Below are 226,955 nucleotides of genomic sequence, written 5' to 3'. Positions count from 1 at the left end.
TCGACGACTTCAACATGGCGGTGCGGGCGGGCAAGCTGACCGCGCCCCCCGGCAGCGAGCGCGTCTACACCCCGTACCCGTACATGCTGGTGATCGTCGACGAGCTCGCCGACCTGATGATGGTCGCGCCGCGCGACGTCGAGGACTCGGTCGTGCGCATCACCCAGCTCGCCCGCGCCGCCGGCATCCACCTCGTGCTCGCCACCCAGCGCCCGAGCGTCGACGTCGTCACCGGCCTCATCAAGGCCAACGTGCCGTCCCGGCTGGCGTTCGCCACGTCCTCGCTCGCCGACAGCCGCGTCATCCTCGACCAGCCCGGCGCGGAGAAGCTGGTCGGGCAGGGCGACGCGCTGTTCCTGCCGATGGGCGCGAGCAAGCCGATGCGGATCCAGAACGCCTTCGTCGCCGAGAAGGAGATCCACGGGATCGTCGACCACTGCAAGGCGCAGATGGAGGCGGTCTACCGCGAGGACGTCACCGACGTCGCCGGGCCGAAGAAGGAGATCGACGAGGAGATCGGCGACGACATGGACCTGCTGGTCCAGGCGATCGAGCTCGTCGTGTCCACCCAGTTCGGCTCCACGTCGATGCTCCAGCGCAAGCTGCGCGTCGGGTTCGCGAAGGCGGGCCGGCTGATGGACCTCATGGAGAGCCGCGACATCGTCGGCCCGAGCGAGGGCTCCAAGGCCCGCGACGTCCTCACCAAGCCCGACGACCTCCCCGGCGTCCTCGCCGAGCTGCGCGGCGGCGGCGCCGCGAGGGCGGACGGCGCGGCGCCGAACCCGACCGACGCCTGACCGGCCCGTCCGACGCCCGCGCGATAGGCGGCGGACGTGGGTGCGTGTTCAGGGGCTTCGGGGACGGGGGCGGGCCGGGGCGTTCATCTGGACGTGGCGCGGGGGAGGGCGATTCTTACGCGATTCGTTCGCCAGATCCCGCTCGGTGGGCGTCATGATCGCGTACGGTCGAGGTAGGTGATCGTTCGTGCTCGTGCCGCTCCGCGCGGCGAGCGGGCCGGGACGGTCGCCGGGCGCGCCGCGCGAGCGGCGGCGGCTGGGTACGGACATGGCGGGAATGATGCGAAATCTTGCCCTGTTTCGAACGTGTTGTCTGTCGCCCAGCGGGCATTGCGGTTCCTAGACTGGTGTTCCTGGAGTGGGGTTGGTCATGGTCGCTCGCAAGGGAGGCTCGGCGTGAGCATCGGTGAGACCTTGGCGAAAGAGCGTCAGCGAGCCGGTCTCACCCTGACCCAGGTGAGTCTCCAGACCCGGATCCGCGAAACGGTGATCCGGGGGATGGAGCAGGACGACTTCTCCGCGTGCGGCGGCAACTTCTACGCGCGCGGCCACATCCGCAGCATCGCCCGCGTCATCGGCATCGACCCCGAACCGCTCGTCCGCGACTTCGACGAGTCGCACGGCGGCGCGCCGCAGCCCGTCTCCGCCATCTCGGCGTTCGAGCCCGAGCAGCCGGTCGCCGCGTTCCGCGAGCGGCGCTCCCCGAACTGGAGCGCCGCGATGGCGCTCGCCCTCGCCCTCGTGGTGATCTACGGCGTCGTCCAGATCGTCGGCAGCGGCGGCGGCGGCGAGCAGCGCACCGCGCGGCAGGTCGCCGGGACGCCCGGCGGCCAGGCCGCGGCGCCGAAGCCCGCGCCCACGACGCCGAAGGCGGGCGGCCCGGTCGCGGCGGCGCCGCGCAAGAACGTCGAGCTGCGGCTCAAGGCCAAGCGCACCACCTGGGTCAACGTCCGCGGCGACAAGGGCAGGGAGCTGTTCAGCGGGATGCTGCGCTCCGGCGACTCCAAGCGGTGGACGGCCAAGAAGAAGATCAGCATCGTGATCGGCAACCCGTCCGGCGTCCGGCTGGCCGTCAACGGCAAGGACCTCGGCACGCCGAGCAACGGCGGCGGCGTCCTGCGCCTCAGCTTCGACCCCCGCGACCCCGAGGCCGCCTGACCAGCGGCGGAACGCCGGCCGCCGGTGCGGCCCGGGCTCCGCGCGCGGGCGCGGCGGGCGAAGGCGTGGGCTCCGGTCTGCGCGGGCGCCCGCGCCCATTACCTTAGGGGCATGTCTGCACGCCGTAAGGTCTCCCTCGTCACGCTCGGATGCGCCCGCAACGAGGTCGACTCCGAAGAGCTCGCCGCCCGGATCGAGGGCGCGGGCTGGGACCTGGCCGAGAGCTCCGAGGGCGCCGACGTGGTGGTCGTCAACACCTGCGGCTTCATCGACGCGGCCAAGAAGGACTCCATCGACACGCTGCTCGCCGCGCACGACTCGGGCGCCAAGGTCGTCGCCGCGGGCTGCATGGCCGAGCGGTACGGCGCGGAGCTGGCCGAGGCGCTGCCCGAGGCGCACGCGGTGCTCGGCTTCGACGACTACGGCGACATCGGCGAGCGGCTGGACGACGTGATGGAGGGCCGGGCGCACGCGGCGCACGCCCCGCGCGACCGCCGCACCCTCCTGCCCATCAGCCCCGTCGAGCGCTCCGCCTCCGCGGGCGGCGTCTCCATCCCCGGCCACGGCGGCGACGCCGACGGACCCCGCGACGGAGACGGACCCGGCGACGCCGGCCGCGCCCGCGACGCCATCGCGGACCTGCCCGAGGGCGTGGCGCCCGCGTCCGGGCCCCGCGTCCTGCGCAGGCGGCTCGGCGGCGGGCCGGTGGCCCCGCTGAAGCTCGCGTCCGGCTGCGACCGGCGGTGCACGTTCTGCGCGATCCCGGCGTTCCGCGGGGCGTACGTGTCGCGCTCCCCGGCGGAGGTGCTGGAGGAGGCCCGCTGGCTCGCCGGGCACGACGTCCGCGAGCTGTTCCTCGTCAGCGAGAACTCCACCTCGTACGGCAAGGACCTCGGCGACCTGCGCGCGCTGGAGAAGCTGCTGCCCGAACTCGCCGCCGTCGAGGGCATCGAGCGGGTGCGGGTCAGCTACCTCCAGCCCGCCGAGACGCGCCCCGGGCTGATCGAGGCGATCTGCTCGACGCCGGGCGTCGCGCCCTATTTCGACATGTCGTTCCAGCACGCGAGCGGGCCCGTGCTGCGCTCGATGCGGCGGTTCGGCGACCGGGAGCGGTTCCTCGGGCTGCTCGACCAGATCCGCGCGCTCGCGCCCGAGGCGGGCGTGCGCTCCAACTTCATCGTCGGCTTCCCCGGCGAGAGCGAGGACGACTTCGAGGAGCTGGCGGCGTTCCTCACCGACGCGCGGCTCGACGCGATCGGCGTGTTCGGCTACTCCGACGAGGACGGCACCGAGGCCGCCGGCCTCGGCGGCAAGCTCGACCCCGCCGAGATCGCCCGCCGCGTCGAGGAGCTGTCGGCGCTCGCCGAGGAGCTCACCGCGCAGCGCGCCGAGGACCGGATCGGCTCGCGGGTCCGCGTCCTGCTGGAGGAGAAGGCCGAGGACGGCGGCTTCGAGGGGCGCGCCGAGCACCAGGCGCCCGAGGTGGACGGCACGGTCCTGGTCCGCGGCGAGGGCCTCGCGCTCGGCGAGATCGTCGCGGCCCGCGTGGTGGGCAGCGACGGCGTGGACCTCGTCGCGGACGTGTCGTGATCGCGGGGACGCCCGATCCGGCGGCCGGGGCCCCCGGTCCGCCGCCGCCCAGCGTCTACAACATCGCCAACGCGCTCACGCTGATCAGGATCGCCCTCGTCCCGCTGTTCGTGTGGCTGCTGTTCCTGGACGGCGCGCTCATGCGGCTCGCGGCGTTCGCGGTGTTCGCGGTCGCCTCCGTCACCGACAAGATCGACGGCGACCTCGCCCGCGCCCGCAACCTGGTCACCGACTTCGGCAAGATCGCCGACCCGATCGCCGACAAGGCGCTGACCGGCGCGGCGCTGATCAGCCTGTCCGCGCTCGGCGAGCTGTGGTGGTGGGTGACGGCGGTCATCCTCGTCCGCGAGATCGGCATCACCGTGCTGCGCTTCGTGGTGATCCGCCGCGGCGTGATCCCCGCGAGCAAGGGCGGCAAGCTGAAGACGATGCTCCAAGTGATCGCGATCGGCCTCTACATCCTGCCGGGCCCGCTCGACCCGCTGCGCTGGCTCGCCATGGGCGCGGCGCTCGCCGTGACGGTCGTCACCGGGGCCGACTACGTCGTCCGGGCGTGGCGGCTGCGCCGTCCGGGCACACCCGCCTGACCTCGGCCGCCGCCGACCGCACCGGTTCCGGGCGGGCCGGCCGGGAGTAGATTCGGGGACGGCATGATCTCGATGGGCGAGGGGGCGGTGTGCGGGTCGAACTGCTGACGGTCGGGGACGAGCTGCTGCTCGGCGACACGATCAACGGGAACGCGGCCTGGATGGGGCGGCGGCTGGCCGAGCGCGGCGTCGAGGTGACGCGCAGCGTCGTCGTGGGCGACGAACCGGACGTGATCGTCGCGGCGGTCGAGGAGGCGCTCGGCCGCGCCGACGCGGTGCTCACGACCGGCGGGCTCGGCCCCACCTACGACGACGTCACCCGCGACGCGCTCGCCAAGGCGGCGGGCGTCGCGCTCGTCCGCGACCCCGCCCTGGAGGCCCGGCTGCGCGAACGGGTCGCCAAGGCGGGCCGGGACCTCCAGCCGATGGCGCTGCGCATGGCCGACGTCCCGGAGGGCGCGGCGCTGCTCCGCAACTCGGCGGGCTCGGCCCCGGGGCTGCGCGTCGAGCTCGGCGGGGGCGTGGTGTACGCGCTGCCCGGCGTCCCGTCCGAGATGCGGACGATCATGGACGAGGTGGTGCTGCCGGAGCTCGCCGCCGGCGCGGGGCCGCTCGCCGTCGCGCGCCGCACGGTCCGTACCGCCGGGCTCTGGGAGTCGGTGATCGCGGCCCGGCTGGCCGAGGTGGAGGCGATGCCCGGGATCCGGCTGGCCTACCTGCCCGACCCGGCGGAGGTGAAGGTCCGGATCACCGCGGCCGGCGGCGCGGCGCAGGAGCGCCTCGCCGAGGCCGAGGGACGGGTCAGGGCGCTGCTCGGCGACGCGGTGTACGGGACCGGCGACGAGAGCCTCGCCTCGGTCGTGCACCGGCTGCTGGGCGAGCGGGGCGCGACGGTCGCGGTCGCCGAGTCCCTCACCGGCGGCCTGATCGGCGCGGAGCTGACCTCCGTGCCCGGATCGTCCGACACCTTCGCGGGGGGCGCCGTGACGTACGCGACGTCCATGAAGCACCGGATGCTCGGCGTGGACGCGGGCCTGCTGGACGAGCACGGCGCCGTCCACCCCGAGGTGGCCCGGCAGATGGCCGAGGGCGTCAGGGACCGGCTGGGCGCCGGGTACGGCCTCGCGGTGACCGGCGTGGCCGGTCCGGACCCCCAGGACGGCCGTCCGGTCGGAACGGTCTACGTCGGGTTGGCCGGACCTGGAAGCGAGCGGCTCGTGACCGCCCCGCGACTCCCCGTGCCGGGAACGGGCATGGAGATCCGGGCGGTGATCCGCAGGATGACGGTCGTGCACGCCCTTGAGCTGCTGAGACGCGTTCTGGCCGGGGTTGCGCCGGAGGACGTGGCGCGGGATGCTCGGGAGGATCGGGAAGAACGGGGCTGATTACAGCGTTACGTTCCGAGCGAACACGAAATCAACGGTCTGCCACGGCCGCCGTTCCGCCGGGTACGGTGGAACCGGCAGATGGTCCGAACTGAGGGAGGGAGCGAGACGATGGTCCTGCTTCGCAGCCTGCTCGGTGACGTACTGCGGCAGCTGCGGCTGCGCCAGGGACGCACCCTCCGTGAGGTGTCCGCGGCGGCACGGGTTTCCCTCGGGTATCTCTCCGAGGTGGAGCGGGGGCAGAAAGAGGCGTCTTCGGAGTTGCTCGCCTCGATCTGCAAGGCTCTGGGAGTGCCGCTGTCGCACGTACTGCGCGAGGTCGCCGATTCGCTGGCGCTCGCCGAGCTCCAGCACGAGCCCGTCATGGCGGGCGCGCCGCCCGAGCACGAGCGCATCTCGGCCGAGAGCATCCCGGAGACTCCCGAGGAGATCACCGGGGAGTTCCGCGCCGACATGGTCGCCGCCTGACGCGGCCTGCGGCGGGCCGGTCCGGCCGGCGGCGCGAGAGCGCCGCGCGGGGTCGCGACGCGGCCCGGCGCGCCCGCGTGGCGCGCCGCTGACGCTCACTTGACCTAAACGGGCCGCGGGTGTGCGCGTTCTCACGAGTGAGCCCGGCATACGAGGGGACCCTTCCAGGTTGTAACGGTCATACCGGAATGACGCGGAAGGAGTCCGACAATGGCGACGGTCAAGAGCCCGCTCACCGAGTCCGCCCAGAAGACGACGGGCGAAGCGCTCCAGGGGGCCCTCGTCGATCTGATCGATCTCTCCCTGCTGGCCAAGCAGGCCCACTGGAACCTCACCGGCCGCAACTTCAAGGTCGTGCACGAGCACCTCGACGAGATCGTCGACCTCGCCCGGCAGGGCATGGACGACGTCGCCGAGCGCGCCATCGCGATCGGCGTCAACCCGGACGGACGGGCGCGCACGGTGGCCGACCGCACCGAGCTGCCGCAGCTCGACGCCGGCTACATCGCCGACGACAAGGCGGTCGCCTCCGTGGTCGACGCGCTCGCGCAGATCATCGGACGGTTCCGGGAGCGGATCGCGGCCACCGACGAGCCGGACCAGGTCAGCCAGGACCTGCTCATCGGCATCACGGCCGAGCTGGAGAAGCAGCACTGGATGTTCCAGGCCCAGAGCTGACCGACGCGGGAACGGCCCCGGACGCCACACGGCGCGCCGGGGCCGTCCGCGTGTCACGGCAGGGCCGCCTGTCCGGACGGCACGCAAATCTCACTCCGCGGTGCTGAGCGCCTCCGAGCCGGGTCGCCGCGCCCCTTCCGAGGCGTTCGCGGACGGACGGTCGGTCGGCCGGGCGGGCGAAGCGGTGCCGGTCGTTGGTCAGAGGCGCGGGCGTCCCGGGCTCGGACGGTCGGCGTGCTCGGCCAGGTCGGCGACCACGGCCGCGTGGTCGGACGGCCACACGCCGCCGACCGGGGCCGTCCCCGCGCGGGCGACTGACAGGACGCGGCCGAGCCCGCCGGGGCCCGGCTGCCCCACGTGGACGTAGTCGATGCGGGCGCTCGGGTCCCCGCGCGGCGTGGCGAACGGGTTCTGAGCGTCCCAGGTGTACGGGCGCGCGCCGGGCTCCGCGAACTCCCACGCGTCGATCAGCGTCAGCCCCGGCGCCGACGGCGGCGCCTTGTAACCGCCCAGCATGCGCATCTCGTCGGAGTCGGGCCAGGCGTTGTGGTCGCCGGTCACGACTGGCGGGAAGTCCGTCGCGTCCCGGTGCGCCGCCACGAACGCGCCGAGCGCCCGCACCTGCTCGCACCGTACGGCCGACAGCGACGGGACGGGTTCGAGGTGCGTGGTGAAGAACGCGACGGGGCGTTCGGGCGCGTCCAGGAGGGCGTGCAGCGCCACGCGCCCGTCGTCGTTGACGCCGGGCGGGAGCGGCGCGACCGCGCGGGCGGCGACGGGCCAGCGGCTCAGCACCGCGACGCCCACGCCGTAGCCGGTCTCGTCCGCCCGCTGCCGCCAGCGCCCGGTGCCGCCCTCGAACGGCGCCCACGTCCAGTGCAGGCCGAGCTCCGCGGCGGCGCGGGCCGCGAAGTTGTCGTCGCCGTTCCCCCAGACCTCCTGCAACCCGACGACGTCGGGCCGCAGCTCGCGCAGCACGGTGAGGACCGCCTTGCTCCGCTCCTCCCACGGCCCGAACCGCCACCAGAGGTTCCATGTCACGATCCGCATCAGCCGATGGTCACATGCGGGCCGTCCCCGTGTCCGCCCGCCCCCGGCCGGGGGCTCGCTCACGTGGCGAGATGCCGGACGACCGTGTCGGCGAACTCCTGCGCCAGCGGGCTCAGCGCGTCCCACTGCCGCGCCGCCCAGCCCGCGGTGAGCGGCGGCAGGTCGGGGATCGGGACGAGGCTGACCACGCCGCCGGGCCCGTACGCCCAGCCGGGCAGCGCGGGCAGGATCGCGTGCCCGAGACCCAGCTCGGCGAGCAGCAGCGCGGTGTCCCAGTCGGCGACGCCGGTCGTGGACGTGAGCCGCACGCCGTGCTGGTCGAGGTGGCGTTCCAGGTGGAGCCGCGAGGTGGAGTGCGGGGGCAGCTCGATGTAGCGCAGGCCGGCGAGGTCGCCGAGCGTGATCGAGGCGCGGTGCGAGAGCGGGTCGTCGGTCCGCACGGCGAGGACCCAGGGCAGCTCGCAGGACGGCCGCTGCTCGACGCCGTCGAAGCGGGGGCCGACGGTGACCCAGGCGAGATCGGCCCCGTGCGCCTTGACGGCCTCCAGGCACCGGCCGCTCGACGCCGCGGTCTCGAACTGGAGGGTGACCTCGGGGTGCCGTTCGCGGAACGCCGCGACGCCGCGCGCCATGAAGTGCCGGACGGTCGTGGCGCCCGTCGCGACGCGGACCGTCCCGCCCGCGCCCTCGCGCAGGTCGTCCAGGCGGCGCAGGGCCGTGCCGAGCCCGGCGATGCCCTCGGCCGCGGCCCGGTAGAGGATGCGGCCCGCGGGCGTGGGGGCGACGCCGCGCGGGAGGCGTTCGAGCAGGGCGAGGCCCGTCTCGCGTTCCAGCCGCTTGACGTGCTGGCTGACGGCCGGCTGGCTGCACGCGAGGTCCCGGGCGACGGCGCTCAGGTTGCCCGCCTCGCAGACGGCCACGAACACCCGCAGGTCGTCGAGGGTCATGGCGCCGAACCTACCTCAAGACTCACCCTTGGGTCTTTCCAAGAAAACCCGAGAATTGACTTGGGTGCGCGCCCGCTCCGAGAATCGCCGTACGGGCGCAGGATCCGGCGACCCGGTCAGGCGGCGACCCGCCCGGACGCACGGGGGTACGGGCGGGCGCCGACCGTCTTTACTTTACGGAACGGCTCGTATCGTTTATGGTCGGACCATGAACCGGGGACGACCGCGGTCGGAGCGCGTGGACGGGGCCGTGGCCGCCGCCGTCCGGGACCTGCTGGACGAGATCGGCTACCAGGCCCTCAGCATCGAGAAGGTCGCCGCGCGGGCGGGCGTCGGCAAGGCCGGGATCTACCGGCGCTGGCGCTCCAAGGCCGAGATGGTCTTCGAGACCGCCGTGCACGGCCCCGGCATCGCGCCGCCCGCCGACACCGGCACGCTGCGCGGCGACCTCGCCGCGCTGGGGGAGCGCATCGTCGCGCTGCTGTCCGCGCCGCACGCGCGGCCGGCCGTTCCCGGGCTGCTGGCCGACGTGGCCGCGGACCCCGCGCTCGCCGGACGGTTCGCGTCGGGGTTCGTCGACTCCGAGCGCGCCGTCCTCGGCGAGATCCTCGACCGCGCCGAGCGCCGGGGCGAGGCGGCGGGCGCGGACCCCGCGTTCGTGCACGCCCTGCTGCTCGGCCCGGTCTTCGCCTACCTGTTCCTCGGCGGCGGCGACGTGCCGCCGCCGGACCTGCCCGCACGGCTGGCCGCCGCGGTCGCCGCCGCGCTCGGAGTTGAGGAGTGACCCGATGGAGCTCGACCGCGTACTGCCCGACTACGACTTCCGTTCCCGCTACACCCGCAGGATCTCGGCCGCGCCCGACGAGGTCTGGCGCGCCGTCATGGAGCTGACCGCCGAGGAGCTGCCGGTCGCCCGCACGCTCATGCGGCTGCGCTCGGCGGGCCGGACCCGGCTGGACGGGCCGCTGATCGACGCGTTCCCGACCCCGACCCTGCTCGTGCGAGAGGGGTCCGAGCTGGTCAAGGGCAAGATCGCGAAGTTCTGGCGGATGTCGCCGCAGACCGCGCCGGTCGCGCCCGGCGACCCGGACCAGTTCGCCTCGTTCGACGCGCCGGGCTGGGCGAAGGCGGCGCTCGGGCTGCGCGTCGAGCCGGACGGCGACGGCGCCCTGCTGGTGTTCGAGACGCGCGTGCGGGGCACCGACGCGTTCGCCCGCCGGGTCTTCGCGCCGTACTGGCTGCTGATCAGGGCGGGCGGCGCCGGGTTCATCCGCCTGGAGATCCTCGGCGCCGTCGCCCGCCGCGCCGAACGGGCCGCCATCGCCGCGCCCGCGTAGCCGCCGCGCCGTCCGGTGGGCGTTCAGGCGGCGCGGACGGCGGCCTCGGACGGCCGCGCCAGGGTGCGCGTCCCGGCGCCGATGCCGAACAGCGACGCCGCGGCGGTCATCGCGAAGACGACCGCGAACGACGTCGCCTCCTCCCAGCCCGCCGACACGCCGAGCGCGACGACCGCGCCGCCGAGACCCGTCATCACCGCCACCGAGAGCGTCTCGGAGAGCTGGAGGCTCGCGCTGGTGGCGCCCTCCTCGCCCGCGCGGGCCTGGCCGAGCGCGAGCGTGGTCACCGACGGGTAGACCAGGCCCATGCCGAGCCCGCCGACGCCCCACCCGGCGGCGGCGACCGCGACCGGGAGCGCGTCGTGCAGGGCGACGGCCGCGACGAGCACGCCGAGGCCGGCGACGAGCAGGCCGAACCCGGCGACCACGCGCAGCCGCCGGCCGCGGTCGCCGCCGCGCTCGTCCACCCGGGCCTGGAGCCACGCCCCGGCGACCCAGGTGACGGCGCCGACCGCGAGGGCGAGGCCGGCGCCGGTGCTCGACAGCCCCCACACCGTCGTCATCGCGAGGGGGAAGAACGCCTCGCTGCCGTAGTAGCCGACGCTCACCAGCCCGCGCACCGCGACGGCGCTCGGCAGGCCCCGGCGCAGGCGCAGCGTCCCGGCCGGGAGCAGGCGGCGCAGCACCGGAACCGTGATCGCCGTGCCCGCCGCCACCAGCGGCACGAGGACGAACGGGTCGTGGTCGCTGAGGCCCGCCATGATCGCCCCGGCGCCGACCGCCAGGGCGACGGTCGCCCACAGGTTGCTCGGGCCCGCGTCGTTGGTCGGGCCGAGCCGGCGCAGGCCGGGCAGCGTGAGCGCCGCGGCCACCGGCACGAGCGGGACGAACACCACGAACACCGCCCGCCACCCCGCGGCGTCCGCGAGCCTGCCGAGGATGACCGGCCCGACCAGCGCCGGGAGCGTCCAGCAGGACGCGACGAGCGCGAGCATCTTCGAGCGCAGCCGCTCCGGGTAGGCGCGGCCGACGCCGAGGTAGACGAGCGTGAGGACGCCGCCGACGCCGAAGCCCTGCGCGGCGCGCGCGACCAGCAGGACGTGCCAGGTGGGCGCGGCCGCCGCGGCCGCGCAGCCCGCGACGAACACCGCGAACGCGATCAGGTACGGCCGCACCGCCCCGGTCCGGTCGGCGAGCCGGCCGGTGATCACGGTGCCGACCATGTTGGCCAGCATGAACCCGGTGAACGCCCAGCCGAACAGCGACAGCCCGTCCAGCTCGTCGGCGATCTTCGGCAGGACGGTGGTGACGCCCAGCCACAGGAACGCCACCAGGGTGACCGAGAGCGTGAGGCCGAGCGTCAGCGCCCGGTGCGGCGGCGCCAGCAGGGTCTCGCGCGCCTCGTCCGCGCCGGGGTCCGGCTCTTCGCCGGGGGACGGTTCCTCGCCGGGGTCGGGCATCGGCCCTCCTATATAGGGGAAACACTATTTAGTGTTTCGACTATATAGACCGGCAACGATAGGGTGTCAACATGATCGAAAGCGATGACCGCCAGGTGGGGATGCTCCGCGCCCTCGGCCATCCCGTACGGCTCGGCATCGTCCGCCGCCTGGCCGTGGAGCCCGAGATCTGCGCGTGCGACTTCACCGAGGCGTTCGGCGTGAGCCAGCCGACGATCAGCCAGCACCTCAAGGTGCTGCGCGAGGCGGGCCTGGTCACCACCCTGCGGCGGGGCACGCAGATCTGCTACTCGGTCGCGCCGGGCGCGTTCGCCGAGCTGGCCGACCTGATGACCGCCCTCACCGGCCCCGCCCCGGCCGCCGCCCGCACCGCCTGACCAGCGGCCCGCCGCGCGCGGGCTCTCGGTCTGCCGCGCGCGGGCCCCGTGCCGCCCGGCCCCGCCGCGTGCGGCGCGGGGGTCCGGCGTACGGTGGTCGCGGCTCAGTCGGGTGGGTGTCGGTCGGTCGGGCGGTGCGGCGGGGCTCCGCGCCGGGAGGGTGCGGGCGGATGCGCGCGTTTCGGATCGTGGAGTGGCGGCGGCCTCCGGCGCTGGTGGACGTCCCGGTGCCCGAGCCCGGCCCGGGGCAGGTCCTCGTGCGGGTCGCGGGATGCGGCCTGTGCCACTCGGACCTCACGATGATGGACCTCCCGCGCGAGGTCGGCGAGGCGATCGGCTGGCGCGCGCCGTTCACCCTCGGGCACGAGACCGCCGGACGCGTCGCGGCGCTCGGCGCGGGCGCCACCGGGGTCGCGCCCGGCGACGCGGTGGCCCTGGTGTCGCCGTCGTCCTGCGGCGGGTGCTGGTACTGCGTGCGCGGCCTCGACTCGTCCTGCCCCGACGGCCTCGCGGGGCGCGGGTACGGGCGCGACGGCGGGCTCGCCGAGTACGTGCTCGCCGGAGGCGTCCGCGACCTGGTCCCGCTGCGCACCCTGGACCCGCGGACGGCCGGGCCGCTCACCGACGCCGGCGCCACCGCCTACCACGCCGTGCGGCGGGCGCTGCCGCGCGTCGTCCCCGGCGGCCTCGCGGTCGTGATCGGCGCGGGCGGGCTGGGGACGTTCGCCGTGCAGTTCCTGCGGGCGCTCACGTCCGCCCGCGTCGTCGCCGTGGACGCCGATCCCGCCCGCCTCGGCCTCGCCCGCGAGCTCGGCGCCCACGAGGCGCTGGCGGGCGCCACCGGCGCGACGCCGGGCGAGATCAAGGCGCTGTCGGACGGCGGGCGCGGCGCCGACGCCGTCCTGGACTTCGTCGGCGCGGACGGCACGATCCGCGCGGGCCTCGCGTCCCTGCGGCCGGGCGGCGCGTACGGGCTCGTCGGCGCGTCGGGCGGGACGTTCCCCGGCCCCTGGTTCGGCGGGCTGCCGCGCGACGGAGAGGTGTTCACCTTCCAGGGATCGACGATCGCGGACGTCCAGGAGGTGGTGGCCCTCGCCGAACGCGGCGCGATCCGCAACGAGGTCGAGGTCTTCCCGCTCGAACGCGTCGAGGAGGCGTACGCCAGGCTCGGCGAGGGCGGGCTGCGCGGCCGGGTGGTCGTCGTCCCGGACGGCTGAGCGGGCGGGCGCGGAGCGGGGTCAGCCGGGCTGGCAGCGCGGGCACCAGAACGTGACGCGCGGCCCCACGTCGGACGCCTGGTCGGCCCGCAGGATCCGCGTGCCGCAGCGGCGGCAGGGCCGCCCGGCGCGGCCGTACACCCAGTGCTCGTGCCCGCGCCGCAGGTCGCCGGTGGTGATGTGGCCGTGGCGCTCCCTGTTGGCGTCCAGCAGCCGGTGCGCGAGGTCGACCATGGCCGGGAGGTCCGCGACGTCCCGCACGGCCGTCCACGCGTTGACGCCGCGCAGGAACAGGACCTCGGCCTTGTAGACGTTGCCGATGCCCGCCAGCCTGCTCTGGTCGAGGAGCGCCTCGCCGATCGCCCGCTCGGGGCGTTCGCCGAGCCGCCGCACGGCCTCGGCGGCGAGCGCCGGACCCCACCGGGAGTCGAGGAGGTCGGGGCCGAGATGCCCGACCGCGCCGTCCTCCTCGGCGGTGCGCAGCAGCTCGACCAGGCCGAGCGAGTAGCCGACGGCGAGCCACTCGTCGTTGCCGAGGACGAGCCGCACCCGGTGGTCGCGCGGCGGGGGCCGGCCCTGCGCACCTGCCAGCGCCCCTCCATCAGCAGGTGCGTGTGGACGGTCAGCCCGCCCTCGACCCGTACCAGCAGGTGCTTGCCGCGGGCGACGGCCTCCAGCACCACGCGCCCGCGCAGGTCGGCCGCGGCGAACCGGGGGACGCGGAAGTCGGCGCGCGTCAGCGCGCGCCCGGCGAGCGCCTCGTGCAGCCGCCGGGCCGCGAGCCAGACCGCGTCGCCTTCCGGCACGAGCTCACCCCGCCGCGGTCAGATGAGGGACGGGCTCTCCCAGGCGGCCGGATCCTCGGTGAGCTTGCGCACCGGCTCGGGCAGCTCGCCCGCCGCGATGTGCGCGAGGGTGACCTGTTCGAGGATGGCGCGCTCGCTCGCGCGCAGGGCGATCCAGACCTCCTGGAGCGAACGGGCGGGACCCTGGTAGCCGACGTGCTCGGGGCGTTCCCCGCGCACGCCGAGCAGCGGGCCGTCGATCGCGCGGATGATGTCGGCCATCGTGATCTTCTCGCCGGGCTTGGCGAGCCAGTACCCCCCCTCGGGGCCGCGCTGGCTGCGGACGAGCCCGGAGCGCCGGAGCTGGCCGAGGATGTTCTCCAGGAACTTGGGCGGGATCTGCTGGGCCTCGGCGAGCTGGACCGCGGTCACCGGATGACTCCCGGCCACCGCCAGCTCCGCGGCGGCACGCAGCGCGTAGTCGACCCGGGCGGACAATCGCATGGACCCTAGTATCCCTTGCCGATCAGACTGGTCGGGCTTTGGCCCCTGCCGCGAAGGCCCGGCCCGCGGCGGCTGAGCGCCTCGGAGCGGCCTCAGGCGATGCCCGTATGAGGCCGCCCCTGCCGGGACCGTGGTCGACCGGTCCGGGCAGGGGCGGGTTCGGGGGCTCCTCGGGCGCCGTTCCCCTAGGCGGGTGCGGGGGCCAGGCCGAGGAGCTCGGCGGCGGCCTGGGCGTTGGCGTGCGCCGCGCCGTACGTGGCGAGCTGGGCGGCGCCGCCCGGACGCCAGACGGGCAGGCCCATCTCGACCACGACCGCGTCGGGACGGGCCGTCAGGAGGGCGCCGGTGAGCGCCCGCTGGCCCGCGTGCCGGTGCGCGTCGCGGAGCACGATGACGAGCCCGCGGCCCGTGGCACGTTCCAGCAGACTCCCCGACTCCTCGGCGAGCCCTTCCGCGCGTACGGAATCGGGGGCCCACGGCCCGAGCCCCCAGGGGGTCGGGCCCACGGCGATGTTGCCGACGGACTCCAGCTCGACGACGAGCGGCGGCGTGCCGTTCCAGCCGGGGAGCGTGCCCGAGACGCGGACGGCGCGCCGCGCCGCCTCCAGGCCGGCGGCCCGGTCCACCGACGCCGTCGTGTCGCCCGACAGCCACTGCTTGAGCGCGGCCGTGCGCGCGGCGGCGTCCGCGAGGCGCTCGCGGGGCAGGCGCCCCTCGCGGACGGCCGCGACGATCGCCGCCAGGGTGGCGGTGACCGTGTCGGCGTGCTCGCGCGGGCCGAGGCAGAGCAGGTCCGCGCCCGCGATCAGCGCCCGCACGGACGCCTCGGGGATGCCGATCGCGCCGGACGCGCCCCGCATGTCGAGCGCGTCGGTGACGACCACCCCGCCGTACCCGAGCCGCTCGCGGAGCAGCCCGGTGATCGCGGCGGGGGAGAGGGTGGCCGGCACGCCGCGGGTGATCCCGGGCAGGTTGAGGTGCCCGGTCATCACCGCGCGCGTGCCGGCCTCGATCGCCGCCCGGAACGGGACCAGGTCGCGCCGGTCCAGCAGGTCCAGGTCGGCGTCGACGAGGGGGATGCCGAGGTGGGAGTCGTCGACGGTGGAGCCGTGCCCGGGGAAGTGCTTGGCGCAGGCCGCGACGCCCGCCTCCTGCGTCCCGGCCACGGCCGCGGCGGCGTGCCGCGCGACCAGCTCCGGGTCGGAGCCGAACGAGCGGGTGCCGATCACCGGGTTGTCGTCGGCGGTGTTGACGTCCACCGACGGCGCGAAGTTGAGGTTCACCCCGGCCTCGGTCAGCTCCGCGCCGAGCGAGCGGTAGACGCGCCGGGTGAGGGCGGGGTCGTCCGCCGCGCCGAGCGCCGCGTTCCCCGGGTACGGGCTCGCGGTCAGGTGGCCGCCGAGCCGGGTGACGTCGCCGCCCTCCTCGTCGATGGTGACGAACGGGTCGCCGGACTTGCGCATCTCCGCGGTGAGCGCGGCGAGCGCCTCCTGGCTCGGCACGTTGCCGTTCAGCGCGAACAGCGTGACGCCGCCGAGCCCCTGTTCCAGCTCGTCACGCAGCCAGCGCGGAACGTTCGACCCGGAGAACGCGGGCAGCAGGGTGCCCCGTGCCAGGCGCGGGATCTCGTCGTCCTTCACCCCTTCACCGCCCCTGCGGTCAGGCCCGACACCATGCGGCGCTGGACGAGGAGGAAGAAGGCGATGACGGGAATGGTCAGCAGCGTTGACGCCGCCATGATGGGCCCCCAAGCGTTGCCGCTGCGGCCGAAGAAGAACTGCAGCATCATCGGCAGAGTTGACTTTTGCTGGTCGTCCAGGAACGTGAAGGCGAAGATGAACTCGTTCCACGCGGTGATGAACGAGAAGATGCTCGTGGCGACCAGGCCCGGTGCGACCAGCGGAAGCAGCACCGTGAAGAACGTCCGGATCGGGCCCGCGCCGTCGATGGCGGCGGCCTCCTCCAGCTCCTTCGGCACGGCGGCGACGAAGCCGCGCAGCATCCAGATCGCGAACGGCACCGCGAACCCGATGTAGACGAGCGTCAGGCCGGGCAGGCTGTTGAGCAGGTCGAGCCGCTTCAGGTCCAGGAACAGCGGGATGACCAGGGCCTCCAGCGGCACCATCTGGACGATCAGCAGCATGATCAGGAAGGTGGTCCGGAACCGGAAGCGGAACCGGGCGACCGCCGTGGCCCCCATCAGCGCCAGCAGCCCCGACACCACGACGGTGGCGAGGGCCATGAGGGCGCTGTTGCGGAAGTAGGTCCAGAACGACACCTCGGCGATGCCGCCGTTCAGCACCAGGTCGAAGTGCGCGAGCGTCGGGTGCGACGGCAGCGGCTTCGGCGTCGTGCTGAAGATCTCGGTGTTGGGCTTGAACGCCGTGGACGCCATCCAGAACACCGGGAACACCGCGAACAGGAAGACCAGGATCCCGGTCCCGTTCAGCGCGATCTTGCGGAGCCTCTTGGATCTCATCGGGTCTCCCCCTGGCGCACCATGACCCGCACGTACAGGGCGGTGACGATCAGCAGGATCAGCGTGAGCACCAGCGCGATCGCCGAGCCCATGCCGAGCTTCGGATTGAGCGAGCCGAACGCCTCGGAGTAGGCGTACAGCGAGAGGTTGAACGAGTCGCGGTTGGCGAGGCCGGTCATGATGAACAGCTGGGTGAAGACCTTGAAGTCCCAGATGATCGACATGACCACCAGCACCAGGAAGATCGGCTTGAGGATCGGGAAGGTGATCCGCCAGAACGTCCGCCAGGGGCCCGAGCCGTCCACCCGCGCCGCCTCGTACAGCTCGCCGGGCACGCTCTTCAGCCCCGCGAGGACGGACACCGCGACGAACGGGCACGCCTGCCAGACCACGCAGACGGTGAGGACGGTGTAGGTCGACAGCGGCTTGGCGAACCAGTTGTAGTCGTCCCAGCCGCCGCCGACGAGCCAGTCGGGCAGCAGGTCCAGGGACCAGTTGACCAGGCCGCCGGTCGTCCCGAACAGCCAGGTGAAGATGATGGCGGCCGTGACCGGCGGCGTCGCCCAGGCGACCATCACGCCGCCGGAGACGAAGCCCGCCATCTTGCCGCCGAGCTTGTTGAGCAGCAGGCCGATGAGCGTGCCGATGGCGAGCGTGAGCGTCACGGCGACGACCGCGAACAGCACGGTGTGCCGCAGGGTCTGCCAGAAGAACGGGTCGTTGAGGATCGTGTCGAAGTTCTCGGAGCCGACCTGTTCGGCCGGCTCGCCGCGGAGCTGGCGGTTGCCGACCTTCTGGAACGACATGATCCCGATCTGGATCATCGGCCAGAACATCAGCAGGGCGATGACGATCACGGTCGGCGCGATCAGCAGGTACGGCCCCATCCGGGGGCGGCGGCGGGACCGCCCCGGGCCGGAGGGTCTCCGGCCCGGGGGTCTCCGCACCGCGGGAGCGGTGTCGAGCATGGACTCAGTCCGATCAGCGGGGGCGGTGGGCCCGGCCTCGCGGGGCGGACCGGCGGGAGGGGCGCCGGTCCGTCCCGCCGTCCGGGTCAGCGGGAACGGTGGGCCGTCAGGGGTTGAGCAGCGTGTTGGCCTGCTCGTTCGCCTTCTTCAGCTCGCTGTCGGCCGCCTTGCCCTGCATGATCGCCTTGAGCGAGTTCGGGAGCACCTTCTTGGCCTGCTCGAACTCGGCCCAGCCCGCGCTGAGCGGCGGGAACTTGGTGTTCCCGGCGATCTCGGTGAAGACCGCCAGCTTCGGGTCGGAGAACGTCACGTCGCTGCGCATCGAGGAGAAGCCGCTGATGTCGGCCCACGACTTGGCGTTCTTGGCGTTGTTGAGCACGGTGATGTAGTCGAACGCGGCGGCCTTGGCCTTGGAGTCCTTCCAGACGGCCACGTCCGAGCCGCCCGCCATGACCGGCGCGTTGCCGCCGGCCTTCGACGGGATCGGGAACGCCGCCCACTTGTCGGCGTTCTTCTCGGAGATCTTCTTCATCTCCTTGAGCGCCCAGCTCCCGTCGATGTACATGCCGAGCTTGCCGAGCGGGAAGTCCCGCTGCGGGCCCTCCAGCTCGTTCTTGCCGATGTACTTCTCGGGGGCGACCTTCTCCTTGGTGACGAGGCCGGCGTAGAAGTTCACGGCCTCGACCGCCTGCGGCTGGTCGAGCTTGCCCGCCCACTTGCCGCCGTCCTTGGTGGCCACCTCGCCGCCGTTGCCCCAGATGAAGCTGAGCAGGGCGTTGGTCTGGTCGGTGGGCGCGCCGATGCCCGGGACCTTCTTGGCGTCCTGGATCTTCTTCGCGGCGGCGACGAGGTCGGCCCAGCTCTTCGGCTGCTGGATGTTCAGCTCCTGGAACCAGTCGGTCCGGTACCAGATGCCGCGCACGCCGCCGTACCACGGCACCGCGTACGTCTTGCCGTTCGCGCCGTCGTTCTCCAGGGCGGTCTTGTTGAGCGTCTTGCCGTCGGCCCAGCCCTTGAACTCGTCGGTGATGTCGGCGAGGGAGCCCTGCTCGATGTGCGACTGGACGTCGGAGTTGCCGACCTCGGTCACGTCCGGGCCCTCGCCGCCCGCCGCGGCCTTCTGGAACGTGGTGGCGACCTGCGGCCACGGGACGTACTTGATCTGCACGTCGGTGCCCGAGTGCTTCTGCTTGAACTCGGTCTCGACGCCGTCCAGGAACTTGGTCTGCTCCGGCGTGCCCTCGCCCATCATCCAGACCTTGAGCGTCGCCGGGTCCTTGGTCGAGCCGGCGTCGTCCTTGTCGTCGCCGCCGCAGGCCGTGGCGGCCAGGGCGATCGCGGCGCTCACGGCCGCAATCTTGGTGTACTTCACTTCGGGGGATCCTTTCCGGCATCGCCTCGCGTGGCCGTCCGGCCGCGGTACGGGTCGAGCCGGGCCCGCACCCTTTAGGGTCCAGCCATGCCCGGCTGTTCTTCGCACCGGCCGCGGGCGCCCTGCTCGCCAGTCGGCGCTCTGCGCGCGCCCCGCTCCCCGGGTAGGGGGCGCCGGGGCGCTTGCGGGTAAACTAACAAGAAACTTTCCTAAACATAACCGCTTGTTAGCGGATTGAGACATCGAGGGGTCGCACCATGGCCAGACGCCCGGGGACACCGCGGCTGCTGCGCGAGCTGAACGACCGCGCCGCCCTGGACCTGCTGCTCGGGCAGGGGCCGCTGACCCGCGCCCAGATCGGCGAGCACACGGGCCTGTCGAAGGTCACGGCCTCCCAACTGCTCTCCCGGCTGGAGGAGCGCGGACTGGTCCAGGTCGTCGGGGAGCAGGCGGGCGGCCGAGGCCCGAACGCCGCGCTCTACGCCGTCGTGCCGTCGAGCGCCTACGCCGCGGGCCTCCAGGTCGGCCCGGACGGGGTGACCGCGGGCGTCGCCGACATCACGGGCTGTGTCGCGGCCCAGGTTACCGTCGATCTGAACGGCGCCGACGACCCCGTCAAGATGGTCCACAGCGCGGTGGTCAAGGCGTGCCGTTCGGCCAAGGTCGCGGTCTCGCGGCTCAGCGCCTTCGTCATCGGCACCCCGGGGGTCGTCGACCCCCGCACGGGCGACGTCCAGTTCGCCTTCGACCTGCCCGCCTGGCACGAGGGCGTCCTCGCCGCGCTGAGCACCGACCTGCGCCGCCCGGTCACGATCGAGAACGACGTCAACCTTGCGGCCCTCGCCGAGCGCGCCTACGGCGCCGCCCGGCACGCCGAGGACTTCGCGCTCATGTGGCTCGACCGCGGCATCGGCCTGTCGGTCATGCTCGGCGGACGCCTGCACCGGGGGCGCTGGGGCGGCGCGGGCGAGATCGGCTACCTGCCCGTCCCCGGCGCGCCGCTGCCGTCCGCCTCCGCCCGGCGCGGACCGGTGGAGGAGGGCGTCACCGAGTCGTCCACCTGGGGCATCCCCGCGCTCGCGGGCGGCTACGGCTCCCTGGTCGGCGCCGACGCCGTCCGCGACCTCGCCCACGAGCACGGCATCGCCGAGCCCACCGCCGTCGAGTGCGTCCGCGCCGCCGCCGCGGGGAGGGGCGCGGCGGGCCGTTCCTGGACGAGCTGGCCAACCGGATCTCCTACGGCGTGACCTCGGTCAACATCGTCCTGGACCCGGGGCTGATCGTCCTGTCGGGACAGCTCGGCGAGGCGGGCGGCGCACCCCTCGCCACCCGCATCGAACGGGCCGTGGGCCGCTTCAGCCCCACCCGGCCCGCCGTCGCGGTGACCGAGGTGGAGGGCAACCCGGTGCTGCGCGGCGCCATCCACGCCGCGCTGGAGCAGGCCCGCGACGAGGTCTTCTCCGCCAACTCCAACTGAGCCGTCCGACCCGCCCCGCGCGGGCGGGCGTCGCGGCGGAGGCGGTCGGGAGACGGGTGCGGGGGCGGGACGCCCCGAAGCGCCCCCACACGGGCGGATGCGTGGGGGCGCCTCAGGGCGGGCTCTCAAGGCGCCCGGCGCCGGCCTGGCGCCGGGCACGCCGCAGCGGCCCGGGACCGTTCCGCCTCTGCGAAGCGCTGGAACGGGCCGCGCCGGGCCGGTGCGCGCGGTTACTTGGCGGCCGTGGCCTCGGGCACGTGGCGCTCGGTGCGCCTCGGGTCCTGGATGGCCCGGCTGATGACGGTCTGGCTGATGATCTGGCGGCGGCGCCGCTGCGCGGCGGCCAGCCGTGCGGTCGGTGTCATGGCGACTCCCCGTTCCGCGGTGACTCTTCCCCTGGCCACCGCAACCCCGTAATGTCTCGATCCTTTCAAGCAACTGCCGAAAAGGGATCCACCTGAGGGAGGAATTCGGGGTCAGACCTCCTGGGGAGCGGGTACCGCCGCCCGGTCCTCCCTGAGATCATCTCCACGGGAACGCCGGACCGCGCGGACCCGTTGAGGGGAAGCGTGAGCGAACATCGGAGGGGCCGTCATGGCGTTGCGTGACCGGCTGCGGCGGCTCGTTCAGCGGCCGGGGAGCGTGGACCCCGCGCCGTTCCGGGCGATCGCCGAGGAGGCGGGCCGACGCGAGGACCGCGTCCGCGCCCTGTCCGACGACGAGATCACCGCCGCCGCCACCGCGCTGCGCGGCGAGAGCGGGTCCGGGGCCCGCGCGACGCCGGCGACCTCGCCGAACTGTGCGCGCTCGGCCGCGAGGCGGCGCGGCGCACGCTGGGGGAGCGGCCCTTCGACGTCCAGCTCGTCGGCGCCCTCGCCATGCTCGCGGGCCACGTGGCCGAGATGGCGACCGGCGAGGGCAAGACCCTGGCCGGGGCGCTCGCCGCGTCCGGGTACGCGATGCGCGGCCGCCGCGTCCACGTGCTGTCGGTGAACGACTACCTCGCCCGCCGCGACGCCGAGTGGATGGGCCCCCTCTACGCGATGCTCGGCGTGACGGCCGACTGGGTCGGGCAGACCTCGGCGCCCGACCGCCGCCGGGACGCCTACGCGGCCGACGTGACGTACGCGCCGGTGTCGGAGGTCGGGTTCGACCTGCTGCGCGACCGGCTGGTCACCGACCCCGCCGGCCTGGTCCTGCCCGAGCCCGCCGTCGTCCTCGTGGACGAGGCCGACTCGGTGCTGGTGGACGAGGCGATGGTGCCGCTCGTCCTCGCCGGGGCCGCCGACCTGGACCCGGCCGACCCCGCGTACGCCGACCTCGTGCGGAGGCTGCGGCCCGGCCTGCACTACACGACCGACGACGAGGCCCGCAACGTCCAGCTCACCCCCGCGGGCGCGCGCGAGGTGGAGCGCGCCCTCGGCGGCGTCGACCTGTACGCCTCCGACCATCTCGGCACGCTCACGGCGGTGAACGTCGCGCTGCACGCCGAGGTGCTGCTGCACCGGGACGTCGACTACATCGTCCGCGACGGGGCGGTGAAGCTGGTCAGCGGCTCGCGGGGCCGCGTCGCGCTGCTCCAGCGCTGGCCGGACGGGCTCCAGGCGGCCGTGGAGGCCAAGGAGGCCCTGGAGGCGTCCCCGACCGGCGAGATCCTCGACTCGATCACCGTCCAGGAGCTGATCGGCCGCTACCCGGAGCGCTGCGGCATGACGGGCACCGCGCTCGCCGTCGCCGGGCAGCTCACCGAGTTCTACGGGCTGGAGATCGCGGTCGTCCCGCCGAACCGGCCGTGCGTCCGCGACGACGCCCCCGACCGCCTCTACGCGACCACCGCCGACAAGGAGGTCGCGGTCGTCGAGGAGATCTCCGCCGCGCACGCCGGGGGCCGTCCCGTCCTGGTCGGCACCCGCGACGTCGCCGAGTCCGAACGGCTCGCGCGGCGGCTCGGCCGGACGGGGCTGGGCTGCGTCGTCCTCAACGCCAAGAACGACGCGGAGGAGGCCGCGATCATCGCCGAGGCCGGGGCGTACGGCGCGATCACGGTCTCGACCCAGATGGCCGGGCGCGGCACCGACATCCGGCTCGGCGGCGCGGACGGCGGCGACCGCGACCGCGTCGCCGCGGCGGGCGGCCTGCTGGTGGTCGGGACGGGCCGCTACCACAGCAGCCGGCTCGACGACCAGCTCCGGGGCCGTTCGGGACGGCAGGGCGACCCGGGCGGCTCGGTGTTCCTCACCAGCCTCCAGGACGACCTGGTCACCCGCTACGCGCCCGACGAGAAGGCCAAGGGCGCGCCCGGCGACGATGGGCTGATCACCGACAAGGGCTCGCACTGGATCGTCGGCCACGCCCAGCGCGTCGCCGAGGGCGTCGACCTCGAACTGCACCGCAACACCTGGCGCTACAACCAGCTCATCGGCCTCCAGCGCGGCACGGTCATGGCCGAGCGCGACCGGATCCTGCGCGGCGACCTCGCCGACCGGGCCATGGCGGAGAGGGCCCCGGAACGGCACGCCGAACTGGTCGCGATCGCGGGCGAGGAGGCGGTGGCCGACGCCGCCCGCCAGCTCGCCCTGTTCCACCTGGACCGCCGCTGGGCGGAGCACCTGGCGTTCCTCGGGGACCTGCGCGAGGGCATCCACCTGCGGTCGCTGGGCCGCGGCATCGACCCGCTGATCGAGTTCAACGCCGAGGCCGTACCGGCGGGCAAGAGGCTCCTCGGCGACGCCCGCGACCGCACCGTGGAGGCGTTCACGGCCCTGACCGCCACCAAGGAGGACGGCATCGACCTGGCGGCGGCCGGGATGAAGCGCCCTTCCGCCACGTGGACGTACCTGGTGCACGACAACCCGTTCGGCTCCCTGGACGAACGAGCCCTACGCGGCCTGATCTCCCTTTTCAAGGGCCGCCGCTAGCGGTTTAAGGGGCGCGGTTAGCGCTCAAGGGGGTGCCGCTAGGGGGACGCGTCGTTTCGGGGCCGGGTTCCGTCGGGGCGGGGCTCAGCGGGGCAGGAGGGCGTCGGCCGTGTCGCGGGCGATGCGGGCCGAGTCGGGGAGCCCGCCGATGCTGTACGTGACGATCGCCCCTTCGTGGAGGATCAGGAGGCGGTCGGCCAGACTTTCGGGGTCGTCGTAGCGCGCCTCGGTGACCAGCCTGCGGTAGACGTCGCGCAGCCAAGCCTTCTCCTCCGCCGCGACGCGGTGAACGGGATGTTCCGGGTCGGGAAGCTCCGCGCAGGCGTTCACCATGGAGCAGCCCCTGGCGTTGTGGCGCCGCTGCCAGGTGTCCAGGGCCTCGTAGGTGGCGAGGATGCCCGCGCGCGGGCCGGGGGCCGCCGTGACGCGTTCGGTCACGAACGCGCGCCAGCGCCGGTCGCGCGTGCGGAGGTACGCGACGATCAGCGCCTCCTTGGAGCCGAACCGGTCGTACACGGTCTTCTTGGTGACCCCGGCCTCGGCGGCGATCAGCTCCATGCCGACCCCGCCGATGCCGCGCTCGTAGAACAGCGTGCCGGCGACGTCCAGCACGCGCTGGGCGGCGGGCGTGAGCGGCCTGCCCTGCTCGACCACGGACATCGGTGTGCTCCTTCTCACCCGGAAAGTACACCGCAAGTATACACACCGGTATAGATAGGTTGTAGCTATACCGGTGTGTATACCTAGGGAGGTCCGTTTCCGTGTCATCACCGACCGGCCGTGCCGACGCCCTGCTCGGAGCGGGGTTCGTCGTGATGTGGAGCTCGGGGTTCATCGGCGCCGAGCTCGGGACCCGGGCGGGCGCGTCCACGAGCGGCCTGCTGGCCTGGCGGTTCCTCGTCGCGGCGCCGCTGCTGCTCGGCTGGATGGCGTGGCGGCGCTCCCGCGTCTCCCGCCGCGATCTCTTCCTGCACCTGGTGATCGGCACGCTGGGGCAGGCCGGCTACCTGTACGGCGTGTTCGCCGCCGCCGGTCACGGCGTCCCGGCGGGCACGACAGCGCTGATCAGCGCGTTGCAGCCCGTCGTCGCCGTCGCCCTCGCGGTGCCGCTGCTCGGCGAGCCGACCGGCGCGCGGCAGATCGCCGGGTTCGCGGTCGGCCTCGTCGGCGTGGCGCTCGTGGTGGGCGGCGACCTCGGCGTCAACCCGGACGTGCCGCTGTGGGCGTACGCGCTGCCGTTCGCGGCGATGCTGTCGCTCGTGGCCGCGACGCTCGTCGAGCGGCGCACGCGCCCGACGGCGGGCATCGTCGACGGCCTGGCGATCCAGGCGGGGATCAGCGCCGTGCTGTTCACCGGCCTCGCGACCGCCGACGGCGGCCTCGCGCCGCCGGCCGACGCGCGGTTCTGGGCGGCGATCGCCATGCTCGTCGTGCTCGCGATGTTCGGCGGGTACGGCCTGTACTGGGTGAACGTCCGCAGGAGCGGCGTCACCCGCGTCTCGGCGCTGCTCTACCTCACCCCGCCCGCCACCATGCTGTGGGGCTGGCTGGGCTTCGGCACGTCCCTCGCCCCGCTCGCCCTCGCGGGCATGGCCGTCTGCGCCGCCGCCGTCGCCATGATCGGCGTCCCGGGCACCCCGGGCGAGGACCGTCCGCCCGGCGAGGACCGTCCGCCCGGTGAGGACCGTCCGCCCGGCGAGGGACGGGCGTCGGGTGAGGGGCCGGTACACGGCGAGGACCGTCCGTCCGGTGGGGGTCAGGCTCGGAGGCGGAGGCCGCGGGGGGTCGGGTGGAAGCCGGCGGACTCCAGGGCCGCCGCCAAGGGCGAGGCGGCGATGGACTCGCCGTCGGCGCGTTCGACGGTGAGCTTGCCGAGCGCGCCCTCCCGGACGGCCAATGCCAGGGCGTCGACCGCGGGTTGCAGCACGTCGGGGTCGTCGTCCCAGGTGAGCAGCGTGCGTCCGCCCCGTTCGACGTAGAGGGCGAGATGGCCGTCCACCAGGACCACGAGGGCGCCGGCCTTGCGCCCCGGCTTGTGTCCGCTCGCGACCTCCTCGTCGCGGGCGGGCCAGGGCAGCGCCGCGCCGTACGGGCTGGCCGGGTCGGCGGCGGCGAGCACCAGGGCGCGGCGGCCCTCGGCGGCCTTGCGGCCCGGCGCGGGCGTCTCCCACAGCGCGCCGAGATCGTCGGGGACGGCGGGCGAAGCGGACGGCCGCAGCGCCCGGAGCCGGTCGACCGCACCGGGCAGCGCGAACTGCGCTGCGCCCAGCCCTTCCACGAAGTAGCCCCGGCGGCACCGTCCGCTCTCCTCGAACGCGCGCAGGACCGGGTAGACGGCGGAGAATCCCCCTGGGGTGCGTTCGGCGGCGACGGCGCCGCGGATCACGATGCCGTAGCGCTCAAGCAGCGACTCGGCCAGCGCGTGCGAACGGAGCGTCGGCGCGGTCTCGCGCGCCGGGAGCGGCCACCAGCGTCCCGCGACGGTCGGCGGACCCGTCCGCGACGGCAGCACGGGCCGGCCGCGCCGCGTCGTACGGGAACGGTGCGTGGGACGCCCCGAGCCGAGCGCGGCGCGCAACGGGGCGAGGGTGTCGTTGGTGAGGTGGCCCGACCAGACCAGGTCCCACACGGCGGTGACCAGGTCGTGGTCGGCCGCCGTGGCCCCGCCGGCGTTGACGCGGTCGGAGAGGGTGCGGAAGAACAGCGCGCCGCCGTCGCCGAGGGCGTCCAACACCGCCTGGTGGACGGGCGTCAGGGTGATGTCGGCGGGCTCGGGCATGAGCAGCGGCGCGGTGTCGGCGAGGTAGAGCGACACCCATCCGTCGCCGCCCGGCAGGGCGCCCTGGCCCGCCCACACGACCTCGCCCGCGGACGTCAGCTCGTCGAGCATCGCCGGACTGTAGCCCGCGACCCGGGACGGCAGGATCAGCGATTCGAGGGCCGAGGCGGGGACCGCGGCGCCCTGGAGCTGCTCGATCGTCTGGACGAGCGCGTCGATCCCGCGCAGGCGCGAACCGCCCGTGATGCCGTGCCAGACGGGCAGGAACCGTCCGAGCGCCTCCGGCGGGGACGGCTCGACCTCCGCGCGCAGGCGCGCGAGGGAGCGGCGGCGGAGCGTGCGCAGGACGCCCGTGTCGCACCATTCGCTGGTGAGCGGCCCCGAAACCGTCTCCACGGGCAGGAATTCGCCCTCCACGACCCGTCCGGCCCCGGCGAGGCGGCGCAGCGCCTCGGCGACGACGGCCACGCCCAGCCCGAAACGGGACGCGACGTCCGCGGCGCGGAACGGCCCGTGCGTGCGCGCGTAGCGGGAGACGAGGTCGCCCAGGGGATCGCCGACCGGCTCCGTGAACGCCTCGGGAACGCCGACGGGCAGCGGTGCGCCGAGCGCGTCGCGGAGCCGTCCGGCGTCCTCGATGGCCGTCCAGCGCTCCTCCCCGGCGACGCGGACCCGGATCGCGCGCCGCGTGCCCTCCAGCTCGACCAGCCAGGCGGGCGCCGACGCGGCGTGCTCGGGCTCCGTCCGCGCGGCGACCTCGGCCGTGGTGAGCGGGCCGAGGGCGCGCAGGAGGTCGGCGACGCCCTCCAGGTCGCGGGCGCGCCGGTCGGCGGAGAGCCGCTGGAGCTCCAGCTCGGTGTCGGTGACGACCTCGGGGTCGAGCAGCTCGCGCAGGTCGGCCTGGCCGAGCAGCTCCGACAGCAGGGCGGAGTCGAGCGCGAGCGCCTGGGCGCGGCGTTCGGCGAGGGGCGAGTCGCCCTCGTACATGAACGCGCCCACGTAGTGGAACAGCAGCGAGCGCGCGTAGGGGGACGGCTCGGAGGTCTCCACCTCCACCATGCGCACCTTGCGCCCCGCCATGTCGCGCATGAGCCGGACGAGCCCGGGAACGTCGAAGACGTCCTGGAGGCACTCGCGCATGGTCTCCAGCACGATCGGGAACGAGGGGTACTTGCTCGCGACGGCGAGGAGCTGCGCGGCGCGCTGGCGCTGCTGCCACAGCGGCATCCGCTTGTCGGGGCGGCGGCGCGGCAGCAGCAGCGACCGGGCCGCGCACTCGCGGAACCTGGCCGCGAACAGCGCCGATCCGCCTAGCTCGTCCACCACGATCCGCTCGATGTCGTCGGCGTCGAAGGCGGCGAGGTCGAGGCCCGGCGCCTCGTCCATGTCGGGGATGCGGATCACGATGCCGTCGTCGGCGTGCATGGCCTGCGCGTCGACCCCGTAGCGCTCGCGGAGGCGGCCCGCGATGGCGAGCGCCCACGGCGCGTGCACGCGGGCCCCGAGCGGCGAGTGCACGACCATGCGCCAGTCGCCGAGCTCGTCGCGGAACCGTTCGACGACCATCGTGCGGTCGTCGGGCACGTGCCCGGTGGCCTCGCGCTGCTCGGCGAGGTAGGAGACCAGGTTGCCCGCGGCCCAGTCGTCCAGCCCGGCCGCCGAGACCCGCTCGCGCGCGGTGTCGGCGGGCAGCGCGGCCAGCTCGCGGGCGAACGCGCCGAGCGCGCGCCCCAGCTCGGCGGGCCGCCCGAGCTGGTCGCCGTGCCAGAACGGCAGCTTGCCCGGCTGCCCCGGGGCGGGCGACACCAGGACCCGGTCGGGGGTGATGTCCTCGATGCGCCACGAGCTCGCCCCGAGGACGAACACGTCGCCCACGCGCGACTCGTAGACCATCTCCTCGTCCAGCTCGCCGACGCGCGACGCCTTCTCGCCCACGAGGAACACCCCGAACAGGCCGCGGTCGGGGATGGTGCCGCCGCTCGTGACGGCGAGCCGCTGGGCTCCCGGACGCTCGTTGAGCGCGCCGGTGACGCGGTCCCACACCAGGCGGGGGCGCAGCTCGCCGAACTCGTCGCTCGGATAGCGGCCCGCGAGCATGTCGAGGGTCGCCTCCAGGGCGGAACGGGGCAGCGTCGCGTAGGGGGCGGCGCGCTTGACGAGGGTTTCGAGGTCGTCGACCGTCCATTCGTCCATCGAGACCATCGCGACGATCTGCTGCGCGAGGACGTCGAGGGGGTTGCGCGGATAGCGCAGCTCCTCGATCTCGCCCCGGCGCATCCGCTCGGCGACGACGGCGGTCTGCACCAGGTCGCCCCGATATTTGGGGAAGATGACGCCCTTGGACACCGCGCCGACCTGGTGGCCCGCGCGCCCGACGCGCTGGAGCCCGTTGGCCACCGACGGCGGCGACTCCACCTGGACGACCAGGTCGACCGCCCCCATGTCGATGCCGAGCTCCAGGCTGGAGGTGGCGACGACGGCGGGCAGGCGGCCCTCCTTGAGGGCGTTCTCGATGCCGGCCCGCTCCTCCTTGGACACCGATCCGTGGTGCGCTCGCGCGATCTCCAGGGGCGCGCCCCTGGCGCTGCCCGCCTCGGCCATCATCGCGGCGGGGGAGTGGTGCTCGGGAAGCGCCTCACCGTGCTCACGCTCGTAGGCGAGTTCGTTGAGCCGGCCGCACAGCCGCTCGGCGAGACGCCGCGAGTTGGCGAACACGAGCGTCGAGCGGTGCGCGCCGATGAGGTCGAGCAGGCGGTCCTCGACGTGCGGCCAGATGCTGCGCCGGCGCGGGTCGGCCTCCCCGGCGCCGCCGACGAAGTCGGCCACCTCGCCCATGTCCTCGACGGGAACGACGATGTCGAGGTCGAAGACCTTGTCGGACGGGGGCTGGACGACCGACGCGGGCCGCGCGCCGCCGAGGAACGCCGCGACCTCGTCGGCCGGGCGGACGGTCGCCGACAGGCCGATGCGCTGGGCGGGCCGGTCGAGCAGGGCGTCGAGGCGTTCGAGGGACAGCGCCAGGTGCGCGCCGCGCTTGGTGCCCGCCACCGCGTGCACCTCGTCGACGATGACCGTCTCGACGCCGCGCAGCGACTCGCGGGCGCGCGATGTCAGGATCAGGAACAGCGACTCGGGCGTGGTGATGAGGATGTCGGGCGGCTTGACGGCCAGGCGCCGCCGCTCGTCGGCGGGGGTGTCGCCGGACCGCATGCCCACGCGGATGTCGGGCTCGGGCAGCCCGAGGCGGCGCGCGGCCTGCCGGATGCCCGTGAGCGGGGCGCGCAGGTTGCGTTCGACGTCGACCGCGAGCGCCTTGAGGGGCGAGACGTACAGCACCTTGCAGCGGCGCAGGGGATCGGGGGCCTGGCCTTCCTTCGCCTGGCCGTGCGCGGCGGATTCGCGGGCGCGGGCCTTCGCGGGGCGTTTCGAGGCGGCGGGCTCCTCGGAGGACGCCGCCGGGGCGGGGGCCGGGGCGGGGGCCGGGGCCGGGGACGCGGCGGACAGGCGGTCGAGGGACCACAGGAACGCCGCGAGGGTCTTGCCCGAGCCGGTCGGGGCCACGACCAGGGTGTTGTCGCCGCCGGAGATCGACGCCCACGCCCCGGCCTGCGCGGCGGTGGGCGCGGCGAACGCCCCGGCGAACCAGGCGCGGGTCGCAGGCGAGAAGCGTTCGAGCACGTCAGCGGTCATGTCCCCATCCTGCCTCGCGGGTCCGACAGAACGCGCGGCCGTGTCCCGCGTCACGTTGTAAGCAAGCACTTGACCGGGTAAGTACGTGGCATGCCCTACGTGCTGCTCGCCGTCGGCGCCGTCTCCCTGCTGCTCGCGCTGAACGCCCACCGTCCCGGCCGCCGCCCGGCCGTCCTGGTGCCGAGCTTCTTCGCGGGGTGGCTCACCATCGAGCTGGCGCCGCACCTGCTCGTCGCCGAGATCGCCGGGCTCGTTCTCGCGGCCGTGTACGGGGGCCTTGAGGGCTCGGCGGGCTGGGCCGGCTGGATCGGGCTCGTCCTCGGCGCGGCCGGCGTCGCGGGAACGGTCGCGACCATCGCCGCGGCCAGGCGGACGACCGTGACGCTGCGCGAGAGCGGCGTTCCGCTGGACCTCGATCCCGAGGGCGCCCCGCGCTACCCCCGCTCCCACCTGATCGTTCCGCCGCTGTGCCTGCTGCCCCGCCGCGGCGTGCGCGTGACGCGCAACGTCGTCTTCCGGGAGGAGGGACGGCTACGGCTCAAACTCGACGTCTACAGCCCGGCGGCCGACGGCGCGGCCGGCGGGGCTGGCGGGGCCGCTGCGGGGGGCGGCTGCGTCCGGGGCTGATGCAGATCCACGGCGGGGCCTGGGTCATCGGGGACAAACGCGAGCAGGGCCTTCCCCTGCTCAACCACATGGCCGTGCAGGGCTGGGTGGGCTTCAACGTCAACTACCGGCTGAGTCCCCGGGCGACCTGGCCCGAGCACCTGGTCGACCTGAAGCACTTCCTGCGCTGGTACCGCGAGCACGCGGAGGAGTACGGCGCCGACCCCGACTTCCTCTGCGTCACCGGCGGATCGGCCGGAGGGCACCTCACCGCGATGGTGGCGCTCACGGCGAACGTGCCCGATTTCCAGCCCGGTTTCGAGGACGTGGACACCAGCGTGCAGGGCGCGGTGCCGTTCTACGGCGTGTACGACTTCGTCGAACCCGGGCCGTGGCCGGTACCGATGGGCGCGACCCGGCTGGTGGAGCGGATGGTGGTGAAGCGCCCGTTCAAGGAGGATCGCGAGGCGTTCGCCAAGGCGTCCCCTGTGCACTACCTCCGTGAGGACGCCCCGCCCTTCTTCGTCATCCACGGGAGTCGGGATTCGCTGATTCCCGTGGCCGAGGCGAGGCGGTTCGTGGAGCGGCTGCGCGACGCGTCGCGTTCACCGGTCATCTACGCGGAGATGAAGGGGAGCCAGCACGCGTTCGACGTTTTCCCCTCCTACCGCACCGCGCGCGTGGTCGAAGCGGTCGAACGCTACCTGACGGGCCTGCACCGCGAGTACACGGCCGGACGCGAGCCGCGCGCGCCCGAGGACATCGCCGGATCGCTCGGCTGAGCGGCCCGTCCCAAGGAGGCGCGATCCGGACGGGAGGCGCCGCCGCCTCGGATAACGTGGGCGGGTGCGGCTCACACAGTTCTGGGAACGGATGAACCAGCAGTTCGGCGAGAGCTACGCCCAGAGCGTGGCCAAGGACTACGTCATAGCCGAACTGGGAGGCCGCACGATCGAACAGGCACTCGCCGAAGGCGAACCGGCCAAGAGGGTCTGGAAGGCCGTCGTCGCCACGTTCGACGTGCCGCAGAGCCTGCACTGACCCTGCCGTGCCACCGCTCGTCCCTGCGTCAGCCGTAGACGGCCATGGCGGTGACGAGGCCGATCGCGACGTTCGCCACGCCCAGCAGGATCACCGCGGGCTCCAGTTTCGACTCGGCCACGCACCCGCGCACGTCCACGCCGACGATCCGGTCGAAGATCAGCACCGCCAGGCCCTGCGCGATCACGCCGACGCCCCCGAACACGGCGACCCGGATCAGCCCTTCGAGCAGGTCGCCGCCCGCGGAGAAGATCGACACGGCCACGATCAGGCCGATGCCGACGGTCGCCGCGCAGGCCAGGAACGTGGCGTTCGGGCTGCGGTCCCGCCGGATGATCGAGATCAGCCGGCCCGGCGTCGTCCAGTCCACGATGTAGAAGCCGAGGACGAACAGCGCGAGGCCGACCGCGGCGTAGGCGAAGATCGCCCCCACGCCCTCGGCGAGGATCTGGCCGAGGTCGTCGTCGAGCGCGAGAGACATCGTTCTCCTTAGGAGGTTCTACAGGGGGTTTCGGCGTTCGCCGCTAAAGCGGGATGCGATGGGGGACGAACGATGACGTGTCATCGGTGATGAGGCCGGACGTCTCGCGGATTCCGAGCCCAGCGGACTCGTCCTCCACGACCCACGCGCCGAGGACGGGATGCTCCCCATCGAACTCGGGCAGAGCACAGAATTCCTGGAACACGAACCCTTCCGCGCCGTACTCGCCCTGCGTGCGCTGTTCGTTTCCGTCGGGAGTGACGATGCGCATGCTGGCGCCTTCCCGTCCGAGCAGCGGTTTCTGCACGTACGAGGTCAGGTTCGAGGGGGTGTTGAGGTACGTGGGCAACAGGTTCGGGTGTCCGGGGAACAGTTCCCACAGCAGTACGAGCAGCGCCTTGTTGGAGAGCACCATCTTCCAGATGGGCTCGATCCAGGCTGTGGGCGCGCCGGGGATGTTCCTGCCGAACGGCTCGGAGACGATCCATTCCCAGGGGTACAGCTTGCACAGCGTACGGATCTCGTTCTCGTCCAGGTCGAGGAACCGTTCGCGGCCTGAATGCCACCCGATGTCCTCCATGGCTATCGCCATGCCGGGGATACCCGCCTCCTCGGCGGTCTGCTGCATGTAGGCGATGGTCATGACCTCTTCGCCGGTCTCATCGCCGTTCGTCCAGGCGAAGTGCGTCGGGCCGGGGGCCAGATCGGCGGCCATCCGCTTCCAGCGGTCGACCAGACGTTCGTGAATGGAGTTCCACTGGTCGTCCTCGGGGAAGACGTCCTGCAACCAGAACCACTGGACGATCGAACTCTCGACAAGCGCCGTGGGGGTGTCCGCGTTGTACTCCAGCAGTTTCGCGGGCCCGTCGCCGTCGTAGCGCAGGTCGAAACGCCCGTACAGGTGCGGGTCCCGCCGCCGCCACGACTCCTCGATCAGCGGCGCCACCCAGTCGGGGATGCCCAGCACGTTGTACCGGCCGGTGGAGACGACGTGCTCCACCACTTCCAGACACATCCGGTGCAGTTCCTCGACGACTTCCTCAAGGGCCAGCACCTCGTCCATCTCGAAGACGTAGTGCACCGACTCGTCCCAGTAGGGACGCGTCAGATGTTCCGGATGCGCGGTCCGGTGAAAGGCCAGCCCGTGCGTCTCGACCTTCTCGGCCCAGTCATCCCGCGGCTTCGAACGGGTGCGGCGCACCTCAGCCCCCGCTCTTTCCGCCGCCGCCGAAGCCTCCCCGGCTCAGCGTGTGGCCGCTGCCCGACTTGATTTTGCCCTTGCTCGGTCCGAAAGAGGTGCCGCCCGTCGCGTACCCGTTGGAATCCCGCTTGCCGCCGTAATACCAGAAGTACCGGCCGTACGAGATCGTGCCGTTGTCGATGTCCCGCGTGTTGCAGAGGCTGTCGGAGACCACCTTGTAACCGCCCTTGGTCTTCCCGACGGCCGGGGCGTAGCGGTCCACGCACCACGCCGTGGTCGACTTGGAACCGCAGGCGACCAGGGTCAACGACAGCGCGCTCACCATTCCGACCTTGACGGCGCGCGAGCTGAGCCGGCGCGTGGGCTCCTGTGGGGGCAAGGGGAACACGTCCTTCGAAACGAGACGGCGAGCGGCCGGGAGGCTCCGGACGACTGGACCGGACGTCCCGCGGGGAAGGATTCCGGCGTCGCGGAGCCATAGCCTAGGGGTGGGCCGTTATGGGACGGAAGGGGTGCCCATTCCGGTTCCGTCACAAGGCGGGCACCGTCCGTTCCGTGCGAACGCCGCCCGATCGCACGCGTCCAGGCACCACGTCCGTTCGCCTCGCGAAGGGCGTGGACAGGCCGTCAATCCGGTACGGGCAGATGCGCGTACAGATCCATGGGATCGACGGTGCCGGGCAGGTCGCTCACCTGACCGTCCCCGACCTCCACCACGCGCCACTCTCCGTCCGAGCGGCGCGCCAGGTCGGTGGTGATGAAACGGCAGCCGAGAGCGCGTACGGCCGGGGCGACCGCGTCGAGCTCCGGCTCAGGCTCGATATCGGGACTGTCGGGATGCGGCCCCACGAGAGCGGGCTCTCCGTCCACCCACCACACGCGCGACTCGCCCTCACCGTCGTATGGCTCGTATTCACGCACGACCAGACCGCCCGCGAGGAAATCGTCCTGTAGCGCGACCATCTTCGACGCGACCGTACGGAGCTGCGAGAGATTCTTCACGTCGGGAACGAAGCACGCCTCGTCCCACTCGTGCTTGCGGGATTTCACGTAATCCTTGACGATGCCGGGCCCGCCGTTGAGCGGCCGTACCAGCTCGCTCAGATCCTGCGGCTCCTGGCGCGGCGCGAGAGGCTGCCACACGCTGTGCGGGGTCAGCCCCGCGAACGTGTCATGCCATCCGGGCAACTCGTGCGCGCGCCGGTAATCCTCCGGATGCGTCAGCAGGACCGTGCCGCGAGCCTTGAGCGCCGAAGCGAGCGCCGCGTACTCCTCGGCCGTGAGCATCCAGCCCCGGTACCACGCGGCCCCCAGGTCACCCGGGACGGCGCGCACCGCTGCCGCCGCGTCACCACGCCGCAGCGCCTCATGGTCGACGAGTGCGATTTCGCCATAGTGGTCCCGCACGGCGGCCGCCTCGCGGGAGTAGTGCGGGTCAACGCGCCGGGGGTGGAGCGGATCGACGCAGAAGAGGACGGTCAGCGTCATGATGGAACCCTCCGTGGACGGCGCCAGCGTACGGGGTGGAGGCCGCCCGGCGCACGGAGATTCCCGGGCAATTCGGTGCGCGCCGCCATGATCGAACGAGTGTTCGGTAAGCTGGGCGCGGCATGCGACGTTATCCACAGTTGCGCCGGGGTCTCGAGAACTGTCGGTGGCTCCCCGTAACGTCGCCCTCGACATCGCAAGGCGGCCGAGAGCCGGCACTCACGACAGGAAGACAAGGGCACGTCATGGCAGCGAACGACCGGGAGAAGGCTCTCGAAACCGCCCTCGCGCAGATCGAGCGGCAGTTCGGCAAGGGCTCGGTCATGCGGATGGGCGAGGAGGCGCGCGCCCCGGTCGAGGTGATCCCGACGGGCGCGATCGCCCTCGACATCGCCCTCGGCATCGGCGGCCTCCCGCGCGGCCGCGTCGTCGAGGTCTACGGCCCCGAGGGCTCGGGCAAGACCTCGATCGCGCTCCACGCGGTCGCCAGCGTCCAGAAGAAGGGCGGCATCGCCGCGTTCGTCGACGCCGAGCACGCGCTCGACCCCGAGTACGCCGGCAAGCTCGGCGTCGACATCGACGCCCTGCTGGTCTCCCAGCCCGACACCGGCGAGCAGGCGCTGGAGATCACCGACATGCTGATCCGCTCCGGCGCGATCGACATCGTGGTCATCGACTCGGTCGCCGCGCTCGTCCCCCGCGCCGAGATCGAGGGCGAGATGGGCGACAGCCACGTCGGCCTCCAGGCACGCCTGATGTCCCAGGCGCTGCGCAAGCTCACCGGCGCGATCAACCAGACCAAGACCACCGCGCTGTTCATCAACCAGCTCCGCGAGAAGGTCGGCGTCATGTTCGGGTCGCCCGAGACCACCACGGGCGGGCGCGCGCTGAAGTTCTACGCCTCCGTCCGCCTCGACGTCCGCCGCATCGAGACCCTCAAGGACGGCACCGAGGCCGTGGGCAACCGCGTCCGCGTCAAGGTCGTCAAGAACAAGATGGCGCCGCCGTTCCGCGTCGCCGACTTCGACCTGCTCTACGGCATCGGCATCAGCCGCGAGGGCGGCCTGATCGACCTCGGCGTGGAGAACGGCTTCGTCCGCAAGTCCGGCGCCTGGTACACCTACGACGGCGACCAGCTCGGCCAGGGCAAGGAGAACGCCCGCAACTTCCTCAAGGCCAACCCCGACATGGCCGACGAGATCGAGAAGAAGATCAAGGAGAAGCTGGGCGTCGGCCCGAAGGTCGACAAGGAGGCCGAGCCCGCCGCCGACGGGACCAAGCCCGCGGCCGACGCCGAGCCCGCCAAGCCCCAGGCCACTCCGGCCCCCAAGCCCCCGATGCCCGTCAAGAAGAGCGCCAGGGGCTCCAAGCCGGGTGATTCCTGACAAGGAATCTGCCAATCCGGGTGACTCTTGACGAAGTGTGGGCGATGATCTCGTATGTAGGGCGGCGGCGCCTTACCCGGCACCGGCTCGCCGGTGCGCGGACCTTCCCCGATGGCGCCGCCGCTCCCGAGGGCCCGGCCGCTGACCCCGCCGGGCTCAGCGCTCCGGGTGCCCCCGCATGACCCGCCCACCCGAGGACGAGGCGCCCCGAAACCCCTGGGACGAACCGACCCCACCCAAACCCGTCCCCTGGGCCACCCCCGAGTCCAACCCATGGCTCACCGAAGAGCCCACCCCCGTCCCCCCGCCACCCACCCTCCCCTCACGCGCCCCTGCCCCCGCCACCGAGCAGGACTCCAAGCCTGAGCCCGACCCAACTCCGGAGCCCGAGCCCGACCCAACTTCGGGGCTCGACCCAACTCCGGAGCTCAACCCAGCTCCCGAGCCCGAGGCGGCCCTCGAACCACCCCCCGACTCTGGCGCAGCCCCAGCCCCAGCCTCACGCCCCACCCCTGGTGCCGGCCCCACCACCAAGCCCGACCCCGCTGCCAGCCTCACCCCTCAGCCCGGCCCCGCTGCCGGCCTCACCCCTCAGCCCGGCCCCGCTGCCGGAACGGGGCCTGCCTCACATCTCAACCCCACCGCCGGGGCCACCGTCGCCCAGCCCGACAGCACCGTCGATAACGACTCTGCTCCCGAGGCCGGCGCGGCTGCCGTTCAAGACTTCGCTCGGAAGCGTGTCGACGAGCCAGTACCAGGCTCAAGCGAGAACGAGGCGGAGCCTTCCGACGAGAACGGCGCGGTCGCTCCCACGCTCCCGCACGCGTCCGGCGCCGTGCCCTGGGCGATCACCGGGACCAACCCGTGGACGACCGAGCAGGAAGGCCAGAATCCCGGCCGTTCCGAACGCGGGCCTGCCGCGAAGCCCCCAGCCCCTACCGAGGAGAACCCGCGGACCAGGCCCGGCCCTGCCGCGTCCAAAGCGAGCGACCGGCGGGATGACCCAAGTGCCGTGCCCCCAAGCACGGCCGACCTCACAGCCGCCGACAGGACGCGCCCCGTCCTCGGTGAGAAGACCGCGTCCCAGCCCGCCAAGCAGCCCGCCAAGCAGCCCGCCAAGCAGCCCGCCAAGCAGCCCGGCCCCGGGAGCCAGCCGCCGAACGACCAGCCGTCCTCGAACCCGCAGCCCGTCACGAACGTTCAGGCCAACTCCGACCGGCAGCCAACCCCGAGTGATCAGACGGCTCCAGACGTTCAGACAGCCCCGGGTGGTGGGCGGTCACGCCGGAGGGTTCAGGCTGTCTCGGATATGCGGTCGGCTCCAGACGGGCAGGCGGAGTCGGACGCGCGAACGCGTTCGGACGGGCAGGGAGGCCCGGGGGAACGGTGGGTCCCGGGCGGGCAGGGCGGCTCGGATGTGCTCGCGGAGGAGGTAGGCCCGGAGCGGGGCGCAGGTGGGGCGGCTGCCGCAGGTGGGCGGAGGGGCGCATCTGGGCGCGGTGGCGGGCGGAAGAAGGCTTTTGGGGGCGGCTCCGACAATCCTTGGGAAGAGAGTCGGGGCGGCCGGAAGAGGGGGCGGCGGGACGGGAACGCGAAGAAGGGGCCGCCCGCCGATCCGGAGTCCGCGGCGCGAGAGATTTGCTTGCGGCTCCTTGCATCGTCGCCTCGTACGCGTGCTCAGCTCGCCGACGCGTTGCGACGCAAGGAGATCCCGGACGATGTGGCTGAGGGGGTCCTTGGACGGTTCACCGATGTGGGGCTCATTGATGACGTCGCGTTCGCCCAGGCTTGGGTGCGGACCCGCCAGGCGGGACGCGGACTGGCCAAGCGTGCGCTCGCCAGCGAGCTCCGTCGCCGTGGCGTCGACGCCGAGACGGTGAACGACGCCGTCGAGGAGGTCACGCCGGAGGATGAGGAGCAGGCCGCCAGGGACCTCATCGCCCGGAAACTGAGGGCCACGCGGGGAGTTGATCCGGCGAAGAGGATGCGCCGCCTGGTCGGCGTGCTCGCCCGCAAGGGCTACTCGCCCGGCCTCGCCTACCGCGTCGTCAAGGAGGCGCTCGCGGAAGAGGGCGCCGACGTCGACGAGTTCGCCGAAGACCCCGATATGGACTGAACCGAGCGGGGAAGAGCGCGGCCCGCTTCTTGCTCCAGCACTCGTTCTTCCCCTCCTCCTGGCGTTCGCCCGTCCCAACCGCAGAACAACCGTCCGCGTGCCCTGCGCACCTGTTGCCGTCCGCTACTCCGACGCCGCGCGAACGCCCACCAGTGGACGCCGCTGACCGGCGTCTGCCAACGAACGCCCGCGAGGGATCGTCCGTCAACGAACGTCTGACCCCACCATTGCTGCCGCTCGGCACCCGCCGGGCGGGTACGGGCGGGGGCGACGGGTGCGGGAGATGTCGGCGAGGTGGGGCTAGGAGTGGTGGGACTACGGGGGCTGGTGCGGGGAGGGCGTGGTGTGGGAGAACGGGGGATTGGGGCGTTGGGTGGGGTGGGGTTTCGGTCCGGGAACGACACGCCGGGGAGGCGCGGTGGTCCCTGACGGTGCGCTGACCCTTTCCTGACACGGGCGGGCCGTGACGGGGCAGGTCGGCGGTGGCTCGGGGCAGGCCGGGGGACGGTAAGGCACTCCTCACGCGGGCGTTCGGTTAGTCCGGAATGCCCGGGGTTTGCTTGCTCATTACCTCCATGCCGCTTACCGTTACGGCAGTGAGGAGTTACTCCGCGCACCGCGGATTGCGATACGACTGATCACGTTCGAGCAGTTGAGAGGCATAGAGGACACGTCCTTGGCCGTTTTCGGCCGAGTCACCGGGTCGCGATCGGCGGCTCGGGGATTCCGTGTACCCGGCCGCCCGGGCGGGTGCGGGTAAATCCTCGCGAGGCAGGGCTCCGATCACGGGGTCCGTGGGCGAGGAAGGATCTGCCTCATGGAGAGCGTCCTGCTGGGTGCAGCACTGCTGGTGACCCTGGTCGCTCTCGTGATCGTGCTGCTGCGCCGACCCGGGGGTCTCGGCCGCGCCGCCGCGGCGGAGGCCGAGGCGCAGGAGATCCTCGAACGCGCCGAGAAGCAGGCCCAGGAGATCGCGAACGCCGCCCGCGCCGAGCTTGAGGAGGAGGCCCGCGCCGCACGCGAGGACCTCCGGACCATGCGCGAGGACCTGGAACGCCGCGAGAGCCGCCTCGCGGAGCGGGAGCAGCGCCTCGACGGCGAGGTGCGGCGGCTGGAGGAGTGGTCGGGGCGCCTCTCCGAGAGCAAGCGCGGCCTGGAGTCCCGCAAGCAGGAACTTGGGCGCCTGGACGACGAGCGGCGGCAGGTCCTCGAACGCGCCGCCGGGCTGACCGCCGAGCAGGCCAAGAGCGAGCTGGTCGCCGCGATCGAGAACCAGGCCAAGCGCGAGGCCATCCCGCTGACCAGGGAGATCGAGAACGCGGCGCGGGCCGAGGGCGAGAAGCGCGCCCGCAAGATCGTGACGCTCGCCATCCAGCGGGTCGCCAGCGAGCAGACGGCCGAGTCGGTCGTGTCGGTGCTGCACCTGCCGAGCGACGAGATGAAGGGCCGCATCATCGGGCGCGAGGGACGCAACATCCGCGCGTTCGAGTCCACGACCGGCGTCAACCTCATCATCGACGACACCCCCGAGGCGGTGCTGCTGAGCTGTTTCGACCCCGTTCGCAGGGAGGTCGGACGGCTCACCCTGGAAAAGCTCGTTCTGGACGGCCGGATCCATCCGCAGCGGATCGAGGAGGTCTACGACCGCAGCCGGTCGGACGTGGAGCAGCTTTGCGTGCGCGCGGGGGAGGACGCGCTCGTGGAGGTCGGCATCACCGACATGCACCCCGAGCTGATCGCGCTGCTCGGCCAGCTCCGCTACCGCACCTCGTACGGCCAGAACGTGCTCATGCACCTGATCGAGTCGGCGCACATCGCGGGCGTCATGGCGAGCGAGCTGCGGCTGCCCGTCGAGATCGCCAAGCGGTGCACGCTGCTGCACGACATCGGCAAGGCGCTCACCCACGAGGTCGAGGGCAGCCACGCGCTGATCGGCGCGGAGATCGCACGGCGGTACGGCGAGGACGAGGACGTCGTGCACGCCATCGAGGCGCACCACAACGAGGTCGAGGTCCGCACGGTCGAGGCCGTCCTCACCCAGGCGGCCGACGCGATCAGCGGCAGCCGGCCGGGAGCGCGCCGCGAGTCGCTGGAGGCGTACGTCAAGCGGCTCGAACGGCTGGAGGAGATCGCCCGCGACAAGCACGAGGGCGTGGAGAAGGTCTTCGCCATGCAGGCCGGCCGCGAGATCCGCGTCATGGTCAAGCCGGACTCCGTCGACGACATCCAGGCCCAGGTCATCGCCCGCGACATCGCCAAGCAGGTCGAGGACGAGCTGACCTATCCGGGCCAGATCCGCGTCACCGTCGTCCGCGAGTCCCGCGCCATCGAGTTCGCCCGCTGACCCCGGCGCCCCGCCGCCCCCTCCGCTCCGGCCCTCCGCCTCTGCCCCGCCCTGCCGCCGGTCGGCGAGGGCCGGGCGACATGGGGGATTCGGGGATGATCATTCGTGTTGTGGCGGTGCGGGGGAGTCGGTAGGTTCTGGCGAATGCACAGGGGTCGGAAGTGGTGGACGGTCGTGCTCGGCACGTCCGCGGGGGTCGTCGCGGCCGGGGCCGGGACGGTGTGGCTGTCCTCGGGGGACGGCGCGGAGAAGCGGGTCGTGGACACGTCCGCCAGCGTGCGGATCAGCGCGGCCGACTCGAACGAGGCCGCGCGGTACTGGACGGCCAAGCGGATGGCGGCGGCGAAGCCGGTGGGACGCGCCGAGGCGCCTGGCGGAGCGGCGCGCACGCAGGCCGCGGCGCAGGCGGTGCCGCGCTCCACGGCGTTCCACGGGATCCCGACGCTCGGCGCGCTGTTCTTCAACAACGGCTCGGGCGACCACTACTGCACGGCCAGCGTGGTGCACTCGTACTCGAAGAAGCTGCTCATCACGGCGGCGCACTGCATCCACGGCGGGCGCGGCGCGGGCTACGTGAGCAAGGTGGCGTTCGTGCCCAAGTACGAGAAGGGCAAGCGGCCGTACGGGACGTGGACGGCGAAGATGCTGCTGGTCGACCAGCGGTGGGCGTCCAAGAGCGATCCCGACCTCGACTTCGGCTTCATCGGGCTCAACCCCCTGAAGGGCAAGACGATCGAGGCCGCGGTCGGCTACAACATGCTGGGCGTCAACCAGGGCGTCGGCAAGTACGTGAACGTGACGGGTTACCCGCGGATCGCCTACGACAAGCGCGACCAGCCGATCTACTGCCGGGCGAAGACGGCGCGGCAGTCGAAGTACCAGGTCCGCATGGACTGCTCCGGCTTCTACGGCGGAACGAGCGGAAGCCCCTGGCTGCTCAAGTACAACGGCAAGACGCACACGGGCTACATCAACGGCGTCATCGGCGGCTACCAGGGCGGCGGCAACACGCACTGGCGCTCGTTCTCGCCGTATTTCGACAACGACGTCAACGTGCTGCGCAGCGCCGCCGACAAGCGGGCCTGAAAACCTGAGAACGCGCCCACAAGTACCTGAAGCCGCAGGCGAACGGGCCTGAAAACGCAGGAACCGTCCCCGATGGGGGACGGTTCCTTGCGGTGGAGCTGTTCAGCCGACGGTGAGGTCGATCGGGTCCACGTCCTTCGGCTTGAAACCGAGGGTCTGGCCGTAGAACGCGAGTTCGGCCTCCAGGCACGCGATGGTGGTCTCGGCCCGTCGGAAGCCGTGCGACTCGCCCTCGAACGTCAGGTAGGCGTACGGCATCTTCTTCTCCGCCAGCGCCACCGCGAAGCGTTCCGACTGGTCGGGCGGGACGATCGGGTCGTCGAGGCCCTGGAGCAGCAGAACGGGGCAGGCGGTGCGGTCGGCGCGGTTGAGCGGCGAACGCTCCTCGTACGCCCGTTCGAACCCCGGAAGCGGCCCGATCAGCCCGAAGAGGTACTGCGACTCGAAGTCGTGCGTGGCCCCGGCGAAGCTCTGGAGGTCGCTGATGCCGTAGTAGGACGTGGCGGCCTTGAACAGGTCGGTCTGGGTGGCGGCGGCGAGGGTCGTCCAGCCGCCCGCGCTGCCGCCCCTGATGGCGAGCCGCTCGGGGTCGGCGATGCCGCGTTCGACGAGGGCCCTGGCGGCGAAGACGGCGTCCTCGACGTCCACGACGCCCCACTGCCGGCGGAGCCGCTCGCGGTACGCGCGGCCGTAGCCCGCCGAACCGCCGTAGTTGACGTCGATGACGCCGATGCCGCGGCTGGTGAAGTACGCCCGCTCCAGGTTGAGGACGGTCGAGACGCGCCCGGTGGGCCCGCCGTGCACGAACACCACGTACGGAGGGAGCTCGCCCTCGGGTGCGGCGGCGTCGGGGCTGGTCGGCGGGAACACGTACGCGTGCACGGGGCGTCCGAACGGCCCTTCCAGGCGTTCGGTGCGAGGCCGCGACAGGTACGCGGCGTCCGGGAGGTGGGCCGTCTCGCGGCGCAGCGTCTCGACGCGCCCGTTGGCGGTGTCGATCCGCACGACCGAATCGGGGACGTCGGGGCCGCCGCCGATGGCGACGATGGTCGAGCCGTCCGCGGAGACCTGCGGCGCCCAGTGGGAGTAGGGCAGCTCCAGTTCGGTGAGGTCGAGCGTCTCGGGGTCGTAGACCGCCAGCCGCATGTCGCCCTCGCCGTGCAGGACGGCGAGGCGGCCGTCGCCGAGCAGCGCGTACGGCATGCCGCCGAGCTGCCAGAGCGGCGAGGCGAACTCCTCCTCCGCCGGGTACAGCGCCTGCGCGGACTCGCCGTGCAGGCCGACCTGGTACATGTTCCACCAGCCCGGCCAGTCGGAGATGACGTAGAGGGTCTCGTCGTCGGCCCACAGCGGCGCGAGCGCTGATTCGGTGAGGCCGCCCTTGACGGTGCGGGGCGCGACGGTGTGGCCGTCCTCGATGGCGGCGACGCGCAGTTCCGTGCCGTCCCAGGGCATCCGGGGGTGGTTCCACTGCACCCATGCCAGGTGCCCTCCGCTCGGGGACGGCGCGGGGCTGGCGTAGAAGTGCGCGCCGGTGACCAGCTCGCGGATCGCCGAGGCGTCCTCGGCGGCGCTGCCGTCCAGGGGGACGGCGACGATCGCGCGCCTGATCCCCTCCGGCCCCGGCTCGCCGCCGCCGTCCGCTCCGCCTTCGGCGGGGGGCGCGGCGATGTGCCCTTCGCAAACGCACCAGATCTCCGTGCCGTCGGGGGAGAGCACGCAGTCGGCGTAGCGCAGACCCGCGGGGACGGCCGGTTCCGGCGTCAACGGGCGCGGTTTCGGGTCGCCCTCGTCGAGCCGGTGCAGCCGCTGGTCCTCGTAGTTGGAGAAGACGATGGCGCCGCCGTCGCCGGTGCGGATCGGCAGGTATGACCGCCCGCCGTACTCGTGCACGCGGGTCCGGGCGTCCCACGGCGCGTGGAGCAGCTCGGTCCGGTGACCGCCGCGCTGGTGGACGACCGTGGTCCGGCCCCCTTCCTCGGGACGGGCCTCCTGCCACCAGACGTCATCGCCGGCGACGGTGGGGAAACCGAGGCGCAGCCGGGAGCGGGCGACGTCGGCGGCGGAGATGGGGGAAGGCCAGGAGCCGTAGGGGAGTGTCGCACGAGCGGTCATAACAGGAATCGTCCCGCATACGGGGATCGGTTGGGGCCATGACGGGCCAGTTGAACTCGGAAAGAAACAAACCGCTCACCGGGACACCCCGCCACCCGCGACGGGCATCGCGCCCGACGGCGCGGCACGCGGCTGGGCGCTGCGGCACGCGGCCGGACGGGGCGCGCAACCGCGGGCGCGCGCGTAGGCGAACCCTCGGACCGGCGGCGGAACGGGTGGGCGAACGTGTCGTTCAGCCGGTCGCCGCCAGGCCCGCGCCGCGTACGCCGCGCGCGTCGCGCCCGTCCCCGGGTGCGTTCAGGAGGCGCGTGATGTCCCTGACGGCGATCCGCCCTGCGCGGTTGGCGCCGATGGTGCTGGCCGACGGCCCGTACCCGAGCAGGTGGACGTACGGGTCGCCCGCGACGTGCGTGCCGTCCATGCGGATGCCGCCGCCGGGCGCGCGCAGGCGCAGGGGCGCGAGGTGGTCGAGGGCGGCGCGGAAGCCGGTCGCCCAGAGGATCGCGTCGGCGTCCACGTGCCGTCCGGACGCCCACTCGACGCCGTCCGGGGTGATGCGGTCGAACATCGGCTCGCGGCGCAGCACGCCCGACTCGCGGGCCGCGCGCACCTCGTCGGTCAGCAGCAGCCCGGTCGCGCCGACGACGCTGCCGGGCGGCAGCCCGCGGCGGACGCGGTCCTCGACCCGCGCGACGGCGTCACGGCCGCGCTGCTCGTCGAACGGACCGTCCACCCATACCGGCGGACGCCTGGTCACCCACGTCGTCTCTGCGGCCACCTGAGCGATTTCCAGGAGGGCCTGGACGCCGGACGCGCCGCCCCCGACGACGACCACGCGCTCGCCCGCGAACTCGTCGGGCCCCCGGTAGTCGGCCGTGTGCGACTGGCGTCCGGCGAACGTCTCCATACCGGGGTAGTGCGGCCAGAACGGACGGTCCCACGTGCCCGTGGCGTTGATCAGCGCGCGCGTCTCGTACGGCCCCTCGGAGGTCTCCACGAGCAGCCGCCCGTCCGGCAGGTCCTCCACCCGCGTGACGTCCACGGGACGGTGCACGGGCAGGTCGAACGCCTTCTCGTAGCGGCCGAAGTACTCGGAGACGACCTCGGAAGCGGGACGGCTCCCGTCGCGTTCGCCCAGCGGCATCCCCGGCAGGTCGTGGATCCCGTGCGCCGCGCCGAGCGTGAGCGTCGGCCAGCGGTACTGCCACGCGCCGCCCGGACGCGGCGAGTGGTCCAGCATCACGAAATCCAGGCCGGAACGCCGCAGGTAGTAGCCCGCCGACAGTCCCGCCTGCCCTGACCCGATCACCACGACGTCCACCATCACGTTCTGCGCAACCGAAAGGGGCGCCGCCGGATTCCCCGGCGGCGCCCCCTGCGGGCGTTCACGGTCGGACGCGAGGCCGACCGCCGGTCAGGCGGCTCCGGGGCCGCCGGCGACCGACATGCCGGGCGCGGGCGGCGCGCCGACGTCGCCGCCCATCGTCCTGGCGGCGGTCTTGCGGCTGCGGCGGCTGCGCGCCTCCAGCCACGTCGCGATCCGGCTGATCGACATGTTGATGGCGATGTAGATGATGCCGACGACGATGCCGGCCTGGATGATGTTGTTGTGGTAGTTGGCGGGCACCTGCTTGAAGCCCGCCTGGAGCAGTTCGGCGTAGGCGATGATGAAGCCGAGCGCGGTGTCCTTGAGGACGACCACGAGCTGGCTCACGATCGCCGGCATCATCACCGTGACCGCCTGGGGCAGCAGGATCAGGCGCATCACGCCGTTCTTGCGCAGCCCGATCGAGTAGGCGGCCTCCGACTGGCCCTTCGGGATCGACAGCACGCCGGCCCTGACCACCTCGGCGAGCACCGAGCCGTTGTACATCACCAGGCCGAACACCACGGCCGCGAAGGCCGGGACGACGATCGTGCCCGCGTTGATCTCCACGCCGAAGATCGAGAAGAAGTTGTCGACCAGGACGCGCTGGAACGTCCCGAACGGCGACTCGGCGACGACCGGGCTGATCTTGTTGGGCAGGAAGAACGCCAGGAAGATCAGGATCAGCAGCGGGATCGCGCGGAAGAACTCCACGACGGCCCCGGCGGGGATCCGGATCCACCAGTGGTCCGACAGCCGGCCCAGCCCGAAGACGACGCCGAACAGCAGCGAGAGCACCGAGGCCAGCGCCGCCGCCTTCAGTGTGTTCCACAGGCCGGGCAGGATCAGGTTCTTCCAGACGTCGGCCTTGAGGAACGGGTCCCACAGCTCCTTGGCGAACTGGCCCTTGTCGTTGAGGCGCATCACCAGCAGCGCGATCAACCCGAGCAGGACGAGCCCGGAGACGGCGGTCAGCACCCGGTGGCGGGCCCGCGCCCGGGGCCCCGGGGCGTCGAACAGGACGGTCGCTTCCCTGGTCACCGCGCCACCGCCATCCGCTTGGCCAGCCAGCCGGAGAAGAACCCGGCGGGCAGGGTGAGGATCATGAAGCCGACGGCCACGCCGATGAACAGCGGGATGGTGCCGCTGGCGAACGACGGCAGGTCCACCAGGCTCTTCATCTGCGTGGCGATCTCCGCGTAGCTGGCCGCGATGGCCACCGTGGTGTTCTTGATCATGGCGATGAAGACGCTGCCGAGCGGCGCGATCACCGCGCGGAACGCCTGCGGCAGGATGATCATGCGGAGCGACTGCGAGAAGGTCAGCCCGATCGAGCGCGCCGCCTCCGCCTGCCCGAGCGGGACGGTGTTGATGCCCGAGCGGAGCGACTCGCCGACGAACGCCCCGGTGTAGCCGGACAGCCCGAGCACGGCCCACCAGTAGTAGCTGGTGTTGGCGTCGGACGAGAAGGTGAGCGCGAGCGTGTCGTTCAGCCCGAGGCTGCACATCAGCAGCACCAGCGTGAGCGGGGTGTTGCGCAGGACGTTGACGTAGACCGTCCCGACGGCGCGCAGCACCGGTATCGGGGAGACCCGGAAGGCCGCCAGCACGGTGCCGATGATGAGCGAGAGCACCGCCGCCGCGGCGGCCAGGCGGATCGTCGCCCAGAACCCTTCGAGGATCGTGTCGAAATGGTCGAAGAACGGACCGAAGTCAAGCAGGTCGAGTAGCTGTTCCATGGCGTTCCAGCGGGTCGGTGGCCACGGCGGCGGTCCCGGGGGCGCGTTCGGCGCTCCGGGACCGCGTCGCCGTGGCGGGCCTCAGCCTGGGATCAGGCGCAGCCCTCGAACTGAGGGACGGTCGTCGTGGGCTTCAGGCCGGTGCCCGAGAAGTGCTTGTCGAGCAGGGTCTTGGCGGTGCCGTCGGAGTACATCTTCGTGACGGCCTTGTTGACGGCCTCGCAGGTCTCCTTGTCGCCCTTCTTGATCCCGATGCCGTACTTCTCGTCGGTGAACGGGGCGTTGATGACCTTGAACGAGCCCTTCTGCTGGCTGGCGAAGCCGGCCAGGATCAGGTCGTCGGTGCTGACCGCGTCCAGCGCGCCGGCCTTCAGCTTGGCGGCGCAGTCGGAGTAGGACGAGGCGTCGACGAGCTTCACGCCCTTGACGGCGAGCTTGCCGTCCGGCGGGCCCTCGGTCACGCGGCGGAACGAGTTGGACCCGGCCGCGCGGCACAGCCGCTTGCCCTTGAGGTCCTCGGCCTTCTTGATGCCGTTGTCGTTGGCCCGGACCATCGTGTCCTGGTGCGCGACGTAGTAGGGGCCGCCGAAGCCGACCTGCTGCTTGCGGGCCTCGGTGATGGAGTACGTCGCGAAGACGAGGTCCACCTGGCCGCCCTGGAGGAACGACTCGCGGTTCTCGGAGCGGGCCTCCTTGAACGTGACGCCGCTCTCGGGGACGCCGAGCTCCTTGGCCACGTAGCGGGCGACGTCGACGTCGAAGCCGTCGAACGTGCCGTCGGGCTTCTTCAGGCCGAGCGAGGGCTGGTCGTACTTGATGCCGATCGTCAGCTTCTTGTCGTCCTTGGCCTTCTGGGCAACGCTCTTGGCCTCGGTTTTCTCGGTGTCGCTGCCGCAGGCGCTGAGCGCCAGGGACAGCGCGACCCCCGCGCCGACCAGGGCGCCGAAACGTCGAACTCGCATGCTCTCGTCTACCTCTGCTTTCCTGCCGGAGCCCCGACGGCTCAGTGCGTGAGGATCTTGGAAAGGAAGTCTTTCGCGCGGTCGGTGCGCGCGTTGGTGAAGAACTCCTCGGGAGTGTTCTCCTCGACCACCTGGCCGTCGGCCATGAACACGACCTTCTGCGCCGCCTTGCGCGCGAACCCCATCTCGTGGGTGACCACGACCATGGTCATGCCGTCGCGGGCGAGCCCGCTCATGACGTCCAGGACCTCGTTGATCATCTCCGGGTCCAGCGCCGAGGTGGGCTCGTCGAACAGCATCACCTTCGGCTTCATCGCGAGGGAGCGCGCGATCGCGGCGCGCTGCTGCTGCCCGCCGGAGAGCTGCGCGGGGTACTTCTGGGCCTGGTTGGCGATGCCGACCCGGTCCAGCAGCTCCATGGCGTGCTTCTCGGACTCCTGCCTGCCCTGCTTGCGCACCTTGATCGGCCCGAGCGTGACGTTGTCGAGGATCGTCTTGTGCGCGAACAGGTTGAACGACTGGAACACCATGCCCACGTCGGCGCGGAGCCTCGCCAGCTCCTTGCCCTCCTTGGGCAGCTCCTTGCCGTCCACCAGGATCGTGCCGCCGTCGATCGGCTCCAGCCGGTTGATCGACCGGCACAGGGTCGACTTGCCCCCGCCTGACGGTCCGATCACGACGACGACCTCGCCGCGGTTCACGGTGAGGTTGATGTCCTTGAGAACGTGCAGCTCTCCGAAATGCTTGTTGACGTTCTCGACGACGACGAGGGGCCCGTCGCCCGCGGTCTCCGCCGTAGGCCCGCCGCCCTTGGTGAGGTCGGGCCCGCCTTCGCTGTCCGTCATGGGCCCGGACTTTACGTCATCCGAATCGCCGGGCAAGTCCCCGCGCGGTACCGATACGATCACGAATCCCCACGTCGGCGGCACGATTCGAGCCGTTCCGCGTGATCACCTCGGCGGATGTTACCGGCGCGTCGCGGCGAGCGCGCGACGGCGCGCGGGGACCATCGCCAGCACGTACCCTTGGGGACTGTCATGAGTGCGCCTATCCAGAGCGGTCCCCGCACGTACGAGATCCGTACCTACGGGTGCCAGATGAACGTCCACGACTCCGAACGGCTGTCCGGCCTGCTGGAGTCCGCCGGGTACGTCCGGGCGGGCGACGCCGAGCCCGACGTGGTGGTGTTCAACACCTGCGCCGTACGGGAGAACGCCGACAACCGCCTCTACGGCAACCTCGGCCACCTGCGGCCCGTCAAGGACGGTCATCCGGGCATGCAGATCGCCGTCGGCGGCTGCCTCGCGCAGAAGGACCGCGACACGATCGTCAAGCGCGCGCCCTGGGTGGACGTGGTGTTCGGCACGCACAACATCGGGTCGCTCCCGGCGCTGCTGGAGCGCTCCCGGGTGCGCGCCGAGGCGCAGGTCGAGATCGAAGAGTCGCTGGTGACGTTCCCCTCGACGCTGCCGACGCGGCGCGAGTCGCCGTACGCGGCGTGGGTGTCGATCTCGGTGGGCTGCAACAACACCTGCACGTTCTGCATCGTCCCGTCGCTGCGCGGCAAGGAGAGGGACCGCCGCCCCGGCGAGATCCTCGCCGAGGTGGAGGCGCTCGTCGCCGACGGCGTCCTGGAGATCACGCTGCTCGGCCAGAACGTCAACGCGTACGGGTCCGGGTTCGGCGCGCTCGCGACGGCGCCCGACGAGGTCCGCGCGATGACCGGGGGCGGCCAGTCCGCCTTCGCCGGGCTGCTCCGCGCGTGCGGCGGCGTCGAGGGGCTGGAGCGCGTCCGGTTCACCTCCCCGCACCCGAAGGACTTCACCGACGACGTGATCGCCGCGATGGCCGAGACGCCCAACGTGATGCCGTCGCTGCACATGCCGCTCCAGTCGGGCGCCGACCCCGTCCTCAAGGCGATGCGGCGCTCGTACCGGCAGGAGCGCTACCTCGGGATCATCGAGAAGGTCCGGGCCGCGATCCCGGACGCGGCGATCACCACCGACATCATCGTGGGCTTCCCCGGCGAGACCGAGGAGGACTTCGAGCAGACCCTCCACGTCGTGCGGGAGGCGCGGTTCTCCAGCGCGTTCACCTTCCAGTACTCCAAGCGCCCCGGCACCCCGGCCGCGACCATGGACGGCCAGGTGCCGAAGCGGGTCGTGCAGGAACGGTACGAGCGGCTCGTGGCCCTCCAGGAGGAGATCTCCTGGGAAGAGAACAAGAAGCAGCTCGGCCGCACGCTGGAAGTGCTCGTCGCGGAGGGCGAGGGCCGCAAGGACGACGCGACGCTGCGGCTGTCCGGGCGCGCCGCCGACAACCGCCTGGTCCACTTCCGCGCGCCGGACGAGCCCGTACGGCCGGGCGACATGGTCACGGTCGAGGTCACCTACGCCGCGCCGCACCACCTCGTCGCCGACAAGCCCGCCGCCGCGGTCCGCCGCACGCGCGCGGGCGACGCCTGGGAGGCGCGGCAGGGCGGCTCGGCCGACGGCGGCGCGAAGGGCGTCGCGCTCGGCATGCCGTCCATCGGACGGCCCGCTCCGGCCCCCGCGGCCGCCGCGCCGGGCTGCTCGACCGGCCGCTGACGGCCCGTCCTCCGGCATGATCGACGCATCCCCGGCCGCCGCGCAGGCCGTGCGCCCGTACGGCCGCGGGCCCGGGAACGCCCGGTCTGGAGGCTCCGCGTGCTGATCTCGGCGGCGGTGTGCCCGCACCCGCCCATCCTCGTGCCGGCCGTGGCCGGGGAGGCCGCTCCCGAGCTGGACGGCCTGCGCGCCGCGTGCGACGAGGCCGTACGGCGGCTGGGCGTCCCGGTGCTCGACGCCTCGACCCGGCCGCCCCGCCTGCGGGGCCTGGCGTCCGCGCCCGACGCGGTGTTCGTGGTCGGCGGCGGTCCCGAGACCCGGGCGTACGGCCCGGACGTGACGGCGACCCTGCGCCCGTACGGCGCGGACCTCACGTGGGGAACGGGGCCTGAGCTGCCGCTGTCACTGACGATCGGACACTGGCTGCTGTCCAGGACCGGCGTGCCCGAACGCGTCCGCTACCAGTCCGTCGCGTGGGACGCGGAACCCGCGGAATGCCTTGAGCTTGGCCGCGAACTGGCCGGAGCGGCCGACGGCGTCGCGCTGCTCGTGCTGGGGGACGGCCCGGCGTGCCTGTCGGAGAAGGCGCCGGGCTACCTGGACGAACGCGGCGCGCCCTACGACGACGCCGTCGCGGACGCGCTCGGACGGGGCGACGCCGCCGCCCTCGCCCGGCTGGACGCGGAGCTGTCGCGCGATCTCCAGGCGGCGGGGCGGGCGGCGTGGCAGGTGCTCGCCGGCGCGGCCGGCGCGTCGCGCCCCTCCGCCGCCGAGCGTGCGGGGGCGCGGACGACGCGCGCGGCCGGACCGGCGGCGGCCGGGCCGACAGCGGGCGGTACGAGGCGGAACGGCTCGCGCGCGCCGCGCCGTACGGCGTGGGCTACCACGTCGCGAGCTGGAGGCGCTCCGAGGCGCCTGAGAGCGTCCCGGACGCCTGAGGGGCCGGGGCCCGGCCGCTACAGGCGTTCAGGCGGCCAGGCGGCCGTTCAGGCGTTCGGGCGGCCGCCGCCCCCCGGCGTCCCGTCCCCGGGCTCGTTCTGCCGGTTGGCCTGGCCCTGGCCGCTCTCGTTCTTGTCGATGTACTTCCCGGCCTGGTCCTGGGCCTTGTCGATCTTGTCGGAGTACTTGCCGCCGGTCTTCCTGTCGGCCATGTCCCCGGCCTTCTCGACGCCCTGCCTGGCCTTGCCGGCGTTCTGGCCGAGCATTTCCTTGACCTTGTCGACGATGGACATGAGATCCCCCCGAATCCTCGTCCGGTCGGCGCCGGCCGGAGACCGCCCGGCGCCCGTACAGCACGTGCATACCCACTCCGTTGCGAGAATTAGCGTGTGAGCTCACCAGACGTGATCGCGGTCGTCGGGCCGACCGCCGCCGGAAAGTCCGATCTCGCCGTGGAGCTGTGCCTGCGGCTCGGCGGCGAGGCGGTCAACGCCGACTCGATGCAGCTGTACCGGGGCATGGACGTCGGCACCGCCAAGCTGGCCCCCGGAGAGATGCGCGGCGTCCCGCACCACCTGCTGGACGTCTGGGACGCGGCGGTCACCGCGAGCGTCGCCGAGTACCAGCGGCTCGCCGCCGAGACGATCGCGGCCGTCCGCGGACGGGGCCGTACGCCCGTGCTCGTCGGCGGTTCCGGGCTGTACGTGCGGGCGGCGCTCGACCACCTCGAATTCCCCGGCACCGACCCCGCCGTCCGGGCGCGGCTGGAGGACGAGCTGGCCGGGACGGGTTCCGGCGTCCTGCACGAACGGCTGCGCGGGCTCGATCCGGCGGCGGCCGAGGCGATCCTGCCCAGCAACGGGCGGCGGATCGTCCGCGCGCTGGAGGTGATCGAGATCTCCGGCCGCCCGTTCACCGCGACGCTGCCCGAGCACCGCTACCGGTACGGCGCGGTCGCGCAGATCGGCCTGAGCGTCCCCAGGCCCGAGCTGGACGAGCGGATCGCCGTCCGCGTCGAGCGCATGTGGGACGCGGGCCTCGTCGCGGAGGTCAGGGCGCTGGAGGAGCGGGGCCTGCGGAACGGCGTCACCGCGAGCCGGGCCCTCGGCTACGCCCAGGTCCTGCGCTACCTGGACGGCGAGTGGACGGAGGAACGCGCCAAAGAGGAGACGATCCGTTCCACGCGGCGCTTCGCCCGTCGGCAGGAGTCGTGGTTCCGGCGTGATCCGCGCGTGGTGTGGCTTCCGTACGACGCACCCGACCTCGCCGACAGGGCCGTGGAGGCGGCGCTGGCGTCCGCCCCCTGACGAGGTCATACGATCGTTCCATGCGGTTTGTTAAGGGCCATGGCACCGAGAACGACTTCGTGATCCTGCCCGACCCGGACGGAACCCTGGAACTGTCCGCGGACGTGGTGGCGCGGCTGTGCGACAGACGCGCGGGCATCGGCGCCGACGGCATCCTGCGCGTCGTCCGGGCGAAGGCCGCCGGAATCCCGGAGATCGAGGCTTCGGGCGCCGAATGGTTCATGGACTACCGCAACTCCGACGGCAGCATCGGCGAGATGTGCGGCAACGGCATCCGCGTCTTCGCCCGCTACCTGGTCGAGGCGGGCCTCGCCGCGCCGGGCGAGTGGGGAATCGCCACGCGCGCGGGAGTACGAGGCGTGAGCCTGGGAGGCGCCGGGGACGTGTCCGCGGAAATGGGGCCGCCCGCGTACCTCGGCGGAGGCGAGGCGACCGTCGCGGGCGAGACGTTCACCGGCAAGCGCATCTCCATGGGCAATCCCCACCTGGCCTGCCCCGTGGACGCGCCGGTCGTCGGGCTCGACTTGTCGCGTGCGCCGGGCTTCGACCCCGCTGCGTTCCCCGAGGGCGTGAACGTCGAGTTCTTCCGTACGATCGGTGACCACCACCTGGAAATGCGCGTGTTCGAGCGCGGTTCCGGGGAGACGCGGTCGTGCGGCACCGGAACGGTCGCGGTGGCCGCCGCGGCGGCCATCGGCCCCGAGGCGCCGTACGAGTCGTACGGGCTCGACGGGGGCGCGCTGCCGGAGGGCGAGTGGACCGTGGACGTCCCGGGCGGACGGCTCACGGTGACGTTCGACGGGACGACCAGCCACCTCAAGGGGCCCGCCGAGCTCGTCGCGGAGGGCGAGACCTACCCGGGCTGGCTCTGAGGCCCCTTCGTCCCAACGCGGACACCGCTCCCACCAGCGCGAATCGCGGTCGTCGGGCAGGTCCCGGATGGAACGGGACCGTTGTCCCTGACCGGCGGGACCCCGGCGGGCCTAACTTCTGAGATGCACACCCTCTGGTGAATGGCCCGTACGGGACTGGGATGGGAGCCCCGGAACCGTTCGGAGCCCGAGGGCCGATGGCACCTTCTTGGCGGGGGGCGGCCATCGGCCCTCCCACCGGGGGTTTTCACATATCCGGGTGTTGTGGCGGTCAGCGTGTTCTCGGAGCGTTCGCAGGGACGGTGTCTTCGCAGGGACGGTGTCAGGGATGGGCGCCGTTGACCGGGAGCCGGGCCCGCACCACGGTCCCGCCCTCGGGGCCGGGGCCGACCGTGCAGGATCCGCCCAGTTCCGCGGCGCGTTCGCGCATGGACGACATCCCGATCCCCGACCGCACCGCCTCGGGCAGACCGACGCCGTCGTCGCCGACCGTCACGTGCAGGTCGCCGTTCAGGTGGAGGCGGACGGTCGCCGCGCCGGCCTTCGCGTGGCGGTGCACGTTCGTCAGGGCCTCCTGGACGATCCGGTACGCGGCGACCTCGGCCGCCGCCGGGAGGCTGGCGAGATCCCCGTCCACGTGCACGGCGACCTTGGGGCCGTCGCCCGTCGAGACCACGCCGCCGAGGGCCTCGATCGCGCCGGCCAGGCCGAGCTCGTCCAGCGCGGGCGGGCGCAGGTCGTACACCAGCTCCCGGATGTCGCCGATGGTGCGGCCCATGGTGGTGCGCAGGTGCTCCAGCAGCGCGTCCGCGGCCTCCGGGTCCTTCTTCAGCGTGATGCGCGTCGCGTCCACGGTCATCGCGAGGCTGGCGAGCGTCGGGCCGAGGCCGTCGTGCAGGTCGCGGCGCAGCCTGCGCCGCTCCTCCTCCCGGGTGCGCAGGATCCGCTCGCGGGAGCGCTGGACGTCGGCGGCGAGCCGCGAGGCGTTCGCGAGCTCGGCGAGGTTGCGCGCGAGGATGCCCGACAGCCGGGCGTCGGGCGTGTGGGTGACGCCGAACAGCAGCCGCCCGACCGGTTCGCCGTGCCAGACGAGCGGGATGTGCTGCGGCCGGTCGCCGAGGACGCCGTCCTCCGCCGAGACGGTGCGGCCGTCGCGGTCCAGCACCTCGATCAGCACGCCGGTCGCGTGCAGGGCCGTCCGCGCCACCTCGGCGGCGACGGCGAGCGCGGCGGTCGGGCTCGGGGCGGTCTGGAGCCTGCGGTTCAGCCAGTCGGCGATGCGGTACGGGTCGCGCTCGCCGCGCAGCAGGCCGTCCACCGCCCGCTGGAGCCGCCGCCGCGCGGGCTCGAACACCGCGCCCGCGGCGATCGCGCCCGCCAGCCCCGCGATCTGCCCGTGGTCGGACAGCAGCAGGCTCACCGCGCCGACCAGCGCGAAGTACACGCCGGTCAGGACGCCGGCCAGCCCGGCGTACACGAGGGTCTTGCTGATCACCACATCGATGTCATACAGCCGGTAGCGCGTGATGGCTATCGCGATGCAGACCGGAACGGCCGCGATCGCGACGTTGCGGAGCGGGTCGCCGATCGGGGTGGTCTCGCCGACGTAGATGACGGCCTGGGCGAGGACGCCGGGGTAGATGACCCACGCGATCTGCCTGCGCACGTCGGGCGGGGACCGCAGGAACCGCAGGACGACCGAGACCAGGCCGAGCAGCAGCGTGCCGAGGATGGTGGCGCTGATCACGACCGGGATGTCCTGGAACGGGTAGACCGAAACCCCGTGGTGGAACCGGCGCGCGTCCGGGTCGATCGTCAGGTGCGCGGCCACGATCGCCGGGACGGCCAGCGCGACCGCGAGGACGGGCCGGAACCACCGCGAGACCAGCCGCCCGTCCGGGAAGATCAGCGGCAGCACCAGCGTCAGCGCGAACGTGTCGACCGCCCACAGCCACGTCCCGAGCCACTCCAGGAACCCCGCGCCCGCCCAGCCGTGCAGGTCGAACCAGGGCCCGAGGTTGAGCGCGAGGACGTACAGCGCGGCGCCGCAGCCGGCCGTGAGCATGAGCAGGCCGACCCGCAGGCCCGGCCGGTAGCGCAGCAGCAGCGCGGCGACGGGCGTCCAGGAGAGCGCGATCACGATCTCGGGGTGCCACCAGACCATCCGGCGGTCCTCCGGGACCCAGGCGCCGATGACGAGCGAGGCGCAGACGGCCGCGACCGCCGCCAGGGCGAGCAGTAAGGGCGCTCGGCCCGCCGTCCGGTCGTGTCCTGCCGTCTCCATGCGCACTCCCCGAGTCAAAAGTAATGAAATGTTAAAACGACCTGCTAGGTGTCCTGGAGACCCAAGGGCGACCGCCTCAGGACAACGGGACTCGGCGCGTCGCACACTCTCGGGGGCCGCGGGGACGGCGAACGCGCGCGGGAGGGGCCGTACGCGCCCGTCGAGCGGGTGTCCGAACCTTGACAGGGGCGGGTTCGGGCCGCCTCCGGAAACGGCGATGGCCTGCCCGGGGGGATGCAGGCCGGGCAGGCCAGGACGGTGCTGGCGCGGATGTGCGCGTGGACGGGTCGTTACGCGGGCGCGCGCGGGAGCGCGCGTGGGAGTCAGGGCGTGAAGTCGGGTGTGCTGGAGCGGATGAGGGAGTGGATGCCCCGGCGTAGGTCCTCAGGCGCGATGTCGTCGAGGAGCAGCCGCTGGATGAGGAATCCGGGCATCAGGCTGAACAGCACCTTGCCGAGGGCTTCGCGATCGCTGCCGGGGGGCAGCAGGCCCGCGTCGGCGAGCCGGCCGGCGTAGGCGGCCCACGTTCCGCGGATGCCCATGATGTTCTCCCGGACGTAGCGGCCGATGTCCGGGTCGTACAGGGAGAGGGCCCACGCCTGGGGCGCGAGGCGGACGGGGCCGTCCTCGCCGGACAGCGACACGATCTTGTGGCCGACCCGTTCGACCATCTCGTCGAGGGGGAGGAGCGGCTCCTGCGTGGCGAGGGCGGCGATGAACTCGTGCAGATCGGCGATCACCGTGGTGGCGACCGCCTCGATGATCTCGTTCTTGCTCTTGAAGTAGCGGTAGACGGCTCCGGCGGAGAGCCCGGACTCGGCGAAGATGTCCTGCATCGACGTCTCGTGGATGCCCTTGCGGATGAAGCAGGCGCGGGCGGCGTCCATGATCTGCGTCCGCCGCCGCTCCAGGTGCTCTTCGCTGACTCTCGGCATGGGCCCAATCTAAAACGAACGTCCGTTCTTGACAACCGCCCGCGGCCGGTGCGACGCTGGCGGCACCAAAGAGAACGGACATTCGCTTTATTTGGAGGCGGCCGTGCAGCCCTCCCCGGCTTCCCAGTCCCGAGCAGTCCGAGCACCCCGGGCCCAGCGGGCCATCGGCGTCGCGGTCGCCGCGGCGCTGCTCCAGTTGCTGATGATCGTCGCGTTCGCCTGGCCCGCCGCCCGCGTCGCGCCGCGCGACCTGCCCATCGTGGTCGCCGGGCCGCAGGCGGGCGCCGTGGCCGAACGGCTCGCGCACGAGCGCCCCGGCGCGTTCGAGGTGGCCGTCCGGCCCGACGAGGCCGCCGCGCGCGCGGACCTCGCCGACCGGGAGGCGTACGGCGCGGTGGTGGCCACGCCGTCCGGGCCGAGGATGCTGATCTCCTCGGCGGCCTCGCCGGTGGTCGGCCAGATGCTCACCCAGGTGGCGCAGGAGATGGCGGGCGGGCCCGCCGCCCCCGTCCAGGACGTCGTCGCCGCGCCCACGGGCGATCCGCGCGGCTCCGGGTTCGGCGCGCTCGCCCTGCCGCTGATCATGTCGGGGCTGGCGGCGGCCGTGCTGTTCACGTTCGCGGTGCCGTCCCCGGCGTGGCGCGCGTCCGGGGTCGTGCTGTTCGCGGTGCTCGGCGGGTTCGGCGTCGCCGCGCTCGCCCAGGGCTGGCTCGACATCCTGACCGGCTCCTACCTCGGCGTCGCGGGCGTGATGTCGCTGGCGATCCTCGCGGTCAGCGGAACCGTGGCGGGCCTCGCCGCCGCGATCGGGCGCGCCGGGATCGCGGTCGGCGGCCTGACGTTCCTGCTGCTCGGCAACCCGCTGTCGGGCGCGACCGCCGCCCCGGAACTGCTCCCGCAGCCGTGGGGCGACCTCGGCCAGCTCCTCCCGCCCGGCGCGGCGGTCTCCCTGCTGCGTTCGGTCGCGTTCTTCGACGGCGCGGGGCTCGCCGGCCCGATGGCCGTCCTCGCGGCCTGGGCGGCGGCGGGGCTGCTGCTGTTCGGCGTCGGCGGCCTGCGCGGGCGCGTGAAGGAAGCGCCCGTCGAGGAACGCGAACCGGCCCTGGCCTGACGTTCCGTACGGCCCGCGCGTCCTGAAGGCGCGCGGGCCTGCGGCCGTTGATGGGCGCGGCCGTCGCGGGAGAGGCCGGTCGGCCAGGGGAGCGGGGGTATTCCGCCGTCTCCCTGCGCGGAACGTGTGCGGAGAGTAGCATTCCGTGACTGTTCTGCGGGTGGAGGTAGGCATGGCGGCGTTCCTGCTGCGCCGGCTGGCCGGCCACGCGGTGCTCGCCGTGCTGGCCGCCAGCCTCGCCTACCTGCTCGCCGCTGCCGCGCTCGATCCCCGCGCCGACTTCGAGGACCGCGCGCCCCGTCCGCCTGCCTCCGCCATCGACGCCGAGCTGAGCAGGCTCAACCTGAACGACCGTACGCCCGTGCTGCGCCGGTACCGCACGTGGGCCGGGGGCGTGGCGCGCGGCGACTTCGGCCGCACCTGGCAGGGCGAGCCGGTCAACGCCGAGATGTGGCGGCGGACGTGGGTCAGCCTCCGGCTGCTGCTCCCCGGGGCGGTCCTCGGCTGCGTGCTCGGCGTCCTGCTCGGCGCGTACGCGGCGGTCCGGCACGGGCGCGCCGCCGACCGGGCCATCACGTTCGCCTCGTACCTGCTGCTGGCGGTACCGGTGTTCGTCCTGGCCGCGCTTTTGCAGATCGCCGCGAGCGAGGTCAACGACCTCGCCGGCGTACGGGTCTTCGAGTGGGTGGGCGAGTCGTCGCCGGGCGCGGGCGAGGGCGCGTTCGGCGCGCTCGGCGGGTTCGGCGACCGGCTGCGGCACCTGCTGCTGCCGACCGTCACCGTCGCGCTCGCCCAGCTCGCCCTCTACGTCCGCTACCAGCGCGGCACGATGCTCGACGTGCTGAACGCCGACTTCGTCCGCACCGCGCGCGCCAAGGGCCTGCGGTGGCGGTCGGCGCTGCTGCGGCACGGGCTGCGCACCGCGATGATCCCGATGACCACCTACTTCGCCTACACCTCCGGGCTGCTGCTGCTCGGCGCGATGTTCACCGAGAAGATCTTCGGCTGGCACGGGCTCGGCGAGTGGCTGATCGACTCGATCACCCGCGGCGACGTGAACGTCGTCGCCGCCGTCAACTGCCTCGCCGCGGGCTGCGTGCTGCTCGCCGGGCTCGTCTCGGACGTGGTGAACGGGTTCCTCGACCCGAGGGTCCGGGTGGGTGCCGCGTGACCACGCCCGCCGCCGCGGCGCGGACGCAGTCCCAGGGGGACGCGTCCCCGGCCCCGGCGGCGGACGGCACGGGGCGGCCCCTCTCGCGGGCGCGCGCGGGCGCGCGTCGGGTGCTGGCGAGCAGGCGGGCCGCGGCGGGACTCGCGCTGCTGGGGCTGCTGGCCCTGCTCGCGGTCGCCGGCCCGTTCGTGTCGCCGTGGCGCTGGGACGACACCGACCTCACCGCGTTCCGCGCGCCGCCGTCGTCCGAGCACTGGTTCGGCACGACGCAGAGCGGGCGCGACGTGTTCGCGCTCAGCGTGCGGGGCCTGCGGCGCTCGCTCGCCATCGGGCTCTGCGTCGCGGTGCTGTCCACCGGGCTCGCCGCGGCGGTCGGCACGGTCGCGGGCTTCGCCGGCGGCTGGACGGGCCGGTGCCTGATGTGGGGCGTCGACGTGCTGCTCGTCCTGCCGTCGTTCCTGGTCGTCGCGGTGCTGTCGCCGCTGCTCGGCGGGCGCTGGCCGCTGCTGGTGCCGCTGCTCGCCGCGTTCCTGTGGATGGTCACCGCGCGGGTCGTCCGGGCGATGACGGTCTCGCTGCGCGAGCGCGAGTACGTGCTGGCCGCGCGGTTCCTCGGGGTGGGCGCGCCGCGCGTGATCGTCCGGCACATCCTGCCGCACCTGGCGTCGCTGCTGGTCGTGGACGCGAGCCTGAACGTGAGCGTCGCGATCGTCACCGAGAGCGGGCTGTCGTACTTCGGGTTCGGGGTCCGGCCGCCCGACGTCTCGCTCGGCACGATCATCGCCGACGGGCGCGGGACCGCGACCACCCACCCGTGGCTGTTCGGGTTCGCCGCCGCGCTGCTGGTGCTGGTCGTCCTCGCGGTGAACCTCCTCGGCGACGGCCTGCGCGACGTCCTCGACCCGACCTCCTCGGGACCCGCGCCGCGCACCGGCGGACGCGTGCGGCGGCGGGCGCGGCCTGGCAACGCGCGCGCGCACGAGTACGGGACCGGTCCGGCGTGAACGTTCTGGAGGTGCGCGGGCTGAACGTCACGTACGCCCCGGACGTGCGGGCGGTGCGCGGCGTGGGCTTCGACGTCGCGCCGGGCGAGGTGCTCGGGATCGTGGGCGAGTCGGGTTCGGGCAAGTCGGCGGTGGCGCTCGCCACGCTCGGGCTGCTGCCGCCCGGCGCGCGCGTGCGCGGGTCCGTACGGCTCCGCGGGCGCGAGCTGCTCGGCCGTCCCGACGCCGAGCTGTCCCGCGTGCGCGGCCGGGACCTGGCCATGGTGTTCCAGGACCCGCTGTCGGCGCTCACGCCCGTCCACACGGTCGGCGACCAGATCGCCGAGACCATCCGGGTGCACGCCGGAGCGACCCGCGCGGCGGCGCGCGCCCGCGCGGCCGAGCTGCTGGAGCTGGTCGGCATCCCGGACGCGCCGCGCCGCGCCCGCGCGTACCCGCACGAGTTCTCCGGCGGGATGCGGCAGCGCGTGATGATCGCGATGGCGATCGCGAACGACCCCGTGGCCATCGTCGCCGACGAGCCCACGACCTCGCTGGACGTGACGATCCAGGCGCAGGTCCTGGACGTGCTGCGGACCGCCAAGGAGGCCACCGGCGCCGCGATCGTGCTGATCACCCACGACCTCGGCGTGGTCGCCGGGTTCGCCGACCGGGTCATGGTCATGTACGCGGGCCGCGCCGTGGAGTCCGGGCCGGTGGACGAGGTCTACCGGCGCCCGCGGATGCCGTACACGATCGGGCTGCTCCAGTCGCTGCCGCGCATCGACGGGACGGCGCGCGGCGCCCGCCGGATCGAGGGCGCGCCGCCCGACGCGACCGAGCCCGCCGCCGGGTGCCCGTTCGCGCCGCGCTGCCCCGTCAGCGTGCCGGACTGCGCGGACGCCGAGCCGGAGCCCGCGCTGACCGGCCCGTCCGGGCATCTCGTCGCGTGCGTCAACACCGTCGCCACCGCCGACCCCGCCCGCGTCTTCCCCGCGCCCGACCGGCTGCCCGTTCCCGCGCGTCCGCCCAGGGAGGAACGCCGCGTCGTGCTGGAAGTGAACGAACTCGTCCGGCACCACCCCCTCTACAGGGGAACGCTCATCAAACGCAGGGTCGGCACCGTTCACGCTGTGGACGGCATCGGATTCGACGTTCGCGAGGGGGAGAGCCTCGGGCTCGTAGGGGAGTCGGGCTGCGGAAAGACGAGCGCGCTGATGGAGATCCTGCGGCTGGCCCGGCCGCAGGGCGGACGCGTCAGCGTTTTCGGGAAGGACACCTCGGATCTCAGCAAGGGCCGGCGGAAAGCGCTGCGCCGCGATATCCAGGTCGTCTTCCAGGATCCGTTCACGTCCCTGGACCCGCGCATGCGCGTGGCCGACATCCTCGCCGAGCCGCTCGTCACGCACGGCGTCCCTCCGGAGCGGACGCGGGAACGGGTGGAGAAGCTGCTGGAGCTCGTCGGCCTCGATCCCGCCCACGCGTGCCGCTACCCGCACGGCCTGTCCGGCGGGCAGCGCCAGCGCGTCGGGATCGCCCGCGCGCTCGCCCTCGAACCCCGGCTGCTGCTCCTGGACGAGCCTGTCGCCGCGCTCGACGTGTCCGTTCAGGCGGGCGTCATCGACCTGCTGGAGGAGCTGCGGGCCCGGCTCGGCCTGGCGTACCTGTTCGTCGCGCACGATCTCGCCGTGGTCCGCCGCATCGCCGACCGCGTCGCGGTGATGTACCACGGCCGCATCGTGGAGATCGGCTCCGCGCCCGAGGTGTACGGCTCGCCCGCCCATCCGTACACGCGGGCCCTGCTCGACGCCGTCCCGCTGCCCGATCCCGGCAGGGAACGGCATCGCCGCCGCGTTCCCCTGCAAGGGGATCCGCCGGACCCTGCGTCCCCGCCGCGAGGGTGCCGTTTCCGTCCGCGCTGCCCCCGGTATGCGTCTTTCCCGGACGACGCGTCCCGTTCCCCGTGCGACGCGCAGGATCCGGTGTCCCGGCCGCTTTCGGGCGCCGTACGGCGGGACCAGTCGGTCGCGTGCCATTACCCCCTCCTGCCAGGGGAGGGCGTGCGTTGAGAGGGCGCGGCGGAGCGTTCGCGGCCGTGGTCATGCTGAGCGGCGTGACGGCCGCGGGAACGGGCGGATGCCACTTGTGGCGGCCCCAGGGCAACGCGGCGAGCTTCGCGGCAGGGCGACTGCCCGCGTCCGATGTCAATCCGGTGCCGCGCGACCGGATCCGCGTCGGCGGAACGCTGCGGTGGCCGCTGCCGGAGTTCCCGGCGCAGTGGAACTTCCATCACGTCAACGGCAGCAAGGGGGTCGTCGACCAGGTCGTGCAGGGGATGCTGCCGTACCTGATGCGGGTGGACGAGAAGGCGGTGCCGCGCCCCGTTCCGGACTATCTCGTGTCCGCGCGCGTCGTACCGACCAGGACGGGCCAGGTCGTCACGTACCGCCTCAACCCGCAGGCGAGGTGGTCGGACGGGAGGCCCATCGGATACCGGGACCTCGCCGCGCAGGCGCGCGCGCTGTCGGGACGCGATCCGCGCTTCCAGGTCTCGACCGTCACCGGATACCGGCAGATCCGCAGCGTCGTCCGCGGCGCCGACGACCGCGAGGTGAAGGTCGAGTTCGCCGGGGCGTACGCGGACTGGCGCAGCCTGTTCAGCCCCCTGTACCCGGCCGTGACGACGTCCGACCCCGCGGCGTTCAACACCGGCTGGGTCGGCCGCGTCCCGGTCACCGCCGGGCCGTTCAGGCCTCGGGCGATCGACCAGACCGCCAAGACCGTCACCGTCGTCCGCGACCCGGCGTGGTGGGGCCGCCCGGCCAAGCTCGACCGGATCGTCTACCGCGCGATGGACCCGTCCGCGATGCCCGGCGCGTTCGCCAACGGGGAGGTCGACCTCATGGACATCGGCGTCGACGCGGGCGCCCTGCGCCGCGCCAAACGGGTGCCCGGCGCCGAGATCCGACGGGCGGGCGGGCCGGACTGGCGGCACTTCACGTTCAACGCCGCCGCGCCGTTCCTCGCCGACCCGCGCGTGCGGCGGGCCGTGATGCTCGCCATCGACCGCCGCGCCGTCGCGCGGTCGGACCTGGCCGACCTCGGCTGGGCCCCGCAGCCCCTCGGCAACCACTTCTACGTCAACACCCAGGAGGGCTACCAGGACAACTCCGGCGCGCTCGGCTCGTACGACCCCGAGCGGGCGCGGCGCCTGCTGGACGAGGCGGGATGGGTTCCTGACGGGAAGTACCGGCGGAAGGACGGGCGGACGCTGGCGTTGCGGTTCGTCGTCCCTTCCAGCGTGCCTGGCAGCAAGCAGGAGGGGGAGCTGACGCGGGCGCTGCTGGAGAAGGTGGGTGTACGGGTCGATATCGTGCCCGTCCCCACGGACGACCTCTTCGACCGGTACGTGACGCCGGGTGACTACGACATCGTGCCGTTCTCCTGGCTCGGCACGTCGTTCCCGGTGTCGCCGCTGAGGTCGGTGTTCGCGCGCCCGCGCGAGGACGGCATCCAGCAGAACTACTCGCGCACCGGAACGGCCGCGATCGACGCGGCGATGGACCGCGCCATCACCGAGGTCGATCCTGCGCGGGCGCGGCAACTGGTGAACGAGGCGGACCGGCTGATCTGGCAGCTCGCGACCGTTCTGCCCCTCTACCAGCGCCCGCAGCTCGTCGCGGCCCGTTCCACGCTCGCGAACTTCGGCGCGTGCGGTTTCCTGGAGCCGTCCTATCAGGACATCGGCTTCGCATCGGGGTAGCGCCAGGGGGGAACCGTGCGGACGGGCCGTCAGTGGGGCTGGTCCGTCGGAAGGGCGAGTTCGATGCCCTTGCGGTCGCTGGTGAAGCGGGCCTCCCACACGTACAGCTTCAGATCGTCCGCCGACAGGTCGTTCTTGACGGGCATGTCGACGGCGACCCGCACCAGGTACGACGCGCCGGCGGGCATCATCGTGTCGCCGGAGTCCTTGAACGGGGCCTTGCTGCCGTTCAGCCGGGCGGTGAGCCGGGAGTGGTTGGGCAGCGTGCACATGCTGGACGGGATGCCCGGCTGCGGCATGCAGCGGTCGCGGGACTCCTTCGGCACCGTGGACAGCGGCATGAACAGGTCGGCGGGGAACTGGAGCAGGACGGGACGCCGCTGGTTGTTGGTCAGCACGTATTCGGCGTAGGCGTACGACATCCCCGACGGCGGCGGTTTGCTGCCGTTCAGCGGATGGTCGTCCGTACCGGTCTTGACGGCCGCGAGGTCGTATCCGTAGCCCTCGGGCGTGCTGAACTGCTGCGCCGGGCCGGTCGCGGGCTTCTGGGCGAGGGCCGGACCCGCGTCCCCGGCCTCCCCCTGCCCGCTCTGGCTGGACAGCGACGGCGGGGCCGACTTGCCGCCGTCGTCGCCGTCGGGCCGCAGGACGGCGATCCCGGCGGCCACCGCCGCGATCCCGACGGCACCGGTGAGGGCTCCGGCGAGGCCGAGCTTCCCGGCGCTGCTCTTCTTGCGGCGGCGGTGTGAACGGTGGCTGTTGGACATCGTGTTCCCCGTGCTCCCTCGGGCCCCTTCAGGCTCAGTAAGCGCGCCCTGTCTTTCAGGGCTGGCCACGATACAGGACACCCGGGGCACCGGTGACGCGGTGCCCCATTGCAGGAAATAGGCGGAAATAGCAGGTCAGTGGTTCACGAAGCGCGGCCACCGGGCCCGCCGCGCCCACGGAGCGCCGACGCGGGCCGGCCGCGCAGGGACGCGTCGAGGACCTCCGCCGTGTGTGCGACGGCGATCGAGGCGCCCTGCCGTCCGAGCGCCGTGGCGATCTGCATCGAGCAGCCGGGATTGGCCGCGACGAGCAGCTCCGCCTCCGTGACGCGGACGTCGCCCGCCTTCCGGTCGCCGAGCTCGGCCGCCGCCTCCGGCTGGAAGATGTTGTACGTCCCGGCCGACCCGCAGCACACGTCGGGCGAGGAGATCTCCCGCACCGTCAGCTCCGGGATCGCCGCCAGCAGCGCGCGGGGCTGGTCGCGGACGCCCTGGCCGTGGGAGAGGTGGCAGGCGTCGTGGTAGGCGACGGTGACGGGCAGCGGACGGCGCGGCGCGCGCGGGCCGAGCTCGACGAGGAACTCCGCGAGGTCCCGGGTCTTCGCCGACAGCGCCGCCGCCCGCCGGGCCCAGGCCGGATCGTCCGCGAGCAGCGACTCGTACTCCTTCATCGCCGAGCCGCAGCCCGCCGCATTCACCACGATCACGTCCACGGCCTCGAACGCCTCGACCGTCCGTCGGGCGAAGGCGCGCGCCTCGTCCTGGCGGCCCGAGTGCAGGGACAGCGCCCCGCAGCAGCCCTGGGCCTTGGGGATGACCACGTCGCAGCCCTCCAGCGCCAGAACGCGGGCCGTGGCCGCGTTCACGCCAGGGAAGAACTCGCGCTGAACGCAGCCGGTGAGCATTCCGACCGTGGCGCGGCGTTCCCCGCCGCGTGCCGCGACGCGTTCCGGCAGCCGAGGTGCCTTGCCTAGGGGAGGCGCGAGCCGTTCCATCGCCGCGAGGGACGGGGACAGGCGTTCCAGCACGCCGCTTCGACGGACGAGCCGTTCCAGACCGGTCTTCTGGTACGCGCGCAGCGGGCCGCGCAGGGCGTGCAGACGGCGAGGGTAGGGGAACAGCCGGAAAACGGCCTCGCGTATCGCGCGCTCCTTGGGGGAACGGGGGTGTTCGCGCTCGACCTCGGCCCGCGTGGTCTCGATCAGCTTGTCGTACTGGACTCCCGACGGGCACGACGTCACGCACGCCATGCATCCCAGGCAGCGGTCGAAATGCTCGACCATCGGCAGGCTCAGCGGCGCGCCCTCCTCGTGCTGCCGCATGAGATGGATGCGTCCGCGCGGGGAGTCCATCTCCTCACCCCACAGCACGTACGTGGGGCAGGTGGGCAGGCAGAAGCCGCAGTGAACGCAGTCGTCCAGCAGCCGGGAGAAGTCGCCCTGCGCCGCGTGCTGCGGTTCGTCCGCGTGCGTGTGTGCGGGCTCGTGCGTGTGTGGGGGCTCGTGCGCGTGCGGGGGGTCGGGGAGTTCGTTCTGCGCGGTCATCAGATCCCTCCGACGAAACGCCCGGGGGACAGGCGGTGCCCCGGGTCGAACTGGTCCTTGACCCGCCGCATGAGGCCCGCCGCCGGCACCGGGCCCCAGAGATCGACCGCCTCCCGTACGCCCTCGGGCGCGTAGCAGACCACGGCCGTTCCGCGGTGCCGGGCCAGGACGTCGCGCAGCGAGGCGAGCATCGCGGCGGCGGCTTCGGGGGTCGTCTCCGCGGGCAGGCCCACGTAGCCGCGCCCTGCCGCGCTCCACGACGCCGAAGGGCTCGCCCGGCCGCCGGAGGCGAGTTCGGTGAGCAGCCGCGAGAGCGCCGCCGGAGGAGCGGCGACGTCGAGCAGTGTCGTACCGTCCGGATAGGCCCCCCAGCCCTCCGGCGGCTCCTCCGAAATCCGCGCCTCCGAGCCCAACAGTTCCCGCGCGGTCGCCGAACGCGCCGCGACGCCGTCGGGAACGCCCTCCAGCAGAACGCAGACCGTGCAGCCCGGCGGCGCGAGAGCGAGCACCTCGACGGCGCTCGGTGCGATGGGGGAGTGCAACACCGCCTGAACGGCGTCGTGCGCCTGATCGGGCCCAGCGGGCCGCTCGTCACGTACGCGCGCGCGGGCGGCACCGGATGCAACCGGAATGTGACCTCCGCGATCAGCCCCAGTGTCCCGGCCGAACCGCAGAACAACCGGCCGAGGTCGTACCCGGCCACGTTCTTGACCACTTTCCCACCGGAACGGGCGACCTTCCCGTCGGCGCGGACCACCGTCAGCCCGATGACCAGGTCGCGCGGCGCGCCGTACAGCAGGCGCAGCGGCCCGGCGGCGCCCGTCGCCACCGTTCCGCCGACCGTGGAGCCCGCCAGCGGTGTGTCGAGGGCGAGGCGCTGACGGCGCTCGGCGAGGACGTCGGCCAAACGCTCCATCGTCAGGCCGGCCTCCGCCTTCACCACCAGATCCCCGGCGGCGTGCTCGACTACCCGGTCCAGCCGGTGCGTGTCGACCAGCAGATCGCAGAGCGCGGGCGGCGCGCCCCAGTCGAGCCGCGTCTCCCCGCCGCGCGGGACGACGGCCAGTTCCCGTTCGGCGGCGACGCGCATGACCTCGGCGGCCTCCGCGACGCTGGACGGCGCGGCCACGGCCCCGGGAACGACGCCGAGGACGCCCTCCTCCGGCTCGCCCGGCCGCACGTCGCCGCAGACCTTCGCCAGCGCCTTCAGAACGCCCGGTGGGAGCGGTGTGGGCATCAGAACAGCTCCGCCTTTCCCTCGTACGGGGGCGGGCCCTTCCTGACCCCCGGAACCTCGCCGCAGAGGCGAGGCGTCGGGAAGACCTTGCCCGGATTGCACAGGCCCGCGGGATCGAATCCGCAGCGGACCATCTGCATCGTGTCGAGATCGGTGTCGGTGAACATCCGCGGCATGTAACGGGCCTTGTCGACCCCGACGCCGTGCTCGCCCGTGATGGAACCGCCGTTCTCGATGCACAGGTCGAGGATCCGGCCCGAGACCTCCTCGGCTCGTTCGGCGGCGCCAGGCTCGGCGTCGTCGAACAGCACCAGCGGATGCAGGTTCCCGTCGCCCGCGTGGAAGACGTTGGCGACGCGGACGCCCGACTCCGCCGACAGCCGGTCGATGCTCGCCAGCACCCCCGGCAGCGACGTCCGCGGGATCACGCCGTCCTGCACCAGGTAGGCGGGGCTGATCCGGCCCACCGCCGCGAACGCCGACTTTCGGCCCTTCCAGATCAGCGCGCGCTCCGCGTCGTCCGCCGCGATGCGGACCTCGAACGCGCCCGCGTCCCGGCACAGCCGCTCCACCTCGGCGAACTGCGCCCCGACCTCGGCCCGCGGCCCGTCCAGCTCGACGATCAGCACCGCGCCCGCGCCCGGCGGGTACTCGCAGCGCACCGCCGCCTCGGCGGCCTCGATCGACAGCGCGTCCATCATCTCGATCGCCGCCGGGACGACGCCCGCGCCGATGATCTCCGAGACCGCCGTGCCGCCCGCCTCGATCGACCCGAACGCCGCCAGCAGCGTCTGCACGGTCTCCGGCACGCGCGTCAGCCGTACGGTGATCTTGGTGGCGATGCCGAGCGTGCCCTCCGCGCCGACGAACACCCCCAGCAGGTCGTAGCCGGGCCCGTCGGCGGTCAGCTCCACCAGCTCGCCGTCCGGCGTCACGACCTCGCACGCCAGCACGTGGTGCGCGGTGAAGCCGTACTTCAGGCAGTGCGCGCCGCCGGAGTTCTCCGCCACGTTCCCGCCGACCGAGCAGATCTGCTGGCTGGACGGGTCGGGCGCGAAGTAGTAGCCGTACGGGCGGACGGCGCGCGTCACGTCCAGGTTGATGACGCCGGGCTCGACCACCGCCCGCCGGTTCGGGATGTCGATGTCGAGGACGCGCCGCATGCGCGCGGTGACGACGAGCACCCCGTCGGTGCGGGGCAGGGCACCGCCGGACAGGCCCGTTCCGGACCCGCGCGCCACGTACGGGACGCCCTCGGCGGCGCACGCGCGCACGATCTCGGCGATCTGCTCGGCGGTGTCGGGCAGGACGACCAGTCCGGGCGACGCGCGATGGTTGGTGAGCCCGTCGCACTCGTACGTGCGCAGCCGCACCGGATCGGTGATGACGGAGTCCGGCCCCAGCAGCCGCGCGAACCGTTCGGCCAGCCGCGCGAGTACTTCGCTCATGGCACCACCATTCCACGCCCGCCTCTCTATGGCCCGGCCTCGATCACGCGCCTCACGGCTGCGGCCGCCCGCGCACGCGCGCGTCGGCACACCCCGCCCGCGCACGCGCCGCGCTGCGCACTTCGCGTGTGGAACTCGTCCGCCGCAGAGGGCCCCGTGCCGGAGAGAGCTCCGGCACGGGGCCCCGGATGGGAGCCCCGCCTGTGCCCTACGGCATCTGCTCGTAGGCGGGCGTCGTGAGGAACTCGGAGTACTCGTCCGCCAGCGTGACCTCCTTGAAGAGGGTCACAGCCTGGTTGTAGCGCGGTTCGTTGAACGACTCGCCGAGTTCGGCGCGGATGCCCGCCAGCTCCTCGTCCAGGATCCGCTCCACCAGCTCCTTGGTGACCTTCGGGCCGTTCTTCAGCTCGACGCCGTTGTAGATCCACTGCCACACCTGCGAGCGGGAGATCTCCGCCGTCGCGGCGTCCTCCATCAGGTTGTGGATCGCGACCGCGCCCGCCCCGTCCAGCCAGGTGGCCAGGTAGCGCAGCGCGACGTCGACGTTGCCGCGCAGGCCCGCCTCGGTGATGTCGCCGGGCGTCGCGGCCACGTCGAGCAGGTCGGCGGCCGAGACCTTGACGTCCTCGCGGAGCCGGTCGCGCTGGTTCGGCTTGTCGCCGAGCACGCTGTCGAACACCTCGCGGCAGACCGGGACGAGGTCGGGGTGCGCGACCCAGGAGCCGTCGAACCCGTCGCTCGACTCGCGGGTCTTGTCGGCCCGCACCTTCTCCAGCGCGACCTTGTTGACCGCCTCGTCCCGGCGGGACGGGATGAACGCGGCCATGCCGCCGATCGCGTGCGCGCCGCGCTTGTGGCACGTGCGCACCAGCAGCTCGGTGTAGGCGCGCATGAACGGCGCGGTCATCGTGATCGCGTTCCGCTCCGGCAGCACGAACTCCGCGCCCCGGTCCCGGAACTTCTTGATCACCGAGAACAGGTAGTCCCAGCGGCCCGCGTTCAGGCCCGCGGAGTGGTCGCGCAGCTCGTAGAGGATCTCCTCCATCTCGAACGCGGCCGGGATCGTCTCGATCAGCACCGTCGCGCGGACCGTGCCGCGCGGGATCTCCAGGGCGTCCTGGGCGAGGTTGAACGCGTCGTTCCAGAGCCGTGCCTCAAGGTGGCTCTCCATCTTGGGCAGGTAGAAGTACGGCCCCTTGCCCTTGTCGAGCTGGCGGCGCCCGCTGTGGAACAGGTAGAGCCCGAAGTCGAACAGCGAGCCCGACATCGGCTCGCCGTCCACGAGGACGTGCTTCTCCTCCATGTGCCACCCGCGCGGGCGCACGACGATCGTCGCCAGTTCCCCGTCGTCCTTGAGCGCGTAGGACTTGCCGCTCTTCGGGTCGGTGAAGTCGATCGTGCGGTCGAGGGCGTCGCGCAGGTTGAGCTGGCCCTCGACCATGTTCGTCCACAGCGGCGTGTTGGCGTCCTCGAAGTCGGCCAGCCACACCTTCGCGCCCGAGTTCAGCGCGTTGATCGTCATCTTCCGGTCGGTGGGCCCGGTGATCTCGACGCGGCGGTCCTCCAGGCCCGGCGCCGGGGGCGCGACCCGCCACGTCTCGTCCGCGCGGACCGCCGCGGTCTCCGGGAGGAAATCGAGCGTGCCGCCCGCCGACAGACGTTCCTGGCGTTCGGCGCGTGCGCGCAGCAGTTCCTTGCGCCGTCCGCCCAGCTCGCGCTGAAGGGCGGCGAGCAGGCCGAGCGCTCCAGGCGTCAGGATCTCGTCGTACCGCTCGTGGAGGGGGCCGGTGACCTCAACACCTTCGACTCCAGCCATCTGCCTGCCCTTTCGTATGGTGAAATTCCACTTCTGTTACGCGGAGAACGCTACTCGCCGGTACTGAGGGCGGTCAAAGCGGGGCGCGGTGGCCTTGACCACGCGAGCGACGCGCCCTCCGCGCGCGTGCGACGACACCAGGGGGATCCCCCTGTGGCCGCGGGATAACCGAATGACCGCCGTGAGGGGACGTGAGACCATCACGGGGAAGACACGGCCGCGCTGCGGCGTTCTACCGAGGACATATGACTCAACCTTTCTCTGCAGACCGCACTCCGGACCGGACCGAGACCACGGACCCGTCCGTCGAGGAACGCGAAACGTCCACCGGGAGCCGCGAGAACCCCGCCGAGACCCCGTTCGCCGCGCGCGCAGGCGCGTTCGGCGAGCCCGGCGCCGAGCCGCTGACCGGCGAACTCGACCTGGAGGACCGGCGCGCCCTGCGCCGCGTCGCCGGGCTGTCCACCGAACTCACCGACGTCACCGAGGTCGAGTACCGGGCCCTGCGGCTGGAGCGCGTCGTGCTCGTCGGGGTCTGGACCGAGGGCACCGCCGAGGACGCCGAGAACTCGCTGCGCGAGCTGGCCCTGCTCGCCGAGACCGCGGGGTCGGAGGTCCTGGAGGGCCTCGTCCAGCGCCGCGTCCGGCCCGACTCCGCCACCTACATCGGCTCCGGCAAGGCCGCCGAGCTGCGCGACGTCGTCATCGCCACCGGCGCCGACACCGTCATCTGCGACGGCGAACTGGCCCCGAGCCAGCTCCGCCACCTGGAGGAGACCGTACAGGTCAAGGTCATCGACCGGACCGCCCTGATCCTCGACATCTTCGCCCAGCACGCCAAGAGCCGCGAGGGCAAGGCCCAGGTCGAGCTGGCCCAGCTCAACTACCTGCTGCCGCGGCTGCGCGGCTGGGGCGGCAACCTGTCCCGCCAGGTCGGCGGGCGCGCCGCGGGCGGCGTCGGCATCGGCGGCCGCGGCCCCGGCGAGACCAAGATCGAGCTGGACCGGCGCCGGATCCGCACCCGGATGGCCAAGCTGCGCCGCCAGATCGCCGAGATGTCCAAGGCGCGCGACACCAAGCGCGGCGAGCGGCGCCGCAACGCCGTCCCCGCCGTCGCCATCGCGGGCTACACCAACGCGGGCAAGTCGTCCCTGCTCAACCGCCTCACCGGCGCGGGCGTCCTGGTGGAGAACGCGCTGTTCGCCACCCTCGACCCGACCGTGCGCAGGGCCGAGACCCCGGGCGGGCGCGCGTACACCCTGGCCGACACCGTCGGGTTCGTCCGGCACCTGCCGCACCAGCTCGTCGAGGCGTTCCGCTCGACGCTGGAGGAGGTCACCGACGCCGGCCTGGTCCTGCACGTCGTGGACGGCTCCGACGCCGACCCCGAGGCGCAGATCGACGCCGTCCGCGAGGTGTTCCGCGAGATCGGCGCCGACAAGGTGCCCGAGATGGTCGTCATCAACAAGGCCGACGCCGCCGACGACCTCGCCATCGCCCGCCTCCAGCGCCGCGAGCCCAACAGCGTCGTCGTCTCCGCCCGCACCGGCCACGGGATGGACGAGCTGCGCGCCGCCATCGAGGCCAACCTCCCGGGCCTGGAACGCGAGGTCCGCGTCCTCGTCCCGTACGACCGGGGCGACCTGGTGGCGCGCGTCCACGAGCGCGGCGAGGTCCTCAAGCAGGAGCACGTGGCCGAAGGCACCGCCCTTCACGCGCGCGTGTCCGCCGACCTCGCCGCCGACCTGGAGCCGTACGAGGATCTGGCCCCGATCGTCTGAACCGTCGGAACGCGGACGGGTGGGCGGGGTGCGCCGCGGCGCACCCCGCCCACACGCTTGCCGTCCGTACGGAAATGGCATACGGCCTGCGCGAAGCCGCCGGGTCTGGCATCCTGTTCGGCCGGGTGGGGCGTCCTGGGGAGGGGCGTGCCGGCCGGACGGATCGTTCGTCCGAGCGGGGGACGGGCAGTTCGGTCCGGTGCCGGAATGGGGATCGGGTCTGACCGAATGCCGGATCGGGCCTAATGCAGGTCGCTGAACGGTGACAGCTTCTCCATTCCGCTTGACGGGTCTACGGGATTCCGTACGGTCGTATAGCTAAGGGCGGGGTGAGGGCGTCGATGCGCGGTGACGAGAAGTTCCGTGGTTTATTGACCGGTCTGAAGACGTTGTCCGACCGGCTGACCTGCGCCGACGCGCGGCCCGCGACAGGGCCGTGGCTGCCGGGTCCGGGAACTTTCTCCGGGACGGGGGCGTTTGCTGGCCAGAGGTTGTCGGCCGGGCCTTCAGTGCACTACCGTGACGAAACCGATATCTCCGGTCTCGTTGCCCGTGGTGGTCGCCCGACCACCCGCCCCTCCAACGGTGAATCGCCGGCACCCAGTCGGCGTCTCGGATCGAGAGCAGGTGGCCCCATCCATGGCGTCCGGTTCAGCGCCGCACGGCGCTTTGCTCCACCCAGGTCGGTGACCCTATGACGGTACGGCTGTTGACGAACATCGGCAGGCTCTGGACGGGCACCGACGTCTGCAGCAACGCCGCCGTACTCATCCACGACGACCGGATCGTCTGGGCCGGACCCGCCTCCGACCTGCCCCAGAGCGTCCCCGGCATCATCGACGACATCGTCGACGTCGACCACGTGGAGAACCTCGGCGGCGGCCTCGTCACCCCGGGACTGATCGACGCCCACTCGCACCCCGTCTACGCGGGCAACCGCTGGGCCGAGCTCGCGATGCGCACCAGCGGATCGTCCCACTCGGCGATCAACGCGGCGGGCGGCGGCGTCAACTCCACCGTCACGGTCACCCGCGGCACCGACCCCTGGACCCTGTGCAACGGCGTCCGCGAACGGCTCCGCCAGTGGATCCTCGCCGGAACGACCACCGTCGAGGCCAAGACGGGCTACCACCTCACCCGCGACGGCGAGCTCGCCGACATCCGGATGCTGCGCTCGCTGGAGGGCGAGCCGTCGATGCCGCGCATCCACGCCACCTTCCTGGCCGCGCACATCCTGCCGCCGGAGTTCTTCGGCCGCCGCCGCGACTACATCGAGGCCGTCCGCCTCTGGGCGGGCGACGCCGCGGCCGCGGGCGCCGACAGCATCGACGTCTACTGCGACGAGGGCCACTTCACCGCCGAAGAGGCCCGCGCCCTGCTGCTCACCGGCAAGCGCGCCGGCCTGAGGGCCCGCATGCACGCGTGCGCCAACGAGCGCATCGGCGCCGCGCAGGTCGCCGCCGAGGTCGGCTGCGCTTCCGCCGACCTCCTCACCCAGGCCAACGAGGACGACATCAAGGCCCTCGCGCACGCGGGAGTCACCGCCACCGTCTGCCCCGGCAGCGCCCTCAACAGCGCCCGGCCTCCGGCGCCCGTCCGCGCCATGCTCGACCGCGGCGTCACCGTCGCGCTCGGCACCGACCACAACCCCGGCCAGTGCGGCATCACCTCCATGCCGCTCGTCATCGGCCTCTCCGTCGCGATGTTCGGCCTGTCGGTCACCGAGGCGCTCCGCGCGGCCACGCTGGGCGGAGCCTCCGCCCTCCGCGTCGGCGACCGCGGTTCCCTGGCGCCCGGCATGCTCGCCGACATCGTCCTCTGGGACGCCGACCACGAAGGCGCGTTCGCCTGGGCCTTCGGACTCCGCGCCCTGCGGGTCTGGCGGGGCGGCGTCCCCGTCCAGCCGTGAGCCCGGAGCCGATCGCCGCGTAGCCGACGCCCAGGCGGGGACCGCCCGCCTGGGCACCGGTCGTTACACGCCGATACACCGCGGTCATTCCGTTCCCGGCGTACCGGGGTAATCTCCCCTCATGGGCAGCGCGGTCGCGGTCGTCACGGATTCCACCGCCTACCTCCCGGCCGGTCTGGCCGAACGGCACGGGCTCGCCGTGATCCCCATGCAGATCGCCGTGGGCGGCACGGTACGCGACGAGAACGACATCACCACGGCTGAAGCGGCCCAGGCGCTCAAGGAATGGCGTCCGGTGACCACGTCGCGCCCCGCGCCCGAACGATTCGCGCAGGTGTACGCGGACGCGGCAGCGGCGGGCGCCGGCGAGATCGTGTCCGTTCACCTGTCGGCGGCGATGTCGGGCACGGTCGAGGCCGCCCGCCTCGCGGCGGACCAGGCGCCGATCCCCGTACGCGTCGTGGACACCGGCACCATCGGCCTCGGCCTCGGCGTCGCGGCGCTCTCCGCGGCGGCGGCCGCCCTGCGGGGCGCCGGAGCCGACGAGGCCGCCGACGCGGCCATGCGGCGGGCCGACCGTTCCCGCTCGCTGTTCTACGTGGACACGCTCGAACACCTGCGGCGCGGCGGCCGCCTCGGCGCCGCCGCCACGCTGCTCGGCTCGGCGCTCATGGTCAAGCCTCTCCTCGGGATCTCCGAGGGCCGGATCACCCCCTTGGAGAAGGTCCGCACCGCGTCCCGCGCCCTGGCCAGGCTCGAAGAGCTCGCCGTCGCCGAGGCGGGCGACCGCCGCGTGGACCTCGGCGTCCAGCACCTCGCCGCCGCGGACCGCGCGGAAGCCCTCGCCGCACGCCTCCGGGACCGCATCCCGCACGTCGAGGACGTGTACGTCGGCGAGGTCGGCCCCGTGATCGGAGCGCACGTCGGCCCCGGGATGCTCGGCGTGGTCGTGGCCCCGCAGCTCTGAACCGTCCCGGGAGTTATCCACAGGCTGCGATCGGGCTTTCACCGGCCGTGACGGCCGCCCTACGGTCGTACGCATGAGGCAGCGCAACGAGATCGCACCGCAGAGGCTCCAGACGCTCATGGAGCGGCTCTCCGAACGCCTGCGAGCGTCCCCGCCGTCCGACGAACCGCCCGCCACCCACTTACGCTCCGGCCCCGCACCGCCATCGTCCCGGGTCGCCCTCGGCCGTGGCGGGGCCCGCGTCCTGCTGTTCCTGGCCCTCCTCGCGGCCCTGGCCGCAGGCGCCTACCTCTGGATGGCCCGCCCCGTCCCGAGCCCGCCGGACCCGCAGGCGCCCCGGCCCTCGTGGACGCTCCGATCCGTCCCGCGTCCGCGCCGTCCCCGTCGTCGGCCGCGTCCATGGTCACCGTCCACGTGCTCGGCAAGGTCAAACACGCGGGCGTGGTCACCCTGCCGTCCGACTCCCGCGTAGCCGACGCGATCAAAGCCGCCGGCGGCGTCCTGCCCGGCGCCCGCACCGGCACCCTCAACCTCGCCCGCAAGGTCGTCGACGGAGAACAGATCCCCGTAGGCGTCCGCCTTCCCACCCCCACCCCCACGGCCCCGCCCCAACCCGGCGCCTCCGTCCCCGCAGGCACCGGCCCGGGCTCCGGCCCCGGCGCTCTGGTCGACCTCAACACGGCCACCCTCGAACAGTTGGACCAACTCCCCGGCGTAGGCCCCGTCCTGGCCCAGCGCATCATCGACTACCGCACGCAGCACGGCCCGTTCCGCTCCATCGACCAACTCCAGGAGGTCACCGGCATCGGTGCCCGCCGCTTCGCCGACCTCAAACCCATGGTGCGAATATGACCACCCCCCACCTCAACTCTCCAACCCCACCCACACCCCCCTCCCTACCCCCTCCAATACCACCCCCAGCTTCCCGACCACCCGCTACACCACCCGCACCACACCTCCGCCCGGCACCGGCGACGGACATGCCCCTCCAAGCGGGGGCGGAGGTTCACCGTCGCCCCCAGCGCGTGGTGGCGGGCATGCAACGGAAGCCGGACCATCAGCAGGGTTGGAAGGGCCGGGCTCGCTGGCGGTCGATCTGCGGCTCGTCGGTCCTGCGCTGGCCGTCTGGATCGGCGCGGCGGCGGTGCTGGGAACGAGACCCGCGGTCGCGTACACCGTCGCGGCACTCAGCGCTGCGGCCTCTGCCTCAATACTCTTCCGCCCCGGCCCGAGACGATCAGCCGCATGGCAGGCCGCCCACCCAGAAGGCCGTTCGACCACCGAGATGCCCGCTCCCGACCCTGAACAACGTCCATTGCCTACAGCACGGGATCGCAATGCCGGAGGGGTGGGCCGATGCGGGGGAGGCGGCCGGTATCGGGTCGTGGTCGGCGTCGTGCTGGGCTGCGTGGCGGCCTCGGCGTTCGGCGTGGCCGTGCGTGGAACGGCCGTCGGTACGGGCCCCGTGCGGGAGCTCGCCAGGACGGAACGCATCGCGTCGGCGGAAGCCGTGCTGACCGCGGACCCGCAGGCGAAACCGGGACGCGGACGGCAGACGATCCTCGTGAAGGCACGGCTGGAAGCGGTACTGCGTGTCGAAAGGCGCGTCGCCGTCCGGGTGCCGGTTCTCCTGATCGCCGCGGACATGCGCTGGCTGAGGCTGATACCGAGCGAGCGCGTCCGCTTCAGGGGCGTTTCGATGTGCCGAGGAACGCCGAGCTGCTTGCGGCCGTCGTGCTCGTTCGCGGGCCGCCGACCGTTCTGGAACCGCCGTCCGCTGTGCAGCGCGCAGCCGAACACGTCCGGGCGCGTCTGCGGCAGGCGTCGGACGGCCTGCCCGCCGCGCAACGCGCCGTCTTGCCCGGAATGGTCGTCGGCGACAACTCACGTCTCGACCAGAAGCTGTCCGACGATTTCCGGGCCGCCGGGCTCGCTCACCTCTTGGTCGTGTCCGGAGCCAACCTGGCGATCGTGATCGGCGCGGTGCTGGCGCTGTGCCGGTTCGCGGGCCTGGGCCGGCGCGTCGCGCCGTTCCCCGCCGCGCTCGCCGTGGCCGCCTTCGTCGTGGTCGCGCGTCCCGAACCCAGCGTTCTGCGGGCAACGGTGATGGGCGTGATCGGACTGCTCGCACTGTTCACTGGACGGCCGCGCCAAGGCGTTCCCGCACTCGCCGCCGCCGTACTGCTCCTGGTGCTGATCGATCCGGGTCTGGCCCGCTCGTACGGGTTCGCCCTGTCGGTGCTGGCCACGGCTGGGCTGCTCGTTCTCGCACCGCCGTGGCGTGAACGGCTCCGCCGCCGCATGCCGGACCTCTTGGCGGACGCCCTCGCCATCGCGGCCGCAGCGCAGGTCGCTGTGGCACCGGTACTGGTGATGCTGTCGGGGGAGGTGGGAGTGGTGTCCGTGGCCGCCAACCTCTTGGCGGCGCCCGCCGTCGCACCCGCGACCCTGCTCGGGGCGCTCGGAGCGGTGACCGCATTGATTTCCGTACCGATCGCCGAACTCCTGATGTGGCCTGCCGGGTTCGCCGTGGGCTGGATCGTGTGGGTCGCCCGCGCGTCCGCGAAGCTGCCGTACGCGACGATCCCCTGGAAAGGAGGCGGACTCGGCGCGCTGACGCTCCTCGCCGCGTGCGCCCTTGCCGTACTGATCCTGCGCAGCCGCCGCCTGCGGCTCGCGGCGGTCGCCGTCACCGCCGGAATCCTGCTGGCCGTCATCGGGCTGCGTGTGATCGCTCCCGGCTGGCCGCCTCCGGCTTGGGCCATGGTGGCGTGCGATGTAGGCCAGGGCGACGCGCTGGCGCTCGCCGCCGGCCCCGGACGCGCGGTCGTCGTGGACACCGGCCCCGACCCCGGACCGGTGAACGCCTGCCTGGGACGGCTCGGCGTGCGCGACGTACCGATGCTGATCCTCACCCACCCTCACGCCGACCACATCGGTGGCACCGCCGGGGTACGGGAAGGCCGCCGCGTCCACACTGTGCTGACCACACCGCGCGCCTCAGGCCGGGAGGCCCGCTACACGTCCGGCCTGCTGAGCCGCGTGGCGCTGCCCGGCCAGCGGTGGAACGTCGGCGACCTGGAACTCTCGGTTCTCGGTCCGCTCTCGACCGGCCCCGGCCTGACCCCGGCCGACGACGGAACGACGATCAACAACGCGAGCATCGTCCTGGTCGCGCGGCGCCCCGGCTTCAGCGCGCTCCTCGCCGGCGACGTCGAACTTGAGGCGCAGCGCGCCCTCGCGGGAAGCGTCCCGGCCGTCCAGGTCCTCAAGGTGCCGCACCACGGTTCGCGCAGCCAGGACCCCGCCTTCCTGACCGCCGCGCACGCCTCGGTGTCCCTGATCTCCGTCGGCCGCGACAACGACTACGGCCACCCCTCACCCGTGACGGTCAACCGCCTCCAACACCTGGGCGCCCACGTCCACCGCACCGACCAGGAAGGAGACATCGCCGTAGTGCGAACAGCCACCGGCCTCTCCATCGTCCCCCGCCACTAACCCACCCCCCGTTACTAACTGGCCCACGCCACTAACCCGCCCCGCGCCACTAACCCGTTCCGTGCCGCTAACCCACCTCGCGCCACTAACCCGACCCGCCACGAACCCGCCCCCCGGCCACTAACCCACCCCCGCCACTAACCTGCCCCGCGCCACTAACTCGCTCCGCGCGCACCCCTATCTACCCCACCCCCCACCGCCATCCACCTCTTCCCACCGCCAGTCCAACCCCTCCCACCCACTTCGCCATGCCATTTCCACGGGGCCCGTGCTCCAGCCGTTTCGCGGCCGTTGAGCCTTTCGGCTTCTCGGCATCTCCTGGCCGGGGCTGGTCGCGTTGGGGCGTTGGGGCGTTGGGTGGGTTGGAGGGTGGGGGAACTGGGTGGGGGTGGCTCGATCAACGGGCTGGGCGTGGCATGCTGCATGGGTGGCAGCGGACCCCATCACCTTGATCGTCGGAGACGAAGAGCTGCTCGTGGAACGGGCGATCGGCGATGTCGTGGCGTCGTCCCGCGCCGACGACCCGGATACCGAGGTGATCGACCTCGCGCCGGGCGGCCTGGAGCCGGGACGGCTGGCGGAGCTGACGTCGCCGTCGCTGTTCGGGGGCGGCAAGGTGCTCGTGCTGCGTTCTGCCCAGGACCTGGGGAAGGACCTGACGGCCGAAGTGCTCAAGTACGCCAAGACCCCGGCCGAGGACGTCGTTCTCGTCGCGGTGCACCACGGCGGCGCCAAGGGCAAGGCGCTGGTGGACGGCCTGAGCAAGCTCGGCGGCCGGAAGGTCGCCTGCCCGAAGGTCACCAAGATGGGCGAGCGGATCGATTTCGTCCGGTCCGAGATCCGCCGGGCCGGAGGGAAGATCTCGGCGGACGGTGCGCGCGGCTTGCTCGACGCCGTGGGCAACGACCTGCGCGAACTCGCCTCCGCGTGCAGCCAGCTCGTCGCCGACACGGGCGGCAAGGTGGACGACGTGGCGGTCGCTCGGTACTACCGGGGACGCGCTGAGGTCAGCGGCTTCGCCGTCGCCGACAAGGCGATCGAAGGCCAACTGGCCGACGCCCTGGAGCAACTGCGGTGGGCCCTCGCGACCGGTGTGGCGCCGGTCTTGATCGTCAGCGCCCTGGCTCAGGGAGTTCGCGGGCTGGCCAAGGTCGGCGGCGCCCCTCGCGGCGCGCGCGGTGCGGCTCTGGCCAAGGACCTCGGCATGCCCCCGTGGAAGATCGAACGCGTCCAGCGCCAGTTGCGCGGCTGGTCCGGCGAAGGAGTGGCACGCGCGCTGACGGCGGTCGCCCACGCGGACGCCCAGGTCAAAGGCGGTGCCGCCGACCCCGCGTACGCGCTGGAGAAAACCGTCGCCGACATCGTCGCCGCTCGCGCCGCCCGCTGACCGCCCGGTTCTCCCGTTCCCCAGTTCCCCAGGCACCTTGCGTGGTGGCGATCGTGCATCACCGGGGAGTGGAGTGCGGCGGTCTTCGTTTCCGAGCCCGGATGAGTCCGAATGGGCCCGCACAACGATCCTGGACCGGACTTAGCGCGTTGAGTGCGTTTCGCTGTTCGTGAGCGTGAGCCCGAACGGGGCCGAATGCGTGGGGGTGCCGTTCGCTGGTCGTGAGTCCGAAGGGATTCGGTGCGCGCGGGCAGGCTTCGCCGTTCGCGTGCCTGAACGATCTGGAACGGGCTGAGCGCGTTTGGGGTGCCGTTCTCCCCTCGCGAGCTTGAACGAGTCCGAATGCGCTGGGCCGCCGTTCAAAGTCGGAGGGCGTGAACGGGCGGCCGGGTGCGCTTGCGCAGGCTTCCCGTTTCGTAAGCCGGGCGGGGACCAGGTGCGTCCGGGCAAGCTTCGCAGGTCGTAAGCCGGGCGGGGGCCGGATGTGCTCCAGACCCTTCGCTGTTCGTGAGTCCGTGTGAGCTCGAACGAGTCTGAACGAGGCTAAGTGTGCTTGGGCACACCGCGCTGGTGGAGAGGTCGGAAGCGCTCGGGCCGTTCTTTGGCAGCGGCCTGGCACGGTACCAGCGGTACCAGCGGTACGAGTGTGGTGAGTCGGAGGTGCTCGGGGCGTTCGTTAAAGGGACTCGGTTTGGGTTTTGAGGCCGCGGGCTTCGAGGTCGACGTAGCCGCGGGAGAGGCGGCCGGTGAAGAGGGAGAGCAAGGGGGCCAGCGGGCCGGTCTGGTCGAGGGTGAAGCGGACTGTGGCGGGGCCGTTCGGGTTCGACGCGGTGATGATGTGGCCGGCGACCGTGGTGACGCCGGGGGTGCGGGCTTCCCAGATGAACGAGGTGTGCGGTTCGAGTTCGGTGACCGTCCAGACGGCGGCGGGCAGGCGGGGCTGGTGGACGCGGGCGCGGGCGCCCACGGCCAGCGGGCCGTCGTCGAGGCGTTCGACGCGTTTGATCGACGGGGTCATGTCCGGCCAGCTCTCGATGTCGACGAGGACGGTCCAGATGGTCTGCGGGGACGCGTCGATGGTGACGGCGGTCTCGTAGCGCATGGGTGTGTCCTTATGCGGGGAGGTGGGTGCGGATCTTCGTGAGCAGGCCGGTGACCAGGGGGTCGTCGGCGCGGGCCGGCAGGTGGACGGCGTGGTACGGGACGGGCGGCAGGTCGGTGATCTCGCGCTGGACGAGGCCGGGCGGCGGCCGGACGCAGCCGTTGACGACCGCGAGCCCCACGCGGAGGGAGGCGAAGTGCAGGATCAGGGGCCAGCCCGCTGCCTCTACCGCGATCGTCCAGGGGACCTCCGCCGCGCGCAGCACGCGTTCCAGCATGGCACGGTGCGGCCCCCACGCGGGTGGGACGACGAGCGCGGCGTCCGCGAGGTCGGCGAGCGCGACGGCGGGGCGCGCGGCGAGTGGATGGTCCTTCGGCATGACGAGGACCTGCGGGTACGACGCGAGGGGAACGACGTCGAGGTCCGTCGGCAGGACGTCCAGAACGGCCACGCCGACGTCGGCGCGGCCCGTTCGGACGGCGGTGAGCGTGCGGGCGCGGTCGCTGTTGACCAGCCGGAGCCCGGGGACGGCGCGTACGACGTCGCCGAGCAGGTAGAGGTAGGCGCCCTCTCCTGCGGCGAGCACGGGCGCGCGCGTGGGAGAACGCCCTTGGATCTCGGCCATGAACGTGGCGACGCGGCCGTTCAGCTCGCGGGCGAAGCGCGCCACGGCCTCGCCTTCGGAGGTGAGGGCGAGGCGGCGGCCTTCGCGGCGGTAGAGGGGACGGCCCAGCGTTTCGGCGAGTTTGCGCACCTTGACGTGCAGGGCCGGTTGGGAGATGTGGAGTTCGTCCGCCGCCCGCGTGAAGTTGAGGTGGTCGGCGAAGACGGCGAACGCGTGCAGCGCGTCGGTCGACAACCGCCCCAGTTCCATAGATGAGGACTATAGCTGGACGGGCGAACGATAGTTCTGCCGAAGCTTCCGCGGCTCCAAGCTTGCTCCATGAACACGAAAGAACCCCGGCTCGGCGTCGATTTCGGCCGAGTCATCCACGGGGGGCCGCTGGCACCCGGCGGCACCGACACCGTCTTCCTGGACGGACGGCTGGAGGACGCGCTGGCCTCCCCGGCGATCGATGGGGTGTACGAGGCGCTGCCGGGCCTGGTCGAGCTGTTCGGCGGGCGGGTCTGGATCATCTCCAAATGCGGCGACCGCGTACGGAGCCGGACGCTGGCCTGGCTGGCCCATCACGACTTCCACGCCCGTACGGGCATTCCGCCCGGCAACGTCCGCTTCTGCCGCAGGCGCCCAGAGAAGGCCGCCCACTGCGCCGAACTCGGGATCACGCACATGATCGACGACCGGCTGGACGTCCACCGCGCCATCCGCGAGATCGTCCCGTACCGGTACCTGTTCGGTCCTCAGGTGGGTTCGCCGCCGCCGTGGGTCCGCAACCCGCGTACATGGTCGGAAACGGTCTCGGCCATCGCAGCGGACACGCCGAAGCCCTGACCCCCAAGTCGCGTCAGGTACTGCGGAGGGACCTCGGCCACGAGCCACACGCCGTTCGGGCTGAGGTGGAAGGTGTGTCCCGCGGCGGCCATGCGGCCCGCGTCCACAATGAGGACGACGGGGGCGCCGTGGCGGGCGCCCACGCGCCGGGCCGTCTCGCGGTCGGAGGACAGGTGAACGGCGTGGCGCGCCATGGGGAGCAGGCCGTCCCGCTCGATCCGCTCCAGGGAGCGTTCGACGGTGCCGTGATAGAGCAGCGGAGGCGGCGGCGCGGCGGGCAGATCGAGGTCGATTTCGATCGAATGGCCTTGACTGGCGCGGATCCTGAGGCGTTCGGCGTCGAACGCGTAGCGGCGCTTGTCGTTATGGGCGACAACGTGTTCGAGCTCGGCCCGGGTCAGCGCGAAGCCGTGCCGAGCTGCGGCGGCGAGCAGGTCGGAAACCTCAGCCCAGCCGTGCTCGTCGAGCGTGAGGCCGATCCGCTCGGGACGATGCCGCAGATGCTTGGCGAGATACTTCGAAATCTTCACCAGCCGCCGCTCGTCCATGCCCCGAACCGTACGCCGCCCCCCAACTCCGCCGGCAACGCGACACAGACGGGAGCGTGGCCCGGCGACCCGCCAAGGGCAGAAGCGGGGAACCGGCGACGCGAAAGGCCGTACGTGTGGCAAGGCGGCGCGGGTGGGGCGGGCGCGTAGCGCGGCAGCTCGCCAAGGGGGACGTGCGGGACGGGCGACGCCGGAAGGGCGTACGGGTGGCCTGGCGGCGCGGGTGGGGCGGACGTGTGGCGCGGCGGCTCGCCAGGGGGACGCGGGACGGGGACAGGAGGGGCGGGCGTGTGGCCCGGCGGCTCGCCAAGGGGGAGGGGCGGGACCGGTGACCCCGGAAGGGCGGGCGTGTGGTCCGGGAGTGCGGGCAGAGGCACGCGGGGCGGGGAACACGGGCCCGGCAGCGCGAGCGGGGCGGGCACGCGGGCGGCAGTGCGAAGAGGAGGGCCGACGCGGGGCGGCGGCGTGGGGAGGGCGGCGGGCGCTCGGCGGGGGTGCGATGAGGGGGCAGCGGGGGTGTGGGGATGCGACGGAGCCGCGGCCCGGGTGGGGCTGCGGCTCCGTCGTGGGTCAAGGGGGCGCGTGCGGTCAGGGCGCCCGGTCTTGGGGTTACTTGGTCTGAAGGGCGGCGGCGCGCTTGGCGATCGCCGACTTGCGGTTGGCGGCCTGGTTCTTGTGGATGACGCCCTTGCTGACGGCCTTGTCCAGCTTGCGCGCGGCGTTGCGCTGGGCGTCGACGGCCTGGTCGACGTCGCCCGACTCCGCGGCCTCGCGGAACTTGCGGATCGCCGTCTTCAGCTCGGACTTCACGGCCTTGTTGCGCAGGCGAGCCTTCTCGTTCTGCTTGTTCCGCTTGATCTGGGACTTGATGTTAGCCACGTCGTAGTGCCTCAGCTTGGTTGCGATCCTCGCCTGCCCGCGTCGCGGGGCAGGCTCCAACGAACGTTTAACGGGGCGGTCGGTGCCCGGGGCACGACGCTACGCCACACGCAGTCGCATAGCCTACCAATGCCTGGGGCCGACCCCAAACCGGCCGCTGCGCAGAGCATGCCGCCCGGCATGGGAACATGGGATACGGCAAGATCCGCCGTTTCCCTGTCCACCTGTGAGTTTGCGAACGGACCCCGGTGCCAGCGCCTGAGCCCAACAAGACCGACCCCGCGATCATCCGCAACTTCTGCATCATCGCGCACATCGACCACGGCAAGTCGACCCTGGCCGACCGGATGCTCCAGCTCACGGGGGTGGTCGAAGAGCGCCAGATGCGCGCCCAGTACCTCGACCGCATGGACATCGAGCGCGAGCGCGGCATCACGATCAAGAGCCAGGCCGTCCGGCTCCCGTGGACGGGCGAGGACGGCCGCGGGTTCGTGCTCAACCTCATCGACACCCCCGGGCACGTCGACTTCTCCTACGAGGTGTCGCGGTCGCTGGCGGCGTGCGAGGGCGCGGTGCTGCTCGTGGACGCCGCCCAGGGCATCGAGGCGCAGACGCTCGCCAACCTGTACCTGGCGCTGGAGGCCGACCTGCACCTGATCCCGGTGCTCAACAAGATCGACCTCCCGGCGGCGCAGCCGGACAAGTACGCCGAGGAGCTGGCCGGGATCATCGGCTGCGAGCCGTCCGACGTGCTGAGGGTGTCGGGCAAGACCGGCGAGGGCGTCCCCGAGCTGCTCCACAAGATCGTCCGGGACGTGCCGGCGCCGGTCGGCGACCCGGACGGGCCCGCGCGGGCGCTGATCTTCGACTCGGTGTACGACACCTACCGCGGCGTCGTCACCTACATCCGGATCATCGACGGGCACCTGTCGCGCCGCGAGAAGAGCCTGATGATGTCGACCGGCTCCGCGCACGAGACGCTGGAGGTCGGCGTCATCTCGCCCGAGCCGAAGCCCGTGCAGGGCCTCGGCGTCGGCGAGGTCGGCTACCTGATCACCGGGGTGAAGGACGTCCGGCAGGCCCGGGTCGGCGACACGGTGACCGGCGCGTCGCGTCCCGCGCCGGACGCGCTCGGCGGCTACCGCGACCCGAAGCCGATGGTGTTCTCCGGCCTCTACCCGATGGACGGCGACCAGTACCCCGAGCTGCGCGACGCGCTCGACAAGCTGCGGCTGAACGACGCGGCGCTGGTCTACGAGCCGGAGACGTCGGCGGCGCTCGGGTTCGGGTTCCGCTGCGGGTTCCTCGGCCTGCTGCACATGGAGATCGTCCGGGAACGGCTGGAGCGCGAGTTCAACCTCTCGCTGATCTCCACCGCCCCGAACGTCGTCTACCGGGTGGTCATGGAGGACGGGAGCGAGCACGCCGTCACCAACCCGAGCGAGTTCCCCGAGGGCAAGATCGGCGCGGTGTACGAGCCGGTCGTCCGGGCGACGCTGCTGTCCCCGAGCGAGCACATCGGCGCGATCATGGAGCTGTGCCAGGGCCGCCGCGGCGTCCTGCTCGGCATGGACTACCTGTCCGAGGACCGCGTCGAGATCCGCTACACGCTGCCCCTCGCCGAGATCATCTTCGACTTCTTCGACCAGCTCAAGTCGCGGACCCGCGGGTACGCCTCGCTCGACTACGAGCCGAGCGGCGAGCAGGAGGCCGACCTGGTCAAGGTCGACATCCTGCTCCAGGGCGAGTCGGTCGACGCGTTCAGCCAGATCGTGCACAAGGACAAGGCCCGCGAGTACGGCCTGATGATGACCTCCAAGCTCAAGGAGCTCATCCCGCGGCAGCAGTACGAGGTGCCGATCCAGGCCGCGATCGGCGCCCGCATCATCGCCCGTGAGAACATCCGCGCCATCCGCAAGGACGTCCTCGCCAAGTGCTACGGCGGAGACATCTCCCGCAAGCGCAAGCTGCTGGAGAAGCAGAAGGAGGGCAAGAAGCGGATGAAGACGATCGGCCGGGTGGACGTCCCGCAGGAGGCGTTCGTCGCGGCGCTGTCCACCGGCGGCGGCGGCGAGTCGTCCGACAAGGGCAAGAAGTAGCCGCCGCCGAGCGCGGGAAGTAGCCGCGCGGGCCGTCCGGGCGCGGCACCGCCGGGGGGAGCGCGAGCGGATAATGCAAAGCGGTGGTAACGGTGCGTCCCCGCGAGGACACTGGGCGTCGTGACCCACACGCTGCTGCACCAGGTCCTCGTGTCCGATCTGGTCGTCCCGATCGGGCTCGCCACGAAGCGCGGCCAGTCGTCGCTGACGGGCTTCGGCGCCCGCGTCGCGAACGGCACGTGGCTCCGGCCCGACCTGATGGTGTTCCGCGAGGAGCAGGCCGGAGGCGACCTCTGGTACATCAGGGGCGCGCCGCTGCTGGCGGTCGAGGTGACCTCCGACGCGTCGCGTGAGGCCGATCTCGGCGCCAAGCGCGAGCTGTACGAGCGGGCGGAGGTCCCGGCCTACTGGGTGGTCGACCTCAAGGGCGACGACCCCGAGGTGCTGGTGTACGAGCTCGCCGGCGACGGCCGCTACGCCGAGGAGGCCCGCGTGACGTGGGGCCGGGCGTGCGCGCTGGACCGGCCGTTCGACATCAGGCTCGCCCCCGACGAGATCTTCGACCGGCCGCCTCGCCGTTCCGTCCCCCTGAGGAGGACCACCGTGACCAGCACCGCGGTGCCGCCCGGCACCGGACCCGACCTGCCGCGCAGCGAGGACCCCATCCTCCTGGACGCCTTCGGCCACCGCTGGCCGACCGGCGCCGAGAAGGTCGAGCTGTGGGACGGCTGCCCGGTGTTCTACGGCCGCTGGGACGAGCGCGACGTCGACATCGCCCGCCGCGCCTACCCCGGCCGCGTCGTCCGCCTGGACCAGCCCCCGGCGAGCCCGGCACCATGACGATCCTGCCCGCGTCCGCGCCTGGGTCTGCGTCCACGTCTGCGCCTGCGTCCGCCTGACGCCCCGCCGCCGTTCCCGCCCGACGCGCGGTCGACGTTATTTGAGGAGTGGCCAGGCGACGACCTTGGGGACGGAGCGGAACTCGCCCCGGTTGGCCGCGCGCGCCGCGTACACCAGGAAGAACATGACCGCGGCCGTGAATCCGAGCGGGACCCAGATCAGCACCTCGGCGGCGAGGGACAGCAGGCCGCCGACGAACCACACGGCGATCGCCGCGAGGCCCATGTTGAGCCCCTGCGCGGCGTGCCGCCGGACGAACGGCGACCTCGCCTTGCCGAAGTAGACGATCGCGGGGGCGATCGCGCCGACCAGGAACTGGCCGACGTACGCCATCAGCGACCAGGTCGTGTCGTCATGGTCGACCGGACCGGAACCGCCGGGCATCTGCGCGGTGTTGCGGCCGCCCTGCGGGGCGTACGCCCCGGACGGCTGCTGCCACGCGGAGGAGGGCCCCGGCTGCTGCCATCCGGGCTGCCCCTGCTGGCCGTTCCATCCGGGCTGGCCCTGCTGGGGCTGTGCCGGCTGCTGCCAGGGGGACTGCTGCTGCCGTCCGGGCTGCTGGCCCTGACCGGGTGACGGGGGAGGCCCGTAGGCCATGGCGGGTGTCCTCTCAGTGTCAGCGTGAGAACCGTGGGCGAAGTGTACGACTACTTGGACGCCCGCGGAGTTCGCCGGTTCCCGCCTTTCCTTGGGACCTGCCCCCTTTGTCGTTGAACGTCATCGATGTAGTGGAACGGGTGTTTCAGGGGCGCCAGAGGACGGCGGAAGGGGCGGAGGGGGTGAGGGTGACCGACCCGTTCCACGTGATGGCCGAACGGTGCGGCAGGTACGCGCGGTCGAGGAAGAAGCCGCGGTTGACCGCCGTGACCGTGGACGGGGCGCCGTTGTCGCCGAGCCCGACCGGCTGCCGGATCGCCTCGACGCTCGCGACGTCCCCGATGGCCGTCCCCTCGGGCAACTCGACGGTCGTCGCGACCGCGCCGTCGCGGTCGATCGACACGGCGGCCTCGCCGTGGTCGGAACGGAACAGCCGGGACGGGTCGCTCTTGAGCCGTACGCCCAGCGTCACCCCGGGCGCGGATCCCATGCCGGTCGCCGCGCCCGTCCGCTTGGCGAACTCCACGAACAGGTACGCGCGCTGGTCGCCCACCGCGCGCGTGCGCGGGTCGGACGGCTTCTCCACCTTGCCTTCGCGCAGCATCTCCTGCGCCATGACCCGGTACGTCCAAGGCTCGCGGTCCATCACCACCTCGCGCGCGCGGTCCGCGGGACGGGTCCGGGAGGCGTCGGGCAGGAAGCGCAGGGGCGAACGGGGCGTGATGACGTCGCACATGTTGTTGTTCTGCGTGCAGGTCTGAAGGACGGGGTGGTCGCCCTCGTAGCGGCCGGTGAACTTCAGCGTCATGTGCTGCGGCGCCTGGTACACGCCGGTGCCCTCGACGCGCCGTCCGGCCGCGTCCACCTCGACCCGGTACACCCACTCGATGTCGGTCGTACGGCCCCAGCGGGCCATCAGGGCGGGACTGTCGGTGCCGCCGTCCTCGTTGCTCCACACCACCGAGTACTCCAGGACGCGGTGGCCGGGTGCGGCGGCCGGCCGCGACTCGTGCCACGCGATCAGCGGGGTGTCGGTGGTGGCGTTCTGGTACGGGTCGCCGAGCGGCCCGCCCGTTCGCCCGACGACGACCGGGGCGTGGCGCAGGGCGATCTGGTCGGCCTTCGGCGTCCGCACCCTGGTGCGGGCGAGGACGACGCGCCGCGCCGCCGCCGCGCTGCCCCGCGCGAACCGCAGCGTGACGGTGTGGCCGCCGCGCCGTACGCGGCCGAGCCCGAGGCTGCGTGGCGTCGGCTCGGACGAGGTGACGACGAGGTCGGTGACGTGCCGTCCGTCCACGGCCAGCGACACGACGGCGGACTCGGCGCCCGCGCGCGCCCAGGACACGCCGGGGGCGGACGCGTCGAACCCGATCACCGCCTCCCCGTCCCTCGCGGCGGTGAACCGTACGGAGCGCGCCCGTCCGCCCCGTTCCACGACGACGTGGCCGTGCCCCGCGCGCGCGTGCGAGGCGGAGGCGGTCTGTGCGGGGATTTCAGCGGGGTCGGCCAGGGCGGGGGCGGTGGCGAGGGGGACACCGGCGAGAGCGCCGGTGAGGCCGAAGGCGGCGTAACGCGCGCGGCTTCTCATGAGCCGCGAACCTAAGGGAGCGCGATTGCGTTCGGGTGAAGAACGGATCCCTCGTGGGTGTCGGGACGGTTGAGCCCCGGGTGACCCCCTGGCGCGGACGGCGTCAGGGACGGTTCCAGAGGGACGCCAGCGCGTGGGGCAGTTGGAGGGAGACCCCGCTGAAGCGCTTCGGCTCGGCGGACGTCTCGTCCGCTTCCCCGTCGGACGCCGCCTCCGGGGGCAGCGCGGATCTGAGCCCGCGTTCGGGCTCGTAGAGGGTCAGGCCCATCGCGGGCAGCCGTGCCGTACGCCCTTGCGGACGACCTCATGGCCGAGGTCGCGGAAGAGGGCGACGACGTCGTCGGCGGGTTCGTCGAGGAGGTCGATGCCGTCGAGCCGGAACCGCAGCTCGGGGTTCCCGCTCCAGCCGGGCTCGCGGGAGCCGAAGATCTCGCCGAGCCGCTCCACGCCGTCGTCGCCGCGTTCGGTGGAGAGGGCGAGCCAGCCCCGCCCCACCCGTACGCCCCTGTGGTCCGCCCAGCCGCACAGGAACGACTCCTTGGGGGCCGGGGTGCCGCAGCGGTCGGCGACGGCCGCGAGCGTCGCCCACGCGTCGTCGGCGGCGGTCGTGAACAGCAGGTGCGCCTCCGGCAGGACCGCCCCGCGCCCCGGCTCCAGCGTGATCACGAACGGCGGGACACCGCCGGGGAACCGGGCCGCGTCGGCGTCCCGCAGCGTGACCAGGCCCTCCCACGCGACGGGCTCCTCGACCGCGAACCACGAGATCCCGGCCTCGACGCCCAGCTCGGCGAACGTGCGGTCGGTGAGCGCCCGTTCGACCGCGCTCCGCAGGGCCTCGGCGTCCTCGGCGACCCTGCGCGGCCACCACGACGGCTCCGGAGCGTCCTCCGCCGGCCAGAGGGCGCCCGCCGCGGACAGCGCCAGGCACTCCTCGGCGTCGGTCTTGTCGACGACCACGCAGCGCCAGCCGTCCGCCTCGCCGAGCAGCAGGACCCGCGCCGGGATCCGCCCGTACGTCGCCGCCGTCCCGGCCTCCGCCCCCGTGTCGCGCATTCGCACGACCCTATCCGCCCGGGGCGCGCCGCCGGGCGGTTCCGCGCGCCCGTGCGGCGATCAGGCAAGATCGTCACGTATCGTCCCTCGTAGCGTGCCGGCCGTTCGGCGCGACACGGGCGCCGCTGCTTGGCCTGGGCCGATATGTCGGTACGGTCGGAGGGCAGTGGCCGCGACGGTTCCGGAGGTTCGAGCGTGACCCACTCCGAGCAGGTTCTGCGTTCTCCCGAGGAGCGGGAAACGGTGAACGGCGCGGTCCGCGCGCTGCGCTCCGCCGCGCCTGCGGGCTGGGAACGGCTCGGGTTCGAGTTCCGGGCGACGATCGGCATCGACAGCGCCTCGTTCGAGGTCGTGGACGCCGAGGGCGCGACGCGGCAGGCCGTGCCGCCGGGCCAGGCCATCGGCAAGATGGACGAGCTGCGCCGGGTGATGTACCGGCGGGGCAAGGGCGCGTGGTTCACCGCCCGGCTGGAGGTCGAGCGGTCCGGCCGGTTCAGCGCCGAGTTCGACTACGACGGGGAGCCGGAGTTCACCCCGCCGCTGACGCCGTCCGCGTACGCGATCGACCTCGACCGCTTCCCGCGCAGCGACGAGCACACCCCCGACTGGCTCCGCGACAAGCTCCGCGAGGCCAAGCCCACCGCCGACCGCTGACCGCCGACCGCTGACCCCCTCCGCCCCGTATGGTCCCGCACGACGCGATGCTCCCTGGGCGGAGCACTCGGCGGGGGGCGGCAGACTTGAGGGGTGCCCTCGACCTTGCCCGACGGAGACCCCGTACCCGCCGACGGCGCGCTGCCGTCCGGCGCGCTGGAGGGGATCGGGACGCGGCCGTTCGCGTTCTACGTGCACGTCCCGTTCTGTGTGACCCGCTGCGGCTACTGCGACTTCAACACCTACACCGCGACCGAGCTCGGCCCCGGCGCGAGCCGCGACTCGTACGCCGACACCGCGATCGCCGAGGTGCGCCTGGCGCGGCGCGTTCTGGGCGACGCCGCCCTGCCGGTCGAGACGGTGTTCGTCGGCGGCGGCACCCCCACCCTCCTGCCGCCGGGCGACCTCGGACGGATCCTCGCGGCGATCGACGCCGAATTCGGGCTCGCGCCGGGGGCCGAGGTCACGACAGAGGCCAATCCCGAGTCCGTGGACGAGGCGTACCTGGGGGCCCTGCGGGAGAACGGCTTCACCCGCGTTTCGTACGGGATGCAGAGCGCCCGCGAGCACGTCCTCGCCGTCCTGGACCGCACCCACACGCCCGGACGCGTCCCGCAGGTGGTCGAGTGGACGCGCAGGGCGGGGTTCGAGCACGTGAACCTCGACCTGATCTATGGCGCGCCCGGTGAGACCGACGACGACTGGCGGGCGTCCCTGGAGGCCGCCCTCGCGACGGGCCCCGACCACGTCTCCGCCTACGCGCTGATCGTTGAGGACGGCACGCGGCTCGCCGCGCAGGTGCGGCGGGGCGAGCTGAGCGCGCCCGACGACGACGCCATGGCCGACCGCTACCTCATGGCGGAGGAGCTGCTGAGCGCGCACGGCCTGTCCTGGTACGAGATCTCCAACTGGGCGACCGGCCCGGACGCCGCCTGCCGCCACAACCTCCTGTACTGGACCGGGGCCGACTGGTGGGGCGTCGGCCCCGGCGCGCACAGCCACGTGGGCGGCACGCGCTGGTGGAACGTCAAGCACCCCGCCGCGTACGCGTCCAGGCTGGCCGAGGGCGCCACCCCCGCGTACGCGCGCGAGGTGCTGGACCCGTCCGACCGGCACGTCGAACGCGTCATGCTCGAACTCCGCCTCGCCGACGGCTGCCCGGCCGACCTCCTGGACGGCACGCAGGTGCGGCGGCTGGTCGGCGAGGGCCTGATCGAGCCCGGCCCGTACGAGAAGGACGGCCGCGCGGTCCTCACCCTGCGCGGACGGCTCCTCGCCGACGCCGTCGTCCGCGACCTGACCTGAACCGGTCTGCGCCGGCCTGAGCTGACGGGAGGCCGGGCGGGCGCCGGCGGGCGGGCGGGCGGCTCAGCGGATCATGGGCCAGGCCATGAACGAGGGGAAGCGGTACCACTCGCCCCGGTTGCCCGCCACGGCCGCCAGGATCAGGAACACGATCTGCGCGATCCCAAGCGCGATCCACGTGAGGAACCCGATCAGGACGAACATCAGCATGATGTTCACGATCGTGTAGACGACCTGGGTGATCGTGAAGTTGAGGCCCTGCGCGCCGTGGTGCCGCAGGAACGGCGACTCGTCCTTCTTGATGAGGAAGACGAGCAGCGGGGCGAGGAAGCCCAGCGACACGAACCACAGCAGAAGCTGGCCGAGGTGCGTCAGCAGCGCCCAGGTCCGCTCGTCCTGGCTCACCGCGCCGTAGCCGCCGGGCGCGTACGGCTGGTTCTGCATCTCGTAGCCGTAGGAGGGTTGCCCCTGGCCGTACCCGGGGCCCGGCCCATAGCCCGGCTGTCCATAGCCGGGCTGTCCGTAGCCCTGCTGGCCGTACCCGGGGTGGCCGTAGCCCGGGTCGGTCTGCCCGTAGCCGGGCGGCGGATATCCCCCCTGGCCGGGCTGCGTCTGGCCGCTGCCGTAACCGGACGGTCCCTGCCCGTAGTCAGGCCCCTGCCCGTACCCGGATTGCTGCCCGTAGCCGGGCTGCTGCTCGTTCCCCTGGTCTTGCCCTTGCTTCTGCCCTTGCCCCTGGTTCTGGGCTACATGGCCCAGGGGGCGATCGTCGTCCGGCGGCCCGTACGTCATCGCGGTGCTCCTTCTCGGGGCGAAGGGCGCTCAGGGCGGTTACGGCGCGGGGGCCGTCACGAAGTCGATGAGTTCCTCGACGCGACCGAGCAGGGCGGGCTCCAGATCCGTGAAGGTCCGTACGGACCCGAGAATCCGTTTCCACGCGAAGCCCACGTCGTCCCCCCAGCCGAGTGCGGCGAGCACCCCTTCCTTCCAGGGTACGCCGCGCGGAACGCGTGGCCAGGAGCGGATTCCGACGGCCGAGGGCTTGACGGCCTCCCAGATGTCGATGAACGGGTGGCCGGTGATGAGCACGTGGGGCGAGGACACCTGCGCGGCGATCCGGCTCTCCTTGGACCCCTCCACGAGGTGGTCCACCAGGACGCCGAGGCGCCGCCCCTCGGCGGGCCCGAACTCGTCCACGATCGCGGGCAGGTCGTCCACGCCCTCCAGGTACTCCACGACGACGCCCTCGACGCGGAGGTCGTGGCCCCAGATCTTCTCGACCAGCTCGGCGTCGTGCACGCCCTCGACGTAGATGCGGCTCTCCTTGGCCACCTGGGCGCGCAGGTTCCGCACGGCGATCGATCCCGACGCCGAACGCGCCGGAGCGGGCCGTCCGCCCTCGGGGGCCGCCGCCTCCGGCCGGACCAGCGTCACCGGCCTGCCGTCGATCAGGAACCCGGACTTGGTGAGCGGGAAGACCCGGCGCTTGCCGAACCGATCTTCCAGGGTCACCCCGAACTTGTCGCAGCCGACCACCGCGCCGCAGAAGCCGCTGTCGGGGTCCTCCGCGACCAGACCGGGTTCGGCCGGTATCTCCGGGATCTGGCCTTTGCGGGGACGTCGCCAGTCGCCCGCCAGAACGTTGTCGCCATAGTCCTTGCTCCGCACGGTTCGGCACTCTAACGAGCCCGGCGCGCCGCTGCTAACGGGCCCGGCGCGCTCGCGGCCGGCGGCCCCCGGGGCCTCCGCCGAGGGCCCGCCGCCCGGTACGCGGCCGCCTGGACCTCCAGACCGTCCCCGCCGGGCCGTATGCTTGGCACTCGGAAGTATGGAGTGCCAGTACGGGGGCGAGGGAGGTGACCACGTGCTCGACGACCGGAAACTCGCGGTCCTCCGCGCCATAGTCGAGGACTTCGTCTCCACCAACGAGCCGGTCGGCTCCAAGGCTCTGGTCGACCGGCACAATCTCGGCGTGTCGTCGGCCACGATCCGCAACGACATGGCCGTCCTGGAGGAGCAGGGCTACATCGCCCAGCCGCACACCAGCGCGGGGCGGATCCCGACCGACAAGGGCTACCGCCTGTTCGTCGACCGGCTGTCCACGATCAAGCCGCTGTCGGTCGCCGAGCGCCGCGCGATCGAGACGTTCCTGAGCGGGGCCTACGACCTCGACGACGTCGTCGGCCGCACCGTGCGGCTGCTCGCGCAGCTCACCCGGCAGGTCGCGGTCGTGCAGTACCCGTCGCTCACCCGCTCGGCGGTGCGGCACGTGGAGCTCGTCCCGGTCGCGGCCGGGCGGCTGCTGCTCGTCCTGATCACCAACACCGGACGGGTCGAGCAGCGCGTGATCGAGGCCCCGGGCGAGGTGTCCGAGGAATCGATCGGCCACCTGCGGGCGTTGCTCAACACGTGCCTCGACGGGTGCGGCCTCGGGGAGGTCCCGATCGCCGTCGCCGACCTGCCCGACAAGGTCGGCCCGGACGACCGGCCCGTCGCCGCGGCGGTGCTGTCGGTGCTGCTGGAGACGCTCGTCGAGAAGCACGAGGAAAAGATCGTTTTCGCCGGGGCCGCCAACCTCGCCGGCGTGGACTTCTCCCGGAGCCTGCGCGACGTGCTGGAGGCCCTTGAGGAACAGGTGGTCCTCATGAGGCTGCTCGGTGAGACCGGGGACTCCTCTACTGTTACGGTGCGGATCGGCACCGAGAACCCCGACGAGGGGCTCCGTTCGACCTCCGTCGTCGCCACCGACTACGGGTTCGGCGACCTCACACTGGCCCGGCTGGGAGTGCTCGGGCCGACACGCATGGATTACCCCAGCACGATGGGAGCGGTACGGGCAGTGGCACGCTACGTCGGACAGATCCTGGCGGGGTCGTAAGTGGCCAACGACTACTACGCGACCCTGGGCGTCCGCCGGGACGCCAGCGCCGACGAGGTCAAGAAGGCCTACCGGCGGCTCGCGCGCGAGCTCCACCCGGACGTCAACCCGGATCCGGAGACGCAGGAGAAGTTCAAGGAGATCACCCAGGCGTACGAGGTGCTCTCCGACCCGAAGAAGCGCGAGATGTACGACCTCGGCGCCGACCCGTTCGCCTCCGGCGGCGGGCCGGGCGGCCCCGGCGGGTTCGGCGGCGCGGGGTTCCCGTTCAGCGACATCATGGACGCCTTCTTCGGCACCGCCGCCTCGCGCGGGCCGAGGTCCCGCGCGCGGCGCGGCCGCAACGCGACCCTGCGGGTCGAGCTCGACCTCCAGGAGACCGCGTTCGGCACCACCCGCGAGCTGTCCATCGACACGGCCGTGGCCTGCGCGAGCTGCGAGGGGACGGGCTGCGCGCCCGGCACCCACCCGGACACGTGCGAGACGTGCCACGGGCGCGGCGAGGTGCAGCAGGTCCAGCGGTCGTTCCTCGGGCAGGTCATGACGGCGCGCCCGTGCCCGGCCTGCGGCGGCTTCGGCTCGGTGATCCGCAACCCCTGCCCCGAGTGCTCGGGCGACGGCCGGGTCCGCACCCGCCGCACCGTCAAGGTCAAGATCCCCGCCGGCGTCGAGAACGGCATCCACATCCAGCTCGCGGGCGAGGGCGAGGTCGGCCCCGGCGGCGGCCCGCCCGGCGACCTGTTCCTGGAGATCGTCGAGCGGCCGCACCCGATCTTCGAGCGGGAGGGCGACGACCTGCACTGCACGGTCGAGATCCCGATGACCGCCGCCGCGCTCGGCACCAGCGTCACCGTCGAGACCCTCGACGGCGCCGAGCAGGTCGACATCAAGCCGGGCACGCAGTCCGGCCAGGTGATCACCATGTACGGGCGGGGCGTCCGGCACCTCAACGAGAGCGGCCGCGGCGACCTCAACATCCACGTCAACGTCGAGACGCCCAACCGCCTCGACGAGGAGCAGGAGGAGCTGCTGCGGCGGCTCGCCAAGCTGCGCGGCGAGGAGCGCCCCCCGGGCAAGTTCGCGCCGGGCCAGCGGGGCATGTTCTCCCGCCTGCGGGACGTGTTCAACCAGCATTGAAGCGTCGCGGTGGCGGCCTACCGCGAAGGCCGCCACGGCGACTCCCCGCGATGACCGCCCGGTCCGGGTCCGCGCGCTCCCGCACGATCACCGCGCCCACCGCCGCGAGGTACGACGGGCGCGGGCCGCGCCGTCCGGGACGTGTGGGCTCGCGGAGCCGTGAGAGGGGTGGGGGAGAGTGAGTCCGCCGGTGTTCTTGGCCGACGGGGCGCTGCTGAGCGGCGACCGGGTCGTCCTGGACGGGCCCGAAGGGCGGCACGCGGCGACCGTCCGGCGGCTCCGACCCGGCGAGCGCGTCGACCTGACCGACGGCGCCGGGCTCCTCGCCGAGTGCGTGGTCGCCGAGGCGGACCGTGCGTCCCTGACGCTCGACGTCCTGACCCGGAGGACGGAGCCGCCTCCCGAGCCGCGTCTGGTGGTCGTTCAGGCCCTTCCGAAGGGCGAACGCGGCGAACTGGCGGTCGAGACCATGACGGAGGTCGGCGTGGACGCGATCGTCCCGTGGTCGGCGGCCCGCTGCGTCACCCAGTGGCGTCCCGAACGCCGCGAGAAGGCCCTCGCCCGGTGGCGCAACGCGTCCCGCGAGGCGGCCAAGCAGGCCCGCCGCAGCCGCCTCCCGGAAGTAGTGGACCTGGCGTCCACCGAAGCCGTCGCCGAACGCCTCGCCGCCGCCTCGGCGGCCCTGGTGCTGCACGAGGAGGCCGACGAGCCCCTCAGCGGCGTACGGCCGCCCGAGACGGGCGACGTCGTCCTCGTCGTCGGCCCTGAAGGCGGCATCACCGAGGACGAACTCGACCGCTTCACCGCAGCGGGCGCCCGCCCCGTACGCCTGGGGCCCACGGTCCTCCGCACGTCCACCGCGGGCGTGGCCGCACTCTCCATACTCCAGGCCGCCACCACCCGCTGGTGACCCCGGCCGGACCCGCGCCCTGTCACCGTGCGCGGCGGCCGGGCCAGAAGGCGCACGGTCCGGCCCATGCACCGCGCGAGCGGTCAGCCCACCAACAGCGGAACGCGGCGCAGACGCGCCCAGAGACGCCGGCGCGCGGGGGAGACGGACGAGCGCAGAGGCGCGGGCGCGCGCAGAAGACGGCCGAGCGCGGATGCGTGGACGCGCGCGGGGACGCCGACAGAAACGCGGGGCGCGCAGGGCGCGGGCCTGCACAGGGATGCGGGCAGAGAAGCGGGCGTGCCCAGGGACTCGGGGCGCGCAGAGGCGCGGGCGCGTGCAGATGCGCGGACAGGGACGCGCGGATGCGCGGGCGCGCACAGGGACGCAGGGCGCGTAGAGACGCGGACGCGCAGGGGCGCGGGCGCGTGTGGGGACGGCGCGCACAGGGACGGGCGCGGACAGGGACGCGGGGCGTGCAGGGATGCGTGGCACGCAGGGCGCGGGCGTGCACAGGGACGCGCGGAGGCGCGGGCGCGTGCAGATGCGCGGACAGGGGCGCGGGGCGCGCGGAGACGCCGGCGCGCACAGGGACGGACGCGGGGAGAGACGCGGCGCGCAGGGACGCGGGGCGCGCAGGGACGCAGAGTCGCGCAGGGACGTGTCGCGGGCGTGCGTAAGGGTGCGGGTTTGGGTGCCGGTGGAACGGGGTGGGAGCGGGTGAGGCGGGTCAGGTCAGGGGGTCGTGCTGTTGGCGGCGGCGCCGCCCTGGTCGCTGGGAGCGGCGGGTTCGGAGCTCGTGGGAGTCGACGGCGGGTCGGACGGCTTGCCCGGGTCGGTGGGCTTGGGCGACGTCGGCGGCGTCGTGGTCGGCGGGGTCGCCGGGGACGTCTGGCCGGGGCAGGGCGTCGCGGACAGGGTCGGGCCCTCGTGCTCGGCGGGCGATTCGGTCTTCTTCTTCCCCTGGGAGCCGGTGCCCTTGGAGCCGGACGGTGGGATCGGGCACATCGAGCCGCCGGGCGTGGAGGCGGACGCCGGAGGCTGGGCCGCGCTCGGCGAGCCGGAGCCGCTCGGCCCCGCCGAACCGGGGTGCCGCGGGTCGCCCGGGGCGCCCTCGGCGCCGGCGTGGTCGCCGTCGGTGGAGCCGTCGTGGCCCGAGCCGGACGTTCCGTTGCTGCCGACGGTCTGCTCGATGAGGCCAATGGTCTGCGGGGCGGAGACGCCGATGCCCGCGATCGCTATCGCGGCGCCGACCGCGAGGACGGGACGGGCCCAGTTGGCGGTGAACCACTCGTGCGGAAACCAGCCGAACCGGCGCCTCCCGCGCTCCTGGACCCGGGCCCTGATGCGTTCCAGGCCGTCCCCGGCGGGGGTGACCGTCTCCGCCTCCGCGTGCAGGGCACGGCGGAGGATCTCGCCGTGCTCGTCGTGGGGGTCGGTGGTCATGAGAACTGCTCCAGGACGTTGCGTAGCGCGGACATGCCGCGCGCCGTGTGGCTCTTCACGGCGCCGCGCGAGATGCCCATCGCGTTGGCGATCTCGGCTTCGGACAGATCGGCGTAGTAGCGCAGCACCAGCGCCTCGCGCTGGCGGCCGGGAAGCTTGGCGAGCGCGTCGATCACCGCCGAGCGTTCGAGCTCGCCGATGGCGCCCGCCTCGGCGCTCGGCGCGTCGGGCAGGCCCTTCGGCGCGTACTTCTCGACCACGGCGCGGTGCCGCAGCACCGACCGCGACCGGTTGACCACCGATTGGCGCAGGTAGGAAAGGGCCTTGTCGGGGTCGCGCAGGCGCCGCCAGCCGCCGTGCATCGCCACGAACGCGTCCTGGACGACCTCTTCGGCCGTCCCCGCGTCGCGGACGAGCATCGCCGCTAGGCGTACCAGCGAGCGGTAGTTGGCGCTGTAGAGCGCGGTCACCGCCTGATCGGCGTCCCAGGCGACGGCCACCGCCCCCGCCGTGCCCCTGGCCACGAGGGTCTCGGTCACGTCAGTGGGACGCGCACCCTCGTCGTCCGGTTTACGAAAGGGCATCTTCTGTCTTGCCTCGGTCACCTATCCGCCGCCTTTGCCGTCCCCCGGCCGCCCATTCGGACGGCGGCCTTCGGTACGGCGTGGATGGCGATCCCGACGGCCGAGGCGAGGCGCGCTTCCTGTACGAGCCGGGGGGAACGCCTGAGTTGACAACCTTAACCAGTGACCCGCCCGAATGGGTCGGATCCGCCAGAAGTTGATCAGTCGGGACCTTACTGGGACGGAGCCGCGCCGGGCTACGGCCGTGGCCGTCTCGATAGGATTCCCAGGCGGTCACGGCCGCTGGGAGGAGACTGATGACGGACTGCCTGTTCTGCAAGATCGTGTCCGGGGACGTCCCGGCGAAGATCGTCCGGGAGACCGGCCGGACCCTCGCGTTCCGCGACATCAACCCGCAGGCCCCCACGCACGTGCTGGTCATCCCCAGGGATCACCACCCGACGGCCGCGGAGCTCGCCGTCGCCGACCCGTCCCTGCTCGGAGAGGTCGTCTCCGAGGCGCACCAGGTCGCGCTGGACGAGGGCGTCGCCGAGCCGGGTTACCGGATCGTGTTCAACACCGGCCCCCAGGCGGGCCAGACGGTGTTCCACGTCCACGCGCACGTGCTCGGCGGCCGTGGCCTCAACTGGCCGCCCGGCTGACCCGCGGGCCCGGCGGGCGCCGTCCCGCCGGACCCCGCCGGGCGGCGCGGGCCGCGGCGGGCGCGCGTCCGCCCGTGCGAGGGCCGGGAGAAATCCGGCGGCGTGATGTCGCGGGGGCCCAGTACCATGGATGTGGCACAGGCCCAACACCCGGAGCGACACAGAAGGCAGGTCGGAGAGGCCGCAAGGCCCGGCTGATGGTCGAATCAACTCACGCGGGGCGCGACGACCGGACCGACGGCGCGCGAGCCCAGGTCAAGATCGTGGTGCCGGACGACCATTCGATGGTGAGCCTGCTGGGCTCCCGGGATGAGTTGCTCCACGTCATCGAGAAGACGTTCCGCAGCGACATCCACGTCCGCGGCAACGAGATCACCGTGACCGGCCCGCAGGCCGAGTCCGACCTGATCACCCGGCTGTTCGAGGAGCTGGTCGCCCTGCTGAGGGGCGGCACCCAGCTCACCCCCGACGCGGTCGAGCGGAGCGTGGCGATGCTGCGCGGCGAGGGCGGCGAGCGCCCGGCCGAGGTGCTCACCCTCGACGTGCTGTCCAGCCGGGGCCGCACGATCCGGCCGAAGACGCTCAACCAGAAGCGCTACGTCGACGCGATCGACCGGCACACGATCGTGTTCGGGATCGGCCCCGCCGGCACCGGCAAGACCTACCTGGCGATGGCCAAGGCCGTCCGCGCCCTCCAGGACAAGAAGGTCAACCGGATCATCCTGACCCGCCCGGCGGTCGAGGCGGGGGAGCGGCTCGGGTTCCTGCCCGGCACTCTGTACGAGAAGATCGACCCCTACCTGCGGCCGCTGTACGACGCGCTGCACGACATGGTCGACCCCGACTCGATCCCGCGGCTGATGGCGGCCGGCACGATCGAGGTGGCGCCGCTCGCCTACATGCGCGGGCGCACGCTCAACGACTCGTTCATCATCCTCGACGAGGCGCAGAACACCTCGCCCGAGCAGATGAAGATGTTCCTCACCCGGCTCGGGTTCGGCTCCAAGGTCGTGGTGACCGGCGACGTGACCCAGGTCGACCTGCCTAACGGCACGCAGAGCGGGCTGCGCGTCGTCCAGGACATCCTGGAGGGCGTCGACGACATCCACTTCTGCCGCCTGAACAGCCACGACGTCGTCCGGCACAAGCTGGTGACCGACATCGTCGACGCCTACAACCGGTTCGACGAGTCGCGGGTCGCGGGCATCAAGCAGGGCGCGGCGGCGCGCGGCGGCTCCCGCAAGCGCGGCCGGTAGGGGACGGTTCCATGAGCATCGAGGTGGTCAACGAGTCGGGCGTCGCCGCGGCGGAGAACGAGCTCGGCGACCTCGCCCGGCACGTCCTGGACGCCATGCGCGTGCACCCGCTGGCCGAGCTGTCGGTCCTGCTCGTCGACGAGGCGGCGATGACCGAGCTGCACGAGAAGTGGATGGACGAGCCCGGCCCGACCGACGTGCTGTCGTTCCCGATGGACGAGCTGCGGCCCGGCCACATGTCCGGCGGCGCCGACGAGGACGGGGAGTCCGACCCCGGCCTGCTCGGCGACGTCGTGCTGTGCCCGGCGGTCGCCGAGCGGCAGGCGAGGACGGCCGGCCACTCCGCGGCCGACGAGCTCGACCTGCTCCTCACGCACGGCATCCTGCACCTGCTGGGCTACGACCACGCCGAGCCCGAGGAGCACAAGGAGATGTTCGGGCTCCAGGCCGAGCTGCTCACGTCCTGGCAGGAGAAGCGCGCCCACCCATGATCCCGGTGGAACGAACGACCCGGCCGAGGCCCCGCCCGCGGCGGACGGGCCCGACCCCCGCCGCGCCCCGATGAACACCGCGCAGGGCTGGCTCGCCGCGCTGGCCGTGGCCCTGGTCTTCATGGCCGGGCTGCTCGGCAGCACGGAGGCGGCGCTCGCCCGGGTGTCGCGGGTCCGCGTCGAGGAGCTGGTGCGCGAGGGGCGCCGGGGCGCGGCGCGGCTCGCCGAGGTCGTCGCCGACCCGGCCCGCTACCTCAACATGGTGCTGCTGCTGCGGATCGGCTGCGAGCTGGTCGCCACCGTGATCGTCGCCGACCTGTGCATCTCCTGGCTGGACGAGACGTGGCGCGCGTACGTCACGGCGGCGGCGCTGATGATCGTGGTCAGCTACGTGGCGATCGGCGTCGGGCCCCGCACGCTCGGCATCCAGCACGCCGACCGCGTCGCGCTCGCCGGAGCGGCCGTGATCCACCCGGTGACCCGGGTGTTCGGGCCGCTGCCGCGGCTGCTGATCCTGCTCGGCAACGCCCTGACGCCCGGCCGGGGGTTCCGGGAGGGCCCGTTCGCCTCGGAGGCGGAGCTGCGCGACCTGGTCGACCTCGCCGAGCAGCGCAGCCTGATCGAGCCGGACGAGCGCGAGATGATCCACTCGGTGTTCGAGCTGGGCGACACGCTCGTGCGCGAGGTGATGGTCCCGCGCACCGACATCGTGTTCATCGAGCGCGGCAAGACGCTGCGGCAGGCGATGTCCCTGGCGCTGCGCAGCGGCTTCTCCCGCATCCCGGTCGTCGGCGAGAACGAGGACGACGTGGTCGGCATCGCCTACCTCAAGGACATCGTGCGCCGCAGCCACGAGCACCGCGAGGGCGAGTCGGTCGAGAAGGTCGAGTCGGTGATGCGGCCGGCGACGTACGTGCCCGACAGCAAGCCGATCGACGAGCTGCTGCGCGAGATGCAGGCCCGCCGGATCCACCTCGCGATCGTGATCGACGAGTACGGCGGCACCGCCGGGCTCGTCACGATCGAGGACATCCTGGAGGAGATCGTCGGGGAGATCACCGACGAGTACGACGTGGAGACGCCGCCCGTGAGCCGGCTGCCGGACGGCGCCGCCCGGGTGACCGCCCGGCTCCCGGTCGAGGACCTCGCCGACCTGTTCGACGTGGAGATCGACGTGGAGGAGGTCGAGACCGTCGGCGGGCTCCTCGCCCACGCGCTCGGCCGCGTCCCGATCGAGGGCTCCACCGCCGAGGTCGGACCGCCCGAGCGCCCGCTGTCGCTCAAGGCCGAGAGCATCGCCGGACGCCGCAACCGCATCGGCACGGTCCTCGTCCGCCGCCTCCCCGAGCGCCGCGTCACGGCCGACGACGGAAACGGCTGACCGCCCCCGACGGCAACGGCCGATCGCCCACGACGGGAACGGCCGATCGGCCACGACGGGAACGGCTGATCGGACCGTTCCCCCAGGGCACCCCGCCGCCGACCCATCGCATCGGCGGAATTGACCGCGCGCCTCCGCACCGCACCGGCGGCGCTGATCTCGCGCGGCGGCGCGTCCGGCGCGCGCGAACGAGCCCGAGCCCGAGCGCGGGCGCGGCGCGAACGACCTCGTCGGTGAGGTTGTCGTGGCCTGTGCGGACGGCTGCCCGCTGGTGGACGGCCCCGCCCGCGCCGTGGTCATGGCGGCTGGCGCGAACGGTCTCGTTACCGAGACGGTCGTGGCCTGTGCGGATGGCTGCCCGTCGTTGGACTGGGCCGGGGCGCGGTGCGGTGGGACGGCGGGCGCGGTGGGGCGGTCAGGTGGTGGTGCGGAGGGTGCCGTCGGGGGCGGCGACGAAGACCGGGGCCTTGCCGCCCAGGTCACGTACGGCGCTCACGTCGGACGCCCGGGCGCCGTCGGCGGCGGTGACCAGCGCGGCGGCCTCCAGGTCCTCGGCGCCGCTCGACACGGCCATGGCGACCGCGACCTGGAGCGCGGACAGCTTCAGCGACGGCAGGTCGACGCTGGTGGCCGAGTAGGTGCGGCCCGTCTCGTCCCGCACGGCGGCGCCCTCGGGCGCTCCCGAGCGCGCCCGCGCGGACCGGGCCAGCGTGATGATCTTCTCGTCCTCGGCGTTCAGCTCACTCACGCCCCCAAGCGTAGAGCGCCCGAGCGCGCGGACGGCCCGGCGGGGCTTGCGAGGGCCTGCAAGTCGTCGGCAAGTGGCCGGCAAGAGGGCCGGGACACCCTCGGGGCGTCGCCTGCCCGTACGCGTCCCCTGGAGAAGGCCATGTCCCGTCTGCTCTACCGCCTGGGAAGGGCCGCAGCGCTGCGGCCCTGGCGGTTCATCGTCGTGTGGCTGCTGGCCGTGGGCGCCGCCGCCGGGATCGCGGGGGCGGCCGGGGGCACGATGCACGACGACTACACGCTGTCCGGAACGGGCTCGCAGCGGGCCACCGACCTGCTGCGGAACCGGTTCCCCGAGCTGTCCGGGGCGGACGCGCGGGTCGTCGTGCACGCGAGGTCCGGCCGGGTCGACCAGGGCCGGCTGGCCGCGGCGGACGGCAGGCTGCGGGCCCTGCCGCACGTCAGCGGCGTGGACCCGGCGCAGCCGAGCCGGGACGGGGCGACGGCGCTGGTGACCGTGCGCTACGACGTGCCGGTCACCGGGCTGGCGTCGAAGGAGACCCTCGACCGGCTCCGGACCGCGACCCGGGACCTGAGGGAGGCCGGGTACGCGGTGGAGTTCGGCGGCCAGGTCCCCGAGAACGTGACCGCGCCCGGCGGCGTCGCCGAGGTCGTCGGCGTCGTCGCGGCGCTGGTGATCCTGCTGCTGGCGTTCGGGTCGGTCGTCGCGGCCGGGCTGCCGCTCGCGGTCGCGCTGGCCGGCCTCGGCGCCGGCGTCTCCGGGATCACCCTGCTCGCCGCGTTCACCGACGTGGCCTCGACCGCGCCGACGCTGGCGGTGATGGTCGGGCTCGGCGTCGGGATCGACTACGCGCTGTTCATCCTCACCCGGCACCGCGAGGGCCTCGCGGAGGGCGGGACGTCGCGGACTCGGTGGGCCGCGCGATCGCGACCGCCGGGCAGTCGGTGGTGTTCGCCGGGTTCACGGTGCTGCTGGCGCTGTGCGGGCTGGTGCTGTCGCGCATCCCGGTGTTCATGACGATGGGCTTCGCGACCGCCCTCGTCGTCGCCGCGACCGTCGCGAGCGCCGTCACGCTGCTGCCCGCCGTCCTCGGCCTCGCCGGACGGCGGGTGCTGCGCCGCCGCGACCGGGCGAGCGCCGCGGCGGTGCGCACCGAGTCGCCGCGCGTGCGGCGCTGGGCCGAGCACGTCGGACGCCACCCGGTGCCGTGGCTGCTCGGCGCGCTCGTCCTCATGCTCGCCCTCGCCGCACCCGCGCTCGGCATGCGGACCTGGCCGAGCGACGCCAGCAGCGAGCCGACATCCAACACCGCCCGGCGGGCGTACGACCTCGTCGCCGACGCGTACGGTCCCGGCGCGAACGGCCCGCTGCTGGTCGCGGTGGACCTCGCGAAGACCGGCGGCCCGGACGGGCTGAAGGGCCTCGGCGAACGGCTCGCGGCCACGCCGGGCGTCGCCTCCGTCGCCCCGCCGCGGATCGCGTCGGACAGGAGCGCGGCCGTCGTGGTGGTCACGCCCGAGTACGGCCCGCAGGACCGGCGCGTCACCGGCCTCACCGACCGGGTCCGCGCGGACGTGCTGCCGCCCGGCGCCGAGATCACCGGCGCGACCGCCTCGTACGTCGACCTCACCCGGGTGCTGTCCGAACGGCTCTGGCCGGTGATCGGCGTGGTCGTCGCCACCTCGTTCCTGATGCTGATGATCGTCTTCCGGTCGGTGGTGGCGCCGCTGAAGGCCGCCGCGATGAACCTGCTGTCGATCGGCGCGGCGTACGGCGCGCTCACCGCCGTGTTCCAGTGGGGCTGGGGCGCGGAACTGCTCGGGCTGCCGCACAGCGTGCCGGTGTCCAGCCTCATCCTGCTGCTGCTGTTCGCGGTGCTGTTCGGGGTGTCGATGGACTACGAGGTGTTCCTGCTGTCGCGCGTACGGGAGGAGTGGCTGCGCGGCGGGGACGCGCGCGCGTCGGTGACGACCGGTCTCGCCGCGACGGGCCGGGTCATCACCAGCGCAGCGCTGATCATGGTGATGGTGTTCCTCGGCTTCGCCCTCGACCCGGGGCTGGTGGTCAAGCAGATGGGCGTCGGGCTCGCGGTCGCGGTCGCGCTCGACGCGACGCTCGTGCGGCTGGTGCTCGTCCCGGCCGCGATGGCGCTGCTCGGCAAGGCCAACTGGTGGCTGCCGGGATGGCTCGGCCGGATCCTGCCGGAGATCGACGTGCACGGCTCCGAGGAGGCCGCGGCGGAGCCGGAGGCGAGGACCCAGGCGGCGGGCGTGTAGAGAGCGGCGGCGCAGGGCGCGGGCAGGCTGGGCGCGGGGGCCGTCCGCGGGGCCGGGGGCGGTGAGGCGGCCGTCACCCCGGCTCGCCGCTCCGTACCGGCATGTCCCGGTTTAGGCTGGCCGCACCATGACGACTGTACGCGTGCTCGGTGCCTTCGCCGCGTCGGTGGACGGGGAGCCGGCCGACCTCGGCGGCCCCCGGCAGCGTTCGGTGCTCGCCCGCCTCGTCGCCGCGCACGGCGCCATGGTCCCGTCCGAACGGCTCGTCGCCGAGCTGTGGGCCGACGCGCCCGCGCCGCCGCCGCGCGCCGCCGCCGGGTTGCAGTCGTTCGTCTCGCACCTGCGGCGCGCCCTCGAACCCGGCCGTCCGCCCCGTACGCCCGCCCGCGTCCTCGTGACCGCGCCGCCCGGCTACGCGCTGCGGCTGCCGGAGGACGGCGTGGACGCCTGGCGGTTCGACGCCCTGATCGACCGGGCGGGCGAACGGCTCGGCGCGGGCGACGCCGCCGGGGCGCGGCGGTGCGCCGAGGACGCCCTCGCCGAGTGGCGCGGCCCCGCGTACGCCGAGTTCGCCGCGCTGCCCTGGGCCGCCGCCGAGGCCGCCCGCCTCGACGAACGCCGCCGCATCGCGGTCGAACGCCGCGCCGCCGCGATGCTCGCCCTGCCCGCCGCGGCCGAGGCCGTTCCCGACCTTGAGGCCCACGCCGCCGCGAACCCGCTGCGCGAGGAGGCGTGGCGCCTCCTGGCGCTGGCCCTCTACCGCGCGGGCCGCCAGGGCGACGCGCTCGCCGCCCTCCGCCGCGCCCGCGCGGTCCTCACCGAGGAACTCGGCGTCGATCCGGGCCCGGCGCTGCGCAGGCTGGAGGCCGACATCCTCGCCCAGGCGCCGACGCTGGACGCCTCTCCCGCCGTACGCCCGGCCGATGCAGCAGAGGACGCCCCCGCGTCGGAACGTTCCGCCCCGCCGCTCGATCTCGACAAGCCGCACGCAGAGGCCGTACGCGATGAGGTTCGGCGGGGGCCTCACGCCGGGCGCGGCGGGACGCGCATGTTGCGGCTCGCGCCGGAGTCCGGGGGAACGGCGCGTGAGGGCTCGTTCGTCGGGCGTTCGGCCGAGTGGGGACGGCTCGCCGAGGCCGCGCGCACGGCCTCCACCGGCGACGGGCCTGTGCTCGCACTCGTCAGCGGAGACGCGGGCATGGGCAAGACCGCACTCATCGAACGGTTCGCGCGCGGCCTCGCCGCGGCGGGGTGGACGTGCGCGTGGGGCCGTTCGCCGGAGACGGGCGGCGCTCCGGCGGCGTGGCCGTGGGCCGAGCTGCTGCGTTCGCTCGCCGCCGGGGCGCCGCCCGGCGCGGACCTGGCCGGACGGCTCGCCCCGCTGCTCGACGACGCGATCGGCGGGCCCGGCGACGCCGACGTCAGCACGGGGCGGTTCCGCCTGCACCTCGCCGTCGGCGACTACCTCGAACGGGTCGCCGCGTCGTCGCCGCTGCTGCTCGTCCTGGACGACCTGCACTGGACCGACGAGGAGACCCTCGCGCTCCTGACCCGGCTGGCCGACCGGCTGCGCGGCCGGCCGGTGCTGCTGGCCTGCACGTTCCGCCAGACCGAGGTCCCCGAACGGCTCGCGGCCGCGCTCGCCGCCCTCGCCCGGCACGAGCCCGTCCGCGTCGAGCTCGGCGGGCTGAGCGCCGCGGAGGTGGCCGCGCTCGTCCGCGCGACGTGCGACGCCGCCGTGGACGACGCCGAGCTGGCCGCGATCGCCGAGCGCACCGGCGGCAACCCGTTCTTCACCCGCGAGACGGCGAGGCTCCTCGACGCCGAGGGGCTGCCCGCCGCGACCCGCCGCGTCCCGGCGGGCGTCGGCGACGTGCTGCGCCGCCGCATCGCGGGCCTGCCGGACGCCGTCCAGGCCGTCCTGCGCGACGCGGCGGTCGTCGGCCGCGACGCCGACCTCGGCGTGCTCACCGACCTGTCGGGCGGCGACGAGGACGCGGTGATCGACGCGGTGGAGGCGGGCCTCGCCGCGGGCCTGGTCACCGAGCCCGCGCCGGGGCGGATGCGGTTCGCGCACGCGCTCGTCCGCGACACGCTCTACACCGGGCTCTCGCGCGCCCGCCGGACCCGGCTGCACGGCCGGGCCGCCGCCGCGCTCGAACGGCACCGTCCCGGCGAGGTCGCCGCGATCGCCCACCACTACCTGGAGTCGGGCGCCGAACCGGCCAAGGCCGTCCGGTACGCGCGGCTCGCGGCCGAGGCCGCCGAGGCCCGCTTCGCGCACCGCGCCGCCGCCGGCCTGTGGACGCGCGCCGCCGACACCCTCCGCGACCGGGACCCGGAGGCGACCCGCGAGCGGCTGGAGCTGGAGGTCTCCGCGATCCGCGCGTGCGCGCTCGCCGGGGAGGTCGTCAGGTCCCGCGAACGGCGCCGCCTCGCGATGGCCGACGCCCGCGCGCACGGCGACGTCCGGCTGCTGGCCCGGGTGATCGTCGCGTTCGACGTGCCGACGCTGTGGACCAGCCGCGAGTACGGCACCGTGGACCCCGAGGTCATCGAGTGCGCCGAGGAGGCCCTCGCCGCGCTCCCGCCCGGGGACGAGGAGCTGCGCGTCCGGCTCCTGACCAGCCTCGCGATCGAGCTGGAGGGCGAGCCGCACGACCGGGGCGCCGTCCTCGCCGACGAGGCCGTCGCCGTCGCCCGCCGCCTCGGCCGTCCCGAGCTGCTCGCCGTCGCCCTGAACGGCCGGTACCTGAACGGCTACCGCTCCGCCGGCGACCTCGCGCTCCGCCGCGCCCTCGCGACCGAGCTGCTCGGCCTCGCCACCGCCCACGACCTCGGCGCGTACGCCGTCCTCGCGCACCTCCAGCTCCAGGTCGTCTGCGTCGCGGCGCTCGACCTGGAGGGCGCGCGGCGGCACCGGGAGCGCGGGCAGCGCCTCGCCGAGCGGTACGGGCTGCCGCTGCTCTCGCTGATCGCCGAGTGGTACCGCGCCGTCGCCCACGCGTTCTCGTCCCGCTACGAGGACGCCGAACGGGCCTACACGGAGGTCGGCGACGCCATCGCCCGCACCGGCATCTGGAGCAGCGAGCGGGGCATGGCGATCTTCGGCGTCTTCTGCCTGCGCCTGCTCCAGGGCCGGCTGGGCGAGCTGCTCGACTCGACGCGGTGGCTCAGGGAGCAGTGGCGCCACATCGAGGTCACCGCCGACATCCACGCGCTCGCGCTGATCGCCGCGGGCCGTGCGGCCGAGGCCCGCCGGGTCGTCGCGGGTGCCGGGCCGCCCCGCCGCGACTACTTCTTCGACCTCGCGATGACCGTCCGGGGCCACCGGGCCATGGCGCTCGGCGAGCGCGGCCTCGCCGAGGAGGTCTACCAGGCGCTGCTGCCGTACGAGGACCACGTCAGCGGCGGCGCCACCGCCGTCGTCACCGCCGGTCCCGTCGCCCGCGTCCTCGGCGACCTCGCCCTGTACCTCGGCCGCCCCGAGGAGACGGCCGCCGCCCACTACCGCCGCGCCGCCGAGGTCGCCGAACGCCTGGGCGCCCCCGCGTGGCTCCGGGAGGCGCGGTGCGCCCTGCGCCCCCAGGGCACCCCCGCCGCCTGACGTCCCGCGACGGCGTACGCCGGTCGGCGGGCGCGGGCCGTACGCGCCGGTCCGGTCGTTCGCGCCGGGCATGGACGAGGCGATCGGGCGGGTAGGCGACAATTGGGGGGTGACCACGCTGGGAGAAATGACGGGCGGAACGCCGCCGCCGGGGCACCGCGCGGGCTTCGCCTGCTTCATCGGCCGCCCGAACGTCGGCAAGTCCACCTTGATGAACGCGCTCGTCGGGACGAAGGTGGCGATCACCAGCAGCCGTCCGCAGACCACGCGCCGCGCGATCCGCGGCATCGTGCACCGCCCCGACGCGCAGCTCGTCGTCGTCGACACCCCCGGCCTGCACAAGCCGCGCACCCTCCTCGGCGAACGGCTCGACAGCCTCGTCCGCTCCACCCTGACCGAGGTCGACGCGATCGGGTTCTGCGTGCCCGCCGACGAGCCCGTCGGGCCGGGCGACCGGTTCATCGCGCGCGAGCTGGCGGGCGTCAAGCGGACCCCGGTCGTGGCGATCCTCACCAAGACCGACAAGGCGACGCCCGAGCAGATCGCACAGCAGCTCCTCGCCGTCGGGGAGCTCGGCGACTTCGCCGACATCGTGCCCTGCTCGGCGGTGGACGGCTTCCAGGTCGGCCTGGTCGGCGACCTGCTGATCGCGCACCTGCCGGAGGGGCACCCGCTCTACCCGGAGGGCGACCTCACCGACGAGCCCGAGCAGACCCTCGTCGCCGAGCTGATCCGCGAGGCGTCCCTGGAGGGCGTCCGGGACGAGCTGCCGCACTCGATCGCCGTCGTCGTCGACGAGATGGCGCCGCGCGAGGGCCGCGACGACCTCATCGACGTCTACGCCCACCTCTACGTCGAGCGCGACAGCCAGAAGGGCATCATCATCGGCCACAAGGGCTCCCGGCTCCGCGACGTCGGCGCCCGCGCCCGCAAGCAGATCGAGGCGCTGCTCGGCACCAAGGTGTTCCTCGACCTGCGCATCAAGGTCCTGAAGGACTGGCAGCGCGACCCGAAGCAGCTGCGCCGCCTGGGCTTCTACGACTGATCGGCCTTCCGCGGCCGTTCCGCCGAGGCCGTCGGCCCGCACGGGAACGTTCCCGCGCGGACTCCGGTCAGCGGTCCCGTTCCGGCTGGGGCTCCGGGGCCGGGGACCGGTCGGCGGTGTGCTTCGTCAGGCCGGGCTTCTCTTCCGCGGCCGACGGCGCCTCCTGCTCGGCGGCGGGCGCGGCCTTCTCGGGCCCCTCGGCTTCCTCGGCGCCGGGGACGGCGCCCGGCGACGGCACGTCGCCCGCGGGCGGCGCGGCCTCGCCGGACGGCTGGTGCGGCGAGGCGGCCTGGCCGGTGTGGGCGGGGTTCCACTGGGCGTTCTCCCAGCCGGTGCCCTGCCACTGGGCGCTCTGCCACTGCGCGCCGTCCCAGGACGGCTCGGCGCCCTGCCGCGCCCGGGAGCCGAGGCGGGCGCTGATCGGCCGCGCGAGGCTGAAGCCGATGACCAGCAGGGACGTCGCGACGGCCACGTACCAGCCGTAGCGGACGCCGATCTCGTAGCCGACGCCGAGCCCGGTGGACGGCAGGTCGTCGCGGACGCCGTCCAGCCGGAACAGGAACAGCCCGCACGCCAGCAGGGACAGCAGGCCCGGCACGGCGCCGAGCGCGGAGATGCGCGGATCGCGGGCGGCCAGGTCCCAGAACGCCAGCCCGATCGCGATCAGGGCCAGCACCGGGACGGCGATCACCAGGTCGTCGGCCTCGATGCCCGCGACCGTGCCGAGGTCGCGGCCGACCGGCCGGTCGAACAGGTCGACCACCATCCGCGCCTGCGCCCACGGCAGGAACGCCGAGACCAGCAGGACCGCGGCGGCGGCGATCGAGGCGAGGTCCCAGGCGCGCCCGGGACGGGCCGGCGGCGGCTCGCCGTACGGCGCCGGCGCCTCGGGCGGCTCGGACGGCTCGTACGCCGGTTCGGGCGGCGGATACCCGTCGATCGGCGGCAGGAACGAGGGCCGCGCCCCCGCCGTCCGAGGCGTTCCGTCACCGTCCGCACCATGGTCACCGGTCATGGACCCAGGGTAAGGGGCGCGCCCGCGTTGCCCGGGTCGGCCACGGCGGGGCGTCCGGATCGGTAGCTTGGAGGGGGAGTCCGATATGGGAGGGGAGTCCCGGTGTTGCTTGTTCTGGGTCTGTCGGCCTTCTTCCGTACGGTCGGCGAGGGGACGTTCCACTGCCCGAGGTGCGGCGGTGACCGGCCCTACCGCAGGCGCGCGGGCCGCCGCTGGGTCACGCTGTTCCTCCTGCCGGCCGTCCCGCTGTGGCGGCTGGGGGAGTCCGTCGAGTGCCGGCGGTGCCGGGGCCGGTTCGGCGCCTCGGCGCTGCGGACGCCGACGGCGGCGCAGATGGCCGCGGCGCTGCCCGCGGGGATGCGGGCCGCGGTCGGGCTCGTGCTGCGCGCCGGCGACCCGTCGGACGGCGCCGCGCGGGCCCGCGCGGCCGACACCGTCCGCCGCTACGGCGAGACCGGCTACGACGAGGCGGCCCTGGACGCCGACCTGGTCCTGCGCGAACGGCTCCTGGAGGCGGAGGTCGTGCGGGCCGGGAGTGCCTGGCGGTCGAGGCGAAGGAGTGGTTCCTCGCGCAGGCCGTCCGCGTCGGCCTCGCGGACGGGCCTCTCGGGGACGGCGAGCGGCGTGCCCTGCACCGCGTGGCGCGGCTGCTCGGCATGTCCCCGGCGTACGGGCTCGGCGTGATCCTCGCGACCGAGGGGGCGGCGCGCTGACCGGCCGCGCGGGCGCGGCGCGCGCGAGCCAGCGGGGGAGGCCGCCGAGAGGGGCGGCCGTTGCACGGGACACCCGTCGAGCGGAGCGACACCTATGGACACCCTGCGGAACGCTGGAACGGCCCTCGTGCGCAGACCCGGGCCGCACCTGACGGACGGGATCGTCACGCACATCCCCCGCCGTCCGGTCGACGCCGGGCTCGCCGCGCGGCAGCACCAGGCGTACGTGGCGGCGCTGCGGTCGGCGGGCTGGCGGGTGCGCGAGGTGCCCGCCGCGCGCGACGACCCGTACCCCGACGGCGTCTTCGTCGAGGACGCCGTGGTGGTGTGCGACGACGTCGCCGTCCTCGCGCGGTCGGGCGAGGCGCGGCGGCGCGGCGAGACCGCCGGCGCCGAGCGGGCGGTGCGCGATCTCGGGCTGCGGATCGAGCGGATCAAGGCCCCCGGCACGCTCGACGGCGGGGACGTGCTGCGCGCGGGCGACACCGTCTACGTGGGGCGCGGCGAGCGGACGAACGAGGAGGGCGTCTGCCAGCTCGCGCGCCTGCTCGGCGGCCGGCGGGTCGTCCCGGTCGGGACGAGCGGCTGCCTGCACCTGAAGTCGGCGATGACGGCGCTGCCGGACGGCACGCTGATCGGCGTCCCCGACCACGTCGACACCTCGGCGCTGCCCGGCCTGCGGGTCGCGCCCGAGCCCGCGGGCGCGCACGTGGTGGTGCTCGCGCCCGACCACGTCCTGCTGTCGGCGTCCGCGCCGCGCACGGCGCGGCGGCTCGCGGCCGACGGGCTGCGGGTGACGAGCGTGGACATCAGCGAGTTCGAGGCCCGCGAGGGCTGCGTCACCTGCCTGTCCGTCCTCGTCCCCCGACCACCCCCTGAGCCGCGCGACAACGCCCTCGGACCCGTTCACCGCCCTCCCCTCCCCGGGCCGACTCCCGGCCCCGCGCCGCCGTCCGTCCGCGCCTCCCCGGCCGACGCCCGGCCCGGCGCCGCCGTCCGTCCGCCCCCGGGCCGACTCCCGGGCCCGCGCCGCCGTCCGTCCGCGCCGCCAAGATCAACACCCCCTCGGGGCCTGATCACGCCCGACCCTCCGAAGCCCCGGAAGGCCGCTGGGAACGGGCCTCGACGGTGTTCCGGAGGGCTTCCGGGGCGGGACGGGAGGGGCGCGGGTCGTCTCAGATGGCGGACGTGGTTTCGAGAAACGGCCGGTCCTCTGTTACGTTGGACGGCGTGTTGCGTGAGCTGCTCCTCCTTAGCGGCCGCAGCGGGGGCCTGTAACAGGTCGGCTCCCTCGCTGCGGAGCTTCGCCGTGCCGTCGGCCGCAGGATCTGAGCAGAGGGACCACATCGGATGTATCCGCGACAGCAGACTTCTGGCATGCCGTTCGAGCGCTACCGCCCGTTCGAGCCCATCAGGCTGACCGACCGCACCTGGCCGGACGCGGTGATCGGCGAGGCGCCGCGCTGGTGCGCGGTCGACCTGCGCGACGGCAACCAGGCCCTGATCGACCCCATGGACCCGCAGCGCAAGCTCAGGATGTTCGAGCTGCTGGTACGGATGGGCTACAAGGAGATCGAGGTCGGGTTCCCGGCGGCCAGCCAGACCGACTTCGACTTCGTTCGGCAGATCATCGAGGAGGGGCGCGTCCCCGACGACGTGGTCATCCAGGTCCTGACCCAGGCCCGGCCCGAGCTGATCGAGCGCACCTTCGAGTCGGTGCGCGGCGCCAGGCGGGCGATCGTCCACCTCTACAACTCGACCAGCACCCTCCAGCGGCGCGTGGTGTTCGGGCAGGACCGCGACGGGATCACCGCGATCGCCGTCGAGGGCGCCAAGCTCTGCGCCAAGCTGGCCGAGGACATGGGCGACACCGAGATCTTCTTCCAGTACTCGCCCGAGTCGTTCACCGGCACCGAGCTGGAGTACGCCGTCGAGGTCTGCAACGCCGTCACCGACGTGTGGAAGCCGACCCCCGACAAGAAGGTCATCGTCAACCTGCCCGCCACGGTCGAGATGGCCACGCCCAACGTCTACGCCGACCAGATCGAGTGGATGAGCCGCAACCTCGCCCGCCGCGACTCGGTCGTCCTGTCGCTGCACCCCCACAACGACCGCGGCACCGCCGTCGCCGCCGCCGAGCTGGGCTACATGGCGGGCGCCGACCGCATCGAGGGCTGCCTGTTCGGCAACGGCGAGCGCACCGGCAACGTCTGCCTGGTCACGCTCGGGCTGAACCTGTTCACCCAGGGCGTCGACCCGCAGATCGACTTCTCCGACATCGACGAGATCCGCCGCACCGTCGAGTACTGCAACCAGCTCCCCGTGCACGAGCGGCACCCGTACGGCGGCGACCTGGTCTACACGGCGTTCTCCGGCTCCCACCAGGACGCGATCAACAAGGGCTTCGACCACCTGGAGCGCGACGCGCGCGCCGCCGGCGTGCCGGTGGAACGGTACGGCTGGGAGGTCCCCTACCTGCCGATCGACCCCAAGGACGTCGGCCGCTCCTACGAGGCCGTGATCCGCGTCAACAGCCAGTCCGGCAAGGGCGGCGTCGCCTACATCATGAAGACCGAGCACTCGCTGGAGCTGCCCCGGCGGATGCAGATCGAGTTCTCCCGCGTCGTCCAGCGGCACACCGACAGCGAGGGCGGCGAGGTTACCCCCGAGCGGATGTGGGAGATCTTCGAGGCCGAGTTCCTCGCCAACGGCCCGCGCGCCGGGCTGCTCGCCCACCGCGCCGCCTCCCGCGTCAACGAGAAGGACGTGCTGAACTGCGACGTCCGCGTCGACGGCGAGATCCGCGAGATCGAGGGCGTCGGCAACGGCCCCGTCTCCGCGTTCGAGGAGGCCCTCGCGTCGGTCGGCATCAACGTCCGCGTCCTCGACTACGCCGAGCACGCGATGAGCGCCGGCGGCGACGCCCGCGCCGCCGCCTACGTCGAATGCGACGTGGACGGCACCACCGTGTGGGGCGCCGGCATCGACGGCAACATCGTCACCGCCTCGCTCAAGGCCATGCTCTCCGCGGTCAACCGCGTCGCCCGCGCCTGACCCGCCCTCCCGACACCCGCCGCGCCGCCGGGCTGCACTCCGCCCGGCCGCCGCCCGACCCGGTCACCACGGTGCGATCCATACGTGTGATCGCCGCCTGGGCCCTGGCCGTGACGACCTCACGGCCAGGGCCCGCGCGCGTTCAGCGGGCCCGCCCGAGCACGTGGTGGACGAGCTCGCGCAACGGCCCGCCGAGCTGGGCCTCCCCGACGGTGGTCCGCCGCCCGTCGATGTCGATCTCGTAGAGGAACTGGTCGGGGATCCGTCCGGGCGGCGGCACCGACCCGAAGTCCACCCGGTCCACGAGCCGCGCGAGGATCGGATCGCTGGCGCTGTCCGACTCGCCCCGCTGCTCGATCCCGGCGAACCCGCCGCTCCGCACCACGACCACCCTCACCGCGCCACCCGCCCGGCTCCGGGGCGTCTTTCGGGGGCGCCTTGCCTCGTCGCGGGCTCCTTGGTCCAGGCGCCGCCGCGCCCCTCCGCCTCACGCGGTGTCGCCCGTTCGGTTGCGGGGCGTCTTTCGGGGGCGCCTTGCCTCGTCGCGGGCTCCTTGGTCCAGGCGTCGCCGCGCCCCTCCGCCTCGCTCACTGGTGCCGCTACCCGTCCGCCGTCGTTCACCTGCTCGTCCGATCGCCTCCGGGACGCCGTCCGCCGCCCGCGTCCACCGCCCCGCTCACGCCTGGACGCCTACCCCCGCCCAGGCCTGCCGTACCGCGCCCGTCTCCGCGCCGTCCTCGCCGTACAGGCGCCCGGCGGTCTTGACGGTCTCGGTCGCGAACGCGGCGAACTCCACGGTGGTGGACAGTTCGCCTCCGGTCAACGTCTCGTACCAGACCCGGCCCGCCTTCTCCCACGCGTTGCCGCCGATCCCGGTGGCGGCCAGGTAGAACGCGTGGTTGGGGATGCCCGAGTTGATGTGCACGCCGCCGTTGTCGCGGCTCGTACGGACGTAGTGGTCCATGTGGCCCGGCTGCGGGTCCTTGCCGAGGCGCGGGTCGTCGTAGGCGGTGCCCGGCTCCTTCATCGAACGCAGCGCGACGCCGTGGACGCCCTCGGCCAGCAGGCCCTCCCCGATCAGCCAGTCGGCCTGGTCGGCGGGCTGCTTCAGGTGCCACTGCTTGATCAGCGACCCGAACACGTCGGAGAGCGACTCGTTCAGCGCGCCGGCCTGGCCGTAGTACTCCAGGTTGGCGGTGTACTGCGTGATGCCGTGGGTCAGCTCGTGGCCGGTGACGTCGAGCGGCCCGGTGAACGCCAGGAACACCTCGCCGTCGCCGTCCCCGTACACCATCTGCTCGCCGTTCCAGAACGCGTTGTCGTAGTCCTTCCCGTAATGGACGGTCGAGACCAGCGGCAGCCCCGCCCCGTCGATCGAGTTGCGGCGGTAGGCGGCCTCGAAGAAGTCGAACGTCGCGCCGAGCCAGTCGTACGCCTGGTCGACGACGCGGTCGCCGGTGGCGGCGCCGCCCTCGGCGCGGACGGCGTCGCCGGGCAGCTGCTCCCGGCCCTTCGCGTCCCTGATCGTCCGGTTGGGAACGAAGTCCTCGGTGGCGTCGGGCGCGGTGACCGGGAAGGTCCGGCGCTCGGTGAACTGGGCGGCGGTGAGGGCGAGGGTCCTGCGGGCTCGGGCGCGCAGCGCCGGGTCATCGGCGGCGCTGGCGATCTTCTCCAGCATGTGCGGGGGAACGATGGCGCATCTCATGGGTCAACGCTGCCAGCTCAATGTGATCCACACCACAGCCGTGACCGTACTGGGACGTCCGATTCCGGTCACCGTACGTGATGGCCCGCCTGCGCGGTGAGAGCCGTGTGGAGATGGTGTGGAGATGCGCGGGTGCCGGGCGGGGCATGCCGGGCCGTACGCCAGAATGAACGGGTGAGCCTCTACCGTGACGAAGGCGTCGTCCTCCGGACCCAGAAGCTGGGAGAGGCCGACCGGATCGTGACGGTCCTGACCCGGCGGCACGGCCGGATCCGCGCGGCGGCGAAGGGTGTCCGCAAGACCAGGTCGCGGTTCGGGGCGCGGCTGGAGCCGTTCACCCACGTCGACCTCCAGCTCTACGAGCGGCGCTCGCTCGACCTGATCACGCAGGCCGAGACGCTGCGCCCGTACGGCGAGCACCTCGTCACCGACTACCCCCGCTACACCTCGGGCACCGCGATGCTGGAGACGGCGGAGAAGCTCACCGCCGAGGAGGGCGAGCCCGCGCTGCGGCAGTTCCTGCTGCTGGTGGGCGGGCTGCGGACGCTGTCGGAGCGCGGCCACGACCCGCGCCTGGTCCTGGACGCCTACCTGCTGCGGTCGCTGTCGGTCGCCGGGTGGGCGCCCGCGCTCGACGAGTGCTGCCGCTGCGGGACGCGCGGCGGGCTGCGCGGGTTCGCCATCGCGGCGGGCGGCGCGGTCTGCGCCCGCTGCCGCCAGCCGGGCGCGGCGACGCCCGCGCCGCCGACGTTCGCGCTGATGCTGGCGCTGCTCCAGGGCGACTGGGAGTACGCCGACGGGAGCGACGCCCGGCACCGTACCGAGTGCAGCGGGCTCGTCGCGGCCTACCTCCAGTGGCATCTGGAGCACGGCATCCGATCCCTCAGGCATGTGGAGCGTGAGGGCGACGACACCACCAGGGAGAGAGTTTGAGAAGGGCCGTTTCGCCGCCGGATCCGCATCGGGACGGCGCCACCCCGCCGCCCATCCCCGCGGACCTGGTCCCCAGGCACGTCGCCATCGTCATGGACGGCAACGGCCGCTGGGCCAAGGAGCGCGGGCTGCCGCGCACCGAGGGGCACAAGAGGGGCGAGGACTCCCTCTTCGACGTGATCATGGGCGCGATCGAGCTGGGCGTCCCGTACCTGTCGGCCTACGCCTTCTCCACCGAGAACTGGAAGCGCTCCCCGGACGAGGTGCGCTTCCTCATGGGCTTCAACCGCGACGTGATCCGCCGCCGCCGCGACCAGCTCCACTCGATGGGCGTGCGGGTCCGCTGGGCCGGCCGGCGGCCGAGGCTCTGGCGCAGCGTGATCAGCGAGCTGGAGACCGCCGAGGAGATGACGCGCGACAACGACGTCCTCACCCTCCAGTTCTGCGTCAACTACGGGGGCCGCGCCGAGATCGCCGACGCGGCGGCGGCCATCGCTCGCGACGTCCGCGACGGCAGGCTGAACCCCGACAAGATCACCGAGAAGGTCTTCGCCCGCTACCTCGACGAGCCCGGCATCCCCGACGTCGACCTGTTCCTGCGCTCGTCGGGGAGCAGCGCACGTCCAACTTCCTGATCTGGCAGTCGGCGTACGCCGAGATGGTCTTCCTCGACACCCTCTGGCCCGACTTCGACCGCCGCCACCTGTGGCACGCCTGCGAGCTGTACGCCTCCCGCGACCGCCGCTACGGCGGCGCCATGCCCAACCCCGTGGAACCCGCGGCCAGCCCCGCCTGACCCCGACCGGCGCACGCACCCGCCGTCGGAGGCGGCCGCTCGCCCGCAGTCGGACGAACGGCCGCCTCCAGCGAGCGGTGGTATGCCTGGGTTTATCCCCGTGGTGGCCTCAGCCGTCGCGCGAGTGCGTTGACTGTCCGGGAGAGGCGAGGCCGAAGGCGAGCCTCTCCCGGACAGATCGCGAAGCGATGCGGCACTCGCGAAGCCGCGGTCAGGATGCGAGCCGCCCGGCGAGCTTCCTGGGCCGGGGCTTAAACGAGCGCCGCGTCGAGTGTGATGGTGGTGCCCGTGAGGGCCTGGCTGACCGGGCAGTTGGCCTTGGCGTCCTGCGCGGCCTTCTCGAAGTCGGCCGCCGAGAGGCCGGGGACGCTGGCGCGTACGGTCAGGTGGATGCCGGTGATGCCCTCGCCCGGCTGGAACGTGACCTCGGCCTTGGTGTCGACCTTCTCCGGCGGCGTGCCGGCGCCGGCGAGGCCGTGCGAGAGCGCCATCGAGTAGCAGGTGGAGTGGGCGGCGGCGATCAGCTCCTCCGGGCTGGTCCTGCCGTTCGGCTCCTCGGCCCGGGACGGCCAGTTCACGTCGAACGTGCCGATCTTGGACGAGTCGAGGGAGACGGTGCCCTGGCCGCCCATGAGCGGCCCTTCCCAGTGCGCGTTGGCGGTGCGTGTCGTTGCCATGGCTCCGATTGTCCCGCATGGCGGCGTGCGGGGCGGACGGCCCGCCCCACGCGGAGCGTCGCGCGGTCAGGCCCGCGCGGTGCAGTCGGCGCAGGTGCCGAAGACCTCGACGGTGTGGGTGATGTTCACGAAGCCGTACTCGGCGCCGATCGCGTCGGCCCAGCGCTCGACCGCCGGGCCCTCGACCTCGACGGTACGGCCGCAGTCGCGGCAGACGAGGTGGTGGTGGTGCTCCTCGGTGCGGCAGGCGCGGTAGACGGCCTCGCCGTCGTCGGTGCGCAGCACGTCGACCTCGCCCGAGTCGCTGAGCGCCTGGAGGGCCCGGTAGACCGTGGTCAGCCCGATCTTGGAGCCGTCCGCCCGGAGGTCGGCGTAGATGTCCTGCGCGCTGCGGAAGCCCTCGCAGTCGGCCAGCACCTGCCGCACCGCGTTCCGGCGGGCCGTCGTCATCCTCCAAGCACCTCCGCCTCGGCCTCCACGCCCGGTCGGGTCGTGGCCGGGCCGCCGCGCTCGGCGCGACCGGTCCGTTCGGCGCGCGTCGCGCGCCTGCGTCGCAGCACCGCGCCGCCGATCACCGCGATCACGAACACGGCCAGCGCCAGCAGCACGATCGACGGCCCAGGGGGCAGATCGTACTCGAACGAGCCCGCCAGCCCGGACACCGCCGACAGTACACCGACGCCCATGGCCAGCAGCATCGTGCCGCGGAACCCCGGGTGACCTGCTGCGCCGCCGCGACCGGCACGATCATCAGCGCGGACACCAGCAGCAGCCCGATCGCGCGCATCGCGATCACCACGGTGACCGCGGCCGTGACGGCGATCAGCACGCTGAGGAACCGGACGGGCAGGCCCGCCGCCCGCGCCACCTCCTCGTCCTGGCAGAGCAGGAACAGCTCGCGGCCGAACAGCGCGACGATCCCGAGCACCGCGACGGCGAGCCCCGCGACCACGTACAGGTCGGACGCCGAGACGCTGGTGATCGACCCGAACAGGTACGACTGGAGGCTCGTCCCGCCGCCCTCGGCGTTGGTGAGCAGCACGCCGCCCGCGAGGCCGCCGTAGAACAGCAGCGCGAGCGCGACGTCGCCGCCGCTGCGGCTGCGGCTGCGCAGCACCTCGATCGCGATCGCGCCGAGCACCGACACCGCCAGCGCGCCGAGGACCGGCGAGGTGCCGGTGAGCAGGCCGAGCCCGATGCCGGTGAGCGCGATGTGGCCGATGCCGTCGCCGAGCAGCGACAGGCGGCGCTGCACGATGAACGTGCCGACCGCCGGGGCGGTCAGGCCGATGAGCACCGCCATCACGAGGGCGATGCGCATGAAGTCGTACTGGAGCATCTCGGTCACGCGGTCCTCCCCAGGGCGGTCAGGGGGGCAAGCGGCGCGGCGGCGTCGGCGCGGGCCTGCTCGCGGACGATCCGTCCGTGCTCCAGCACGACGGTCCGGGTGATCAGCGGTTCGAGCGGGCCGAGCTCGTGCGCGACCAGCACGACCGTGCGGCCGGCCGCGGCCAGCTCGCGCAGCGTGGCGGCGAGGGCGGCCTGGTTGGCGGCGTCCACGCCCGCGGTCGGCTCGTCCATGACGAACGCGTCGGGCTCGCCCGCGAGCGCGCGGGCGATCAGCACCCGCTGCTGCTGGCCGCCGGACAGCAGGTGCGCCGACTCCCGGGCGAGGTCGGTGAGGCCGACGGCCTCCAGGGCGCGGTCCACCGCGGCGCGGTCGGCGGCCGACGCGGGCCGCCACCGGGACTGGCGGGCGACGCGGCCGGACGCGACGACCTCGCGGACGGTCGAGGGGACGCCGCCGCCCATCGGGAGCCGCTGCGGGACGTACCCGATCCGCTTCCAGTCGCGGAACCTGGAGGGCGCCGCGCCGTAGATCGCGGTGCCGCCCCCGGACAGCGGGACGAGGCCGAGCATGGCCTTGACCAGCGTGGACTTGCCGGCGCCGTTCGGGCCCATGACGGCCAGCAGGTCGCCGGCGGCCACCCGCAGGTCGACGCCCGACAGCACCTCGCGGCCGTCGCGCCGGACGCGGCCGCCGGTCATCTCGAACGGGGGCGCCCCGCCCTCGGCGGTCATGAGCACTCCAACGCGGGCCGCAGGGTCTCCAGGTTCTTCTTCATGATGGACATGTAGTCGTCCGGCGAGCCCTTCTCGACGCCCTCGACGGGGTCGAGCACGGCCGTCTTCACCCCGGCCTCCTTGGCGAGGGTCTGGGCGACCTTGGGGCTGACCAGCGTCTCGGTGAACACGGTGGTCGCGCCGGTCGTCTTGATCTGCCGGGTCAGCTCGCCGAGCCGCTTCGGCGACGGCTCGTTCGTCGGGTCCACACCGGCCACCGAGACCTGCTGGAGGCCGTACCGCTCGGCGAGGTAGCCGAACGCGGCGTGCGCGGTGACGATCGCCTTGTGCTTGCAGGCCCGCAGGCCGCCCCGGTAGTCCTGGTCGAGCGCGCCGAGCTCGCCCGCGACGGCCTTCGCGCGCGACCTGTAGGCGGAGGCGTGGTCGGAGTCGGCGGCGGCCAGCCTGTCGCCGAGCTTGGTCGCGACGGCGGCCATGCGGGTCGGGTCGAGCCAGATGTGCGGGTCGTACGGCGCGTCCTCGTGGCCGTGCTCGTGCTCGTGGCCGTGCTCGTGCTCCTCCTCCTCGCCGCCGGTGGGGACGGGCAGCGTCTTGACGACGCTCGCCGCGTCGAGCGACTTGTCCTTGGCGTGCTTGGCGACGGCCTCGTCCACGGCGGGCTGGACGCCCTTGACGTACACCGCGAAGTCGGCCTTGCCGACGTCGGCGATCTGCCGGGGGTCAGCTCCAGGTCGTGCGGCTCGGCGCCCGGCTTGGTCAGGGTCTGGACGGACACGTCCGGCCCGCCGATCCGCCCGGCCAGCCAGGCCACGGGGTAGAACGACGCGGTGATCTCGGTCTTGCCGGAGCCTCCGGCGCTCGCGCCGCCGCAGGCGGTGAGGCCGGTCAGCCCGGTCAGGGCGAGGACGGTCAACGGGATGACGCGCGAACGCGTACGGGAGGTCAACACCCCTCAAGTATGGACGAACATGAAAATGATTGTCAAAATCGCCCGAAAACGTGCCCGGCCGCGAACGCGAGCAGGACGGCCAGCGCCGCCACGCGCAGCGCCCGCCCTCCCGGCTCCAGCGCCGGCCAGTTGAGGTAGGCGAACCAGCCGAGGCCCGCGAACAGCGCCAGCAGCCCCGCCGCGCCCACCCAGCCCGAACCCCACATGCCGACCACCAGCAGCACGAACACGGCCGCGAGCAGCAGGCCCCGCGGCAGCCCGTGCAGGTACAGCACCGGCCGCGCGCTCCACCGCTCCACCGCGGCGCGGACGCCCCGCGCCTCCGCCGTGCCGTCCTGGCCGCCCGTGCCGGGCCCGTCCGTTCTCACGCGCCCCAACGTACGCCAGGATGGGGTGATGATCGCGATAACCCGGTACCGGGTGCCCGGCGAACGGGCCGGCGGCTTCGCCGAGGAGATGGCCGCGGTGCTGGACGCCCTCGCCGCCGCGCCCGGCTACCGCGCCGGCCGCCTCGCCCGCACGGTGGACGACCCCGGCCTGTGGGCGCTGATCACCGAGTGGGACGGCGCGGGCTACTACCGCCGCGCGCTCGGCGTCCCCGACCTGCGGATGAGGTTCATGCCGCTGGCGGCGATGGCCCTGGACGAGCCCGGCGCGTACGAGATCGTCGCCTCCCGCTGAACCCGGCCCGCGCCCCGTCCGGACGGGGCGCGCCAAATATCGGCAACCCCGGGGGCAAGGAGGGATCGGGCGCGGTTTCGGCGGCTCCGGCCCCGGTGATCATGGGCCCGTCATGATCAACGCGGCTCGTCGGGGGAGAAGTGATGCGCCATGCCGTCCCGCTCATCGGACTGCTCGCGGCGGCGGCGCCGGTCGTCGCCGGGGCCGGGCCGGCCGCCGCGCGGCCCCCGGCCGACCCGCCCGCCCCGCTGACCGCACGGACAGGGGCCGGCGCGCGGCCGGGGAGCGTCGCGTACCGGGGGGTGCGGGTCCCCGTGCCCGAGGGCTGGGAGGTCGTGCGGCTGGACCGGGAGCCGTCGCGGTGCGCGCGGTTCGACCGGCACGCGATCTACCTGGGACGGCAGGGCGACGGGGCCGGCTGCCCGGCGCGGGCCGTCGGCCGGACCGAGGCCGTCCACGTGGAGCCGCTCGACGGGCCGCCCGCGCGCCGTACGGGGGCCGTCCGGGCGGGACGGCTGGCCCGGCACTCGGTGCCGGTCACGGACGGGCGCGAGGACGTCGTGCCGCTGCCCGAGGCCGGGGTCACGATCACCGGCGCGTACGGGACGGACCGCGCGGCGCTTGAGCGGGTGCTGCGCGGCACCCGGCTGAGAGCGCGCTGGACCGCCGAACCCGTCCCGCCGAGAGGCGACGAGCCCGTTCCCCCGAAGGCGGGAGCGCCTGCGCCGCGTTCGGAGGTGCGGGCGAAGACCCGGACGTGGGTCAGGGCGAAGGGCTTCGACACCTGTACGGCCCCGTCCCTCAAGGCGATGGCCGCGTGGCGGCGGGCGTACGGCGTCGCCAACATCTACATCGGGGGCGCGTCGCGCGGCTGCGCCCAGCCGAACCTGACGCGGGCGTGGGTGCGGGCCGTCCGCGGCATGGGCTACCGCCTCATCCCGACGTACGTCGGGCTCCAGGCGCCCTGCTCCCGCTACAAGACCCGCTTCACCGCCCAGAACGCCTCGGCGCAGGGCGCGCGCGCCGCCGCGGACGCCGTCCGGGACGCCCGCGCCCTGGGAATCCCGCGCCGCAAGCCCATCTACTTCGACATCGAGGCGTACAGAAGCCGTGACACGGAATGCAGGCGCGCCGTCATGCGGTTCCTGCACTCCTGGACGCGGAAGCTGAAGGCCAAGAGGTACGTTCCGGGCGTCTACAGCAGCGTCACCTCAGGAATCCGCGACCTCGGCGCTGCGCGCGGGACGGCCAGGCCCACGGCCGTCTGGTACGCCCACTGGGACGGCGTGCCCACCGTGTACGGCGACCGCTACCTGCCCGACCGCTGGTGGCCGCCGCACCGGCGCATCAAGCAGTACCGGGGCGGCCACAGGGAGCGGCACGGCGGCGTCACGATCAACGTCGACAGCAACACGGTCGACGGCCGTGTCTACTGATCGGTCTACTGATCGCGGGCCCGCGCCGCGCCCGCCGCGGGCCGCCCCGCGGCGCTCCCGGCCCGCCCTCCGGAACGGGGCGGAGGGGTTCGCGGGTCGGCGTTCTGGGGGCCGTCGCGGTGCCTTAAGCTGGGGAATGCTCTGGGGCGCCGGGGAACGAGGACCGCGCTCCACGGCAGCACACAGGGGATCGCACTCGCCTCGGCCCGACGCCTCCGCAGGGGGCCGAGACCGCCGCCGTCGCGGCGGGCCCGTCTCGCCGTCCGCGCGTGACGGGGCGTCCGATACAGTCCCGCCGACCGCCAGCCGGATGGAGAATGCTCATGGCACGCCGTTCCGACGTGTTGGACACGATCGTCAACCTCGCCAAGCGGCGGGGACTGGTCTACCCGTCGAGTGAGATCTACGGCGGGCTGCGCGCCTCCTGGGACTACGGGCCGCTCGGCGTCGAGCTGAAGAACAACGTCAAGCGCCAGTGGTGGAAGTCGATGGTCCAGGGCCGCGACGACGTGGTGGGCCTCGACTCCTGCGTGATCCTCGCGCGCGAGGTGTGGGAGGCGAGCGGGCACGTCCAGGCGTTCGTCGACCCGCTCACCGAGTGCCAGTCGTGCCACAAGCGGTTCCGCGCCGACCACCTGGAAGAGGCGTACGAGGCCAAGCACGGCCGCGCCCCGGCCGGCGGCCTCGCCGACATCACCTGCCCCAACTGCGGGGTCAAGGGGTCGTTCACCCAGCCGAAGATGTTCAACGGGCTGCTGAAGACCTACCTCGGCCCGGTCGAGGACGAGTCCGGCCTCGCCTACCTGCGCCCCGAGACCGCGCAGGGCATCTTCATCAACTACCTCAACGTGCAGCAGTCGGCCCGCCGCAAGGTCCCGTTCGGGATCGGGCAGGTCGGCAAGTCGTTCCGCAACGAGATCACGCCCGGCAACTTCATCTTCCGCACCCGCGAGTTCGAGCAGATGGAGATGGAGTTCTTCGTCCGGCCCGGCTCCGACGAGGAATGGCACCAGTACTGGATCGACGAGCGCATGCAGTGGTACGTCGACCTCGGCATCCGCAAGGAGAACCTGCGGCTCTACGAGCACCCGGCCGACAAGCTGTCGCACTACTCCAAGCGCACCGTGGACGTGGAGTACAAGTTCGACTTCGTCGGCAGCGAGTGGGGCGAGCTGGAGGGCATCGCCAACCGCACCGACTACGACCTGACCACGCACGCCAAGGCGTCCGGCACCGACCTGTCGTTCTTCGACCAGGAGTCGGGGGAGCGGTTCGTCCCCTACGTGATCGAGCCCGCGGCCGGGGTGGACCGGTGCACGCTGACGTTCATGATGGACGCCTACGCCGAGGACGAGGCGCCCAACGCCAAGGGCAAGCTGGAGAAGCGCACCGTCATGCGGCTCGACCGGCGGCTCGCCCCGGTCAAGGTCGCGGTGCTGCCGCTGTCGCGCAACGCCGACCTGTCGCCGAAGGCCCGCGACCTCGCCGCCCGGCTGCGCCGCAACTGGAACGTCGACTTCGACGACGCCGGGGCGATCGGCCGCCGCTACCGCCGCCAGGACGAGATCGGCACCCCGTTCTGCGTGACGATCGACTTCGACACCCTGGAGGACGACGCGGTGACCGTGCGGGAGCGCGACACCATGAGCCAGGAGCGCATCGCGATCAGCCAGGTCGAGTCGTTCCTCGCCGCCCAGCTCGTCGGCTGCTGAGCCTCTGGACCCCGACGCGACGGGGCCGCCCTCCCCTGCGGGAGGGCGGCCCTTCGCCTTGCGCCCCCGATGCCGTTCCTCGCCTTCGGCGGCGGATCAGCCGGTGATGTAGAGGGTCTGGCCGAACGTGCCGGGAGAGGTCTCGCCCTGGAGGCGGTAGGCCGAGGTGACCGTGGCGTCGCCGGGGCAGAGGAAGTTGCTGCCGCTCTGCTTGGCGACCTTCGCCCCGTCCACCTTGACCTGGGCCTCGGCGACCTTCGGGTCCGGCCGGTTCGGGTTGTCGGGGTTGTAGCCGGACGCCGTGAGGCTGCCGCCGTAGTAGCAGGTGATGCCGCCGAGGACGCTGGCGACGGCCTTGACCTTGAAGCCCGCGATGGTGACGGCGGCGTCGCGGTCGCCGGTGTGGGAGGAGTCGTACGCGACGGAGCCGCCCGACCACGGCAGCGCCTCGGTGGTGACGGCGACGGTCCCGCCGCCGCCCGGGCAGGCGGGGCCCGGGTCGTTGGTGAACGAGGCGGAGGTGATGGTCAGGCCGGTCCCGTCTGAGTTGACCGAGCCGTCCATCGTGGAGCGGTTGCAGGTGCCGGAGCCGAGCGACGTCGTCACCGAGGCGGTGCCGAGCAGCGACGCGCGCACCTTCCCGGTGTACGGGTCGCCCGTGGGACCTCCCTTGTGGATGACGGTGCCGGCCGCCGAGGCGGGGGTCGCGGCGAGCGCGACGGCGGCGAGAGCCGCGGCACCGAGGGTGAGAGCCTGTCTGGTACGTACCACCGGATGCTCCTTTGTCCGGTTGGGGGCGGGTATCGTGAAAGTAATTCGCCTTTGGTGGCCCGGCAATGCTCCGTGACGAACCCGGTCTGGCCGGATCGGGCCACGCTCTTGCGCCCCTGATGCCCGCGTACTCCTGCCGTCCGTCCGGGTGGGGCGGTGCCCGCCCCATCGGAGTGATTGGGCGGATCGGGTCCTTCGTATAGTCTTGTAGCGGATTGTCTTGATAAGGAGCATGAAGCAGGCGCGGAAGGGCTGAGTGTGCGCGAACGACGACGGCCGCGGAACCCGCGTCCCGCTCGTCCTGTCGCGCCGTCCGCCCAGCCCTCCCGTCCGGTGCGGGCGGGGTGGCCGCTCGGGCCCGGGATGGCGGCGCGGCTCGCGTTCGTCGCCTGCCTGGCGGCGCTGTTCGGGCTGATCTACCAGCCCGGGGCGCCCGCGGGGGAGCCGCCGCAGGCCACCGCCGCCGCGGCCACCGCGGCGCGGCACGCCCTCGCCGGCGGGGCCGCGCCCGAGCCCGCGTTCATCGCCAACCACGCGCACGCCGCCGCCCCGCACGGGGGCGACCACGGCGGGCCGCTCGCCGTACCGCCGCCCGAGTCCGCCCCGCTGCCGCCCGTACCGCTCGGCTCCACGCCCCGGCCGGCCGCGCAGGCCCCTCCGGCGGCGTACGAGCCGTCCCACGACCGGCTCGCCCGCGCCCCGCCGGCCTCCCCGGGTTCCTGACGTTTCCCGTCCGCCCGGCGGTCCACTGACCCGCCGGACGGCCGCGGCGTGCCCGCGCGTGCCGCAGCGCACCCGCGCGCCCACGCGCCCGGCGTGCTCGCGCACGCGCACGGGCCCCGCGGCGTACCCACGGAGGTTCTCCCATCTCTCTCGCCGAAGCCCTCATCGCACTCGGCGGGGCGTTCCTGGCGGCGGGCGTGCTCGCCCGCGCCGGGGTGCGCATCGGTCTGCCGACCATCCCGCTGTTCATGCTCGCCGGCATCCTGTTCGGGCCGCACACGCCCGGGATCGCCCTGTTCGACGGCCCCGACGACCTCAAGCTGCTGTCCGCGCTCGGCCTGGTGTTCCTGCTGTTCTACCTGGGCCTTGAGTTCCATCTCGACGACCTGGTGTCCGGAGGCGGGCGGCTCGTCGCGTCCGGCGCCCTCTACCTGCTGCTGAACGTGGGCGGCGGCCTGGCGTTCGGCTTCCTGCTCGGCTGGGGCGGGCGCGAGGCGTTCGTGCTCGCCGGGGTCATCGGCATCTCGTCCTCGGCCATCGTCACCAAGGTCCTCATGGACCTGCGCCGGCTCGGCAACCCCGAGAGCCGGCTCATCCTCGGGATCATCGTGGTCGAGGACGTGTTCCTGGCCCTCTACCTGGCGCTGCTCCAGCCGATCGTGGGGAACGCGCACGGGTTCGGGGAGACCGCCGCCGAGTTCGGCAAGGCGTTCGGGTTCCTGCTCGTGCTCGCCTGCGCGGCCCGCTGGGGCGCCCGCTGGGTCGGGCGGCTCGTCGACCTCAAGGACGACGAGCTGCTGGTGGTCACGTTCGTCGGGCTCGCCGTGCTGACCGCCGGGATCGCCGAGGAGTTCGGCGTCTCCGACGCGATCGGCGCGTTCATGGTCGGGCTGATCCTCGGCGCGACCAAGGCCGGGCCGCGCATCCAGACGCTCGTGCACCCGCTCCGGGACGCGTTCGCCGCCATCTTCTTCTTCGCGTTCGGGCTGTCCATCGACCCGGGCGACCTCGCGTCCGTCGCGCTGCCGGTCGCGCTCGCCGTGCTGCTCACCCTCGCGCTCAACCTGGCCGCCGGGCTGCTGGCCGGACGGCTGCACGGGTTCGGGCGCGGGCCGTCCACGAACGTGGCGCTCACCGTGCTGTCGCGCGGCGAGTTCGCGCTCGTGCTGGCCTCGATGGCGGCGGCGGCCGGGCTCGACGCCCGGCTCGCGCCGTTCATCGCGGGCTACGTGCTGGTGCTGGCCGTCGCGGGCCCCCTCGCGGCCACCCGTTCCGAACGGCTCGCGCGGCTGCTGCCCGCCCGCCTGTTCCCCGCGCGGGAACCCACACGGGAACCCGAGCGGGCGCCCTGACGGGACGTCCGGTATGCCGCGCGGATGGGCTACGGTGACGTGACCGACCGACCGCCGACGGGGAGGATGCGCGTGCGCGACCCTCGGCGTCCGGCCGTGCCCGCGAACGAGCCGCCCCCGGAAACGCCGCCGCCCCAGGCGTCGGCGGGTCCGCGCGAGCGGGGCCGCGCCGCGCGGCTGCTGCTCATCGTGCTCGGCCTGCTCGGCTTCGTCGTCGCCCCGGTCGCGCCGTCCGTCCAGGCGGGCGGCGCGACCGGCGCGGGCGGCGTCGGCGTCCGCGCCGGAACGGCCCAGACGGGGCAGCCTCCGTCCGGCCGGAGCCGCGCCAAGCCGTCCTCCCGGCCGGCGGTCGCCCGCTCGGACGGCCGGACGGGCCCGTCCCGCGCGGACCGGGAGCACCGGCCCGGCGCGCCGCGCACGGAGACGACGGCCGCCGCAGTCGCGCGGCACCTGTGCGGGCCCGCCGTACCGGGGCCCGGAGCCGGGGCGGCGCTCCCGCCCTGCCCGGCCGGTCTCCGCCCGCCGTCCCGCACTCCGGCCGGACGGCCGCACGAGCCCGCCGCCCCCGACGCCGCCGCGCCGCGCGGGGCGCCCAGGGGACGCGCACCGCCCACCACCACGGGGATCTGACGCTCCTGTCCCGACCGGCGGCCCGCCCATGCCCGGCCGCCGGGCCAGCGGCACCGCACGTCCCCGCACGCCCCGACCGCTGATCCGCGCCCAAGCCACGGCCCACGCCCCCGCCCCGGCCACGGCCCGCGGAACGGCGCGGTGAGGCGTGCGGCCGGCGCGGTGCCGAGACTCCGTGTGGAGGTTCCTTGTCTCGCGCCAACGTGGTGCGGGCGGTACTGGCGTTCGCCGTGCTCGCCGCATCGCTCTACTTCGCCCTGTCCGAACCCGCCCGCCTCGGCCTCGACCTGCGCGGCGGCACCCAGATCGTCCTCCAGACCGAGAACGGCCCGTCCGTACGGGCGGACGCCGAGTCCACCGACCGCGCCAAGGAGGTGCTGCACCGCCGGATCGACGCGCTCGGCGTCGCCGAGTCGTCCATCACCCGCTCCGGGGACAGGCGGATCATCGTCGAGCTGCCCGACGTCCAGGACCCGTCCCGCGCCGCCGAGGTGATCGGCAAGACCGCGCAGCTCACCGCGCACCCCGTCCTCGCCGGGGACCGCGAGCCCGCCGGAGGCGAGCGGCGCCTCCAGGACGAGAGCGGGCGGCCGATCCTCGTCGGGCCCGCCGCCCTCACCGGCGACGGCATCGGCTCCGCGTCCGCCTCCTACGACCCGCAGAACCTCGGCGGCTGGGCGGTCGACATCAAGTTCCGCGGGGGCGGCGGGAAGATCTGGGAGCGGCTCACCGCCAAGAACGCCTGCGCGGCCGGGGACGAGCGCCGCATCGCGATCGTCCTGGACGGCAAGGTGATCTCCTCGCCGCAGGTCACCGAGCAGGTCGCGTGCGGCGTCGGCATCACCGGCGGGACGACCCAGATCACCGGCGACTTCGGCGCCGACGAGGCCAAGGACCTGGCCGCGCTCGTGGAGGGCGGCTCGCTGCCCGTCCCCGTGAAGATCATCGAGCAGCGGGTCGTCGGCCCGACCCTCGGCGAGGCCGCGATCGACGCGAGCGCGAAGGCCGCGATCATCGGCATCGCGCTGACCGGCCTGTTCATCGTCGCCGCGTACCGGCTCGTCGGCCTCCTCGCGACGGTCGCGCTGGCCTGCTACGCGCTGATCTCGTACGCCGCGCTCGTCGCCGTCGGCGCGACGCTCACCCTGCCGGGCCTCGCCGGGTTCGTGCTCGCGATCGGCATGGCGATCGACGCGAACGTGCTGGCGTTCGAACGGGCCCGCGAGGAGTACGCGGCGGCGCCCGTGCGCGGGCCGCGCACCGCCCTCGCCACCGGGTTCACCCGCGCCTGGTCGGCGATCGCCGACTCCAACGTCACCACGCTGCTCGCCGCGGCGCTGCTGTTCTTCCTCGCGTCCGGGCCGGTGCGGGGCTTCGGGGTCACGCTGACGATCGGCGTCATCGGGTCGCTGGTCTCGGCGATGCTGCTCAGCCGCGTCCTCACCGAGGCGGCCGTCTCCCGCCGCGCGATCGCGCGCCGCCCCCGCCTGACCGGGCTCGGCTCCGTCGGGCGGGTCCGGCGGTGGCTCGAACGCCGCCGCCCCGACCTGATGCGGCGCCGGCGGCTCTGGCTGGCGGTCTCCGGGCTCGCCGTCGCCCTCGCCGTCACCGGGATCTTCGCGCGCGGCCTGAACTGGGGCGTCGAGTTCACCGGCGGACGGCTCGTGGAGTACTCCACGAGCCGTCCGATCGACATCGACACCGCCCGCGACGCCGTGTCCGACGCGGGGTTCCCGCGCGCGGTCGTGCAGACCTCGGGCGAGGACGACATCTCCGTGCGCACCGAGAACCTCTCCAACGCCGAGGAGCAGCGGATCGGGAAGGCGCTCGCGGAGCGCAGCGGCGGCCAGGCGGCCAAGCAGCGCGACGAGCTGATCGGCCCGAGCCTCGGCGCGGAGCTGCGCACCAAGGCGCTGATCGCCCTCGGCGTGGCGCTCCTGGTGCAGCTCGCCTACCTCGCGATCCGGTTCCGCTGGACGTTCGGGCTGGGCGCGGTGCTCGCGATGTTCCACGACGTGCTGATCGTCGCCGGGGTGTTCGCGTGGCTCGGCAAGCCGGTGGACGGGGTGTTCCTCGCGGCGCTGCTCACCGTCATCGGCTACTCGGTGAACGACTCCGTCGTCGTGTTCGACCGCGTCCGCGAGCTGTGGGGCGCGCGGCCGAAGGAGCCCTTCGCGTCCGTCGCCAACCTCGGCGTCCTCCAGACCGTGCCCCGGACGATCAACACCGGGATGGGGGCGGTCTTCATCCTGGCGGCGCTGGCGCTGCTCGGCGGCGACTCGCTGACCGACTTCGCGCTCGCCCTGCTGATCGGCATCGGCGTCGGGACGTACTCCAGCGTCTTCACCGCCACGCCGCTGGCGATCTACTTCGAGCGCTTCACCGACGCGCCCGCCCCGGCGCCGAAGCCCGCGAACCGTCCGGCGAAGCGCCGCGAGCCGGGCGACTCGGGCGCCGTCGTCTGACCGCCCGCGCGCGCCCCGGCCGCACCGGCGGACCGGCGGGCCGGGGGCCGGGGACCGGGGCGCGCGCGGGAGGACGGGGCGCGTCAGCGGGGGAGGACGGAGCGCGACAGGCGGCCGTCCCGGGCCTTGACCAGGCAGATGGCCCGGTGCACGCCGAGGTCCCAGCCGCGCTTCGTCGGCGGGACGATCAGCATCTCGACGGGCACCGGCGACGGGCGCGAGCCGAACGCCTTCGCGCGCCGCCGCTCGCACCCCCTCGACGTCTCCGCGTCCACGGCCCGGCTCCCCGGCCACCGGCCCGGCTTCAGGTCGTGGACGCCGATCACCTGGTGCTTGTGGGGCTCGTCGCAGCTCGACGTGCGGACCACGCTGCCCGCGTCGGTGTTCCAGTCCTTCACGCAGTCGCCCGCCCGGACCTCGGCCCACGCGCGCACGCCCGGGTCGGCGGTGTCGGCGACGCGGGAGGTGAGCGGCTCGTCGCCGCTGTAGCGCAGCACGCACGTCACCTCCCGGTCGCCGTCCTTCCAGAGCCTCGCGTTGGGCGAGCCGGCGTACAGGCTGAGCTCGTCCACGTAGCGGCTTTTGGCCGCGGCCTTGGCGACGCGCGCCTCGCACGCATCCCGGGCGTTCGCCCGCACCGCGCCGTCGCCGGGGTACGGGCCGTCCGCGAGCCGTACGCGGGCCATGACCTCGCCGTGGTGTGGCTCGCCGCAGGGCCGCACCGTCACGAGCACGCCCGTCTTGTTCTCGCCGAACCCGTCGAAGCAGTCGCCCACCTTGAGGGAGGCCACCAGCGCCCGCCCGCTCCGCGTGACGCGGCCCGCCTCGTCCCGGTCCACCGTGAGGGACGAGCCGACCGCGACGAGGACGCCCGCCACCGCGAAGACCACCAGCCACGCCGTGGACAGGACGATCCCGCTCACCGCGAGCGCCGTCCCGCGCTCGCCGCGCCGCCGGATCCGGACCAGCGCCGCGATCCCGAACCCGATCCCGAGCACCGCCCACCCGATCAGGCCGGTGACCAGCGCGACGACGGCGAACCGGTTCGTCCTCGGCGGGACGGGCGCGGGCCTGCCCGCGTACGCCTCCGGCGGCTGGGGCCCCTGCGCGTACGGCATCGGCACCGCCATCGGCCGCGGCGCCGGCGCGGCCTCCGGACCCGGATCGGGAGCCGTCCACGACGAGGGGCCGGGGGCCGGGTCCTCCGGGGCGTTGTCAGCGTTCGGTGGGACGGTCACGAGCGCCGAGAATAACGGGATCAACTACTCAAAAAGGGTGTATCGCCAACTTGTGATCATGATGGCCGGATCAGGCCGGGACACCGTTCGGAGGAGGGGGCCCGGGAGCCGGGCCGCGCCTCGGGGGCCGGGGCGCCCCCGAGGCGGGCGGGCTACGCGAGCGGGGGCTGGCGCTCGTTGTCCTCGGCCCGGATGACCTGCATCACGGCGTTGATCAGGGCGAGGTGGGTGAACGCCTGCGGGTAGTTGCCCAGGTGGCGTCCGGTGTGGGGGTCGATCTCCTCGGCGTACAGCTGGAGGGCGCTGGCGTAGGAGAGCAGCTTCTCGCAGAGCGCGCGGGCACGTTCCAGCTCGCCGATCATGACCAGGGCGGACACGAGCCAGAACGAGCAGATCGTGAACGTGCCCTCCTCCGACTCGAACCCGTCGTCGGTCTCGGTGTGCCGGTAGCGCAGGACGAGGTCGTCCTCCGACAGCTCGTCGGCGATCGCGAGGACGGTCTCGCGGACCCGCTTGTCGTCGGCCGGCAGGAACCCGAGCAGGGGGATGAGCAGGGCGGAGGCGTCCAGGGCGTCGGCGCCGTAGTAGGCGGTGAAGACCCCGCGGGCGTCGATCGCGTTGGCGAGGACGTCGGCGTGGATCTCGTCGGCGGCCTCCTGCCAGCGGCGGGCGCGCTCGTGGTCGCCGCGGACCCGGGCGAGGCGCGCGCCGCGCTCGGCGGCGACCCAGCAGAACACCTTTGAGGAGGTGAAGTGCTGGGGTTCGCCCCGCACCTCCCACATGCCGCAGTCGGGGTGCTTCCAGTTGGCGAGCGCGTCCTCGACCTGCTTGACGACGATCTTCCACAGCCGGTCGTCGAGCCGGTCCCGCTTGCGCACGAACAGGTAGACCGACCCGATGATCGCGCCCCACACGTCGTGCTGGGCCTGCATGTACGCCTCGTTGCCGATCCGCACCGGCTTGGCGTTGTCGTAGCCGCTGAGGTGGTCGAGCGTCGACTCGGGCAGCTCCTCGCGGCCGTCGAGCCCGTACATGATCTGGAGCTTGCCCTCGGCGGCCTCGGCGACGTCGGTGATGAAGTAGAAGAAGTCGTTGGCCTCCCAGTCGTACCCGAGCGTGTAGAACGCCCAGAGGGCCATCGTCGAGTCGCGGATCCACGTGTAGCGGTAGTCCCAGTTGCGGTCCCCGCCGGGCGTCTCGGGCAGCGAGGTCGTCGCCGCCGCCGCGACCGCCCCGGACGGCGCGAACGTCAGCCCCTTCAGGGTGAGGGCGCTGCGCTGGAGGTGGCTGCGCCACGGGTGGTCGGGGAAGCGGCCCCGGTCGAGCCAGTGCTGCCAGTGGTGCACCGTCCAGACGAGCCGTTCCTGCGCCTCCTCGTAGGTGGCGGGCGGCGCGTGCTCGCTCCACGACAGCGCGACGAACCGGGCGTCGCCCTGCTTCAGCAGCGTGCGGGACGTGGCGAGCGAGCCCTCGAACCCGACGTTCATGTCGGTCGAGAGCCGCAGGTTGATGCCGTTGCCGCGCGCGACGGCCTCGTGGTAGCCGACGCCGGTGTGCTCCCACCGGGCCGGGGTCTGCCCGTAGTCGAACACCGGCATGCAGTCGAGCCGCACCTGGACCTGCCCGTTGACGCACCGCACCATCCGCAGCAGGACGTGGTCGGCGTCGTAGTCCGTCGGCGCCCGGCGGTGCGTGTGCGAGCGCTCGGTCTCGTGGTGCCAGGGCCCCATCAGCAGCGCGTCGGTCACCACCAGCCAGCCGCCGTGCACCCACCAGGTCGTCTCCATGACCATGGTGCCCGGGATGTAGCGCTGCGCGGCGGGCACCTCGACGCCCGCCGGGCCCACCCGGAAGTACCCGGCGTCCCGGTCCAGGATCGAGCCGAACGCGCTCGGCGAGTCCATCTTCGGCAGGCACATCCACTCGATGTTGCCGCTCGGGGCCACCAGCGCGGTCGTCTCGCAGTCGGACAGGAACCCGTAGTCGGCGATCGGGGCGAACGGGTCACCCGCCCGGCCGCCTGCGACCTTCGGCCTCACCACAACCTCACCTCCTTGATCCATCATTCCCTCCCCAGCGCAATGGGCACGCCATGCGACCGCCGGGACTCTCCCGGCGGAGTCTTGCGGTCCTCGCCATTGGAATAGACCACTAAACGGGCTCTGACCTGCGAAAACTCAAAGTACGGACAGGGGCGCCGAGAGGTGGTCCGGTTCGCGGGTACAGTCCCCGCAAACAGGGCATCCGGGCATTCTCCACCCGGGGGGCGCGACGCGGCGTTCTCATGGCGGGAAGACCCCCGCCCCGTGGCCGGGTGGAGACCGGAGCGAGAAGGAGTACTCCGTGCCGAAGTTCGTGTACGACTTCACCGAGGGAAACAAGGACCTCAAGGATCTGCTGGGCGGCAAGGGCGCCAACCTGGCCGAGATGACCAATCTCGGCCTGCCGGTGCCTCCTGGGTTCACGATCACTACGGAGGGCTGCCGGTACTACCTCGAACACGGGAGTCTTCCCGAGGGGCTCCAGGACGAGGTGGACGCCCACCTGTCCGCCCTGGAGGGCGCCATGGGCAAGCGGCTCGGGCAGAGCGACGACCCCCTGCTGGTCAGCGTACGGTCCGGCGCCAAATTCAGCATGCCGGGCATGATGGAGACCGTCCTCAACATCGGGCTGAACGACGAGTCGGTGCACGGCCTGGCCGCCCAGGCGGGCGACGAGCGGTTCGCGTGGGACTCGTACCGGCGGCTGATCCAGATGTTCGGCAAGACCGTGCTGGACATCGACGGCGACCTGTTCGAGGACGCCATCGAGGAGGCCAAGGAGCGCCGCGGCACCAAGGACGACGGCGATCTCGACGCCGACGACTTCAAGGCGCTGGTGGACCGTTTCAAGGGCATCGTCCGCGAGCGGACGGGCCGGGACTTCCCGACCGACCCGCGCGAGCAGATGGACCTGGCGACCAAGGCCGTCTTCGACTCCTGGAACGCCGACCGGGCGATCCTCTACCGCCGCCAGGAGCGCATCCCCGTCGACCTCGGCACCGCCGTGAACGTGTGCGCGATGGTCTTCGGCAACCTCGGCATGGACTCGGGCACCGGCGTCGCGTTCACCCGCGACCCCGCGTCCGGCCAGCAGGGGATCTACGGGGACTACCTCCAGAACGCGCAGGGCGAGGACGTCGTCGCGGGCATCCGCAACACCGTCCCGCTGACCGAGCTCGAACGCATCGACAAGGCGTCGTACGACCGGCTCCTCCAGATCATGGAGACGCTGGAGAACCACTACCTCGACATGTGCGACATCGAGTTCACGATCGAGCGCGGCAAGCTGTGGATGCTCCAGACGCGGGTGGGCAAGCGCACCGCCGCCGCGGCGTTCCGCATCGCCTGCCAGCTCCTCGACCAGGGGCTGATCGACGCCGACGAGGCGGTGGACCGCGTCACGGGCGACCAGCTCGCGCAGCTCATGTTCCCGCGCTTCGACGGCTCGAAGCTGGAGGGCTCCAAGCGGCTCACCAAGGGCATGAACGCCTCGCCCGGCGCCGCCGTCGGCAAGGCCGTGTTCACCTCCGAGCGCGCCGTCGAGCTGGCCGCGCAGGGCGAGGACGTCATCCTCGTCCGCCGCGAGACCAACCCCGACGACCTGTCGGGCATGGTCGCCGCGCGCGGCGTGCTGACCTCGCGCGGGGGCAAGACATCGCACGCCGCCGTCGTCGCCCGCGGCATGGGCAAGACGTGCGTGTGCGGCGCCGAGGAACTCGACGTGGACGTGAAGGCCCGCAGGTTCACCGCGGCGGGCGGCGAGGTCGTGTCCGAGGGCGACGTGATCTCGATCGACGGCTCGTCCGGGGAGGTCTTCCTCGGCGAGGTGCCCGTGGAGGACTCGCCCGTCGTCCGGTACTTCGAGGGCGGGCTCAGCGCGTCCGACGGCGGCGAGCTGGTCCAGGCCGTGCACCGGATCATGACCCACGCGGACGGGCGCGCCCGGATGGCGGTGCGCGCCAACGCCGACAACACCGAGGACGCCGCCCGCGCCCGCCGCTTCGGCGCGCGGGCATCGGGCTGTGCCGCACCGAGCACATGTTCCTCGGCGACCGGCGCCGGCTCGTCGAGGAGCTCATCCTCGCCGAGGACGGCGCGGAGCGGCAGGCGGCGCTGGACGCCCTCGAACCCCTCCAGAAGCGGGACTTCGAGGGGATCTTCGAGGCCATGGACGGGCTGCCGGTCACGATCCGGCTGATCGACCCCCCGCTGCACGAGTTCCTCCCCGACATCACCGAGCTGTCGGTCAGGGTCGCTCTCGCCGGCGACGACGCCGAGCCTCAGGACCGGAGGCTTCTGGAGGCCGTCCGCCGACTGCACGAGCAGAACCCTATGCTCGGACTCCGGGGCGTGCGCCTGGGTTTGGCGATTCCAGGTCTTTTCTCCATGCAGGTGCGCGCGATCGCCGAGGCCGCCGCCGCGCGGCGCTCGGCCGGCGGCGACCCGAGGCCCGAGATCATGATCCCGCTCGTCGGCGCGGTGCAGGAGCTGGAGGCCGTCCGCGAGGAGGCCGCCGGGATCCTCGCCGAGGTCGCCGAGGCGACCGGGGTGGACGTGCCGGCGCTGATCGGCACCATGATCGAGCTGCCCAGGGCCGCGCTCACCGCGGGGCAGATCGCCGAGGCCGCCGAGTTCTTCTCGTTCGGCACCAACGACCTCACCCAGACGACCTGGGGCTTCTCCCGGGACGACGTGGAGGCGGCGTTCTTCTCCCGCTACCTGGAGCTCGGGATCTTCGGGGTGTCGCCGTTCGAGACCCTCGACCGCGAGGGCGTCGGGCGGCTGGTCAGCATCGCCGTGGAGGAGGGGCGCAAGACCCGGCCGGGCATCAAGCTCGGCATCTGCGGCGAGCACGGCGGCGACCCCGAGTCGGTGCACTTCTGCCACGAGGTCGGGCTCGACTACGTGTCGTGCTCGCCGTTCCGGGTCCCGGTGGCCCGGCTGGAGGCGGGACGCGCCGCGATCGAGTCGGCGGGCAGCGACAGCCGCTGACCGTGGGAACGGCCCCGTGCTCCGCCTCGCGGCGCGCGAGACGCGACGTGGTCCGGAACACGCCGGTCCGGCGAACTCCCGGCGGGCGCCCGAACGTCTAACCTGACGTGTCCACAGCGATGACGTTGGAAGTGGAAGTGCCCGAGGCCGAGCCGGACGGAGCGGCCCGCCCGGACGAGCCGGGCGGGCCGGACGGGGAGCGCGGCGGCGGTTCGCGCGGCGGCCGCCGCCGGCTCGGCCGCGGCCGCCGGCGCCCGCCCCGGCCGACCTGGTTCGTGGCGGCGGTGAGCGTCGTGCTCGGGCTGGCCGCCATCGCCGTGCTGACCCCGCTCGCCGTCGGCCTGCGCGTCTGGTACCAGGCCCGGCAGGACGAACGGCCCCGTTCCGACGCGATCATCGTGCTCGGCGCCGCGCAGTACAACGGCGTGCCGTCCCCGACGCTCCAGTGGCGGCTCCAGCACGCGCTGGACCTGTACCGGCACGGGGTGGCCCCGGCGATCGTCACGGTCGGCGGCCGGGCCCCCGGCGACGCGTTCACCGAGGCCGGGGCGGGCCGCCGGTGGCTGATCGGGAAGGGCGTGCCCGCCGCGAAGGTGGTCGCCGTCCCGGAGGGCCGCGACACCCTGGAGTCGATGAAGGCCGTCGGGCGCGCGTACGAACGGCGGCACTGGGACTCCGGCGTGATCGTCACCGACCCGTGGCACGGGCTGCGGTCCAAGCGGATGGCCGAGGACAGCGGGATCAAGGCCGCCTCGTCCCCGACGCGCAGCGGGCCGAGCGTGCGCACCCGCGACACCCAGCTGCACTACATCGTCCGCGAGACGGGCGGCTACCTGTCGTACGTGCTGCTCGGCAAGAGCGTGAAGGCGCCGAGCGAGACGATCAAGACGACGCCGCGCGGCACGCCCACCCGGTGACCCGGCGGGCGGCGGGCCGTCCCCCGCCCGCTTACCCTGGTGACCTGATGAGGCACTACTCCGAGCACGACCGCGAGCGATGGGCCCCCGAGCCCGCCAAGCGCCGCGACCGGACCGCGTTCGAACGCGACCGGGCGCGGGTGCTGCACAGCGCGGCGCTGCGGCGCCTCGCCGCCAAGACGCAGGTGGCCTCGCCGGGCGCGGACGCCGCGGCCGACAACGTGCAGAGCCTGCGCACCCGCCTGACCCACTCCCTCGAATGCGCGCAGGTCGGGCGCGAGCTCGGCAAGGCGCTCGGCTGCGACCCCGACCTGGTCGAGACGGCGTGCCTGTCGCACGACATCGGGCACCCGCCGTTCGGGCACAACGGGGAGGCCGCGCTCGACGCGGTCGCCCAGGACTGCGGCGGTTTCGAGGGCAACGCGCAGAGCCTGCGCGTCCTCACCCGCCTCGAACCGAAGTCGTTCGCCGAGGACGGCCCGCCGCTGTACGGCCGCAGCGTCGGCCTCAACCTGACCCGCGCGGCGCTCGACGCGGCGATGAAGTACCCCTGGTCGCAGGCCGCCTCCGTCAACGGCAAGTTCGGCGTGTACGACGACGACGCCGACGTGGCGCGGTGGGCGCGGGACGGCGCGGCGCACGGCGCCCGCACCTGCTTCGAGGCGCAGGTCATGGACTGGAGCGACGACGTCGCCTACTCCGTGCACGACCTGGAGGACGCGCTGGTCGCCGGGCACGTCGACTTCGCGCGGCTCGCCGACCCGGCCGAGCGCCGGCTGGTCGCCGAGACGGCGATCAAGCTGTACTGCGACGACGCCGCGCCCGCCGAGCTGGAGGAACGGTTCGCCGCGCTGCTCGCCGAGCCGTACTGGCCCGACCGCTACGACGGCACGCCGCGCTCGCTCGCCGCCCTGAAGAACCTGGCCAGCACGCTGATCGGCCGGTTCTGCCTGGCCGCCGAGGACGCGACCCGCGCCGCGTACGGCGACCGGCCGCTCACCCGGTACGCCGCCGAGCTGATCGTGCCGCGCGCCCAACGGCTGGAGTGCGCCCTGCTCAAGGGGATCACCGCGCACTACGTGTGGATCAGCCACGAGGAGACGCGGGCCCGGCAGCGGGAGCTGATCGTCGAGCTCGCCGCGCTGATGCGGGCGGGCGCGCCCGGCACGCTCGACCCGGGGTTCCGCGCGGCCTACGTCGAGGCGGCGGACGACGCGGCCAGGCTCCGCGCGGTCGTCGACCAGATCGCCTCGCTCACCGACCTTTCGGCGATCACCCGCCACCGGATGCTGTCCGCGCGCCGCCCCCGGCCCTGACCGCGCGCCTGACGCGCCGGGGCGATGCCCTTGTCTCATCCGGAACGCCGCTGTAGGGATACAAGGACGACGCCCTAGCGGAGGAGGTCGCCATGCCGGAGGAGACGTTCGTCATCGTCGGTGCGAGCCTGGCCGGTGCCAAGGCGGCGGAGACGCTCAGAGAGGAGGGCTTCGGGGGCCGCGTCCTGCTGGTCGGCGACGAGATCGAGCGCCCCTACGAGCGTCCTCCCCTGTCCAAGGGGTTCCTGCTCGGGAAGGAGCCCCGCGACAAGGCCCACGTGCACGAGGCCGACTGGTACGACAAGCACGACGTGGAGCTGCGCCTCGGCGTCGAGGTCACCGCGGTCGACCGGGCCGCGCGCCAGGTGCATCTCGCCACCCGCGAGCGGGTCGGCTACGACCGGCTGCTGCTCGCGACGGGCGCCTCGCCGCGGCGGCTGGAGGTGCCGGGCTCCAAGCTCCAGGGCATCCACTACCTGCGCTCCCTCGGCGACTCGGCGAAGCTGCGCGAGGCGCTCGCGCCCGGCGGGCGGCGCGTCGTGGTCGCGGGCGCGGGCTGGATCGGGCTGGAGACGGCCGCCGCCGCCCGGTCGTACGGCAACGACGTGACGCTGATCGAGCCCGAGCCGGCGCCGCTGCACGCGGTGCTCGGCCCCGAGGTCGGCGGGGTCTTCGCCGACCTGCACCGCGACCACGGCGTGGACCTGCGGTTCGACCAGGGCGTCGCCGGGTTCTGGGGCGCGGGCCAGGTGTCGGCGGTCGTCACCTCGGGCGGCGCGGAGATCCCGGCGGACGTGGTGGTCGTCGGCATCGGCGTGCGGCCGAACACGCGGCTGGCCGAGGACGCGGGCCTGGAGGTGTCCGACGGGATCCTGGTGGACGCGTCGCTGCGCACGTCCGACCCGGACGTGTTCGCGGCCGGGGACGTCGCCGCCGCCTACCATCCGCTGCTCGGGCGCCGGATCCGCGTGGAGCACTGGGCGAACGCGCTGAACGGCGGCCCGGCCGCGGCCCGCGCGATGCTCGGGCGGGAGGTGAGCTACGACCGGCTCCCGTACTTCTTCAGCGACCAGTACGACCTCGGCATGGAGATGTCGGGCGCCGCCGCGCCGGGGGAGTACGACGAGATCGTCTACCGGGGCGACGTGGCGGCCCGCGAGTTCGTGGCGTTCTGGCTGTCGGGCGGGCGCGTGGTCGCGGGCATGAACGTCAACGTCTGGGACGTCACGGGCGAGGTGCAGGCGCTCATCCGCTCCGGGCGGCGGGTCGAGGCGTCCGCGCTGGCCGACCCGGCGGTGCCGCTGGCGGGCCTCGCCTGAGGCGCCCGCGCCCCTGTCGAGATCGTCGGTAAGCCGCGTACAGTCGGGTCGGTGGTGACGCAGACGGTCGTGCCGCGGCGGGCACGGGTCGCGGTGACGGTCGCGTTCCTCGCGCACGGCATGCTCGGCGCCGCCTGGGTGGCGCGGATCCCGCAGATCAAGGAGCACCTCGGGCTGAGCGACGGCGCGCTCGGCGTCGCCCTGCTCGGGGCGCCGGTCGGCGTCGTGGTCGCGGTGCGGTTCGCCGGGCGGGCGGTCGCGCGCCGCGGCAGCCGCGCGACGACGATCGCGGCCGGGACGGTCGGCGCGGCGTCGCTCGTCCCCCTCGGTCTCGCGTGGAACCTCGGCGCGCTGATCTGCGCGCTCGTGCTCATGGGCGGATCGCTCGGGCTGATGGACGTGGCGATGAACGCGCAGGGCGTCGCCGTCGAGCGCCGCTACGGGCGCCCGCTCATGTCGGGGCTGCACGGCGTCTACAGCATCGGCACGCTGCTCGCCGCGCTCGCCGGATCGGTCGTCGCGCACGCCCACGTGCCCGTCCCGCTGCACCTGGCCGTCGCGGCGGTGATCGTCGCGGCGACGCTGCTGCTCGGCTGCCGCGAACTGCTGGACCGTTCGGCCGACGCGATGCCCGACGCGATGCCCGGCGAGGACGCGCCGGACGCCCGAGCGGCCGTGCCGGGGAGTGCGGGCGTTCCGGGGGACGCGCCCGGGGCCGCGCGGGTCGGGGCCCGGCGCTCGGGGCGGTGGGTGCTCGCCATGCTCGGCGTGATCGGCCTGTGCTCCTTCGTGGGGAGGGGGCGATGGCCGACTGGAGCGCGGTCTACCTGCGCGAGACGCTCGGCACCGGGCCCGGCCTCGCGGGCCTCGGGTACGCCGGGTGCGCGGTCGCGATGACGGTCGGACGGCTCGCCGGGGACCGCGTGGTGGCGCGGTTCGGGCCCGTACGCGTGCTGCGGGCGGGCGCGCTGGTCGCCGCGCTCGGCCTCGGCGCCGGGCTGCTGGCCGACCACCCGGCGGCGGCTGTGACCGGTTTCACACTGTTCGGGCTCGGGGTCGCCCCTGTGGCGCCGGTCACGTTCAGTGCGGCGGGCAACCTGCCCGGCGTGCCCGCCGCCTCCGGCATCTCGCGGGTGACGGCGGTCGGCTACCTCGGGTTGCTGGGCGGCCCTCCGGTCATCGGTTTCGTGGCGCAGGCCACAGGCCAGGCGTGGGCGCTGGCCGTCCCGGTGGCGCTGGTCGCGATGATCGTTCCGCTGGCCGCGGCGACCTCCACGGCGGGCCGGTGAGGTCTTTACGGGGTTGAGACCATGGCATATGTCCCGCTCCGGTAAGGTCTGGGCGAGTGAACACCATGCAGCGGGCCAGACCGGTCGGAACGGTCACGCCCGCGCCCCCGTACCGCACATTCCTGCGCGAGCTGCTGAGTTTCGGCTTCGTCGGGGTCGTCGGCACGGTCATCACGATCTTCGGCGCCAACCTGATGCGCGCCTGGCTCGGCGGCAGCCCGCTGACCAGCGTGGTCGTCCCGACCCTGGTCTCCACCCTGGTGTCGTACCTCGCCAACCGGTTCTGGACGTTCCGCGACCGCGACAGCGACGGCTCGGGCCGCGAGTTCGTCATCTTCTTCGCCCTGAACGGCGTCGGCATGCTCATCCAGGTGCTGTGCACGGGGTTCACCTACTACACCCTCGAACTGCACGGCGGCGTCTCCTACAACCTCAGCCTGCTCGCCGGGCTCGGGCTCGGCTCCGCGTTCCGCTACTGGTCGTACAAGAAGTGGGTGTTCACCCCGGCGGCGGCCTGAGGTGGACCGCCTGGCCGAGGAGTGGGCCGCGCACCGGCCCGCCGTCTTCGGCGCCGCCTACCGGATCACCGGCAGCGTCGCCGACGCCGAGGACGTCGTCCAGGACACCTGGCTGCGCGCCGCGTCCCGCGGGAGCCTGGACGACGTGCGCGACCTGCGCGCCTGGCTGGTCACCGTCGCCGCCCGCCGCGCCTACGACGTGCTCGGCTCGGCGCGCGCCCGCCGCGTCGACTACGTCGGCCCGTGGCTGCCCGAGCCGCTGCTGACCGGGCCCGACGCCGCCGAGCCCGTCCTGGTGGACGACACGGTCGGCACCGCGATGATGCTCGTGCTGGAGGAGCTGTCCCCGCCCGAACGGGTCGCGTTCGTCCTGCACCAGGCGTTCGAGGTGCCGTACGAGCGGATCGCCGAGGTGCTCGGGAGGTCGGCCGCGGCCTGCCGCCAGCTCGCGTCCCGGGCCCGCCGCAAGGTCGCGGCGGCCGAGCCGCCGAAGGCGCCGCGCGCCGAGCGCGACCGGGTGCTCGCCGCGTTCCGCGCCGCGTACGAGAGCGGCGACGCCGCCGGGCTGCTCGCCGTGCTCGACCCGGACGCGACGTACACCACCGACGGGGCGGCAAGGTCTTCGCCGCCCGCAGGGTCATGAGGGGGCGGACCTGGTCGCGGCCGTCCTGGTCCGGGTCGCCGCGCAGTACGGGCTGTCGCTCGTCCCCGCCGAGGTCAACGGCGAGCCCGGGATGCTCGTGCTGAAGGACGGCGCGCCGTTCGGCGTCGACACCGTGGAGATCGCGAACGGCCGCGTCGTCGCGTACCGCCGCATGGTCAACCCCGACAAGCTCGCCGGCCTGCCGCGGCGCCTCGTAGGCTGAGACCCGTCGGCGGGACGGGGCCGGGGCGCGCGCTCCGGCACCGGCCCCGGCGGCCGGCCCGCGAGTCCGGATGCGGACGGCCGCTGGCCGTTCCCGGACGCGCGCACGGCCTCCGACCGGCGCGGATGTACGCTCCGGGCACCTTCCCGCTCCCAGCCCCCGGAGGGGCCATGGTCACCACCGCCACCCCGACCGCAGGAGAGTGGCCGCCCGCACTGGACGTCGACGGGCCCGGCCCGCAGTCGAGGGTGACGGTCCTGCTGCGGCTGATCCTGATGATCCCGCAGATCGTCGTCGTGTGGCTGCTGTCGATCGCCGCGTACGTCGTCGCGTTCATCGGCTGGTTCGCGGCGCTCGCGCTCGGCCGCCTGCCCGCGTGGGCCGCCGAGTACCTGTCCGGCTACCTCGCCTGGTCCACGCGCGTGAGCGCGTACGGGTACCTGCTGTCGGACGCCTACCCGCCGTTCCGGTGGACGCCGTCCGGCCATCCGGTGCGCGTGGACGTGCGGCCCGGACGGCTCAACCGGCTCGCCGTGCTGTTCCGGATCGTCCTGATGATCCCGGCGGCGATCGTGTCGAACCTGCTCACCACCGGCTGGCGGGTCGCGGCCATCGTGATCTGGCTGGTCGTGCTGGTCCGGGGCGGGATGCCGCAGCCGCTGTTCGAGGCGACGGCGGCGGTTCAGCGCTACTCGATGCGGTTCCAGGCGTACGTGCTGATGCTGACCCCGGTGTACCCGAAGCACCTGTTCGGCGACCAGGGCACCGAGGTGCGGCTGTCGCCGACCCGCCCGCTCGTCCTCGGCGGGACGGCCCGCAACCTCGTCGGCCTGTTCATCCTGCTCGGCGTCGTCGGCTTCCTCCTCCAGGCGATGGCCCGGATGCAGTGACGCGCGCCGTTCGCGCGCGGACGCGGATCCGCGCGGCGCGGGCTGTCACAACCCCCGGTACCGCGTCGTCTCCCTCATGACGAAGGGAGACACGATGACACAGCGATCGGACGCGGCGCGCGCCGCTGCGAGGACATACCGAAGGACGTACGGGAGGACGGGCGGGGAGGCCGGGGGACGGCACGGCGCCCCCGCCGCCGCGGCGCGGGTGCGCCCGGCGGAGGTGGCCTGATGGCGCGGATGCTGCTCCAGGAGGCCGCGCCCGAGGTGTACTCGGCGTTCCTCAAGGTGCACAAGGTGCTGGAGGCCGGGCCGCTGGACGCGCGGATCCGGGAGCTGGTGAAGATCCGGGCGTCGCAGCTCAACGGCTGCTCGTTCTGCGTGGACCGGCACATCCGCGACGCCCGGCGCCTCGGCGAGCCGGAGGAGCGGATGCACCACCTGGTCGTGTGGCGGGAGTCGCCCCTCTACGACGAGCGGGAACGGGCCGCCCTCGGCTACACCGAGGCGGTGACGGGCCGCGAGCCCGTGAGCGACGAGCTGTGGGAGACGCTGCGCTCCCTCTTCGGGGAGAACGAGCTCGGCCACCTCGTCGGGATGGTCTCGCTGATCAACGCGTTCAACCTGTTCGGCGTCCCGCTCCACCTGCGGCCGGCCGCCGCGGCGTAACGGCACGCGGCACGCGGCGGGCGGCGGCGTGGGAGCGCCGCCGCCCGCCCGCCCCGCCCGCCCAGGACGGGCCGTGGGCCGCGGTCAGCGGCCGGCTGGGACGAGGCTCCCGGTCTGGACGGCGGCCTCGGACAGGGTCCCGGCGATGTCCTGCCCGGTGCCCTGCGAGAAGATCACGTGGTCGACGCCCCGTTCGGCGAGGCGGCCGACGGCGTCGATGACCTGGTCCACCGACGGGGCGCCGTCCGCGAAGTACGCGAGGGAGGTCTTCTCGATCTCGCCGTAGTCGCGGCCCTCGCGCTCGCAGTGCTCCCGCAGCACGTCGAGCTTGCGCGGCAGCTCCTCGGAGTCGAAGAGGTTGCACGCGTCGGCGTACTTGGCGACGAACCGCAGCGTCTTCTTCTCCCCGGCGCCCCCGATCAGGATCGGCGGGCGCGGGCGCCGTACGGACCGCGGCGAGTTCAGCGGCCGTTCGAGCGTGTAGTGCCTCCCCTCGAACGGCGTCTCGTTGCCGTCCCACATCCGGCGGGCGATCAGCAGCGTCTCCTCCAGCCGTTCGAAGCGCTCGGCGAGCGGCGGGAAGGGGACGCCGAGGCCGCGCGACTCCTCCTCGTTCCACGCCGCGCCGATGCCGAGCCAGGCGCGCCCGCCCGACAGCGCGTCCAGCGTCGTGACGGTCTTCACCAGCAGGCCCGGGTGCCGGTACGTCACGCCGGTGACCATGGTGCCGAGCGTGATCCGCTCGGTGAGCGCCGCCGCGTACGCCAGCGCCGAGTAGCCCTCCAGCATCGGCTCCTCGGGCGGCCCGACGACGCCGATCTGGAAGAAGTGGTCCATCACCCACAGCGAGTGCAGGCCGCCCTGGTCGGCCTCGCGGGCGATCCGGGCGAACGTCGGGGCGATCCGCTCCTCGCCCCCGGGAAAGGTGAAGCTCGGGACCTGTAGTCCGATGCGCATGGCGGGTCCTCCGTGGTCGGTGTCCGCCTCAACTCTCGGGCCTGGAGCGCGCTCCAGGTCAAGCGCGGCCGCGGCGTCCCGGCCGTTCCGTGACCGAGGACGGCGGAGCCGTTGACCTGGAGTGCGCTCCAGGTGCGATCCTTGGAGCGTGAGCTCCTACTCTCCTGGCGAGACCGCCGAGAAGACCGGCTTCAGCATCGACACCCTGCGCTACTACGAGAAGATCGGGCTGCTGTCGGAGGTGGCGCGGAACGCGGCGGGCCGCCGCGTGTTCAGCGACGACGACCTGAAGTGGCTGTCGATGCTGCGCTGCCTGCGCGAGACCGGCATGCCGATCGCCGAGATGCTGCGCTACTCCGAGCTGGCGCGGGGCGGCGGCGAGACCGTGGAGGAACGCCTCGCGCTGCTCCAGGCGCACGACGAGCGCGTGGAGGAGCAGATCCGGCGGCTCCGCACCCAGCAGAAGCAGATCCACTGGAAGATCGGGCTCTACCGGGACAGCCTCTCGGAGGAGACCCCCGCCTCCGTTCCCGCCGCGGCGTCCGCGTCCGCCTGAGCCCCGGCGAGGAAGCGCCCCGCCCGCAGCAGGACGCCGCCCCGCGTCGGGTCGTGCTCCTCCCAGGTGACCGAGCGGATCGCGCCGCGCCCCCGGAAGCGGCGCATGATCTCCACGTGCGGCGCCCAGCCGACGAACTCCCGGAGCGCCGCCTCGTCCCGCCAGACGGCGACCGAACCGCAGCGGAGCCGGGACGGCGCGGTCCACAGCCACATCCCGACCGCGCCCGGCATGTCCGGCCACGCGCGGCGCAGGCGCAGCCCGGCCAGGTGGACGCGCGGCAGGTCCCGGGCCGCGTGCGCGGTGAACTCGGTGACGCTCACCAGCACTGGCGAGCCCGGCGCGAGCGCGCCGCCCGCCTTCCAGCGGCTCGTCAGCACCCGGGCCTCCACGCGGGCGAACGGCCGAGCAGGGCCAGCAGGCGGTGCTCGGGCGGGCCGTCCCGGAACGGCACGACCTGGTCGAACGACAGTCCGGGCCCGCGCGTCTCCGGGTCCGCGGGCACGATCGCGGCGACCTTGAGGGCGGCCTCGGTGAGCTCCTCGCCGGGCTCCCACGGGGCTCCGATCGTCGCGGCGACGTCCCACGCGTGCACGACGAGGTCCACGAAGTGGAACGTGATCGCGAGGGCGCCGGGGAACCCGCCTCCGTCGCGTACCTCCGGGAGGACGAACTCGCGCTCCGGCACGCCGTCCTCGGCGAACGCCTTCTCGACGAGCCCGGCCGAGGCGCGGGCGGCGGCGAGCGGGTCGCCGCCGAGCCGTCCCCCGCGCCAGACCGCGAGGGTGCCGCCCGCTCCGCGCGCGGCGGCGGCGAACCCCTCGTCCTGGCTGACCTGGTGGCGCAGCAGGCCGTGCAGCGTCCAGTCGGGGCAGGGCGTCGGCAGGTGCAGCCGGGCGGGGTCCACCCGGGCGACGGTCGAGAGGTAGAGGTCCGACGCGCGGCGGTCGAGGTCGCGGAAGTCGGAGCGGAGCAGTTCGTTCAGCACGTCCATGGGACGACCGTACGGAGCCGGAGAGGCCCAGGTACAGGGCCAAAATTGCGTGATCCGACTGAGCCGATCTAGGGTCCGCGGCATGGAGGTCCATGTCAGCCTGGACGGCCGCCGCGATCTTTCCGGGCAGATCTACCGGCAGCTCAGGGCCGCGATCCTCGACGGGCGGGTGCGCGCGGGCGAGCCGCTGCCGCCGACGCGGGAGCTGGCGCGGCGGCTCGCGATCTCCCGCAACACCGTGGCCGCGGCCTACGACCGGCTCGCGGCCGAGGGGTTCCTGAGCGGCCGGGTCGGCGCGGGGACGTTCGTCCTGGACGCGGGGGCGCCGTCGCGCGCCGCGCCGGACGCCTCGCCGCTGCGCCCCCGCGAGGTGTGGGAGTCGATCTCGGCGTGGCCCGGGCGGCTGCCGGACGTGCGGTGGGACTTCCGCGCCGGGCTCCCCGACGTGCGGCTGTTCCCGTACGAGCCGTGGCGGCGGATCATGTCGGGCGTGCTCCGCCCGTCCGGGCTCGGCGACCCGGAGCGGGCGGGCGACCCGGCCGGGCTCCCCGAGCTGCGCGCCGCGATCGCCCGGCACGCGGGCGTGTCCCGCTCGGTGCGGGCGGGCGCGGCCGACGTGGTCGTGACGTCGGGGATCCAGCAGGCCCTCGACCTGATCGGGCGGGTGCTGCTGGAGCCGGGCGCGGTCGTGGCCGTCGAGGACCCCGGGTACCCGCCGGCGCGGCTGCTGTTCCGCTCGCTCGGGATGCGCGTGGCGGGCGTCCCGGTCGACGCGGAGGGGCTGCGGGTGGACGCGCTGCCGGACGACGCGCGCGCGGTGTACGTCACGCCCTCGCACCAGTTCCCGCTCGGGATGCCGATGTCGCTGCCGCGCCGCCGGGCGCTGCTGGACTGGGCGCGCACCCGGGACGTGGTGATCGTGGAGGACGACTACGACACCGAGTACCGGTACGGGGGCCGTCCGATCGAGCCGCTCCAGAGCCTCGACGGCGACGGCCGGGTGCTCTACGTCGGCTCGTTCTCCAAGATCATGCGGCCGGTGCTGCGGCTCGGGTTCGTGGTCGCGCCGCCCGCGCTGCACCGGGCGCTGCGCCTGGCCCGGTACGTGTCGTCCTGGCACGCCGACCTCCCGGTGCAGGCCGCCCTCGCCCGGTTCATCGACGAGGGCCTGCTCGCCCGGCACCTCCGCAGGTCGCGGCGCGAGTACCAGGCGCGGCACGAGCTGGTCGCCGCGCTGCTCGCCGAGCGGTTCGGGGCGTGGCTGTCGCCCGTCCCGTCGGCGGCGGGCCTGCACCTGAGCGCCACCCTCCCGGACGGCGCGGACGACGCGGCGGTGGTGCGGCGCGCGGCGGCCGAGGGCGTCGGGCTCTTCGCGCTGTCGGAGTTCGCGGTGTCGGGCCCGCCCGTCCGGGGGCTCGTCTTCGGGTACGGCGCGGTGCGCGCGGAGGAGATCGGCGCGGGCCTGGAGCGGCTCCGCGCGGTGCTCAGCGGCGCAGCCGGGGCGTGATCCGGACGCCGTCCGCGCCGAAGAGCAGCACGCGGTCGAGGTCCACGGCGAGGGCGACCTCGTCGCCGCGCCTCGGCCGCTCGCCGGAGGCGATCCGGAAGACCAGGTCGGAGCGGCGGTGGTGGCCCGCGTGCTCCTCGGGTTCGGCGGGCTCCGGCGCGCCGGAGCCCGCGAGCCCGAGCAGGCCGCGCAGCCGCGCGGCGAGGCCGGGGGAGGGCGGTTCGGGCTCGGCGGGCGCGTCGGCGGGCCGTCCCACCTCGTTCGCGTCGACGGTCGGCATCCCGGCCTCCGCGTACGCCAGCCAGTCCGACCCGTGGAACTCCAGCGCGCGCACCCGTCCCGAGAACGTCGCGGGCGGCACCGGCTCCCGGGGCGGCGCGGGCGGAGCGGTCGGCGCGTCGAGCGCGCTCGGGGGCGGCGGCGCCGGGAGCGGGACGTCCGGCCCGTCCCCGGCGAGGGACAGCGCGTCGGGGCGGACGCCGACGATCACGGGCGCGCCGTGGTGGCTGATCAGCGCCGCGGCGCGCGGGTCCTCCCACGGGACGGTGATCCGCTGCCGGCCGAGGTCGAGCACGACGCCCTGCCCCTCCACCGCCCACGCGGTCGCCTGGAGCAGGTTGATCGGCGGGGTGCTGAGGAACGCGGCGACGAACACCGTCGCCGGGTCCCGGTAGAGCTGCTCGGGCGTCCCGACGTCCTCCAGGACGCCGTCGCGCAGCACCGCGATCCGGTCGGCCATCGTCATGGCCTCGGTCTGGTCGTGCGTCACGTACACCGTGGTCGTCCCGGTGGACCGGACCAGCGCGGTGATCTCGACGCGCAGCTCGGTGCGCAGCCCGGCGTCCAGGCTGGACAGCGGCTCGTCCATCAGGAACAGCGACGGCTCGCGGATCAGCGCGCGGCCGATCGCGGCGCGCTGCCGCTGCCCGCCCGACAGCGTGCGCGGCAGCCGGTCGATCATGGAGTTGAGGCCGAGGGCGCGGGCCAGCTCGACGACCCGCTCGCCCGCCTCGGCCCGGTCGTCGCGCGCGACCTCCAGGGGGAACATCATGTTGCCGCGCACCGTCCGGTGCGGGTAGAGGGCGCCCTCCTGGAACACCATCGCGACGTTGCGCTCGCGCGGGGACAGCTCGTTGGCGACGGTGCCGTTCAGCCACAGGTCGCCGGCGGTGACCTCCTCCAGGCCCGCGATCATGCGCAGGATCGTGGACTTGCCGCAGCCGGACGGGCCGAGCAGCACGAACAGCTCGCCGTCCTCGATGCGCAGCCGCACGTTCCGCACGGCCCGGTGCCCGCCCGGATACACCTTGTCGACACCGTCGAGCACAACATCCGTCATCGGGACCGCCATGGGGTGGGGCGCAACCTCGGGCCGTCATCCCATCGCGTGCCGGTCGGCCTTGTCCAGGCTTGTCCAGGGCCCAATCCGGCCGTTGCGTGGATTTCGGTGGATTTCAGCGGACGGCGGCAGTTGATTCGTGCGCTTTGTCCGGTCCGGTCATCATCTCACCGCGGACCAGGCGGCGCCGCAGCTCCGCCGAGTCGTCCGCCACGGCCGTCACGAGCACCCCCGGCCCCGCCAGCGGCAGCACCGACAGGCCGTCGCCCGTACGCGCCTCGCGGGCCAGGCCGGGTCCCACGAGCAGGAGGCTCCCCACGGCCCGTGCCGTCCCGAGCACCGCCGGGCCGCCGTAGACGCCGCGCTCGTCCAAGGCCAGCTCGTGCCGCAGCAGCGGAACGCCGCCGTACGTGACGTCGAGCCGGCTCGCGTGGCGGCCGGGCCGTTCGCCGTGCCGTCCGAGCACCAGCTCCTCGCGCCACCGCAGCGCCGCGCCGTCCGCGAGCGCCACGGCGGCGGTCGCGCGGTGCCGGCACCCGGCCGCGGCGACCACCGGCTCCGGCGCGAAGTCCAGGCGCCCGCCGGGCCCGACCGCGGCGCGCACCGCCAGCCGCGACCCGTCCCCGTCCGGGCCGCCGCCCGGCAGCGCGAGCGAGGTCGCCGCCGAACGCACCGCCAGCCGGGCGCCCGCCCCCACCTCCACGTCCAGCTCCAGCACGTCGCCGCCGAGGGGGCCCGCCGCCGCCCCGACCAGGTACACCGCCTCGGCCGTCTCGCGCAGCGCGAGCGGCCCGTCCGACCGCAGCCGGGTGATCCTCGTGACCCCCGCCGGGCCCGCCTCGGCGGTGACGGCCGCGCGCGCCCGGTACCCGCGCCGGCCGCCTTCGGAGCCGTCCGCGCGGCGCGGGCCGGACGCTGCGGCATCGCCGGAGGTCACGGCGCGGTGGCGGTTTCGTGGACGCCCTCGTGCCCGTGGCGGCGGGCGCGCATCACCTCGCGGAGCCAGGAGGCCACCTCGGGCGCGTCGGGCCGTTCGCGCAGGGAGGTGAACGCCACGGGCCTGCCGTCGCGGACCCGCGCGGCGTCGCGGGCCATCACGTCCAGGTCGCTGCCGACCAGCGGCGCGAGGTCGGTCTTGTTGACCACCAGCAGGTTGGCGGCGGCGACGCCGAGGCCGCCCTTGCGGGGCACGTCGTCGCCGCCCGCCACGTCCAGCACGAACACCTGCCGGTCCGCGAGGCCCCGGCTGAACAGCGCGGTCAGGTTGTCGCCGCCGCTCTCCACGATGACCAGGTCGAGCCGCCCGTGCCGGGCCTCCAGGGCCTCGACGGCGTCCAGGTTGGCGGAGATGTCGTCGCGGATCGCGGTGTGCGGGCACGCGCCCGTCCGCACGGCGGCGATCCGGTCGTCCGGCAGGACGGCCTCGCGGCGCAGGAAGTCGGCGTCCTCGGTCGTGTAGATGTCGTTGGTCACGACGGCCAGCTCCAGCTCGTCGCGCAGGACGCGGCACAGCGCGGCGGTCAGCGCGGTCTTGCCGCTGCCGACCGGCCCGCCGATGCCGAGCCGCAGCGCCCGGCCGTCCGCCGGGGCGGCGCGGTGCGGGTCGTGGTCGTGGTGGGCGCCCAAGGGAACCTCCGTGGTCGGTGCGGCGGAGCGCCGCGGACGGTCAGGACTCGAAGAGGCGCAGGTCGCTGCGCAGGTGGTTCTCGGCGTGCAGGTCGAGGAGCGGCGCCGACGGCGCGGGCAGCCCGCTCCACGGGCCGCGCGCGCACCCCGCCGCCTCCGCCGCCACCGCGTCCACCCGGGGCGCGAGCGCGGCGAGGGCGCGGTTGACGGCCAGCGGGTCGAGGCCGAGGAGCCGTACGGCGGCGGACGCGGGCCCGGTCACCGCCCCGTACGCGGCGATCGCGGCGGCGTCCGCCGGGCCGCCGCCCGCCGACGCCGCCGCCGCGCCGAGGACGAGCGGGTGGTGCGGGCCGTCCGGCGCGGCGGAGCCGAGCGCGTCGAGCGACGAGTGCGGCCACGCCGCCCGCGCCACGCGCAGCAGGGAACGGCCCTGCGCACGCGACGCGCGGCGCTGCGCGGGCGACGGCGTACGGGCGTCGGCCTCCCGGTCCAGCCCGGCCCACCCGGGGCCGCCTTCGGTCCGGTCGGCGAGTGCGGCGCAGGCCGCGGCGGCGAGCGCGGCGGCCACGAGACCCGCGGTGGCGAGGCGTCCGCGCAGGAAGTCGGCCAGCTCGTCCACGTCCGTGACGGCACCGGCGGCGACGGCGGGTTCGAGCCCGCCGGAGTGGGCGTGCCCTCCGGCGGGGAGCCGCGAGTCGGCGAGGAGCAGCAGCGAGGCGTTCACGCGGGCGGCGATCAGAAGAGGAAGTAGCGCTGGGCCATCGGCAGCTCCTCGGCGGGCGCGGGCTCCACCTCGTCGCCGTCGATCGTGACCGTGAACGTGTCGGGATCGACGCCGATGTCGGGCAGCGCGCCGTTCAGCGGCAGGTCGGTCTTGGCGAGCCGGCGCGTGTCGCGCACCGGGACGAGCGCCCGCCGCACGGCGAGCCGCCCCGCGAGGCCGTCCTCCAGCGCCGCCTCGGACACGAAGTGCACGGACGTCGCGGCGGCGGCCGGGGGAGCGGCGCCGAACATCGGCCGCGGCAGGACGGGCTGCGGCGTCGGGATCGAGGCGTTCGCGTCGCCCATCGCGGCCCACGCGATCATCCCGCCCTTCAGCACGGTCCTCGGGCGGACGCCGAAGAACGCCGGGTCCCACAGCACCAGGTCGGCGAGCTTGCCCGGCTCGACGGACCCGACCTCGCCGTCCAGGCCGTGCGCGATCGCCGGGTTGATCGTGTACTTGGCGACGTACCGGCGGGCGCGCAGGTTGTCGGCCGCGCCGTCGCCGGGCAGCGCCCCGCGCCGCCGCTTCATCGCGTGCGCGGTCTGCCACGTGCGCAGCACCGTCTCGCCGATCCGGCCCATCGCCTGCGAGTCCGACCCGATGATCGAGATCGCGCCGAGGTCGTGCAGGACGTCCTCGGCGGCCATCGTCGTCGGGCGGATCCGCGACTCGGCGAACGCCAGGTCCTCCGGCACCGACGGGCTCAGGTGGTGGCACACCATGAGCATGTCCAGGTGCTCGTCCAGCGTGTTGACCGTGTGCGGGCGCGTCGGGTTGGTCGAGGACGGCAGCACGTTCGGGTGCGACGCGACGGTGATGATGTCGGGCGCGTGCCCGCCGCCCGCGCCCTCGGTGTGGTAGGCGTGGACCGTCCGGCCGCCGATCGCGCCGAGCGTCGACTCGACGTACCCCGCCTCGTTCAACGTGTCGGAGTGCAACGCGGCCTGCACGCCCGACGCGTCCGCCACGCGCAGGCACGCGTCGATCGCGGCGGGCGTCGAACCCCAGTCCTCGTGCAGTTTGAACCCGGACGCCCCCGCGCGGAGCTGCTCCCACAGCGCGTCCTCGGAGACCGTGTTGCCCTTGCCGAGCAGCGCCACGTTCACCGGGTGCCCGTCGAGCGCCTCCAGCATCCGGTGCAGGTACCAGGCGCCGGACACGGTGGTGGCCTTGGTGCCCTCGGCGGGCCCCGTGCCTCCGCCGACCAGCGTCGTCACGCCCGCGCCGAGCGCCTCGTCGAGGAGCTGCGGGCAGATCAGGTGGACGTGCGAGTCGACGGCCCCCGCGGTGAGGATCGCGCCGTTCCCCGCGAGGACCTCGGTGGACGGGCCGATCACCAGCCCGGGGTGGACGCCGTCCATGGTGTCGGGGTTGCCCGCCTTGCCGAGCGCGACGATCCGCCCGTCGCGCACGCCCACGTCGGCCTTCACCACGCCCCAGTGGTCGAGCACGACCGCGCCGGTGACCACCAGGTCGAGCGCCCCCTCCGCGCGCGTCGTCCGCGCCTGGCCCATCGACTCGCGGATCACCTTGCCGCCGCCGAACACCGCCTCGTCCCCGGCGCCCGCCGGGCCGCGGCTGCGGTCCTCGGTCACCTCCACGAACAGATCGGTGTCGGCGAGCCGGATGCGGTCGCCCGCCGTGGGCCCGTACAGCTCGGCGTACCGCGCGCGCGACAGCCGCGCCCCGCCCGCCCGCGGCTCGGCGCCCGCCCCCGGCTCAGCCATCGAGGGGCCCCGCCATCTCCTCGCGCAGCCCCGGGACGACGCGCCGCCCCGCCAGCGGAACGAGCGCCACCTCCCTCGTCATCCCCGGCTCGAACCGCACGGCCGTGCCCGCCGGGACGTCGAGCCGCAGGCCCCACGCCGCGTCCCGGTCGAACTCCAGCGCCGGGTTGGCCGCCGCGAAGTGGTAGTGCGACCCCACCTGGACGGGACGGTCGCCGGTGTTGACCACGGTCACCTCCACGCGCGGGCGCCCGGGGTTGAGCTCGACCGCCTCGGCGCCCGTGACGACCTGGCCGGGCGCGAACGGGGCGGGCGCGACCTGGCCGGGCACGACCTGGCCGGGCGTGAACGGGCCGGGCGTCAACGGGGCGTCGCCGGCGCTCACGGGATCGGCCTGTGGACGGTGACGAGCTTGGTGCCGTCGGGGAAGGTGGCCTCGATCTGGACCGAGTCGAGCATCTCCGGGACGCCGTCCATGACGTCGTCGCGGGCCAGGACCGTGCGGCCGGACTCCATGAGCGCGGCCACCGTCCGCCCGTCGCGGGCGCCCTCCAGGATGTGCACGGCGATGACCGCGGTGGCCTCGGGGTGGTTGAGCCGCAGCCCGCGCGCCCGCCGGTCCCGCGCGACCTGCGCCGCGACGTGGATGAGCAGGCGTTCCCGCTCGTGTGGAGTGATCAGCACAGCTCCGGACGCTAGTTCGGCGCCCGCCCCGAGGGAACGCTCGCGTTGCGCATTTAACCGCCTTTTCACAACGCCGCGCCGCCCGAAATGGAACCGACATAACGCCCTAATCCGGGCGTAACAGGCCGCTTCCTCCCGGGCCCCGAGGCCCTCAGACCCGGCGGCCGATGGACGGGTAGTCGAGGACGAAGCCGTCGCGGTCGAAGACGATCTCCTGCTCCCAGCCCTCGCTCTCGTAGCGGACCACCGAGCGGTCGCCGTCCCGCCGGACGAACGCGTAGGTCTGCCGGGACGGCAGCACGGCCAGATCCGGCACCGACACCCACGCCATCAGGTGCTCGGCCGGCCCGCCGCCGTCGAGGAGGCCCGACCGGAGCACCGGCATCGTGTTGGTCAGCGGGCAGAGCCCCAGGTCGCAGTCCAGCGCGCCCGCGAACCGCGCGGCCTCGCCGCCCGGCGGGCGCAGCGCCACGTGGCCGTCCGCCCGCGCGCTGACCGTCCATTCGCCCTCGGGGCGGTTGACCAGCTCCAGCGACCGCTCCCAGGCCCCCTCGGGGCCCGTCCCCCAGGTCCGCACCAGCAGCCGCGCCGTGACGTACCTCTCACCGGTGGCCAGCTCGTACTCCAGCCGGTACGGCACGTCGCCGCCCCCGACGGCGCTCCCCGTCGCCGCCAGCGCGCCGCCGCCGAGCTCCACATCGGCCAGCTCCGCGCCCTCCGGCTTCACCCACACCAGTGATCTGCCCATCCCCCCAGTGTTCCCCCCGCCTCCGACAGAATCCGGGACGCGGCGGCGCGCCGCGAAACCGGGCCCAACCGGTTCCTGCGGGATGCGCCGGATGTCGTGGGACGAGATTAGACTCGCCGCCGTGGCAGGCCGGATTCGCAATGAGGACATCGCGCTCGTACGGGAGCGGTCGTCGGTCGACGCCGTGGTCGGGGAGTACCTCCAGCTGCGCAGCGCGGGCGGCGGCAACCTCAAGGGCCTGTGCCCGTTCCACGACGAGAAGTCGCCCTCGTTCAACGTCACGCCGAGCCGGGGCCTGTGGTACTGCTTCGGCTGCGCGGCCGGCGGCGACGTGATCAAGTTCGTCCAGGAGATCGAGCACCTGACGTTCTCCGAGGCCGTCGAACGGCTCGCCGCGCAGGCCGGGATCCAGCTCCGCTACGAGGAGGGCGGCGGCGGGCGGCCCCGCCAGGACGGCGGGCAGCGGGCGCGGCTGATCGAGGCCCACAAGGTCGCGGCGGAGTTCTACGCCGACCAGCTCGGGTCCGCCGAGGGCGTGATCGGCCGCAAGTTCCTGTCCGAGCGCGGGTTCGAGGCCGCCGACGCCGAGCGGTTCGGGGTCGGGTTCGCGCCGCGCGAGTGGGAGGCGCTCGTCCGGCACCTGCGCCAGCGCGGCTTCGCCGACCGCGAGATGATCGCGGGCGGCCTCGTCAGGGAGGGCCGGCGCGGCCCGATGGACCGGTTCCGCGGCCGGCTGATCTGGCCGATCCGCGACCTGAGCGGCGACGTGATCGGGTTCGGGGCGCGCAGGCTGTACGAGGACGACGAGGGGCCGAAGTACCTCAACACGCCCGAGTCCCCGATCTTCCACAAGGGCTCGGTGCTGTACGGGGCCGACCTGGCGAAGAAGGAGATCGCGCGGCGGCGGCAGGCCGTCGTCGTCGAGGGCTACACCGACGTGATGGCCTGCCATCTGAGCGGCGTCCCGACCGCCATCGCCACCTGCGGCACGTCGTTCGGCGACGACCACATCAAGATCCTGCGGCGCCTGCTGATGGACCAGGACGAGTTCCGCGGCGAGGTCGTGTTCACCTTCGACGGCGACTCGGCCGGGCAGAAGGCGGCGCTGCGGGCGTTCGCCGACGAGCAGAAGTTCGTCACGCAGACGTTCGTCGCCGTCCAGCCCGACGGGCTCGACCCCTGCGACCTGCGGATCCGGCACGGCGACGCGGCGGTGCGCGACCTGGTCGCCTCGCGGCTGCCGCTGTTCGAGTTCGCGGTGCGCAGCGCGATCGAGCAGCACGACCTCGACACCGCCGAGGGGCGGCTCGCGGCGCTGGACGCGGCGGCGCCGGTCGTCGCGGCGATCAAGGACCGGTCGCTGCGGCAGATGTACGCGGTCAGCCTCGACCGCTGGCTCGGCATCATGGACGAGCAGTTCGTGCTGCGGCGCGTGCGGGAGCTGTCCGCTCGCCAGCAGCAGGCGCGCGGCGGACGCGGCGGAGGCGGAGGAGGCGCGGGCGGCAACGGCCGCGACTTCGGCGGCGGCGCGCCCGCGGGGGCCCCGGTTCGGCGGCCCCCGAGCGGCCCGCGTACGATCCGGGCCATCCCGACGTCCAGCGGGAGCGCGAGCTGCTCAAGCTGGCCGTGCAGCGCCCGGCGGTGCTCGGCCCGGCGTTCGACGAGGTCCCGGCGGGGGCGTTCATCGCGCCGCCGCACGCGGCGGTGCGGGAGGTCATCGCGGCGGCGGGCGGCGTGGCCGCGGCCGGGGGCAGCGCCGAGTGGGTGGCGTACCTCCTGGAGCACGTTCCGAACGACCAGGTCAGAAGCCTGGTGACGCTGCTCGGAGTGGAGCCGGTGCGCTCCGCACAGGAATCGGATGACCGTTATGCCGCCGAGCTTCTGGCCCGAATTCAGGAACGCCAGCTCACACGCATGATCGCGGACGCCAAATCTAAACTCCAGCGGCTGAATCCGGCCGATCATCCCGAGGAGTACAACCGGCTCTTCGGCGATCTTGTCGCGCTTGAGCAGCAGAGACGGGTGTTGCGCGAGCGCGGGCTTGGGTCCCAGTAAGTCAAGAGACCGCAAAATGGGTCCTGTGATCTAGGCCCTACGTGACGCAGACTGTCCCCGTGGGCCCTTCGGTGCTGCCAAGCGAGGCGCCATCGGTTGATCAGGTGGCGGACCTCGTCGCACGCGGTAGAGAGCGCGGCGGTGTGACCGTCGATGACGTCGCTGCCGCGCTCGATCGCTCGGACTTGCCGGACGACTCCCTCGAACGGGTCGTCCGGATGCTCGCAGAGCAGGGGGTAGAGGTCCTCGAATCTCAGCAGGAGACCGAGGACGTCACGCGAGCGGATGAGGGAGACCTCGGCAAGCGGGCGCCGACGAGCGACCTGGTTCGGATCTACCTGAGAGAGATCGGTCGCGTACCGCTTCTCACGGCAGAAGATGAAGTCGAACTAGCGAAATCGATCGAGGCGGGACTGTTCGCGGAGGAGAAGATGGCGCACGTCGCCATCCTCTCCCGCGGCGAGCGGCTCGACCTCGAACTGCTCGCCCGAGAGGGAGTACGGGCGAAGCAACGCCTGATCGAGGCCAACCTGCGCCTGGTGGTCTCGATCGCCAAACGCTACGTGGGCCGGGGAATGCTGTTCCTCGACCTGATTCAGGAGGGAAATCTCGGACTCATCCGTGCGGTCGAGAAATTCGACTACACCAAGGGGTTCAAGTTCTCGACGTACGCGACCTGGTGGATCCGCCAGGCGATCACCCGCGCGATCGCCGACCAGGCCCGGACCATCCGGATCCCGGTGCACATGGTGGAGACCATCAACAAGCTGGTGCGCGTCCAGCGCCAGCTCCACCAGGACCTCGGCCGCGAGCCGAGCCCCGACGAGATCGGCCTGGAGATGGGCCTGTCGCCCGTCCGGGTCGTCGAGATCCAGCGCATCGCCCAGGAGCCGGTGTCGCTCCAGTCGCCGATCGGCGAGGAGGACTCCGACCTCGGCGACTTCATCGAGGACGCCGACGCGGTCGTGCCGATCGAGGCCGCGGCGTTCATCCTCCTCCAGGACCAGCTGGAGGACATCCTGGGCACGCTGTCGGACCGGGAGCAGCGCATCATCCAGTTGCGCTTCGGCCTGACCGACGGCCACCCGCGCACCCTCGAAGAGGTCGGCAGGGAGTTCGGCGTCACGCGCGAGCGGATCCGCCAGATCGAGAGCAAGACGCTGGCGAAGCTGCGCCACCCGTCGCGCGCGCAGATGCTCCGGGAGTATCTGGATTGACCGCCGTTCCGCCGTGGCCGCGGGAAGACCGCGCAGGTCCCGCGACCACGGCGGAACGCCTCCCGGCCCGGAGCGCGGGCGGGACGGAACGTCCCCCGCGTGGATTACCTTGGTCCCATGCTGATCGTGACGACTGACGGCCTGGCGGGCCACGAGATCCGGACCGTTCTCGGCGAGGTCCTGGGCACGGCCGTCCAGGGCGGATCGGCGCAGGCGCACCCGCAGCCCGGCAGCGTCGCGACGTTCCGCGTGACGGGGGAGACGCCGGCGCAGGGCCTGGCGGCGGCGCGCCGCGAGGCGATCGACCGGCTCGGCGAGGAGGCCCGCCGCAGGGGCGCCAACGCCGTGGTCGGCATGTGCTTCGACACCGCGCAGCTCGGCGGCGGGAGCCACGAGGTCTGCGCGTACGGCACGGCGGTGTGGGCCGAGCCCGTCCAGGCGGCCCCGGCCCCGCCGGCGCAGCAGCAGTACCCGCAGGGCGGCCCGATGCCCCCGGCGTACGACCCGCAGCCCGGCGGCCCGCCGATGGCCGCCCGCAACCTCACGATCGGGCTGAACGACCGCCCCCGCTGACCCCGCGCCCTCCGGCGGCGCGGCGCTCCCGGCCGTCCCCGCGGGCCGGTGATCTCCGCAGGTCGCGGGTGGGATCGGTCACTGTCCCGGCGGCGACTGGCGCGGTCAGGTTAGCTTTGGCTAATTTAGGCGAGCCTAACCACATGTGCCCGTTCTGGAGTCTCCATGCGCGCTGTCTCTGTCCTCGCCCTCTCGGGCGTCGCGGCGGTCTCGATGTCCCTTCTCGCGGCGTGCGGCGGTGACGGCAAGGACGACGCGTCCGGGGGCAAGGCCATCGCGGTGACCGCGACCGACGACTCCTGCGAGGTGGCGAAGAAGGACCTGCCCGCGGGCAAGAACACCTTCAAGGTCACCAACAAGGGCTCCAAGGTCAACGAGTTCGAGGTGCTCAAGCCGGACGGCAAGATCCTCGCCGAACGGGAGAACATCGGCCCCGGCACCAACGTCGACTTCGTGGTCAACCTCCCCGCCGGGACGTACAAGCTCCTGTGCAGCGCGGGGCAGACCGGCAAGGGCCCGACCCAGGACGTCACGGTCTCCGGCGGCGGCGCGGCGGGCGGCGCGGCGGGCGGCGACCAGCGCCTCACCAAGGCGGCGGCCGACTACAAGGCGTACGTCATCACCAACGTGGACGACACGATCGCGAAGGCCCGCCTGTTCGCCGACGCGGTGAAGAAGAACGACGTGGCGAAGGCCAAGGAGCTGTACGCGCCGTCCCGCGTCGGCTGGGAGACGATCGAGCCGGTCGCCGAGAAGTTCGGCGACCTCGACCCGAAGGTCGACGCGCGCGAGGCCGACCTGACCGCCGAGGAGAAGGCGAACTGGTCCGGCTGGCACCTGCTGGAGAAGGCGCTCTGGAAGGACGGCTCGGTCAAGGGCAAGGAGAAGTACGCCGACCAGTTGCTCCAGGACCTCGGCACGCTGAAGTCGCGCCTGCCCGGCCTGACCCTCGACCCGGTGAACGACATGGCGGGCGGCGCGAAGGAGTTGCTGGACGAGGTCGCGACCGGCAAGGTCACCGGCGAGGAGGAGGCGTTCAGCCACACCGACCTGGTCGACTTCAAGGCCAACGTGGACGGCGCCAAGAAGATCTACGAGCTGCTCAAGCCGGTCGTCGCGGAGAAGGACGCCGCGCTCGCCGGGGACCTCGACGAGAACTTCGCCGCGGTCGAGGCGCTGCTGAACAAGTACGAGAAGGGCGACGGCTACGTCTCGTACGACAAGGTCGGCAAGGACGACCGCAAGAAGCTCGCCGACGCCGTCAACGCGCTCGGCGAGCCGCTGTCCAAGCTCGCGGGAGCGGTGAGTCGATGAACGGTGCCGGGCAAGGGAACGAGCCCGAGGAACGTCCCGCCGAGACGGTCGGAGCGGGCGGAAAGAGCGCCACGGGCGCAACGAGCGGAAAGAGCGCCACGGGCGCAGCGAGCGCGACGAGCGGCGCGGGGGCCGGGAGGCCGCCGGCGGTGACGCGGCGGCGGATGCTCGGCTTCTCCGGCGCGGGCCTGCTGGTCGGCGCGGCGGCGGGCGCCGGGCTCGACCGGGTCGCGTCGGCCGAGTCGGCCGGGAAGGACGGGCCCGCGTCGGCGGGCGCGGTCGCGTTCCACGGGCCGCACCAGGCGGGGATCGCCACGCCCGTGCAGGACCGGCTGCACTTCGCGGCGTTCGACGTGGTCACCCGCGACCGGGACAAGCTCGTCCGGATGCTGAAGGAGTGGACCGAGGCCGCGGCCGCGATGACGGCGGGCCGCGCCGTCGGCGCGGGCGCGGTCGGCGGACCCGCGGTGGCGCCGCCCGACGACACCGGTGAGGCCGAGGGGCTGCCGCCGTCGCGGCTGACGCTGACGATCGGGTTCGGGCCGACGCTGTTCGACAAGGACGGCGAGGACCGCTTCGGGATCAAGGCGAAGCGCCCGGCGGCGCTGGCGGACCTGCCGCACTTCCCGGGCGACAGGCTCGACCCCGACCGCAGCGGCGGTGACATCGCCGTCCAGGCGTGCGCGGACGACCCGCAGGTGGCGGTGCACGCGATCCGCAACCTGGCGCGGATCGGGTTCGGCGTCGTCGCGGTGCGGTGGTCGCAGCTCGGGTTCGGCAAGACGTCCTCGACGACGCCGGACGCGCAGACGCCGCGCAACCTGTTCGGCTTCAAGGACGGCACGGAGAACATCGCGGGCGACGACGACGCCCTGCTGGCCAGGCACGTGTGGGCCGGGAAGGGCGACGGGGCCGACTGGATGGCCGGCGGCTCGTACCTGGTGGCCCGCCGGATCCGGATGCACATCGAGACGTGGGACCGCACGTCCCTGCGCGAGCAGGAGGACGTCTTCGGGCGCGACAAGGGCGAGGGCGCCCCGGCCGGCGCCCGGAAGGAACGCGACAAGGTCGTCCTCGCCCGGATGAAGCCCGACGCGCACGTGCGGCTGGCCCATCCCGACAGCAACGGCGGCGCGCGGATCCTGCGGCGGGGCTACTCGTTCACCGACGGGTCGGACGGCCTCGGGCGCCTGGAGGCCGGGCTGTTCTTCATCGCCTTCCAGCGGGACCCCCGGACGGGGTTCATCAAGATCCAGCAGTCGCTGGCGTCGGACGCCATGAACGAGTACGTCCAGCACGTCGGGTCGGGCGTCTTCGCCTGCCCTCCCGGCGTCCGCAAGGGCGGCTACTGGGGCGAGACCCTCTTCGGCTGACCGGACGCGCCGTCCCTGGAGCCCGTGCTCGGGCCGAGGCGCCCGGAGACCGGGACGCTACTCGCCCTGGGCGGCGCGTTCGGAGCGGATGCGCGCCACGACGTCGCCCGCGGCCGTCTTGACCGCCTCCAGCTCCTGGAGGTACGCCCAGTAGTCGGGGTGCGCGCTGCCCTCAAGCCGCTGGGGAGCCCGTTCGAGCCGGGCCACGAGGTCGTCCAGCACGCGCACGTGGTGCGGCGCCGCGCCGCCCGGCTGCGCCATCGCCAGCCGCTGCGCGTCGCGGACCGCGAACCGCGCGGACTCGGCGGGCCTGCCGGGGTCGGCCGCCGCCGCGTCGAGCTCGGCGACCCGGCCGGTGACCTGCCCGGCGCGCCGGTCGGCCGCGTTCAGCTCGGTGCGGGCGGCGGTCAGGGCCCGCTGGGCGTCCTTCCACTCGGCGCGGGCGATGAACGCCGACGCCTCGTTCAGCCGCTCCCGCGCCCGCGTCGCGCCCGCCTCGATCGCCTCGGGCGCGCCCTTGAGGTCCTGCCAGCACGCGGCCGAGTAGCCGCGCAGCAGCCGCTTCATCGCCTCCCTGACGGGCCCGACGCGGCCCGCGACGGCGTCGGCCCTGGTCCGGACCGAGGTCAGCGAATTGCGGACCTTCTCGGCCATCTGGGGCAGCTCCGCGGCGGCCTCCCGGGCCGCCTCGGCGATCGACAGCACCTCGTCGGCCTTGTCCATCGCCCCGGCGAGCCCGAGCCCGCCGAGGCCCTGCGAGCTCAGCACCGACAGCGCCTCCCGGGCCCGCGCCAGCTCGGCCTCGGGATCGGAGGCGTCCATGCCCGCCTTGCGCGCGGCCTCGATCGCCGCGTCGGCCGCGGCCACCGCGTCGCGGGCCGCGGTCAGCCGGGGCGGGAGCTGGTCGAGGGTCGCCTCCAGCCGGGCCATCTTCGGCGCGAGCCGCCCCGCGAAGCCGTTCAGGTCGGCGGTGATCTTGGCGAGCCGCTCGCCGACGGCGGCGAACGCCCGCCGCGCCGCGTCGTACTCGGCGGGCGAACGGTCGGGCTCGTCGAGCGGATGGGCGTCCAGCACGTCGATGTAGGCGATGGACGCGGCGTTGGCGGCGTCGTTCAGCCGCCCGAACTCGCGCTGCGCGGGCTCGGCGGCCCGCGCGTCGAGGTCGGCGAACACGGTGACGCGGCCGTCCAGGTACTTCTGGGCCTGGTCCATGTCGTAGAAGGCGGCCGAGACCGCCTCCCTGGCCTCGATCGCCGCCGCCTCGGCCCGCTCGCCCCGCCCTCGGCGGCGCTGGTCGCCCGCTCCCCGCAACGCTGCCTCCCTTCGCCGGGCCCCAGTCTCCCGCAGAATGTGGCCCGGAACGTAATGCTTCCTTATGGGAGGGAACGGATAGCATCGCTGCTACGTCGGTATAGCGAGGCGCCGGTCCGGCGTCCGATAATGCATGCGATCTTGGAGGCACTGTGGGCGTCAGTCTGAGCAAGGGCGGAAACGTCTCCCTCACCAAGCAGGCGCCCGGGCTGACCGCGGTGACCGTGGGGCTCGGCTGGGACCTGCGGACCACCACCGGGGCCGACTTCGACCTGGACGCGTCGGCGATGGTCCTGGACGCCTCCGGCAAGATCCTCACCGACCAGCACTTCGTGTTCTTCAACAACCTGCGTACCCCGGACGGCGGCGTCGTGCACACCGGCGACAACACCACCGGCGAGGGCGAGGGCGACGACGAGCGGATCGACGTCAACTTCGGGGCGATGCCCGACACCGCCGACCGCGTCGCGTTCGCGGTGTCGATCTACGACGCCGACAGCCGCGGGCAGAACTTCGGGCAGGTCCGCAACGCCTACATCCGGGTGGTCGACCAGAACGGCGGCGCCGAGCTGGCCCGCTACGACCTGACCGAGGACGCGTCGATGGAGACGGCGATGGTGTTCGGCGAGCTGTACCGCAACGGGCCGGAGTGGAAGTTCCGCGCGGTCGGGCAGGGGTACGCCTCCGGCCTGGCCGGCATCGCCACGGACTTCGGCGTCAAGCTCTGAGCCCCGCGGCCGGCGCGCACGGCCGGCGCCGCCCGTACCGACGCACCAGCGTCCGACCGACGACACCGACAGGAGCAACCCGATCATGGGAGTATCACTCGCCAAGGGCGGCAACGTCTCGCTGACGAAGGCCGCGCCCAACCTCACCGCTGTCTCCGTGGGGCTCGGCTGGGACGTCCGCGCCACCACCGGCGCCGACTTCGACCTGGACGCCTCGGCGCTGATGCTCGGCTCCACCGGCAAGGTCATGTCCGACCAGCACTTCGTGTTCTTCAACAACCTCAAGAGCCCCGACGGGTCCGTCGAGCACACCGGCGACAACCTGACCGGCGAGGGCGAGGGCGACGACGAGAGCATCAACGTCGACCTGAGCGCCGTCCCGGCCGACTGCGACCGCATCGTCTTCCCGGTGTCGATCTACGACGCCGACAACCGGCAGCAGAGCTTCGGCCAGGTCCGCAACGCGTTCATCCGGATCGTCAACCGTTCCGACAACAACGAGCTGGCCAGGTTCGACCTCACCGAGGACGCCTCCACCGAGACGGCCATGGTGTTCGGGGAGCTCTACCGCCACAACGGCGAGTGGAAGTTCCGCGCGGTCGGCCAGGGGTACGCCTCAGGTCTGGCCGGCATCGCCATGGACTTCGGCGTCAACGTAGGTTGATAGCCGGGGTCCGCCCACACCTAGCAGAGATACGCGCATGATTCTTCGCACCTTCGGGTGGTCCTTCGCCATCACGGTCCTCGGCCTCCTCGTCGCGCTGCTGTACGACGGGGCGACCGGGCTCGCCCTGGTGGCGGTGCTGGCCGTCCTCGAGATCTCCCTGTCGTTCGACAACGCCGTGGTCAACGCCAAGGTGCTGGACCGGATGTCGCCGTTCTGGCAGAAGATCTTCCTGACCGTCGGCATCGCCATCGCCGTGTTCGGCATGCGGCTGGTGTTCCCGTTGCTCATCGTGACGGTCACCGCCGGGCTCGGCCCGATCGAGGCGTTCGATCTCGCGCTCAACGACCCGTCCCGCTACCACCACCTGATGAACGACGCGTACCCGATGATCGCGGCGTTCGGCGGGATGTTCCTGATGATGCTGTTCCTCGACTTCGTGTTCGAGGAGCGGGCCGACAAGTGGCTGCCGTGGCTGGAGAAGCCGCTCGCCCGGATCGGCAAGCTCGACCAGCTCTCGGTCGTGGTGGCGGGCGGCTCCCTGGCGTTCGTGGCGGGCCTGTTCGCCAAGGAGCCCGGCGACGTGATGGTCGCCGGGGTCCTCGGCATGGTCACCTACATCCTGGTCAACGGGCTCGGCGACCTGTTCTCCGAGGCGTCCGAGGACGACGAGGACGAGGCGGAGGACGGCGGGTCGGCGCAGGCCGCCGAGTCCGGCGCGGGCACGGCGGCCGCGGCGGGCGGCGGCGCGTCGGCGGCCCGGACGGGCGGCCCGAGCGCGCTCGCCCTGGCCACCGGCAAGGCCGGGTTCTTCCTGTTCCTCTACCTCGAGGTGCTCGACGCCTCGTTCTCCTTCGACGGCGTCATCGGCGCGTTCGCGATCAGCACCGACCCGATCGTCATCGCCCTCGGCCTCGGCATCGGCGCGATGTACATCCGTTCGCTCACCGTCTTCCTCGTCCGCAAGGGCACGCTGCACGAGTACGTGTACCTGGAGCACGGCGCGCACTGGGCGATCGGCGCGCTGGCGGTCTGCATGCTGGTCAGCATCGGCCACCACGTGCCCGAGTGGGTCACCGGCGGCCTCGGCGCGGGCCTGATCATCGCGGCGTTCGTCAGCTCGGTGGTGCGCAACAAGGGCGGCGAGGGCGGCTCCGGGGCGGGCCGCGACCGGCCGGCCGAGTCCGTCAAGGTGTGACCTCCCGGGGCCGGCCGGGGGCCGGTCCCGCACCTCACGAAGGAGACGATGATGTCGGTCTCGCTGGCCAAGGGGCAGAAGGTCTCGCTGGCCAAGCCCGGCGGCGGCGCGCTCAGCCTGGTCAAGATGGGCCTCGGCTGGGACGCGGTCGCCAAGAAGGGGCTGTTCGGCAAGGGCAAGGCCCAGTCCATCGACCTCGACGCGTCCTGCCTGCTGTTCGACGCGAGCGGCAACCTCGCCGACGCCGTCTGGTTCCGCCAGCTCCGCAGCAAGGACGGCTCGGTCCTGCACACCGGCGACAACCTCACGGGCGAGGGGGAGGGCGACGACGAGGTCATCAACGTCGACCTCCAGCGGGTGCCGGCCAACATCGTCCAGCTCGTGTTCACCGTCAACTCGTTCACCGGGCAGGACTTCTCGCAGATCGCCAACGCGTTCTGCCGCCTGGTCGACGAGGGCACCGGGCAGGAGCTGGCGCGCTACGACCTGAGCGGCGCGGGCCAGCACAACGCCCAGATCATGGCCAAGGTCGCCCGCGAGGGGCAGGGCTGGTCGATGACCGCGATCGGCGCCACCGCGACCGGCCGCACGTTCCAGCACCTGCTCCCCGCCGTCTCCGAGCACCTCTGAGCGCGGCGGCCGCCTCCGGGCCCGGCCGCCGCCGGCGGACCCCCAAGTCCGCCGGCGCGGGCGCGTCCGGTGGCCGGCGCGGTCAGGGCGTGATCAGGCCGCCGCGCCGGGCGCGTTCCAGCCACTTCGGGTACTCGGTCATCATCTTGTCGAAGAGCCGGTCGTCGGAGATCTTCGCCGGGTCCTTCACGGTGAAGAAGTCGGCGTTGTCGATGTACCGGCCGCGCATGTCGTCCAGCTTCTCCAGGTAGGCGAACTCGCCCTTCGGGGTCTTCCCGCTGATCGCGATGAACTGCCAGAAGACCGGCTCGTAGCTGGACGAGCGCACCTGCTCGGTCGTCACGTCCTGGTCGAACGTGCCGCCGTCGGTGATGAACATGACGTACACCGGGCTCGGCGCGGCGAACGGCCGGTCGCGGCGCTCGTCGGAGCCGAAGTAGTGCCGGCGGATCAGCCGGATCGCGCTGCCGTACTTGGTGCCGTAGTCCAGGCCGCGGCGCGCGACCAGGTCGTCCACGTAGCCGGCGCGGTTGCCGAGGCCGAGGCCGCCCCAGTGCTCGGCCTTGCCCCAGAACAGGAACACCTCCGCCTCGGCGTCGTCGTCGAACCGCATCGCGAGCGCGAGGACCCGGTCGGCGAGGGCCTGCACGCTGCCCGCCTCGTACAGCCACTTCATCGACAGGCTGATGTCGAGGCAGAGGGCGACGCGGGCGGTGTGCTCGCCGAGGCCGCGCTTGTCCAGCGAGACGGCCGCCTTCTTGGTGAGGCTCAGCATGGCGGGCGCCTCGGTCTCCAGGCGCTTCTCCAGCGAGATCAGCCTCTGCTTCTTCAGGCTGATGGCGGCCCCGCCCCCTTGCGCCGGATCCTGAACGCCTGACTGCGGCGCGGGCTGAGCGCCGGACTGCGGCGCGGGCTGGACGGGCTGGACGGGCTGGACGGGCGCTGCGGGCTGGGCTGGCGGCGCGGACTGGGCGGGGGGCTGCGGCGCGGCGGGGGCGTCCTCCACGCTGATGCCGAAGTCGGTGGCGAGCCCGGCGAGGCCGCTGGCGTAGCCCTGGCCGACGGCGCGGAACTTCCAGCCGCCCCCGCGCCGGTACAGCTCGCCCGCCACCATCGCGGTCTCCGTCCCGGCGTCGTCGATGTCGAACGACACGACCGGCGCGCCGGTCGCCGCGTCCGCGATCTCCAGGGCCAGGCCGGGGACCGCCCCGAACGGGCCGCCGTCCGCCGAGGCGGTGAGCGCGATCCGCTCCACCTCGCCTTCCAGCGCCGCGACGTCGATGACCAGGGCCTCGGCCACGGCGCCGCCCTCGGCCGCCCGCCCCTGGTGCCGTACGGCGCCGGACGGGTGCTGGGGCTGGTTGTAGAACACGAAGTCCTTGTCGGAACGGACCTTGCCGGTTCCGGTCAGGAGGAGGGCGGAGGAGTCCACGTCCGGGACGCCGGGGCCCGGGCGCCAGGTGAGCCTCACCCTGAGTGTCGTCGCCATGACAGGGGCATTTGCCCCCTTGGCCAGCTTCGTCATGATCGGGAGCCTACTGACCTGATACGGCCTGAAAGGGCCGATCCGGCGTTCCCGCCGACATATTCTGGAACGGTTCCGGGGACCCGCCCGGGGCGGGACCGACGATCCGCGCGCAGCGGTCCGATCCTGGGGGGACCTTCGTGCATGCGGCACTTTGACCACATCGACACCGCGCACCGCAAGCATCTGTTCTACCGCCACCCGCGCCGCTTCGACCGCCACGACGACCCGGCGGTCCTCGCGGTCGCGCTCGGCGCGACGCTCTACTGCCCCGCGACCCGTCCGACCCTGGCCGCCGACATCGAGAAGGCGTACCGGCGCGGCGTCGCGAGCATGGTCGTCTGCCTGGAGGACGCCATCGCCGACGCCGACGTGGCGGAGGCCGAGGCCAACGCGGTCGCGCACCTGCGCGACCTGCACGCGAGGTCGGCGGACGCGCCGCTGCTGTTCGTCCGGATCCGCACCCCGAGCAGATCGGCGACCTGACGGCCCGGCTCGGCGGCGCCGCCGGGCTCGTCACCGGGTTCGTGCTGCCGAAGTTCACCGCCGCCGCGGGTGGAGCGTTCCTCGACGCGCTGGAGGAGACCGCGGGCCGCACGGGGCTGCGGCTGCTCGCGATGCCGGTGATCGAGAGCCGCGAGGCGGTGTACGCCGAGACCCGCACCGAGCTGCTGCGCGACGTCGCGATGCTGCTCGCCAAGCACCGCGAGCGCGTGCTCGCGGTCCGGCTCGGCGCGACCGACATGTCCGCCGCGTACGGGCTGCGCCGCCCCCCGGACCTGACGATCTACGACATCCGCCCGGTCGCGGGCGCGATCTGCGACGTGGTCAACATCCTCGGCCGCGCCGACGGCAGCGGCTTCGTCGTCACCGGCCCGGTCTGGGAGTACTTCTCGGCGGGCGAGCGGATGTTCAAGCCGCAGCTCCGGCAGTCGCCGTTCGACGCCCAGCACGCCGCGCCGCTGCGGCAGCGGCTGATCACCTCCGACCTGGACGGGCTGATCCGCGAGGTGCACCTGGACAAGGCCAACGGCCTGACCGGCAAGACCGTCATCCACCCGAGCCACGTCGCCGCCGTCCACGCGCTGTCGGTCGTCACGCACGAGGAGTACTGCGACGCCGCCGACATCCTCGGCTACAGCGGGGGCGGCGCGATGGCGAGCTCGTACGCCAACAAGATGAACGAGGCGAAGCCGCACCGCGCCTGGGCCGAACGGCTCATGCTGCGCGCCCGGGTCTTCGGGGTCGCCGCCGAGGGCGTCACGTTCGTCGAGCTGATCGACGCGGCGGGCACGCGTTGAGCGCTCCGCGGACGCGGCCGGGGGAGGAGACGTGGCCGGGGGAGTGGGTGGCCGAACGGCTCGGCGTGCGGCTGGCGGACGGCGGAGGCCACGCCGGCGCGGGGCTGGCCGACCTGGTCGGGCTGGCCGTGCGGCGCAACCCGCGGCGGGCGCACCTGCTGGTGTCGGCCGTCCTCGGCAAGCACGTCCCGACGGACCCGCGCCTGGTGTACGGCTCGGGCCTGCTGCTCGGCGTGCTCGTCCGCGAGCGCCTCACGGGCGAACGCCCCGGAGTCCCGGCGGACGCGCTGACGGACGCGCTGCGCGGTACGCGCACCGGCGCGGCGGCGGCGCTGCGCGACGCGGCGGGAGAGCCGCGCGCGCCGCTGGACGCGGTGGTCGTCGGGTACGCGGAGACGGCGACGTCGCTGGGCCATTCCGTGGCGGACGCGCTCGGCGGCGCCTACTACCTGCACTCGACGCGGCGGCCGGTGCCGGGATTCGCGACGTACGGCGGGTTCGAGGAGGAGCACAGCCACGCGACGAGCCATCTGCTGCTGCCCGCCGATCCGGGCGAGCTGGACCGGGACGTCCCGCTCGTGCTCGTGGACGACGAGCTCTCGACGGGCCGTACGGTGCTCAACACGATCCGCGCCCTGCACGCCGTACGTCCCCGCGCGCACTACGTCATCGCGGCGCTCGTGGACCTGCGGGCCGACGGCGACCGCGCGCGGACGCGGGCATTGGGCGAGGAACTGGGCGTACGCGTGGACACGGTCGCGCTCGCGCAGGGGAACGTCGAGCTTCCCGACGACATCCTGGAGGCGGGCCAGGCGCTGGTCGCCGAAGTCCTGGCAGGCGAGCAAGAACAACCCCTTCTCCCACAGGAACGGGTCACACGCGTCGATCTGGAGTGGCCGGAGGGCCTGCCCGACGGAGGACGGCACGGCTTCCTGCCCGCGCACAGGGAACACCTGGAAAAAGCGCTTCCGGCGATGGCGGGCCTGCTCGTACCCCACATCACGCGTGGACGCGCGCTCGTGCTCGGGTTCGAGGAACTGATGTACGCGCCGCTGCGCCTCGCGGAGGCCCTCGCCGACGCGCTGCCCGACGTGGACGTCCGCTACTCGACGACGACGCGTTCGCCGGTGCTCGCCGTGGACGATCCCGGCTACGCGATCCGTACGCGCCTGGCGTTCCCCGCGCACGACGACCCGGCGGACGGGCCGGGCGAGCGCTACGCGTACAACGTCGCCCCGGGAACGGACCCGGGCCGCGCGTTCGACACGATCGTGCTCGTCGTGGACGGCGCGGGCGACACGCCGGCGCTCGCCCACGGGCTGCTGGCACGGCTCAGCGCGCTGGCGCCGGTCGTGGTCGCCGCCGTGCCGTCGTTCCGCCGCCGAGGGATGGGAGACACATGACGCCGCCGAGCCCCTTGTACGGGCCCGAGTTCGGCAGCTACGCGCGGGAGGACGTCGCGTGGCTGCTCAAGGACCTGTCGTCCGTACGGCTGGAGGCGCCGACCGAGGAGCGGGAGGCGGCGATCCAGGCGGGCCGCGCGCACTACGCCGAATCGCTGCCCGTCGAGTACCAGCCGGGGCCCGCGTACCGCAAGCTCTACCACGACGCCCTGGAGGCGTCGGCGGAGCGCCTCGCGTACGCGGTCGGGCTCGTCACCGAGATGATCATCGCCGAACGCGGCCCGCGCGCCGTCCTCGTCTCGCTCGCGCGCGCCGGGACGCCGGTGGGCGTGCTCGCCCGCCGCTGGGCGCGGTACGCGCACGGCCTCGACCTGCCGCACTACGCCGTCAGCATCGTGCGCGGGCGCGGCATCGACACTCAGGCCCTGCGCCACCTCGCCGCGCACCACGACCCGTCGCACGTCATGTTCGTGGACGGCTGGACGGGCAAGGGCGCGATCACGCGGGAGCTGGCCGCCGCCCTCGACGCGCACGCCGCCGCGCCCGGCGGTGCCCGCTTCCCCGCCGACCTCGCGGTGCTCGCCGACCCGGGCCGCTGCACGCCGCTGTTCGGCACCCGCGACGACTTCCTCATCCCGTCCGCCTGCCTGAACTCCACCGTGTCCGGCCTGGTCAGCCGTACGGTCCTGAACGACGAGCTGATCGGCCCCGGCGACTTCCACGGCGCGAAGTTCTACGCCGAGCTCGCCGCCGACGACGTGTCGGCGGCGTTCCTCGACACCGTCTGCGCCCGCTTCCCGGACGTCGCCGCCCGCGTCGCCGCGGACCTTCCCGGCCACCGCGCCGCCCACCGCGCCCCCGACTGGTCCGGCTGGGACGCGGTGCGGCGCGCCGGCGAGGAGCACGGCGTCCCCGACCTCAACCTGATCAAGCCGGGCGTGGGGAGACGACGCGGGTGCTGCTGCGCCGCGTCCCGTGGAAGGTCCTCGCGCGCGCGGACGCCGGGGCCGACCTCGCGCACATCCGGCTCCTCGCGGACGAGCGCGGCGTCCCCGTCGTGGAGGTCCCGCCGGACGCGTTCCCGTACGCCTGCATGGGCCTCATCCATCCGCGCTTCGGCAGCGGGGCGGCGCAGTGACCCCCGCGCCGGGCGGTGTGCTCGTCTGCTCCGACCTCGACCGCACGCTCATCTACTCCACCGCCGCGATGGCGCTGACCGGCCCGGACGAGGCGATGCCGCGCGTGCTGTGCGTGGAGTTCTACCAGGGCGCCCCGCTGTCGTACGTGACGGAGGCCGCCGCCCGCACGCTGGAGACCCTCGCGCAGGCCGCCACGCTGGTGCCGACCACCACGCGTACGCCCGAGCAGTACGCCCGCGTCCACCTGCTCGACAAGCCCCCCGCCTACGCGATCTGCGCCAACGGCGGCCACCTCCTCGTGGACGGCGCCGACGACCGCGACTGGTCGTCCGCCGTCCGGGCCCGTACCGCCGAGACCGCCGCCCCGCTCCGCGAGGTCCAGGACCACCTCGCCGCCGTCTCGGGCGACTTCGTCCTGAAGCTCCGCACCGCGTCGGACCTGTTCGCCTACGCGGTCGTCGACCGCTCCGCGCTCCCGCCCGGCTGGGTGGACGACCTGACCGGCTGGTGCGCCGAACGCGGCTGGCGCACGTCCCTCCAGGGCCGCAAGGCGTACTGCCTGCCCGCGTCACTGACCAAGTCGGCCGCCGCCGCCGAGGTCGCGCGCCGTACGGGCGCCGGGACGGTCCTCGCCGCCGGGGACTCCCTCCTCGACACCGAACTCCTCGAAGCCGCCGACGCCGCGATCCGTCCCGCCCACGGCGAACTCCACGACACCGCCTGGACCTCTCCCACCACCGCCGTCACCGCACGCCGCGGCATCGCCGCAGGGGAGGAGATCGCCGCCTGGCTGCTGCGCCGCGCCGTCGCGCCCGCCCAGCGGTGATCCACACGCCCTTTCCAAAAAGACGGCGGCGCGGGGGTCGTCGCGGACCGATTCAGAGGTCACAATCGCGGTGACCCTTGGTGCCGCGCCCCGGCGCCTCGGGCCGGCCGCAACGCGATCGGGAGGGCGCGCATGAACTCCCGTCTGACCGGCGACGAGACCGTTCTCTGGCAGGCCGCGGCGCGGGTCCTGGACGCCAACTGGACCGGCGGCGCCACCGTCCCCTCGCCCGGCCTGTACCCGCACCAGTGGAGCTGGGACTCGGCGTTCGTCAGCATGGGCCTCGCCCGCCACCGCCACGACCGCGCCGAGGACGAGCTGCTCTCCCTGTTCCGCGGCCAGTGGGCCGACGGCCTGCTCCCGCACATCGTGTTCAACTCCCGCGTCGCCCGGCACGCCTACTTCCCCGGCCCCGAGCTGTGGGACAGCGACCGCCAGCCCGGCGCGCCCCGCGACGTCCGCACGTCCGGCCTGACCCAGCCGCCCCTGCACGCCCTCGCCGCCCTCCGCCTGCACGCGTGCGCCGCCGACCTCGAACGCAGCCGCGCGTTCCTCGCCCGCCTCTACCCGATGCTCGTCGCGCAGCACCGCTACCTCGCCCGCGTCCGCGACCTGGAGTCGACGGGCCTGGTCGCCATCTGCCACCCGTGGGAGTCGGGCCTCGACAACAGCCCCGCCTGGGACCGCCCGCTCGGCGCCCTCCAGCTCCCGCCCACCGGCTACGCCCCGCGCCGTACGCCCCACACCCTGCCGACCGGCGAGGACTACGACCGCTACGTCCGGCTCGTGACCCTGCTCCGCGAGTCCGGGTACCACCCCGGCCACCTCCGCGAGACCCACCCGTTCGCCGTCGAGGACCCCCTCGTCAACGCCACCTACCTCGCCTCGACCCACGCCCTCGCCGAGATCGCGCGGATCGTCGGCGGCGACCCCGTCCCGCACCGCGAGCACGCCGACCGCGTCCACCGCGCCCTCCTCGACCGGCTCTGGGACCGCGACACCGGCTGCTTCCGCGCCCGCGACCTGCGCGACGGCCGCCTCCTGCCCGTCGTCACCGTCGCCTCGTTCGGCCCCCTCCTGGACCCCGAACTGCCCGCCCCGGTCGTCCGCGACCTCACCGACCTGCTCCTGTCGGCCCGCTTCGCGGGAGCCGCCGGATACCCCGTCCCGACCTGCGACATCCAGGCCCCGCGTTCGACCGCGGCGGCTACTGGCGCGGCCCCACCTGGATCAACACCAACTGGATCCTCTGGTACGGCGCCCTCGCCCACGGCCTCCCCGTCGTCGCCGACCTCCTCTACGGCTCCACCCTGCGCCTCGTCCGCCAGTCGGGGTTCCGCGAGTACTTCGACCCGTTCGACGGGACGGGCCGCGGCAGCCACGACTACTCCTGGTCGGCCGCCCTCGTCCTGGACCTCCTGGCGGCCCGCCGCGCCCCCCAGGCCGCCTGATCGCCTACCGTTGGACCATGCGCCTACTCCGGGGCCTCTCCGCCGACGTCCGCTCCGCCCTGTCCCTCACCCGCGGCGAACGGATCCTGGCCTCCGCCCCCACCCGCGGCGGCTCGCACGTCGTGGCCACCACTTCAGCCCTCCACATCCCGGCCCCGCCCGACGGCTTCACCCGCGTCCCCTACGAACGCGTCGACCAGGCCACCTGGAAGGACGGCTGGCTCCACGTCCAGGAGACGTCCTCCGGCGCCGCCCACCACGTCCGCCTCACCGAACCGGGCTCGGTGCCCGAGACCGTCCGCGAACGCGTCACCGCCACGGTCGCCGTCACCCACAGCGCGACGCTCCCCGGCGGCGGCACCGTCCGCATAGCGGGACGCCGCCCCACGACAGGGGGCGACGTCCGCTGGACCTTCGTCTTCGAGGCGGGCCTGGACCCCGACGACCCGGGGCTCAGGGCCCAGGCGGAGCAGATCCTCGAATCCCTCCGCCGCCAGACGGGCCTCTAGACGCTCTCGCGCCGCGGATCCCGGTACTCCTGGGGCGTCCGCCCGGGAATCCGCTCCTTCACCATGTCCGGCGCCTTGTCCACGAGGTCGCCGGCCTTGCCCTTCGCGGCCCCGGCCAGCTCCCCGCCCTTGGCGCGGATCACACCGGCGGCCTCCTGCACGGCGGGGTTCTCGGCGACCCGCCTCGAAGTGCGCCTGATCTGCTCGTAACGCTCGCGCCCGGCCTTCGTCCCCAGGACGTAGCCGACCGCGGCACCCGCGATGAACGGCACGCGGTACTTCATCTCCACCCCCGGTGCAGCGGAATCGTCCAGCCCCCATACCCACGACGATGCGGCCCATCCCTCACCCGTGCGCGAGCAGCCCTCCACATGCGCTAATCTAGACGCGCTGGCAGGGGCACCCACCCGCCAGACGCACGATCCCGCGTAGCTCAATCGGCAGAGCAGCCGGCTGTTAACCGGCAGGTTATTGGTTCGAGTCCAATCGCGGGAGCCGATCGACATCCCTAAAGCCGCAGGTTAGGCCCGTTCTCCACACTGAAAACGGGCCTGACTGCTGTAATGAGTACCTAACTGAGTACCAAGCGGCCCTAGTTGTGGTTCGGGAAGATCAGGTCCATGGCCTGTGCGCCGTCCTGGATCACGGGCCTGATCTGCTGCCGGTACACCTTTTCCGTGACCTGCGTTCCGCTGTGCCCGACCAACAGCGCGATCTTGTCCAGCGGCATCCCGTTGTCCGACAGCAGCGACACGAAGCTGTGCCGAAGCTCCCGCGGCGTCCAGTAATCCGGGTCCAGACCAGTTGGCGCGATGACCTCACGGCGGAACGGTGACGCGTCCGATACGGGAGGTGGCGTTGACGGTCAGTCCCTCGGCCCGCGCGGTCGGGGACGCGGGGACGATGACGTTGCCGGACACCGACCGGGCGCACACGCTGCCGGCGGCGGTGGCGCGGCCCCGGATGTCACGCGACACTGTGCAGATCTCGGCGCGGCCGGCCAAGTCGCTCACCGTCACATCGCCCGAGGTGACCTCGGCGCGCACGTCGTCCGCGCTGCCCAGGTAGACGTCCCCGGACACCGACCGGATCACCGCCGGGCCGTCCACCGCGCCGACGCACACATCACCCGAGGTGGTCTCGGCGCGCAGGCCCCCGGTACCGGCACGGTCACATCACCCGAGACCGAGGTGAAATCGACCTCGGCGAACACCCCAGCCGCGCTTAACGGCGCCGACCGGGTCAGCGCCGCCACCGACGAACCCTCCGGAACGTGCGCGGTGACCGTGATCCGGCCACCGGCCACCGTGGCGCCGGTGACCTCCACCCCGTCGACCCCCACGCGTTCGCCGAGGTTGTCCAGACCGTCGCCGCTGTCCTGGACGCCGGTCACGGTGACCTCGGCCACCGTGCGGGACCAGGTCGTGATGACCTCGATGTCGCCGGCGGGCAGGTCCACCGACAGCACCACCGGGACGGGACAGAACGCGGAAAGGGTTCGGGTCGTCATGGTCATGCCACCTCGTTCAGGTCCAGGACGGACGGGTCGGAGTCAGGAGCGGCGAGGTCGGCGAGGGTGGCGAGTCCGGCGGCGGTGAAGCTGGCCCACACCCCGTGTTCGGTGGATCCGCATCGCCAGGTCCAGGCACGCGCCGCGCAGCGGGCAGGACTCGCACACCTGCTCGGCGACCAACTCGCGGGACGCGCGCTCCTCGGACGTCTCCTCGGCGTCCGGCCGGTGTGCAACCCGGGGTCGAACCGGCACTGAGCACCGGTGATCGGCTCGCCGCGCAGGTCCACACCGGCCAGCGCGACGAACGGGGTCAGGGGCGGGACATGGCCACCTCGTGGGGTCGGTGATCGGTCGGGACGCGCGGCCCTCGGCGACGTGCTTGGTGGCTTGTGCGCCGAGGGCGAGCGGTTGAGAACGACGGGCGGTCATCACGGGCTCAACCCGGCGCGCCGGCCCAGTCACCAAGCAGCACAACCAGCCGTTCGACATCCTCACCGGCGACGACGACGGCCCTGCGGTTGCCGACGAGCCCGTCACGCTCGTCGGCCAGCTCTGCACACCAAAGGACGTCTTCGCCCGCGCCGTCTCCACGGACCGCATCGCAGTCGGCGACCTGGTCACCTTCTACATGGCCGGCGCCTACGCCTGGAACATCTCCCATCACGACCTTCTCATGCACCCGAAACTACTTGGACAACTAGCAGCGCATCACATCACATGAGGCCCCAGTCACTGAAGACTGGGGCCTTTGTCTGCAACAGGCCGTCTATTTATTTTCATCCCGTTCCCGCATCACCTCGACCCTGGAAGCTAGATTACGGAGCGTACTAGCAATGGCATCTTTAGACAGCTCGGCCGCTCTAGGGATATAACGAGAAACCTCTTGCTCTACCCTACGAAAATCATTGTCAATGTTCTTGTAGTCAAATCTCATGTACTGAAAGGAGGTGAATTTTTGCATATCGGGAGGAAATTTCAGGTCTGCCAGTCGAGGGGCCCCGGAAAGTAGAATTGGAATAACCACGATTCCTAGCTCAATGGCTTTGGCAACTTCCTTGCGAACCCAGTCGTCGGGACTGAATGCATGCCGGGCCGCAGGGGCCGTTTCCGCCGCCCAGCTCCGCCCCACAATCACGAGCATGACCTTGGTGGATCCGACGGCCGCGAGCAGCGCAGTTTGATAGTCACTACCTGGGGCGATGGACCTACTGGCACGAAAGACGTTGTTGTGCCCGAATCTCTGGGATAGCATCTCGTCCAACAGGGCTGCCGCATAGGCGTCATCGGCGCTTCTGTAGCTTATAAATATTGACTCCATCAGGTGGGCACTCCCTTCCGATCGGGAAATTGATGTTCGCTCCCCGACGATCCAACAGAGACTCTGAACATCCATCTCGCCTCGAACGAGAAAAAGAATTACTCGATCTTATCAAGTGGAATATTTTGAGGTACGATCAAATTCGGACCTCTACGGCGTCGAGAGCATCACTTCTCGTCAGTGCAAATGCATTGCTGTTGGCCGGGACCACCTTCCTTTTAAATGCCTACAAAATCGACAATAAAGGATGGCAGGCACACGCAGCCACATCGCTTTTTGTTGTACTTGCAGTGACAGCGGTCGCCTCCATATCGGCGTCGATATGGCACTGCGTGGGCGCCGTCTCTGCATACAAACGACGCAAAACCAGTCGTCACCTGTTTCGTGAAGAGTTGCCATCGAGGTCTATATTCAACTGGGGCGACACTTTAAAAGAGAACCATAACTTCCCAGAATTCTTCTCGTCGCTACGCTCGTCCTCCCAAGAAGAGATTCTACGAGCTGCATCAGCTGAGCTCTGGGGGGCGATCTACCAGCATTCAACGAAACATCGACTCCTCCGTAGAGGAATTAACTTCTTCCGCTTCTCCCTTCTCTCCTTCTTGTCGCTAGCGATCCTATCTCTCTTCTGCAAGTTCTACTGGTAGGTGTGTCGTTTGGAAGCTGGCTCCCGTGGCCCCGGCATGCTTCGCACGCTACCTCCTCCAGGGCTTTCATTGCGTGACTGCGACGTCATCGAAGGAAGGTGTTGTAGGCGCGGACTCTCGTGCACCGTGCTGGCGCCGCTCGTGGCCCGTCGGGGGCGTCTGCCCGTGTGCGCTTCTCTACGGTCCGCCAACAACCTTGTAATAAAAAGGCAGCGTCTCGGAGTAAGTCAGGGAACCAAGTATCTAGACGGGCGCGGTGCTCCACGGCGACCAACTGAGTGACAAGCGCCATACGATCGTCTGGATAGCTCAGCCATGGAGCTACTGAGTTTCAACGCCTCTCTCCGCTAGGTCGGGAGGGTATAGCGGTACCGAGTGGGGGAGAGATCTGCTTCGTCGGGTTGCCAGGTGGTCCAGTGGCGGCAGCGTCCTCCGCTGGTGAGGATGGTGCCGTCGGGTTGGCGTTGCCAGTTGATCTGGTCGATGACGACCAGGTCGGTGCGGGCGGTTCTGGCGTGGGCGACTTCGTTGGTGGTGAGTTCGACGGTGTCGGCGCTGCCGGTTGAGCCTTTGACCTCGATGTGGATCTCTTCGTCGTCTTTGACCGCGCGCAGGTCGTAGGAGCAGGTGGCGCCGACATCGGTGATGTGGTGGGCGGGGTAGAGGTCGCGGGCGAGACGTACGGCGTGGTCTTCGATGGCTTTGCGCAGGATCGGGTCGGCCATGTAGCCGGCGCCGGTCCGTGAGCGTGGTCGCCGTGGGCCGCGTGGCGTACGTTTCGGACCACTGTGGGTGGGCGTGGAGCGGGCGAGTCCGGCCAGTTCGGGGAGCAGGTCGAGGACGGCGGCGGGGACCTTGACCAGGTACGCCTGTGCCGTGCGCAGCGGCCGGTTCGGGGAGAAGACGAACGGGAAGTACAGCGGCCCGTCGATGCGTGCTTCCAGATCGCTTTTGATGGCGCGGAGCCGGTCTTCGAGCGGGCGGAGGGTCTGCTGGCCGATCGGGGTGGCCAGTGGGGTGTAGCCGGTCAGCTCGTACCGCCAGGCGGGCTGGGGGGCGGTGTTGGCGGGACGCTGCTGGCCGTAGGTGCCGCGGGCGTCCCAGACCAACCGGTCGTCGTAGGGGCCGTCCGCGGCGGTGGAGTAGCCGACGATGCCGGGTTGGCCGTGCAGGCTCTTGTGCCAGTGCAGGACCAGGTCACCGGGCTTGACCTCGGTGACCAGTGAGTAAGACCAGAACTCTCCACCTGTGCCGTTGCGCTGCAAAGCCCGCAGGTTGCCGCCCAGATCGGGCCGGTCGGTGATCTCCATCCAGAACCGTTCCGCCGGGTCGCCCTCCCACCACCGGTTCAGCGCACCGGTCGGCGGGGTGAACACCGTCCGGGCTTCCCTCACTACGGGGGCCGCCAAGTCGGAGGCCAGTTGCGCGGCATCGGCCGAGGTGTAGCCGGGGACCGTCAGCCGCAGCCGGATCCGCTTGGTGGCGTTGCCGCCCTTGGTGGCGTTCGGAGACTGCCCCACGGTCGTCTGCGCGGTGCACAGGCGTCGACGCAACGCCTCCACATCGTGCACCTCGACCAACCGGATCCGGTCGGTGAACAGACGACGCTCGGCCTCGGGCAGCGAACTGGTCGCCCGAGAGTCCACCAATCCGTCTTCCAGTACGGAGCCTCGCGCCTTGAGCCGCTCCAGCAGCAGCCGCAACACCGGCCGGTACTCCGTGTTCCGCGGAGCGCGGTTGGTCGAGGCACCGGAACTGCTCTCCATTACCAATGACAGCAGTCCGCGACCGGGCTCCGTCTCGACCGTGTACTCGGCATCCAACACTCGACCGTCATCGGCTGCGGCTCGCATGAGTCATACCTTGGCACGTGGGAGGGACAGTCGTGACCACTGTCTGGGGGGCGGCCCTCCACTGGGCGAAGCCCATCCTGAAACGGATCCTGTCCGCGCAGGTACGGGGGTTCGGATCGAGAACGGAGCGGGGACGGGCCAGTCGCGGACGCGTAGCGGATCGGCAGCGGAGCCGGCCGGGATGTGCTGAACCCGTGACAGCACTACTTGCGCAGATCGTTGTCCCCCTGCTGGTGGCCGTGCTCAACGCGGGTATGGCCCTGTGGGTGGGCCGTGCCGACCGCCGTCGGCCCCTCCGGCACTCCCGAGGCGAGTACCAAAGTGAGTATCAAGGGAGGTGGACGGGCCTGGACTCGCATGGACGGGTGGAGCAGCGGCGCCTGAGTCGGCGACGGCCACGACGCGCGGTTCACGCCGGTGTGGCCGATCCGAGTCCAATCGCGGGAGCCGAGGCGGCCTCCCCTACTCGCCGAGCTGGCGCTCGGCTTCGCCGGGGCCCGCAATGTTTGCCCGGGGGCGACCCCCGGACCCCCGATGTGGGGGCTCCGCCCCCACGCCCCTTCCCGGTCGCGGCTCGGGGGCGTGTTTAGGTTTTCTAGGGGGACCCTTAAAACCGCAGGTCAGGCCCGTTGCCCATGCAGGGGGCGGGCCTGATTGCCGTCATGGGCGGCCGTCCGTTCATTTCGATGGGGCGGGCTTCCAGGACGGCCCATACGACCTTTCCGCCCTCGTTCAGCGGACGCGTTCCCCAATGGCGGACTAGGGCTTGCATGAGTTGAAGGCCGCGGCCGTTCTCCGAGACGAGGTCGAACGGCCGCACTACCGGCAGCGCGTCGGAGCGGTCCCACACTTCGAGCATCGGACACCCGTCCTCACGCAGGTGAGCGCGTACGACCACCGGATCGTCCGGCAGGGAGCCGTGCTTGACGGCGTTGGTCGCGAGTTCGCTGATGACCGTCCGCGCGAGGTGATCCTCCAAGCCCCAGGCGGAGAAGGTCAGCGCGACGAAATCCCGCGCCTGCTTGACCGCCTCCAGTGATGCCTTCAGCACGATCGTCGCCGGCTCGTCCATCGCGTTCCACCTCGTTCGAAAGTCGATAACCCTGCGCACAGGCTCCCTTGCTCCGAGTAGTGTTGTCGCGGTACCACGCAATGCCTGGAAGTTCTGCGATCACGACCCCGAGGTGACGCGATGAACGAGCCCCCCGACCCGCGAACCTCCATGTGGGCCTGGATGGCCTACGCACTGCGATGGGGCCGCATGGAACGCGGCCTCACCGGCGACACCGTGGCCAAGTCGCTCAACGTCGCGCGCTCCACGATTTCCAGACTGGAAACGGGAGAGGCCAAGCTCAACGACAGGCAGGCCGCGCACCTCGACAAGGAGTGGAGGACCGGAGGCTTCTTCGGCATCGCCCTGTGGTTCGCCCGCCTGGGATACGACCCCAACTGGCTCAAGAACCTGGCCGACTTCGAGAAGCGCGCCTCAATGATTTACAACTACGACGGGCAACTCGTCCCGGCGCTGCTCCAGACGCCGGACTACGCCCGTGCTCTCCTGCTGGCCGGGCGCAACAAGGACGTGGAAGGCGACCTCGCCAAGCGCATGGCGCGCAAGGCGGTGTTGGAGAAGCCGGATCCGCCGGAACTGTCGGTGCTGCTCTCCGAGAGCGTCCTGGACATCCCGGTGGGCGGCCGTGCGGTGATGCGCGCGCAACTCGCCCACCTGCTCGCGATGTCGGAACGTTCGAATATCGCGGTCCGGATCGTGCCGCGCGAAGCCGGGGCACACGAAGGGCTCGACGGCCCTTTTAAAGTCTTCACGGTGAAGGAGGGAGACGTCGCGTTCGTGGAGGCGCCCAACGGCGGACGCCTCGTTCCTGAGGTCTCCGAAGCACGGGAGTTCCGGACTCGGTTCGACCGCATCGGGCACGTGGCGCTCCCCGTACACTCCTCGCGAAGGCTGATCAGATCGCTGATGGAGGGCATGGAATGACGAGCCCAGTGTGGCGCAAGTCCACCCGTTCGTCGCAAGGGACATCTGGTGAGTGCGTTGAGGTCGCGGAGGTTTCCACCGGGGTTGGCCTGCGGGACTCCAAGGATCCGGACGGGGCGAGGCTTGTGGTGAGTCGCCGGACGTTCGCGGCGTTCCTGGTCGCGGTGAAGCGGCGGTAATGCGGTGGCAGGGCCCCGGTCCGCTCGTCGGGCCGGGGCTCTGGCGTGAGCGGCAAGCGAGGATGGGAGTTGGTGTCTGGGCGGTGGCGACTCGTTCGGCCTAGGCCCGGTTTAGCCAGTTGGCACATCCTGTGAAGGCGGCCAGAATGGCGAAGAACACCATGACGATGAATATGCCGGTGACGAGATCGGCGCTCCTCTTACCTGGTGGGGTCGCCGCTCGCCAGTCGTGTGGTGGTTCCCCAACCCACAACGGTTCGCCTGTTCTTTGGTAGTCGTAGGTCGAGGGTGCAGGGCTTGTCGGAGGGGCGGGGCCGAAACCTTCCTGTGGTGCTGGCGGTACGGTCCATTTGTCTGTGCCGTTTGTGGTCCACGCCTCGGGGCTCCCGGGAGTGGGGGGCGTGTTGTCAACGGTGGGGGAGGGCGGGTCTGGTTCGGCTGTGGGTGCCTGCGGCCGGGGCGGTAGGCGACGTTGCGTGCGAGGCCGAAATGACCGGCGGTGTCGCGGGCGATCTGCCTGGGGCCGGGCAGCCCTTTCTGGCGAAGGCGGCTCTTCAGCGGCCCGAAGAGGGCTTCCGGCGTCAACCAGGGCTCGCCGTCGGGAAGTCCTTCGCTTATCAGGCTGAGCAGTTCGCCTGTGAACGCGGTGGTCGTGTGGACTTGACGGGGTAGGTCGGCGACGCGCGCCGGTCCGTCAGCGGCGGCGAGGGTGTAGACGCCCTGCGTCTCGGTGCCGCTGACCACGTCGGCGGTCAGGGCGTGAGTCGCCCTCCCTGAATAGCAGCAATCAAGGATGACGATTTTGACCCGCGCTCCGCACTCGATGAGCACGTCACGGACTTTCGGGTACTCCACTCCGGTCGCGCCAGGGTAATCGAAGTCGACGGCGCCGACTCCGAGAGCCAGCTCGCCCTTCGAAGTGATGAATCCGTGCCCGGCGTAGTAGAGCAGCAGAACCCCGTCGAGCGCGTCCGTGAGTCGGTGCATGCGCTTCAGGAGTTCGCCGGGGTTCTCGGGGTCTGCGATCTTGATGACCCGGTCGCGTGGCCACCCGCCCAGGCGGGGGTCGATGAGCATGGCCTCTATGCCGTTCAGGCTGTTGAGAGCGGCCGGCACCGGGGGGATGCGCTCGTCCTGGTAGCGGGAGGCCCCGATCAATAGCGCCAGGGAGTTCGACGGCTCGGGGCGCGGATCAGACATCGGTTCCGTCGTCGCGACGCAGCAGCTCCGTGATCAGTTCCTCGGCGCGGGCGGAGTCGGCCGCCTCCAGTTCCAGCGTCCTGCCGTCCGGGGTGGTGATCGTCAGTTTCAGCTTGGAACGGCGACGGCTCTGGAGCCACGCGGCCAGTGCCTGGGCCAGGGCTACGATGCTCGCCGTGGTTCCGAGGGCGAGGTTGAGCGTTTCCAGCCCTCCGCCGAGTTCTCCCGGACCGGGAGTTCTGCTTTGCGACCTCACGCCGCCCTCAAGATCAGGAGTGGCGCGTAGCCATGTGAACAGGGCGGCGAGTTCTCCGACCTCATCGTTTGCGATCAAACTGATCTGCGCCCTGACCGCCATCGCACCCGCTCCTTTGGCTGCGCCGCCTATGTGCCCGTCCGGTTCCCTAGGACGGGACGCATCGTGCGTCTGCAAGAGTAGAGCGAATCACTTCGGGAAATGGCTCAGAGTTCGTTGACCGTGTCGTGGAGGGGGGATGGCATGCGCGTTAAGTTATCTATCGAATGCGGTGGGTGATCGACTATCGAATGAGCGGGCTCTGTGACTTGGGTCACTGGGGTCAAGGGGGATTCGAGGGGGGTTCGGCTTTAGCGGGGGATCCTAGGATCGGTGGGGCCGGTGGCCGCCGGTCCGGTGGGGAGGGGCCCGATGACGCACGAGGGACGGGGCACGCTGTTCGCCGTCAGCGACCTGCACGTGGGGTTCGAGGAGAACCGGGCGGTCGTCGAGAAGCTGCGGCCCGAGGCCGACGGCGACTGGCTGATCGTCGCGGGGGACGTGGCCGAGACGTTCGAGCACGTCGAGTGGGGGCTGCGGACGCTCGCCGAACGGTTCGCCAAGGTGATCTGGGTTCCCGGCAACCATGAGCTGTGGACGCCGAAGAACGATCCCGTCCGGTTGAGGGGCGAGGCGCGTTACCGGCGGCTCGTGGAGATGTGCCGGGGGCTCGGGGTGGTGACGCCTGAGGACCCGTACCCGGTGTGGCGCGGGGGCGGCGGGCCTGTGACGGTCGTGCCGATGTTCCTGCTGTACGACTACACGTTCCGGCCGGACGGCGCGTCGAGCAAGGCGGAGGCTTTGAAGATCGCGTACGACGCGGGGGTCGTGTGCACCGATGAGATGCTGCTGCATCCCGAGCCGCACGCGGGGCGGGACGACTGGTGCCGGGCGCGGGTCGCCGAGACGGCGCGGCGGCTGGAGGAACGGGATCCGGAGCTGCCGACCGTTCTCGTCAACCACTGGCCGATGGTGCGGGAGCCGACGCGGATCCTGCGGTACCCGGAGTTCGCGCAGTGGTGCGGGACGGAGCTGACGGCCGACTGGCACGTGCGGTACGGCGCGGCGGCGGTGGTGTACGGGCACCTGCACATCCCGCGGACGATGTGGCAGGACGGCGTGCGGTTCGAGGAGGTGTCGCTCGGCTACCCGCGCGAGTGGCGCCCGCGCGGCGGGCCGTCCGGTCTGACGCCCGTCCTGCCGGAGGGCGAGCGCCAGACCGTGCTCTGACCTACTCCTCGGTGTGGGGGGACTTGCCGGCGAGGACCTCCTTGAGCAGGTCCTCCTCGGCGGAGCCGCGGCGCCAGTAGCCCATGAACGTCACCGACGCGCGGTCGACGCCGCGCTCGTTGACGAGGTGGCGGCGCAGGCCGCGGACCGTTCCGGCCTCGCCCGCGATCCACGCGTAGGGCGCGCCGTCCGGGAGGTCGGCGGAACGGACCGCGCGGAGCAGGTCGCCGCCGTCGTCGCGGACGAGCCAGGTGATCTCGCGTCCGGGCGCGGACGGGAGGTCCTGGCGGTCGGCGGCGTGCGGGACCTCGATCCAGACGCGGGCCGGGGTGGCGGCGGGGAGCGATTCGAGGATGGCGGCGACGGCGGGCAGCGCGGACCCGTCCCCGGCGATCAGCACCCAGTCGGCGCCGGGCGGCGGGGCGAACTCCCAGCCGCCGTTGTCGGGGCGGGTCGGGCCGAGCACGGTGAGGCGGTCGCCGGGCCGGGCCGCCGCCGCCCAGGCCGCCGCCGCGCCGGTGGGGGCGCCGCCCGGGCCGTCGCCGTGCATGACGAAGTCGATGTCGAGTTCGCCGTGGCGCTGCGCGCGGACGGTGTAGGTGCGCATCACGGCGCGTTCGGCCGGGTCGGCGTTCCGCCAGTCGGCCCACCAGGTGTCGGGCGACCGGGAGGGGAGGTGCGGCGCGTCCTGGTGCGGGTGCGGGAAGAACAGCTTGATCCGCTGGTCGCGCCCGCCGGAGACGAACGCGCCGTCCAGGCACGTGCCGTCGAGGCACGCGCCGCCGAACGTGACGCGGAGCATGGACGGCCCGAGCCGCGCGGTCCGCAGGACGTGCAGGTCGAAGAAGAGGTACGGCGCTGGGGGGCCGCGGTCGTCATGGACGCCTCCTTGGGCGGAACGGAAGGGTCAGGCCGTCTTCTTCGCCGACTGGACGGCCTTGGCGAGGGCTTCGAGGATCGGGGCGCATCCGGCGTACGAGAAGCGGGGCTCGGCCTGCCACGGGATGACCTGGCCGGCCTTCACGGCGGGCAGGTCCTTCCAGGACGGCTTGCCGCCGAGGTCCTTCGGCTGGAGGGCCTGGGTGCGGCTGTCGAGCATGATGAGGTCGGCCTTGTACTTGTCGGCGTTCTCCCAGCTCAGCTCCTCGAAGTAGCCCTGCTGGTTGAGCTTGTCCGGGGTGATGAGGTCGACGCCGAGCTGCCTGAAGTAGATGAGGTCGGTGTTCTTGGCGGGGTTGGAGGCGTAGAACAGGTCGGGGCTCGCGGACGCGGCGAGCACCTTCAGGCCGCCGTTCGCCTTCGCGGCGGCGCGGACGGCCTCGGCGGCCTTCTGGTAGCGGGCCTTGGCGGCGGTGACCTTGGGGGCGTTCAGGTCGGCGCCGAGGGACGCGGCGAGCTGCGCGTAGCGTTCGACGGGCTTGTCGAGGGGCGTCGCCCCGGCGGAGATCGCGACGCTCTTGGCCAGGCCGAAGATCTTGTCCTTGCTCTCCGCGGGCACGTAGAACAGGTCCGTACCGACGAACATGTTGTCGACGAGCAGCTCGGGCCGCAGCGAGGCGTACTTCTCGATGTTGAACTCGCCGAAGGCGTTGCCGATGATCGTGAGCCGGTCGACCGGCAGTTCGCCGGCCTGCGGGTCGGGCCGGCCGTCCTTCAGCTTGGTCGGGCCGAACACGCCGACGAGCTGCTCGTCCACGCCGAAGTCGTAGAGGGCGGCGGCCGAGCCGACGTAGGCGACGATCTTCTTCGGGCGCGCCTTCAGGCTGACCTTGGTGCCGCGGTCGTCGGTGAACGTCCAGCCGCCGCCCGAGGACGAGCCGCCGCCGTCGCCTCCGCCGCACGCGCTGATGAGGGCCCCGAGGGCGACGGCCCCGCCGGCCGAGAGGAGTCCGCGCCGGGAGAGATGGTTCGGCATTTTGGTCCGTTCTGTGATGCTTTATACGATGGCCGTCTCGGGCCGGAATTGGGGCTTAGGTTAACCTAACCTAACTAGATGTCCAGCGTCCCCCTCGGGAGCCCGCAGGTGTTCCACGCCACGTCAGCGCAGTCCCCGCCCCGGACGGCGCCCCCGGAAGAGCCCGCGCCGCGGCCGTCCGCGGCCGCCGCGCGCCCGCCCGCGAGCCGCCGCTCGGTCCGCGCGGCGGGTCTCGCCGTTTCGGTCCTGCTCCTGCTCGCCGTCCTCGTCCTCAGCCTCGCGGTGGGGGCCCGGCCGCTCTCGCTCGGCGACGCGTGGCGCGGGCTGTACGATTCCGGGTCGCCTGCCTACACCGTCGTCCACGAGATGCGGCTGCCGCGCACGCTGCTCGGCCTGCTCGCTGGCGCCGCGCTCGGCCTCGCGGGCGCGGTGATGCAGGCGCTGACCCGCAACCCGCTCGCCGACCCGGGGCTGCTCGGCATCAACGCGGGCGCGGCGGCGGTGGTGGTGACGGCGATCTCGTTCCTCGGGATCGGGTCGTTCACCGGGTTCGTGTGGTTCGCGTTCGCGGGCGCCGGGGCCGTCGCGGTGCTGCTGTACGCGGTCGGCGGCGGGCGCGGCGCCACCCCCGCGCGGCTCGCGCTCGCCGGGTCCGCGCTGAACGCGGCGCTGTTCTCCTACGTCAACGCCGTGCAGCTCCTCGACACCGCGTCGCTGGACAGGATGCGGTTCTGGACGGTCGGGTCGCTGGCCTCCGCGCAGACCTACACGATCGAACGCGTCGCGCCGTTCGTCCTCGCCGGGCTCGTGCTGGCGCTGCTGCTCGCGCGTCCGCTGAACGCGCTCGCGATGGGCGACGACTCCGCGCGCGCCCTCGGGGCGAACCCCGCGCGCACGCGCGTCGGCGCGATCGCGGCGGTGACGCTGCTGTGCGGCGCCGCGACGGCCGCGTGCGGGCCGATCGTGTTCGTCGGGCTGATGGTGCCGCACTTCGTGCGCGCGCTCACCGGACCCGACCTGCGCTGGCTGCTGCCGTACTGCGCGGTCCTGTCGCCGGTGCTGATGCTCGGCGCCGACGTCCTCGGCCGCGTCGTCGTCCGGCCGTCCGAGCTCCAGGTCGGGATCGTGATGGTCGTGCTCGGCGGGCCGGTGTTCCTCTACTTCGTCCGGCGGCCGCGCAGGCTCGGGACGCGGCGCCGCGCGAGCACGGGCGCGGCGCCGGAGGTGGCGGCGCCGTGACGGGCTCGTCGCGGTACGGCGTGATCCGCACGCCCGGCGGGCTGTCGCTGCGGTTCCGGCCGCGCGCGCTCGTCGTCGCGGGGGGCTGCCTGCTCCTCGCGCTCGCGCTCGGCGTGCTGCTGATCGGCAGCGGCGACTTCCCGATGAGCCCGCCGGACGTCGTCCGGACCCTGCTCGGGAACGGCGCGCCCGCCGACTCGCTCATCGTCAACCAGATCCGCCTCCCGCGGGTCGGCACCGCCCTCGCGGTCGGCGCCGCGCTCGGCCTCGCGGGGGCGATCTTCCAGTCGCTGGTGCGCAACCCGCTCGGCAGCCCCGACATGCTCGGCTTCAGCCAGGGCGCGGCCACCGGCGTGCTCGCGGGGATCGTGCTGGCGGGCGGCGGGGGCCTCGCCGTCGCGGGCGGCGCGGTCGGCGGCGGGCTGCTGACCGGCGTGCTGGTGTACGCGGTGGCGGGCCGGCACGGCGCGCACGGGCAGCGGCTGATCCTCGTCGGCGTCGGCGTCGCGGCCATCCTGACCGGCGTGAACGGCTACCTGCTCACGCGCGCGAAGATCACCGACGCGGCGCGGGCGGTGCTGTGGCTGACCGGCAGCCTGGACGGGCGGGACTGGGGCGACAGCGGCCCGCTGCTCGTCGCGCTCGCCGTCCTCGGCCCGGTCGTGCTGGTGTTCTGCGGGCGGGCGCTGCGGATGCTGGAGATGGGCGACGACGCCGCGCACGGGCTCGGCGTGCCGATCGAGCGGGTCCGGCTGATCCTGCTGGCCGCCGCGGTGCTGCTGGCCTCGTTCGCCGCGGCGGCGGCCGGGCCGGTCGCGTTCGTCGCGCTGAGCGCGCCGCAGCTCGCCCGGCGGCTGACCCGCACCGCCGGGCCCAACCTGCTGCCCGCGGCGTGCATGGGCGCGGCGCTGATGGTGGCGGCGGACTGGGTCGCGCAGCGCGCGTTCCCCGGCCACCAGCTCCCGGTCGGCGTGGTGACCGGGCTGCTCGGCGGCGGATATCTGGTGTGGCTTCTGGTGACCGAACGCAGGACGGGACGGATATGACGATCAGGCAGCACCCCACCTCCGGTGGCACGGCGTCCCCCTCGGACGGCCCGCCGCTCAGCGGCACGGAGACAGGCGGCGCGGCGGCCAACGGGGCGGCCTCCGCCGGGACGGCGCTCAGCGACACGGTGCCCGGCGCGGCGGGGGACGGCACGGCGGGGAACGGTGCGGCGGGGAACGGTGCGCGGCCGCCGCGGCTCGTCGGGGAAGGGCTGACGCTGGCGTACGACAAGCGGACGATCGCGGAGGGGCTCGACGTCGCGGTGCCCGACCGGTCGTTCACCGTGATCGTCGGGCCGAACGCGTGCGGCAAGTCGACGCTGCTGCGGGCCCTCGCGCGGATCCTCAAGCCCGCGGCGGGGACGGTCGTGCTCGACGGCGAGCGGATCGGCGCGTGGCCCGCCAAGAAGCTGGCCCGCACCCTCGGCCTGCTGCCCCAGTCGTCGATCGCGCCCGAGGGGATCACGGTCGCCGACCTGGTGGCGCGCGGCCGGTACCCGCACCAGGGCCTGCTGCGCCAGTGGTCCAGGGAGGACGAGCGGGTCGTCGCGGAGTCGATGGCCGCGACCGGCGTCGCCGACCTGGCGGAGCGGGCGGTGGACGAGCTGTCGGGCGGGCAGCGGCAGCGGGTGTGGATCGCGATGGCGCTCGCGCAGCAGACGCCGCTGCTGCTGCTGGACGAGCCGACGACCTACCTCGACATCGCGCACCAGATCGAGGTCCTGGACCTGTGCGCGGACCTGCACGAGAGCGGCCGGACGGTGGTCGCGGTGCTGCACGACCTGAACCACGCGGCCCGCTACGCCACGCACCTGATCGCGCTGCGGGACGGGCGGATCGCGGCGGAGGGCGCGCCGGGCGAGGTGGTGACGGCGGAGCTGGTGCGGGAGGTGTTCCGGCTGCCGTGCCGGGTGATCGAGGACCCGGAGACCGGGACCCCCCTGGTGGTGCCCGCGGCCCGAAGGTAGTTGTAGGCTTACAATGGTTTTAGTTCTACAACCATTGGAGACCGCTTGCCCGAGCTCAGCCACCGGCGCCGCCTGCTGATCCTGGGGATCTGCTGCATGAGCCTGCTGGTCGTCAGCCTCGACAACACCGTGCTGAACGTCGCGCTGCCCTCGATGCGGCGCGACCTGCACGCGTCGCTGTCGGGGCTCCAGTGGACGATCGACGCCTACCTCATCGTCCTCGCGTCCCTGCTCATCCTGTCCGGATCGACCGCCGACCGGATCGGCCGCCGCCGGGTCTTCCAGACCGGGCTGGTGCTGTTCACCACCGGCTCGCTGCTGTGCAGCCTCGCGCCGTCCCTCGGCTGGCTCGTCGCGGCGCGCGTGCTCCAGGCGGTCGGCGGGTCGATGCTCAACCCGGTCGCGATGTCGATCATCACCAACACCTTCACCGAGCCGCGCGAGCGGGCGCGCGCGATCGGCGCGTGGGGCGCGGTCATCGGGCTCAGCATGTCGGCCGGGCCCGTGATCGGCGGGCTGCTGGTGGACGGCGTCGGCTGGCGCTCGATCTTCTGGGTGAACCTGCCGATCGGGCTGGCCGCGCTCGCGCTCACCGCGCGGTTCGTGCCCGAGTCGCGCGCCGAGCGGCCCCGCCGCCCGGACCCCGCCGGGCAGCTCCTGATGATCCTCGCGCTCGGCACCGTGACGTACGCGATCATCGAGGGCGCCTCGCTCGGCTGGGGCTCCCCGGCCGTCCTCGGCTGCGCCGCCGTCGCCGTGCTCGCGCTCGCCGGGTTCGTGTGGCACGGGTTCCGGACCGCCGAGCCGCTGATCGACCCGCGGTTCTTCGGCAGCGCGCCGTTCGCCGGGGCGACCGCCATCGCGGTCTGCGCGTGCGCGGCGCTCGCCGGGTTCCTCTACGTCAACTCGCTCTACTTGCAGAACGTGCGGGGCCTGTCGGCGCTGCACGCGGGGCTCTACCTGCTGCCGATGGCGGCGATGAACGGGGTGTTCGCGCCGGTGTCGGGGCGGCTGGTCGGCAGCCGCGGGCCGCGCCTGCCGCTCCAGCTCGCGGGCGTGACGATGCTGGCGGCCATGCTGCTGTTCGCCGCGTTCGAGGCCGAGACGAACGACGCGCTGCTGTTCACCTCCTACGTCCTGTTCGGGATCGGGTTCGGCCTGGTGAACGCGCCGATCACCAACACCGCGGTGTCCGGGATGCCGCGCGCGCAGGCGGGCGCCGCCGCGGCCGTCGCGTCCACCAGCCGCCAGGTCGGCAACGCGCTCGGCGTCGCGGTGATCGGGTCGGTGCTCGCGACGGGCCTGGCCGCCGGCCCGCACGCCTCCTTCGTCTCCGCCGCCCGCCCGGCATACTGGATTATGGCGGCGTGCGCGGCGGCCGTGCTGGTGCTCGGGACGGTCACCACCGGACGGTGGGCCGCCCGCAGCGCCGCCCGCACCGCGGCGCTGCTGCAGTCCGGCCCCGATCCCGACCCGAGGACGACCACGGTGAAAGCATGACCGGCACCCCGCCGTCCCCGGCCCCCGCCGTGCCGTCCGCCGCGTCGCGGGAGGCCGCCGAGCGGGCGTGGCACAACCTGCGCGTCCTGCTGCACGAGCGCTCCGACAAGCGCCGCGAGGTCTCCGAGCGGCTCGGGCTGAGCTTCTTCCGGGTCAAGGCGCTGCGCCGCCTGCTCGCGCACGGGCCGCTCACGCTGCGCGGCCTCGCCGACGCGCTGCTCACCGACCGCCCGTACGCCACGCTCGTGGTGGACGCCCTGGAACGGCGCGGCCTGGTGGAGCGCACCCCGAACCCGGCCGACCGCCGTTCCAAGATCGTCACGTTGACGGCGGAGGGCCGCGCGACGGCCGAGGAGGCGGAGCGCATCCTCGCCGCCCCGCCCCCGGCCGTCCTCGGCCTCCCGCCGGAGGACCTGGCGGCCCTCGACCGCATCGCCGCCCACCTGGTCGAGACCCCCGACGCCTGAGCCCGGCCCGGCCCCGCCCGGCCGGACGGTCCCGCGACGCTCAGCCGCCCGCGGGCACCCGGTAGCCCTTCGCCTCGGGCGACTCCTCGGCCCCGCGCTGCACCGCGAGGCCGCCGAGCGCCTTCGCGTCGGTGCGCAGGATGTAGGTCTTGCGGGTGGCCGGACGGTCGTAGTGCCCGAACTCCATCGGCGTCCCGTAGCCGTCGTCGTACACCCCGCCCGAACGGTGCGCCGTGATCACGCCCTCCCTGGTCAGGTCCTTGGCCTGGCACGCCTTCTTCAGGGCGCTGGTGAAGATCAGCGCGTTGGTGTAGCCGTTGACCACGGCGTTGTCGCGGGGCTGCCCCGGGTACTTCCTGCCGTACGCGTCGGCGAGCCTGCGGACGGGCGCGAGGTCCGCGCCGATCGGGGCGCCCGCGCTCGCCAGGTAGAAGTCCTTCAGCAGGGCGGGCGCGGCGGGCGTCTGGAGGAGCTGCGGGGAGAAGCCCGAGTTGCTCGCCACGATCGGCACCGTCATGCCCTTCGCGCGCGCGACGCCCGCGAGCGACGCCGACTGGCGCGGCCCCGCGCTCATCAGGATCGCGTCCACCCCGGCGCTCTTGAACGCCGACACCTGCGCGGTCATGTCGTTGTCGCTCGCCTTGATCTTCTGCTCGACGAGCGTCAGGCCGAGCCTGCGCGCGGCGTACTTCGAGCCGTTCAGCGCGGACTCGCCGTAGTCGCCCTCGAAGTACACGTGCCCGATCTTGGCGCCCTTCCCGATGCCCTTCTCCTTGGTGAGGAAGTCCAGCGCGTTGACCATGTCGATGTCGTACGTGGTGCCGGTGACCTGGATGTAGCGGTTGCCGAGCAGCGTCGTCGCCCACGCGTTCGGGAGCACGAACATCTTGTCGGACGTGATCCGCCCCTTCAGCGCCGTCACCATCGGCGACCCGATGAACTGCGCGATGCCGACCACGCTCGACTGCATCTCGCTGTAGGCGGCCATCGCGCGCTGCACGTCGTAGCCGTGGTCGCGCACGACCGGCTCGATCCTGCGCCCGCAGACGCCGCCCGCCGCGTTGACCTCCTCGAAGTACATCCGCTGCGCCTGCGTGAGGCTCTTGCCGAGCGGCGCGTACACGCCGGTGAGGTCGGTGGCGATGCCGACGCGGATCTTGTCGGCGGTGACGCCGGGGCCCATCTTCACGCCGTCGCCCGCGGTGCTGCCCGAGCCGTCGTTGGCCTTGCCGCTGCACGCGGCGCCGAGCGCGGCGAGCATCGCCGCCGCGACGGCCGCCGCGACCGTACGGCGCGCGGCGCGGGACGGGGCCGGGCCGGTCGGGAAGGACGGGGCCGGGCCGGTCGGGGTGTGTCTCGTTCGTCCGGTGGAAGTCATGCCGGTTGCTCCTCTTCGTCGAGCCGGGGGACGGGCCGGCGGGGGCCGCGGCGCGGGGTCGCGGCGGCGCGCAGCCGCGACCAGAGCCCGAGCAGCCCGCCGGGAAGGAACAGGACCACGGCGACGACGGCGGCGCCGTACAGGATGCGGGACGCCTCGGCGGGGGAGACGCCGCCGGAGCCGGGCGCGGCGACGAGGGGCAGGTCGTCGCCGTAGCGGGTGAGGAGCTGCGGGAGCGCGGAGACGAACACCGCGCCCGCCACCGCGCCGGCGGCGGTGCCGAGCCCGCCGATGACGATCATGGCGAGGTAGTCCAGGGACAGGAACATGCCGAAGTACTCGGGGACGGTGCGGCGGAACACCAGCGCGAGCAGCGCCCCCGCCGCGCCCGCGTACATGGAGGACAGCACGAACACGCCCGCGCGGTACCGGGCCACGGGCACGCCCATGACGGCGGCGGCGACCTCGCGGTCGCGGATGGTGTTGAGCGCGCGGCCGGGCCGCCCGCGCAGCACGCCGCGCGCGGTCCAGGCGGCGGGGACGAGCAGCGCGAGGCCGAGGAACCAGAGCCGTTCGAGCGCGCCGAGCGGGACGTCGAACAGCACCAGCCCCGGGGAGTCGTCGAAAGCCAGACCGGGGAGGCGCAGCGGCGGGACGTCCCGGCCGTTGAACCCGCCGGTGAGGCTCCCGGCGTTGAACAGCACGTGCTGCCCGATGAAGATCAGCGCGAGCGACGCGATGCCGAGGTAGGTGCCGCGCAGCCGCCCGGCGATCGGGCTGAACAGCCCGCCCGCGGCCCCCGCGAGGACGATCGCGCCGAGGAACGCCAGGGGCGTCGGCAGGCCGAGGCCCGCCAGGTGCGGGCCGGAGTCCGAGGCGAGGTACACGTAGCCGTACGCGCCGACCGCGAGGAAGAACGCGTGCCCCATCGAGAGCTGCCCGGTCGCGCCGGTGAGCAGGTTCAGGCCGATCGCGCCGATCGCCGCCGACATCGCGAACAGCCCGGTCTGGAGCCAGAACGCGCCGAGGTAGAACGGCAGCGCGAGCAGCACGAGGAACCCGGCGGCGCCCGCGAGGACCGCCGGGCGCCGCAAACCGGCGAGCGGCTGCGCGAGCGCGGCGGCGCGGCCGGGCGTTCCGGTACGGGCCCGGCCGGGCGCGCGGTCCGGCGCGCGGCCCGGCGCGCCGTCCGGTGGCGGGGACGGGTCAGACACGGGTCAGCTCCCTCGTCCCGAACAGCCCGGCGGGCCGGACGAGCAGCACCGCCAGCATGACCAGGAACGGCGCGACCTCCCCGATGCCGCGTCCGAGGAACGCCAGGTCGCCCTGGTAGCCGGTGACCAGCGACTCGGTCAGCCCGATGATCAGGCCGCCGGCGAGCGCGCCGGTGGTGGAGTCGAGCCCCCGAGGATCGCGGCGGGGAACGCCTTCATCGCAGCGAACGAGGTGCCGCGGTCCAGGCCCGGCGTCGGGAAGACGGTGAGGAACAGCGCCGCGACGGCCGCGAGCGCGCCCGCGAGGGCCCACGCGCCGAGCGACACCCGGGTCAGCCGCACGCCCATCAGCGCGGCCGTCTCGCCGTCCTCGGCGGCGGCGCGCATCGCGACGCCCCACGAGGTGTGGCGGAACGCCAGCAGGAACGCGGTGATCAGGACGGTCGCCGTGACCAGGGCCGCGATCCGCGTCTCGGCGACGCTCACGCCCGCGACGGTGACGATCCGGTCGCGCCACGGGTCGCCGAGCGACAGCACCTCGGTGCCGATGCGCCGGGTCAGCTCGGTGGTGAGCACGATGTCCACGCCGATCGTCACGATCGCGAGGACGGCGTGGTTCTCGACCCGCGCGCGGCGCAGCACCAGCACCTCGACCAGCGCTCCGGCGCCGGCGGCCGCCGCGATCCCGGCGCCGAGCGCGAGGAGGAACCCGAGGTCGTCGTGCAGGACCGCGGTGACGTAGCCGCCGGCGAGCAGCAGCGAGGCGTGCGCGAAGTTGACCACCTCGGTGGCCTTGAAGATGATCACGAAGCCGAGGGCGATCAGCGCGTACACCGACCCCATCGACACCCCGTTGACCACCAGTTCGACGAACGTGCTCAACCCGGCTCCCCGCCCTTCCCGCCCTCGGCGGAGTCGTGTGCGTCGTGCGCGTCGTGCGCGTCGCTCTCGGCGGTGCCGCGCGCGGCGGCGCCGCCGAGGTAGGCGCGGACGACGGCGGGGTCGCGCTGCACCTCGCCCGGCGGGCCGTCCGCGATGCGCCGCCCGAAGTCCAGGACGGTGACGCGGTCGGCGAGCCGCATCACCATGCCCATGTCGTGCTCGACCAGCAGGACCGTCATGTCCAGGTCCGCGCGGGCGGCGAGCACGACCTCGGCCATCCGCCGACGCTCGCCGCCGTCCATCCCGGCGACGGGCTCGTCCAGCAGGAGCAGGCTCGGCTCCATCGCGAGCGCCCGCGCCAGCTCCACCCGCTTCTGCGCGCCGTACGGCAGCGTCCCCGCGGGCGCGCCGAGGTGCTCGTCCACGCCGACGAACCGGGCGATCTCCCGCACGCGCGCGCGGTGCCGGGCGTCCTCGCGGCGGGCGCGCGGCAGCCGCAGCCCCGCCGAGGCGAACCCGGCGCGGGTCAGCCGGTGCCGCCCGAGCATCAGGTTGTCCTCGACGGTCTGCCGCCCCGACAGCGCGATGTTCTGGAACGTGCGGGCGACGCCGAGCGCGGCGATCCGGTGCGGGGCGAGCCCGGTCAGCTCGCCGCCGCCGAAGCGGACGCTGCCCGCCGCGGCCCGGTAGACGCCCGACAGCACGTTGAAGCAGGTCGACTTGCCCGCGCCGTTCGGGCCGATGAGCGCGTGGACGGTGCCGGGCGCGACGGTGAACGACACGCCGTCCAGCGCGGTCAGCCCCGCGAACCGCACGGTCAGGCCGGTGACGGTGAGGCCGTTCGCGCCGTCCACGCTGTTCGCGCCGTTCATCCGGTCCACCTCGCCAGCGTCGGCCGGTCGCCGCGCCCGGCCGCGGCGTCCGCGGCGTCGCCGGTGTCCTCGCCGCGCTCGGTCGGGGGCGCGGCGGCGCCGAGGTAGCGGCGGCGCAGCTCGTCCCCGGCGGCGAGGTCGGCGGACGCGCCGCGCGCCGCGACCTCGCCGACCTCCAGCACGTACGCGGTGGACGCCAGTTCGAGGGCGAGCGCCGCGTTCTGCTCGACCAGCAGCACCGAGGTGCCCTGCCGGTTGATCTCGGCGACCGTCGCGCCGATCCGGGCGGCGACGAGGGGCGCGAGGCCGAGCGTCGGCTCGTCCAGCAGCAGTACCGACGGGCGCGCCATCAGCGCGCGGCCGATCGCGAGCATCTGCTGCTCGCCGCCCGACAGCAGGCCGGCCCGCTGCCGCGCCCGTTCGGCGAGGACGGGGAACAGGTCGAGGACGCGCGCGCGGGCCTCGGCCGTCCCGGCGCGGCCCCGGGCGCCGAGCGCGCCGGCCTTGAGGTTCTCCTCGACGGTGAGGCGGCCGAAGACGCGGCGGCCCTCCGGCACCTGCACGACCCCGGTCCGGACGACGGCGGCGGGCCGCAGCCCCGTGAGGGCCCGCCCGCCCAGCCGGACGCCGCCCGCGTCGACGCCGCCCCGGTGGAACGGCAGCGTGCCCGAGATCGCGCGCAGCAGGCTCGTCTTGCCCGCGCCGTTCGCGCCGAGCACCGCCGTGACCGATCCGGCGGGCACGTCGAGCGACACGCCGCGCAGCGCCCGCACGGCCCGTCCGTAGCTGACCGACAGATCCCGGACCTCAAGATTCCCGCTCGCCATGGGCGCCTCCGAGAGCCGTGGGCGGTGGTGTGGCAGGCACCGAAACACGGGACGCCGAACAGCGTCTACGGGCGGCGCGCAAGACGGGGCACGCGTCCAAGCGAACGGCATTCGGGTTGTGTGCGGGCACAGCTCCCCGGCCGGAGGTTGCGAGCCCCTGGCGGATATCCGACACTTCGTGACAAAGTGATCTGGCTCACTCGCGGAGGTCGCCGCCATGCCGTCTGCCGCCAGCGCCGCCGTCCCGCCGGTCCCCGCGCGCGGGCCGTCGCGGGACGCCCCCGCGAGGCTCGCCAGGTCGGCGTCGGGGCGGCTGACCTCGCAGGTGCCCGAGCTCGCCGACCGCCTCGTCGCGGACGTGCTGGCCGAGGACCCGTCGTACGTGGAGTTCGTGCCGCGCGACGAGTTCTGGGAGTCGGTCCGCGACAGCCTGGAGGCGGGCATCGAGCAGATGGCCCAGCGCGCCCGCGGCGAGCGCCTCGACCTGTCGGTCGCCGCCCGCATCGGCCGCCGCCGCGCCGAGCAGGGCCTGCCGCTGGAGTCCCTGCTGCGCTGCTACCGCATCGGCGGCCGGGTCGTGTGGGAGGCGCTCATCGACGTGGTGTCCGAGGACGACCCCGACGCCCTCGCCGTCCTGCTGCGGTACGCCAGCACGGTCTGGCACACGATCGAGCTCCAGTCCACCGTCGTGGCCGACTCGTACCGCCGGACGGAGTCGGAGCTGCTGCGCCGCAACGCCGAGCGGGTGCGGGCGCTGCTCGACGCGCTGCTGGAGGGGCGCGGCGCGGACGGGGGCCTCGCCAACGCAGCGGCCGCCGCGCTCGACCTGCCCGAGCACGGCCGGTACGCAGTGGCGGTGCTGCGGCCGCCGCGCCGCGACCCTGGGCTGGAACGGCCCGAGCGGATCGGCGGCGCGCGGTTCGTGTGGCGGATGCGCACCGACACCGAGGTCGGCGTCGCCTCGCTCGGCGACCTGGACGTGGCCGGCGTGGTCGAGGCGCTGCGCCCGTACGTGGCGGGCGAGGCGGGTGTCAGCACGGTCGCCGAGGGCCTCGCCGGGCTCGGCCGCGCCCGCTGGCTCGCGGAGGTCGCGCTCGGCACCTGCCGTCCGGGCGAGCGGCGGATCGTCCGCCTCGACGACCACCTGCCGGCCGCGCTGGTCGCGGCGCAGCCGGAGCTGGCGGCGCTGCTGAGCGCCCAGGTCCTCGGCCCGCTCGGCGGCCTGGACCCCGGCGACCGCGAGGTGCTGCTCGACACCCTCGCGACCTGGTTCGACTGCGAGGGGTCCGCGACCCGTACCGCCGGGCTCCTCTACTGCCACCGCAACACGGTCTTCAACCGCCTGCGCAGGCTGGAGCAGCTCACCAGCAGGTCCCTGCACCGGCCGCGGGACGTGGTGGAGCTGGCGCTCGCGCTGGACGCCACCCACCAGTCGGCCCCGGCGCCCGCCGCACCCCGCTGACTCCCGACGCGGACGGGCTCTGCCGGACGGGCTCTGCCGGACGGGCTCTGCCGGACGGGTTCCGTCGGACGGGCCCCGCGGTCAGGTCGTCTCGAAGTCGCGGAGGGCGGGCTCCCTCAGCATCCGGGCGTGGGCGCGCGGCGTCCAGGGCCACAGTTCGGGCAGCCCGTCCCGGCCGAGGTACCAGCTCGCGCAACCGGACGTCCAGATGGTGCGGGGGAGCGCGCGCCGCAGCGCGTCGTTGAACCGGTCGGTCGCCTCGGCGGTCGGCGCGGCGGTCTTGACGAGCCCCGCGCGGTGGCGGCGGATCCAGCCGAGGATGTACGCCGCCTGCGCCTCCGCGATCGCGATGAGGGAGTAGTTGCCGATCGGGCTGTGCGGGCCCATCAGCATGAAGAAGTTGGGGAACCCGGGCAGCGCGACCGTCCGGTACGCGCGCGGGCCGTCCGCCCAGGCGTCCTCCAGCGTGCGGCCGTCCGGGCCGGTCACCGTCATCGGGCGGACGTAGGCGTGCGCGTCGAACCCGGTCGCGAGGACGAGCACGTCCGCCTCGTGCAGCGTGCCGTCGGCGGTGACGATCCCGCGGGGCTCGACGTGGTCGATCGGGCTGGTGACGACGTCCACGTCGTCGCGCTGCACCGCGTCGTAGAAGCCGTCGGACGCGATGAGGCGCTTGCACATCGGCTCGTCCGGCGGGGTGAGGCGGCGGCGCAGGTCCGGGTCGCGCACCTTGGCGAGGTTGCGGCGGACGAGGCGGCCGATGAGGCGGCGCTGCCAGCCGTCCCGGACGAGGGCGCGCGACAGCACCGCGCTGATGAGGAACTCGTACCAGCGGTACCCGAGCCGGTCGAGCCGCGGCAGGGCCCGGTGCGCTGCGCGGGTGAGGCGGCCGTAGCGCCGGTTCGGCGTCGGCAGGATCCACTGCGCGGTGCGCTGGAAGAGCAGCAGGCGCCCGGCCGTCCCGGCGAGGGCGGTGGTGATCTGCACGCCGGTCGAGCCCGTCCCGACGACCGCGACGCGGCGGCCGCGCGGGTCGGCGCTGTGGTCCCAGCGGGCCGAGTGGAAGCACGGTCCGGCGAACGAGTCGAGCCCCGGGATCTCGGGCAGGCGCGGATGGTGCAGCACGCCGGTGGCGGTGACGAGGAAGTCGGCCTCGTCGGCGGTCGCCGCGCCGCCCGGCCCCGCGACCGCGACGTGCCAGCGGCCCGCCCGGTGCTCCGCGCCGGTGACCTCGGCGCCGAACACGATGTGCTCGCGGAGGCCGTGGGCGTCGGCGACCCGGTCCAGGTACGCGCGGATCTCCGCGCCCGGCGAGTACAGCCGCGTCCAGCCGGGATTGGGCGCGAACGTGAACTGGTAGAAGCGCGAGGGAACGTCGCAGGTCAGGCCGGGATAGGTGTTGTCGCGCCAGGTGCCGCCGGCCGAGCCGCCCTTCTCGTACACGGTGAAGTCGCGCAATCCCGCCCGCTTGAGGAGCACGCCCATGCACAGCCCGGACATGCCCGCCCCGACGATCACGATCCTCGGCTCGCCCATGCCGATAAGTAAACACTGACGCCCGGTCGCCGCCAAGGAGCCGCGAGCGGAAGGCGCGGGCGGGAGTCGCGCGCCGGGAGCCGCGCGCCGGGAGCCGCGCGCCGGGAGCCGCGGGCCGCGGGTCAGGAGGGGCGGTTGTGTCCCGCGTCGGCGTCCATCCGGGCCCACGCGGCGTCCCACAGCGCGTCGCGGTACCGGTCGCAGCGCCGCCTGGCCAGCGCGTACGCCAGCAGCAGCGGGAGCCCGACCGCGAGCACGGCGGCGGCCCCGGCGTACGCGGCGTCGGTCAGCGTCCGGCTGTGCGGGCGGGGGCGGACGGTCGGATCGCCGTCGGCGTCCACCCAGATGTCGCGCTGCGCGCCCGCCCGGACCTTCCTCCACGCGGGCAGCGAGCCGGTGCGGGGCTTGCCGTTCGGCGCCGTCCACCGCGCCTGGACGGTCTCGTGGATGTAGCGGTCGCCGGTCGAGCCGATCCCGCCGGTGCTCACCACGGTCGCGACCACCTGGTGGCGGCTCGCGCGCTCCACCCGCTCGGCCCGCGAGCCGGCGTCGTACGACCAGCCCGCCGCCCACGCGGCGAGCGGCGGGGCCGCGGCGAGCAGGACGGACAGCAGGGCCAGCGCGATCCCGCGCTGGACCCGGTCGACGCGGCGGCGCAGGCCGCTGCGCTCAAGCCCCAGCCGCCGTCGCAGCGTCCTGCGCGGCGGGCCGTCCCGGCCGATGCCGAACCTGCGCAACGTCGTCACCTCCCCGGCGAGCGCACTCCCGGTAAGAGGCCATTAGCCATCTTTTCCCAGGATATTCCTGTCCGCGTTGATCGGCACTAGTGCGGGAGCGGATTCCTTCATGGAACGCACCCGCGGGCCCTGTGCGGGCGGCCGATCCGGCGCCGGCGCGCCACGCCCGGGTGCGGGGCCGCGCCGGCACCGGGTGCCGTTCAGCGGCCGGCCGCCTTGACCAGCTCGTCGAACCCGCCCTGGACCCCCTTGGCGAGGACGTCCAGGTCGGGCATCGCGTCGAAGTCGCCCGTGATGCCGAAGTGCAGTGTGCCGCAGTACGACACGATCGCCGTCGCCACCCGGATCCCGCCGGTCAGCGGCACGTACGGGTGCATCTCCAGCACCCGGCGGCCCATCACGTACAGCGGGAAGTCGGGTCCCGGCACGTTCGTGGTGACCGTCTGGACGATGTCCTGCCGCAGCCGCACCGGGAGCCGCGCGCCGAGGGACAGCAGCGCGGGCGCGACGGCCGCGTCCGTCAGCCGCGTCAGCGTCCGGGTGCCCGCCGCCTGGTTGCTGCGCTTGACGTCGTCGGTCTGCTCGCGGATCCGGCGCAGCCGTTCGAGCGGGTCGGCGACCCCGACCGGGAGGTTGACGAAGACGGCGGCGACGCGGTTGTTCAGCTCGCCGCGCTCGCCGGTCGTGCGGACCGACACCGGCACCGCCGACCGCACCACCGTGTCGGCGGAGAGCGTGCCGCGCGCGTTCAGCAGGTCCCGGTACGCCGCCGCGACCGCGGTGAGGACGACGTCGTTGACCGTGCCGCCGAGCGCCTTGCGGACCGCCTTCGCGTCGGCGAGCGGGACCTGCTGCCAGCACCACCGCCGGTGCGGCCCGATCGGCCCGTTCAGCGAACCCGCCGACGGGCTGGCGAACCGCGCCGTCGTGCGGCTCAGGCCGAGCGCGAACTCGCGGAGCTGCCGCGCCTCCCGCACGACGCCCGCGCCGCGCGCCACGTCCCGGGCCTGCCGGACGGGCTGGGAGACGCCGCGCCGCGCCGAGTCGAGCAGCAGGCCCAGCGCGGACGGCTCGGGCTCCGGCTCCCACGCCGCGGGCTCGCCGGGCGGCTCGTACCCGGGTTCGAGGTCGAACATCACGGTCGCCAGGTCCATCCCGGCCACGCCGTCCACCATGCAGTGGTGCACCTTGGCGATCAGCGCCCAGCGGCCGTCCTCCAGCCCCTCGACCAGCCAGATCTCCCACAGCGGCTTGCCGGGGTCGAGGCGCTGCGCGAGCACCCGCCCGGCGAGGTTGCGGAGCTGCTCGTCCGTGCCCGGCGCCGGGAGCGCCGTGTGCCGCACGTGGTAGAGGACCTGGAAGTGCGGGTCGTCCGCCCAGACCGGCCGGCCGAGGTGCAGCGGCACCGGGCGGACGCGCTGCCGGTAGCGCGGGACGAGGGGGAGCTTGGCGACGATCGTCCGGATCAGGTCCCCGTACGAGGGGGCCGGCCCTTCGAACACGATCACCGACGCCACGTGCAGGGGCGTGTTCTCGTCCTCCAGGAGGTAGAAGCTGGCGTCCAGTCCGCTCATCCGATGCACGGCCTCAGCGTCTCCTTCGCGTCGTGGTGCGGGGGGTCTCGACCGCTCTGAGCCTGCGGGCGGCCATCACGGTAATGGGGGGCCGTGTCAGGCACGTGAAGAACGCGGCCGGTGTGAAGCACGTGCCAGGCGCCGCGCCGCGCGTCCACATCCGGCCACGCCGCCGGACGGCCGCGGGGCTTGCCCCGGGTTCAGCCGGCGGCGGGCGCGGGAGCCTCCTCGGCCTGCTTGAGCAGCTCCGCGAACCCCGCGCTGATGCCGTCCGCCAGCACGTCCAGGTCGGGCATCCCGTCGAAGTCGCCCGTCAGCCCGAACGTCAGCCGCCCCTCGTACGAGAACACGGCCACCCCGGCCCGCACGCCGAGCGCCAGCGGGACGAACGGGTAGAGCCCGACCAGCCTGCGACCCAGCACGTACAGCGGGAACGGCGGGCCCGGCACGTTCGTCACGACCGTCTGCACCAGCGGCTGCGACTGGCTGAGCGCGTACCGCGACCCGAGCGCCATCAGCGTCGGCGCGAAGCCCGCCAGCTTGGCCAGGGCCTCGCCGCCCGCCGCCTGGTGGGTCCGCTTCACGCCGTCCATCTGCCGCCGGACCTCGAACAGGCGCCGCCGCGCGTCCGGCTCGCCGACCGGCAGGTTCACCAGCACGCCCGACACCCGGTTGGCGAGGTCGCCGCGCTCCCGCTCGCCCCGCACCGACACCGGGACGAGCGTGCGCACGACCTCGCCGTCCGCCAGCTCCCCGCGCCCCTCCAGCACCGCGCGGAACCCGTGCGCCACGGCGGCGAGGATGACGTCGTTGACCGTGCCGCCGAGCGCCTTGCGGACGGTCCTGATCTCGTCGAGGTCCGCGTGCGTCCACCGCCAGCGCCGGTGCGGGCCGAGCGGGCCGTTCAGCGAGTCCGTCGAACGGCGCGCCAGCCGCCCGAGCGTCCGCGGCACGTCCAGCCCCGCCCGCCGCAGGGCGTGCAGGCCGGACGCCCGCCGCGCCGCGCCCGGCAGGCCCCTCGCCCGGCGCAGCGTCCCGGCGACGCCGTCGCGCACCGTGTCCGCCAGCAGCTCCGCCCGCGACGGCTCCGGCGCGGCGCCCGGGAGCTCCGGGGCCTCCGGGCGCCCGGCGTCGGGGCTCAGGTCGAACAGCGCCGTCATCAGGTCCACGCCGCCGACCCCGTCCACCACGCAGTGGTGCACCTTCGTGATGAGCGCCCAGCGGCCGCCGTCCAGCCCCTCGACCAGCCAGATCTCCCACAGCGGCTTGGCCGGGTCGAGGCGCTGCGACAGCACCCGCCCGGCCAGGTTGCGCAGCTCCTCAGGGCCGCCGGGGCGCGGCACCGCCGTGTGCCGCACGTGGTAGAGGATCTGGAAGTGCGGGTCGTCCACCCAGACCGGGCGGCCCGCGTGCAGCGGCACCGTCCGCACCCGCTGCCGGTAGCGGGGCACGCCGGGCAGCTTCGCCAGCACCGCCCGCACCACCTCCCCGTACGTCGGCGCCGGCCCCTCGAAGACCGTCACCGACGCGATGTGCAGCGGCGTGTTCTCCGACTCGGCGAAGAAGAAACCCGCGTCCAGACCGCTCATCCGCTCCATGGCCGTACCGTCCTGTCGTCGCATCGGCGGGAGAGTCGAAGGACTTCCCGCCGACGCCCCTCCCAATCGGACGGCGTGACAATAGGCCGTGGGCCAGCCGATACGTGACGCTCCGTTGACCGAGCGGCGTTCAGCGGCGCGCGGGGCCGGGCGGGTGGTCGCGGTGCCGGGGTAGGCGGCCCGCCGGTCAGGCGGCCACGGACCTGGCGCGGCGGCGGCGCGGACGGCGGGACGGGACGGCGCCCGGCTCCGTGCGCTCCCGGACGAACGCGCCGACCTCGTGCAGCGCCGCGAGCCCCTCGGGGATCAGGTCGGCGAAGACCTGGAACACGTGCACCTGGCCCTCCCACACCTGGAGCCGGCACGGGACGCCCGCGGCGGCCAGCCGGGACGCCATCAGCTCGGCGTCCGGCAGGAGGCACTCGGTCGAGCCCACCTGGATCAGGACGGGCGGCAGCCCGCCGAGCTCGCCGTTCACCGGCGACAGCACCGGGTCGAGCGGCACCTCGCCCTCGGCCAGCAGGAACGCCAGCCGCTCCAGCCGCCGCACGGGGATGTAGGCGTCGAGCCGCGCGTTGCCGTGCGCCGCCTTCGCGGTGTGGTCCAGGTCGGTCCACGGCGACAGCGCGGCGATGCCCGCCGGGGCGGGCGCGCCGTCCCGCATCGCCCGCAGCGTCGCGGCGAACGCCAGGAACCCGCCCGCCGAGTCGCCCGCCACCACCACGCGCCCGGGGTCGTACCCCTCGTCCAGAAGCCAGCGGTAGGCGTGCGCGCAGTCGGCCACCGACACCGCGAGCGGCGCCCCCGGGAGCTGCCGGTAGGCGACCGACAGCACGGGCGCGCCGGACGCCGCGGAGATCCGCGCGGCCAGCCGCCGGTGCGTCCGCAGCCCGCAGGAGAAGAAGCCGCCGCCGTGGAAGTACAGCACCGCGCGGCCGGCGTCCGAACGCGGCGCCCGGACCCACTCGGCGCGGAAGCCCTCGAACCGCACCCGCTCCACCCGCGCCCACCGCGGCGCCGGGAGCGCCAGCGGCGCCGCCAGGTCGATCGCGACCGCCGGACGCAGGCCGATCCGGGACAGCGGCCAGTACGACAGCATCGGGCCCACCGTCAGCTTCAGCCCCGCGCGGCCACTCGCGCGCGCACGGTGGTGCCGGGGCGCAACTCGAACACCGGGTCCATCTGCGACCTCCCACGGCCTCCGGACGACTCCCAACTAGCCGCTCGGTCAGTTGTCGATCGTGCCAGCTTCGCCGCGCCGTGATCAGTGTGTCAAGAGCCGTTCGTGGGACGAGGGTGACGTTTCGGACCCATCCTCCCGGGCCCCCGCGGCGAGCGCCAGCACCGCGCCGAGCGCGCACAGCCCGGCCGTGATCCAGAAGATCTCCTGGTACTCGGTGCGCAGCGCCTCCCGCACCGCGTCCTTGTAGACGGCGAGCTGCCGCCCGAACTCCTCCTTGGACATCAGGAACGGCAGCGGCGGCTTCAGATCGGCCGTCAGCGCGTGGAACCGGTAGAACCCCCACGCCGACAGCGCCGAGATGCCGAGCAGCATCCCCATCATCCGCGCCACCACCACGGCCGCCGACGCCACGCCGTGCTGCGCCGCCGGGACGAACCGCAGCACCGCCGACGACACCGGCGCGATCACCAGCCCGAGCCCGAGCCCCGCCACGACGAGGTCGACGTCCATCCGCGGCAGCGGCCCGTACGAGGCGTCCGCCAGGTCGGACGGCCAGCCCGCGATCAGCAGGTAGCCGGCCGCCGACACCGCCATCCCCGCCGCCATCGGCCACCGCTCGCCGACCCGGCGGGCCGCGAGGCCGCCCGCCACCGCCGCGACCGGCAGCGCCACCAGGAACCGCGTCAGGATCAGCGCCCCGCCGAACGAGTCCTCGCCGAGCACGGTCTGCGCCACCAGCACCACGTCGACCAGCGTCACCATCAGCGCGGCGCCCGACAGCAGGCTCACGCCGAGCGTCGCCAGCAGCGGCCCGCGCCGCACCCCGCCGAGGTCGAGCAGCCGCGTCCTCGCCCTGACCTCCCACAGCACGAAGACCGCCAGCGCCACCACGCCGGCCGCCACCACGGGCAGGCCCCACGGCGGCAGCGCCGACTCCTCCGGCTCGGGGTTGTAGAACCCGCCGACCAGCAGCCCGAGGCCGAGCGCCAGCAGGACGCCGCCCACCACGTCCACGCCCGGCCGCGGCCCCTCCCGCCGCCCGCCCGGCACCGCGAACCACACCGCGACCATGGCGCCGAGCGCCAGCGGCACGTTGATCCAGAAGATCCACCGCCAGTCCAGCGCCGCGGCGATCCCCGCGCCGTACAGGGGGCCGAGGACGCTTCCGAGCTCCTGCGCCGCGCCCACCGTCCCGAGCACCACGGGACGCTGCCGCTCCTCCCACAGGTCTCCCGCCAGCGCCATCGTCACCGGCAGCAGCGCGCCGCCCGCGACGCCCTGCACCACGCGGCCCGCCGTCAGCCACGCGACGCCGTGCTCACCGTGCGCGACGGCCGTCACCACCGAGCCCGCGGCGAAGAAGAACAGGCACGCCAGCAGCAGGGGCCGCCGCCCGAACCGGTCCGAGAGCTGCCCGAGCAGCGGCATCGCCGCCACGTACCCCAGCAGGAACCCCGTCAGCGCCGGCGTGATCCGCTCCAGCCGGTTGACCGGGACCCCCAGGTCCTTCACCACCGACACCAGGATCGTGGTGATCACGTAGGCGTCCAGCGCCGCCAGCAGGACCACCGTCCCGCCGACGCCGATCGCCACCCGCCGCGCGGACCTCACTTCGGCGCGCTGATCTTGTACGGGGCGTCGAACTCGTCGAAGGTGATGACGACCGAGCCCTTGCCGCCCTTCGGGACGTTCCCCTTCACCTTCAGCACCCGCTGGTCGGCCTTGCTCACCCACACCTGGCCGTCCACGTCGGAGTTGATCCCCGGGACGATGCGCGCCAGGTCGTCCTGGCCGAGCGTCGCCCGCACCCGGTAGGCGTCCTTGCCGTCCACCTTCTCCTCGGCCTCCGCCGTGGGCGACACCGCCGAGGTGAGCAGCTTCGGGATCCCGCGGCTCGGATCGAGCACCGCCGACGGGTCGTACAGCATCGCCGCGGCGGCCCGCGGCGTCTTGCGCCACCCGCCCGTCCCGGCGTTGAGGTAGACGCTGTCGCCCGCCGCGACGAGCTTCATCTCCACCGCCTGGCCGGACTGCTCGATGGTCAGCGTGCCCTCGGCGTCCCCGCTCTTGAGCAGCTTGATGTCGCCGCCCTGCACCATGATCGGCGGCTTGTTCTGCGTGGAGAGCGTCACCCCGACGCTCTTCAGCCGCCCCATCGCCGCCGACGCGTCCGCCAGCACCTTCTTGCCGTCGAATTTCGCCGGCTCGCCGCCGTCGTCGTCGCCTCCGCCACCACCGCAGGCAGTGGCCACCACCAGCGCCAACATCACGTTTCCGGCCAGAACGAGGGGACCGCGGAGTCTCGACATAGGCGGACCCTACCGACCGGTCACCACACACGTCACTCGGTACCGGGTATGACGCCGCCCGCTCCCACTCCCTTCAAAGGAGGAGATTCCGTTCACGGTGGCCCACCTCGAAGCCCCGCCGGTAGGATGACCCGACGGTGCGCCCCTCCCCGTTCCACCATTTCAGAGGGGCTGCCCGGGGGCGGTAGCTCAGCTGGTCAGAGCAGGGGACTCATAATCTCCGGGTCGCGGGTTCGAGCCCCGCCCGCCCCACTCCGCCCCCGGTCGTTCCGCATGGTCACGCGGGGAAGTCCGGGCGGCGCTTCTCAAGGAACGCGCGCATGCCCTCCTGCGCCTCGGGGGTCTGGCTGGCGGCGGCCATGACCTCCACCGCGTACTGGTACGCGTCGGCCTCCGGGCGGTCGAGCTGGGCGTAGAGCGCCTGCTTGCCGAGGGCCTTGCTGCGGGCGCTGCCCCGGGTGGCGCGCTCCAGCAGGTCCAGGGTGGCCTTGCCCAGCTCGGCGGCCGGGACCGCGTAGTTGATCAGGCCCCACTCGGCGGCGGTCCGGGCGTCCACCACGTCGCCGGTCAGGGCCATCTCCGCGGCGCGCTTGCGGCCGACGTTGCGGGCGACCGCGACCATCGGGGTGTGGCAGAACCAGCCGCCCTTCCCGCCCGGCGCCGCGAACCCCGCGCTGTCGGCGGCCACCGCCAGGTCGCAGCTCGCGACGAGCTGGCAGCCCGCCGCCGTCGCGAGCGCGTGCACCCGGGCGACCACGACCTGCGGGACGGACTGGATCGTCCGCATCAGCTCGGTGCAGGTGAGGAGCAGGCTCCGCACGTCCGCGTGGGACGCCCCGGCCATGTCGGCGAAGTCGTGCCCGGCGGAGAACACCGGGCCCTCCGCCGCCAGGACGATCCCCAGCGCGTCGCTCTCGCCCGCCTCGCGGAACGCGCCGGTCAGCGCGAGCAGGAAGTCGCGCGACAGCGCGTTGCGCCGCCGCGGCCGGTTCATGGTGATCGTGGTGAAGGCGCCGTCGCGCTCGACGAGGACATCGCTCATGCCCGCGACGCTACGTCACGGACATTCCGCGCGCACGGGCCGATCCCTAGGGTGGCGGTATGGCACGCAGGACGAGGGGCGCCGAGGGGACCGCGCGCGCTCCGCAGGCGGGGCACGGCCCGGTGGAGACGGGCCGTGGCCGGTGATCCGCCGGGGAAGCTGAAGGGCGGGCGGCACGGCCTCTCGCGCGACTACGTCCGCGGCAACCAGCGGGGCCGCATCCTCGCCGCCGTCGTCGCCGCGGCCGGGGAGGTCGGGTTCACGCGGATGAGCGTGGAGACGGTCATCTCCCGCGCCCAGGTGTCCCGCCGCACGTTCTACGAGCACTTCCGCAACAAGGAGGAGGCGTTCCTCGCCGCGTACGACGAGGTCATGCGCGGCCTGCTGGAACGCACCGCCGAGGCGTACGAGCGGGAGAGCGGCATCCCCGACCGGTTCCGGGCCGGGCTGCGCGCGTTCCTGGAGGGCCTCGCCGAGGACCCCGCCGCCGCCCGGATGTGCATCGTCGAGGTGCTGACGGCCGGGCCCCGCGCCACCGCCCGCCGCGACGAGGTGCTGCGCACCTTCGCCGGGCTCGCCGAGGTCGAGGTCCGGCGGCTGGCCCCCGGCTACCGCACGCCCGCGCTGACCGCCGAGCTCACGATCGGCGGCCTGTACGCCGTGGTGTACGACCGGGTCGGCGCCGGACGGGTCGCCGAACTGCCCGCGATGGTGGCCGACCTGGCTTACGCCCTCTATGTTCCGCCGTGAGATGTCCGACCCGCGGCGTACCGTGGGCGGGTCCACGGACGCGCAGGAGGGGGTCGCGCCTTGAAGCTGCTCACCGCCACCAATCTCAGCCAGGGATACCGAGACAACGACTTCGACTGGTGCGTCGAGGGCGAGCTCGTCCACATCGGCGTCGTCTGCGCCCGCGACGGCGACGACCCCGACGGCGGCTGCGGCTGCGGCCGGGCGTTCGCCGGCCTCAACTCGCACCGCGCGACCACCACCGCGATGGTCCGCGACATCCCGGGCTTCACCGGCGCCGACTACGTCGAGGCGATCCGGTCCAGCCTCCAGCAGCAGGGCTGCGACCCCGCCCACGCCGAACACGAGGCCGCCCTCCTGCGGTGCCTCGTCCGCGACTGGCCGGAGGGGGCGATCGTCGAACGGCGCCTCGATGAGATCGTGGTGAGGCAGGTGGTCCAGCCCTGACGGCTGCGGCCCGGAGGGAAAGGGAGGTGTGCCCATGCTGGTCGCGTTCTCGGTGACCCCGCTCGGCACGGGAGAGGACGTCGGCGCGCTCGTCGCGGAGGCCGTCCGCGTGGTGCGGGCCAGCGGCCTGCCCAACCGCACCGACGCCATGTTCACCACGGTCGAGGGGGAGTGGGACGAGGTGATGGCCGTCGTCAAGGCCGCCGCCGACGCGGTCGCCGCGCACGCCCCCCGCGTCAGCCTCGTCGTCAAGGCCGACCTCCGGCCCGGCGTCACCGGCGCCCTCGACGCCAAGGTCGCCAGCGTCGAACGCCACCTCGCCGCGGACTGACCCGCCCCCGCGCGCCCTCCCGGGTCCCGTGCCGTCCGGGTTAGGGTGCGGGGATGGACGACGGGTTCACTTGACGCTGACGGGCGCGTGCTCGTGGCCCTCCGCGCCGTCCCGCCCCCTTCGCGGACGAGACGACGACAGAGAGGACCACACCGTGTTCGGCCATGACGAGATCACGCACTTCGGGACCTTCGGTTTCGTGGTACTGCGCGGCCTGCTCTCCGGCGACGAGGTCGCCGGGCTGCGCGAGGAGGCGCGCCGCGAGCTGCGCGCCGCGTTCGGCGACGGCGACGGGGACGGCGACGAGCTGCCCCTCTCAGTGGACCGCGCGCCGTTCGCGCAGTCGCTGATCGCCGACGACCCGCGCCTGTTCCAGGGCGCCGCCGACCTGTGGGGCACGCCGATGGTGCCGACCCCCGGCCTGGCGGCGAGGCTCGCCCCCGACGCGCCCTGGCACACCGACCACGGGCCCGAGGTCGGCGGGGTGAACTACCTCGTCCACCTAGAGCCCCGCGCCGAACGCACCGGCGCGCTGCGCGTGCTGCCCGGGTCGCACGAGCCCGGCTACGGCCGGCGCGTCGCCGCGTTCATGGACCGCGACCCGTCCCGGCAGGGGTTCCGCGGCCGGCCGGTGCCGTACGCCGCGCTGGAGACCGAGCCGGGTGACGTCATCGCGTTCCATCCGCGGCTGTTCCACGCGTCCGAGGGCGGCGGCACCCGCCTCGCCTGGAGGATCGGCTACCTGCCGTGGCCCGGTATCGCCGACGCCGAGGCCATGGCAGCCGTCCGGTACCTGGTCGCGGACACCGCCGACGGCGACGGGTACGACCGCGACCGCTGGCCCGCCTGGCGGGAATGGGCGGACGGCCCCCGCAGCCCGTCCCGCCAGGTCGCCGTCGAACGGCTCGAACTCCTCGGCATCGACCTGGGAGGACGCCCGACGCTCTAGCGGTCGGCCGGTCGGCCGGTCAACCGGTCGGCCGGTCAGCGGGCCGGGGGAGTGCTCGGCGCGGGGCGGGCCCCGGCTCGCGCGGCGCGCGGACGTCCTGGTCGTCCCGGGTCGGGCCGTACGACCGCAGGACGACGGGGACGCCGCCCAGCTCGCGTTCGACCGTCTCCACGGGATCGGCCAGCGGCGAGTAGACGGGGCGGGCGGTCTGGACGCGGCGGGTCAGGGCGGCCTGCCGTTCCAGATCGCCCGGCGGGCCGACGGGCAGCCGCTCGACGCGCTCGCCGCCGATGGTGTACGCCCGGCATACGCGCAGGTCGGGGCGGGCGCGCGCCACGTCCAGGTGGGTGACGGCCAGCGCGTCCACGCCGCCCGTCGCCTCCAGCGCGTAGCGGAGGGCGACCGCGTCGAGGTGGCCGACGCGGAACGCGCCCTGCCAGCGCCCGGCGACGTTGTGCCGGTCGGGCAGCTCCGCGGTCAGCGTCGCGTCCTCGGTGACGAACGGCCCCGGCCCATGCCGCGTCGCGTACGCGCGCAGCACCCCGAGCCGCGTCGCCCCGCCGCCCGCCGATCCGCCGCCCGCCGCGCTCGCCTCCGCGAGCAGCGTCTCGGCGTTGGCGGACGTCGTGGTCGACCAGGTCGTGTACGGGTAGAAGCCGTGCCACTCGTCCAGCAGGACGCCCTGCGCCCCCTCGAACACCACCGCGCGCGTGCGCAGCAGCCACCGCAGGTACGTCGCGTCCACGATCCGGACCCGTTCGGCGAACGCGGCGAACGCGTCCGCGCAGTCGTCCACCGGCGGCACCTCCCCGCCGCCGGGGAACGTGTCGCGGTACCAGTCGCGCACCGCCGCGAGCCGCCGCCGCAGGCGCGGGCGGGACGCGCAGTCGCCCGCGCGCGGCGCGCCCCCGGGATCGGCGAGCGCGTACGCGGCGGTCTCCCCGATCCCGAGCCCGCAGGACCCGTGCCGGTCCGCTCCCGCGCCGCCTCCCGCGCGCGGTTCGCGGCCCGGTGGTACGGCGTGGTGAGCAGCGCGTCGCGGTCGGCGGTGAGCCGGTCCAGCGCGTCCGCGACGCCGAGGGAGCGCAGGTGCGCCGCCTCGGACGCCAGCGCCAGCGGGTCGATCATCATGAACCTGGACAGGTGCGTCCGCACGCCCCGGGTGAACGTCCCCGAGCCGAACTGCGCGAACGTGTGGTGCCGCCCGTCCGGCGCGACCACGTTGTGCGCCGCCTGCGCGCCGCCGTTGAACCGCACCACGGCGCTGCGGCCGGCCGGCTCGGGCCCCCGCGAGCAGAGCCGGTCGACCACGGTGCCCTTCCCCGCGTCCCCGAAGCCGAGATCCACGACGATCACGTGCCGGTCCAGGCCGGGGACGGGCGCCGCGCCGCGGCGGCGTGCCGGGGAGGGGTGTGCGCGCATGTGCCCGGTCCTTCGTTCGTGGGGTCGCGGCGCCGGAGTACGGCGGGGTACGCGTCAGAGGCGGCGGGTGTCGGTCGGGGCCGACAGGTCGGTGGGCGCCGGGGAGACGGCCTTGGCGGCGGGGCGCCGGTCCAGGCGGGCGAGCGCGCGGCCGACCGTCGCGCCCGCGTCCGAGCCCGTCTCGGCCAGGTGGCCGAGGCCCTCGTCCAGGTCGATGGCCTCCTCGGCGAGGCCGACCGTGAGCGCGATGGTCTCGCAGACGGCGTCGAGATCGTCCAGGTACAGGACGTTCTGGCCGAGGAGGCGGTTCCAGAAGTCCTTCAGGCGGCGGTCGCCGGAGTGGGACGCGCCCTCGGGGATGATGAAGTACACGTCGTACATCCGCCGCAGCTCGCGGACGATCGCGGCGATCGGGACGTCCTCGTCCAGCTCGGCGCCGACGACCCCGGCCACCTCCGACCGCTTGACCCTCGGGTACGCCAGCTCGTCGCCGATCATGAACAGGTAGCCGCGGCGGCCCCGCCGCTCGAAGCAGTCGATGGACGTGTGCCGCGCCATGAAGTACATGGCCAGCTCGTACGACTCGGTCATCTGCCCCCGCCGCCGCCCTCCAGCAGGATCCTGCCGAGGTCGTCGTCCATCCGGTTGTCGGCCTCGAACTGCCCGACCTGCAACGGCGCCCGGTCGCACGTCGCGTCGCCGACCGCGCCGAACATGATGTGCGGGTGCGCGACGTACCCCTTGCGCAGCAGCAGCCCGAGCAGGCCCGGCAGCTTGGCCTGGAGCGTGCGCGGGACGGTGCCCATCGAGCCCGTCACGTCGAACAGCACGGCGATGGCCAGCGACTCGGGGTGGTCGGCCGAGTCGCGGCTCTCCCGGACGGTCACGCCGCGCGGGTCGAGGTCGGGGTGGACGGCGGTGGCGCCGCCGTCGCTGTAGGCGAAGGCGCTCGCGCCGGTGGCCGCGCGGTAGCCCGCGGCGGCGGAGTAGACGTCGGTGGACCAGTGTCCGCTTCCCATGGTGCTTCTCCTCGGGTCAGGCGGGGGCATGGTGAACGGGCGGAATCTGCGGGGCCCGTAGAGGCGTTCGAGCAGCCCGTCGAACTCGGCGAGCAGCCGCCACGCGTCGCCCGGCCGCCGCCGCTGCGCGGGCAGCGTGCAGCCCCGCGCGAACGCGCGCATCGGCTCCGGCGCTCCGTCGCCGACCAGGGCGGTCATGCAGCGCGTGGCCATGTGGACGTCGGTCGCCGGGGAGGCGGGCTCCCGCGCGGGGACCTCCGGCGCGTACAGGTCCGCGTGCCGGTCGACCATCGCCGGGACGTGCCCGGCCGGGTCGTCGTCCGGGACGCTGTAGCACCAGTCGGCGAGCACGAGGCCGTGCTCCTCCGGGTGGACGAGCACGTGCTCGGGCAGCACCGCGCCGTGCACGACCCCGGCGCGGTGCGCGTGGCCGAGCGCGACGAGCAGCCGCCGCCACATCCACGCCGCGTCGCGCGGGTCCACGCCGCCGGGGTACGCGGCGCGCACCTCGGCGAGCGTGCGGAACCCGTCCAGCGCCACCAGGACGTTGCCCTGCCGCTCGGCCCTCGTCACCGCGTCGACGTGCCCGAACGAGTCGGCGAGGTGCGGCACGTACGGCCGGTACCGCGGGTCGCCCTTGGCCCGCAGCCGCCTGAGCGCGGCCGCCTCGCGCCGCATCAGGTCGTTGTCGCGGGGGTCGCGCGGCAGCTTGAGCAGCAGCCGCGCCGGGCCGCCGCCGGTGTCGCGGGTGAGGTGGAACAGGTCGGCGAGGTCGCCGCGGTGCGCCCGCGCGCCGAGGCGGTACGTGGCGCGGCCGGTGCCGATCGCCGGCGAGGCCGCTTCGGTGTAGGCGCGCCACAGCTCGTTCAGCCGGGCGAACGCGTCGCCCGTCCGGCCGCCGGTCATGTCGGGGTGGACGAGCCGGGCCAGCCGCTTGTAGAGCCGCGCCGCGTCGGCGCCGTCGGAGCCGAACAGGTCGGCCGGGGTGCGGACGCGGTCGAGCCGCGCGAGCGCCTCGTCCAGACCGAGGTCCCCGGCGGACGGCGCGCGGGAGGCGGGCGGGCGGTCCGTCATCGGATCTCCTCCTCCCTGCTCGGGCGCAGGAGCGCGGGTGCAGCAGGCGGGCGTCGCCCGCCCGGTAGAGGCGGGGACGCGGCCCGCCGCGCCGGCCGCCCTTGTCGGACGTCGTCCCGGTGCTCTCCACGAACCCCGGAACCGACAGGACCTTCCGGTGGAAGTTGCCGGCGTGCAGCTCCTCGCCCCAGACGGCCTCGTAGACGGTGCGCAGCTCGGGGATCGTGAACTCGCCGCCGCAGAAGGCGGTGGCGAGCGGGGAGTACTCCAGCTTGGCGCGGGCGCGTTCGAGGCCGTCGGCGAGGATCCGCGCGTGGTCGAACGCGAGCCGCCGCGTCGTTCCCGGCCGCTGCTCCGCGGCCTCGGTCAGGCCGAGCGCGGCGAGCGGGACCCAGGCCGCGTCGGCGGCGTCGCCGCCCGCCTCGGGGTCGGGCAGCTCCGGCGCGAACGCCAGGTACGCGACGGAGATCACGCGCATCCGCGGGTCCCGGCCGGGCGCGCCGTACGTGCCGAGCTGCTCCAGGTGGACGCGGCCGAGGACGCCGTCCTTCGCGCTCAGCCCGGTCTCCTCGGCCAGCTCCCGGACGGCGGCGTCCGGCAGGTCCTCGGCGTCGCGCACGCCGCGCACGAACCCGCCGGGCAGCGCCCACATCCCGGCGTACGGCGCGGAGCCCCTCCGCACGAGCAGCACGTGCAGGTCGCCGTCGCGGATGGTGAGCGCCACCACGTCGACCGTGACCGAGACCGGGTCGTAGTCCCGGGGGTCGTACCCGGCCAGGAAGTCGCTCTCGTCGCGGCGCGGATCCGGGCTCGTCATGGCTCGTCAGTCTCCCTGTGAGTAAATCTCAGTCTGAGTTGAACTCGCTCTGAGACGAACGTACGCCCCAAGTAGGGACATGTCCAGAGATTTCTTGGGGAGCCCGTTCAGTGCGCCGTGCCCGGCGGCTCGCCGGCGCTACGGACCCGGCGGCCGTTCGGCGTTGCGCGCGCACGGGTTCGTTCGGCGGGCCGGGGCCTTGGCGGGCCGGGGGAGGAGGGGGCGGCGGTCGGCCGTCACGAATTAGTGATCGGATCCTGACCGAGCGCACAAGACGGCGTGTTCCGCCAATCGGCGGCGGTGCTTTTGTTTGTTCCGGCGACAATTGACACTACCGCCTGACCTCCTCCACACCTTAGGCTGACTCCCGTCCCCGTTCCCCCTGAGCCCCAGCAGCGGGCCCGCGGTGAGGAGTTCGCCGGATGCTCCCAGACCGGACGAGTGCGTCCGACCTACCCGCCAGGAGTTCGTGCTCGCCCAGGGAAACGGAGGTTCTGCGCCGGGTCGCCGAGGGAATGACCGACGACCAGATCGCGCGAACTCTCGGCATATCGCGGCGTACCGTTCGTACCCATCTGGAACGAGTCTTCCGGAAATACGGCCTGCATTCGCGGGCGGCGGCCGTCGCCATTCTCCAGGCCGATTCGCGCGGCGATTCCCCGCCGGAGACCTCCGGCACCCAGCGCTAGCGCCCGCCCGCCTCGCCACGAGGCCGGCGCCGGGGCCGGGGCCGGGCCGGGGCCGGGCTCAGGCGTACGGGTGCGGGCGGTCGTGCGTCAGGCCGCCGAACTCGGCGAACGCCGGGTGCGCGGCCGGCGGGTACGACGGCAGGCCGAACGGCAGCAGTTCCGGGGAGTAGAACCGGTACACCTGGAAGCCCAGGTCGGCGATCTCCGGGCTCGTCAGGTCGAGCAGCGCGAGCGTCGCGCCCCGCGCGAGGATCCGGCGCGTCAGCTCCCGCAGCTCCAGCCCCGGGTCGGCGTCGCGGGACCGGTCGGACGGCAGGTCGGACGCGGCCACCCGCAGGCCCGGCGGGAAGCGCTCGTCGATCGCCTTCCGGTTCTCCGGCAGCGCGTACAGGAACACGTTGTCGTCGAGGTTGTCGATCCCCGTCCGGGCGAGCGCGCGGGCGTCGTCGATCCGCCCCTCCTTCGCCAGGTTGAGGATCGCCAGGTACGGCATCGCCGACGTCTCCAGGTACGCCTTGTACATCGCCGTCTCCAGCCGGGTGTCGACCCCGAGCCCGAGCGCGACCGCCGGGACCTCCCCCTCGGCGAGGCTCTCCAGCACCCCCGCGACGACGTGCAGCCCGAAGCCGTCCCCGCCGAGGCGGTGGAACCTGATCCGGCAGCGGTGGCGCGGCATGTCGCGTTCGAGGAGGCGGCGCAGCGCGGGCGTGCGCGCGTCGTCGGGGACGATCGCGGGCGCGGGATGGTCGGAGTACCAGTGCCCGGTCGCGACGTGGCCCTGCACGAGCTCGAACAGCGCCGACCGCAGCGCCCGCACCGGCACCGTGTGCGCGGCCGTCCCCGTCGTGATCGCCGGGACGAGCCACGGCTCGGGGGCGCGGCCCTCGGCCGGGCGGGGCCGCAGGTAGCCGACGATCGCGAGCTGCGCGGGCAGCCACAGCGGCCCGCCCGTCGCCACGTTCTCCGCGCGCACCCAGCCGAGGTCGGCGTCCGGCCGCCACGGCTGGACGGGGAACCCGGGCCGGGCGAGCTGCTCGGCGGTGAAGAACCGCATCGCGTCCACCGCGAGGACGCCGCCGTGCCCGTGCCGGGCCCGCATCTCCGCCAGCGTGCCGCGCTCGACGGCCCGCGTCCGGTCCGTCCCGCAGATCATGTGGGCGTAGCGCTCGACGCTCTCGCCGAGCACGCGCATCAGCGCCTCCTCGACGTGCAGCCCGTACCCGCCGATGTGGTACTGCAACGGCTCGTCCAGCCCGAGCAGCCGGTGCACCGACGTGAGCTGCCCGGTCACGACCACCACCCGCGGGTACCCGTCGTCGCGCAGCGGGACGGCCAGCGTCCGCTGGAGCCCGGTCAGCGGGCTGACCAGGCGCGCGAGCAGGTCGTGCGCCGCCGGTCCGAGCCCGTCCCGGTGCGCGATCACCGACGGTCGCATCACCCCGCCCCCGCCCCCGCCCCCGGATCCGCGTCCGCGTCCGCGGACGGCGGAGGGCCGGAGCCGTTGGGGGCGCCGTTGGCGGGGGCCGAGGCCGAGGCGTCCGGGCGGGCCTTCGGGAGGACGACGTCGTTCAGGTACGAGCGGACGTCGAAGTGGAGCTGGCGCTGGAACCGCTCGCGGCGCGGCACGCACACCCGGCAGCTCGGCAGCCGCAGCACGTCGTGGTAGCAGAACTCCATCGTCGGCAGGTAGACGGTGAGCGCCTTCCCGATCGTGAACGTCGAGCCCGTCACGACGTGGTTGACGGCCTCCAGGCTCACCAGCGACGCGACCATCGACAGGACGGGCGAGGGCAGCAGCGTCCGGCCGAGCCGCGCCTTGCCGGTGGCGAGCGCCCGCTTGTAGCGGACGTACCCGGCGTTCTCCCTCATGTTCAGGGCGACGCGGCGCTCGAAGCACTCGTAGCAGGGCGAGCCGCCGGGCACGACCGTCGGGCCGACGATGAGGAACGGCCCGTCCGGCGCCGCGTGCACCCAGGGCGTGCCGAGCCCGGCCGCGATCCGGTTGAGGTTGCGCAGCAGGATCGGGTTGACCGCGTCGAGCGCGGCGACGAGGAACGCGCCGCCGAACGGGGCGAACTCGTCGGTCAGGCGCTCGGCGTCGAGCCCGTCGCCGTCGCGGCGGGTCAGGTCGTCGTGGCACAGCCGCCGCCACAGCAGGGGGTCGGCGAAGCGGTGCGCGTCCACGTCCAGCGAGGCGCGCAGGTGGTCGTGGACCTGCCCGGCGATCTCGCCCTCGCCGAGCACGACCGCGCGCCGGACCCGGTCGCGCGAGCCGTTCGCCGACGCGGACGGCGTCAGCATGAGCTGCCCGACGTAGTGGTCCAGCGCGCTCGTCGGGCCGAGCTCCAGCGCGCCCGCCGACCGCAGCCGCTCGCAGACCGCGAGGACGTCGGCGACCGACACCCGCGCGGACGCGGCGACCTCGGTCACCGTCGCCGCGCCGTCCAGGCCCTCGACGACGGCGAGCAGGGCGTCGCCGCCGCCCTCGTCGGTGAGCGTGATGGACGTGGCGTTCCAGACGCCCTCGCGCAGCTCCACGATGCCGGGATCGTGCGCGACGATCGTGAACTGGGGCCGCAGCCGCGGGCGGTCCGCGGCGCCGATCCCGTCCGCGCCCCACTCCCCGCCCCCCGCGCCCGCGCCGGTCCCGGCGGTCCCCGTTCGGTCAGTGCCGGTCCTCCGGTCAGCCGCTGGCACCGTGCTCCTTCGCGGGCGGGTCCCCGGCGGGGCCGAGGACGATGGTGTGGACGAGCGTCGCGGCGACGCCGTCGAGGCCGAGCGCCGCGCCGACCTCCCGGTCGTAGAACCCGGCGGTCTCGACGTCGCCGAGGCCGAGCGCGGTGACGGCCAGGTGCACGTTCTGCGTGATCTCCCCGGCCTCCAGGAACAGGTAGCGCAGGCCCCGGCTCCCGTACTTGCGGTACAGCTTCGGCGGGCGGCCGACCAGGAACAGCACCGCGGCCGCGCGCGACACGGGGATGACGTCCTCCTCGAACGCGCATGCGCCCACGGCCGCGCGCAGCTCGGCGTCGCCCGCGACGCGCCACAGCGCGCCGCCGAGCGGGTCGAGGCGGTAGACCCCGGGCTCGACCCCCTCCACGCGGGCGGCGGCGACGTACAGGTCGACGCCGTACAGGCCGCCGGGGGACGGCGCGGTGCGCCACCGCATCCCGACGGACCCGTCCTCGCCCTGGAGCGGGACGCTCGGCTCGGCGGTGACGCCCGCCGCCGCCCACAGGACGGCGGCGAGCTGGTCCGCGCGGATCGGCTCGGCGCGGAAGTCGCGCCTGCTGCGGCGCCGCCGGAGGCAGTCGCCGAGCGCCGCGTCCAGCGGCGCGGGCTCGGGCAGCGGGACGCGCTCGGTCGCGTCGGCGGTCTCGTGGCCCGCGAGGGACAGCATGGTGAGGCCGGAGTCGGTGAAGTAGCCCTTGACGCCCGCGGGGGCCTCGTGGTCGTGCCGTTCGACGGTCGTGTTCAGCAGGAACAGGTCGGCGAGGAGGTCCTGGGCCGAGGTCGTCTGGCCCCGGTACCTGCTCGCCGACGTGCGGAAGCCGGTCGACTCGAAGGTCCGGTCGATCGAGACGACCGAGTTGCCGAGAATCGCTCCCCGGACGCGGTCAGGCTCGTCCATCGGCCGGGGCGGCGCCGTCGGCGCGGTCGTCCCACAGCGACGCGGAGGCGCAGTAGGTGTGGGACGGCGGGCCGCAGCAGGACAGGCCCGGCGAGAACGCCAGGTCGGCGGCGTCGCCGGGCGACACCAGGTCGTCGCGGCTGGTCGTGAGGTGCTCGGTGGTCCCTGTCATCGTGACGTTCATGGTTCGACGGTAGGGGTGGTGATCGCGGGCGGGCAGTCGGCAATATGACCGACACCGCGCCGTCCGGACGGCGCGTACGCCCCGCTCAGCGGCGGTGCCGCCCGCCGCCGGGGCGCGGCTCGTCCGGGTGGCCGGGCCCGCCGCCGCCCGGCCCGGCGTCGGGGTCGGGCGCGTACGGGTCCGGCACGTACGGGTCGAGCGCGTACGGGTCGGGCGGGTCCGCCGGGTACGGAACGGCGTCGCGCCCGTACGGCTCCGGGCCCCGCGCGAACGGCTCCGGCTCCCGCCCGTACGTCCCGTACGTCCCGGAGGGGCCCGACGGGTACGGGGCGCGCTCGGGCGCGTACCGGTCCGGGGGAGGGACGGCGGGAGGGGCGCCGCCGTGCCCTTCGCCGCCGTGCGGCCGGCCGTACGCGCCGCTCCCCCCGCCCTGGGGCGCGCCGTGCGCGCTGCCGGGCAGGGGCTGGAGGCCGTGGCCGCCCTGCCGCCCCGCGAACTCGCCGTACGGGTACGGGCCGGTGGGCTGCGGCGGCCGGGGCTCGCCTGGGGCTGCGTCCGCGCGGGCCACTGGTCCAGCGCGCCGCCGGGCGGCGGGGCGGTCATCGGCGCGGCGACCGGGCGTTCGGGCGGCGGCTGGTCGAGCAGCAGCTTCATCTGGCTCCTGCGCCGCCCGTACACCAGGTACAGCGCCACGCCCGCGGCCATCCAGATGACGAAGTTGCGCCAGGTCTCGACCTTGAGGTTCAGCATCAGCCAGCCGACCGCGACGATCGTCAGGATCGCGGTGACGGGCGCGAACGGCACCCGGAACGGGCGGTGCAGGTCCGGGCGGTCCCGGCGCAGCGCGAGCACGGCGGCCGAGACGAACAGGAACGCGAACAGCGTCCCGATCACGACCATCTGCTCCAGCGTCAGCACGTCCAGCGTCTGCGACATCACGACCGCGAGCGCGCCGCCGACGAGGGTGGCGCGGGACGGCACCTTGTAGCGGCTCATCCCGGCGAGGGGGCGCGGCAGCAGCCCGTCGCGCGCCATCGAGAACAGCACCCGGGTCAGGCTGATGAGCAGCACGAGGATCACGGTGGTCAGGGCGAGCACCGCGCCCACGTCGATGATCTTGCCCATCACGCCAGCCCCGACCGAGGCGAACGCGGCGGCGAGCAGCGGCTTGTCGGGGTCCAGGTCCTTGAACGCGTCCATCCCGACCATGCCGACCAGCGCGACCGCGACCGCCGCGTACAGCGCGACCGCGGTGACGAGGGCGGTCAGCATCCCGCGCGGGACCTTGCGGGGCGCGTCGTCGGTCTCCTCCGACGCGGTCGCGATGAGGTCGAACCCGATGTAGGCGAACGCGATGGTCGGCGCGGCGGCGAAGATGCCCCAGATCCCGAACACGTGCGGCGACCCGTCGCCGAACACGCCGAGCAGGGCGTCCAGCACCGACTCGCCGCCGCCGGCCGCCGCGGGCCGCGACGGCGGCACGAACGGGGTGAGGTTGCCGGGGTGGAAGAACTTCAGCCCGGTCGCGATGACCAGCCCGATCACGATGACCTTGGCCATCACCATGAACCAGAGGGTGCGCAGGCTCATCCGGGTGCCGGTGGCGAGCATCGCCATCACCAGCACGAGGATGCCGAGCGCGAGCAGGTCGGGCCCCTTCTGCTGCCCGATCAGGTCGCCGAGCCAGGACGGGATCGGCACGCCGAAGTCGTGCAGCGTCTGCGTCGCGTACAGCGACCAGACCCGCGCGAGGACGGACGCGGCGAGCAGCAGCTCCATGACCAGGGCCCAGCCGACCACCCACGCCCACAGCTCGCCGAACGCGACGTAGCTGAAGGAGTAGGCGCTGCCCGCGACCGGCACGATCGAGGACAGCTCGGCGTACGACAGCGCGGCGAGGAAGCAGACGCCGCCGGCGACGAGGAAGGACAGCAGCACCGCCGGGCCGGCGGTGCTCGTCGCCTGCTCTCCGGCGATCTTGAAGATGCCCGAGCCGATCATCACGCCGAGGCCGAGCACGATCAGGTCGCGGGTCCGGTAGACCACGCGCAGCCGGTGCCGCCCGCCGTAGAGCTGGCCGGTGGCCTGCTCGACGGGCAGGCGCCTGAACATGTTGTTGCGCATGCGGACGTCCCAGGTCATAGGTGCCCCCCTGGCCTGACCCCGCGCCGCTGTTCGCGAGACAGTGCTGGTACCGATCGAAGTCCCTAAGAATTCACCAGGTTTGGGGCCAATCGCAATGATTTCCCGTGATTGGTGTCTCACTGCGGCCATGGGACCGTGCCAATCCGCTGCGCACCCCCTGCGCCGATGCCGAACGGGAACGGCTCGCTCACGCTGGGCGAACGCCGAATCGGTTTCGGGTTTTCGGAGGCACGGCGCCGCTCGCGCGTTCCTTCCGTAATGGCCGTTTGGAGAATGCCACTTAATACCGGCGAGTTTCATGAAGGGCGCGACGCTGGCATCGGGCGGGGATCGGTGACACGGTAGTGACGCCGCGTTCCCCAGGAGGTTCCGTGACCCCCCACACGCCGCCCCGGAGTGCCCTTCGCCGGACGTCCCGGAAGGCCCCCCGCCGCACGGCGCCGGTCGCCGGGCTCGCCCTCGCCGCGTCCCTGCTCGTCCCCGCCTCCCTCGCCGGCCCGGCGCACGCGTCGGCACCCGCGCCCGCGCCCGCCCCGCCGCCGTCGCGGCAGCCGGTCGCGACCGGGTCGGGCGGCGCGGTCTCCACGGTCGACCCCGACGCGAGCCGTACGGCCCTGGAGGTGCTGCGGCAGGGCGGCAACGCGATGGACGCGGCGATCGCGGCGGGCGCGACCCTCGGCGTGACCGAGCCGTACGTCGCGGCGATCGGCGGTGGCGGCTACCTCACGTACTACGACGCGAAGAAGCGCCGCGTGTACGGGATCGACGGGCGCGAGACGGCCCCGGGGAGGATGAGCGCGACCTCGTTCGTCGATCCGGCCACCGGCAAGGCGCTGCCGTTCGACGAGGCCGTCACGAGCGGGCTCGGCGTCGGCGTGCCGGGCACCCTCGCGCAGTGGCAGAGCGCGCTGCGCCGGTTCGGCACGCGCGACCTCGGCTCGCTGCTGCGGCCGGCCGCCCGCATCGCCGACAAGGGGTTCGTCGTCGACCAGGAGTTCCATGACCAGACCGCGGTGAACGAGGCGCGCTTCCGCGACATCGTCCCGACCCGCGAGCTGTTCCTCCCGGGCGGGAAGGTTCCGGCCGTCGGCTCGACGTTCCGCAACCCCGACCTCGCCAGGACGTACCGCGAGATCGCCCGGCGCGGCCCCGGCTGGCTGTACCGGGGCGGGCTCGGCGCGGAGGTCGCGAGGACCGTCCGCAAGCCGCCCGTCGATCCGAAGGCCGCCCGCAAGGTGCGCCCGGGGCTGATGGAGCCGCGCGACCTCGCCGCCTACGGCGCCCTGTCCAAGCGGCCGACCCGCGTGTCGTACCGGGGCATGGACGTGTACGGGATGCCGCCGTCGTCGTCCGGCGGGTCCACGGTCGGGGAGGCGCTCAACATCCTCGGCAACTTCCACCTCGACTCCCGCGACCCCGTCCGGGCGCTGCACTACTACCTGGAGGCGTCCAAGCTCGCCTACGCCGACCGGGGCCGGTACGTCGGCGACCCGGCCAAGGTCGCGGTGCCGCTGGAGGAGCTGCTGTCGTCCGGCTTCGCGCGCGAGCGCGCGTGCCTGATCAAGCCCGACCGGGCCGCCGCCGCCCCCGTCGCGCCCGGCTCGCCGGACGGGTCGTACACCCCGTGCGTCCCGCCGGGCCGCTCCACCCGCGCGCTCGCGTACGAGGGGCCGCAGACCACCCACCTCGTCGTCGCGGACAAGTGGGGGAACGTGGTCGCCTACAACGTGTCGATCGAGCAGTTCGGCGGAAGCGGGATCACCGTGCCGGGCCGCGGGTTCCTGCTCAACAACGAGCTGACCGACTTCACGCTCCAGCCGCCCGCGCCGGGCTCCCCGCCCGACCCCAACCTGCCGGGACCCGGCAAGCGCCCGCGCAGCAGCATGGCGCCGACGCTCGTGCTCAAGGACGGCAGGCCGAGGCTCGCGCTCGGCACCCCGGGCGGATCTACGATCATCACCACCGTGCTCCAGATCCTGCTCAACCGGATCGACCTCGGCATGGACCTGCCCGCCGCGCTCGCCGCGCCGCGCGCCACCCAGCGCAACACCCCGCAGGTGTTCGCCGAGCCCGCGTTCATCGAGCGGTACGGCCGGGCGCTCGCGGCGCGCGGGCACCGGCTGGAGGCGTTCCCCGGCCCGCCGCAGGGCGTGATCGGCGCCGCCACGGCCCTGGAGATCCTCCGGCCCGGGGTCGTCCAGGCCGTGGCCGAGCCGGTCCGCAGGGGCGGGGGCAGCGCCCTGGTCGTCCGCCCCGGCCGCTGACGGCCCGGCGCCGGGCCCGCCCGGGCCCGCGCGGATACGATCGGCGACGGGGGGAAGGAGCCGTGCCATGGCAGCGTCCTACGTGCAGGTGACCACGACCACCGACTCGCGGCTGGAGGCGGCCGAGCTCGCCCACGCGGCCGTCGACGAACGGCTCGCGGCGTGCGCGCAGCTCGTCGGCCCGATCGCCAGCACGTACTGGTGGGAGGGGCGGATCGAGTCGGCCGAGGAGTGGATGGTGGTCTTCAAGACCAAGTCCGACCGGTTCGACGAGCTGGCCTCGCTGATCACCGAGTCGCACTCCTACGACACTCCGGAGATCATCGCCACGCCGGTGGTCGCGGGGAGCATGGACTACCTCGCGTGGGTGGCCGAGCAGACCGAGCCGCCCGGCGACGACGAGGACGACGAGGAGGACGCGGCCGGGGGGACCTCCCGGGCCCTGTGACAGCGCGTTCGCACCCCGGCGGCAGTGTGACACACGTCATGGCCGGGAAATAAGTCTTTGATTACTCCGCTCCGCGTGGTTGTCTCGGAGCCGGAGGGAAAGGCGGCGAAACGTG

At 73.4% G+C, this 226,955-nt stretch carries 198 protein-coding genes, 2 tRNA genes and 16 pseudogenes (2 of these 216 only partly in view); 114 read left to right on the top strand and 102 right to left on the bottom strand.

From position 1 onward, the window contains the following. The 7 genes from GEV43_RS03330 to GEV43_RS03300 form a co-directional block, all read left to right on the top strand. Positions 1-797, top strand: the end of a protein-coding gene (locus tag GEV43_RS03330) for a DNA translocase FtsK (protein WP_160819430.1). Its footprint begins 1,855 nt before the window's first position; the window shows 797 of its 2,652 coding nt (coding positions 1,856-2,652); the start codon falls outside the window, past its left edge; its stop codon occupies positions 795-797. 396 nt (positions 798-1,193) lie between these two features. Beyond that, on the top strand, positions 1,194-1,955 hold the full coding sequence (locus GEV43_RS03325; protein ID WP_160819429.1) for a helix-turn-helix domain-containing protein: 762 nt from the start codon (positions 1,194-1,196) through the stop codon (positions 1,953-1,955). Positions 1,956-2,066: 111 nt separating this feature from the next. Then, positions 2,067-3,545: a 30S ribosomal protein S12 methylthiotransferase RimO gene (gene rimO, locus GEV43_RS03320; protein WP_160819428.1), complete on the top strand. Its 1,479-nt coding sequence runs from the start codon at positions 2,067-2,069 to the stop codon at positions 3,543-3,545. After that, a complete protein-coding gene (gene pgsA, locus GEV43_RS03315) occupies positions 3,542-4,132 on the top strand; it encodes a CDP-diacylglycerol--glycerol-3-phosphate 3-phosphatidyltransferase (RefSeq protein WP_160819427.1) in 591 nt (196 codons plus the stop codon). Before rimO ends, pgsA begins: the two co-directional genes overlap by 4 nt. An 89-nt stretch (positions 4,133-4,221) precedes the next feature. After that, positions 4,222-5,517: a CinA family nicotinamide mononucleotide deamidase-related protein gene (locus GEV43_RS03310; RefSeq protein ID WP_160819426.1), complete on the top strand. Its 1,296-nt coding sequence runs from the start codon at positions 4,222-4,224 to the stop codon at positions 5,515-5,517. Between the two features lie 111 nt (positions 5,518-5,628). After that, positions 5,629-5,985 (top strand): helix-turn-helix domain-containing protein, encoded by a 357-nt coding sequence (locus tag GEV43_RS03305; protein ID WP_160819425.1) that lies wholly within the window; start codon positions 5,629-5,631, stop codon positions 5,983-5,985. Positions 5,986-6,195: 210 nt separating this feature from the next. Further along, on the top strand, positions 6,196-6,663 hold the full coding sequence (locus tag GEV43_RS03300) for a Dps family protein (protein WP_160819424.1): 468 nt from the start codon (positions 6,196-6,198) through the stop codon (positions 6,661-6,663). Between the two features lie 198 nt (positions 6,664-6,861). Here the strand turns inward: GEV43_RS03300 and GEV43_RS03295 are convergent, their stop codons facing one another. Both GEV43_RS03295 and GEV43_RS03290 read right to left on the bottom strand, forming a co-directional pair. Further along, on the bottom strand, positions 6,862-7,713 hold the full coding sequence (locus tag GEV43_RS03295) for an endonuclease/exonuclease/phosphatase family protein (protein ID WP_160819423.1): 852 nt from the start codon (positions 7,711-7,713) through the stop codon (positions 6,862-6,864). 59 nt (positions 7,714-7,772) lie between these two features. Further along, positions 7,773-8,660, bottom strand: a complete 888-nt coding sequence (locus GEV43_RS03290; RefSeq protein ID WP_160819422.1) for a LysR family transcriptional regulator — start codon at positions 8,658-8,660, stop codon at positions 7,773-7,775. Between the two features lie 208 nt (positions 8,661-8,868). On the opposite strand from GEV43_RS03290, the gene GEV43_RS03285 reads away from it, so the two are divergent. Both GEV43_RS03285 and GEV43_RS03280 read left to right on the top strand, forming a co-directional pair. After that, on the top strand, positions 8,869-9,444 hold the full coding sequence (locus GEV43_RS03285) for a TetR/AcrR family transcriptional regulator (protein ID WP_160819421.1): 576 nt from the start codon (positions 8,869-8,871) through the stop codon (positions 9,442-9,444). A 4-nt stretch (positions 9,445-9,448) separates the two neighbouring features. Next, a complete protein-coding gene (locus tag GEV43_RS03280) occupies positions 9,449-9,997 on the top strand; it encodes a DUF2867 domain-containing protein (protein ID WP_160819420.1) in 549 nt (182 codons plus the stop codon). Between the two features lie 23 nt (positions 9,998-10,020). Here GEV43_RS03280 and GEV43_RS03275 read toward each other — a convergent pair whose 3' ends face one another. Beyond that, positions 10,021-11,457, bottom strand: a complete 1,437-nt coding sequence (locus GEV43_RS03275; RefSeq protein WP_160819419.1) for an MFS transporter — start codon at positions 11,455-11,457, stop codon at positions 10,021-10,023. A 71-nt stretch (positions 11,458-11,528) separates the two neighbouring features. Here GEV43_RS03275 and GEV43_RS03270 point away from each other — a divergent pair, with 71 nt between their 5' ends. Then, positions 11,529-11,834, top strand: a complete 306-nt coding sequence (locus tag GEV43_RS03270) for a helix-turn-helix transcriptional regulator (RefSeq protein WP_160819418.1) — start codon at positions 11,529-11,531, stop codon at positions 11,832-11,834. Between the two features lie 170 nt (positions 11,835-12,004). Next, the gene (locus GEV43_RS03265; RefSeq protein ID WP_160819417.1) at positions 12,005-13,051 is read left to right on the top strand and encodes an alcohol dehydrogenase catalytic domain-containing protein; all 1,047 of its coding nucleotides are present in this window, start codon (positions 12,005-12,007) and stop codon (positions 13,049-13,051) included. 21 nt (positions 13,052-13,072) lie between these two features. On the opposite strand, the gene GEV43_RS49295 is transcribed toward GEV43_RS03265, so the two are convergent. The 7 genes and pseudogenes from GEV43_RS49295 to GEV43_RS03235 all read right to left on the bottom strand — a co-directional run bounded on the left by GEV43_RS49295 (position 13,073) and on the right by GEV43_RS03235 (position 19,135). Continuing rightward, positions 13,073-13,600: a zinc finger domain-containing protein gene (locus tag GEV43_RS49295; protein WP_309239425.1), complete on the bottom strand. Its 528-nt coding sequence runs from the start codon at positions 13,598-13,600 to the stop codon at positions 13,073-13,075. Positions 13,601-13,680: 80 nt separating this feature from the next. Continuing rightward, positions 13,681-13,857 (bottom strand): annotated as a pseudogene (locus GEV43_RS49290) (DNA glycosylase); the annotation flags it as partial. A gap of 18 nt (positions 13,858-13,875) precedes the next feature. Continuing rightward, positions 13,876-14,340, bottom strand: a complete 465-nt coding sequence (locus GEV43_RS03255) for an Rrf2 family transcriptional regulator (RefSeq protein ID WP_160819416.1) — start codon at positions 14,338-14,340, stop codon at positions 13,876-13,878. A gap of 185 nt (positions 14,341-14,525) precedes the next feature. Beyond that, on the bottom strand, positions 14,526-15,980 hold the full coding sequence (locus tag GEV43_RS03250; RefSeq protein WP_160819415.1) for a glycoside hydrolase family 3 protein: 1,455 nt from the start codon (positions 15,978-15,980) through the stop codon (positions 14,526-14,528). Next, positions 15,977-16,819, bottom strand: coding sequence for a carbohydrate ABC transporter permease (locus tag GEV43_RS03245; RefSeq protein WP_160819414.1), 843 nt, complete (start codon positions 16,817-16,819; stop codon positions 15,977-15,979). Before GEV43_RS03245 ends, GEV43_RS03250 begins: the two co-directional genes overlap by 4 nt. Then, positions 16,816-17,787, bottom strand: coding sequence for a carbohydrate ABC transporter permease (locus GEV43_RS03240; protein ID WP_160819413.1), 972 nt, complete (start codon positions 17,785-17,787; stop codon positions 16,816-16,818). The genes GEV43_RS03245 and GEV43_RS03240 overlap by 4 nt, the downstream gene beginning before the upstream one ends. A 106-nt stretch (positions 17,788-17,893) precedes the next feature. After that, positions 17,894-19,135 (bottom strand): extracellular solute-binding protein, encoded by a 1,242-nt coding sequence (locus GEV43_RS03235; RefSeq protein ID WP_309239424.1) that lies wholly within the window; start codon positions 19,133-19,135, stop codon positions 17,894-17,896. Between the two features lie 281 nt (positions 19,136-19,416). Here GEV43_RS03235 and GEV43_RS03230 point away from each other — a divergent pair. Next, a pseudogene (locus tag GEV43_RS03230) lies at positions 19,417-20,636 on the top strand (ROK family protein). Between the two features lie 230 nt (positions 20,637-20,866). On the opposite strand, the gene GEV43_RS53590 reads toward GEV43_RS03230, so the two are convergent. Both GEV43_RS53590 and GEV43_RS54565 read right to left on the bottom strand, forming a co-directional pair. After that, the gene (locus GEV43_RS53590) at positions 20,867-21,001 is read right to left on the bottom strand and encodes a hypothetical protein (protein WP_302930636.1); all 135 of its coding nucleotides are present in this window, start codon (positions 20,999-21,001) and stop codon (positions 20,867-20,869) included. A 261-nt stretch (positions 21,002-21,262) separates the two neighbouring features. Beyond that, positions 21,263-21,529 (bottom strand): hypothetical protein, encoded by a 267-nt coding sequence (locus GEV43_RS54565; protein ID WP_160819411.1) that lies wholly within the window; start codon positions 21,527-21,529, stop codon positions 21,263-21,265. Between GEV43_RS54565 and secA2 the strand changes: the two genes are divergently transcribed. Next, positions 21,434-23,554 carry an accessory Sec system translocase SecA2 gene (gene secA2, locus GEV43_RS03220; protein ID WP_309239996.1) on the top strand — a complete coding sequence of 707 codons (2,121 nt, stop codon included), beginning with the start codon at positions 21,434-21,436 and terminating at the stop codon, positions 23,552-23,554. The two genes, GEV43_RS54565 and secA2, sit on opposite strands and share 96 nt — an antisense overlap. An 84-nt stretch (positions 23,555-23,638) precedes the next feature. On the opposite strand, the gene GEV43_RS03215 is transcribed toward secA2, so the two are convergent. Continuing rightward, positions 23,639-24,214, bottom strand: coding sequence for a TetR/AcrR family transcriptional regulator (locus tag GEV43_RS03215; RefSeq protein ID WP_160819410.1), 576 nt, complete (start codon positions 24,212-24,214; stop codon positions 23,639-23,641). A gap of 155 nt (positions 24,215-24,369) precedes the next feature. On the opposite strand from GEV43_RS03215, the pseudogene GEV43_RS03210 reads away from it, so the two are divergent. Further along, positions 24,370-25,116 (top strand): annotated as a pseudogene (locus tag GEV43_RS03210) (DMT family transporter); the annotation flags it as partial. A 194-nt stretch (positions 25,117-25,310) separates the two neighbouring features. On the opposite strand, the gene GEV43_RS03205 reads toward GEV43_RS03210, so the two are convergent. Then, complete coding sequence (locus GEV43_RS03205) at positions 25,311-30,023, bottom strand: ATP-dependent helicase (protein WP_160819409.1); 4,713 nt, start codon at positions 30,021-30,023, stop codon at positions 25,311-25,313. A gap of 90 nt (positions 30,024-30,113) precedes the next feature. On the opposite strand from GEV43_RS03205, the gene GEV43_RS47830 reads away from it, so the two are divergent. From GEV43_RS47830 to GEV43_RS03195, 3 genes are all read left to right on the top strand, one after another. Further along, positions 30,114-30,650, top strand: a complete 537-nt coding sequence (locus GEV43_RS47830; protein ID WP_206681050.1) for a hypothetical protein — start codon at positions 30,114-30,116, stop codon at positions 30,648-30,650. Then, complete coding sequence (locus GEV43_RS47825; protein WP_206681049.1) at positions 30,650-31,411, top strand: alpha/beta hydrolase; 762 nt, start codon at positions 30,650-30,652, stop codon at positions 31,409-31,411. Before GEV43_RS47830 ends, GEV43_RS47825 begins: the two co-directional genes overlap by 1 nt. Before the next feature lie 64 nt (positions 31,412-31,475). Next, positions 31,476-31,670 (top strand): DUF3046 domain-containing protein, encoded by a 195-nt coding sequence (locus GEV43_RS03195; protein ID WP_160819408.1) that lies wholly within the window; start codon positions 31,476-31,478, stop codon positions 31,668-31,670. Positions 31,671-31,698: 28 nt separating this feature from the next. Here GEV43_RS03195 and GEV43_RS03190 read toward each other — a convergent pair whose 3' ends face one another. The 4 genes from GEV43_RS03190 to GEV43_RS03175 form a co-directional block, all read right to left on the bottom strand. Next, on the bottom strand, positions 31,699-32,151 hold the full coding sequence (locus GEV43_RS03190) for a DUF350 domain-containing protein (protein WP_160819407.1): 453 nt from the start codon (positions 32,149-32,151) through the stop codon (positions 31,699-31,701). Between the two features lie 43 nt (positions 32,152-32,194). After that, the gene (locus tag GEV43_RS03185; protein WP_160819406.1) at positions 32,195-33,352 is read right to left on the bottom strand and encodes a glutathionylspermidine synthase family protein; all 1,158 of its coding nucleotides are present in this window, start codon (positions 33,350-33,352) and stop codon (positions 32,195-32,197) included. 1 nt (position 33,353) lies between these two features. Next, the gene (locus GEV43_RS03180) at positions 33,354-33,731 is read right to left on the bottom strand and encodes a hypothetical protein (RefSeq protein ID WP_241682761.1); all 378 of its coding nucleotides are present in this window, start codon (positions 33,729-33,731) and stop codon (positions 33,354-33,356) included. 248 nt (positions 33,732-33,979) lie between these two features. Further along, the gene (locus GEV43_RS03175) at positions 33,980-34,840 is read right to left on the bottom strand and encodes an ATP-grasp domain-containing protein (protein WP_160819405.1); all 861 of its coding nucleotides are present in this window, start codon (positions 34,838-34,840) and stop codon (positions 33,980-33,982) included. 245 nt (positions 34,841-35,085) lie between these two features. Here GEV43_RS03175 and recA point away from each other — a divergent pair, with 245 nt between their 5' ends. From recA to GEV43_RS03155, 4 genes are all read left to right on the top strand, one after another. Beyond that, positions 35,086-36,225, top strand: coding sequence for a recombinase RecA (gene recA / locus GEV43_RS03170; RefSeq protein ID WP_160819404.1), 1,140 nt, complete (start codon positions 35,086-35,088; stop codon positions 36,223-36,225). 1,636 nt (positions 36,226-37,861) lie between these two features. Further along, a complete protein-coding gene (locus GEV43_RS49285) occupies positions 37,862-38,341 on the top strand; it encodes a regulatory protein RecX (protein WP_375539080.1) in 480 nt (159 codons plus the stop codon). A gap of 817 nt (positions 38,342-39,158) precedes the next feature. Beyond that, entirely contained in the window at positions 39,159-40,685 is a 1,527-nt protein-coding gene (gene rny / locus GEV43_RS03160; protein WP_160819402.1) for a ribonuclease Y, read from the top strand. 144 nt (positions 40,686-40,829) lie between these two features. After that, on the top strand, positions 40,830-41,771 hold the full coding sequence (locus GEV43_RS03155; protein WP_160819401.1) for a serine protease: 942 nt from the start codon (positions 40,830-40,832) through the stop codon (positions 41,769-41,771). 102 nt (positions 41,772-41,873) lie between these two features. On the opposite strand, the gene GEV43_RS03150 is transcribed toward GEV43_RS03155, so the two are convergent. The 6 genes from GEV43_RS03150 to GEV43_RS03125 form a co-directional block, all read right to left on the bottom strand. Next, positions 41,874-43,886, bottom strand: coding sequence for a prolyl oligopeptidase family serine peptidase (locus tag GEV43_RS03150; RefSeq protein ID WP_160819400.1), 2,013 nt, complete (start codon positions 43,884-43,886; stop codon positions 41,874-41,876). Between the two features lie 232 nt (positions 43,887-44,118). Further along, the gene (locus tag GEV43_RS03145; protein ID WP_375539079.1) at positions 44,119-45,207 is read right to left on the bottom strand and encodes an NAD(P)-binding domain-containing protein; all 1,089 of its coding nucleotides are present in this window, start codon (positions 45,205-45,207) and stop codon (positions 44,119-44,121) included. A 93-nt stretch (positions 45,208-45,300) separates the two neighbouring features. After that, positions 45,301-46,293 carry an amino acid ABC transporter permease gene (locus GEV43_RS03140; protein ID WP_160819398.1) on the bottom strand — a complete coding sequence of 331 codons (993 nt, stop codon included), beginning with the start codon at positions 46,291-46,293 and terminating at the stop codon, positions 45,301-45,303. Beyond that, the gene (locus GEV43_RS03135) at positions 46,290-46,991 is read right to left on the bottom strand and encodes an amino acid ABC transporter permease (protein ID WP_160819397.1); all 702 of its coding nucleotides are present in this window, start codon (positions 46,989-46,991) and stop codon (positions 46,290-46,292) included. Before GEV43_RS03135 ends, GEV43_RS03140 begins: the two co-directional genes overlap by 4 nt. A 92-nt stretch (positions 46,992-47,083) precedes the next feature. Then, positions 47,084-47,953: a glutamate ABC transporter substrate-binding protein gene (locus GEV43_RS03130; RefSeq protein WP_160819396.1), complete on the bottom strand. Its 870-nt coding sequence runs from the start codon at positions 47,951-47,953 to the stop codon at positions 47,084-47,086. A gap of 41 nt (positions 47,954-47,994) precedes the next feature. Further along, positions 47,995-48,798 (bottom strand): amino acid ABC transporter ATP-binding protein, encoded by an 804-nt coding sequence (locus GEV43_RS03125; RefSeq protein ID WP_160819395.1) that lies wholly within the window; start codon positions 48,796-48,798, stop codon positions 47,995-47,997. A 192-nt stretch (positions 48,799-48,990) separates the two neighbouring features. Between GEV43_RS03125 and miaB the strand changes: the two genes are divergently transcribed. Continuing rightward, complete coding sequence (miaB, locus tag GEV43_RS03120) at positions 48,991-50,541, top strand: tRNA (N6-isopentenyl adenosine(37)-C2)-methylthiotransferase MiaB (RefSeq protein WP_160819394.1); 1,551 nt, start codon at positions 48,991-48,993, stop codon at positions 50,539-50,541. Positions 50,542-51,263: 722 nt separating this feature from the next. Next, on the top strand, positions 51,264-51,479 hold the full coding sequence (locus GEV43_RS49280) for a hypothetical protein (protein WP_241682759.1): 216 nt from the start codon (positions 51,264-51,266) through the stop codon (positions 51,477-51,479). Positions 51,480-51,527: 48 nt separating this feature from the next. On the opposite strand, the gene GEV43_RS03110 is transcribed toward GEV43_RS49280, so the two are convergent. Further along, positions 51,528-51,746 carry an antitoxin gene (locus GEV43_RS03110; RefSeq protein WP_241683236.1) on the bottom strand — a complete coding sequence of 73 codons (219 nt, stop codon included), beginning with the start codon at positions 51,744-51,746 and terminating at the stop codon, positions 51,528-51,530. A 138-nt stretch (positions 51,747-51,884) separates the two neighbouring features. Between GEV43_RS03110 and miaA the strand changes: the two genes are divergently transcribed. Next, complete coding sequence (gene miaA / locus GEV43_RS03105) at positions 51,885-52,787, top strand: tRNA (adenosine(37)-N6)-dimethylallyltransferase MiaA (protein WP_160824265.1); 903 nt, start codon at positions 51,885-51,887, stop codon at positions 52,785-52,787. 20 nt (positions 52,788-52,807) lie between these two features. After that, positions 52,808-53,659: a diaminopimelate epimerase gene (dapF, locus tag GEV43_RS03100; protein WP_160819392.1), complete on the top strand. Its 852-nt coding sequence runs from the start codon at positions 52,808-52,810 to the stop codon at positions 53,657-53,659. 322 nt (positions 53,660-53,981) lie between these two features. Here dapF and GEV43_RS03095 read toward each other — a convergent pair whose 3' ends face one another. Both GEV43_RS03095 and GEV43_RS03090 read right to left on the bottom strand, forming a co-directional pair. After that, a complete protein-coding gene (locus GEV43_RS03095; protein ID WP_160819391.1) occupies positions 53,982-55,943 on the bottom strand; it encodes a sensor histidine kinase in 1,962 nt (653 codons plus the stop codon). Positions 55,944-56,266: 323 nt separating this feature from the next. After that, the gene (locus GEV43_RS03090; RefSeq protein WP_160819390.1) at positions 56,267-56,878 is read right to left on the bottom strand and encodes a TetR/AcrR family transcriptional regulator; all 612 of its coding nucleotides are present in this window, start codon (positions 56,876-56,878) and stop codon (positions 56,267-56,269) included. A 103-nt stretch (positions 56,879-56,981) separates the two neighbouring features. Between GEV43_RS03090 and GEV43_RS03085 the strand changes: the two genes are divergently transcribed. The 5 genes from GEV43_RS03085 to GEV43_RS03065 all read left to right on the top strand — a co-directional run bounded on the left by GEV43_RS03085 (position 56,982) and on the right by GEV43_RS03065 (position 63,906). Further along, complete coding sequence (locus GEV43_RS03085) at positions 56,982-57,989, top strand: hypothetical protein (RefSeq protein ID WP_309239422.1); 1,008 nt, start codon at positions 56,982-56,984, stop codon at positions 57,987-57,989. Positions 57,990-58,161: 172 nt separating this feature from the next. Next, on the top strand, positions 58,162-59,160 hold the full coding sequence (locus GEV43_RS03080; protein WP_160824263.1) for an ABC transporter permease: 999 nt from the start codon (positions 58,162-58,164) through the stop codon (positions 59,158-59,160). Beyond that, a complete protein-coding gene (locus GEV43_RS47820; RefSeq protein ID WP_160819389.1) occupies positions 59,157-60,164 on the top strand; it encodes an ABC transporter permease in 1,008 nt (335 codons plus the stop codon). Before GEV43_RS03080 ends, GEV43_RS47820 begins: the two co-directional genes overlap by 4 nt. Further along, positions 60,161-62,212, top strand: a complete 2,052-nt coding sequence (locus tag GEV43_RS03070) for a dipeptide ABC transporter ATP-binding protein (RefSeq protein WP_160819388.1) — start codon at positions 60,161-60,163, stop codon at positions 62,210-62,212. Before GEV43_RS47820 ends, GEV43_RS03070 begins: the two co-directional genes overlap by 4 nt. Before the next feature lie 32 nt (positions 62,213-62,244). Continuing rightward, positions 62,245-63,906 (top strand): ABC transporter family substrate-binding protein, encoded by a 1,662-nt coding sequence (locus tag GEV43_RS03065; RefSeq protein ID WP_160824262.1) that lies wholly within the window; start codon positions 62,245-62,247, stop codon positions 63,904-63,906. 29 nt (positions 63,907-63,935) lie between these two features. On the opposite strand, the gene GEV43_RS03060 is transcribed toward GEV43_RS03065, so the two are convergent. The 6 genes and pseudogenes from GEV43_RS03060 to aceB form a co-directional block, all read right to left on the bottom strand. Continuing rightward, on the bottom strand, positions 63,936-64,673 hold the full coding sequence (locus GEV43_RS03060; protein ID WP_160819387.1) for a hypothetical protein: 738 nt from the start codon (positions 64,671-64,673) through the stop codon (positions 63,936-63,938). A 143-nt stretch (positions 64,674-64,816) separates the two neighbouring features. After that, complete coding sequence (locus GEV43_RS03055) at positions 64,817-66,217, bottom strand: (Fe-S)-binding protein (RefSeq protein WP_160819386.1); 1,401 nt, start codon at positions 66,215-66,217, stop codon at positions 64,817-64,819. Next, positions 66,217-66,762 (bottom strand): hypothetical protein, encoded by a 546-nt coding sequence (locus GEV43_RS49275; protein WP_241682758.1) that lies wholly within the window; start codon positions 66,760-66,762, stop codon positions 66,217-66,219. The genes GEV43_RS03055 and GEV43_RS49275 overlap by 1 nt, the downstream gene beginning before the upstream one ends. 242 nt (positions 66,763-67,004) lie before the next feature. Beyond that, positions 67,005-67,307, bottom strand: a pseudogene (locus GEV43_RS49270) (FAD-binding oxidoreductase); the annotation flags it as partial. Between the two features lie 146 nt (positions 67,308-67,453). Next, complete coding sequence (locus tag GEV43_RS03045) at positions 67,454-68,902, bottom strand: FAD-linked oxidase C-terminal domain-containing protein (RefSeq protein WP_160819385.1); 1,449 nt, start codon at positions 68,900-68,902, stop codon at positions 67,454-67,456. A gap of 208 nt (positions 68,903-69,110) precedes the next feature. Continuing rightward, positions 69,111-70,718, bottom strand: coding sequence for a malate synthase A (gene aceB, locus GEV43_RS03040; RefSeq protein WP_160819384.1), 1,608 nt, complete (start codon positions 70,716-70,718; stop codon positions 69,111-69,113). 245 nt (positions 70,719-70,963) lie between these two features. Here aceB and hflX point away from each other — a divergent pair, with 245 nt between their 5' ends. The 6 genes from hflX to holA all read left to right on the top strand — a co-directional run bounded on the left by hflX (position 70,964) and on the right by holA (position 80,260). After that, positions 70,964-72,499 (top strand): GTPase HflX, encoded by a 1,536-nt coding sequence (gene hflX / locus GEV43_RS03035; protein WP_241682757.1) that lies wholly within the window; start codon positions 70,964-70,966, stop codon positions 72,497-72,499. Positions 72,500-73,193: 694 nt separating this feature from the next. Next, positions 73,194-74,408, top strand: coding sequence for an imidazolonepropionase (gene hutI / locus GEV43_RS03030; RefSeq protein WP_160819383.1), 1,215 nt, complete (start codon positions 73,194-73,196; stop codon positions 74,406-74,408). Between the two features lie 121 nt (positions 74,409-74,529). Beyond that, on the top strand, positions 74,530-75,375 hold the full coding sequence (locus GEV43_RS03025; RefSeq protein WP_160819382.1) for a DegV family protein: 846 nt from the start codon (positions 74,530-74,532) through the stop codon (positions 75,373-75,375). 345 nt (positions 75,376-75,720) lie between these two features. Further along, positions 75,721-76,227: a ComEA family DNA-binding protein gene (locus tag GEV43_RS03020; RefSeq protein WP_206681048.1), complete on the top strand. Its 507-nt coding sequence runs from the start codon at positions 75,721-75,723 to the stop codon at positions 76,225-76,227. 849 nt (positions 76,228-77,076) lie between these two features. Next, a complete protein-coding gene (locus tag GEV43_RS03015; protein WP_309239421.1) occupies positions 77,077-78,873 on the top strand; it encodes a ComEC/Rec2 family competence protein in 1,797 nt (598 codons plus the stop codon). A gap of 427 nt (positions 78,874-79,300) precedes the next feature. Further along, positions 79,301-80,260 carry a DNA polymerase III subunit delta gene (gene holA, locus GEV43_RS03010; protein WP_160824259.1) on the top strand — a complete coding sequence of 320 codons (960 nt, stop codon included), beginning with the start codon at positions 79,301-79,303 and terminating at the stop codon, positions 80,258-80,260. Positions 80,261-80,936: 676 nt separating this feature from the next. Here holA and GEV43_RS03005 read toward each other — a convergent pair. Together GEV43_RS03005 and GEV43_RS03000 are read right to left on the bottom strand one after the other, a co-directional pair. Next, entirely contained in the window at positions 80,937-81,362 is a 426-nt protein-coding gene (locus GEV43_RS03005) for an SRPBCC family protein (RefSeq protein ID WP_160819381.1), read from the bottom strand. A 10-nt stretch (positions 81,363-81,372) separates the two neighbouring features. After that, positions 81,373-82,236, bottom strand: coding sequence for a LysR family transcriptional regulator (locus GEV43_RS03000; RefSeq protein ID WP_160819380.1), 864 nt, complete (start codon positions 82,234-82,236; stop codon positions 81,373-81,375). 69 nt (positions 82,237-82,305) lie between these two features. Here GEV43_RS03000 and GEV43_RS02995 point away from each other — a divergent pair, with 69 nt between their 5' ends. Beyond that, positions 82,306-82,815: a hypothetical protein gene (locus GEV43_RS02995; RefSeq protein ID WP_160819379.1), complete on the top strand. Its 510-nt coding sequence runs from the start codon at positions 82,306-82,308 to the stop codon at positions 82,813-82,815. On the opposite strand, the gene GEV43_RS02990 is transcribed toward GEV43_RS02995, so the two are convergent. Next, the gene (locus tag GEV43_RS02990) at positions 82,725-83,363 is read right to left on the bottom strand and encodes an RNA 2'-phosphotransferase (RefSeq protein WP_160819378.1); all 639 of its coding nucleotides are present in this window, start codon (positions 83,361-83,363) and stop codon (positions 82,725-82,727) included. The genes GEV43_RS02995 and GEV43_RS02990 overlap by 91 nt on opposite strands. A gap of 609 nt (positions 83,364-83,972) precedes the next feature. Beyond that, positions 83,973-84,242, bottom strand: a complete 270-nt coding sequence (rpsT, locus tag GEV43_RS02985) for a 30S ribosomal protein S20 (protein WP_160819377.1) — start codon at positions 84,240-84,242, stop codon at positions 83,973-83,975. Positions 84,243-84,490: 248 nt separating this feature from the next. On the opposite strand from rpsT, the gene lepA reads away from it, so the two are divergent. Next, entirely contained in the window at positions 84,491-86,341 is a 1,851-nt protein-coding gene (gene lepA / locus GEV43_RS02980; protein WP_160819376.1) for a translation elongation factor 4, read from the top strand. 120 nt (positions 86,342-86,461) lie between these two features. After that, the gene (locus GEV43_RS47815) at positions 86,462-87,181 is read left to right on the top strand and encodes a Uma2 family endonuclease (protein ID WP_206681047.1); all 720 of its coding nucleotides are present in this window, start codon (positions 86,462-86,464) and stop codon (positions 87,179-87,181) included. Positions 87,182-87,277: 96 nt separating this feature from the next. Here GEV43_RS47815 and GEV43_RS02970 read toward each other — a convergent pair whose 3' ends face one another. From GEV43_RS02970 to GEV43_RS02955, 4 genes are all read right to left on the bottom strand, one after another. Then, positions 87,278-87,838: a DUF4870 domain-containing protein gene (locus GEV43_RS02970; RefSeq protein ID WP_160819375.1), complete on the bottom strand. Its 561-nt coding sequence runs from the start codon at positions 87,836-87,838 to the stop codon at positions 87,278-87,280. Between the two features lie 145 nt (positions 87,839-87,983). Continuing rightward, positions 87,984-89,426, bottom strand: a complete 1,443-nt coding sequence (locus tag GEV43_RS02965; protein WP_160819374.1) for a hypothetical protein — start codon at positions 89,424-89,426, stop codon at positions 87,984-87,986. A 103-nt stretch (positions 89,427-89,529) separates the two neighbouring features. Next, positions 89,530-89,694 (bottom strand): hypothetical protein, encoded by a 165-nt coding sequence (locus tag GEV43_RS02960; protein ID WP_160819373.1) that lies wholly within the window; start codon positions 89,692-89,694, stop codon positions 89,530-89,532. Then, positions 89,685-90,479 (bottom strand): hypothetical protein, encoded by a 795-nt coding sequence (locus GEV43_RS02955; RefSeq protein WP_160819372.1) that lies wholly within the window; start codon positions 90,477-90,479, stop codon positions 89,685-89,687. The genes GEV43_RS02960 and GEV43_RS02955 overlap by 10 nt, the downstream gene beginning before the upstream one ends. 195 nt (positions 90,480-90,674) lie before the next feature. On the opposite strand from GEV43_RS02955, the gene GEV43_RS02950 reads away from it, so the two are divergent. Both GEV43_RS02950 and hemW read left to right on the top strand, forming a co-directional pair. Next, entirely contained in the window at positions 90,675-91,133 is a 459-nt protein-coding gene (locus GEV43_RS02950) for a hypothetical protein (RefSeq protein ID WP_160819371.1), read from the top strand. 93 nt (positions 91,134-91,226) lie between these two features. Continuing rightward, positions 91,227-92,438 carry a radical SAM family heme chaperone HemW gene (gene hemW / locus GEV43_RS02945; RefSeq protein WP_160819370.1) on the top strand — a complete coding sequence of 404 codons (1,212 nt, stop codon included), beginning with the start codon at positions 91,227-91,229 and terminating at the stop codon, positions 92,436-92,438. A 63-nt stretch (positions 92,439-92,501) separates the two neighbouring features. Here hemW and GEV43_RS53585 read toward each other — a convergent pair whose 3' ends face one another. Beyond that, positions 92,502-93,230, bottom strand: coding sequence for a DUF4870 domain-containing protein (locus GEV43_RS53585; protein ID WP_160819369.1), 729 nt, complete (start codon positions 93,228-93,230; stop codon positions 92,502-92,504). 39 nt (positions 93,231-93,269) lie between these two features. Then, entirely contained in the window at positions 93,270-94,106 is an 837-nt protein-coding gene (locus GEV43_RS02935; protein WP_160819368.1) for a DUF3097 domain-containing protein, read from the bottom strand. Positions 94,107-94,302: 196 nt separating this feature from the next. Here GEV43_RS02935 and hrcA point away from each other — a divergent pair, with 196 nt between their 5' ends. The 3 genes from hrcA (at position 94,303) to GEV43_RS02920 (ending at position 97,363) form a co-directional block, all read left to right on the top strand. Further along, entirely contained in the window at positions 94,303-95,316 is a 1,014-nt protein-coding gene (gene hrcA, locus GEV43_RS02930) for a heat-inducible transcriptional repressor HrcA (RefSeq protein ID WP_160819367.1), read from the top strand. After that, the gene (dnaJ, locus tag GEV43_RS02925; RefSeq protein ID WP_160819366.1) at positions 95,317-96,453 is read left to right on the top strand and encodes a molecular chaperone DnaJ; all 1,137 of its coding nucleotides are present in this window, start codon (positions 95,317-95,319) and stop codon (positions 96,451-96,453) included. Positions 96,454-96,631: 178 nt separating this feature from the next. Then, positions 96,632-97,363 carry a 16S rRNA (uracil(1498)-N(3))-methyltransferase gene (locus GEV43_RS02920; protein WP_160819365.1) on the top strand — a complete coding sequence of 244 codons (732 nt, stop codon included), beginning with the start codon at positions 96,632-96,634 and terminating at the stop codon, positions 97,361-97,363. A 714-nt stretch (positions 97,364-98,077) separates the two neighbouring features. On the opposite strand, the gene GEV43_RS02915 is transcribed toward GEV43_RS02920, so the two are convergent. Then, positions 98,078-98,788, bottom strand: coding sequence for a hypothetical protein (locus tag GEV43_RS02915; protein WP_160819364.1), 711 nt, complete (start codon positions 98,786-98,788; stop codon positions 98,078-98,080). Then, positions 98,785-99,327, bottom strand: coding sequence for a SigE family RNA polymerase sigma factor (locus GEV43_RS02910; RefSeq protein WP_160819363.1), 543 nt, complete (start codon positions 99,325-99,327; stop codon positions 98,785-98,787). Before GEV43_RS02910 ends, GEV43_RS02915 begins: the two co-directional genes overlap by 4 nt. Positions 99,328-99,668: 341 nt before the next feature. Between GEV43_RS02910 and GEV43_RS02905 the strand changes: the two genes are divergently transcribed. From GEV43_RS02905 to GEV43_RS02890, 4 genes are all read left to right on the top strand, one after another. Continuing rightward, a complete protein-coding gene (locus GEV43_RS02905; protein WP_160819362.1) occupies positions 99,669-100,013 on the top strand; it encodes a histidine triad nucleotide-binding protein in 345 nt (114 codons plus the stop codon). Positions 100,014-100,210: 197 nt separating this feature from the next. Continuing rightward, complete coding sequence (locus tag GEV43_RS02900; protein WP_160819361.1) at positions 100,211-101,269, top strand: PhoH family protein; 1,059 nt, start codon at positions 100,211-100,213, stop codon at positions 101,267-101,269. 11 nt (positions 101,270-101,280) lie between these two features. Next, positions 101,281-101,760 (top strand): rRNA maturation RNase YbeY, encoded by a 480-nt coding sequence (ybeY, locus tag GEV43_RS02895; protein ID WP_160819360.1) that lies wholly within the window; start codon positions 101,281-101,283, stop codon positions 101,758-101,760. A gap of 70 nt (positions 101,761-101,830) precedes the next feature. Then, positions 101,831-103,141: a hemolysin family protein gene (locus tag GEV43_RS02890; protein WP_160819359.1), complete on the top strand. Its 1,311-nt coding sequence runs from the start codon at positions 101,831-101,833 to the stop codon at positions 103,139-103,141. 415 nt (positions 103,142-103,556) lie between these two features. Here the strand turns inward: GEV43_RS02890 and GEV43_RS02885 are convergent, their stop codons facing one another. Further along, a complete protein-coding gene (locus GEV43_RS02885) occupies positions 103,557-103,889 on the bottom strand; it encodes a cytidine deaminase (protein WP_160819358.1) in 333 nt (110 codons plus the stop codon). 141 nt (positions 103,890-104,030) lie between these two features. Between GEV43_RS02885 and GEV43_RS49260 the strand changes: the two are divergent. The 4 genes and pseudogenes from GEV43_RS49260 to era form a co-directional block, all read left to right on the top strand. Next, positions 104,031-105,037, top strand: a pseudogene (locus GEV43_RS49260) (MMPL family transporter); the annotation flags it as partial. A gap of 84 nt (positions 105,038-105,121) precedes the next feature. Continuing rightward, the gene (locus GEV43_RS54560) at positions 105,122-106,165 is read left to right on the top strand and encodes an MMPL family transporter (protein WP_375539078.1); all 1,044 of its coding nucleotides are present in this window, start codon (positions 105,122-105,124) and stop codon (positions 106,163-106,165) included. Positions 106,166-106,292: 127 nt separating this feature from the next. Then, the gene (locus GEV43_RS47810) at positions 106,293-109,772 is read left to right on the top strand and encodes a BTAD domain-containing putative transcriptional regulator (RefSeq protein WP_206681046.1); all 3,480 of its coding nucleotides are present in this window, start codon (positions 106,293-106,295) and stop codon (positions 109,770-109,772) included. A 127-nt stretch (positions 109,773-109,899) separates the two neighbouring features. Beyond that, positions 109,900-110,817 (top strand): GTPase Era, encoded by a 918-nt coding sequence (era, locus tag GEV43_RS02870; protein ID WP_160824258.1) that lies wholly within the window; start codon positions 109,900-109,902, stop codon positions 110,815-110,817. Positions 110,818-110,884: 67 nt separating this feature from the next. Here the strand turns inward: era and GEV43_RS02865 are convergent, their stop codons facing one another. Beyond that, positions 110,885-111,832, bottom strand: a complete 948-nt coding sequence (locus tag GEV43_RS02865; protein ID WP_160819357.1) for a hypothetical protein — start codon at positions 111,830-111,832, stop codon at positions 110,885-110,887. Positions 111,833-111,934: 102 nt separating this feature from the next. Here GEV43_RS02865 and GEV43_RS02860 point away from each other — a divergent pair, with 102 nt between their 5' ends. The 3 genes from GEV43_RS02860 (at position 111,935) to leuA (ending at position 115,599) form a co-directional block, all read left to right on the top strand. After that, a complete protein-coding gene (locus GEV43_RS02860; protein WP_160819356.1) occupies positions 111,935-112,516 on the top strand; it encodes a hypothetical protein in 582 nt (193 codons plus the stop codon). Positions 112,517-112,639: 123 nt separating this feature from the next. After that, the gene (ddaH, locus tag GEV43_RS54555; protein WP_206681045.1) at positions 112,640-113,965 is read left to right on the top strand and encodes a dimethylargininase; all 1,326 of its coding nucleotides are present in this window, start codon (positions 112,640-112,642) and stop codon (positions 113,963-113,965) included. After that, positions 113,896-115,599 carry a 2-isopropylmalate synthase gene (gene leuA / locus GEV43_RS02850; protein ID WP_160819355.1) on the top strand — a complete coding sequence of 568 codons (1,704 nt, stop codon included), beginning with the start codon at positions 113,896-113,898 and terminating at the stop codon, positions 115,597-115,599. Before ddaH ends, leuA begins: the two co-directional genes overlap by 70 nt. A gap of 142 nt (positions 115,600-115,741) precedes the next feature. On the opposite strand, the gene GEV43_RS02845 is transcribed toward leuA, so the two are convergent. Both GEV43_RS02845 and GEV43_RS02840 read right to left on the bottom strand, forming a co-directional pair. Beyond that, on the bottom strand, positions 115,742-115,996 hold the full coding sequence (locus GEV43_RS02845; protein WP_241682756.1) for a protealysin inhibitor emfourin: 255 nt from the start codon (positions 115,994-115,996) through the stop codon (positions 115,742-115,744). A 279-nt stretch (positions 115,997-116,275) separates the two neighbouring features. Beyond that, positions 116,276-117,304, bottom strand: coding sequence for a M4 family metallopeptidase (locus tag GEV43_RS02840; RefSeq protein ID WP_160819354.1), 1,029 nt, complete (start codon positions 117,302-117,304; stop codon positions 116,276-116,278). 174 nt (positions 117,305-117,478) lie between these two features. On the opposite strand from GEV43_RS02840, the gene recO reads away from it, so the two are divergent. Both recO and GEV43_RS02830 read left to right on the top strand, forming a co-directional pair. Beyond that, positions 117,479-118,237, top strand: a complete 759-nt coding sequence (gene recO, locus GEV43_RS02835; protein WP_160819353.1) for a DNA repair protein RecO — start codon at positions 117,479-117,481, stop codon at positions 118,235-118,237. Next, positions 118,234-119,033, top strand: a pseudogene (locus GEV43_RS02830) (isoprenyl transferase). The gene recO and the pseudogene GEV43_RS02830 overlap by 4 nt, the downstream one beginning before the upstream one ends. Positions 119,034-119,284: 251 nt before the next feature. On the opposite strand, the gene GEV43_RS02825 reads toward GEV43_RS02830, so the two are convergent. The 6 genes and pseudogenes from GEV43_RS02825 to GEV43_RS02800 all read right to left on the bottom strand — a co-directional run bounded on the left by GEV43_RS02825 (position 119,285) and on the right by GEV43_RS02800 (position 123,112). Further along, the gene (locus GEV43_RS02825; protein ID WP_160819352.1) at positions 119,285-119,710 is read right to left on the bottom strand and encodes an OsmC family protein; all 426 of its coding nucleotides are present in this window, start codon (positions 119,708-119,710) and stop codon (positions 119,285-119,287) included. Positions 119,711-119,776: 66 nt separating this feature from the next. Then, on the bottom strand, positions 119,777-120,160 hold the full coding sequence (locus GEV43_RS02820; RefSeq protein ID WP_160819351.1) for a Fur family transcriptional regulator: 384 nt from the start codon (positions 120,158-120,160) through the stop codon (positions 119,777-119,779). Continuing rightward, positions 120,157-121,058 (bottom strand): annotated as a pseudogene (locus GEV43_RS02815) (metal ABC transporter permease). The gene GEV43_RS02820 and the pseudogene GEV43_RS02815 overlap by 4 nt, the downstream one beginning before the upstream one ends. Beyond that, positions 121,055-121,792 (bottom strand): metal ABC transporter ATP-binding protein, encoded by a 738-nt coding sequence (locus tag GEV43_RS02810; protein WP_160819350.1) that lies wholly within the window; start codon positions 121,790-121,792, stop codon positions 121,055-121,057. Before GEV43_RS02810 ends, GEV43_RS02815 begins: the two are co-directional and overlap by 4 nt. Continuing rightward, positions 121,789-122,570: pseudogene (locus GEV43_RS02805) on the bottom strand (metal ABC transporter solute-binding protein, Zn/Mn family). The gene GEV43_RS02810 and the pseudogene GEV43_RS02805 overlap by 4 nt, the downstream one beginning before the upstream one ends. A gap of 206 nt (positions 122,571-122,776) precedes the next feature. Next, on the bottom strand, positions 122,777-123,112 hold the full coding sequence (locus GEV43_RS02800) for a DUF6703 family protein (RefSeq protein ID WP_160819349.1): 336 nt from the start codon (positions 123,110-123,112) through the stop codon (positions 122,777-122,779). Positions 123,113-123,140: 28 nt separating this feature from the next. On the opposite strand from GEV43_RS02800, the gene GEV43_RS02795 reads away from it, so the two are divergent. The 3 genes from GEV43_RS02795 (at position 123,141) to GEV43_RS02785 (ending at position 126,573) form a co-directional block, all read left to right on the top strand. Then, positions 123,141-123,425 carry an antibiotic biosynthesis monooxygenase gene (locus tag GEV43_RS02795; protein WP_160819348.1) on the top strand — a complete coding sequence of 95 codons (285 nt, stop codon included), beginning with the start codon at positions 123,141-123,143 and terminating at the stop codon, positions 123,423-123,425. A gap of 143 nt (positions 123,426-123,568) precedes the next feature. Then, a complete protein-coding gene (locus tag GEV43_RS02790; protein WP_160819347.1) occupies positions 123,569-124,861 on the top strand; it encodes a DUF1906 domain-containing protein in 1,293 nt (430 codons plus the stop codon). A gap of 323 nt (positions 124,862-125,184) precedes the next feature. Further along, on the top strand, positions 125,185-126,573 hold the full coding sequence (locus GEV43_RS02785; RefSeq protein WP_160819346.1) for a glycine--tRNA ligase: 1,389 nt from the start codon (positions 125,185-125,187) through the stop codon (positions 126,571-126,573). Positions 126,574-126,669: 96 nt separating this feature from the next. Here GEV43_RS02785 and GEV43_RS02780 read toward each other — a convergent pair whose 3' ends face one another. Further along, on the bottom strand, positions 126,670-127,344 hold the full coding sequence (locus tag GEV43_RS02780) for a hypothetical protein (protein WP_160819345.1): 675 nt from the start codon (positions 127,342-127,344) through the stop codon (positions 126,670-126,672). A 363-nt stretch (positions 127,345-127,707) separates the two neighbouring features. Between GEV43_RS02780 and GEV43_RS02775 the strand changes: the two genes are divergently transcribed. The 4 genes from GEV43_RS02775 to secD all read left to right on the top strand — a co-directional run bounded on the left by GEV43_RS02775 (position 127,708) and on the right by secD (position 132,514). Then, positions 127,708-128,067, top strand: a complete 360-nt coding sequence (locus GEV43_RS02775; RefSeq protein WP_160819344.1) for a hypothetical protein — start codon at positions 127,708-127,710, stop codon at positions 128,065-128,067. 197 nt (positions 128,068-128,264) lie between these two features. Beyond that, on the top strand, positions 128,265-129,419 hold the full coding sequence (locus GEV43_RS02770; protein ID WP_309239418.1) for a cation:proton antiporter: 1,155 nt from the start codon (positions 128,265-128,267) through the stop codon (positions 129,417-129,419). A gap of 72 nt (positions 129,420-129,491) precedes the next feature. Further along, the gene (locus GEV43_RS02765; protein WP_160819343.1) at positions 129,492-130,049 is read left to right on the top strand and encodes a hypothetical protein; all 558 of its coding nucleotides are present in this window, start codon (positions 129,492-129,494) and stop codon (positions 130,047-130,049) included. Positions 130,050-130,237: 188 nt separating this feature from the next. After that, a complete protein-coding gene (gene secD / locus GEV43_RS02760) occupies positions 130,238-132,514 on the top strand; it encodes a protein translocase subunit SecD (RefSeq protein WP_160819342.1) in 2,277 nt (758 codons plus the stop codon). Positions 132,515-132,597: 83 nt separating this feature from the next. Here secD and GEV43_RS02755 read toward each other — a convergent pair whose 3' ends face one another. Both GEV43_RS02755 and GEV43_RS02750 read right to left on the bottom strand, forming a co-directional pair. Further along, on the bottom strand, positions 132,598-133,752 hold the full coding sequence (locus GEV43_RS02755; protein WP_160819341.1) for a DUF4190 domain-containing protein: 1,155 nt from the start codon (positions 133,750-133,752) through the stop codon (positions 132,598-132,600). Positions 133,753-133,904: 152 nt separating this feature from the next. Continuing rightward, positions 133,905-135,791 carry a glycoside hydrolase family 15 protein gene (locus GEV43_RS02750; RefSeq protein WP_309239417.1) on the bottom strand — a complete coding sequence of 629 codons (1,887 nt, stop codon included), beginning with the start codon at positions 135,789-135,791 and terminating at the stop codon, positions 133,905-133,907. Between the two features lie 304 nt (positions 135,792-136,095). On the opposite strand from GEV43_RS02750, the pseudogene ppdK reads away from it, so the two are divergent. The 11 genes and pseudogenes from ppdK (at position 136,096) to GEV43_RS02705 (ending at position 146,569) form a co-directional block, all read left to right on the top strand. After that, positions 136,096-138,785 (top strand): annotated as a pseudogene (gene ppdK / locus GEV43_RS02745) (pyruvate, phosphate dikinase). Between the two features lie 119 nt (positions 138,786-138,904). Further along, positions 138,905-139,702 (top strand): YdcF family protein, encoded by a 798-nt coding sequence (locus GEV43_RS02740; protein WP_160819339.1) that lies wholly within the window; start codon positions 138,905-138,907, stop codon positions 139,700-139,702. A gap of 47 nt (positions 139,703-139,749) precedes the next feature. Next, a complete protein-coding gene (locus GEV43_RS02735; protein WP_160819338.1) occupies positions 139,750-141,018 on the top strand; it encodes a deoxyguanosinetriphosphate triphosphohydrolase in 1,269 nt (422 codons plus the stop codon). A gap of 92 nt (positions 141,019-141,110) precedes the next feature. Further along, positions 141,111-142,337: an NAD(P)/FAD-dependent oxidoreductase gene (locus tag GEV43_RS02730; protein ID WP_160819337.1), complete on the top strand. Its 1,227-nt coding sequence runs from the start codon at positions 141,111-141,113 to the stop codon at positions 142,335-142,337. Positions 142,338-142,388: 51 nt separating this feature from the next. Continuing rightward, positions 142,389-143,234 carry a hypothetical protein gene (locus tag GEV43_RS49235; protein WP_241682755.1) on the top strand — a complete coding sequence of 282 codons (846 nt, stop codon included), beginning with the start codon at positions 142,389-142,391 and terminating at the stop codon, positions 143,232-143,234. Beyond that, entirely contained in the window at positions 143,141-143,626 is a 486-nt protein-coding gene (locus GEV43_RS49230; RefSeq protein WP_241682754.1) for an MFS transporter, read from the top strand. The genes GEV43_RS49235 and GEV43_RS49230 overlap by 94 nt, the downstream gene beginning before the upstream one ends. Before the next feature lie 65 nt (positions 143,627-143,691). After that, complete coding sequence (locus GEV43_RS02720) at positions 143,692-144,144, top strand: GtrA family protein (protein ID WP_175250265.1); 453 nt, start codon at positions 143,692-143,694, stop codon at positions 144,142-144,144. 1 nt (position 144,145) lies between these two features. Then, entirely contained in the window at positions 144,146-144,787 is a 642-nt protein-coding gene (locus GEV43_RS02715) for a sigma-70 family RNA polymerase sigma factor (RefSeq protein WP_206681044.1), read from the top strand. Between the two features lie 91 nt (positions 144,788-144,878). Then, positions 144,879-145,010, top strand: coding sequence for a hypothetical protein (locus tag GEV43_RS53580; protein WP_302930626.1), 132 nt, complete (start codon positions 144,879-144,881; stop codon positions 145,008-145,010). A 170-nt stretch (positions 145,011-145,180) separates the two neighbouring features. Beyond that, positions 145,181-145,900, top strand: coding sequence for a DUF4389 domain-containing protein (locus GEV43_RS02710; RefSeq protein WP_160819335.1), 720 nt, complete (start codon positions 145,181-145,183; stop codon positions 145,898-145,900). Positions 145,901-146,131: 231 nt separating this feature from the next. Further along, positions 146,132-146,569: a carboxymuconolactone decarboxylase family protein gene (locus GEV43_RS02705; protein ID WP_160819334.1), complete on the top strand. Its 438-nt coding sequence runs from the start codon at positions 146,132-146,134 to the stop codon at positions 146,567-146,569. Between the two features lie 84 nt (positions 146,570-146,653). Here the strand turns inward: GEV43_RS02705 and GEV43_RS02700 are convergent, their stop codons facing one another. Then, positions 146,654-147,526 (bottom strand): LLM class F420-dependent oxidoreductase, encoded by an 873-nt coding sequence (locus GEV43_RS02700; RefSeq protein ID WP_160819333.1) that lies wholly within the window; start codon positions 147,524-147,526, stop codon positions 146,654-146,656. Positions 147,527-147,674: 148 nt separating this feature from the next. On the opposite strand from GEV43_RS02700, the gene GEV43_RS02695 reads away from it, so the two are divergent. Beyond that, positions 147,675-148,082, top strand: a complete 408-nt coding sequence (locus GEV43_RS02695; protein ID WP_160819332.1) for a MerR family transcriptional regulator — start codon at positions 147,675-147,677, stop codon at positions 148,080-148,082. On the opposite strand, the gene GEV43_RS02690 is transcribed toward GEV43_RS02695, so the two are convergent. Both GEV43_RS02690 and GEV43_RS02685 read right to left on the bottom strand, forming a co-directional pair. Next, positions 148,016-148,462, bottom strand: a complete 447-nt coding sequence (locus tag GEV43_RS02690; RefSeq protein WP_175249966.1) for a hypothetical protein — start codon at positions 148,460-148,462, stop codon at positions 148,016-148,018. The two genes, GEV43_RS02695 and GEV43_RS02690, sit on opposite strands and share 67 nt — an antisense overlap. Further along, positions 148,456-149,076: a TIGR03086 family metal-binding protein gene (locus GEV43_RS02685; protein ID WP_160819331.1), complete on the bottom strand. Its 621-nt coding sequence runs from the start codon at positions 149,074-149,076 to the stop codon at positions 148,456-148,458. Before GEV43_RS02685 ends, GEV43_RS02690 begins: the two co-directional genes overlap by 7 nt. A gap of 82 nt (positions 149,077-149,158) precedes the next feature. Between GEV43_RS02685 and GEV43_RS02680 the strand changes: the two genes are divergently transcribed. Next, entirely contained in the window at positions 149,159-150,583 is a 1,425-nt protein-coding gene (locus GEV43_RS02680; RefSeq protein ID WP_160819330.1) for a PLP-dependent aminotransferase family protein, read from the top strand. Here GEV43_RS02680 and GEV43_RS02675 read toward each other — a convergent pair. The 8 genes from GEV43_RS02675 to GEV43_RS02640 all read right to left on the bottom strand — a co-directional run bounded on the left by GEV43_RS02675 (position 150,561) and on the right by GEV43_RS02640 (position 157,473). After that, positions 150,561-151,922 (bottom strand): ABC transporter ATP-binding protein, encoded by a 1,362-nt coding sequence (locus GEV43_RS02675; protein ID WP_160819329.1) that lies wholly within the window; start codon positions 151,920-151,922, stop codon positions 150,561-150,563. The two genes, GEV43_RS02680 and GEV43_RS02675, sit on opposite strands and share 23 nt — an antisense overlap. Before the next feature lie 115 nt (positions 151,923-152,037). Next, positions 152,038-152,859 carry an urease accessory protein UreD gene (locus GEV43_RS02670; protein WP_160819328.1) on the bottom strand — a complete coding sequence of 274 codons (822 nt, stop codon included), beginning with the start codon at positions 152,857-152,859 and terminating at the stop codon, positions 152,038-152,040. Beyond that, the gene (gene ureG / locus GEV43_RS02665) at positions 152,856-153,548 is read right to left on the bottom strand and encodes an urease accessory protein UreG (RefSeq protein WP_160819327.1); all 693 of its coding nucleotides are present in this window, start codon (positions 153,546-153,548) and stop codon (positions 152,856-152,858) included. Before ureG ends, GEV43_RS02670 begins: the two co-directional genes overlap by 4 nt. Before the next feature lie 40 nt (positions 153,549-153,588). Next, entirely contained in the window at positions 153,589-154,272 is a 684-nt protein-coding gene (locus tag GEV43_RS02660) for an urease accessory protein UreF (RefSeq protein ID WP_160819326.1), read from the bottom strand. A gap of 11 nt (positions 154,273-154,283) precedes the next feature. Further along, positions 154,284-156,041, bottom strand: coding sequence for an urease subunit alpha (locus GEV43_RS02655; protein ID WP_160819325.1), 1,758 nt, complete (start codon positions 156,039-156,041; stop codon positions 154,284-154,286). Further along, on the bottom strand, positions 156,034-156,372 hold the full coding sequence (locus tag GEV43_RS02650) for an urease subunit beta (RefSeq protein WP_160824255.1): 339 nt from the start codon (positions 156,370-156,372) through the stop codon (positions 156,034-156,036). The genes GEV43_RS02655 and GEV43_RS02650 overlap by 8 nt, the downstream gene beginning before the upstream one ends. A 50-nt stretch (positions 156,373-156,422) precedes the next feature. Continuing rightward, on the bottom strand, positions 156,423-156,725 hold the full coding sequence (locus tag GEV43_RS02645) for an urease subunit gamma (RefSeq protein WP_160819324.1): 303 nt from the start codon (positions 156,723-156,725) through the stop codon (positions 156,423-156,425). A gap of 151 nt (positions 156,726-156,876) precedes the next feature. Next, on the bottom strand, positions 156,877-157,473 hold the full coding sequence (locus tag GEV43_RS02640; protein ID WP_160819323.1) for a putative glycolipid-binding domain-containing protein: 597 nt from the start codon (positions 157,471-157,473) through the stop codon (positions 156,877-156,879). A gap of 82 nt (positions 157,474-157,555) precedes the next feature. Here GEV43_RS02640 and dnaG point away from each other — a divergent pair. The 6 genes and pseudogenes from dnaG to efeB form a co-directional block, all read left to right on the top strand. After that, positions 157,556-158,827, top strand: a pseudogene (dnaG, locus tag GEV43_RS49225) (DNA primase); the annotation flags it as partial. A 272-nt stretch (positions 158,828-159,099) separates the two neighbouring features. Continuing rightward, entirely contained in the window at positions 159,100-159,528 is a 429-nt protein-coding gene (locus tag GEV43_RS49220; protein WP_309239415.1) for a hypothetical protein, read from the top strand. A 71-nt stretch (positions 159,529-159,599) separates the two neighbouring features. Next, a complete protein-coding gene (gene rpoD / locus GEV43_RS02630; RefSeq protein ID WP_160824254.1) occupies positions 159,600-160,745 on the top strand; it encodes an RNA polymerase sigma factor RpoD in 1,146 nt (381 codons plus the stop codon). A 117-nt stretch (positions 160,746-160,862) separates the two neighbouring features. Next, positions 160,863-161,318 carry a YbjQ family protein gene (locus GEV43_RS02625; protein ID WP_160819322.1) on the top strand — a complete coding sequence of 152 codons (456 nt, stop codon included), beginning with the start codon at positions 160,863-160,865 and terminating at the stop codon, positions 161,316-161,318. Between the two features lie 165 nt (positions 161,319-161,483). Next, positions 161,484-162,632 (top strand): iron uptake system protein EfeO, encoded by a 1,149-nt coding sequence (gene efeO, locus GEV43_RS02620; RefSeq protein WP_160819321.1) that lies wholly within the window; start codon positions 161,484-161,486, stop codon positions 162,630-162,632. Further along, the gene (gene efeB / locus GEV43_RS02615) at positions 162,629-164,005 is read left to right on the top strand and encodes an iron uptake transporter deferrochelatase/peroxidase subunit (RefSeq protein WP_160819320.1); all 1,377 of its coding nucleotides are present in this window, start codon (positions 162,629-162,631) and stop codon (positions 164,003-164,005) included. The genes efeO and efeB overlap by 4 nt, the downstream gene beginning before the upstream one ends. 57 nt (positions 164,006-164,062) lie before the next feature. Here efeB and GEV43_RS02610 read toward each other — a convergent pair whose 3' ends face one another. Then, positions 164,063-165,316, bottom strand: coding sequence for a molecular chaperone DnaJ (locus tag GEV43_RS02610; protein WP_160819319.1), 1,254 nt, complete (start codon positions 165,314-165,316; stop codon positions 164,063-164,065). A gap of 152 nt (positions 165,317-165,468) precedes the next feature. Here GEV43_RS02610 and GEV43_RS02605 point away from each other — a divergent pair, with 152 nt between their 5' ends. The 4 genes from GEV43_RS02605 to GEV43_RS02590 all read left to right on the top strand — a co-directional run bounded on the left by GEV43_RS02605 (position 165,469) and on the right by GEV43_RS02590 (position 168,536). Further along, positions 165,469-166,044 carry a TerD family protein gene (locus GEV43_RS02605; RefSeq protein ID WP_160819318.1) on the top strand — a complete coding sequence of 192 codons (576 nt, stop codon included), beginning with the start codon at positions 165,469-165,471 and terminating at the stop codon, positions 166,042-166,044. Between the two features lie 85 nt (positions 166,045-166,129). Next, positions 166,130-166,708 (top strand): TerD family protein, encoded by a 579-nt coding sequence (locus tag GEV43_RS02600; RefSeq protein ID WP_160819317.1) that lies wholly within the window; start codon positions 166,130-166,132, stop codon positions 166,706-166,708. Positions 166,709-166,745: 37 nt separating this feature from the next. Next, complete coding sequence (locus GEV43_RS02595) at positions 166,746-167,906, top strand: DUF475 domain-containing protein (RefSeq protein WP_160819316.1); 1,161 nt, start codon at positions 166,746-166,748, stop codon at positions 167,904-167,906. Positions 167,907-167,957: 51 nt separating this feature from the next. Next, complete coding sequence (locus tag GEV43_RS02590) at positions 167,958-168,536, top strand: TerD family protein (RefSeq protein ID WP_160824253.1); 579 nt, start codon at positions 167,958-167,960, stop codon at positions 168,534-168,536. Positions 168,537-168,618: 82 nt separating this feature from the next. Here GEV43_RS02590 and GEV43_RS02585 read toward each other — a convergent pair whose 3' ends face one another. Continuing rightward, on the bottom strand, positions 168,619-170,061 hold the full coding sequence (locus tag GEV43_RS02585) for a VWA domain-containing protein (protein WP_160819315.1): 1,443 nt from the start codon (positions 170,059-170,061) through the stop codon (positions 168,619-168,621). Between the two features lie 144 nt (positions 170,062-170,205). Here GEV43_RS02585 and GEV43_RS02580 point away from each other — a divergent pair. The 7 genes and pseudogenes from GEV43_RS02580 (at position 170,206) to GEV43_RS02565 (ending at position 176,690) form a co-directional block, all read left to right on the top strand. Beyond that, positions 170,206-171,362, top strand: a pseudogene (locus GEV43_RS02580) (HpcH/HpaI aldolase/citrate lyase family protein). Beyond that, the gene (locus GEV43_RS46755; RefSeq protein WP_164717168.1) at positions 171,359-172,765 is read left to right on the top strand and encodes a phosphoribosyltransferase family protein; all 1,407 of its coding nucleotides are present in this window, start codon (positions 171,359-171,361) and stop codon (positions 172,763-172,765) included. Before GEV43_RS02580 ends, GEV43_RS46755 begins: the two are co-directional and overlap by 4 nt. Then, positions 172,762-173,490: pseudogene (locus GEV43_RS49210) on the top strand (cysteine protease StiP domain-containing protein); the annotation flags it as partial. The gene GEV43_RS46755 and the pseudogene GEV43_RS49210, both read left to right, overlap by 4 nt. A gap of 230 nt (positions 173,491-173,720) precedes the next feature. Then, entirely contained in the window at positions 173,721-173,903 is a 183-nt protein-coding gene (locus GEV43_RS49205; RefSeq protein ID WP_309239414.1) for an RNA-binding protein, read from the top strand. Beyond that, positions 173,900-174,730 carry an HAD family hydrolase gene (locus GEV43_RS02570; RefSeq protein ID WP_160819314.1) on the top strand — a complete coding sequence of 277 codons (831 nt, stop codon included), beginning with the start codon at positions 173,900-173,902 and terminating at the stop codon, positions 174,728-174,730. The genes GEV43_RS49205 and GEV43_RS02570 overlap by 4 nt, the downstream gene beginning before the upstream one ends. A 132-nt stretch (positions 174,731-174,862) precedes the next feature. After that, a pseudogene (locus tag GEV43_RS55835) lies at positions 174,863-176,181 on the top strand (hypothetical protein). A gap of 17 nt (positions 176,182-176,198) precedes the next feature. Further along, complete coding sequence (locus tag GEV43_RS02565) at positions 176,199-176,690, top strand: hypothetical protein (RefSeq protein WP_160819313.1); 492 nt, start codon at positions 176,199-176,201, stop codon at positions 176,688-176,690. Here the strand turns inward: GEV43_RS02565 and GEV43_RS02560 are convergent. After that, positions 176,687-176,974, bottom strand: coding sequence for a YtxH domain-containing protein (locus GEV43_RS02560; RefSeq protein ID WP_160819312.1), 288 nt, complete (start codon positions 176,972-176,974; stop codon positions 176,687-176,689). The two genes, GEV43_RS02565 and GEV43_RS02560, sit on opposite strands and share 4 nt — an antisense overlap. 138 nt (positions 176,975-177,112) lie before the next feature. On the opposite strand from GEV43_RS02560, the gene GEV43_RS02555 reads away from it, so the two are divergent. Continuing rightward, positions 177,113-177,185 (top strand) — tRNA-Asn (locus tag GEV43_RS02555). A gap of 97 nt (positions 177,186-177,282) precedes the next feature. On the opposite strand, the gene GEV43_RS02550 is transcribed toward GEV43_RS02555, so the two are convergent. Genes GEV43_RS02550 through GEV43_RS02540 form a run of 3 tightly spaced genes read right to left on the bottom strand, consistent with a single transcriptional unit; the run spans position 177,283 to position 178,200 of the window. After that, positions 177,283-177,489 carry a tyrosine-type recombinase/integrase gene (locus tag GEV43_RS02550; RefSeq protein ID WP_175250257.1) on the bottom strand — a complete coding sequence of 69 codons (207 nt, stop codon included), beginning with the start codon at positions 177,487-177,489 and terminating at the stop codon, positions 177,283-177,285. A 19-nt stretch (positions 177,490-177,508) separates the two neighbouring features. Further along, complete coding sequence (locus GEV43_RS02545; protein ID WP_375539027.1) at positions 177,509-177,799, bottom strand: hypothetical protein; 291 nt, start codon at positions 177,797-177,799, stop codon at positions 177,509-177,511. Then, positions 177,781-178,200 carry a hypothetical protein gene (locus tag GEV43_RS02540; RefSeq protein ID WP_160819310.1) on the bottom strand — a complete coding sequence of 140 codons (420 nt, stop codon included), beginning with the start codon at positions 178,198-178,200 and terminating at the stop codon, positions 177,781-177,783. Before GEV43_RS02540 ends, GEV43_RS02545 begins: the two co-directional genes overlap by 19 nt. 430 nt (positions 178,201-178,630) lie before the next feature. Here GEV43_RS02540 and GEV43_RS49200 point away from each other — a divergent pair, with 430 nt between their 5' ends. Next, entirely contained in the window at positions 178,631-178,924 is a 294-nt protein-coding gene (locus tag GEV43_RS49200) for a hypothetical protein (protein WP_160824251.1), read from the top strand. 45 nt (positions 178,925-178,969) lie between these two features. Here GEV43_RS49200 and GEV43_RS02530 read toward each other — a convergent pair whose 3' ends face one another. From GEV43_RS02530 to GEV43_RS02520, 3 genes are all read right to left on the bottom strand, one after another. Then, positions 178,970-179,521, bottom strand: coding sequence for a TIR domain-containing protein (locus tag GEV43_RS02530; protein WP_160819309.1), 552 nt, complete (start codon positions 179,519-179,521; stop codon positions 178,970-178,972). 994 nt (positions 179,522-180,515) lie between these two features. Next, a complete protein-coding gene (locus GEV43_RS02525; protein ID WP_160819308.1) occupies positions 180,516-182,021 on the bottom strand; it encodes a protein NO VEIN domain-containing protein in 1,506 nt (501 codons plus the stop codon). A gap of 607 nt (positions 182,022-182,628) precedes the next feature. Next, a complete protein-coding gene (locus GEV43_RS02520) occupies positions 182,629-183,093 on the bottom strand; it encodes an ATP-binding protein (protein WP_160819307.1) in 465 nt (154 codons plus the stop codon). Between the two features lie 120 nt (positions 183,094-183,213). Here GEV43_RS02520 and GEV43_RS02515 point away from each other — a divergent pair, with 120 nt between their 5' ends. Together GEV43_RS02515 and GEV43_RS02510 are read left to right on the top strand one after the other, a co-directional pair. Continuing rightward, positions 183,214-184,017, top strand: a complete 804-nt coding sequence (locus tag GEV43_RS02515) for a helix-turn-helix transcriptional regulator (RefSeq protein WP_206681043.1) — start codon at positions 183,214-183,216, stop codon at positions 184,015-184,017. Then, the gene (locus GEV43_RS02510) at positions 184,014-184,196 is read left to right on the top strand and encodes a DUF397 domain-containing protein (RefSeq protein WP_160819305.1); all 183 of its coding nucleotides are present in this window, start codon (positions 184,014-184,016) and stop codon (positions 184,194-184,196) included. The genes GEV43_RS02515 and GEV43_RS02510 overlap by 4 nt, the downstream gene beginning before the upstream one ends. A 111-nt stretch (positions 184,197-184,307) precedes the next feature. On the opposite strand, the gene GEV43_RS02505 is transcribed toward GEV43_RS02510, so the two are convergent. Both GEV43_RS02505 and GEV43_RS02500 read right to left on the bottom strand, forming a co-directional pair. Then, positions 184,308-185,396, bottom strand: a complete 1,089-nt coding sequence (locus tag GEV43_RS02505) for a caspase family protein (RefSeq protein ID WP_160819304.1) — start codon at positions 185,394-185,396, stop codon at positions 184,308-184,310. Beyond that, positions 185,389-185,754: a hypothetical protein gene (locus tag GEV43_RS02500; RefSeq protein ID WP_160819303.1), complete on the bottom strand. Its 366-nt coding sequence runs from the start codon at positions 185,752-185,754 to the stop codon at positions 185,389-185,391. Before GEV43_RS02500 ends, GEV43_RS02505 begins: the two co-directional genes overlap by 8 nt. Positions 185,755-186,063: 309 nt before the next feature. Between GEV43_RS02500 and GEV43_RS02495 the strand changes: the two genes are divergently transcribed. Further along, positions 186,064-186,921, top strand: a complete 858-nt coding sequence (locus GEV43_RS02495) for a metallophosphoesterase (RefSeq protein ID WP_160819302.1) — start codon at positions 186,064-186,066, stop codon at positions 186,919-186,921. 1 nt (position 186,922) lies between these two features. Here GEV43_RS02495 and GEV43_RS02490 read toward each other — a convergent pair whose 3' ends face one another. Beyond that, positions 186,923-187,750 (bottom strand): siderophore-interacting protein, encoded by an 828-nt coding sequence (locus GEV43_RS02490; RefSeq protein WP_302931143.1) that lies wholly within the window; start codon positions 187,748-187,750, stop codon positions 186,923-186,925. A 78-nt stretch (positions 187,751-187,828) separates the two neighbouring features. Continuing rightward, entirely contained in the window at positions 187,829-188,836 is a 1,008-nt protein-coding gene (locus GEV43_RS02485) for an ABC transporter substrate-binding protein (RefSeq protein WP_160819300.1), read from the bottom strand. Positions 188,837-188,914: 78 nt separating this feature from the next. Here GEV43_RS02485 and GEV43_RS02480 point away from each other — a divergent pair, with 78 nt between their 5' ends. Genes GEV43_RS02480 through GEV43_RS02460 form a run of 5 tightly spaced genes read left to right on the top strand, consistent with a single transcriptional unit; the run spans position 188,915 to position 194,056 of the window. Continuing rightward, positions 188,915-190,075 carry an iron ABC transporter permease gene (locus GEV43_RS02480; RefSeq protein WP_160819299.1) on the top strand — a complete coding sequence of 387 codons (1,161 nt, stop codon included), beginning with the start codon at positions 188,915-188,917 and terminating at the stop codon, positions 190,073-190,075. Further along, positions 190,072-191,121, top strand: coding sequence for an iron chelate uptake ABC transporter family permease subunit (locus tag GEV43_RS02475; protein ID WP_164717167.1), 1,050 nt, complete (start codon positions 190,072-190,074; stop codon positions 191,119-191,121). Before GEV43_RS02480 ends, GEV43_RS02475 begins: the two co-directional genes overlap by 4 nt. Next, positions 191,118-192,089, top strand: a complete 972-nt coding sequence (locus GEV43_RS02470; protein ID WP_241682750.1) for an ABC transporter ATP-binding protein — start codon at positions 191,118-191,120, stop codon at positions 192,087-192,089. The genes GEV43_RS02475 and GEV43_RS02470 overlap by 4 nt, the downstream gene beginning before the upstream one ends. Positions 192,090-192,134: 45 nt before the next feature. Beyond that, a complete protein-coding gene (locus tag GEV43_RS02465) occupies positions 192,135-193,589 on the top strand; it encodes an MFS transporter (protein WP_160819298.1) in 1,455 nt (484 codons plus the stop codon). Beyond that, on the top strand, positions 193,586-194,056 hold the full coding sequence (locus GEV43_RS02460) for a MarR family winged helix-turn-helix transcriptional regulator (RefSeq protein WP_160819297.1): 471 nt from the start codon (positions 193,586-193,588) through the stop codon (positions 194,054-194,056). Before GEV43_RS02465 ends, GEV43_RS02460 begins: the two co-directional genes overlap by 4 nt. A gap of 40 nt (positions 194,057-194,096) precedes the next feature. Here GEV43_RS02460 and GEV43_RS02455 read toward each other — a convergent pair whose 3' ends face one another. The 5 genes from GEV43_RS02455 to GEV43_RS02435 form a co-directional block, all read right to left on the bottom strand. Then, positions 194,097-195,434 carry an ABC transporter substrate-binding protein gene (locus GEV43_RS02455; protein ID WP_164717166.1) on the bottom strand — a complete coding sequence of 446 codons (1,338 nt, stop codon included), beginning with the start codon at positions 195,432-195,434 and terminating at the stop codon, positions 194,097-194,099. Next, positions 195,431-196,648 (bottom strand): branched-chain amino acid ABC transporter permease, encoded by a 1,218-nt coding sequence (locus GEV43_RS02450; protein WP_164717165.1) that lies wholly within the window; start codon positions 196,646-196,648, stop codon positions 195,431-195,433. Before GEV43_RS02450 ends, GEV43_RS02455 begins: the two co-directional genes overlap by 4 nt. 150 nt (positions 196,649-196,798) lie before the next feature. Then, positions 196,799-197,530 carry a branched-chain amino acid ABC transporter permease gene (locus tag GEV43_RS02445; protein WP_241682749.1) on the bottom strand — a complete coding sequence of 244 codons (732 nt, stop codon included), beginning with the start codon at positions 197,528-197,530 and terminating at the stop codon, positions 196,799-196,801. Next, positions 197,527-198,402, bottom strand: coding sequence for an ABC transporter ATP-binding protein (locus tag GEV43_RS02440; protein WP_160819296.1), 876 nt, complete (start codon positions 198,400-198,402; stop codon positions 197,527-197,529). The genes GEV43_RS02445 and GEV43_RS02440 overlap by 4 nt, the downstream gene beginning before the upstream one ends. After that, positions 198,399-199,229: an ABC transporter ATP-binding protein gene (locus GEV43_RS02435; protein ID WP_160819295.1), complete on the bottom strand. Its 831-nt coding sequence runs from the start codon at positions 199,227-199,229 to the stop codon at positions 198,399-198,401. The genes GEV43_RS02440 and GEV43_RS02435 overlap by 4 nt, the downstream gene beginning before the upstream one ends. 217 nt (positions 199,230-199,446) lie before the next feature. On the opposite strand from GEV43_RS02435, the gene GEV43_RS02430 reads away from it, so the two are divergent. Then, entirely contained in the window at positions 199,447-200,691 is a 1,245-nt protein-coding gene (locus tag GEV43_RS02430; RefSeq protein WP_160819294.1) for a CdaR family transcriptional regulator, read from the top strand. Positions 200,692-200,772: 81 nt separating this feature from the next. Here the strand turns inward: GEV43_RS02430 and GEV43_RS02425 are convergent, their stop codons facing one another. The 7 genes from GEV43_RS02425 to GEV43_RS02395 all read right to left on the bottom strand — a co-directional run bounded on the left by GEV43_RS02425 (position 200,773) and on the right by GEV43_RS02395 (position 209,574). Continuing rightward, the gene (locus GEV43_RS02425; RefSeq protein WP_175249965.1) at positions 200,773-202,227 is read right to left on the bottom strand and encodes an NAD(P)/FAD-dependent oxidoreductase; all 1,455 of its coding nucleotides are present in this window, start codon (positions 202,225-202,227) and stop codon (positions 200,773-200,775) included. 122 nt (positions 202,228-202,349) lie between these two features. Beyond that, entirely contained in the window at positions 202,350-202,973 is a 624-nt protein-coding gene (locus tag GEV43_RS02420) for a hypothetical protein (protein ID WP_206681042.1), read from the bottom strand. Positions 202,974-203,164: 191 nt separating this feature from the next. After that, complete coding sequence (locus tag GEV43_RS02415; RefSeq protein WP_160819292.1) at positions 203,165-204,538, bottom strand: wax ester/triacylglycerol synthase family O-acyltransferase; 1,374 nt, start codon at positions 204,536-204,538, stop codon at positions 203,165-203,167. 200 nt (positions 204,539-204,738) lie between these two features. Then, the gene (locus tag GEV43_RS02410; RefSeq protein ID WP_241682748.1) at positions 204,739-206,160 is read right to left on the bottom strand and encodes a wax ester/triacylglycerol synthase family O-acyltransferase; all 1,422 of its coding nucleotides are present in this window, start codon (positions 206,158-206,160) and stop codon (positions 204,739-204,741) included. A 163-nt stretch (positions 206,161-206,323) separates the two neighbouring features. Beyond that, positions 206,324-207,235: an alpha/beta hydrolase gene (locus GEV43_RS02405; RefSeq protein ID WP_241682747.1), complete on the bottom strand. Its 912-nt coding sequence runs from the start codon at positions 207,233-207,235 to the stop codon at positions 206,324-206,326. 165 nt (positions 207,236-207,400) lie between these two features. Next, the gene (locus tag GEV43_RS02400; RefSeq protein WP_309239413.1) at positions 207,401-208,912 is read right to left on the bottom strand and encodes an MFS transporter; all 1,512 of its coding nucleotides are present in this window, start codon (positions 208,910-208,912) and stop codon (positions 207,401-207,403) included. Positions 208,913-208,926: 14 nt separating this feature from the next. Further along, positions 208,927-209,574, bottom strand: coding sequence for an LppX_LprAFG lipoprotein (locus GEV43_RS02395; RefSeq protein ID WP_309239412.1), 648 nt, complete (start codon positions 209,572-209,574; stop codon positions 208,927-208,929). A gap of 232 nt (positions 209,575-209,806) precedes the next feature. On the opposite strand from GEV43_RS02395, the gene GEV43_RS02390 reads away from it, so the two are divergent. Next, positions 209,807-209,880: transfer RNA gene (locus GEV43_RS02390), tRNA-Ile, on the top strand. Positions 209,881-209,905: 25 nt separating this feature from the next. On the opposite strand, the gene GEV43_RS02385 is transcribed toward GEV43_RS02390, so the two are convergent. Continuing rightward, a complete protein-coding gene (locus tag GEV43_RS02385; RefSeq protein ID WP_160819289.1) occupies positions 209,906-210,670 on the bottom strand; it encodes an enoyl-CoA hydratase-related protein in 765 nt (254 codons plus the stop codon). A gap of 135 nt (positions 210,671-210,805) precedes the next feature. On the opposite strand from GEV43_RS02385, the gene GEV43_RS02380 reads away from it, so the two are divergent. From GEV43_RS02380 to GEV43_RS02365, 4 genes are all read left to right on the top strand, one after another. Continuing rightward, positions 210,806-211,420, top strand: a complete 615-nt coding sequence (locus GEV43_RS02380; protein ID WP_160819288.1) for a TetR/AcrR family transcriptional regulator — start codon at positions 210,806-210,808, stop codon at positions 211,418-211,420. Between the two features lie 60 nt (positions 211,421-211,480). Next, positions 211,481-211,867, top strand: coding sequence for a hypothetical protein (locus tag GEV43_RS02375; protein ID WP_160819287.1), 387 nt, complete (start codon positions 211,481-211,483; stop codon positions 211,865-211,867). A 34-nt stretch (positions 211,868-211,901) separates the two neighbouring features. Next, complete coding sequence (locus GEV43_RS02370; RefSeq protein WP_160819286.1) at positions 211,902-212,198, top strand: MTH1187 family thiamine-binding protein; 297 nt, start codon at positions 211,902-211,904, stop codon at positions 212,196-212,198. A gap of 154 nt (positions 212,199-212,352) precedes the next feature. Further along, positions 212,353-213,147, top strand: a complete 795-nt coding sequence (locus GEV43_RS02365; protein ID WP_206681041.1) for a phytanoyl-CoA dioxygenase family protein — start codon at positions 212,353-212,355, stop codon at positions 213,145-213,147. Positions 213,148-213,166: 19 nt separating this feature from the next. Here GEV43_RS02365 and GEV43_RS02360 read toward each other — a convergent pair. The 3 pseudogenes from GEV43_RS02360 to GEV43_RS47800 form a co-directional block, all read right to left on the bottom strand. Then, positions 213,167-214,569: pseudogene (locus GEV43_RS02360) on the bottom strand (adenylosuccinate synthetase). A 54-nt stretch (positions 214,570-214,623) separates the two neighbouring features. Continuing rightward, positions 214,624-215,588 (bottom strand): annotated as a pseudogene (locus GEV43_RS02355) (hypothetical protein). A 1,070-nt stretch (positions 215,589-216,658) separates the two neighbouring features. Further along, positions 216,659-217,479, bottom strand: a pseudogene (locus GEV43_RS47800) (NUDIX domain-containing protein). Positions 217,480-217,901: 422 nt separating this feature from the next. Here GEV43_RS47800 and GEV43_RS02345 point away from each other — a divergent pair. Continuing rightward, positions 217,902-218,168, top strand: coding sequence for a response regulator transcription factor (locus GEV43_RS02345; RefSeq protein ID WP_160819285.1), 267 nt, complete (start codon positions 217,902-217,904; stop codon positions 218,166-218,168). A gap of 58 nt (positions 218,169-218,226) precedes the next feature. On the opposite strand, the gene GEV43_RS02340 is transcribed toward GEV43_RS02345, so the two are convergent. The 4 genes from GEV43_RS02340 to GEV43_RS02325 are packed head-to-tail and all read right to left on the bottom strand — an operon-like array spanning position 218,227 to position 224,125. Beyond that, entirely contained in the window at positions 218,227-219,603 is a 1,377-nt protein-coding gene (locus GEV43_RS02340; protein WP_160819284.1) for a YcaO-like family protein, read from the bottom strand. Next, positions 219,603-220,865 (bottom strand): TOMM precursor leader peptide-binding protein, encoded by a 1,263-nt coding sequence (locus tag GEV43_RS02335; protein ID WP_160819283.1) that lies wholly within the window; start codon positions 220,863-220,865, stop codon positions 219,603-219,605. Before GEV43_RS02335 ends, GEV43_RS02340 begins: the two co-directional genes overlap by 1 nt. After that, positions 220,852-221,799 carry a SagB family peptide dehydrogenase gene (locus GEV43_RS02330; protein ID WP_160819282.1) on the bottom strand — a complete coding sequence of 316 codons (948 nt, stop codon included), beginning with the start codon at positions 221,797-221,799 and terminating at the stop codon, positions 220,852-220,854. Before GEV43_RS02330 ends, GEV43_RS02335 begins: the two co-directional genes overlap by 14 nt. Continuing rightward, positions 221,786-224,125, bottom strand: a complete 2,340-nt coding sequence (locus GEV43_RS02325; RefSeq protein ID WP_241682744.1) for an APC family permease — start codon at positions 224,123-224,125, stop codon at positions 221,786-221,788. Before GEV43_RS02325 ends, GEV43_RS02330 begins: the two co-directional genes overlap by 14 nt. A gap of 374 nt (positions 224,126-224,499) precedes the next feature. Between GEV43_RS02325 and ggt the strand changes: the two genes are divergently transcribed. The 3 genes from ggt to GEV43_RS02310 all read left to right on the top strand — a co-directional run. Further along, positions 224,500-226,392, top strand: a complete 1,893-nt coding sequence (gene ggt, locus GEV43_RS02320; RefSeq protein WP_160819281.1) for a gamma-glutamyltransferase — start codon at positions 224,500-224,502, stop codon at positions 226,390-226,392. Between the two features lie 67 nt (positions 226,393-226,459). Beyond that, positions 226,460-226,840 carry a divalent-cation tolerance protein CutA gene (gene cutA, locus GEV43_RS02315; RefSeq protein WP_160819280.1) on the top strand — a complete coding sequence of 127 codons (381 nt, stop codon included), beginning with the start codon at positions 226,460-226,462 and terminating at the stop codon, positions 226,838-226,840. Between the two features lie 112 nt (positions 226,841-226,952). Beyond that, positions 226,953-226,955, top strand: partial view of an oxygenase MpaB family protein gene (locus GEV43_RS02310; RefSeq protein ID WP_309239411.1) — the beginning only. 870 nt of this gene lie beyond the right edge of the window; only the first 3 of its 873 coding nucleotides appear in the window; the start codon lies at positions 226,953-226,955; its stop codon lies beyond the right edge, outside the window.

Origin of the sequence: Actinomadura sp. J1-007 (assembly GCF_009793335.1) — a bacterium.
In the GTDB taxonomy this organism is placed as follows: domain Bacteria; phylum Actinomycetota; class Actinomycetes; order Streptosporangiales; family Streptosporangiaceae; genus Spirillospora; species Spirillospora yumaensis.
This window is presented reverse-complemented; position numbering and strand designations above follow the sequence as displayed.

What these genes read in the sequence shown, in the direction of transcription:
- GEV43_RS02415 (WP_160819292.1), bottom strand. Translation starts at nt 204,538, where the DNA reads ATGAGCGGACTGGACGCCAGCTTCTACCTCCTGGAGGACGAGAACACG.
- GEV43_RS03280 (WP_160819420.1), top strand. Translation starts at nt 9,449, where the DNA reads ATGGAGCTCGACCGCGTACTGCCCGACTACGACTTCCGTTCCCGCTAC.
- GEV43_RS02495 (WP_160819302.1), top strand. Translation starts at nt 186,064, where the DNA reads ATGACGCACGAGGGACGGGGCACGCTGTTCGCCGTCAGCGACCTGCAC.
- GEV43_RS03095 (WP_160819391.1), bottom strand. Translation starts at nt 55,943, where the DNA reads ATGGAGACGGCAGGACACGACCGGACGGCGGGCCGAGCGCCCTTACTG.
- GEV43_RS03150 (WP_160819400.1), bottom strand. Translation starts at nt 43,886, where the DNA reads ATGACCGCTCGTGCGACACTCCCCTACGGCTCCTGGCCTTCCCCCATC.
- efeB (WP_160819320.1), top strand. Translation starts at nt 162,629, where the DNA reads ATGAACGGTGCCGGGCAAGGGAACGAGCCCGAGGAACGTCCCGCCGAG.
- GEV43_RS02585 (WP_160819315.1), bottom strand. Translation starts at nt 170,061, where the DNA reads ATGACGAAGCTGGCCAAGGGGGCAAATGCCCCTGTCATGGCGACGACA.
- GEV43_RS03065 (WP_160824262.1), top strand. Translation starts at nt 62,245, where the DNA reads ATGCTGAGCGGCGTGACGGCCGCGGGAACGGGCGGATGCCACTTGTGG.
- GEV43_RS02340 (WP_160819284.1), bottom strand. Translation starts at nt 219,603, where the DNA reads ATGCGACCGTCGGTGATCGCGCACCGGGACGGGCTCGGACCGGCGGCG.
- GEV43_RS02565 (WP_160819313.1), top strand. Translation starts at nt 176,199, where the DNA reads ATGCGCCTACTCCGGGGCCTCTCCGCCGACGTCCGCTCCGCCCTGTCC.
- GEV43_RS03255 (WP_160819416.1), bottom strand. Translation starts at nt 14,340, where the DNA reads ATGCGATTGTCCGCCCGGGTCGACTACGCGCTGCGTGCCGCCGCGGAG.
- GEV43_RS02505 (WP_160819304.1), bottom strand. Translation starts at nt 185,396, where the DNA reads ATGTCTGATCCGCGCCCCGAGCCGTCGAACTCCCTGGCGCTATTGATC.
- GEV43_RS03130 (WP_160819396.1), bottom strand. Translation starts at nt 47,953, where the DNA reads ATGCGAGTTCGACGTTTCGGCGCCCTGGTCGGCGCGGGGGTCGCGCTG.
- GEV43_RS03125 (WP_160819395.1), bottom strand. Translation starts at nt 48,798, where the DNA reads ATGACGGACAGCGAAGGCGGGCCCGACCTCACCAAGGGCGGCGGGCCT.
- GEV43_RS02730 (WP_160819337.1), top strand. Translation starts at nt 141,111, where the DNA reads ATGCCGGAGGAGACGTTCGTCATCGTCGGTGCGAGCCTGGCCGGTGCC.
- GEV43_RS02775 (WP_160819344.1), top strand. Translation starts at nt 127,708, where the DNA reads ATGGCGGCGCGGCTCGCGTTCGTCGCCTGCCTGGCGGCGCTGTTCGGG.
- GEV43_RS47810 (WP_206681046.1), top strand. Translation starts at nt 106,293, where the DNA reads ATGACGACTGTACGCGTGCTCGGTGCCTTCGCCGCGTCGGTGGACGGG.
- GEV43_RS03155 (WP_160819401.1), top strand. Translation starts at nt 40,830, where the DNA reads ATGCACAGGGGTCGGAAGTGGTGGACGGTCGTGCTCGGCACGTCCGCG.
- GEV43_RS02680 (WP_160819330.1), top strand. Translation starts at nt 149,159, where the DNA reads ATGGAGGTCCATGTCAGCCTGGACGGCCGCCGCGATCTTTCCGGGCAG.
- GEV43_RS02785 (WP_160819346.1), top strand. Translation starts at nt 125,185, where the DNA reads ATGGCACGCCGTTCCGACGTGTTGGACACGATCGTCAACCTCGCCAAG.
- GEV43_RS02905 (WP_160819362.1), top strand. Translation starts at nt 99,669, where the DNA reads ATGACGGACTGCCTGTTCTGCAAGATCGTGTCCGGGGACGTCCCGGCG.
- GEV43_RS02710 (WP_160819335.1), top strand. Translation starts at nt 145,181, where the DNA reads ATGGTCACCACCGCCACCCCGACCGCAGGAGAGTGGCCGCCCGCACTG.
- GEV43_RS02520 (WP_160819307.1), bottom strand. Translation starts at nt 183,093, where the DNA reads ATGGACGAGCCGGCGACGATCGTGCTGAAGGCATCACTGGAGGCGGTC.
- leuA (WP_160819355.1), top strand. Translation starts at nt 113,896, where the DNA reads ATGTATCCGCGACAGCAGACTTCTGGCATGCCGTTCGAGCGCTACCGC.
- GEV43_RS03005 (WP_160819381.1), bottom strand. Translation starts at nt 81,362, where the DNA reads ATGCGCTACGAGACCGCCGTCACCATCGACGCGTCCCCGCAGACCATC.
- GEV43_RS49230 (WP_241682754.1), top strand. Translation starts at nt 143,141, where the DNA reads ATGGCCGACTGGAGCGCGGTCTACCTGCGCGAGACGCTCGGCACCGGG.
- GEV43_RS02825 (WP_160819352.1), bottom strand. Translation starts at nt 119,710, where the DNA reads ATGGCAACGACACGCACCGCCAACGCGCACTGGGAAGGGCCGCTCATG.
- GEV43_RS03060 (WP_160819387.1), bottom strand. Translation starts at nt 64,673, where the DNA reads ATGTCCAACAGCCACCGTTCACACCGCCGCCGCAAGAAGAGCAGCGCC.
- GEV43_RS54560 (WP_375539078.1), top strand. Translation starts at nt 105,122, where the DNA reads ATGCTCGCCCTCGCCGCACCCGCGCTCGGCATGCGGACCTGGCCGAGC.
- GEV43_RS02470 (WP_241682750.1), top strand. Translation starts at nt 191,118, where the DNA reads ATGACGATCAGGCAGCACCCCACCTCCGGTGGCACGGCGTCCCCCTCG.
- GEV43_RS03080 (WP_160824263.1), top strand. Translation starts at nt 58,162, where the DNA reads ATGGCGGCGTTCCTGCTGCGCCGGCTGGCCGGCCACGCGGTGCTCGCC.
- GEV43_RS02675 (WP_160819329.1), bottom strand. Translation starts at nt 151,922, where the DNA reads ATGACGGATGTTGTGCTCGACGGTGTCGACAAGGTGTATCCGGGCGGG.
- GEV43_RS03205 (WP_160819409.1), bottom strand. Translation starts at nt 30,023, where the DNA reads ATGACCGCTGACGTGCTCGAACGCTTCTCGCCTGCGACCCGCGCCTGG.
- GEV43_RS02655 (WP_160819325.1), bottom strand. Translation starts at nt 156,041, where the DNA reads ATGGCTGAGCCGGGGGCGGGCGCCGAGCCGCGGGCGGGCGGGGCGCGG.
- GEV43_RS02735 (WP_160819338.1), top strand. Translation starts at nt 139,750, where the DNA reads ATGAGGCACTACTCCGAGCACGACCGCGAGCGATGGGCCCCCGAGCCC.
- GEV43_RS02430 (WP_160819294.1), top strand. Translation starts at nt 199,447, where the DNA reads ATGCCGTCTGCCGCCAGCGCCGCCGTCCCGCCGGTCCCCGCGCGCGGG.
- GEV43_RS47825 (WP_206681049.1), top strand. Translation starts at nt 30,650, where the DNA reads ATGCAGATCCACGGCGGGGCCTGGGTCATCGGGGACAAACGCGAGCAG.
- GEV43_RS02995 (WP_160819379.1), top strand. Translation starts at nt 82,306, where the DNA reads ATGAACACGAAAGAACCCCGGCTCGGCGTCGATTTCGGCCGAGTCATC.
- GEV43_RS02720 (WP_175250265.1), top strand. Translation starts at nt 143,692, where the DNA reads ATGCAGCGGGCCAGACCGGTCGGAACGGTCACGCCCGCGCCCCCGTAC.
- GEV43_RS02900 (WP_160819361.1), top strand. Translation starts at nt 100,211, where the DNA reads ATGGTCGAATCAACTCACGCGGGGCGCGACGACCGGACCGACGGCGCG.
- GEV43_RS02485 (WP_160819300.1), bottom strand. Translation starts at nt 188,836, where the DNA reads ATGCCGAACCATCTCTCCCGGCGCGGACTCCTCTCGGCCGGCGGGGCC.
- GEV43_RS02435 (WP_160819295.1), bottom strand. Translation starts at nt 199,229, where the DNA reads ATGGCGAGCGGGAATCTTGAGGTCCGGGATCTGTCGGTCAGCTACGGA.
- GEV43_RS02705 (WP_160819334.1), top strand. Translation starts at nt 146,132, where the DNA reads ATGGCGCGGATGCTGCTCCAGGAGGCCGCGCCCGAGGTGTACTCGGCG.
- rimO (WP_160819428.1), top strand. Translation starts at nt 2,067, where the DNA reads ATGTCTGCACGCCGTAAGGTCTCCCTCGTCACGCTCGGATGCGCCCGC.
- GEV43_RS02640 (WP_160819323.1), bottom strand. Translation starts at nt 157,473, where the DNA reads ATGGGCAGATCACTGGTGTGGGTGAAGCCGGAGGGCGCGGAGCTGGCC.
- GEV43_RS02460 (WP_160819297.1), top strand. Translation starts at nt 193,586, where the DNA reads ATGACCGGCACCCCGCCGTCCCCGGCCCCCGCCGTGCCGTCCGCCGCG.
- GEV43_RS47830 (WP_206681050.1), top strand. Translation starts at nt 30,114, where the DNA reads ATGCCCTACGTGCTGCTCGCCGTCGGCGCCGTCTCCCTGCTGCTCGCG.
- GEV43_RS03110 (WP_241683236.1), bottom strand. Translation starts at nt 51,746, where the DNA reads ATGCTCGGCCAGAACGCCGGCAAGGCCAGGCAGGGCGTCGAGAAGGCC.
- hflX (WP_241682757.1), top strand. Translation starts at nt 70,964, where the DNA reads ATGACTCAACCTTTCTCTGCAGACCGCACTCCGGACCGGACCGAGACC.
- GEV43_RS02810 (WP_160819350.1), bottom strand. Translation starts at nt 121,792, where the DNA reads ATGACCGCCGAGGGCGGGGCGCCCCCGTTCGAGATGACCGGCGGCCGC.
- GEV43_RS03240 (WP_160819413.1), bottom strand. Translation starts at nt 17,787, where the DNA reads ATGCTCGACACCGCTCCCGCGGTGCGGAGACCCCCGGGCCGGAGACCC.
- GEV43_RS53585 (WP_160819369.1), bottom strand. Translation starts at nt 93,230, where the DNA reads ATGACGTACGGGCCGCCGGACGACGATCGCCCCCTGGGCCATGTAGCC.
- GEV43_RS02790 (WP_160819347.1), top strand. Translation starts at nt 123,569, where the DNA reads ATGCGCCATGCCGTCCCGCTCATCGGACTGCTCGCGGCGGCGGCGCCG.
- ybeY (WP_160819360.1), top strand. Translation starts at nt 101,281, where the DNA reads ATGAGCATCGAGGTGGTCAACGAGTCGGGCGTCGCCGCGGCGGAGAAC.
- GEV43_RS02385 (WP_160819289.1), bottom strand. Translation starts at nt 210,670, where the DNA reads ATGAGCGATGTCCTCGTCGAGCGCGACGGCGCCTTCACCACGATCACC.
- GEV43_RS02440 (WP_160819296.1), bottom strand. Translation starts at nt 198,402, where the DNA reads ATGAACGGCGCGAACAGCGTGGACGGCGCGAACGGCCTCACCGTCACC.
- GEV43_RS03295 (WP_160819423.1), bottom strand. Translation starts at nt 7,713, where the DNA reads ATGCGGATCGTGACATGGAACCTCTGGTGGCGGTTCGGGCCGTGGGAG.
- efeO (WP_160819321.1), top strand. Translation starts at nt 161,484, where the DNA reads ATGCGCGCTGTCTCTGTCCTCGCCCTCTCGGGCGTCGCGGCGGTCTCG.
- recA (WP_160819404.1), top strand. Translation starts at nt 35,086, where the DNA reads ATGGCAGCGAACGACCGGGAGAAGGCTCTCGAAACCGCCCTCGCGCAG.
- GEV43_RS02820 (WP_160819351.1), bottom strand. Translation starts at nt 120,160, where the DNA reads ATGACGACGGCCCGCCGGAACGCGGTGCGGCAGGTGCTGGCCGACTGC.
- GEV43_RS02740 (WP_160819339.1), top strand. Translation starts at nt 138,905, where the DNA reads ATGACGTTGGAAGTGGAAGTGCCCGAGGCCGAGCCGGACGGAGCGGCC.
- GEV43_RS02325 (WP_241682744.1), bottom strand. Translation starts at nt 224,125, where the DNA reads ATGACCTGGGACGTCCGCATGCGCAACAACATGTTCAGGCGCCTGCCC.
- GEV43_RS02330 (WP_160819282.1), bottom strand. Translation starts at nt 221,799, where the DNA reads ATGGACGAGCCTGACCGCGTCCGGGGAGCGATTCTCGGCAACTCGGTC.
- GEV43_RS02970 (WP_160819375.1), bottom strand. Translation starts at nt 87,838, where the DNA reads ATGGCCTACGGGCCTCCCCCGTCACCCGGTCAGGGCCAGCAGCCCGGA.
- GEV43_RS03285 (WP_160819421.1), top strand. Translation starts at nt 8,869, where the DNA reads ATGAACCGGGGACGACCGCGGTCGGAGCGCGTGGACGGGGCCGTGGCC.
- GEV43_RS02480 (WP_160819299.1), top strand. Translation starts at nt 188,915, where the DNA reads ATGTCCAGCGTCCCCCTCGGGAGCCCGCAGGTGTTCCACGCCACGTCA.
- GEV43_RS02510 (WP_160819305.1), top strand. Translation starts at nt 184,014, where the DNA reads ATGACGAGCCCAGTGTGGCGCAAGTCCACCCGTTCGTCGCAAGGGACA.
- GEV43_RS53590 (WP_302930636.1), bottom strand. Translation starts at nt 21,001, where the DNA reads ATGACACCGACCGCACGGCTGGCCGCCGCGCAGCGGCGCCGCCGCCAG.
- GEV43_RS02525 (WP_160819308.1), bottom strand. Translation starts at nt 182,021, where the DNA reads ATGCGAGCCGCAGCCGATGACGGTCGAGTGTTGGATGCCGAGTACACG.
- miaB (WP_160819394.1), top strand. Translation starts at nt 48,991, where the DNA reads ATGAGTGCGCCTATCCAGAGCGGTCCCCGCACGTACGAGATCCGTACC.
- GEV43_RS03045 (WP_160819385.1), bottom strand. Translation starts at nt 68,902, where the DNA reads ATGAGCGAAGTACTCGCGCGGCTGGCCGAACGGTTCGCGCGGCTGCTG.
- GEV43_RS02540 (WP_160819310.1), bottom strand. Translation starts at nt 178,200, where the DNA reads ATGACGACCCGAACCCTTTCCGCGTTCTGTCCCGTCCCGGTGGTGCTG.
- GEV43_RS03190 (WP_160819407.1), bottom strand. Translation starts at nt 32,151, where the DNA reads ATGTCTCTCGCGCTCGACGACGACCTCGGCCAGATCCTCGCCGAGGGC.
- GEV43_RS02515 (WP_206681043.1), top strand. Translation starts at nt 183,214, where the DNA reads ATGAACGAGCCCCCCGACCCGCGAACCTCCATGTGGGCCTGGATGGCC.
- GEV43_RS02410 (WP_241682748.1), bottom strand. Translation starts at nt 206,160, where the DNA reads ATGCGACGACAGGACGGTACGGCCATGGAGCGGATGAGCGGTCTGGAC.
- GEV43_RS02590 (WP_160824253.1), top strand. Translation starts at nt 167,958, where the DNA reads ATGTCGGTCTCGCTGGCCAAGGGGCAGAAGGTCTCGCTGGCCAAGCCC.
- GEV43_RS03270 (WP_160819418.1), top strand. Translation starts at nt 11,529, where the DNA reads ATGATCGAAAGCGATGACCGCCAGGTGGGGATGCTCCGCGCCCTCGGC.
- GEV43_RS02840 (WP_160819354.1), bottom strand. Translation starts at nt 117,304, where the DNA reads ATGAGATGCGCCATCGTTCCCCCGCACATGCTGGAGAAGATCGCCAGC.
- GEV43_RS02600 (WP_160819317.1), top strand. Translation starts at nt 166,130, where the DNA reads ATGGGAGTATCACTCGCCAAGGGCGGCAACGTCTCGCTGACGAAGGCC.
- cutA (WP_160819280.1), top strand. Translation starts at nt 226,460, where the DNA reads ATGGCAGCGTCCTACGTGCAGGTGACCACGACCACCGACTCGCGGCTG.
- GEV43_RS02685 (WP_160819331.1), bottom strand. Translation starts at nt 149,076, where the DNA reads ATGGACGTGCTGAACGAACTGCTCCGCTCCGACTTCCGCGACCTCGAC.
- GEV43_RS02345 (WP_160819285.1), top strand. Translation starts at nt 217,902, where the DNA reads ATGCTCCCAGACCGGACGAGTGCGTCCGACCTACCCGCCAGGAGTTCG.
- GEV43_RS02425 (WP_175249965.1), bottom strand. Translation starts at nt 202,227, where the DNA reads ATGGGCGAGCCGAGGATCGTGATCGTCGGGGCGGGCATGTCCGGGCTG.
- GEV43_RS53580 (WP_302930626.1), top strand. Translation starts at nt 144,879, where the DNA reads ATGCTCGTGCTGAAGGACGGCGCGCCGTTCGGCGTCGACACCGTGGAG.
- GEV43_RS02625 (WP_160819322.1), top strand. Translation starts at nt 160,863, where the DNA reads ATGCTGATCGTGACGACTGACGGCCTGGCGGGCCACGAGATCCGGACC.
- GEV43_RS03025 (WP_160819382.1), top strand. Translation starts at nt 74,530, where the DNA reads ATGGGCAGCGCGGTCGCGGTCGTCACGGATTCCACCGCCTACCTCCCG.
- ddaH (WP_206681045.1), top strand. Translation starts at nt 112,640, where the DNA reads ATGGACACCCTGCGGAACGCTGGAACGGCCCTCGTGCGCAGACCCGGG.
- GEV43_RS03135 (WP_160819397.1), bottom strand. Translation starts at nt 46,991, where the DNA reads ATGGAACAGCTACTCGACCTGCTTGACTTCGGTCCGTTCTTCGACCAT.
- GEV43_RS03090 (WP_160819390.1), bottom strand. Translation starts at nt 56,878, where the DNA reads ATGCCGAGAGTCAGCGAAGAGCACCTGGAGCGGCGGCGGACGCAGATC.
- GEV43_RS02405 (WP_241682747.1), bottom strand. Translation starts at nt 207,235, where the DNA reads ATGCTGTCGTACTGGCCGCTGTCCCGGATCGGCCTGCGTCCGGCGGTC.
- GEV43_RS02530 (WP_160819309.1), bottom strand. Translation starts at nt 179,521, where the DNA reads ATGGAGTCAATATTTATAAGCTACAGAAGCGCCGATGACGCCTATGCG.
- GEV43_RS03275 (WP_160819419.1), bottom strand. Translation starts at nt 11,457, where the DNA reads ATGCCCGACCCCGGCGAGGAACCGTCCCCCGGCGAAGAGCCGGACCCC.
- rny (WP_160819402.1), top strand. Translation starts at nt 39,159, where the DNA reads ATGGAGAGCGTCCTGCTGGGTGCAGCACTGCTGGTGACCCTGGTCGCT.
- GEV43_RS02595 (WP_160819316.1), top strand. Translation starts at nt 166,746, where the DNA reads ATGATTCTTCGCACCTTCGGGTGGTCCTTCGCCATCACGGTCCTCGGC.
- GEV43_RS02955 (WP_160819372.1), bottom strand. Translation starts at nt 90,479, where the DNA reads ATGCGCGACACGGGGGCGGAGGCCGGGACGGCGGCGACGTACGGGCGG.
- GEV43_RS03290 (WP_160819422.1), bottom strand. Translation starts at nt 8,660, where the DNA reads ATGACCCTCGACGACCTGCGGGTGTTCGTGGCCGTCTGCGAGGCGGGC.
- GEV43_RS03245 (WP_160819414.1), bottom strand. Translation starts at nt 16,819, where the DNA reads ATGAGATCCAAGAGGCTCCGCAAGATCGCGCTGAACGGGACCGGGATC.
- GEV43_RS03265 (WP_160819417.1), top strand. Translation starts at nt 12,005, where the DNA reads ATGCGCGCGTTTCGGATCGTGGAGTGGCGGCGGCCTCCGGCGCTGGTG.
- era (WP_160824258.1), top strand. Translation starts at nt 109,900, where the DNA reads ATGACGGGCGGAACGCCGCCGCCGGGGCACCGCGCGGGCTTCGCCTGC.
- GEV43_RS02915 (WP_160819364.1), bottom strand. Translation starts at nt 98,788, where the DNA reads ATGACCACCGACCCCCACGACGAGCACGGCGAGATCCTCCGCCGTGCC.
- GEV43_RS03175 (WP_160819405.1), bottom strand. Translation starts at nt 34,840, where the DNA reads ATGACGCTGACCGTCCTCTTCTGCGTCGATCCGCTCCACCCCCGGCGC.
- GEV43_RS02960 (WP_160819373.1), bottom strand. Translation starts at nt 89,694, where the DNA reads ATGGGCCTGACCCTCTACGAGCCCGAACGCGGGCTCAGATCCGCGCTG.
- GEV43_RS02965 (WP_160819374.1), bottom strand. Translation starts at nt 89,426, where the DNA reads ATGAGAAGCCGCGCGCGTTACGCCGCCTTCGGCCTCACCGGCGCTCTC.
- GEV43_RS02455 (WP_164717166.1), bottom strand. Translation starts at nt 195,434, where the DNA reads ATGACTTCCACCGGACGAACGAGACACACCCCGACCGGCCCGGCCCCG.
- GEV43_RS03000 (WP_160819380.1), bottom strand. Translation starts at nt 82,236, where the DNA reads ATGGAACTGGGGCGGTTGTCGACCGACGCGCTGCACGCGTTCGCCGTC.
- GEV43_RS02370 (WP_160819286.1), top strand. Translation starts at nt 211,902, where the DNA reads ATGCTGGTCGCGTTCTCGGTGACCCCGCTCGGCACGGGAGAGGACGTC.
- GEV43_RS02500 (WP_160819303.1), bottom strand. Translation starts at nt 185,754, where the DNA reads ATGGCGGTCAGGGCGCAGATCAGTTTGATCGCAAACGATGAGGTCGGA.
- dapF (WP_160819392.1), top strand. Translation starts at nt 52,808, where the DNA reads ATGCGGTTTGTTAAGGGCCATGGCACCGAGAACGACTTCGTGATCCTG.
- GEV43_RS02795 (WP_160819348.1), top strand. Translation starts at nt 123,141, where the DNA reads ATGATCGCGATAACCCGGTACCGGGTGCCCGGCGAACGGGCCGGCGGC.
- GEV43_RS02865 (WP_160819357.1), bottom strand. Translation starts at nt 111,832, where the DNA reads ATGACCGGTGACCATGGTGCGGACGGTGACGGAACGCCTCGGACGGCG.
- GEV43_RS02700 (WP_160819333.1), bottom strand. Translation starts at nt 147,526, where the DNA reads ATGCGCATCGGACTACAGGTCCCGAGCTTCACCTTTCCCGGGGGCGAG.
- aceB (WP_160819384.1), bottom strand. Translation starts at nt 70,718, where the DNA reads ATGGCTGGAGTCGAAGGTGTTGAGGTCACCGGCCCCCTCCACGAGCGG.
- GEV43_RS03305 (WP_160819425.1), top strand. Translation starts at nt 5,629, where the DNA reads ATGGTCCTGCTTCGCAGCCTGCTCGGTGACGTACTGCGGCAGCTGCGG.
- GEV43_RS03215 (WP_160819410.1), bottom strand. Translation starts at nt 24,214, where the DNA reads ATGTCCGTGGTCGAGCAGGGCAGGCCGCTCACGCCCGCCGCCCAGCGC.
- GEV43_RS02560 (WP_160819312.1), bottom strand. Translation starts at nt 176,974, where the DNA reads ATGAAGTACCGCGTGCCGTTCATCGCGGGTGCCGCGGTCGGCTACGTC.
- GEV43_RS03055 (WP_160819386.1), bottom strand. Translation starts at nt 66,217, where the DNA reads ATGACCGCGCAGAACGAACTCCCCGACCCCCCGCACGCGCACGAGCCC.
- GEV43_RS02990 (WP_160819378.1), bottom strand. Translation starts at nt 83,363, where the DNA reads ATGGACGAGCGGCGGCTGGTGAAGATTTCGAAGTATCTCGCCAAGCAT.
- GEV43_RS03300 (WP_160819424.1), top strand. Translation starts at nt 6,196, where the DNA reads ATGGCGACGGTCAAGAGCCCGCTCACCGAGTCCGCCCAGAAGACGACG.
- GEV43_RS02890 (WP_160819359.1), top strand. Translation starts at nt 101,831, where the DNA reads ATGAACACCGCGCAGGGCTGGCTCGCCGCGCTGGCCGTGGCCCTGGTC.
- hutI (WP_160819383.1), top strand. Translation starts at nt 73,194, where the DNA reads ATGACGGTACGGCTGTTGACGAACATCGGCAGGCTCTGGACGGGCACC.